Below are 209,080 nucleotides of genomic sequence, written 5' to 3' on the forward strand. Positions count from 1 at the left end.
CCCAGGAGGAGCGGGACGCGCAGCGCATCGCCGAGGTGATCCGGGAGACCGGCCGCACAGCCGTGCTGCTGCCCGGCGATCTCGCCGATCCCGAGTTCTGCCCCCGGCTCGTCGAGGACGCGGTGGAAGGGCTCGGCGGTCTGGACGCCCTCGTGAACAACGCGGGTCGTCAGATCGCGGTCGAGTCCCTCGAGGAGATCGACGACCAGCAGTGGGAGGACACGTATGCGGTCAACATCCACGCGATGTTCCGCATCACCAAGGCGGCGCTGAAGCACCTCCCCGCCGGCTCCACGATCGTGAACACGACCTCGGTCCAGGCCTATGAACCCTCGCCCACGCTCGTGGACTACGCCTCCACCAAGGCGGCGATCAACAACTTCACCAAGGGGCTCGCCCAGCAGCTCGCTCCGCGCGGCATCCGCGTCAACGCGGTCGCGCCGGGCCCGATCTGGACCCCGCTCCAGGTCTCCGACGGACAGCCCAAGGAGGCGCTGCCGGAGTTCGGCAAGAGCACGCCGCTGGGCCGCGCCGGCCAGCCCACCGAGCTCGCGCCGGCCTACGTCTTCCTCACCTCCTCCGAGTCCAGCTACGTGCTCGGGGAGACCCTCGCCGTGACGGGAGGGAGCCCGACCCCGTGAGCGCGGACCGCACGACGCGCACCGCGGAACAGGGACCGTCCTGTCAGGAGCGCACGAGCCGGGCGATCGCGGCAGAGGCCTCCTTGAGCTTCTCCTCGCCCTCGGGGCCGCCGGAGCGGGCCGCGTCCAGGACGCAGTGCTGCATGTGGTCGTCCAGCAGGCCCATCGCCACGCCGTCCAGCGCGCTCTTCAGCGCGGAGATCTGCGTGAGGATGTCGATGCAGTACTTCTCCTCGTCGACCATCCGGTGCAGGCCCCGGGCCTGGCCCTCGATCCGCTTCAGGCGCGCGAGATAGCGGGACTTGTCGGAGATGTAGCCATGATGGTGCTCGTGGCCCTCGGCGGCACCGGCCTCCGCGGCGCCCGTCACGGGAGCCTCCGCCTCGGCGTTGCCGTCGACGGCGGCGGCCGTGGGATCGATGGTGGTCATGGGGTCCTCCTGGGGCGGGCGGTCGGGGAGAGCGGAGCGGGCGGTCAGGCCGCGGCCTTCTGACGGTTCTCGGGCGTGGCGGAGGCCGACGCCTGCGGGGCATCCAGCGCACGGCTGCGGAAGGACCGCAGGCGCAGGCTGTTGCCGACCACGAACACGCTGGAGAACGCCATCGCGGCTCCGGCGAGCATCGGGTTCAGCAGGCCCAGCGCCGCCAGCGGGATGGCCGCGACGTTGTACGCGAAGGCCCAGAACAGGTTGCCCTTGATGGTGGAGAGGGTACGACGGGACAGGCGGATCGCGTCGGCTGCGGAGCGCAGGTCGCCGCGCACCAGGGTGATGTCCCCGGCCTCGATCGCGACGTCGGTGCCGGTGCCCATCGCGAGGCCGAGGTCGGCCTGGGCGAGCGCCGGGGCGTCGTTCACGCCGTCGCCGACCATCGCGACGGTCCTGCCCTGCTCCTGGAGCCGGGTGACCTCGGCGATCTTGTCCTCGGGCATGACCTCGGCGATGACCTCGTCGATCCCGACCTCGGCCGCGATGTGCTCGGCGACGGCGCGGTTGTCGCCGGTGAGCAGCACGGGGGTGAGGCCGAGGCTCTTCAGCTGGGTGATGGCCTCGGCACTGGTGGGCTTGACGGTGTCGGCGACGACGAGCACGCCGCGCGCCTCGCCGCCCCAGAGCACGACCACGGCGGTCTCGCCGCGTGCCTCCGCGGACGCCTTCGCGGTGGCGAGCTCGGCGGGCATCGCGGCGCCGTCCAGCAGGTTCTCCCGGCCGACGAGGACCTCGACGCCCTCGACGGTGCCGCGCACCCCGCGACCGGCGAGGTTCTCGAAGTCGGTCACCTCGGGCAGGGTGCCGTCGGCCCCCGCCGCCACCTGGGCGGCGGCGCCCTGCGCGATGGCCTGGGCGATCGGGTGCTCGGAGGCGTTCTCGACGGCGCCGGCGCGGCGCAGCAGCTCGGCCGGGTCGGTGTCGGGGGCGGCGACCGCCTCGGTGAGGGTCATCCTCCCGGTGGTGACGGTGCCGGTCTTGTCCAGCAGCACGGTGTCGACGCGGCGGGTGGACTCGAGCACCTCGGGACCCTTGAGCAGGATGCCCATCTGGGCGCCGCGGCCGGTGCCGACCAGCAGGGCGGTGGGGGTGGCGAGGCCGAGCGCGCAGGGGCAGGCGATGATCAGCACCGCGACGGCCGCGGTGAAGGCGGCCTCGGCGCCGTTCCCGGTCAGCAGCCAGGCGGCGAGCACGACGATCGCGATGACGAAGACGATCGGCACGAAGATGCCCGAGACCCTGTCAGCGAGGCGCTGGATCTCGGCCTTGCCGGACTGGGCGTCCTCCACCATCTGCGCCATGCGGGCGAGCTGGGTGTCGGCGCCGACACGGGTCGCGCGGACCACGAGGCGGCCGCCGGCGTTGACGGTCGCGCCGGTGACGGCGTCGCCCTCGCCCACCTCGACGGGCACGGACTCGCCGGTGAGCATCGAGGCGTCCACGGCGGAGCTGCCCTGCTCGACGACGCCGTCGGTGGCGATCTTCTCGCCGGGCCGGACCACGAAGAGGTCGCCCTCGGCGAGCTCGCCGACGGGCACGCGCACCTCGGCGCCGCCCTTCAGCACGGCGACGTCCTTCGCGCCCATGTCCAGCAGGGCGCGCAGCGCGGCGCCGGCCTGGCGCTTCGAGCGCTTCTCGAGATAGCGGCCCAGCAGGATGAACATGGTCACGCCCGCCGCAACCTCTAGGTAGATGTTCGCCGCGCCGTCGGTCCGGCCGATCGTCAGCGAGAACTCATGGGTCATCCCCGGCATCCCCGCAGTGCCGAGGAACAGTGCGTACAGCGACCAGAGATAGGCGGCGCTCACGCCGACGGAGATGAGCGTGTCCATGGTCGCGGCGCCGTGGCGGAGGTTGATCGCGGCGGCGCGGTGGAAGGGCCAGGCCGCCCACACCACGACGGGGGAGGTGAGCGTCAGGACGAGCCACTGCCAGTTCGTGAACTGCAGCGCCGGCACCATCGACAGCACGATCACCGGGATCGTGAGGAGCGCGGCGCCGATCAGGCGCTGGCGCAGGGAGCGCAGCTCGGGATCCTCCGACTCCCCCTCGTCCTCCGACCCGGAGCGCTCCGTCGGCGGGGCGGGGAGGGCAGCGGTGTAGCCGGCCTGCTCGACCGTGGTCACGAGCTGCTGCGGGTCGTAGCCCTCCGGCACCATGACCCGCGCCTTCTCGGTCGCGTAGTTCACCGATGCGCTGATGCCGTCGAGCTTGTTGAGCTTGCGCTCGATGCGGTTCGCGCAGGAGGCGCAGGTCATGCCGCCGATCTCGAGCTCGATGCCGACGTCGAGCGGCTGCGGGGCCTCTCTGGTGCTCATCCTGGGGCTTCTTCCTCGCGGGCTGCGACCGCGTCGTGGGAGGGGCTGGGGCGGTCCCGCGGCGTCCGGTGGGGACCGGCCGCCGCGGGAGAGGGGCGGCGCCGGGCGTGTCCTCTGCCGCGGAGCGCCCCCGGGGTTCATGCGCGGACGGCGGAGTAGCCGGCCTCCTCGACGGCGGCGAGCACGGCGGCCTCGTCGACCGCGGCGTCGGAGCCGACACGGAGCAGTCCGGTCTCGTGGCTGACCTCGACGCCGGTGACGCCGGGGACCTCGCCGACCTCCTCGCGGACGGACATCTCGCAGTGGCCGCAGGTCATGCCGGTGACCTGGAAGTCGATCGTGGTCGCGCTCATGGAGCTCTCCTCGTGATGATCCGGGTATACCCTCAAGGGGTATCGAACTGCCTCCATGTATACCCCCAAGGGGTATATACGTTCAAGGCTCCTGCGGGGAGAAGGGGTGTCGTCCGTCACCCCGGAGTGCTTCGATGGGGCCATGAGCATCGATGCCGTCGCCCACATCCGCGAGGAGACCGAGCGGTCCGTCGCCGCCCTCACCTCCGTCGACCCCGAGCAGAACGTTCCCACCTGCCCCGACTGGACCGCCGACGACCTGCTGTGGCACCTCGCCGAGGTCCACGAGTTCTGGGCCGCGATCCTCGAGTCCGGCGCGACCACCGAGGAGCAGGTCATGGCGATCGAGGAGGGCAAGGACGCGCGGCCCGCCGAGCGCGACGCCCTCCTCGCCCGCCGCGCGAGCGCGACCGAGGCGCTGCTGTCCCAGCTCTCCGCCCGCGCCGACGACGAACCCGCCTGGTTCTGGTACTCCGCCGTCCAGGGCGTGGGGATCACCCGCCGCATGCAGACCCACGAGGCGACGATCCATCGCGTCGACGCCGAGCTCACCGCCGGCCGCTCCGTCACCCCGATCCCGCGGCAGGTCGCGGCCGACGGGCTCGCCCATGTGCTCGAGGTGATGTGGCCCGCCGGCTTCGAGTGGATCCCCGACTGGGCCGAGACGCGCCCCGTCGCCGTCGTCGAGATCGCCCCCGAGGGCGGCACCGCACGGATGCTGGAGATCAGCCGCTGGAGCGGGACCCGGCCCCGTGACGGGAAGGAGTTCGACGCCCCCGTCGGCCGCCTCCTGCCCGAGGGGCAGGCTCCCGGCGACCTGCCGCGGGCCCGCGCCGCCGGCACCGCGCAGGCGCTGGACCTGTGGGCCTGGGGGCGCGAGCAGGCCCTTGCGCACCTGGAGGGCGAGGAGCAGCGCGTCGCCGTCCAGGGCGACTCCGCCGGCATCGCCCAGCTCGCCTCGCTCATCGCCGAGGGGCACGACTGACCTCTCGCTCTCGTGGTGCGTGGGTGCCGGCCGTCGGTCGCGCAGGGCCCGTGCGCAGGTGCGGAGCATCCCCGCACTGTCGTGCGGCGACGGCGCTCAGCCCCGCGGCACCAGCACCACCGGGACGTGTGCCCAGCCGCCCACCGGCGCGATCTCTCGCTCGCCGGGCGTCTCGGCGGGGCGCACGTCCGCCGCGGAGAGCAGCGCCTTCAGCAGGGTGAGCAGCTCGAGCGTCGCGAGAGGACGGCCCGGGCAGACGTGGGGGCCGGCGCCGTAGACCAGGTTCCGCTCCGCGTTCCCCGCGGGGTCCAGCGCCTCCGGATCGGGGAAGACCCGCCCGTCACGATTGGCCGAGGTCCAGTGCACCAGCACCCGCTCGCCCGCACCGATCTCGTGACCGGCGAGGGACACGGGGCAGGTCGTGAACCGCCTGTTGGAGACGAAGGGGTCGTCGATGCGCAGCAGCTCGTCGATGATCGCGGTCGCCTCCTCGTCCGAGCCGTCCCGCACCCGATCTGCGAGAGCGGGGGCATGGGCGAGGGCGTGGAGCAGCACCCCGGTGCACAGCGCGATCGAGCCGAGGTCCCCGCCGGTCCAGTTGCGCAGGATCGAGACGATCTCCTCCTCGTGCAGCGCCCGCTCCGTCGAGCCCGGCACCTCGGGATCCGGCAGCGGCACCCGCAGCCGCAGCAGCGCGGTGGTCGGATCCTCCGGCGCGTCCTGCTCGGCGGCCCGTCGGGGTGCGAGCACCGAACGGATGATCGCGTCGAAGCGCTCGGCGACCTCGCGGGTCCGCTCCAGCTCTCCCGAGCGCGTGGCCTCGTGGTTGTCGGACATCCACTGCAGCAGGTCGGGCTCGAGCACGGCGGGCCAGCCCAGCCACGTGGTCTGCCCGCGCACCGCGAACACCGCGCCGAGAGCCGCGACCGCGTCGATCTCCGTGCCGGCCGCTCCCACCCCGTCCAGCAGCTCCTCCACGAGGCCCCCGGCGACCTCGCGCAGCACGGGGGCGAGGCGGGCCATCTCCTCGGGACCGAAGAACGGATCGGTCGCCGCGCGCATCGCGGCGTGCTCGGCGCCGTCGAGGCCGTTCGGCACCTGGAGGAAGCGGGAGACCTCGGAGGAGAAGCTCTCCGCGTCCTCGACGACCGCGAGCGCCTCGGCGTGGCCGAGCACCACCCAGGTCCCGTCGGGCGTGCGCGCCAGCGGCGAGCGCTCGCGGAGCTCGTCGGTCGCGAAGCGGGGTTCGAGTCCGGCGGGGTCGAAGGTCGGCAGGCTCATGGCCTCACCCTAGGGAGCGCTCCAGGGCCCCGGCCGGGACCTCCTTCCTGCGCAGCCGACCCTCCGCCAGGTGCACGAGCGCCGCGAACAGGAGGAAGGCGAGCAGCACCACGCCGGTCGTCGCCAGCACCTGCGGCCAGGACGAGGCGGTCGGGTCGAGGAAGGCGTAGGGGTACCAGCCGGTCACGCCCCCGCGCACCCAGGTCGCGACGAGATACACGATCGGATATGCCAGCCATGCCAGGACCCGCCGGGCCGACGGGGTGCGGCGCCGCGGGGTCAGGAGCCAGTCCAGCAGCGCCGCGACCGGGGCGAGACGGTGGAGCACGATCCCCGTCCAGCCGATGTCCCAGCGCAGCAGCTCGTCCAGCGGCGCGACCAGCAGCGCGTAGATGGTCCCGGTCATCACGAGATAGAACGCGACCGCGCCGCGCAGGTCGTCCCACCAGAGCGGCCGGCGCCGGTGGGGCAGCGCCGTCCCCGCCAGCAGCAGGAGGGCGAAGGCGAGGTTGGACTGGTTCGTGAAGAAGGAGAGGTGCTGGGCGAGCGAGCCGTCCCGGACCGCGGTGAGGGTGCTGGTGAGCAGGGCCGCCAGGACGAGGAGCGTGACGGCGACCCGTGCGCCGCGGGCCGCGCGGACGGCGGTCGCCGAGCGGCCCGACGGCGTCGACCGCGGTATCGCCGATGACGACATCGCCGATGGCTCCGTCGCCGAGGAGTCCGACGCGGATGATTCCGATGTCGACGGCATCGCTGTGGGGGCGGCCGACCCGGCCTGCGGGGGAGAGGGACGAGGGGCGGGGGAGGAGCGCGGCTCCTGGGCGCCGCTCATGAGCCGCGCGGCCAGGAGTCCCGCACCGGGGCGCCTCCCTCGACGACGTTCTCCCGCGCGCCGGGCAGGGAGGTCCAGGCGTCGCGCGGACGGTAGCCGAGCTCGAGATGGGTGTTCGTCATCGACCAGCGGCGGTCGGGGTTGTCGGAGATGGCGTAGTACAGCCCGAAGCGGACCTCCGCCTCGATCGCGCACCGCACCACCTCGGTGCAGTCCTCGGGGCTGAGCCACATGGCGCGCAGGATCTCCTCCTCCGCCTCGAGCGGGTCCTCGCTGAACCAGCCGATGCGGAGGCAGATCACGTCCAGGTCGTGCTCGTCGTGGTAGAAGCGGCCCAGGGTCTCGCCGAAGACCTTCGAGACCCCGTACAGCGAGTCCGCCCGCGGCGGCTGATCGGGGTAGACCGGCCACAGCTCGTGGCGGTCGTACATCCCGAAGGCATGGTTCGAGGAGGCCAGCACCACGCGCCGCACGCCGGCCCGGTGCGCCGTCTCGAGCACGTTGCGCACGCCGACGATGTTGGCCTCGAGCACCGCCTCCCAGCTCGACTCCGGCGAGGAAGCCCCGGCCATGTGCACGACGGTGTCGACGCCGTCCATGAGCGCGGCCACTTCCTCGATGTCCGCGAGGTCGGCGAGGCGAAGCTGCCTTCCCGGCGGCGCCTCATCCGGATCGCGGCCGTGGAGGACGAGCTCGTAGTCCTCCGACAGCGTGCGGGCCAGATGGGAGCCGATCCCTCCGGTCGCTCCGGTGATCAGGACTCGTCGTCGAGCAGTGTTCCTCGTCATGCCCCCAGTATGGTCCGGGTGGCCCCGGTCACGCAGGCATGAGGCGAGGATTCTCCGCCGTCCGAGCCGCCTCCAGCAGTGCCTCCGCGACCTGCCCCGTCGCGGAGTTCTGCTCGGCGCCGGGACGCTGCACCAGCATCAGCGTCGTGGTGCGCGGGCGCTCCGGCTCCTCGAGCTGCACGAGCGCGCCCGAGGCGAGATCCGCCGCGCACAGCGAGCGCGGCAGCACCGAGTAGCCGGCCCCGGCCCGCACCGCGGCGATCACGGCGTGGAGGGACGGCACCGTCAGCGCCGGGCCCACCGCGGGATGCTGCTTGCCGTACTGGGTCCGCCAGTAGCGGCGCACCACGGGCATGTCGTCGGCCGTGGAGACCAGCGGCACCGCCTCGAGCGCCGCACAGACCGGCACACCCTTCCCGCGCGCCTCGACGCGGCCGGCCCAGGCCGGGGCCGCGACCAGCAGATGCTCCTCCTCCGCGAGCTTCGTGACCGAGAGCGCCCGGCCGCGCGGCCGCTGGGCGGTGATCAGCAGGTCGTGCCGGCCCTCTCGCAGCTGCTCGAGCAGCTCCTCGTCCTCCCCGGTCGCCACGTGCACGCGCACCCCGCCCGCCACCAGCGGGGCGAGCGCGGGCAGCACGTGCGAGCACAGCAGCTCCGAGGGGCCTGCCAGGTGCACCGGCGCGGTGCGCCCGTCGAGCTCGCAGTTCCCGCCCGCGACCACGTCGAGATCGTCCAGCGGCCCGGAGATCCGCTCGGCGAGCTCCCGGGCGAAGGCGGTGGGCTCCACCCCGCGCGGCAGGCGCTGGAAGAGCTGGCGCCCCAGCTGCTCCTCGAGGCTGCGGATCTGCGCGGTGACGGTGGGCTGGGTGAGCCCGAGCGCGGGGGCCGCCGCGGTGAAGGACCCCGCACGATGGACGGCGAGGAAGGTGCGCAACAGGTTGAGGTCCTGGACGGGGGCGAGAGTGGAGGTCGTCACAGCGCCGAGGGTAGACGCGCCGGTGACCTCACGCCATAGAGAGAGGGATACCTCCCATAGGGCCTGCTATTGGCGTGCGCATGTCGGGCCGCACTAGCGTCGCGGACGTCGCCGCGCTCGGCGCCCCGCACGGAGCGTCGCCGGCCCGACCGTCCCCGACCTACGGAGGCCCCTCCATGTCCCAGCACCTGCTCGCCCCGATCACCCTGCGCGACCTCACCGTCCGCAACCGCATCTGGGTGCCGCCCATGTGCCAGTACTCCGTCGCCGCCGGCGACGGCGTCGCCACCGACTACCACCTCATGCACTACGGCTCCTTCGCCCGCGGCGGCGCCGGCGCCGTGATCCTCGAGGCCACCGGCGTGGTCCCCGAGGGGCGCATCTCCCCGCAGGACCTCGGCCTGTGGGACGACGCCCAGCGCGAGGCGCTGCGCCCGATCGTCGACCTGATCCACTCCTTCGGGGCGGCGGCCGGGATCCAGCTCGCCCACGCCGGGCGCAAGGCCTCCACGGAGCCCGAGTGGGGCACCCCGCACCCCGGCGCCTCCCTCGCAGGCGCCGACGGCGGCTGGGATACCGTGGCCCCCTCCGCGATCGCCTACGACCAGCTCACGGAGCCCACCGCCCTGGACGAGGCGGGGATCGACGAGGTCGTCGAGGCCTTCGTCGCCTCCGCCGTGCGCGCCGTCGAGGCGGGGTTCGACATGATCGAGATCCATGCCGCCCACGGCTACCTGCTGCACGAGTTCCTCTCGCCGCTGAGCAACCATCGCACCGACTCCTACGGAGGCGAGCTCGCCGGCCGCGCGCGCCTCCTGCTGCGCGTCGTGGACGCGGTGCGCGGAGCGGTCCCCGTCGGCATGCCGGTGCTGGTGCGCATCTCGGCGACCGAGTGGGTCGAGGGCGGCTTCGGCCTCGACCAGGCGACCCAGGTCGTCACCTGGCTCGGCGAGCACGGCGTGGACATGGTCGACGTCTCCTCCGGCGGCAACGCCGTGCTGCCCGAGGGGTCGAGGATCCCCGTCGGCCCCGGCTACCAGACGCCGCTGGCCGCGCACCTGCACGAGCACACCGAGATGCCGGTCTCCGCGGTCGGCATGCTCGATACGCCCTTCCAGGCCGAGCACGTCCTCGCCACCGGTCAGGCCGACGTGGTGCGCGTGGGCCGCGCCTTCCTGCGCGAGCCGAACTGGGGCCTGGACGCCGCCCTCGCCCTGCGCGGCGACGGCGAGATCGTCCCGCCCCAGTACCGGCGCGCCTTCCGCCAGGCCCTGCGCCGCGGCTGAGCGGCTCAGCTCGCCGCGTCGTCCCTCGGCTCGTCCGAAGATGGCGCGGCGGGCCGCCCCGGGAACAGGCCGCTGCCCCCGCCGGGCGCGGCCTGCGGGCGGATCTCGCTGCGCAGGCGCTCCATCCGCTGGTCGAGCTCGTCCGCGACCCGGGCCGCATCGTCGAGCTCGGCCCTCAGCGCGGGCGGGAGGTTCTTCTCGTACTTGTAGGAGAGCTTGTGCTCGGTGCTGGCCCAGAAGTCCATCGCGATCGTGCGGATCTGCAGCTCGACGGGCACCTGCTCCACATGGGTGGAGAGATAGACCGGCACCTGCACGATCAGGTGCAGGGAGCGGTAGCCGTTGGGCTTGGGGGAGGCGATGTAGTCCTTGACGGTGAGCACCTCGAGGTCGCCCTGGGCGGCGAGGATGTCCGCGATCCAGTAGGCGTCGGCCACGAAGCTCGTGGTGATGCGGATGCCGGCGATGTCGTGGATCCTCTCGCGGATCGCGCGCACAGTCATCTCGCCCTCGGTGCGCAGCGCCTTCTCCATCAGGGACTCCACCGACTTCAGCCGCGTGCGCACGTGCTCGATGGGGGAGTAGTCGTGCATCTGCTCGAACTCCTTGCGGAGGATCTCCACCTTCGTCAGCACCTCGTCGATGCCGAACTGGTAGTGCATCCGCAGCGCGATGAACTCCTCGTACACCTGCCGCAGACCGGCCGCGATCTCCTCCTGCTCCGCAGGGGTCGGGACATGCCCGCCGGTGCGCGCCGTGACCAGCTCACGGACCCTGTGCTCAGGGGGCTCCTGCGGTGAAGGGGCTGCGTCCATCCGTCGACTCTCCTCGCGGTCCGGGCTCGGGCAGTCGATCCTGCCAGAGCGGACTGGGTGCGACGTGGACGCACGCCGACCGTGGACGGGTCGGTGCCCGAGCTGCCGAGCCGTCGCTCGAGAGGAGTGGGGCGTGGTCCGACCGACCCCGGGATCAGGCGCGCCCGCTGCGCCCCTGCCACCACGACGCCGTCTCCGCGAGGGAGTTGAAGGTGAACACGTGCGGGGCGACGAGTCCTGGCAGCTCGGCCGCCGCGAGCGCGTCCAGCAGCGGGTCGGGGTCCCAGTGGCCCGGTCCCAGCAGCCGCCGCACGCCGGAGGACTCGGCGGTCAGCATCCGCAGCGAGCGGCCCACCCCGATCCGGGGGCCGATCCGCAGCAGCCGGGTGCGGCTCGCCGGCGCCGCGACGCCCGGGCGCACCGGCAGGTCGATCCCCGCCTCCCGCAGCTGCTCCGTCCAGGCCACCAGGGGGTCCGGGATGAACAGCATCTGGGTGGCGACGTAGGAGGCGTGCTCCGCCTTCCGCCGCAGCAGCTCGAGCGCCGCCGCGGGGTCGGCATGCGGATGCCCCTCGGGATGCGCGCCGACGCCGACCGCGAGCCCGCGCCCGGCGGGGGAGATCGCCTCGAGCAGCGCGAGCGCCCCGTCGTAGGGGCCCGCGGGCGGGGTCGCGTCCCCGGCGATGACGAACAGCTCCTCGATGCCCGCGCCGCCGAGCCGCTCCAGGATCCTCTCGAGCGCGTCCGGCCCGTCGACCATCCGAGCGGCGAGGTGCGGGATCGCGACCATGCCCCCGGCGGCGAGCGCCGTCGCCGCCTGGAGCGTCGCCTCGAGCCCCTGGGCGGGGGAGGCGGTGACCGTCACGCGCGACCCGGCGGGCAGGTGCTCGAGCACGCGCTCGGCGATGCCGGGCAGCGGGATCACCTCGAACTGCGCCTGCCGCGACGCCGGGCTCGGGGGAGGGGAGCCCCCGGGGCCCGACGTCGCGGACGTGCCTGCCCGGTCAGCCACCGGCGGCGGCCTCCCCGGCGAGCGCTCCGACATCGGCCTTCGGCTGCTCCTTCGCCGGGTCGATGAACGGCTTCGGCACCACGGTCGCCGCCACCGGCGGGACGGTGGAGGGGAGACGGGCACCGGGACGCTCGCCGACGTCGACCGTGAACTCCGTGCCGAGGGCGGAGAGTCCCGCCGGCACGAGGGCGAGGCCGATGTTCTTCTCGAGCCGCGGGGAGAAGCAGGCGGAGGTCACCTTCCCGACCACCTCGCCGTCGTGCATCACGGGGAAGTGGTCGATCATCGAGCCGTCGTTGTAGGTGCCGAGCCGCTCGCCGCCGATCTCGAGCCCGACGAGCATGCGCCTGGGCCCCTCGGCCTTGACCTTCGCCAGCGCCGCCTTGCCGAGGAAGTCGGCCTCCTGGTCGAGGTCCACCATCCAGTCGTAGCCCATCCCCACCTCGAAGGGGTTGGTGTCGACGGTGATGTCGGCGCCGTGGGCGAGCATCCCGCCCTCGATGCGGCGCATGTGGCACGGGCCGATGACCCGCAGGCCGTGCGGCTCGCCGGCCTCGAGCACCTTCGCCCAGAGCCGCTCCGCGTCGTGCGAGGCGTTCTTGACGTAGATCTCGTAGCCGATCTCGCCGGTGTACCCGGTGCGCGAGACGATCACCTCGATCCCGTCGATCGTGAACTCGTGGAGGTAGTAGTAGCGGATGTCCGCCACCGCCTCGCCCACGAGATCGCGCAGCACGGCATAGGACTTCGGGCCCTGGACCTGCACGGGGCCGACGTCGATCTCCTCGATGCTCACGTCCATCCCGGCGTAGGCCGCGACGCCGCGGGCCCACAGCAGGATGTCGCTGTCGGCGAGGGAGAGCCAGAAGCGGTTCTCCTCCAGGCGCAGCAGGATCGGGTCGTTGAGGATCCCGCCGTGCTGGTCGCAGAGGAAGACGTACTTGCACTGGCCCACCTTGCACTTCGAGAGATCGCGGGTGACCAGCAGGTTGGTGAAGTCGAAGGCGTCGGGGCCGGAGATCTCGATCTGCCGCTCCACGCCGACGTCCCACAGGGTCACCCCCTGCAGGAGCGCCCAGTACTCCGCGAGCGGATCGCCGTAGTGCCGGGGGTGGTACGTGTGGTTGTAGACGCTGTAGAGCGCCACGCCGTGCTGTCTTGATGCGTAGAAGAACGGGGACTTGCGGATCCGGGGGTAGAGCATGACCCCGGGATCGGGGTTCACCGCCATGGTGACCTCCTCGGGTCGGGACGTTGATGTCCGCTGTCCTCCTACTCTGGCACTCGCGTGCGGCATGCGCAATGGTGTGCGCAATGCGCAACGAGCGCGGTATCGTCGGACTGACGGCGTCGGAGCGGGCGAGGCACCGGGCCCCGGACGCGGCGCCGAGCAGAAGGAGGACGGAGCGAGGGATGACCGAGCGAGCCATGACGGAGCGGAGCACGACGACCCACGGGGCGGTGCAGTCCGTGGACCGGGCGGTGCAGGTGCTCGAGACGATCGCGCGCGAGGACGGGGCGAGTGTGGCGGCGATCGCCCGCGAGCTGGAGGTCCATGCCTCCACCGCCTCGCGCCTGGTCGCCTCCCTCGAGCGCCACGACCTCGTCGAGCGAGGGGACGACGGCGCCGTGCAGCTGGGCGTGGGTCTGCTGCGCCTGGCCTCCGCCGCCCGGCCGCGCCGGGACCTCACCGCGATCGCGGGCCCGGTCTGCGAGGCGCTCGCCGAGGAGCTCGGGGAGACCGTCAACGTCGCGGTGCTGCGCGGCGGCGTCGCGGTGAACCTCTACCAGGCCCAGGCCCGCAGCACCGTCGCGATGCACAACTGGGTGGGCGACCGGACCGTGCTGCACGCGACCTCGAGCGGGAAGATGCTGCTGGCGCACCTGGACCCGGCCCAGCGCCGCGAGCTGCTGCGCGGTGAGCTCGAGTCCTTCACTGCGCGCACCCTCACCGATCCGGCCGCTCTCGAGCGGCAGCTGGACGAGGCGCGCGAACGCGGCTGGGCCGAGGCGGTCGAGGAGTTCGAGGAGGGGCTGGTCGCGCTCGCCGCCCCGGTGCGCGGCCCCGAGGGCACGGTGATCGCGGCCGTCTCCGCCGCCGGACCCTCCTACCGGCTCGCACCGGAGCGGCTGCCCGCGGCGTCGGAGGTGCTGCGGGCGGCGACCGAGGAGATCTCCCGCCGCCTCGGCCACCGCGGCGACCTGCGGGACCTCTAGGATCAGCAGATGCTTCTCATCGCCCGGGCCTCGCAGGACGAGATCCTCGCCGCCTTCGCCCCGCTCCCCCTCCCCGAAGACCCTGACCGGACGTGGCAGGTGGGGCCCACGGCGCCGAGAGGGTGGACCGCGGCCTGGGTCGAGCAGGAGGCGGTGCTCCCCGAGACCTGGGACCTGGTGCTCCTCGGCGAGGTCGGGGATCCGCGCGTGGTGCGCGTGCGCACCGGGGGAGCGGAGCGGAGATACGCCTGGAGCATCCACGACGGGAGCATCCCCGCGGAGGCTCCCGCCGCCATCGCCTCGACGCTCGGGATGCCCGACACCGAGGCGCCGTTCCGTCTCGCCCTCGAGGAGCACCTGCTCGGGGAGACGACTGTGGAGGAGGAGGACCTCGCCCTCTCCCAGGTCGCCGAGGCCCTCGGCGGGGCCCGGTCCCGGAGCGGGCTGCCCGAGCTGGAGAACGACACCTTCCGGGAGGTGCTGCTGGATCGCGGCGATGCGTCGCGACGCCGCGACCTCGCCGAGCAGTTCGCCTATGACGAGGACGAAGGGTGGGTCCTCACGGAGATCGGCGGGGACTGGTTCACCGTGCATTCCCCCGACACACCCGAGCTCGGCGCGGGGCCCTTCGACCTCGACGACGCGTCGGGCGCGGACCACCCGGTGCTCGTGCTGTGGCGCGGCAGCGGCTCCGGCGCCGTCCTCGAGGACCGGGAGGACCTCATGGAGCTCATCATGTGGAACACCGGCTGGGTGGAGCAGAACGACGACTCCGCAGAGCGTGCCACGACGGGCGAGGCGCTGGTCGAGGCCTTCGGCGTGGGGGAGGGGGCGCGTCGCCTCCGCGATCTGTGCGCTGCGCGGACCGTCGACGGCGATCCCCTCGCGCAGCTGCTCGAGCTGCTGGACATACCGCGCACCGCCCTGCTGGTCCTGGACGATGACCCCTCGGCCCCCGAGCCGATGTCGATCGATGCCCCGGGCGGCTTCCTCCGCGGGGTGAGACGACTCTTCGGCGGGCGCGGCTGAGACGGGCCGGGAGCGAAGGTCCCGGCCGGCACGGTCAGCGCCTGCGGGAGGAGCCGGCCGGTTCGTGGTCCTCGAGCGGGGCGAGGAAGCGCTCGATCCCGTCCACGACGGCGCGGAAGCGCGGGGAGGCGAACACGTCGAAGCCGTGCTGGGCGCCGGGCAGCTCCGCGAAGAGGACCGGGGAGGGCGAGCCGGCACGCAGGTGCGCCGCGAGGTCCCGGGCCTGGGAGACCGGGACCCAGTTGTCCAGCGTGCCGTGGAGCACCAGCATCGGCGGCGCGCCGTCCACGGGCAGGTCCAGCGGATGCGAGACGAGCTGCTCCCCGGGGCGCTGCCCGTAGCAGCGGCCCAGATAGCCGTAGAGCACCACGGCGGCCGCGACCTGCGTGTCGACCTCCTCGAAGCCGGGCTGCAGGAGCGGGTCCCCGGCGGTGAGGGCGCAGTGGGTCGCGAGGTGCCCGCCGGCGGAGCTGCCCGAGACGACGATGCGGGACGGGTCCATCCCGTGCTCGGCCGCGTGCTCGTGCACCCAGGCGATCACGCGCTTCGCGTCGATCAGGTGGCCGGGCCAGGTGGTGCCGGGTCGCAGACCGTAGTCCGCGCTGAGCACGATCCAGCCGCGACGCGCCATGCGGTGCATCAGGTGACGGGACTCGAAGTGTCTGCTGCCGGTGGAGTACCCGCCGCCGTGGAAGTACAGCAGCACCGGGGCAGGGGAGTCCGCCTCGAGGTCGCGCCGATGGTACAGGTCCAGGCGGTGCTCGCGCCCGCCCGGGCCGTACGCGAGGCCCGGGACGCGCTCGACCTCCCGCGGGCGCAACGGCAGCGGAGCCAGCCAGGCCCAGCGGAAGGGGCGCACCCCCTCCGGGCGGCCCACGATCCGGAGGATCACGGCGCGGCTGCGGGAGATCAGCCGCTGGATCAGCACGAGGCCGAGGAGCACGAACAGCCCGAGGACGATCCCGGCCGCAGCGGCGAGCGGCCCGAGCGCGGGATGGTCGTCGGAGGGCAGCAACGAGGGGACGATATTCAGCGTGAGCAGGAGCAGCACCAGCATCGGCAGCTCGTTCAGGGCAACGCTGAGGTAGTACACGGCCCGGGCCAGCAGCAAGGGGCGATGCGGGGGCCTGAGCATGGGGGCGATGACCGCCGCCCAGATCACGAGCGTGAGGAGGAGACCGTAGGACATGGGATCCTTCCGCCGCCGCGCACCGATGCGCCGCGGCCGACGGCGCCCGCAGGACGGGGAGCCGACCGGGATGCGGCGCGTCGCCGCCATCGACCCTAGAGCGAACCGCTGAGTCGGGCCAGGAGATTACCCGGCGCCGCCGTCGCGGTCGTCGGATCCCCGGCACTGGGCGTGCGCGAGGTGCCGCGGAGCTGAGACGAGGACCGTTCGCCGGGCCGCGCGCTGATGAGCGGTCCGGCGGACTCTGCCCGAAGAGGTGTCCAGGCATAGAAAAAACGCCCTGTCACCAGGGCGTTTCTTGGGGTGATCGACGGGATTTGAACCCGCGACCGCCTGGACCACAACCAGGAGCTCTACCAACTGAGCTACGACCACCATGTGCGACCTGACGGCCTGCAACGAGAGATCAGCATACCTGGTCCGGGCGGTGCTTTCCTCCCCGAAGCGGCCCGCAGGAGTGTGAGACGCATTGCATCGGCGACGGCGGCGGCGATCCTCGCTCGGCGCCGCCGGGTGATGCGCCGCGACGGCCCGCGGACGGAGGGCCCGCGCGGCACCTACCCCCCGGGCCCTCCTGTGGTCACTGCGGGGCGCCGCTCAGAGCAGCTCGGCGCGCAGCTGCTCGGGCGACTTCGGGGAGAGCAGGCCCGGCGCCACGTCGAAGGGGGTGCGGGCGCCGTGCTCGCCGGAGGCGGCCAGACGTGCGGCGGCTCGGGCGTAGGCGACCAGCACGCTCGCGGTGAACTCGGGGTTCGACTCCTCCCGCAGGCGGTACTCGATGGTCTGCGTCGTGCCGGGGGAGGACTCGCCGGAGCGGATCACGAAGCCGCCGTGGGGTGCGCCCTGGTGGTCGCGGGCGAGCTCCTCGGCGGTGATGAAGTGCACCGTCGTGTCGTAGGGCTCGAAGTAGTGCGGCATCGTCACGATCGCCTCGCGCACCGCCTCGGCGTCGGCGCCCTTCTCGAGCACCACGAAGCACTCGCGCACGTGCTTCTCGCGCGTGCTGAGCGCGGGCCGCTCCCCGGCGCGCACCCGCGCGATCGCGTCCTCGGAGGGGATCGTGTACTGGACGCCGCCGGCGACCCCGTCCACGCGGCGCACCGCGTCGGAGTGCCCCTGGGACAGGCCGCGTCCCCAGAAGGTGTAGGTGTCGCCGGAGGCGAGGATCGCCTCGCCGAAGAGGCGGTTGAGGGAGAACAGGCCGGGGTCCCAGCCGGTGGAGATCAGCGCCGTGGTGCCGGCCTCGCGGGCCGCGGCGTCCACGGCCGCGTAGTGCTCGGGGATCCGGGCGTGGGTGTCGAAGCTGTCCACGACGGTGAAGCGGGCGGCGAGCTGCGGGGTCTGCGCGGGCAGGTCCGACTTCGAGCCGCCGCAGAGCACGAGCACGTCGATCTCGCCGACCATCGACTCGAGCTCGTCCATCGGCCGGACCGCCGTGTCCTCGAGGGCGGTGGTCAGGGTCGACGGGTCGCGTCGCGTGAAGACGCCCACCAGCTCCATGTCCTCCTGGAGGGAGACGGCGAGCTCCACGCCGCGTCCCAGGTTCCCGTAGCCGACGATTCCGAGGCGATGTGCAGTCATGGTCCTTGCTCTGGTCGAGGGGAGGCGCCCGCAGCGGCGTACGCCCTGGTCGATGCTACTGAAGCGCCGTCGAGGGGGCACGGGAGCGCCGCGTGACGGGCCCCGCCCCGCGTTGCACCGCCCTCGGGGGAGGGGGAGACTGGCGGCATGATCGTCGCCTTCTCCGTCCAGCCCACCGGTGCCCCCTCCGACCCGGCCCTCGCCCGCGATCTCGGGGAGGGGGCCGATGCCGCGAGCGTGCACGACGCCGTCGCCGCCGCGGTGCGGGTCGTGCGCGACTCCGGCCTGCCCACACGCACCTCCTCGATGTTCACCGAGATCGAGGGGGAGTGGGACGAGGTCATGGAGGTCGTCAAGCGCGCGACCGCGGAGGCGGGCCGCTACGGCTCCCGCGTCTCGCTCGTGCTCAAGGCCGACATCCGCCCCGGCCACGACCGCGGCGAGCTCGACGGGAAGATCGAGCGCATGGAGGCCGCCGCGTCCCGGCTCGAGCAGAGCTGAGCTCCGACCGCCCACAGGACCTGTCCCCGGTGCTGCACCGGGGGCAGGTCCTGTGATGAGCGGCGGGACCTGCTCAGAGGTCGCTGTCCAGCAGCCCGTCGCGCAGCGCGGCCGACAGCGCCGGGGCGAGGGGCAGGCGCGGGATCAGCACGCACTGCAGCGCGTGGTAGATGTCGGGCTTGCCCGGCCAGGTCACGCCCTGCGGCTCGTTCTCGGCGTCGAGCTCGTGGAACCACGAGCCCTCCTCGGGATCGAGCAGGTAGGTGGAGATGTACTCCCACCACTGCTCGTAGCGCTCGGCCCAGACGCGCTCCCCGGTGACCCGGTGCATCACGGCGGCCGCGGCGACGGCCTCCGCCGCCACCCAGTGCATCCGCTCGGAGGAGACGGGCGTGCCGTCCCAGTCCACGGTGTAGACCCAGCCGGGCTTCCCATCGGCGCCGAAGGCCGCAGCGGACTTCTCCATCAGGGCGGTCGCGGCCTCGAGCATCCACTCCGGCGCTTCGCCGTCCAGTGCGATCAGCGAGGCGCGGGCCTGGAGCACCAGGCGGGACCACTCGATCCAGTGCCCGATCGTCGCGCCGTAGGGGCGGAACGGGTGGGCGGGCTCGTCGCGGTTGTAGTCCAGCAGCGGCGACCACTCCACGTCGAAGTGCTCGGGCAGCGCCCAGTCGTTGGCGCGGGCGAACTCGTCGATCGCCCGGGTCGCGATGCCGACGGCGCGGTCCAGCCAGCGCCGCTGCCCGGTCACGTCGGCCGCGGCCAGCAGCGCCTCGACCGTGTGCATGTTCGCGTTGATCCCGCGGTACTCCTCGCACTCGGAGAAGCTGCGGTCGAAGGTGTCCACGCTCATCCCGGAGCGCTCGTCGAAGAACTTCGTATCGAGCACCGCGAGCGCCTCGTCCAGCAGCTGCTTCGCACCGGGCCGGCCGGCGGCGGTCGCGGAGGAGGCGGCGAGGACCACGAAGGCGTGGGCGTAGGCCTGCTTGGAGTCGTCCACGGTGCGGCCGCCCTCGACCGAGGCGAACCAGCCGCCGTGCTCGTCGTCGTGGAAGACGCCGCGCAGCGAGGCGATGCCGTGGTCGGCGAAGCGGCCGAAGTCCGGGCGGCCCAGCAGGTGGCCGAGCGCGAAGGCGTGCGTCATCCGGCAGGTGATCCACAGCTCGGAGGGGCGGGAGAGGTCCGGGGCACCGGTCTCGTCCAGCCAGGCGAAGCCGCCGTCCTCCCGCACCGACTCGGAGCCGAAGACGAGCAGCTCGTCGGCCTCGCCCTCGAGCCAGCTGCGGTGCGAGGCACGATCCAGCCAGGGCACGTGCGGGGCGGGCGCGGGCAGAGCAGGGGCGGTCTCGGCGGCCTCGCGCAGCTCGAAGCGGCGCGCGGCCTCCTGGGCCTGGGCGGTGGTGGGGCCGGGCTCGGGGACCAGCAGCACCTCGCGGTAGTACTTCAGCTCCTGGATCGACTCGCGGATGTCGGCGAGGGCGCGGTGGCCGCCATGCTTGGCGGGGATGTTGTAGTACACCCGCGGGAACCAGCGCTTGGCCAGCTCCTTCAGGCTCGAGACGTCGATGGTGCGATAGGAGAGCCAGCCGGCGAACTCGGGCACGTCGCGGTCCAGGAAGGCGCGGTCGGTGCCGACGCTGTTGCCGGCCAGCGGCGCCTTCCCCGGCTCGGGGCAGTGCTCCTTGACGTAGGCGAGGCACTGCGCCTCTGCCTCGGCGAGGGTCATGCCGCCGTCGAGCTCCTCGAGCAGGCCGGAGACGGTGTGCATGTTCACCACGAAGGGATCCATGCCCTGCAGCGCCTCGGCCGGGGGCCTGATCACGGCGTCCACGCCGTCCCCGAGGATGTTCAGATCGGCGTCGGTCACGAGGACGGCGATCTCGACCAGCGCATCACGCTGCTTGTCGAGGCCGGTCATCTCGCAGTCGACCCAGATGATGCGGTCGTTGATGGCACGAGTGGAGCTGGAGGTCACCGGACAACAGTAGCGCGGCCCCCGACGCCCCGGGCGGCCCCCGCAGGTGCGAGCGGGGAGGGCTGGCGTGCCCGAGAAGTTACTCTTTGGTCATCTGGTATCGACGACGAGCCGACGTGAGCCCCGGGAGGGAGCCGCCATGAACATGTACCTCCGCATGCTGCTGTTCTTCCTGCGCGTGCGCGGGAAGTCCCCGCTCGGCATCTGGGACACCTCCCACGCGAGCTTCCGCGTGAACTTCGCCGATCTCGACGTGCAGCGCCACATGAACAACGGCCGCTACCTCTCGATCATGGACCTGGGCCGCATGGACCTCATGCTCCGCTCCGGATTCTGGAAGCGGATCACCGACGCCGGCTGGTACCCGGTGGTGGCCGGACAGACCATCACCTACCGCAAGTCCCTCACCCTCGGGCAGAGGTTCGACCTCGCCACCCGCGTGATCGGCTACGACGAGCGCTGGATCTACATGGAGCAGGTGTTCCGCCGCGGCGACACCGTCATCGCCGACGCGATCGTCCGCGCCCGCTTCCTGCACAGCTCCGGCGGGTCGGTCGACGTGCAGGAGGTGCTGGAGCTGGTCGGGCAGCCGCCCGCGGACCTCGTGCTGCCGGACTGGGTGGAGACCTGGAACCGCGAGTCCTCCGCGCACAGCCGGGCGCTGGCGGAGCGGGGCCGCGGCCGCTGAGCTCTCGTCGGCCCGACGCGGCGGAGTGCACGGATGACGGCCTGTGACAGGAGGGCATGACCGGCGCTCGAGGCGTCCCTACGGTGGCGCCATGACACTCTCCGACACCACCACCGACACCGTCTCCCTCACCACCTCGACCTCCGTCCCCGCCGCCGACCTCGACGACAGCGCGGCCGCCCGTTCCGACCGCCTCGACGCCGCGGGAACCGCCTGGGGCGAGCGGATCGACGCCCGCCGAGACTCCGCACACCTCACCTACACGGTCACCGGCCAGGGCGTCGGCGCCGTGGCGAGCACGCTCCGCGCCGGCCGCCACGAGTTCGCCGTGGACGAGCCCGCCGCCCTCGCGGGCGACGATCTCGCCGCGAGCCCCGTCGAGGTCGCGCTCGGCGCCTTGATCTCCTGCCAGGTCGTGGTCTACCGGCTCTACGCGCACGCGCTCGGCATCCAGGTCGACGACATCGACGTCACCGCGGAGGGAGACCTCGACGCGGCGCGGCTCTTCGGCAAGGACGAGTCCGTGCGGGCCGGGTTCGGGGACGTGCGCCTGCTCGTCCGCCTCACCGGACCGGAGAGCGCCGAGCGCTACGAGGAGCTCCGCGCGGCCGTCGACGCCCACTGCCCGGTCCTCGACCTCTTCCAGAACCCGACGCCCGTCACCACCCGCGTCGAGGTCAGCGCAGGCTGATGCGCGCGGCCCGGGCCGCCAAGCGCCGACGGATCTCCTCGACCAGGCTGACCACAAGCAGCACCGCCACCACGACCAGCAGGATCCACTGCTCGAACACCACGGCGAGGATCCCCGCGATCACGAGCGCGACAAGATAGACGATGTTCAGCACCCGCAACGAGACCCCGAGCAGACGCGAGCCGAACCGCGTGCGGGCCAGCCGCAGCACGACCAGCAATCCGATCGCACCGAACGTGAGGACCTTCAGGATCATCGATGCTCCTCGTCGGCGGTGCGGGCGAACGGCGCCCCCAGCAGGACTCGAACCTGCAACCTACGGATTAGAAGGCCGTTGCTCTATCCATTGAGCTATGGAGGCTGACGGCGCACGAGTCTACCGAGGCTGCGACGCCGCCACGGCCAGGAACGCAGTCCGTCTCAGCGACGTCGGCCACGCCGCTGGGCCGCCGACGGGGCCGGCGCGCCGGGCCCGGCCTGGCAGCGGGGGCAGAACCACAGCACTCGCGCCTCGGTGCCCTCGAGCCGCGGTTCGGCGAGCTCGCCGCGCTGGATCCGGGTGCGGCAGCGGCGGCACTGCTTCCCTCCGCGGCCGTAGACCCACAGGTCCCCGTCCCGGCCGAGCATCCCACCGGTGGTCACCCGCACCTCCCGGTCCCGGTTCAGCACGAGCAGGCGATGGGCGAGGTCGACGAGCGCGCCCGGGTCCTGCTCCGCGGAGACGGGCGCGGCGGGGTGGAGTCGGCGCAGGAAGCACAGCTCGCTGCGGTAGATGTTCCCGATCCCCGCCAGGACGTGCTGGTCGAGGATCGCGAGGCCGATCGGCCTCCGCGGCTCGGCGGCGAGGTTCGCGAGCGCCCGCTCCCGCAGGGTCGGGTCCTCGTCCCACGCGGGATCGAGCAGGTCCGGGCCGAGGCTCCCGAGCAGCTTCTCCTCGTCGGCCGAGCGCAGCAGCTTCACCTGCTTCACGTCGTAGGCGATCGCCCGCGCCTCACGACCGTCCTCGTGTCGGGCCTCGAGCACGATCCGGATCGTGGACGGGTCCCGAGGCCCGGCGCTGGTGTCGCTCGAGCGCAGCGCCTTCCCCTCCACGTGCCAGATCCCGTCCATCATCAGGTGGCTGTGCAGGGTCATCGGCGGTGCCCCGGGCGCGGGCGGCAGGAGCCGGATCAGCAGGTGCTTGCCGCGCGGGCGCACCTCGTGGACTCTCCAGCCGGTGAGGATCGCGGTCGCCGCACGCGGTACCCGGAGGTCGCAGACGGTGAGCACGGCGCCGGCGAGTGCGTCGTGGAGGATCCGGCACTGGCGCGCGACGGTGTCGCCCTCGGGCATCAGCGATCACCCGCCCGCAGTCGCAGCGAGCGCGGAGAGCGGTAGCAGCCGGCCTCCGCGAGCGCGGCCGTGATCGCCGCGACCGGTTCGGTGTCGATCCCGTGCCCGTCGATCCGCTCGATCCGCAGCTGCGGAAGGCGGGAGTCCTCGGCGATCGCGCGGACGAGCTGGGCGGCGGCCTCGGGTGTAGCCTCCTCGTCCGCCCACCACAGCAGGTGCTTCCCTCCCTTGTCGACATAGGCCTGGACATGTCCGTCCCGAAGCAGCACGAGCGCACCGGCGCGGCGGGCGGGCCGCGCGGTGACCCCCTCGGGCGGCGTGATCGACAAGGCCGGCCAGGGGAGCGCCGCGCCGTAGGGGTTCGCGGGATCGGTCGCGGCGAGCGCGACGGCGACCGCCTCGGCCGATGGGCCGGCCCCGCCGCCGTCGGGTCCCTCGGCGTCGCGTCCGGCCTCGGCCTCCCGGTCCCGGTCGCGAAGCAGGTCCACCGCCTCGGCGGGCGCGAACTGGGAGGCGCCGAGCCCGTCGACGAAGTAGCCGCGGCGGCAGCTGCCGTTCTCCTCGAGCGCGGCCAGCACCCGGTACACCGCGGCGAACCCGCCGGGGACGTCCTCGACATCCATCGCCCCGCGCGTGACCACGCCGTGGCGGTCGAGCAGCAGCGTCGCGAGCGCCGCGGCACGGGCGGCGGGATCGACCGGTTCGACCCGCACCGCGGACCAGCGCCCGGCACCGACGGGCCCGGTCACGAGCTCGGAGGGGCTGGACGCGCCCTGGCGCATCATCGCCGCGGAGAGCCGCGCCGCGCCCCGACGTCCCAGGCTGCGCGAGCGTGTCGGGGTGCGGGCCGACGGCGCCTTGGCCGGCCCGCGGCCGTAGGAGCGCAGCGCCTCGAAGGAGTCGTTGGTGACCAGGCCGGTGAAGGCGAGGTCCCACAGCCCCTCGTGCAGGTCCTGCGGCCGCGCCGCCTCCCCGTCGTCGGCCAGCGCGGCGAGGATCTCTCCGTGCCGCAGCGCGCCCGGGGTGGTGCGCAGCAGGGCGAGGATCCGCGCCGCGAAGGAGCCGTCCGGGAGCGAGGTCGCGGCCTCCTCGAGCGCGTCGGCGTCGAGCCCCAGGGGGAGGGCGTCGGCGAGGTGGAGCCGGATCCAGCCGTCGTCGGCGCCGAGGCGGCCGTGCCCGGTCCACACCAGCTCCCCGCTCGCGAAGGCGGCATCCAGCAGGGCGGGCGTCACCTCCGGCAGCCTCGCTGGCAGCACCTGGGACTCCCAGGCCGACAGCGGCAGCGACACCCCGGCGAGCTGGTCCACGACCGAGAGCAGCCCGTCCTGCCCGGTCCACGTGCCGCGCTCCCGTCGGCCGCCGGCGCGGCGCCCCACCAGGTGCTGCCACTGGCCGAGGAAGCGCGCGTAGACGGGCCCCGCGACGGGCGCGATCTCGCGCCGGGAGGCGGCGAGGCTCGCGCGGCGGATGCGGCGCAGCACCTCGACCTCGACCCATTCCTCGCCCTCGCGGCCGGGAGTGAACTCGCCCTGGGACAGGACCCGCTCGGCGGTGAGCTGCTCGAGCGCGGCGCGGGCCACCCCCGGGGCGAGACCGAAGGCCGCCACCGGTGCGTCGGCGAGGAAGGGGCCACGGCCGCGCGCCCAGCGGGAGAGCAGCTGCGGTACCGCCCGGTCCACCGCGGCCAGGTGCACCTCGGGGATCCCCGGCGGCAGCGCCGTGCCGAGCGCATCGCGCAGCAGACCGGCGTCCTCGATCGCCGCGAGATGCTCCGCCCCGGCGATCCGCACCGTGAGCACGCGGCGGGACTGCTCGAGCTCGGCGCGGGCCGCGTCGAGATCGAGGCCGTCCGCGGCGCGCTCGGCGAGCTGCGCGGGGGTGAGCGGGCCCAGGCGGCGCAGCGCGTCGGCGATCTGCTCGGGCCCGCGCAGCGCCCGCTCCTCAGTCAGTCCCTGCAGGCGCTGCTCGACCTCGGCGATCACCTCGGCATCCAGCAGCTCGCGCAGGCTCACCGTGCCCAGCAGCTCGGCCAGCAGCGACTGGTCCAGCGCCAGGGCGGCTGTGCGGCGCTCGGCCAGCGGCGCATCGGTGTCGTAGAGGAACTGCGCCATGTAGCCGAACAGCAAAGAGCGCGCGAAGGGGGAGGGGGAGGGCGTCTCGACCTCGCGCACCTGCAGGCGACGCCGCCTGACCTGCCCCATCAGTTCGACCAGGGCCGGCAGGTCGTAGACGTCCTGGAGGCACTCCCGCGCCGCCTCGAGCATGATCGGGAAGTCCGGATGCGGCCTGGCCACCTCGAGCAGGTGCGCGGCGCGCTGACGCTGCTGCCACAGCGGCGCCCGCTGGTTCGGGTCGCGCCGCGGCAGCAGCAGGGCCCGGGCCGCGCACTCCCGGAACCTCGCGGCGAACAGGGCGGAGGAGCCGACGAGACGGCGCACCTCCTCCTCGATCTCCTCGGGCGTGAACACGAACAGGTCCGCGGCGGGCGGCTGCTCGCCGTGCGGGATGCGCAGCACGATCCCGTCGTCCCCGGCCATGACCTGGCCGTCCAGTCCGTAGCGCTCCTCGACCCGGGCGCCGACGGCGAGGGCCCACGGCCCCGTGATCCGCTGCCCGGCCGCGCAGTGCAGCACCACGCGCCAGTCCCCGAGCTCGTCGAGGAAGCGCTCGACGACGAGCTGGTCCGGTCCCGGCACGGCGCCGGTGACCTGCTGCTGCTCGTCGAGCAGGTCGAGCAGCACGGTGCGCGCGTTGTCATCGAGGCCGAGGCCCGTGAGGCGTTCGTCGGCCTCGGGGCGGGGGAGGGCGGCGAGCTCGGACTGCGCGGCGGAGATCGCCCGGCCGAGGCTCGCGGGCCGCCCGTCCCCGTCGCCGTGCCAGAACGGAATCCGCCCGGTGAGCCCGAAGGCGGGGGAGACCGTGACGCGGGAGGCGGTGATCTCCTCGATCCGCCAGCTGCTCGTGCCGAGCGTGATCACGTCCCCGCGGCGGGACTCGTAGACCATCTCCTCGTCGAGCTCGCCCACGCGCCGCGGCTGGGAATCGCCCTCGGCGGCGACCAGGTGCACCGGGTACAGGCCCCGGTCGGGTATCGTGCCGCCGCTGGTGACTGCGAGACGCTGCGCGCCGGGCCGGGCGGTGAGCGTACCGGTCTCGCGATCGTGGACGAGCCGCGGCCGCAGCTCGGAGAAGTCGGTGGAGGGGTAGCGCCCGGCGAGCAGGTCGACGGTCTGGTCGAAGGCGGAGCGGGGCAGCGCCCGATAGGGGTGCGCCGAGCGGACCAGGTCGTACCAGGCGTCGACCTGCAGGTCCTCCATCGCGGCGGCGGAGACGGTGTGCTGGGCGAGGACGTCCAGGGCGTTGCGCGGCACGGTCAGCGGCTCGATCCGCCCGGCGACCGCCTCCTGCACCGCGACCGCGGAGCGCAGCACGTCCACCGCATGCAACGGGTGCAGCGACCCCTCGGAGACCGCGCCGACGTCGTGCCCGGCCCGGCCCACCCGCTGCAGCAGGCTCGAGACCGACATCGGCGCCGCGACCTGCAGCACCAGGTCCACCGCGCCCATGTCGATGCCGAGCTCGAGGGAGCTGGTCGCGACCACGCAGCGCAGCGTCCCCGACTTCAGCTGGTCCTCGATCCCTGCCCGGACCTCCTTGGACATCGAGCCGTGGTGGGCGCGGGCGATGTCCTCGACCTCGACGAGCTCCTCCGCCTCCCCGCCCGGACCGTCGGTCGCCGCCGTCGTGATCCGTCTCGCGTGCAGCCGGTTCAGCTTCCCGGTGAGGCGCTCGGCCTGGCTGCGGGAGTTCGTGAAAACGATCGTGGAGCGGTGGGCGAGGATCTCGTCGAGCACCGCCCGCTCGACATGCGGCCAGATGGTCCCCGAGACGTCCTCGTCGTCGACCGCATCGGCGGGCGGCTCGATCGCCTGCAGGTCCGGGACCGGCAGCGTGATCCGCATGTCCCAGCGCTTGGTCGACGGCGGACGCACCACCACCGCGTCCCGGCCCCGCGCAGAGCCGGTGAGGAAGGCGGCGACCTCCTCGACCGGCTCCACCGTCGCTGACAGTCCGATCCGCTGCGCCGGGGCGGGGAGCATCGCGTCGAGCCGCGCCAGGGACAGCGCCAGGTGCACGCCCCGCTTCGTGCCGGCCACGGCATGAACCTCGTCGAGGATCACCGTGTCCACGCCGCGCAGCGTCTCCCGCGCCTGCGAGGTGAGCATCAGGAACAGAGACTCGGGGGTGGTGATGAGGATGTCCGGCGGATGGGTCGCGAGCCGGCGGCGCTCCGCCGGCGGGGTGTCCCCGGTGCGCACGCCCACGCTCAGCCGGCGCCGAGGCAGGCCGAGTCGCTCGGCCGTGCGCGCGGTGCCCACGAGCGGCGAGGTCAGGTTCCGCTCGACGTCGACGCCGAGCGCCTTCAGCGGCGAGATGTACAGAACGCTCGTCGCGGCAGACGACGGTGTCGGAGAACCGGCCAGTCGGTCGATCGCGCTGAGGAAAGCCGCGAGGGTCTTGCCCGACCCGGTCGGCGCGACCACGAGGGTGTCCTGCCCCTGCGCGATCGCCTCCCACGCCGCGGCCTGCGCGGGGGTGGGCGCCTCGAAGGACTCCTCGAACCACGCCGTCGTGGCAGGGGAGAAGGAGGAGGGCAGGCGCGGACGGGGCGTGGCCATCGCACCATTGTGGACCGCCGCTCCGACAGCCGGGCCCGATGGCCGACCAGGGGACCGTTTCCCGGCCGCCCCCTGCCCCTGCCCAGCGCATCGTGGCAGGATGGATCACACGGCGGGGTCCGCACCGGCTGGTCCCGCGCAGAACTGACGAAGGGATGATCCATATGGCGGAGTACACGCTTCCCGATCTCGATTACGACTACGGCGCGCTGGATCCCTCGATCTCGGGGAAGATCATGGAGCTGCACCACTCCAAGCACCACGCGACCTACGTCAAGGGCGCGAACACGGCGCTGGAGAAGCTCGCCGCGGCCCGTGAGGCCGGGGACTTCGGGTCGATCAACCAGTTCTCGAAGGATCTGGCGTTCAACCTGGGTGGTCACACGAACCACTCGATCTTCTGGAAGAACCTCTCCCCGGAGGGCGGCGACAAGCCGACCGGCGAGCTCGCGCAGGCGATCGATGAGTACTTCGGCTCGTTCGACTCCTTCCGTGCGCACTTCACGGCGGCGGCGCTGGGCATCCAGGGCTCGGGCTGGGCGGTGCTCGCCTACGAGCCGATCGGCGGGAACCTCGTCATCGAGCAGTTCTACGACCAGCAGAACGGTGTGCCGGTGGCGACGATCCCGCTGTTCCAGCTGGACATGTGGGAGCACGCCTTCTACCTCGACTACCAGAACGTGAAGGCGGACTACGTCAAGGCGATCTGGAACATCGTGAACTGGGCCGACGTGCAGGCCCGCTTCGAGGCCGCGCGCTCCTCCGCGTCCGGTCTCGTCGTGCCGCAGGCCTGAGCCTCACGCAGCTGACGCCGACGGGCGGGCCTGACGGCCCGGGCCTCGGCGACCGACACGGCCGGTCCCTCCTCGGAGGGGCCGGCCGCTTCGCGTCGTGACGCGGGCGGCGGCTCGGTGCGACGTCCCCACGGCCTGACGGTGTTCGACCCACGTCCTGACGGCAGGCCGCTGCACCGTGGGCCGTCCCGGCCCGTGACCGTTCCTCCCCAGCCCCCTGCCGTCCACAGGATCGGCCCCGCCCTGGTACGGGCGGCACCGCCCGACGACGCTGAGGACACTCGGCAGGGTGCCGAGGCCGGGGAGCTCCCCGGCAGCCAGGAAGGACAGCGCCATGCGCGACATCCAGACCACGCTGATGGGGAACGTGACCGCCGATCCCACCGAGCATCGGCAGGAGGACGGATCCACCAGCGTCAAGCTGCGGATCGCCGTCACCGGCCGCTACTACAACACCGCCACGCAGGACTTCGCCGACCGCAAGACCGAGTTCGTCACCGTGTTCGCCCGCCGCGGGCTGGGCCAGAACGTGATGCGCTCGGTCCACAAGGGCCAGCCGCTGCTGGTCACGGGCCGGCTGAACACCTCGGAGTGGCAGGGCACCGACGGCATCACCCGCTACTCCCTGAACCTCCAGGCCGAGTCCATCGGCCACGACCTCACCTACGGCTCCTCCCAGTTCACCAAGCCGCTGCGCGCGCAGGACGTCCCGAACGTCGACCCGAACTCGGGGGAGATCCTCACCGAGGCGAGCTCGGCGAACCCCGAGGACGCGGACGAGACGGAGGGCGAGGACTCGCTCGCACCGGCCTTCTGACACGCACCGCGGTGCGAACGTGGGGGCAGTGGTCGGCCGACGGGACGCGGTCAGTCGGGCGAGCCCGTCGGGTGATCCGGACGGCAGAGGGGTCAGCTCCCGGACTGCAGGGTCTGCACCAGCGCCTCGGAGATCTCCGGCAGCAGCGCGGCGCCGAGGACATAGCCGTCCTCGCCGCCGCGGTGCACCGCCGACCAGGTGGTGCCGTCGCCCAGTGCCGCGACCACTACGCGCAGCGCACGGCCCGACGGCAGCGCCGCGCCGCCGGCGCTCTGCTCCTCGTCGCGGACCGACCAGGCCGAGGGCGCGAGATCGCAGGCGATCGCACCGCCGGCGGCCATGTCCGGCCACTGCACCTTCTCGAGCGCGGCGAGCGGATCCTCCTGCCCGTCGGACGGTCCGGAGGGCGCGGCGCCCTCGTCGAGGTCGATCGGCGTGAGGTGCAGGTCGTCGTGGGCGTTCGCGCCCTCGCCCTCGGCGCCCAGCAGCGCGGCGAGGGCGGGGGAGGCGGCGATCAGCTCGGCGCTGCGGGCGAGCGCGAAGAGGCGCGGAGCGGGCAGCGGGCTGTCCTCGACATGGCGGGCGACCTCGAGCACGGCGGCGGCGAGCGCGGCCGTGGGCGCGTCCAGCGGGTCCTGGGCAGGAGTCGTCATCGGATCGAGAGGTCCCTTACAGGTTCGGCCTGACAGAATGGGGTGACCGCCGTGCGACACGGCGGCACCACACTGTACCCGGGCCGCGTTCTGGGACCCCACGACGTCGGGGGCCCCGTGTGCGCTCCGACTTCGAGGCACCAGAGGTTATCTGTGAGTTTCTCCGCCCAGTTCGGCGACATGCCGCGGCCGCGCCCACGACCGGCCCCCGACGGAGGCTCCGGCGAGCCCCGGAGGATCTCCCCTCTGATGATCACGGTGATCGCGCTCGGCGTGCTCATCGCGCTCCTCGTCCTCGCCTCGGAGGTGTGGACGAAGTACCTGTGGATGGACCAGCTCGAGTTCACCGACGTGCTCGTCACGCGGTGGGTCACCCAGGCGCTGCTGTTCGTCGCCGGCTTCGTGGTGTTCGCCGTGCCGCTGTTCCTCAGCCTCCGCATCGCGTACACCAAGCGCCCCGTCTACCCGCCGATCACGCGGGAGCAGGAGGCGCTGGAGCAGTTCCGCGCCGCGGTGGACCCGCTGCGCCGCGGCCTGACCTACGGCGCACCGATCGTGATCGGCGCCTTCGGCGGGCTCGCGCTGTCCCGTCGCTGGCAGGACGTGCAGCTGTTCCTGCACCCGCAGGACTTCGGGCAGACCGACCCGGTCTTCAACAACGACATCTCCTTCTACGTCTTCACCCTGCCGGTGATCGACGTGCTGGTCTCCTTCGGGCAGTTCGTGCTGCTCGTCTCGATCGTCGGCGCCCTGATCGGCCACTTCGTCTACGGCGGCGTGAGCTGGGGCCAGGAGAGCGGGCTCGAGGTCACGCGCACCGCGCGCCGCCACCTCGGCGTGCTCGCCGCGATCTACGTGCTCTTCCTCGGTGCGGGGCACTGGTTCCAGCGCTACGACCTGCTGACCGCCTCCCACACCCGCTTCGAGGGCGCCTCCTACGCGGACGTCCACGCGATCCTGCCCGCGCAGACGATCCTCGCGATCGCCGCGGTGGTGGTCGCGGCGCTGTTCGTGGTGTGGATCTTCCGCTCGGACTGGCGCATCCCCGCGATCGGCGCCGGGCTGATGATCCTGTCCACCCTCGCCGTCGGCAACCTCTACCCCTGGGCCATCCAGCAGTTCCAGGTCCAGCCCAACGAGCGCGCGCTCGAGCAGCCGTACATCCAGAACAACATCGACGCGACCCGCGCCGCGTTCAACCTCGACGACGTCAGCGAGGTGCCCTACACGGCCAGCACGGACGCGACCTCGGGGGCGCTGCGCGAGGACGCCTCGACCACGGCGCAGATCCGTCTGATGGACCCCAACGTCATCTCGCCCACCTTCGAGCAGCGCGAGGCCAACCGTCGCTACTGGGGCTTCGACGACGTCCTCAGCGTGGACCGCTACGAGATCGACGGCCAGCTGCAGGACACCGTGATCGGCGTGCGCGAGCTGCGGCCGGACAAGTTCGGCCTCACGGACCGCTCCTGGGTGGACCAGCACATCACCTACACGCACGGCTACGGCGCCGCCGCCGCGCACGGCAACCGACGCAACTCCGACGGTGAGCCGAGCTTCCTGCAGTCGGGCGTGCCCGGCGAAGGCGCGTTCGGCGAGTACGAGGAGCGGGTCTACTTCGGCCGCCACTCCCCGGACTACTCGATCGTCGGAGCGCCCGAGGGGGCCGACCCCCAGGAGTTCGACTACCAGCAGGGCAGCACGGACGACGAGCAGGGCGGCGAGCAGGTCTACAACACCTTCCAGGGCGACGGCGGGCCCGCCGTCGGCAGCTTCTTCAACCAGCTGCTGTACGCGATCAAGTTCCGCGACCCGAACATCGTGATCTCGAACTACCTCAACGAGGAGTCGCAGATCCTCTACGACCGCGACCCGCAGCAGCGTGTCCGCGAGGTCGCGCCGTTCCTGTCGCTGGACTCGCAGATGTACCCCGCCGTCGTGGACGAACAGATGGTGTGGGTGGTCGACGGGTACACCACCACGACCGAGTACCCCTACGCGCAGTCGGTCGACCTCGAGCAGACGGTCAACGACTCCCAGACCGATCCGAACGCCTCGGCGAGCAACCGCGAGCGCTCGGCGAACTACATGCGCAACTCCGTGAAGGCGACTGTGAACGCCTTCGACGGCTCGGTGACGCTGTACACCTGGGACACCGAGGACCCGATCCTGAGGTCCTGGGCCGAGGTGTTCCCGGACGCCCTCCAGCCCGCCTCGGAGATCAGCGGCGAGCTGATGTCGCACTTGCGCTACCCGGCGGACTACTTCAAGGCGCAGCGCCAGATCCTCTCCACGTACCACGTCACCGACGCGGACGACTTCTTCACCCAGCAGGACTTCTGGCAGGTGCCGCCGGACCCGACGGTCCCGGCGCCCACCAACCCCGACGGCAGCGCCGGCCAGCAGGCCCCGCAGCCGCCGATGTACCTCACCATGCAGATGCCGGACGAGGAGCAGCCCCGCTTCACGCTCTCCTCGAGCTTCATCCCCTCCGAGGGGCAGAACGTGCTCACTGGCTTCCTCGCGGTCGACTCGGAGACGGGCAGCACCGAGGGGAACCCGGCGGACAGCTACGGCGACATGACGCTGCTGCGGCTGCCGACCTCCAACCCGGTCAACGGCCCCGGACAGGTCCAGGCGACGTTCAACGCCGAGCCGAACGTGTCCCAGGCGCTGAACCTGCTGCAGCAGGGCGCCTCCGAGGTCATCAACGGCAACCTGCTCACCCTGCCCGTCGGCGGCGGACTGCTGTACGTGCAGCCCGTCTATCTGCAGTCCTCGCAGACGGGCGGCGGCACCCAGTACCCGCTGCTGCAGATGGTGCTGGTCTCCTTCGGCGACCGGATCGGCTTCGCGCCGACGCTGGACGAGGCGCTCGACCTCGTCTTCGGCGGCGACTCGGGCGCCACCGCCGGCGATGCGGAGGTCACCGACTCCGATGCCCCGAGCGGCACGGCCGACGCCGAGACCGGCGAGGGCACCGTCGAGGAAGGAGACGGGGAGGCCCCCGCTGAGGGAGAGGAGCCGCCCGCCGACGGCGAGCAGCAGGCTCCGGCCGCCGACGGCACCCCCCAGCAGCGCCTCGACCAGGCGCTGACCGACATGGACACCGCGGTCGCCGACTCCGAGAAGGCGATGGCCGAAGGGGACTGGGCCGCCTACGGCGATGCGCAGGACCGTCTGGCCGATGCGCTGAACCGGGCCGTCCAGGCCAACCAGGAGCTCGGCGGATCCGGCACGCCGGCGGCCTCTGACGGCGGGGAGGGCTGACCCTCCTGCCAGCGCCGGGAGCATCCCGGATCCGAGGACGCCCGTCGCGGCGCCGGCCGTGGCCGGTGCGCGGCGGGCGTCCTCGTCGTCGGGCGGGCGCGGAGCTGCGCAGCGGAGGCCGCGCCCGTGGTGCGCGAGGCGGGTCGCGAGAGTCGCAGCAGGGCCTCCCAGGCACGAGAGCGCAGGTGAATTGCCCGTGAACGTGGCATGGCCCACGTCGGAGGGGTTTCGGCTGGACTCGGGGGCCGGGTCGTCCTAGAGTTACTGATGTCGCCGCGGGGTGGAGCAGTTCGGTAGCTCGCCGGGCTCATAACCCGGAGGTCGTAGGTTCAAATCCTGCCCCCGCTACGAAGTGAAGGCCCTCGATCAGCAGAAATGCGGATCGGGGGCCTTCGTGTTCTGCCGTGTTCAGCGCCGGGGGCTCGTAAGCGATCCTGCCGGTGCCGCTGAGCACCTCGACCTCGGCCGAAGCTGCCTCCACCAGGCAGGCCTCGACCGGACCCAGGACGACGCTTCCCCGCTCACCCGCGAGAAGAACCACCCCGCCAGCGCCGGCATCCTGCCCAGCACCTGCTAGCGGCTGAACGACCCACCGCCGACGATCACGAGCCCTCCTGGGTGTACTTCCGCTGGCGCTCCCTCTGCCCATGGGTGAGCGTCTTGAGGTCGGTGTGCTGGTCGAAGCTCGAGCCGAGCGCGCCGGCCACGACGCCCATAGCGGCGCTGAGCCACGCGATGTCGAGGTAACGGGTGAAGACGGGAGGCTGCCCGGTCACGTCCTCCATGTACTCGGGAGCGATGACGATCAGGCCTCCGGCGAGGATGAGCAGGACCAGCGCCGCGTAGAGCACGAGGACGCACAGCACCAGAGTGACCACCGTGGAGAGGTTGTAGAGCAGGACGACCCGTGCGAGATTCTCCCGCTCCGGCGAGTCCCAGAGCCCGTTGCTGGCGATGAGCCATGCCGTCATCGCCGCGATCGCGAGGAGCCCGACGCCGATGAGCCGCGGCGTCGAGAGGTAGGTGGACATCACCCAGATCGAGTTGTAGAAGATGCCGAATGCGCCGGTGGCCGCTGCCGCTGCGAGGGCGCTCGAGAGGCGCGGCGCCGTCTTCACGGGCTCGTTGCCGGCGACCATCCCGAGGACCGTGCGGAGACCGCCGGTGAACCGGCGTGCCCGGAGCGTCGAATGGTCATTGCCGTCCGGGCTCTGGGCCCAGCGGAGCCAGGACCGGTCGAACATCGAGGGGTCCCGGGGCTCGCTGGTCGGCTTCAGCCGCACGGTGCACGCCATCAGTGTGTCGAGGATGCGGCGGCGGCTGAAGAACGCTCCGAGCGTGGGGCACGAGACGACGGCGATCCTCTCGTCGGGGAAGATCTCTGCGATCAAGGGATGGCCATCCTCCAGTCGCGGGATCTCGGTGAGCAGCAGCACCGCCTCCGGTGATCCGTACTCGCGTGCCAGCTCGACGGCGTCGGAGAGATCGAGGGAGTTGTCGGGCCGCAAACGCAGCATCGCGGTCTGGACGTTGAGAATGATCGGGGGGCTGAACGCCTCGTCGAGCAGCTCCTGCAGGTCATCCTGGATCGACCGCGCTCGGGCCGTGGGTAGGCCCGGGTCGGCCACCAGCAGCACGTTCACCCCGGACGTCGGACTGTCGCCCATATGATCTCCTCCCATGGCCTCGGATCCTTGCAGGGTACGTCACAGCCGGAGGGTGCGCCGAGTCGTCGACCGGCCGGTGGGGCCGGCCTGTCCGGGACACGCTCCGCGCGCTGCTCGCGGGGATCGAGGGTGGCATCAGGTCTGCCATCCCCACGGCGCGACCGCGGACCGGGCAGTGTGCACGGCGTCGGTGGCGAGAGCGACTCCTGGCACTGCACGAGGTGCAGGGGTACGCCCTCGTCGACCTCAATCACCGCGGAGCCCGTCATCAGGAGCGGACGGCCCGACCCGTCACCGCAGCGGCGCGCTGACGTCGACGGACAGGAACCCGCGCCGGAACGAGCGCGCGTCGAGCACGAGCAGCTCCGCAGGCCGCACCGGGTTCCGCAGGTGCACGTGCCCGCTCTTCGCGTCGGCGCCGACGACGGCGAAGACATGGTTCGGCGGCAGGGGACCGGCTGCCGACGGCACGCGAGGGCTCAGCGGATGCGTGGAGGCGCAGAGCGCGCGACCTTCGGCCCGCCAGGCGAGGACCTGACCCGCATCGGGCAGGCGCAGCCGGGTGCTCACCCGCTCGCCGAGCAGCAGCGCGAAGCCGTAGCGGGCCAGGCCTCGCTGCAGGAAGGCGTAGTCCCCGGCGATGTGACCGGCGATCGCCTTCTCGAGCACGCCCACCCAGCCGGGGTTCGCGCCGTCGCGCCGGCCGTACTGGAACACTCCGCGCGCATCGACGGGGAGGCGACGGTCCATCCGCAGCGGCTCCGCGAGGCCCGGCAGGCGGACCGTCACGATCCCGTCCGCCTCCTCGCCGATCAGGGCCCGCAGCCGCTCCGGCGCGGTCTCGTGGACGGCGAGCATCGGCGCCATCAGCCAGCAGTCGCCGAGCCGTCCCTGCCGGGGCCGCAGCAGCACCGGCGGAGCGAGCGGGCCGCGGTCCAGCGCGAGGGCGGTGGCGTGCGGGCCGGGGGAGAGGTGCAGGACTCCGTCCGCGCCGGAGATCTCGTCGGCCGCCCCGCTGCTCCCGCCGGCCTCGTCGGCCGAAGCGACTCTCCCGCCGGCCCCCTCGGCCGGAGCGATGGTCCCGGTGCGATCCCGGACGAGCCCATCGGCCCCGGAACGCGCTGCGCGCGCCCGCCCCTCCAGGGCGAGCGCGCGCAGGGTGCGGCGCCAGGTGCGCACGCGCGGGCGGGGAGAGCTCACGAGGTCCTCCGCGCGCCCGTCATCGAGGGCTCAGTGCGCCTCGACCGGGACGATCTTCTGCCCGGTGCGCTCCATGACCTTCGCGAACCAGTCCTGGTCCACGTCGAAGGCCTTGTGGCCGGCGACGCGGTCGAACTCGACCGCGCGCAGCACGTCGCCGCGCTCCTCGTCGTGGCCGATGAGACCCGAGCCGCCCTCGAGAGCGACCTGCACGGCGTAGTCCGTCATCGACTTGATCAGGCGGATGTCCTCGGGGTTCGCCTTCGCGGAGCGGGAGAAGTAGCCCGACTTCTGGACCATGACCTTCTCCGCGCCGAGCTTCTCCGCGAACTGCTTCGCGAACCACTGGCCGGGGTTGATCGTGTCGATCTTGACGTGGCCGAAGGGGTCCTTCTCCGGCTCCTCGCCGCGCGCCTGCATCTCGGCGACGATCTCGGGGATGCCCGCGCCCTCGGAGAGGAAGATGTTCACGCAGCCGGTCTCGTCCATGACCTTCCGCAGACGAGCGGCCTCGGCCTCGATGTCGAGCTTGAGCTCGGGCAGGAACACGGCGTGCACGTCCCAGCGGTCGGCGGAGTGGCCGATCCCGGGCAGCCACTCCTGCTGGGAGTGCCACTGCTGGTAGTACTCCGCCGCCTGTGCGGTGAGATACCCGCAGGCGCGGCCCATGATCTCGTGGACGATCAGCATCTTCGGGTTCGAGCCGTGCTCGGCGATGATGTTCTGCGCGAAGATGCTGGTCTGCTCAGCGGCGGACTTCGCGCCGAGCGACTGGCGGATCGGGACGATGTCGTTGTCGATGGTCTTCGGGAGGCCGACGACCTGCATCTCGTGGCCGTGCTCGTGCAGGTAGGCGGCGAGGTCCGCGGCGGTGGTGTTGGTGTCGTCGCCGCCGATGGTGTGCAGCACGTCCACGCCGTCGTCCTTGAGCTTGTTCGCGGCGAACTCGAGGGCGTTCTCGCCCTCCTGGATCAGGCCGCGCTTGACGAGGTCCTTCGTGTTGGTGAGCTTCACGCGGGAGTTGCCGATGGGGGAGCCGCCGTAGTTGTGCAGGATGCCCGCCTTCGCGCGCACCTCGTCGTCGACCACGATCTTCTCGCCGGAGAGCAGGCCCCAGTAGCCGTGCTTGTAGGCGATGATCTCCACGTCCGGCACCAGCTCGGTGTAGCGCTCGATCAGTCCGCCGACGGCGGAGGAGAGGCACGGGGCGTAGCCCCCGGCGGTGAGCAGTGCGACGCGCTTGACGGTCATAGGGCGGAACCTCCGAGAGTCCGGGAACGGGCGCACGGGAGGACAGGGTCGATCCCGCGACGCTGGGTCCCGCCATCGTACCGAGAGCCGGCCCCGGCTGCCGCCGCGCGGGTCCCGGCGGACACGTGCGGGCCGGGGCTCAGCGCTCCCGGGGCGCGAGCGCCTCGAGGACCTCCTCGTGCAGCAGCGAGTTCGTCGCCACCGCATTGCCGCCGAACGGCCCGGGCTCGCCGTCCAGGGAGGTGAAGCGACCGCCGGCCTCGGTGACGATCGGGACCAGTGCGGCCATGTCGTGCAGCTTCAGCTCGGGCTCGCAGGCGACGTCCACCGCGCCCTCGGCCACGAGCATGTAGGACCAGAAGTCGCCGTAGGCGCGGGTGCGCCAGAAGCGCTGCATGAGGTTCAGCATCTCGGGCAGCAGCTCGTGATCGGCCCAGCCGTGCAGCGAGGAGTAGGACAGGGAGGCCTCCTCGAGCGTGCTCACCGTCGAGACCTGCAGGCGCGACGCGCTGCTGAGCCGGGAGCCGGTCCAGGCCCCGGCGCCCTCCCCGCCCCACCAGCGGCGTCCCAGCGCCGGCGCGGAGACGAGGCCGACGACGGGGCGGCCGTCCTCGATCAGGCCGATCAGCGTGCCCCACACGGGCACGCCGCGCACGAAGTTGCTGGTCCCGTCGATCGGGTCGATCACCCACTGCCGCGGGGACGCGCCGGTGGAGCCGAACTCCTCGCCGATCACCTGGTCCCGCGAGCGGGAGCGCGAGAGCTGGGAGCGCACCAGCTGCTCGGCGGCCCTGTCGGCGTCGGTGACCTCGGTGAGATCGGGCTTGGTCGAGATCTCGAGGTCCTGCGCCTTGAACCGGGAGGTGGTCAGCTGGTCCACGGCATCGGCGAGCACGTGGGCGAGGCGCAGGTCATCGGCGTAGCGGCTGGACATGGGGTCCACGATAGGGTCCCGCGCCCCCGCCGGGCCGCAGCGACTCGGCGCTCAGACGTCCCAGGGGTCGTTGCGGCGCAGCGCCTCGGCCAGGCGACGGTAGGAGGCCAGGCGCGCAGGACCGGCGGTGCCGGCCTCGCCCTCGTCCACGAGATCGTCGAGGGCGCAGTCGGGCGCGTCCTCGAGGTGGGTGCAGCCGCGCGGGCACTGCTCGGCGAGATCGGCGAGGTCGGCGAAGGCGTCCAGCAGCTCGTCGGGGTCCACGTGCCCCAGGCCGAAGGAGCGGACGCCCGGGGTGTCGATGACCCAGCCGTCGTCCTCCGGCAGCTGCATCGCGAGCGCCGAGGAGGAGGTGTGGCGGCCGCGCCCGGTCACGTCGTTGACCACGCCGGTGGCACGGCCTGCGCCCGGGACGAGGGCGTTCAGCAGGGTGGACTTGCCCACCCCGGAATGTCCCACGAGCACGCTGATCCGTCCCGAGAGCCGCTCGCGCAGCTGCTCGAGGCCGATGATCCCCGGGTGCTCCGGATCCTCCGCCTCTGAGGGGGACTCCCGACGGGTCACCACGTGCTCCAGGCCGAGCGGGGCGTAGGCGGCCAGGAACTCCTCCGGAGCGCGCAGGTCCGCCTTCGTCAGCACCAGCAGGGCGTCGATGCCGGCGACATAGGCCGCGACCAGGCAGCGGTCGATCATGCCGCCGCGCGGCTCGGGATCGGCCAGCGCCGTCACCATCACCATCACGTCGACGTTCGCGACCAGGGGTCGCTCGGTCGAGTCGTCGTCGTCGGCGCTGCGGCGCAGGAAGGAGCTGCGCTCCTGGATCCGCACGATGCGGGCGAGCGTCCCCTCGCGTCCCGATGTGTCGCCGACGAGGCCGACGAGGTCGCCGGGGACGACGGGGGAGCGGCCGAGCTCCCGGGCACGCATCGCGGTGACCGCGCGCTGGTCCTCGGTGCCCTCGCCGACGATCGTGCGCCAGCGGCCGCGGTCCACCGAGACGACGCGGGCCGTGATCGCGTCCTCGTGCTTGGGGCGGTCCTTGGTCCGGGGGCGGGAGCCGCGCCGGTTGGGGCGGACCCGCACGTCGGACTCGTCGAAGTCGCGGACGGACCGCCTCACCACGAGGTGCCCTCCTGGCCGCGCGGGAACCGGGGCGCCCCGTGCCGGGCCGCACCCGATCCGCGCGGCACGGGGCTCATGCGTCGTCCTCCGCCGGCTCGGGGTGGAGCATCGACAGCCACATCCCCACGAAGTCGGGGAGGGTCTTCTGCGTGGTGCCGACGTCGACCACCTGCACGCCGGGGACGCGCAGGCCGATGATCGCGCCGGCGGTCGCCATGCGGTGGTCCTCGTAGGTCTCGAAGACGGCGCCGCGCAGCGGGCCCGGCGTGATCACGAGCCCGTCGGGCAGCTCCTCGGTGCGGGCGCCGACCTTCGTCAGCTCGGTCGCCAGCGCCTTGAGGCGGTCCGTCTCGTGCCCGCGCAGGTGCGCGACGCCGGTGATCCGCGAGGGCGAGTCCGCGAGCGCGCACAGCGCCGCGACGGTGGGGACGAGCTCGCCGACGGCCGACATGTCCGCCTCGATGCCGTGCAGCGCATCCGTGCCGCGCACCACCACCGCCTCGTCCTCGCGCCACACCTCGGCGCCCATCCGCGTCAGCAGCTCCCGGTACGCGTCGCCGGGCTGGGTGGTGGTCTCCGGCCAGTCGTCCACCGCGATCGTGCCGGCGGTGACCATCGCCGCCGCCAGGAACGGCCCGGCGTTGGAGAGGTCCGGCTCGACGACGACCTCCAGCGGACGGATCGGGCCGCACGCGACCCTCCAGGAGTGACGGCCCTCGGCGTCGACCTCGTGCGAGGCCTCGACCCCGGCGCGGCGCAGCGTCTCCAGGGTCATGTCGATGTGGGGCAGGGAGGGGAGCTCCTTCCCGACATGGACGAGCTCGAGGTCCGTCTCCGCCCGCGCCGCGACCAGCAGCACGTTCGAGATGAACTGGCTGGAGGCCGAGGCGTCCACCTCGACCCGGCCCCCGGGCAGCGTGCCCCGGCCGTGCACCGTGAACGGCAGCCGGCCCGGCTCGCTGTGCTCGGTGACCTCGACGCCCTGGCCGCGCAGCACCTGCACGACCGCGTCCATGGGCCGCACGAGCGCGGCGTCGTCACCGGTGAAGCGCACGTCGCCGTGGCGCAGCGCCGCCAACAGCGGCACGAAGCGCATCACGGTCCCGGCCAGGCCGGTGTGGATCTCGATCGGCTCGGCGGGATGCTCGCAGGCCGGCGGGATCGGGGAGACGTGCAGCACCCCGTCGCGCACCTCCAGCACTGCGCCGAGCCGCTCGAGCGCATCGCGCATCAGTCGCGTGTCGCGGGAGACGAGCGCTCCGCGCAGCGTGGACGGCTCGCTCGCCGCGGCGGCGAGCAGCATCCAGCGTGCGGTGAGGGACTTCGACCCAGGAACCCGCACCAGGGCGTCGACCGGCTGGTCGGCGACCGGTGCGTTCCACAGCACCTCGGAACCCATGGAGATCAGCCGTGCTGGTCGGCGAGCTGCTTCTGGGCGGTGGAGACGGCGCCCTTGGCCTTCTTCTCCAGCTTCCCGGCCTTCTTCTCGAGCTCGCGCTGCTTCTGCGCGGCCTTCTTCTGGCTGCGCTCGACGAACTTGTTCGCCCGGTAGCCGAGCGAGGGGCGACCGTCGTGGTCGACGACGGCCAGGAGCACGCCGCCCAGCAGGCCGGCGTCGGTGAGGATGGACTGCACCTCGGCGACGAGCTCCTCGCCGCGCAGCTCCCAGACCTTCTTCCGACCGGCCCAGCCGACGGAGGTGGTCACGAGCAGGGCCGCGGCGGCGGCGCGGGGCGCGCGGTTGGTCGCGTAGAGGACGCCGGCGCCCGCGGCGACGACGCCGGCGGCGCGCACCACGGCGCGGGAATCGACGAAGCCCGGCGCGGAGCTCTTGGCCAGCGCCGAGTCGACCGCGTCGAAGGCCTGCGGGTAGACGTCGATCTCGCGCTCGGGGCGGAGCGCGGTGCGCACGCCCTCGAAGACAAAGGGGGCGGCGAGCAGCGGTCGTGCGATCCGGCGGACCAGGGCCATGGTGTCCTCACGTTCTGAGCAGGTGTCGACGGTCCGGTGATCAGCCCTGTCGGGAAGATCACCGACCCCCACACTACCGCCCGAGGAACATCCCCCATGCCCATCGCGTTGCACCGGACGGTGCGGAAGCGGTTCCGCGCCCCCGTCGGGGCCCCGACGGGACGGTCGAGCACGCCGGCGGGTGCCGGGGAGGGAGCGACGCATGACGACCGGACTGCTGGAGCGCGCCCCCGCGATCCCGGGTGGCGTAGGTTTGGGGACGATGACGCAGACACAGCCCACCTCCGACCACGGGACCGGCCTGCCCTCCGCGGAGCAGCCCGATCCTGCGGCGGACTTCGACTTCGAGACCGAGGCGCTCTCGCACCTGGACTCCCTCTACGGCGGCGCGCTGCGGATGACCCGCAACCCGCACGACGCCGAGGACCTGGTCCAGGACACCTTCGTCAAGGCGTTCCGCGCCCAGGACCGCTTCACCCCGGGCACGAACATGCGGGCGTGGCTGTACCGCATCATGACCAACAGCTACATCTCGAGCTACCGCAAGAAGCAGCGCCGCCCCAAGGAGGCCTGGACCGACACGGTCGAGGACTGGCAGCTCGCGGAGGTCTCGAGCCACTCGAGCACGGGCCTGCGCTCGGCGGAGGCCGAGGCGCTGGACCACCTGCCGGACTCCGCCGTGAAGGACGCACTGTCCGAGCTGCGGGAGGACTACCGCATGGCGGTCTACCTCGCCGACGTCGAGGGCTTCGCCTACAAGGAGATCGCCGAGATCATGGACACGCCGATCGGCACGGTCATGTCCCGGCTCCATCGCGGGCGGCGCCAGCTGCGCGAGAAGCTCACCGATCATGCCCGGCGCACGGGCTTCCTGCGTGCGCAGCCCTCGGCGGGGGACGCCGCCGACGACACCGGAGCCGGCACCGCGGACCGGGAGGAGGAGCGATGACCCAGGACGACCGCGCGATGCGCGAGACCTCGAGGCGCGAGACGGCGACCGGCTCGAGCCGCGACATGAGCTTCGGGCTCGAGGAGGCGCTCGACGGCGAGCTCCCCCGCGAGACCGTCGAGCGGATGCGCCGCCACACCGACGACTGCCCCGAGTGCGCCGACGAGTGGGAGCGCCTGCGCCGGCTGAAGGAGCTGGTGCGCCGCAGCTGCGCGGACCGCGCCCCCTCCGACCTGCGGGCCCGCATCGCCGACACGTGCCGCACCATCACGGTGACCACCACCAGCACGAGCACGACCACCGGGGCGGACGGCTCCACGGTGCGCGTCACCCGCTCGACGACCACCCGCCGCACCCTGCCCCCGGCCTGAGCCGCGGGGCGACGGCTCCGCCCCCGAGCATGACGAAGGGCTCCTCCCATCGGGAGGAGCCCTTCGTCATGTCGCCATCGGCGACGGCGCGGTCAGCTGTTGGGCCGCTTGCCGCGATTCGCGCTGTTCTTGCGGCGAGCCTTGCGCTTGCGTCCTCGCTTGCTCATCACGCTCTCCTTCCTTCACCCGGAATGAACCCGTCGATCATGCCATATCGGAGGCTCCGCGCGGAGCCTCATCCGAGCCCCTCGCAGCACCTGAGTCGGACCTCACCCGCCCGCGCCCTGGCTCGGGCCCCGGCCGCGCCCCCGGTCCGGTCGCCCGCCGCTCGGCCCGGCCGGCACAGGAAGATCGAGTGGCAGATTTCGACCGGTATTCGTGCGTGATACCGGTCGAAATCTGCCACTCGATGGGGGAACAGGGCTGGTCCGTCCGAGTTGGCCCGGCCGGACGACGGCGCAGGCGGCCGGAGGGCCGGTCGGGCCTGGTGCGGGCGGCCGGGGAGCCGGCCGCCCCTGGCGCACCGGGGCCGGGGAGCCGGTCGGACCTGGTGCGCGGGCGGGCGGTGCGCCCGCCCGGCGGGGGTCAGCGGGAGGTGCCGAGCCAGGAGCCGAACCCGCTGTGCAGCACCAGCCAGGCGATGAGACCGTAGCCGGTCTGCCCGGGGTGGTCGCCGGCGGAGCGGGCGAGGTCGCTCTCCCACTGGTCGTGGCCCACCAGACCGCCGACGGTGTCGACATAGGGGATGCGGCGCCGCGCGCAGACGTCCTCGAAGGCGCCGGAGAGCTCGCGCACGCCCGCGGTGGTGGCCGGGTCGCGGCTCGGGGCGGGGCCCACCACGAAGGCCGGGATCCGCAGACGCTCGAGGCCGTCGAGGATCTTGGCGAGGTTCAGGCGCGAGCGGGCCAGGGAGATCCCGGCCTCGACGTCGGCGCGGCCCATCGCGAGCACCACCCGGTGGTCGACGGAGCCGTCGGCGCGGCCCTGCTCGGAGAAGCGACGCTTGACGTCGGCGTCCCAGCGCTCGGCCAGCTCCGCGGAGGTCTCGCCCGGCAGTGCCGCGGAGAACACGTCGATGCGGCAGTCGGCGCCCTGCTCGCTGGCCACGGCCCGGCCCAGCCAGCCCAGCGCTCGGGCGTCGCCGATGCCGGCGAGGAGCTCGTCGCCGAGCGCGATGATCCGGATCCGGGAGCCCGGATCCGGGACGGGCGAAGTGGGCACGGTCTGCACCGGGACCTCCTGGCAGGGGACGGGGTCGGTTCACTCTAACGGCGGCGCGGGCCACGGGCGAACCCGTGGCCCGCGCCGCGGGTCGCTCAGGCCTCGAAGGCGCGGGTGAGCAGATCCTCCTGCTCGGCCTTGTGCGCGGAGGTCGAGCCGGTGGCCGGGGAGGCCGAGGCTGGACGGGCCACGACCCGCAGGGTGCGCCCCACCTCGACGGCGAAGTTCATCGCCATGAAGCTCCAGGCACCCTGGTTCTGCGGCTCCTCCTGGACCCACACCAGCGGGGCATCGAGGTAGGCGTCCAGCGCGGTGCGCAGCTGCGCCTCGGGCAGCGGATAGAGCTGCTCGACGCGGACGATCGCGGTGTCGGTCGCGCCGAGCTTCTCGCGGCGCGCCACGAGGTCCCAGTACACCTTGCCCGAGGCGAGCAGCACGCGGCGCACGCCGGCCGGATCCACGGTCGTGTCCGGCAGGACCGGCTCGAAGGTGCCGGAGGTGAAGTCCTCGACCGCGCTGACGGCCGCCTTGTTGCGCAGCATCGACTTCGGGGTGAAGACGATCAGCGGCTTGCGCGGCTCGGTGAGCGCCTGCTTGCGCAGCAGGTGGAAGTAGCTCGCCGGGGTGGAGGGCGCCGCGACACGCATGTTCTCCTCCGCGCACAGCTGCAGGAAGCGCTCGATGCGGGCGGAGGAGTGGTCCGGCCCCTGGCCCTCGTAGCCGTGCGGCAGCAGCATGACCACGCTCGAGTTCTGGCCCCACTTCTGCTCGGAGGCGGAGATGAACTCGTCGATGATCGTCTGGGCGCCGTTGACGAAGTCGCCGAACTGCGCCTCCCACAGCACCAGCGAGTTCGGGCTCTCCACGGAGTAGCCGTACTCGAAGCCCAGCGCCGCGAACTCCGAGAGCGAGGAGTCGTAGACGTTGAAGCGGGCCTGGTCGTCGCTGAGATAGGACAGCGGGGTCCAGGTGTCGCCGTTCTCGTGGTCGATCAGCACGCTGTGGCGCTGCACGAAGGTGCCGCGGCGCGAGTCCTGGCCGGCCAGGCGCACCCGGTGGCCCTGCATCAGCAGGGAGCCGAAGGCGAGCAGCTCTCCGTAGGCCCAGTCGATCCCGCCCTGCGAGGACATCTGCGTGCGGCGCTCGAGCACCTGGCGCAGCTTGGGGTGGACGGTGAAGGACTCGGGGACCTCTGCGTGCGCCTGCCCGATCCGCGTCACGACCGACGCGTCGACCGCGGTGACGGCCTGCTCGGGCGCGTCGCCGCCCTGCTGCGACTCCGGCAGGTCCAGGCCCTGCACGTTGGCCTCCGCGGGCTTCGCGGAGCCGGCGTCGGAGCGGGTCGAGGCGAAGGCCTCGTCGAGGTGCTCCTGGAAGTTGCGCACCAGGCCCTCGGTCTCCTCCTCGGTGAGGTCGCCGCGCTCGACGAGGGTCTCCATGTACTGCTTGCGGGTGGAGGCCTTCTCGTTGATGAGCTTGTACATCTCCGGCTGCGTCATCGAGGGGTCGTCGCCCTCGTTGTGGCCGCGGCGGCGGTAGCAGACCATGTCGATGACCACGTCGCGGTGGAACTTCTGGCGGTACTCGAAGGCGATCTCGGCGACCCGCACGCAGGCCTCGGGATCGTCGCCGTTGACGTGGAAGATCGGCAGCTGGGTCGACTTCGCGACGTCCGTGGAGTAGAAGGACGAGCGCGAGGAGTCCGGCAGCGTGGTGAAGCCGATCTGGTTGTTGATGATCACGTGGATCGTGCCGCCGGTGCGGTAGCCGCGCAGCTCTGAGAGGTTCAGCGTCTCCGTGACCACGCCCTGGCCGGCGAAGGCCGCGTCGCCGTGGACGAGCACCGGCAGCACCGGGAACTCCTCGGGGCGCTCGAGGCGGTCCTGCTTGGCGCGGACGATGCCCTCGAGGACGGGGTTGACGGCCTCGAGGTGCGAGGGGTTGGCCGCGAGGTAGACCTTCGTGGACTTCCCGTCATGGGAGGTGTAGGTGCCCTCGGTGCCCAGGTGGTACTTCACATCGCCCGAGCCGAGCTTCTCGCCGTAGTTGCCCTCGAACTCCTGGAAGATCTGGCCGTAGCTCTTGCCGGCGAGGTTGGAGAGCACGTTGAGGCGCCCGCGGTGCGACATGCCGATGGCCACCTCGTCCAGACCCTCGTGGGCGGCGCCGTGCAGCACCGTGTCGAGCATCGGGATGACGGCCTCGCCGCCTTCGAGGGAGAACCGCTTCTGGCCGACGAACTTCGTCTGCAGGAAGGTCTCGAACGCCTCGGCGGCGTTGAGGCGGTCCATGATGTGGGTCAGCTCTGCCTTGTCGAAGGGCTCGCGCGGGGTCTCCATCTTCTGCTGGATCCAGGCACGCTCCTCCGGATCGGAGATGTGCATGTACTCCACGCCGATGGTGCGGCAGTACGCGTCGCGCAGCACGCCGAGGATGTCCCGCAGCGTCATCTGGTCCTTGCCGCCCACGCCGCGGGTCGGGAAGGTGCGGTCGAGGTCCCACAGCGTCAGGCCGTAGGTCTCCACGTCGAGGTCCGGATGGTTGCGGACCTTGTACTGCAGCGGATCGGTGTCCGCCATGAGGTGGCCGCGCACGCGGAAGGAGTGGATCAGGTCCATCACCCGGGCGAGGCGTTCCGAGGTGGTGTGGCGGAAGGGGTTGTCCGGCACCCAGCGCACGGGCTGGTAGGGCAGGCGCAGCGAGGCGAAGACGCGGTCGTAGAAGCCGTCCTTGCCCAGCAGCTTGTCCGCCATCCGCTTGAGGAACTCGCCCGAGGCGGCGCCCTGGATGATGCGGTGGTCGTAGGTCGAGGTCATCGTCATGACCTTCGAGACGGCGAGCTCGGCGAGGGTCGCCGGGCTCGCGCCCTGGAACTGGGCGGGGTAGTCCATCGCGCCGACGCCCACGATGACGCCCTGGCCCTTCATCAGGCGGGGGATCGAGTGGACGGTGCCGATGCCGCCGGGATTGGTCAGCGAGACGGTGGTGCCGGTGAAGTCGTCCATCGTCAGCTTGCCGGCGCGGGCCTTCTTGACGACCTCCTCGTAGGCCTTCCAGAAGCCGCGGAAGTCGAAGCGCTGCGCCGCCTTGATGTTCGGCACCACGAGGCCGCGGGAGCCGTCGGGGCGGGGCATGTCGATGGCGAGGCCGAAGTTGACGTCCTCGCGCTTGAGCAGGAGCGGCTTGCCCTTCTCGTCGACGTCGAAGCCGTTGTTCATGTCGTTGATCTCGGTGACCGCCTCGACCATCGCCCAGCCGATCAGGTGGGTGAAGGAGACCTTGCCCGCGCGGTGGCGCTTGAGGTGGTTGTTGATCACGATGCGGTTGTCGAACAGGAGCTTGACCGGCACGTCGCGCACCGAGGTCGCGGTCGGGACGGTGAGGGACTCGTCCATGTTCCGCACGACGGCGGCGGCCGGGCCGCGCAGCTTCGTGGGCTCCGGCTCGTGCAGCTCGACCGCGGGGATCTGCGCGGTGGTCGTGGGGACCTTGGCCGGACGGTCGGAGGTCGTGGAGACCGCGGGAGTCCTCGGGGCGGGCGTCGAGGTGGCTTCGTTCACGGCGGGGGATTCCTTCGCTGGCGTCGAGGCGGCCGACGGGGCGGCCGGGGAGGAGGGAGCGGGCGTCGGCGACGGGGCCGGAGCGGGGGTGGAGGCGGCCGGGGCGGGCGCCTCGTCAGCGGCGTCGTCGGGGCCGGCCGCGGCGGCGGGCGCCGCCTCGGGGGACGAGGGAGGAGCCGTCACGGGCGGCGCCGTCGCCGCCTCGGAGGTCTCCGGGCCCGGCCCGGGAGCGTCGGGGGTCTCGGCGCGTGCCGAGCTGGTGGAGGCGAAGTGCTCCGCCCAGCTGGGGTCGACGCTCGAGGGGTCCTCCCGCCACTGCTCGCGGAGCGCGTCCACGAGCCACTGATTGGGGCCGAACTCCGCGGAATCGGAGTCCTGTGTCTGCTGTGACACTCTGAGATCGCCAGCCTTCTCACAATCGAGAGATACGGATGGCTCCAGCGTAACGGCCCGCGGGTCCCGGTGCGCGCCGCGGCGCAGGTCGCGCGCGGCACGGGACGCCGGTGGTGGGGGACATCACGCCACCGGGCCGTGATCGGGGATCACGACCCGGATCAGGGAGGACCGCCCCTCCTGCGCTCCGGTGCTGCGGGGGTCGTCGAGCACCTCGATCGTGCCTCCGTGCAGGCCCACCGCCCAGCGCGCGATCGCCAGGCCCAGGCCCGTCCCGCCGGAGGAGTCCGCGGCTCCGCCGCGCTGGAAGCGCTCGAAGACCCGGTCGCGGTCCTCGCGCGCGATGCCGGGCCCCTCGTCGTCGACGTCGATCCGCACCCCGTCGTCCTCCCCGGTGCGGGAGGCGCTGATGTGGATGCGTCCGCCGGCGGGGGAGTGGCGGGCGGCGTTCTCCAGCAGGTTGTGGATCACCTGGTGGAGCCGAGCGGCGTCGGCCGCGACGGAGAGGTCCGGCGGGTCGACGTCGACGATCCAGCGCACGTCCCGGCCTCCGGCGGCGAGGGCGGCGGCGTCGACGACCTCGTGGAGGAAGGGGGTCAGCTCGACCTCCTCGAGGTCGAGGTGGATCACCCCGGCGTCCAGCCGGGAGAGGTCCAGGAGGTGGTCGACGAGCTGGGAGAGCCGCTCGGTCTCGGTCAGGGCCACCTCGAGCGCGGCGGGATCGGGCTCGGTGACGCCGTCGACGAGGTTCTCCAGCTGGGCGCGCAGGCCCGCGACGGGCGTGCGCAGCTCGTGGGAGACGTTCGCGACGAGGTCCCGGCGGGTGCGGTCGGTCTGCTCGAGCTCGGCGGCCATGACGGAGAAGGCCTCGGCCAGCTGCCCCACCTCGTCGCGGCTCGTGGCGCGCACCGGTCCGCTGTAGTCCCCGCGCGCCATCGCCTGGGCGGCCGCGGTCATCTGCCGCAGCGGGGAGGTCATGCCCCGGGCGAGCAGCTGGGTGGAGACCAGCGCGGCGATCACGACCAGCGGCAGGGACAGCAGCGGCTCGATCCCGGCGCGGATGCTCACCTGCGTCAGCAGCGCCGCGACGGTCACGCTCACGCCCACCAGGATCCCGAGCTTGACCTTGAAGGAGCGGAAGCGGTCCAGCGGGCGCACGTCCAGCCGCTCGGGGACCCGGCGGCGGGCGTGCGGGGCAGGGGGCTCCCCGCCTCCGGAGCGGGGTCCGCTCACGAGTCCGAGGTCGGCTCGTGCGGGGTGGGCATCGAGTGCAGGTCCGTCACGGCGCCCTCGGAGCCGGCGGCCGGGGCGTCCTCCTCGGGATCCTCCGGGATCTCGAGCGCGTAGCCGACGCCGTGCACGGTGCGCACGAGGTCCGCGCCGAGCTTGCGGCGCAGCGCCTTGACATGGGAGTCGACGGTGCGGGTGCCGGTCGCGTCGACCCAGTCCCACACGTCGGCGAGCAGCTGCTCGCGGGTGAGCACGGTGCCGGGGGCGTTGGCCAGGCACAGCAGCAGGTCGAACTCGGTGGGCGTGAGATGGGCGGGCACCCCGGCGCGCATCACCCGTCGGCCGGCGCGGTCGATCACGAGGTCGCCGAACTGCAGCGCCTCCTGCTTCTCCGTCTCGCCCGGTGCGGGAGGGCCCGTGCGGCGCACCCGGCGCAGCAGCGCCTTCAGCCGGGCGACGAGCTCGCGGATGGAGAAGGGCTTGGTCATGTAGTCGTCGGCGCCGACGCCGAGGCCGACGAGCATGTCGGTCTCGTCGTCGCGCGCGGTGAGCATGAGCACCGGGACCGGCTCGTCGGCCTGGATGCGTCGGCACACCTCGAGGCCGTCGAAGCCGGGGAGCATCACGTCGAGCACGACGAGGTCCGGGCGGACCTCGGCGACGGTGCGCACGCCGGAGGGGCCGTCGAGGGCGGTGGAGACCTCCCAGCCCTCGGCGGTGAGCCGGTCGGCGATCGCGCGGGTGATCGTGGGCTCGTCCTCGATCACCACCACGCGCACGGGCGAGGAGTCGGCGGCTGAGCTGCGGTCCGGGGTCGACATGGGGCTCACTCTAGACGGCCTCCCTCGGACGATCACGGAGGAGGAGGGCGCCCCACGACTCCTGCACAGGACCCCCACGGCGCCTGCCGGAACGCTCCTCGGAGGCGTGCGTGGGGCCCCGGGGACGTCCGCATCGCGGACGCGGGACGACCCGCAGGAGTGACGCGCACCCCTCCCGAAAGCCGATCCCGTCAAGATCTCCCCACCTTTCAGCCGACATGGCAAAAACTTGGCAATGACCCGGTTGCCTCGCTCGCCCGCCGCGCTGACCTGCACCTAGGTTGGTCGACGTTGTTCAGCGACGCGTACTTCCCCGTCCGGCGTCGCGCACGGGACAGCTGCCGTGCCGGAACGGATACACGGACGAGACACGCAGTCGAAACGGAAGAGGATCTCAGGTGGCGAATCATCGCTCTGACGGACGCGCCACGGTGCGCAAGCACCGTTCGGTCGGAGGAACGCACCGCGACCACGCACTGCCCGCGGGTGCCGTGAAGGCGGGCGTCCTCGGCGTCCTCGCCACCGCCACCATCGCCGCTCCTCTCGCCGCTGCCGCCGCGGGCATCGACGAGGCCGCCCCGGCCGAGCCGATCGCTCAGGCCCCCGCCGCCGCGCCGCAGGCCGCCGCCGCGATCGCTCCCGTGGCCCTGCCCGGCGCGACCGACGCCGAGGCCGCGACCACCGAGGCCGCCGTCGAGGAGCGCGCCGCCGAGGGCGACGCCGCGAGCCGCTCCGAGGAGCGCACCGCCCCCGCCGCCGCCGAGGACGAGGCCGAGGGCACCGGCATCGAGGTCTCCGTGCCCGAGCCCGAGCCCGTCGTCACCGAGGCCGCCGCAGGCGCGGAGGGCGCCGACGGCACCGTCTCGGCCGAGGGCGCCGACTCCGCCGAGGGCGAGGCCGTCGTCGGCAGCGACTCCGGCTACATCCGCCCCTCCTCCGGCCCCATCACCTCCGGCTACGGCGGCCGCATCCACCCCGTGCTCGGCTACTACAAGGGCCACGACGGCGTCGACTTCGGCGCCGCCTGCGGCGCCCCGGTCAAGGCCGCCAAGTCCGGCACCGTCGTCGCCGTCGAGTACCACCACGCCTCCGGCAACCGCGTGAAGATCGACCACGGCAACGGGGTCGTCACCGGCTACTACCACCTCCAGGGCTTCAACACCTCTGTCGGCGCGACCGTCGCCCAGGGCGACACCATCGGCTACGTCGGCTCGACCGGCCGCTCCACCGGCTGCCATCTCCACTTCGCGAAGATGGACGAGGCGGGCAACTACTCCGACCCGATGTCGCTGCTGCGGTGACCTCCTCCGGCGCGCCCGTCGTCCTCGGGGTCGAGTCCTCCTGCGACGAGACCGGCTTCGGGATAGTCTCGGACGGGGTCCTGCTGGGCCAGGGCCTCGCCTCGAGCGCCTCCCAGCACGCGATGTTCGGCGGCGTCGTCCCCGAGATCGCGGCCCGCGCGCACCTCGACGCGGTCGTCCCGACGCTGCAGATCGCCCTCGACGACGCGGGCGTGCAGGCGCGGGACATCACCCATGTCGCCGTGACCTCCGGTCCCGGCCTCGCCACCGCCGTCCACGTGGGACTGGCCGCCGCGAAGTCCATCGCCTGGGCGCTGGACAAGCCCCTGTATGGGGTGCACCACCTGGCCGGCCATGCCGCCGCCGACACCCTCGAACACGGCCCCCTGCCCGAGCAGTCCATCGTCCTGATCGTCTCCGGCGGGCATACCTCGATCCTCGCCGTCGGCGACCTCGTGCGCGATCCGATCGAGCACCTCGGCGACACCCTCGACGATGCCGCGGGGGAGGCCTTCGACAAGGTCTCGCGCCTGCTGGGTCTCGGCTACCCGGGCGGGCCTGCGATCTCCCGCGCCGCGGTCGGCGGCGATCCCGCCGCCTTCGCCTTCCCGCGCGCCATGCTGCGGCCCGGGGATGCGCCCTTCACCTTCTCCTTCTCGGGGCTCAAGACCTCCGTGGCCCGCACCGTGGAGACCCTCGAGCGCGCCGGCGAGCCCGTGCCCGTCGCGGACATCGCCGCCTCCTTCGAGCAGGCCGTCGTCGACGTGCTGGTCACCAAGGCGCTGCGCGCCGTGCAGGAGCGCGGGCTGGACACCCTCGTCATCGTCGGCGGGGTCGCCGCGAACGCGCGCCTGCGGGCCGTCGCCCAGGAGCGCTGCGACGCCGCCGGGGTCGAGCTGCGCATCCCGCCGCCGCGGCTGTGCACCGACAACGGCGCGATGATCGCCGCGGTCGGCGACCTGCTGGTGCGCTCCGGCGCCGAGCCCAGCGGCCTCTCCATCGCCGCGGACCCCTCCGCCGTGCTCCACGGGGCCCAGCTCCCGCTGCTGCGGTGAGGTCCCTCTCACACCCTCGGTCGCTCGCGCCGCCGGCGTGCTCGATCGCCCCCAGGTGTTGCTAGACTCCTGGAGTCCGCCCGCGTAGCTCAGTGGATAGAGCGTCTGCCTCCGGAGCAGAAGGTCGTAGGTTCGAATCCTGTCGCGGGCACCGAGTTCCGAGCCGCGTCCCCGATCGGGGACGCGGCTCGAGTCGTCCCGGGGGGTCAGCCCTGCTCGCCGCGCAGCTCCCGCAGGCGCTGCAGCACCTCGCGCGCCGCGACGGTGTCCGCGATGCGCAGGGTCGCCGCGGTGTCGCCGCCGCCCACCTTCAGCGTGACGTCCTGCTCCTCGGCCGCGGCGAAGACGGACTCGTCGGTCACGTCGTCGCCGAGGTAGAGCCAGGCGTCGGAGGCGCTGGCCCGGGCGAGCGCATCGACGGCGACGCCCTTGGACGTGTGCACCACCGAGAACTCGACGACCTCCTTGCCGGGGGTGACGGTCACGTCCGGCAGGGTGGTGGCGTACTCGAGCGCGGACTCGGTGGCGTTGATGCCGCCTCGGCCCCGGGCGCTGCGGGTGTGCAGCACCGCGGCGGTGGGCTTGGTCTCCACCTCGGTGCCCGGATGCGCACGTGCGATCCGGCGCAGAGTCGCCGTGATCGTCGCGAGCAGCTCCTCCTTCTCCGGTGTCATCGACAGCGCGGAGCGGTCCAGCACCTCGGCCTGCATCCACGGCGGCAGCGCCCCGACCTCCGCGCCGTGCGAGCCGACGAGCACCACGGAGCTCGGCATCTGCGTGTGCCGGTCCAGATCCTCGAGGGCGCGGCCGGAGACGAGCGCCACCGCGACGCCGGGCAGCTCGGCCAGGTCCCGCAGCGCGCCGAGCGCCTCGGCATCGGGCTGGACCGCATCGCGGTCCTCGACGATCGGGGCGAGCACCCCGTCGAAGTCCGAGGCGATCAGCAGGCGCGGAACGTCGGCGAAGGCGCGCAGCGCCTCGTCGATCTCCTCGGGCGCGCTGGGCTCGTCGCCGCGCAGCCTCACCACGGGCACCGCGGCCTGCGCCTCACGGCCGGCGTGCTCGAGGTGCTCGAGGAAGTCGTGCGCCCAGGACTGCACATCGTTCTCCATCACCTGATGGCGCAGGGAGCGCATCGCCTCCTCCTGCTCCTCCTCGGGCATCGCCAGGGCGCGCAGGATCGCGGACTTCAGCTCGTCGATGTCGTGAGGGTTCACCAGGACCGCCGCGCGCAGCTCGTCCGCGGCGCCGGCGAACTCGCTCAGCACCAGCACGCCCTGCAGGTCGGGACGGGAGGCGACGTACTCCTTGGCGACAAGGTTCATGCCGTCCCGCAGGGCGGTCACGAGCACCACGTCCGCGGCCATGAACAGCGCGGTCATCTCGCGGCGGTCGAAGGAGTGGTGCTGGTAGGACACGGCCGGTCGGCCCAGCGGTGCGTGCTCGCCGTTGATGCGGCCGACGGTCAGCTCGACCTCGTCCCGCAGCTGCCGGTAGGCCTCCACCCGCTCCCGCGACGGCGTCGCGACCTGGATCATCACCGTGTCGTGGGGGTCGATCAGACCGTCGTCCAGCAGCTCCCCCCAGGCCTTCAGCCGGTGGCGGATGCCCTTGGTGTAGTCGAGCCGGTCCACCCCGAGCACCACCTTCGTCGGGTCGCCCAGGTCGTGGCGCAGGGCCCGCGCTCGCTCGCGGATCTCCTCGTCCTCGGTGAGCGCGGAGACGGCGGAGGAGTCGATCGAGATCGGGAAGGTGCGCACCTCGACCTCCCGCATCGGGGCGGCGCCGACGCCCGGCACCGAGATCGTCAACCCGTCCACGTGGTAGCCCAGCAGCTTCCGCACCGCGGCGACGAAGTTCAGCGAGTCGCTCTCGCGCTGGAAGCCGATCAGGTCCGCGCCGAGCAGCCCGCGCAGGATCGAGTTGCGCTTGGGCAGCTGGGAGAACAGCTCGACGGAGGGGAAGGGGATGTGGTTGAAGAAGCCGATCCGCGCGTCGGAGCGCTTCTCCCGGATCATCCGGGGCACGAGCTGCAGCTGGTAGTCGTGCACCCAGATCGTGCCGCCGGGGGCGGCGACGGGTGCGGCGGAGTCGGCGAAGCGGCGGTTCGTCGCGAGATAGGAGTCCCACCAGCCGCGGTGGAACTCGGGATCGACGATCACGTCGTGGTAGAGCGGCCACAGGGTCGCGTTCGAGAAGCCCTCGTAGTAGCGCTCGACATCCTCCGCGTCCAGCCGCACCGGGTACAGGCTCATCCCGTCGGCCTCGAAGGGGGCGGGTGGCTCGCCCGGCGATCCGGCCCAGCCCACCCACGCGCCGGAGTCCACCGTGCGCATCACCGACTCCATCGCGGTGACCAGGCCGCCGGGGCTGGTCACCCATTCGGTGGCCCCGTCGGGGAGGGTGCGGGAGTCGACGGGCAGGCGATTGGCGACGACGACCAGCTCGTGCGAGCGGTCCTGGGGGGTGGGGGTGGTGGGCACCGGTACTCCTTCGCGGGTCGAGCACTGAGGCGGCGGAGCGTCGCGTCGGGCTCTCGTGAACGGGCCCCCGCGGCACCCGCGCCGATGCTGCGACCTTATCAAGTGCGATGCCTCACCCGCTGCGCCGGTCGGGCTCGTCCTCCGGGCCTGCCCTGTCAGAAGCCCCTTCTGTGACCTGCGCAGACGTGGTCCGACCGGTCGGAAGGCACGAGCCCGGCGCTGTTCGCCGTGCGGACCCGCCTGCGCCTGCGTGCGCATCGCTCCTACGATTCCAGGGCGCCGACGGCGCGGCCCGCCCGTGCGGCGGGCTCGAGCGAGACCAGGAGCCCCCATGCGTGCCCACGAAGCCGGTGCCCTCCACGGCAACGACGCGGCCCCCACGTGGCTGCCCTACCCCAGCGACGTCAACACCCTCATCGACGGCCTGTGGTCCCGCACCACCCGCCGCACCGAGGACGGCGCGGTCGAGGTGGGCGGGGTGAGCGTCGCCCGGATCGCCGAGGAGGTCGGCACCCCCGCCTTCGTGCTCGACGAGGACGACTTCCGCCACCGCGCCCGCGCCTTCCGCGACGCCTTCGCCGAGGCCTTCCGCCCCCTCGCCGGGGCCGACGTCTACTACGCGGGCAAGGCATTCCTGTGCGGCGCCGTCGCCCGCTGGGTCGAGGAGGACGGACTGGGACTGGACGTGTGCACCGGCGGCGAGCTCGCCGTCGCCCTGCGCGCCGGCTTCCCCGGCGAGCGGATCGCGCTGCACGGCAACAACAAGTCCCTCGCCGAGATCCGCCGCGCCCTCGAGGCGGGGGTGGGCCGGATCGTCGTGGACTCCCTGGACGAGATCGACCTGGTCGATGCGGTCGCCGCCGAGCTCGGCCTGCGCGCCGCCGTGATGCTGCGGGTGACTACGGGCGTGGAGGCGCACACCCACGAGTTCATCGCCACCGCCCACGAGGACCAGAAGTTCGGGCTCTCCCTCACCGGCGGCACGGCCTTCGAGGCCGTGCGCCGGGTCCTGGCCGCCGAGCACCTCGAGCTCGTCGGCCTGCACTCCCACATCGGCTCCCAGATCTTCGACACGGGCGGATTCGAGGTCGCGGCGCGGCGCGTGCTGGACCTGGTCGCGCAGGTGCGCGACGAGCTCGACCACACGATCACCCAGCTCGACCTCGGCGGCGGCTTCGGCGTCATGTACAACACCCAGCACACGCCCTCGACCCCGGAGGCCCTCGCCAGCGGGATCGCGGGGATCGTGGAGAAGCAGTGCCATGAGCTCGAGCTCGAGGTCCCTCACGTCTCCTTCGAGCCCGGCCGCGCGATCGCCGGCCCCTCCACCCAGACGCTCTACACCGTCGGCACCGTCAAGGACGTGCGGCTGGGCGGCCCGCACCACCGCGTCTACGTCTCCGTCGACGGCGGCATGAGCGACAACGTCCGCACCGCCCTGTACGACGCGGACTACTCCTGCCTGCTCTCGGGGCGCGTCTCGGAGGAGCAGCCCGAGGTGGTGCGCGTGGTCGGCAAGCACTGCGAGAGCGGCGACATCGTGGTCAAGGACGAGTACCTCCCCGCCGACGTGCGCCGCGGCGACCTGGTCTCCGTCCCGGTCACCGGCGCGTACTGCTACTCGCTCGCCTCGAACTACAACCACGTCCCGCGACCTCCCGTGATCGCGGTGAAGGACGGGGAGATCCGCACCCTGATCCGTCGCGAGACGGAGGAGGACCTGCTCGGCCTCGACGTCGGCTGAGCCCGCCCCTCCCGCGAACCGCACGGCCCGGCCGTCCCGCCCCGACCAGGACGCACGCGTTCATACGCGGTCACGCGGGCGCGGCCACCTCGGCTACAGTGCACACGCCCGCCCCTCCCGCCCGTCGGCCCCTGTGGAAGGACCCTTCGCAGATGTCACAGACCGTCCCGCAGCCTCCGGCGAGCCCGGACAGCTCCTCCCTCCCCGCCCTGCGCGTGGCCGTGCTCGGCGCGGGCACGGTCGGCACCGAGGTGCTGCGCCTGATCGCGCAGCAGGGGGACGAGCTCGCCCACCGCATCGGCGCCCGCCTCGAGGTCATCGGGGTGGCCGTGCGCGACCGGACCAAGGACCGCGGCGAGCACGTGCCCGCCGCGCTGCTCACCGACGACCCCGGCGCGCTGGTGCGCGAGGCCGACCTCGTGATCGAGGTGATGGGCGGCATCGATCCCGCCCGTGCCCTGCTGCTGGAGGCGATGGAGCACGGCGCGAGCGTGATCACCGCGAACAAGGCGCTGCTCGCCCAGGAGGGCGCCTCCCTCTACGAGGCCGCGGACGTGCACGGCGTGGACCTCTCCTTCGAGGCCGCCGTCGCCGGTGCCATCCCGCTGGTCCGTCCGGTGCGGGAGTCCCTCGCCGGGGACCGGATCCAGCGCGTGATGGGCATCGTCAACGGCACCACGAACTACATCCTCGACGCCATGACCCGCACCGGCGCCGGCTTCGACGACGCGCTCGCGAGCGCGCAGGAGCTCGGCTACGCCGAGGCCGATCCGACGGCCGACGTCGAGGGCCACGACGCCGCGGCGAAAGCTTCGATTCTTGCGTCGCTGGCCTTCCACTCCCGGGTGCGCCTGGCCGACGTGCACTGCGAGGGCATCACCGCCGTCTCCGCGCAGGACATCGCCGCCGCCGGGAGGATGGGCCGCACGATCAAGCTGCTGTCGATCGTCGAGCGCGTCGAGGAGGAGAACGGGGAGCGGATCTCCGCCCGCGTCTACCCGGCCCTGATCCCCGACTCCCATCCGCTCGCCTCCGTCTCCGAGGCGTACAACGCGGTGTTCATCGAGGCCGAGGCGGCCGGCTCCCTGATGTTCTACGGCCAGGGCGCCGGCGGCGCGCCGACCGCCTCCGCGATCCTCGGCGACGTCGTCTCCGCGGCGCGCTCCCGCGTGCACGGGGGAGTGGGGCCGCGCGAGTCCCGCTACGCAGAGCTCGAGTCGATCCCGCTCGAGGAGCTGCGCAGCGCCTTCTACATCTCGCTGACCGTGCAGGACCGTCCCGGTGTGCTCGCCGAGATCGCCGGGACCCTCTCCGGCTACGGCATCTCGATCTCGACGATCCACCAGGAGCTCCTCCACTCGCGGGAGGAGGGCTCCCCGGCCCTCGCCCACATCGGGATCAGCACTCACCGGGCGCTCGAGAGCGCGATGACCGCGTCGCTGGACATGTTCTCCTCGACCGCGACCGTGCTCAGCATCGACTCCGTCCTCCGCATCGAAGGAGATTGACCCCATGGCCCATCAGTGGCGCGGCGTCCTCGCCGAGTACCGCGAGCACCTGCCCTTCGAGGAGGGTGACACCCTGCTGACCCTCGGGGAGGGCGGCACCCCGCTGGTCCCCGCCCCCGCGCTCTCCGAGCGCGTCGGCGCCGAGGTGCACGTGAAGGTCGAGGGCATGAACCCGACCGGCTCCTTCAAGGACCGCGGCATGGTCTCGGCGATGTCGCGGGCCGTCAGCGACGGCGCGACCGCGGTGGTGTGCGCCTCGACCGGCAACACCTCCGCCTCCGCCGCGGCCTACGCGACCGCGGCCGGCATCACCTGCGCGGTGCTGATCCCGCAGGGCAAGATCGCCGCGGGCAAGCTCGCCCAGGCCGTGGTGCACGGCGCGAAGCTGATCCAGGTCGACGGCAACTTCGACGACTGCCTCGAGATCGCCCGCAAGCTCGATGCGGAGCACCCGATCGAGCTGGTGAACTCCGTGAACCCTTTCCGACTGCAGGGGCAGAAGACCGCCGCCTTCGAGGTCGCCGACGCGCTGGGCCGCGCCCCCGACATCCACGTCCTGCCCGTCGGCAACGCCGGGAACATCTCCGCCTACTGGATGGGCTACAAGGAGTACCGCGAGAAGGGGATCACCGACTCGCTGCCGGCGATGTGGGGCTTCCAGGCCGCGGGCGCCGCCCCCTTCGTCGCCGGACACCCGATCGCCGACCCCGAGACGATCGCGACCGCGATCCGCATCGGCGCCCCCGCCTCCTGGCACCTGGCCGTCGAGGCCCGCGACGACTCCGGCGGCCTGATCGACGCGGTCTCCGACCAGCAGATCCTCGACGCCCAGAAGCTGCTCGCCGGCGAGGTGGGGATCTTCGTGGAGCCGGCCTCCGCCGCGGGCGTGGCCGGGCTGCTGCAGCAGGCCGAGCGCGGGCAGGTGCCCGCCGGTGCGACGATCGCGATCACCGTGACCGGCAACGGCCTGAAGGACACCGACACCGCCCTCACCCAGCACGACCTCACCCCGACGGTGGTGCCGGTGGACATCGCGGCGGCCGCGGAGGCCATCGGACTGTGAGGATCCAGCACACGCAGGTTTCCGTGCAGGTCCCCGCGACCTCCGCGAACCTCGGCCCGGGCTTCGACACCCTGGGCATGGCGCTGGACCTGTGCGACGAGCTGAGCGTCCGCGCGACCACCGGCGGTCTCGAGATCACCGTCGACGGCGAGGGCGCGGGCTCCGTGCCCCACGGCGAGGAGCACCTGGTGGTGCGGGCCCTGCGACGCGGCCTCGACCACGCCGGCGCTCCCCAGAGCGGGCTGGCCCTGCACGCCGTGAACCGGATCCCGCACGGCCGCGGCCTGGGCTCGAGCGCCGCGGCGACCGTGGCAGGGCTCCTGCTCGCCCGCGGGATGGTCTCGGAGCCGGAGGCGCTCGACGACGAGACGGTGCTCCAGCTCGCCACCGAGTTCGAGGGCCACCCCGACAACGCCGCGCCCGCGCTGCTGGGCGGGCCGGTGCTCTCCTGGATGCAGGGACCTCTCGCGCGGGCGGTGCCGCTGCGCCACGCCGCCGAGGTGCTGCGCCCCGTGGTGCTGCTGCCCACCGCGACGCTGTCCACCCACCGGGCGCGGGGCCTGCTGCCCGCGGAGGTGCCGCACGCCGACGCAGTGTTCAACGCCTCGCGGGCCGCGCTGCTGGTCCACGCCCTGGCCGGGGCGCCGGAGCTGCTGATGGAGGCGACCGAGGACCGGCTCCACCAGGAGCAGCGCGCCCCCGGCATGCCCGAGAGCGTCGAGCTGATGCGGGTGCTGCGCCAGGAGGGCCATCCCGCGGTGATCTCGGGCGCCGGCCCCTCCGTGCTCGTGATGGCGGGCAGCCGCCGCGAGCTCGCACCGCTGGTGCGCCGCTTCGTCCGCGACCCCGCGGGCTGGCGGATCGCCGAGGTGGCGCTGCGTGAGCAGCCCTCCGCCCCTGTGGTAGGTTGACCCTGCGTCCAGGCGACATCGCACGACGCTGATCCCTGCACCATGGTCCCCTCGGGGGATCCTCTGCGCAGATCTCCGCGCCCCGATGTGCTCGCTGAGCTGTCTCTCCGAGCAGCGCCGCGCACGGTCCCCGCATCTCCTCGTCGAGATGCCCCATGGGTCCGTTCGCCGCCCTCGACGCACCCCGAAGCACACCGGCAGGTCGGTCGCGGATGCCCCGCACCGCGGACGAACCCCCTGCACGGACCCGCCGCCGCAGCGCCCGGGCACGTTCCCCGGCCCTGAGCGGCATCCAGACCAGACATGAACCGGCGCGGCCGGTTCGACAGGAAGGAACCCGGGTGAACGACACCACCTCCGGCGCGGACCTCGCGGCGAAGAAGCTCCCCGAGCTGCAGGCCATGGCCGCCGAGCGCGGCATCAAGGGTGCCCGGCGACTGCGCAAGGGCGAGCTGATCGAGGCGCTCCGTGGGGGAGCGGTCCCCGCCTCGGCCGGCGCCTCCGCCCCTGCTCAGAGCGCCCCGGCGCCCGCCGCGGAGCCTGCCGCTCCGACGTCGGCCGTCTCGACGCCCGCCGCCTCGGCACCCGCCGACGCCGCCTCCGCTCCCGAGGCCGCCGGCACGTCCGACGCGGCCTCCGAGCGTCCCCGCAACCGCTCCCGCTCCCGCAGCACCCGCGAGGCCTCCGCCCCCGAGGCGACCGCCCCCGATCTGGCCATCGAGCTGCCCGACCGCAGCGCCGCCCGCGAGGACTCGGGCACGCAGCAGGGCGGCCGCGGCCGCCGCGGTGACCAGCAGGACCAGGGCGGACGCGACCAGCAGAACCGCGACCAGCAGGGCCGCGACCAGCAGGGCCGCGACCAGCAGGGCCGCGACCAGCAGGGCCGCGACCAGCACGGTCGTGATCAGCAGAATCGCGACCAGCAGCAGCAGCGCGGCGGCCAGGGCCGCGGCGAGCAGCAGAACCGCGACGGCCAGCAGAGCCGTGACGGTCACCAGAGCCGTGACGGCCAGCAGAACCGCGACGGTCAGCAGAATCGCGGCCGGAACAACGAGCAGGGCGGGTCCCCGCGCCGCCGCCTCGAGGACATCGAGCTTCCCGACCGATCGGGCGAGCAGCAGGACGGCCAGGGCGGCGACGGCTACGACGACGACCGCCGCGGTCGCTCGCGCAGCCGCAGCCGCTCGCGCGACCGCAAGCGCCGCGGCCGCGGCGGCGAGCAGGGCGGTCAGGGCGGCCAGAACCAGCAGGGCGGTCAGGGCTCGCAGGACGACAACGAGGTCCGCGAGGGCGACGAGCTGATGACCATCGCGGGCATCCTCGACATCCGCGACAACCACGCCTACGTGCGCACCACCGGCTACCTGCCCGGCCCGAGCGACGTCCATGTGACGATGAACCAGGTCCGCAAGTACGGCCTGCGCAAGGGCGATGCCGTGACCGGCCAGGTCAAGGCTCCCCGCGAGGGCGAGGAGCAGCACGTCGAGCAGGTCCAGCACCACGGCGGCGGCCGCAACCGCCGCGGCAAGGGCGGCCAGAACCAGGGCAAGTTCGCCGCGCTCGTGCAGGTCGACACCGTCAGCGGCATGCCCGTCGAGCGGGCCCGCCAGCGGGTGGACTTCTCCAAGCTCACCCCGCTGTACCCGGACGAGCGTCTGCGCCTGGAGACCGCGCAGAACTCCGTCGCGCCGCGGATCATCGACCTCGTCTCGCCGATCGGCAAGGGCCAGCGTGGCCTCATCGTCGCGCCCCCGAAGGCCGGCAAGACGATCATCATGCAGCAGATCGCCAACGCGATCACCGCGAACAACCCCGAGGTCCACCTCATGGTCGTGCTCGTCGACGAGCGCCCCGAGGAGGTCACCGACATGCAGCGCACGGTCAAGGGCGAGGTCATCGCCTCGACCTTCGACCGCCCCGCCTCGGACCACACCATCGTCGCCGAGCTCGCGATCGAGCGCGCGAAGCGCCTGGTGGAGCTGGGCAAGGACGTCGTGGTGCTGCTGGACTCGCTCACCCGCCTCTCCCGCGCCTACAACCTCGCGGCCCCGGCCTCCGGTCGGATCCTCTCCGGCGGCGTGGACGCCTCGGCGCTGTACCCGCCCAAGCGCTTCTTCGGCGCGGCGCGCAACATCGAGCACGGCGGCTCGCTCACCATCCTCGCCTCGGCGCTGGTCGAGACCGGCTCGAAGATGGACGAGGTGATCTTCGAGGAGTTCAAGGGCACCGGCAACATGGAGCTGCGCCTGTCCCGCCACCTCGCCGACAAGCGGATCTTCCCGGCGGTGGACGTCAACGCCTCCGGCACCCGTCGCGAGGAGGTGCTGATGGGCAAGGACGAGCTCTCGATCATGTGGAAGCTGCGCCGGGTCCTCGGCGCCCTCGAGCAGCAGCAGGCGCTCGAGCTGCTGCTGGAGCGGGTCAAGAAGACCCAGTCCAACACCGAGTTCCTCATGACGGTCCAGAAGAACACCCCGAGCGTGGGGGCGCGCAGCGGCGACTGATCCCGCTGCCGCCACGGCCGACGGACGGGCTGGGACCGCTGCCCTGCGCAGCGGTCCCGGCCCGTCCGTGCGTGAGCGGTCGTTCCGGGGCGCGCCGTCCCGGCGGGGACGGGCGCATCCGATCCGGCGAGCTCCGGGGAAGCGCTTGTGACCGGTCGTCGGAGCGGCTACCGTAAGGGATAGTGAACGTTCACGACGAGCGGGCCCTCCAGGTCGCGTCGCCGAGCGTCCACGGCCGACGACGCCCGCCCCCATCGAAGGATCCCGCACCCATGAGCACCTCCTCCACCCCGTTCCGCTGGGCCGTCCTCGGCCCCGGGGCGATCGCCCGCCGCTTCGCCTCCCAGCTGCCCGACTCGGCCGAGGGCGTCCTCGTCGCCGTCGGCAGCAGCTCGCCCGAGCGGGCGGCCGCGTTCGCGGAGGAGTTCCCGCTCGAGGGCCCCGCGCTCGTGGGCGACTACGAGCAGGTCCTCGCCAGCGACGAGGTCGACGCCGTCTACGTCTCCACCGTGCACACCGGCCACGCCCGCCTCGCCGCCGCCGCCCTCGAGGCCGGCAAGCACGTGCTCGTCGAGAAGCCGCTGACCCCGAACTCCGGCACCACCATGGCGCTGCTCGACCTCGCCGCCCGCTCCGGGAAGGTGCTGCTCGAGGCGTACATGTACCGCTTCCACCCCCAGACCGTGCGGGTCCTCGAGCTCGTGGCCGAGGGCGCGATCGGCGAGCTCGTCCACGTCGACGCCTCCTTCGCCTTCGATACCGGATCCCGCAGCGGCCGCCTCTTCGACACCGCCACTGCCGGCGGCGGGATCCTCGACGTGGGCTGCTACCCGCTCTCGCTCGCCCGCTTCGTGGCCGGCGCCGCCGTGGGCCGTCCCTCCGTCGAGCCCGCCTCGCTCACCGGCCGCGGCACGATCGGGGAGACCGGGGTCGACGAATGGGCCGTCGCCGAGCTGAGCTTCCCCGGCGGCGCGACCGCCTCCCTGCGCACCGGCGTGCGCCTGGCCGATCCGCAGTCCGCGACGATCACCGGCTCCCGCGGGGTGATCCGCCTGTCGGACCCGTGGGGCCTCGGCGAGGAGCAGGTGATCGAGCTCGATGCGGTGGGGGAGGAGCCGCGCCGGCTCGAGATCCCCCGCGCCTCCGCCTACGCGCTGGAGGCCGATGCGCTCGTCCGCGCGGCCCGCGAGGGCGGTGAGGTCCCCGAGCTCACCGCCGAGAACTCGCTCGGCCAGGCCCGGGCCCTGGACGCCTGGCGCGAGGAGCTCTCGCTGCGCTTCCCCTTCGAGGCCGACACCGCCGACATCCCCACCCTCACCGGCCGGCCGCTGCAGGCCGGCAGCGTGCCCACCGGCGCCGGTGTCCCCATGGCCTACGGCAGCATCCCGGGCGTGGACAAGCAGGTCTCCCGCCTCGTGATGGGCTGCGACAACCAGATGAACCTCGCCCACGCCTCGGCGATGTTCGACGCCTTCTTCGAGATGGGCGGCACCACCTTCGACACCGCCTTTATCTACGGCGGCGGGTACATCGAGAAGCTCGTGGGGCAGTGGGTGCGCAACCGCGGCGTGCGCGAGGACGTCGTGATGATCACCAAGGGCGCGCACACCCCCCACTGCGATCCCGAGTCCCTCACCCGCCAGCTCGAGGAGTCCCTCGAGCGGCAGGGCACCGACTACGCGGACCTGTACATGATGCACCGCGACAACACCGACATCCCCGTCGGCGAGTTCGTGGACGTCATGGACGAGCACCTGCGTGCGGGCCGGATCCGCGCCTACGGCGGCTCGAACTGGACCCCGGAGCGGGTCGACGAGGCCAACGCCTACGCGAAGGCCAACGGCCGCACGGGCTTCACCATCCTCTCGAACCACTTCGGCCTCGCCGAGGCGCTGGACGTGCCGTGGGCGGGCTGCGTGCACGCCACCGATCCGGACTCCAAGGCCTGGCTCGAGGAGCGGGGCATCGCCCTCCTGCCCTGGTCCTCCCAGGCCAGGGGCTTCTTCACCGGCCGCGCCCACCCCGAGGACCGCTCGGACGCCGAGCTCGTGCGCTGCTACTACAGCGACGAGAACTTCGAGCGCCTCGCCCGCGCGGAGGAGCTCGGCGCCGAGCGCGGCGTGCCCGCCACCGCGATCGCGCTCGCCTTCGTGCTGCACCAGCAGTTCCCGACCTTCGCCCTGTTCGGGCCGCGCAGCATCGGCGAGATGCGCTCCTCGACCCTCGGACTCGGCGTCGAGCTCAGCGCCCAGGAGATGGCCTGGCTCGACCTGCGCTCCCCGTCCCGATGAGCAGGCAGGGCCGGCGGGCGACGATCATCGACGTCGCCGCCCGCGCCGGGGTCTCGCGGCAGACGGTCTCGCGGGCGCTGAACGACATGCCCGGCATCAGCGGCGAGACGCGCGAGAGGGTGCTCGCCGCCGCGAAGGAGCTGAACTACCGGCCCTCCCGCTTCGGGCGGGGGCTGGTCGAGCAGGGGCCGACGACGCTCGGCCTCGTCGTCGGCCGGCTCTCGAACACCTACTACGCGGAGCTCGGTGCGGCGGTGGTGCGCGCCTGCGCCCCGCACGGCTGGAACGTCGTCCTGGCCGAGGCGGACGACGCCCCGCAGCCCGAGAAGGTCGCCGCGGACCTCTCGCGTCGCGTGGACGCGCTGGTCGGCTACGGCGTGGCGACCGCCGGGATCCGCGGCGGCGGCATGCCGATCGTGCAGGTCGACGGCACGCCCGAGCAGATCGACCAGGCCGGCGTGCTCGAGCTGCCGCGCACGGGGGCGATGGCGGACCTCGCCGAGCACCTGCGGGAGCGGGGCGTGCGACGCCCCGTCGTGCTCGGCCACGGCACGCAGGAGACCGACGAGCGCACCCGCGCCCTCGTCGGCGCCCTGTCGGGCCTCGCCCCGGGCGGGGAGGTGCCCGTGCGCACCGTCCACCCCCACGAGGGGCACGAGGAGGCGCTGCCGGAGCTCCTCGCCGGGGGCACCGACGCGCTGGTCGCCTTCAACGACGAGCTCGCCGTGCGGATGCTGCGCGCCCTGCGCCGCTCCGGCATCGAGGTCCCCTCCCGGGTCCGCGTGACCGGGGTGGACGGCCTCGAGATCTCGACCCTGGTCTCCCCGGAGCTGACCACGCTCTCCCTGGACATCGACCGGGTCGCGCGGGAGGCCGTCGAGCTGGTCGCCGGGATGCTCGAGGGGACCGTGCCGCTGCGGGGCGAGGAGGCCCACCGCCGGGTCGACTACCGGCTCGTGGTGCGCGAGTCGACCTGAGCGCCCCGCAGGCGGGACTGCAGGGCGGGGCCCGCGCCCGACGGGCGCATCCGCCGTCGGCCGCTGCGATGTTGCGCACGCCGCACCGCGAGCCCTCGCCCCGCCCCGCCCCGGCGTGGCAGACTGTGACGTCGGTTCTGGTTCACGGCGCCCGCCGGGCACCGACCCAGCGACCCCGAGCAAGGAGAGACATGAAGGCTGACATCCACCCCGCATACGTCGAGACCCAGGTGACCTGCACCTGCGGCAACACGTTCACCACCCGCAGCACCAAGACCGACGGCGCCATCAGCACCGAGGTCTGCTCCGCGTGCCACCCCTTCTACACCGGCAAGCAGAAGATCCTGGACACCGGCGGCCGCGTCGCCCGCTTCCAGGCCCGCTACGGCAAGAAGAACTCCTGACCGGAGTGTCAGCGGCGAGGGTCACGGCCGCCTGCGCGGCCTGATCCACGCACAGCAGGTCTCCGACGCCGGTGCGCGCCCCAGGGCGTGCACCGGCGTCGTCGCGTGCAGGCGGGATCTGAAGGAACCGGGGAGGAGCACGGATGAGCGAGCACGAGGACGGCGACCGACTGGCGTCACTGCGCCGGGAGCACGCCTCCCTGCAGGAGTCGATGGCGGACCCGGCGCTGCACGACGACCCGGCCCGGGCCCGTCGCGTCGGCCGACGCTATGCGGAGCTCGAGGGGATCCTCGAGGCCGCGGACCGCGTGTCCTCCACCGCCGAGGACCTCGCCACCGCCCGTGAGCTCGCCGAGCTGGGGGAGGACGACGAGGAGCTCGCCGCCGAGACCGACCGGCTCGCCGAGCGGCTCGAGTCCGAGCGCGCGCACCTCGAGGACCTGCTCGCCCCCCGCGACCCCGACGACTCCCGCGACGTGATCCTGGAGATCAAGGCGGGCGCCGGCGGCGAGGAGTCCGCGCTGTTCGCCGCCGAGATGCTGCGGATGTACCGCTCCTTCGCGGAGGCCCGCGGCTGGCGGACCGAGGTGCTGACCTCCTCCGAGACCGAGCTCGGCGGCCTGAAGGACGTCACCGTCGCGATCGCCGCCCGCGGGGCCGGCGCACCGGGCGAGGGCGTCTACGCGCACCTCAAGCACGAGGCCGGGGTGCACCGCGTCCAGCGGGTCCCGGTCACCGAGTCCCAGGGCCGCATCCACACCTCCGCCGTCGGCGTGCTGGTGCTGCCAGAGGCGGACGAGACCGACGAGTCCGAGCTGCTGGCCGAGGCGATGGCGCCCGCGAACCTGCGCATCGACGTCTTCCGCTCCTCCGGCCCCGGCGGCCAGAGCGTGAACACCACCGACTCCGCCGTGCGGATCACGCACGTGCCCACCGGACTGGTGGTCTCCTGCCAGGACCAGAAGAGCCAGCTGCAGAACCGCGAGCAGGCCCTGCGGATCCTGCGCACCCGGCTGCTGGACGCGCGCCGCGCCGAGCAGGAGGCGGCCTCCTCCGCCGCGCGCCGCTCCCAGGTGCGCACCGTCGACCGCAGCGAGCGGATCCGCACCTACAACTTCCCCGAGTCGCGGGTCGCCGACCACCGCACCGGCTACAAGGCGAACAACCTCGCGCAGGTCCTCGCCGGCGACCTCGGTGAGCTGATCGACTCCTCCCGCCGCGCCGAGCGCGAGGCCCGGCTGGCCGAGGCGGCCCGCGAGGGCACGGAGGACCCGGCGTGAACGGCACGGCGGAGGGCGCCGAGCAGGCCCGGACCGACGGCGGGAGCCCCGGCGGCCAGGCACCGGGTGGAGAGGCTCCCGGGGGAGGGACCCCCGGAGGACGGACGCGCCTCCGCCTGCGCGCCGCCCTCGCCGGGACCACCGCGCGCCTCGGCGCGGCCGGCGTCCCCTCGCCGAGTGTCGACGCCCGGGCGCTGATCGCCCACGCCGCACGCACCGACCGGCCGCTCGTCCTGCTCGACGAGATCCCGGAGGACTTCGACGCGCGCCTCGAGGCCGCGACCGCACGGCGCGAGGCGCGCGAGCCGCTGCAGCTGATCCTCGGCCGCGCCCCGTTCCGCCGCCTCGAGCTGCGGGTGCGCCCCGGCGTGTTCATCCCGCGGCCGGAGACGGAGCTCGCCCTGGACCTGCTGCGCGAGCACGCGAACGGCCCGCTCGAGCAGATCGTGGACCTCTGCACCGGCAGCGGCGCGCTCGGCGCGGCCGTGCTCGACGAGCTGCCCGGCGCCCGCGTCCTGGCGGTCGAGGTCGACGGGGCCGCCGCGGAGCTCGCCGCCGAGAACCTCGAGCTCGCCGGCCCCGGCCGCGGCCGGGTGCTGCACGCCGACCTGCTGGGGGAGGTCCCGGAGCTCGCCGCCGCGGCCCCCGTCGACGCCGTGCTCTCGAACCCGCCCTACATCCCCGCCGGTGCCGTGCCCCAGGACCCCGAGGTCCTCGCGCACGACCCGCACCGCGCCCTGTTCGGCGGGGGAGAGGACGGTCTCGAGGTCCCGCGCGCCGTCGTGGACTGGGCGGCGCACCTGCTGCGACCCGGCGGACTGCTCGTGATGGAGCACGCCGACGTCCAGGGCGAGGCGACCCGCGACCTCGCCCGCGACCACGGCGGCTTCGAGGCGATCCTCACGGCCCCCGACCTCACCGGACGCGACCGCTTCCTGATCGCGCGCCGTCGTGGATCGGAGTCGCAGGACGGACATGGGAGACTGTCACGGTGAGCGTGCACGACACCCAGAACCCAGAAACCCGCGAGGACGCCCTCGCCGCCGCCGTCGACGCCGTGCGGGGCGGTGGCCTCATCGTCCTGCCGACCGACACCGTCTACGGGATCGGCGCCGATGCGTTCACCCCGCAGGCCGTGCAGGACCTGCTCGAGGCGAAGGGCCGCGGTCGCGACACCCCGCCGCCCGTGCTGATCGGCGACCACGCCGTGCTGATGGCGCTGGCGACCGACCTGCCCGAGTACGTCGAGGACCTCACCGACGCGCTCTGGCCCGGCGCCCTGACCATCATCCTCACCGCCCAGCCCTCCCTCACCTGGGACCTGGGCGAGACCCGCGGCACCGTCGCCCTGCGCATGCCGGAGGACGAGACCGCCCTCGAGCTGCTGCGCCGCACCGGCCCGCTCGCCGTCTCCAGCGCGAACCGCCACGGCAAGCCGGCGGCGACCTCCGTGCTCGACGCCGCGACCCAGCTCGGCGACGCGGTCGAGGTGTACCTCGACGGGGGCGCCGCCCGGATCGGCGCGAGCTCCACCATCCTCGACGCCACCGTCACGCCCGCCGAGATCGTGCGCGAGGGCGCCATCACCAAGCAGCAGATCATCGACGTGGTCGGCGACATCTTCACCGCCCCCGAGCCCGAGCCCTCCGAGGAGGAGCCCGAGGACGCGGCAGGGGAGCAGGGCGAGGGCGGCGAGACCGGGACCTCGACGGAGAGCGCCGAGGGTGCCGCGAGCGCGGGCGACCCCGACGCCGCGACCGCCGGCGAGGCCGACGGGGAAGACCCCGCCCCCTCCGTCCTCGACCTGCCCTCCGAGCCCGAGCTCGAGAGCGTCCCGCAGGGCCCGGCCGAGACGCCGCTGGGCGCCCCCGGCGAGGCCGCCGCCGCGCCGTCGGACCTCGCGCCCTCCGCTTCCGAGCCCGCCACCTCCGAGCCCTCGACCGCTGGATCCTCGACCTCCGAGTCGTCGGCCTCTGAGTCCCCGGCCTCCGAGTCCTCGGCCTCCGGGTCGACGGCCCCCGCGCCGGAGGACCGGCCGGACGACGGCCCCGCCCGCCCGGAGCACATGCCCGGGTGAGGATCTACCTGTTCCTGCTGCTGCTCGCGGCGGCGGTCACCTTCCTGGTGACGCCCGCGGTGCGGCTGCTGGCCCGGCGCGCCGGGGCGATGACCGCGGTGCGGGAGCGCGACGTCCACGACGCCGTCACCCCGCGCCTGGGAGGGCTGGCGATGCTCGCCGGCGTGGTCGCGGCGATGCTCATCGCGAGCAACGTGCCCTTCCTCGAAGGGCTCTTCCACGACTCCCGCCAGCCCTGGGCGATCCTCTCCGCCGCGGCGCTGGTGTGCTTGCTCGGCGCGGCCGACGACCGCTGGGACCTCGACTGGATGACCAAGCTCGCCGGCCAGGTGCTCGCCGCGCTGCTGCTCGCCTGGCAGGGGGTGAGCCTGGTGACCCTCCCGATCAACGGCATGACCGTCCTGTCGGGGCGCGCGGCGCTGATCCTCACGGTCCTCGTGGTGGTGGTCAGCATGAACGCCGTGAACTTCGTGGACGGCCTGGACGGCCTCGCCGCCGGGGTGATGGCGATCGGCGGCTCCGCCTTCTTCTACTACGCGTACATGCTCACGCGCGACACCTCGGCCTCCGACTACTCCTCGCTCGCCGCGCTGCTGACCGCCGTGATGATCGGGGCCTGTCTGGGCTTCCTGCCCCACAACCTCACCCGGGCCCGGATCTTCATGGGGGACTCGGGCTCGATGCTGCTGGGCCTGCTGCTCGCGGCCTCCACGATCGCGGTCACCGGCCAGGTCGACCCCGCGACCCTCTCCGGCGCAGACTTCTTCGGCCAGTTCCTGCCGATCCTGCTGCCGATCGGCGTGATGGTGATCCCCATCCTCGACTTCGGCCTCGCCGTGGTGCGACGGATCGGCTCGGGGAAGTCCCCCTTCCACGCCGACAAGGCGCACCTGCACCACCGCCTGCTGGGCCTGGGGCATTCCAAGCGCACCGCGGTGCTGATCATGTACACCTGGACGATCGTGATCTGCGTGGGCCTGCTGCTCCCGCTGATGGCCCCGCGGCACGTGGTCGGGATCTTCTGGGCGATCGGGATGCTCCTGGCCGTCCTGCTCACCTTCGACCCGCTCAGATGGCGGCCCGGCCGCCACCGGAAGGACTCCGATGCCCGCTCAGCCTGAGACCCCCGCCTCCTCGAGCCCGCGCTCCCCGCGGCGCGCCGCGAGCGACCGCTCCATGCAGCGCGCGACGCTGATCGCCGCCGGCGTCGGCCTTCTGGCCGACGGCGTCGTGCTCGCCCTCGCCGCGACCCGCCCCGAGAGCGCGGCCCTGTACGGGGCCCTCGTCGGCACCGCGCTGACGCTGGTGATCGTGCTCCCCACCGTCGCGATCTCCTTCGCCGGACCGCGGATGACCCCCGTGACGATGGCGGCGACAGTCCTTGGCTCCTGGGCGGTCAAGATGTTCGTTGTGATCCTGGTCCTACTCCTGGTCAGGGGTCAGGAGGCGCTGTCGGCGCCGTGGATCGGGATCGCACTGCTGGTCGGTGGCGTCTCGGCCATGCTCGTCGAGGCGAGCGTGCTCCTGAGGACCCGCCAGCCCCTCGACGTGGCCCCCGCCGACGACCCCTCGGGCCGCTCCTGACGCCCCTGCCGGGGAATGATCCTCTGTTATGCTTCCGGAGGTGCTCGAGCGCTGATCACGGTGCATAACCACGTGAGGCCCGACCACTGATCGACCACCCGGGACGCCGCGGCGTCGCCCATCGCTGCAGGCAATGGTGGCCGCAACCGGGTCGGCAGGATCGAGAATGACATCGAGGCCGCCACAGAGCTGTCGGCCCCAGACCACGGGAGATCGAGCTGAACACCGCAGACCTCAGCCCCACGCTGCACGCCGAGGGCGATTCGCTCTTCCACATCCCGACGCTGGACGAGTTCTTCCCCGACGCGATCCTCTTCGCGGGCACCCCGTTCGAGTTCAACCGCGTCCAGCTGGTGCGCCTGATCATGATCGCCGTCGTGCTGATCGTGCTGTGCATCATCGCCTCCCGCGCGAAGCTCGTCCCGGGCCGCTCCCAGAGCATCGTCGAGCTCCTCATCGAGTTCGTGAACGGCTCGATCATCAAGAACACGCTGGGACTGCGGCACGGCAAGCAGTTCGCGCCCTTCCTCATCACGCTGTTCTTCTTCCTGCTGACGATGAACATCTCCGGCGTCATCCCGGGCATGAACCTCGCCGGGACGTCCGTGATCGGGCTGCCGCTCCTCGCCGCGCTGTGGACCTTCGTGGTCTACGTCGTCGCGGGTGTGAAGAAGCGCGGCATCGCGGGCTACCTCAAGCACGAGACCGCCCCGCCCGGGCTGCCCAAGCCCATCTACCTGCTGCTCGTCCCGATCGAGTTCCTGCAGGTGGTGCTGATCCGCTGGGCATCGCTCACGATCCGACTGCTCGCGAACATGGTCGCCGGCCACATCATGATGGTCGTCTTCATCGGCCTCACCCACGGCCTGCTGTTCTCGGGCACCTGGCTGGTGGCGGTCTCGCCCTTCGCCGGGGCGCTGGCCATCGGCATCTACGGCTTCGAGATCTTCGTCGCCGCGCTGCAGGCCTTCATCTTCACCATCCTCGCCGCGGTGTACATCCAGATGGCCACCTCGGACGAGCACTGACCTGCCCCCGACCCACGAACCCCCCGACTGACCTGTCCGCCGCCCGCCCGGGCGGCACAACGAAAGGAAACCCCCTGTGGACCCGATGATCCTCTCTGAGCTCAACGGCAACGTCGCGTCGATCGGCTACGGCCTCGCTGCCATCGGCCCCGGCATCGGCATCGGCATCATCGTCGGCAAGACCGCCGAGGCGACCGCCCGCCAGCCCGAGCTCCGCGGCCAGCTCCAGTCCACCATGTTCATCGGTATCGCCTTCACCGAGATCCTGACGCTGCTGGCCATCGTCACCGGCCTGCTCTTCGGCTGAGGCTCACCCCATGATTCTTGCCGAAGGAGAGCAGACGGTACCCAGCTGGCGCCTTCTGGTCCCCATGCCCCAGGAGATCGTCTGGTCGCTCATCTTCCTGGTGATCTTCGCGCTGGTCTTCATGAAGTTCATCCTGCCGCGGCTCACCGCGGTGCTGGACGAGCGCGCAGAGAAGATCGAGGGCGGGCTCCGCAACGCGGAGAAGGTCCAGGAGCAGGTCGACCAGCTCAAGAGCGATCAGGAGCAGGAGCTCGCGGCGGCACGCCAGGAGGCGGCGTCCATCCGCGAGAAGGCCCGTGCCGATGGTCAGAAGATCATCGACGAGGCGCGCTCCCGCGCCGAGTCCGAGAGCGAGCGCGTGCTCACCGCGGGTCGTCAGCAGCTGAGCGCCGAGCGAATCTCCGCCGCGGCCGAGCTGCGCGGCGAGGTGGGAACCCTCGCCAGCGACCTCGCCTCGAAGATCGTCGGGGAGTCCCTCACCGACGACGAGCGCTCCCGCCGTGTGATCGACCGGTTCCTGGACGACCTCGAGTCGAGCCAGACCACCACCCGATAAGGACCCGTGATGCGAGGAACCTCCTCCACCTCCTTCGCCGAGGTGCTCCGCCAGGCCGAAGCCGCCTTCGCGGCCGACGGCGCTGCGCCGGAGACCGACGCCCAGGAGCTGTTCTCGGTGGCCGACGCCATCGATTCCAGCAACCAGCTCGTGCGCACCCTGTCCGATCCGGGCCGCCCCGTCGCGGTGAAGGAGCAGACCGTGCGCGCGCTGTTCGGCGGCCGCGTCGGCCCCCGCGCCCTCGAGCTCGCCCTCGAGGTCGTCCGCCGGCGCTGGTCCGAGCAGGAGGACATCCTCGATGCCCTCGAGCTGCTCGGCGTCTCGGCGCTGCTCCAGCAGGCGCACGCCGAGGGCGTGCTCGAGCAGGTCGAGTCGGAGCAGTTCGAGGTCGCGCGCATGATCGACGGCAGCGGTGAGCTCACCACGGCCCTCGACGACGCGCGGGAGAACCCCTCGCAGCGCGCGGCGCTCCTCACGCGGCTGCTGGAGGGTCGCACCCACCGCCTCACGGTCGCGCTCGCGGCCCGCGCGGTGGGACGTCGCACGGAGACCAAGCCCGCCCGCCGGATCGAGGAGTTCGCCCGCTTCGCCTCGGACCGCCGTCGTCGCGCCTTCGCGACGGTGCACAGCGCGGTCCCGCTCGACGAGACGCAGCAGGCACGGCTCGGGGCGGTCCTCGCCTCGATCTACGGCCGCGAGGTGCAGATGAACCTCCAGCACGACCCCGAGGTCGTGGGCGGTCTCCGGATCCAGGTCGGCGACGACCTCTACGACGCCACCGTGCTGGCCAGGCTCTCGCGGGCCCGGTCCTCGCTCGTGGCCTGACCCAGACCACGACGCCCCGGCGTCCCCAGCACTTACCAGACCATCCCCGTCACGGGGAGACCGAGAGGAAGCGAAGCAGCAGATGGCGGAGCTCACGATCAGCCCGGAGGAGATCCGGAACGCCCTGGACAGCGCAGTGTCCAGCTACCAGGCAGGCGCCACCGAGCGCGAGGAGGTCGGCCGCGTCAGCGAGGCCGCCGACGGCATCGCGCGCGTTGAGGGCCTCCCGAACGTCATGGCCAACGAGCTCGTCCGCTTCGAGGACGGCACCCTCGGCCTCGCCCTGAACCTCGAGCTGCGCGAGGTCGGCGTCGTCGTCCTCGGCGAGTTCAGCGGCATCGAGGAGGGCCAGCAGGTCCGCCGCACCGGCCAGGTGCTCTCGGTCCCCGTCGGCGACGGCTACCTCGGCCGCGTCGTGGACCCGGTCGGCGCCCCGATCGACGGCCTCGGCGAGATCGAGACCGTCGGCCGCCGCGCCCTCGAGCTGCAGGCGCCCGGCGTCATGCAGCGCAAGGCCGTCAAGGAGCCGATGCAGACCGGTCTGAAGGCCATCGACGCGATGACCCCGATCGGCCGCGGCCAGCGTCAGCTGATCATCGGCGACCGCCAGACCGGCAAGACCGCGATCGGCATCGACACGATCCTGAACCAGAAGGCCAACTGGGAGTCCGGCGACCCCTCGAAGCAGGTCCGCTGCATCTACGTCGCCGTCGGCCAGAAGGGCTCGACCATCGCCTCCGTGCGCGCCACCCTCGAGGAGGCCGGCGCGATGGAGTACACCACGATCGTCGCCGCCCCCGCCTCGGACCCCGCGGGCTTCAAGTACATCGCCCCCTACACCGGCTCGGCCATCGGCCAGCACTGGATGTACGAGGGCAAGCACGTCCTGATCGTCTTCGACGACCTCTCGAAGCAGGCCGAGGCCTACCGCGCCGTGTCGCTGCTGCTGCGCCGCCCGCCGGGCCGTGAGGCGTACCCCGGCGACGTGTTCTACCTGCACTCCCGCCTCCTCGAGCGCTGCGCGAAGCTCAGCGACGAGATGGGCGGCGGCTCGATGACCGGCCTGCCGATCATCGAGACCAAGGCGAACGACGTCTCGGCGTACATCCCGACCAACGTCATCTCGATCACCGACGGCCAGTGCTTCCTGCAGTCGGATCTGTTCAACGCGAACCAGCGCCCGGCGGTCGACGTCGGCATCTCGGTCTCCCGCGTCGGCGGCTCCGCGCAGACGAAGGCCATGAAGGCGGTCTCGGGCACCCTGAAGCTCTCGCTCGCGCAGTTCCGCGATCTCGAGGCCTTCGCGATGTTCGCCTCCGACCTGGACGCGGCCTCGAAGCAGCAGTTGCACCGCGGCGCGCGCCTGATGGAGCTGCTCAAGCAGTCGCAGTACTCGCCCTTCCCGATGGAGGAGCAGGTCGTCTCGATCTGGGCGGGCACCAAGGGCAAGTTCGACGACGTCGAGGTCGAGGACGTCCGCGACTTCGAGGCCCAGCTGCTGGAGCACCTGCGCCACAACGGAGGCGTGCTCGAGGCCATCCGCACCACCGGCAAGTTCGAGTCCTCGACCGAGGAGGAGCTCTCGAGCATCCTCGACCAGGTCAAGCAGGACTTCCTGGCCGGCAAGGGCGAGGGCGCCGCGCGCACCGACGAGAACGGGCGCATGGACGCCGGCGAGATCGAGCAGGAGCAGATCGTCCGAGGCTGATGCGAGCTGCCGCCGTCCCGCACGGGGCGGCGGCACCCGCCGGCCACGCACCGATCTCGCACGAGGAGAGCAATGGGAGCCCAGCAGAGGGTATACAAGCAGAGGATCCGCTCCGCCCAGGGGATGAAGAAGATCTTCAAGGCCAAGGAGATGGTCGCGGCCTCGCGCATCGCCAAGGCGCACGCCAGGGTGGAGGCGACCACGCCGTACGCCGAGGCGCTCACCCGCGCGATCGGCTCGGTGGCGACGCACTCCACGGAGATCTCGCACCCGTTCCTGGACAGCGAGCGGCACGAGACCGGCCGCGTCGGCATTCTGATGATCACCGCGGACCGCGGCATGACCGGCCCCTACTCGCACAACGTGATCCGGGCCGCCGAGCAGCTGGCCAACACGCTGCGCGACGAGGGCAAGACCCCCGTGATGTACGTCGTCGGCCTCAAGGGCGAGTCGTACTACCGGTTCCGCAACCGGCCCCCGCACCGCGCGTGGACGCCGTACAAGGAGAACGAGATCCCGGAGCTCGGGCGGGAGATCGCCGCGGCGCTGACCGAGGACCTCCTGAGCGAGGACCCGTCGGTCCACCTCGACGAGATGTACGTGGTCGGCACCCGCTTCGAGAGCCGCTTCCTCCAGCGCACCTCGTCCGTCCGCATGGTGCCGATGGGCCTGGTCGAGGCGGGGGAGGAGCAGGACACCCCGACGTTCCCGCTCTACGAGTTCGTGCCCGACGCGGACTCGGTGATCGAGGAGCTGCTGCCGCGGTACATCCGCTCGCGCATCACCAACATCCTGCTGCAGGCGATGGCCTCCGAGCACGCCTCCACGCAGCGTGCGATGAAGACCGCGACCGACAACGCCCAGACGCAGATCGACAAGTTCACCCGGCTGGCGAACTCCGCCCGCCAGGCGGAGATCACCCAGGAGATCACGGAGATCGTCGGCGGCGCCGACGCGCTCTCGGGATCCGGCCGCACCGAACGCTGAGACATCCGCCGACACATTGTGGCCGACCCCGCCCCAGCGTCGGCTCGACATGGAGAGAACACATGACCACCACCACTGACAGCCAGGCCCCCGTCGCCTCGGCGCCGACCGCCACCGGGCGCGTCGCGCGCGTCACCGGCGCCGTCGTCGACATCGAGTTCCCCCCGGGGAACATCCCCGACCTGTACAACGCGCTGACCATCCAGATCGAGGACACCGGCTCGGGCCTCGAGGCGTCGACCCTGACCCTCGAGACCGCCCAGCACCTCGGCGACGGCATGGTCCGCGGCATCGCGCTGAAGCCCACCGACGGCGTGGTCCGCGGCCAGGCCGTGACCGACACCGGCGCCCCGATCTCCGTGCCGGTGGGCGACGCGACCCTCGGCACCGTGTTCGACGTGATCGGCACCCCGCTGAACAAGCCCGCCGATCAGCTGCAGATCTCCGAGCGCTGGCCCATCCACCGCAAGGCCCCGAACTTCGACCAGCTCGAGTCGGCCACCCAGATGTTCGAGACCGGCATCAAGTCGATCGACCTGCTCACCCCGTACGTCAAGGGCGGCAAGATCGGCCTGTTCGGCGGTGCGGGCGTGGGCAAGACGGTGCTCATCCAGGAGATGATCTACCGCGTGGCCAACAACCACGACGGCGTGTCGGTCTTCGCGGGCGTCGGCGAGCGCACCCGTGAGGGCTGGGACCTCATCGAGGAGATGACCGAGTCCGGCGTCATCGAGAAGACCGCCCTGGTCTTCGGCCAGATGGACGAGCCGCCGGGCACCCGTCTGCGCGTCGCGCTCTCTGCCCTGACCATGGCCGAGTACTTCCGCGACGAGCAGGCGCAGGACGTGCTGCTGTTCATCGACAACATCTTCCGCTTCACGCAGGCGGGCTCCGAGGTCTCCACCCTGCTGGGCCGCATGCCCTCCGCGGTGGGCTACCAGCCGAACCTGGCCGACGAGATGGGCGTGCTCCAGGAGCGCATCACCTCGACGCGCGGCCACTCGATCACCTCGATGCAGGCGATCTACGTCCCGGCCGACGACTACACCGACCCGGCCCCGGCGACGACCTTCGCCCACCTCGACGCCACCACGGAGCTCTCGCGAGAGATCGCCTCGCGCGGCCTCTACCCGGCGATCGACCCGCTGGCCTCGACCTCGCGGATCCTCGACCCGCGCTACGTGGGCCAGGACCACTACGACACCGCGGTGCGCGTAAAGCAGATCCTCCAGCGCAACAAGGAGCTGCAGGACATCATCGCGATGCTGGGCGTGGACGAGCTGTCCGAGGAGGACAAGGTCATCGTCTCGCGCGCACGCCGCATCCAGCAGTTCCTCTCGCAGAACACCCACCTCGCCAAGCAGTTCACCGGCGTGGACGGCTCGGACGTCCCCATGAAGGACACCATCGAGGGCTTCAAGGGCATCTGCGACGGCGAGTTCGACCACATCACCGAGTCGGCCTTCTTCAACGTGGGCGGCATCGACATGGTGCTGGAGAACCAGCACCGCATCGACAAGGAGCTCGGCGCGTGAGTGCGCTCGAGGTCACCTTCGTCACCGCCGACCGGACCGTCTGGACCGGGCAGGCCTCGCAGGTGGTCGTGCCCGCGATCGACGGCTCGATGGGCATCCTGCCGCAGATGCAGCCGACGCTCGCGATCCTCGGCGACGGCGTGATCCGGATCCATGACCTGGACGGCCATGTCGACGAGCGCTCCGTCTCCGGCGGCTTCGTCTCCGTGGACTCGGACGTCGTGACCATCGGCGTCGACGACGCGGAGGCCCAGGCGCCGCACGCCGACCGGATCTGAGCGGCGGCGCATCGCAGATGGACGACAAGGGCATCCCGATCCTCCTGGTGGGGGTCGGGATGCTCGTCGTTCTGGTGGTGCTCGCAGTGCTGCTGGTCGCCCAGCGCCAGGTGCTGGGCTCGCGCACCCGGGGTGCCTTCGAGTGCTCGCTGCAACGGCGGGGGATCGTGGGCGGTGAGCGCTGGCAGCACGGCATGATGCGCTTCGGCACCGACCGCCTGCGCTGGTTCCGTGCGTTCTCGGTGCGGATCGGTCCCGAGGTCGTGATCCGCCGCGGTGAGATCGTCGAGGTGAACCGGCGCCGGCTCCCGGCCCGTGTCGAGGGCGGCCAGGATGCCTACCTGCTCGCCTTCACCCTGCGCGACCGCCGCGAGGTCCACGCGATCGTCGACCTCGTCCCGGGTGCGGCGCTGAACTCCTGGCTGGAGGCTGCGCCGACGGGGCTCGTCATCGGCGACGCGGACTGAGCAGAGCGGTCGGCGGCGGGGCCGAGCGGTCGGCGACGGGCCGGGCGGACTCGGGCGGCGCCGGCCCGGACGACCGGGCCGGACGAAGCCCCGGCAGGCTCGGCCTCAGACCTCGCGGCCGCCCCGCAGCACCGTGACCGGGCGCAGCGCCCGGTCCACCATCAGCACATCGGCCCGTCGACCGGTGGCGAGGGACCCGATCTCGTCCTGGAGCCCCAGCACCCGGGCAGGGACGGTCGAGGCCGCGCGCACCGCGGCGACCAGCTCGACGCCCGCCTCGAGCACGGCCAGGCGCAGCACCTCGACGAGGTGCGCGGTGCCGCCCGCGATCGCCCCGCCCTCGGTGAGCTTCGCGACGCCCTCCTCGACGGTGACGTCGAGCGCGCCGAGCCGGTAGCGGCCGTCGGCCATCCCGGCGGCGGCCATCGCGTCGGTGACCAGCACGACGCAGTCCTCGGCGGCGATCGAGAAGACGTGCGCGACGGTGCGCGCATCGAGGTGCACGCCGTCGGCTATCACCTCGACCACCATCTCCCCGCGCGAGGCGGCATCCAGCGCCGCGAGGGCCGGGCCCGGGTCGCGGTGGTGGATCGGGCGCATGCCGTTGAACAGATGGGTCGCCGTGGGCAGCGGGGAGCGCCCGCGGCGGCGACGCAGCGCCGCGATCGAGCGGTCGACGGCGCGGGTCATCTCCGCGCTGCCGCCGTCGGTGTGGCCGAGCGAGGGGACGGCGCCGCTGCTCGCGAGCGCGTCGATGACCTCGTCGGCCCCGGCGGCCTCGGGGGCGACGGTCATCGTCGCGAGAGCGCCGCCGGCGATCTCGGCGAGCTCGCGCACCAGCGCCGGGTCGCCGTCGGTGAGATGGGCGGGGTTCTGCGCCCCGCGGCGGGCCTCCGAGAGGAAGGGACCCTCGAGGTGGATCGCGGCGATCTCCCCGTCGCGATGGAGACCGGCGAGCTGGGCGACCTTCTCGCGCAGCGTCGCGGCGTCGGCGGTGACGAGGGAGGCGACGAGGGAGGTGGTGCCGTGCCGGCGGTGCTCGAGGACCGCGGCGAGCATCTCCTCGGCGCCCTCGGAGTCGGGGAAGGAGGCGCCGCCGCCGCCGTGGCAGTGCAGGTCCACCAGCCCCGGCAGGATCAGCCCGTCGTGCTCGAGGACGCGGCTGTCCTCGGGAAGGAGCTCGGCGGGCGCGTGGGCGGCGGGGCCGCCCCAGAGGATCCGCTCGCCGGCGCAGAGCACCAGGGCGTCGGGGACCAGCCCCTGCTCGAGCACGGCGGTGCCGCGCAGGACGAGATCCGCGGTCGGCGCGGAGAGGTCGGTCGGCATGGGCACGTCGGTGGGCATGCGCACTCCCGGAGTGGGACGGAGGGGACGGGGCTCAGAACAGGCGCGACTCCGCGTCGTCGATGCCCCGCAGGGCGTCGTAGTCGAGGGTGACGCAGTCGATGCCGCGGTCGCCGGCCAGCACCTTCGCCTGCGGCTTGATGGCCTGGGCGGCGAAGATGCCGCGCACGGGGGCGAGCAGCGGGTCGCGGTTCAGCAGCTCGAGATAGCGGGTGAGCTGCTCGACGCCGTCGATCTCGCCGCGGCGCTTGATCTCGATCGCGACGGTGCCGCCGTTCTCGTCGCGGGCGAGGATGTCCACGGGGCCGATCGCGGTGAAGTACTCGCGGCGCACCAGCGACCAGCCGTCGCCGAGCGTCTCGATGTTCTCGGCGAGGAGCGCCTGCAGATGCGCCTCCACGCCGTCCTTCTGCAGGCCGGGGTCGACGCCGAGCTCGTGGGAGGAGTCCTCGAGCACCTCGTGCAGCCGCACCCGGAGGCGATCGCCGGACTTGTCGTGGACCACGTCCCACTGCTCGATCCAGTCGCCCTCGGGATCGGACTCCGCCTCGGCGTCGTCACGGCGCGAGGTGGTCAGCGTGCAGGGCGGGCTCATCCAGTTCAGGGGTTTGTAGCTCCCGCCGTCGGAGTGCACGAGCACGCTTCCGTCGGCCTTGACGATCAGGAGCCGGGGAGCGAGCGGCAGGTGGGCGGTGAGTCGACCGGTGTAGTCGACGGAGCAGCGGGCAACGACGAGACGCACCCCGACAGGGTACGACACCTGCGGCGGGCCTCTGCCGACGCGGCGGGGCGGGCCGGGAGCCGCGGCGAGGGAGCGGCCCGGCGCCGGTGAGAGGACGATGAGAGGGATGTGAGAGGTGCTTCACCCCGGGTGCCCATGCTCACGGGGGCCTGGTCGCCGACGCGCCGTGCTCGTATCGTGGAGCGGTCCCGTGTCCGGGGCCTGGCGGCCCCCATCGAAGGAGCAATCCACCGTGCAACGACTCCTGGCCGTCCTGCTGGTCCTGATCGGACTGATCGGGCTCGTGCTCGGCCGTCTGGGCGAGACCACCTGGGCCCCCGAGACCGAGACCACCGCCACGGCGACCCTGGAGGATCCGGGTCCCGCCGTCGTGATCGACCCGGGTGTGCTCTACGTGGGCGGCGAGGAGGGGGAGGTCGTGATCGAGGGCGCCTCCGACGTCTCCGTGATCACCGCCTCGAACAGCGACATCGACGCCTATCTCGAGGGCGTCCACCACACCCGCGTCACCGGCGCCTCCGACTGGAGCACGCTGAGCACCGAGGACGTCGAGCCCGACGGCGCCGCGGAGATCTCCGACCCGACCGGCTCGGACCTCTGGCGCTCCGTGGACACCTCCGCCAGCCCCTACACCCTGGACATCGGCGAGTTCTGGGCCGCGGAGAACGGCGAGAACGAGCAGGTCTACCGCTCCCTGCTGATCGTCACCGACGGCACCGCCGCCGGCGCCGACAAGATCTCGATCACCTGGCCGGTGGACGAGGAGAACGAGTGGGTGCCCTACGCCTACGCCGGCGGCGCCGCGATCGCCGTGATCGGCCTGGTGCTCCTGGTCGTCTCGATCGGCCGACGCAACGACGAGGACGAGGACGAGCTGCTCGAGGAGCCCCAGGAGGCGCGCTCGAGCGAGGCGCGCACGTCGCTCGCCACGGGCGGCGCTGCAGCCGGGGCCGCGGCAGGCGGCCTCTCCGAGGACCGGGACGGCTCCGATACAGACGCCGACGCCGACGCCGACGGCTCCGACGCCCCGCGCGTCGAGGACCCCCTGGACGCCCCCGGCACCCGCGAGGTCGGCGAGCAGAGCGTGTGGTCCTTCGGCGACCGGGCCGACGACGCGGGGACCGGCGCCGACGGCACCGCCTCCGACGCCGGCTCCGACGGCGGCTCCCCGGACGCGGACCCCTCCGGCGACGACGCGGACCAGGAGCGACGATGACCCCCCAGACGCTGCGCGGCACCGCGCGGAAGGACACCGTGATGAGCACTCGACCCGTCGGCCGCCGTGGCCTCCTGCTCGGAGCCGGTGGCGTGCTCGCCACCGGACTGCTCGCCGCCTGCGGCTCCGAGCCCTCCGCACCGCCCGCGCCGCCCACCGGCAAGCAGCTCGCCGAGCCCACGCCCGTGCAGACCACCGAGCAGATCGAAGAGATCGTGCCCGAGGTCAACGCCGCCGTGGTCGCGGCCGACGAGGCGAAGGACGCCGCGAAGCTCGCCCCTCGCGTCTCCGGCTCCGCCGCGGAGTTCCGCAAGGCCGTCTACGGCCTGATCGAGAAGGCCCCCGAGTGGGCCGAGGACCTCAAGGTCCCCGGCGCCGGGACGATCGTGCCCATGAGCTCGGTCAGCGCCGAGTTCCCGCGCGTTGCGATCGCGCTGGTCGAGGACTCCGTGCAGGACGGCGTGCCGTACTTCCTGGCGATGCAGCAGAAGGACGCGAAGTCCGGCTACACCGCCTGGGGCTGGGCCCAGCAGGCGGTCGGCGTGGACATGCCCACCGTCCCCAACGCCGTGGTCGGCTCCGAGGCGCTCACCGCCGACGCCGAGGGCCTGCTCATGACCCCAGCGCAGGCGCTTGAGCTCTACGCGAAGGTGCTCACCGACGGCGACGCCGCGGACCCCGACGACAAGCTCGCCGCGAACCCTTTCCAGACCGGCACGCACGAGCGCATCCAGGCCGAGCGCAAGGAGCTGAACAAGGGCGTGGAGTGGGACGAGGCCGGTACCATCCGCGAGACCTATTCCGTGCGGGACGGCGAGCTCGCGGGCCTGCGCACCGAGGACGGCGGCGCGATCGTGATGGCGACGCTGATGTCCTCGCGCAAGGTCGCGATCAAGGACGGCGCGACCATGCGCTACGCGGAGGACAACAAGTACACGAAGGTGATCGGCACGCGCGAGTTCACCAAGCAGTACGTGCGCGAGTTCGGCACCCACGTGGCGCTCTACATCCCCTCGGCCGACGCCGGGGGCCAGGTCCAGCCGATCGGCGCGACCCAGACCGCGCTCGCCGCCAGCGGGGAGTGACCCGCCGGCGGTGACGCCCGCGAGAACGTGCGGCCGCGGGGCCGTGCCGCGGGGCCGTGATCCGCGTCCGGTCCCGCCGGCCCCGGGTCCGCTCCCGGCGGCCACTCCCTAGACTGGTGCGGTCACGCACCCGTCGAAGGAGTACCTAAGTGTCCGATCCGTACGGCATCATCGATCTCGCCGCGCTCAAGCAGCCTGCCGGCGGCGCCGGGGCGACCGACGCGGGGGAGCCCTCCGCGCACGAGGTCGCCGTCACCGAGCAGGGCCTCGAGCAGCTCATCGCCGACTCGCAGCAGGTCCCGACCCTCCTGCTGGTCACCAGCGGCCGGGTCCCCGAGGGCCCGACCTATCTCGCCGCACTGCGCCGCGGCGTCGACGCGAAGGGCGGCGCGCTGCGCCTGGCCGTCGTCGACGCCGACACCCAGCAGCGGGTCGCCGCCGCGCTGCGGGTCCAGCAGCTGCCCACGCTGCTGCTCCTGCTGCAGGGCCAGCTGCAGCCGATCGTCGACTCCGTGCTGCCCGAGGCGGAGATCGACGGCCTGCTGAACCAGGTCGTCGACGTCGCCCGTCAGCAGGGGATGGAGCTGCCGGGCGGCGAGGCCGAGCAGGCCGCCGCTCCCGAGGAGCCGCTGCCGCCGCTGCTGGCCGAGGCCTACGAGGCGATCGAGCGGAACGATCTCGATGCCGCCGTCGCCGCCTATCGCAAGCAGCTCCAGGAGAGCCCCGCCGACGGCGAGGCGAAGGCCGGCCTCGCCACCGTCGAGCTGATGCGCCGCACCCAGGGCGCGGATCTCGCCGCCGCCCGTCAGGCCGCGGCCGACGCCCCCGCCGATCTCGACGCCCAGCTGCTGGTGGCGGATCTCGACATGCTCGGCGGCCACGTCGAGGATGCCTTCACCCGCCTGCTGGACCAGCTGCGCGGCGCAGACCAGGAGACCAAGGACGCGGTGCGCACGCGCCTGCTGGAGCTGTTCGAGGTCGCCGGGGCCGATGACCCCCGCGTGGCCCCGGCCCGCAAGCGCCTCGCGAACCTCCTGTACTGAACCGCGCCGGGAGCCGCGCCCACGCCGCGCGATCGTCCCGCCCTTCATGTTGTGAGCCGCTGTGTTCCATTCCTGGAACACAGCGGCTCATGACTTTGTGGTAACTCGTGGGCGGGCCGGGAGAGCGACGGGGGCCGGGGCCGGGCCCCGACCCGGGCCCGGGCCTCAGCCCTCGCGCAGTCGGGCGGGGGCGAGGACCACGGCGCCGAGCGGCGGCACCGAGAGGCGCACCGAGTGGTCGCGCCCGTGCTGGGGGAGCGGCTCGGCGTGGACCCGTCCCAGGTTCCCGACCCCGCTGCCGCCGTAGACAGGGGCGTCGGAGTTCAGCACCTCGAGCCAGTCCCCGCCCTCGGGCAGCGGGATGCGGTGCTCGTGCCACGGCTCGGGCGAGAAGTTCACGACCACGACCACGGGATCGCCCGCCTCATCGCGTCGGACGAAGGAGAGCACGTTGTGCTGCGCGTCGTCGCCGATCAGCCACTCGAAGCCGCCCGGGTCCTGGTCCCGCTGGTAGAGCGCCGGGAACTCGGCCTGGACGGCGTTGAGGTCGCGCACGAGCTGCTGCGCCCCGCGGTGCAGCGGGTACTCGAGTAGCCACCACGGCAGCCCGGCCTGCTCGGACCACTCGGTGCCCTGGGCGAACTCGATCCCCATGAACACCAGCTGCTTGCCCGGATGGGTCCACTGGAAGGTGAGATAGGAGCGCAGCGTCGCGGCCTGCTGCCAGTCGTCGCCCGGCGCCTTGCGCAGCAGCGAGCCCTTGCCGTGCACGACCTCGTCGTGGCTCAGCGGCAGGATGAAGTTCTCCGAGTACTGGTAGACCATCGAGAAGGTCAGCTCGCCGTGGTGGTACTGGCGGTTGATCGGGTCCTGGCCCAGGTACTGCAGGGTGTCGTGCATCCAGCCCATGTTCCACTTGAACCCGAAGCCGAGGCCGCCGGTCTCGGTGGCGCGGGTGACGCCCGGGAAGGATGTGGACTCCTCGGCGATCATCACGATGCCGGGCGCGCGCTTGTACGCGGTCGCGGTGGTCTCCTGCAGGAAGGCGATGTTCTCGAGGTCCTCGCGGCCGCCGTGGCGGTTGGGCACCCACTGGCCGTCCTCGCGCGAGTAGTCGAGGTAGAGCATCGAGGCGACCGCGTCGACCCGCAGCCCGTCGACGTGGAACTCCTCGAGCCAGTAGCAGGCGTTGGCGACCAGGAAGTTGCGCACCTCGTGGCGGCCGGTGTCGAAGATGTACGTGCCCCAGTCCGGGTGCTCGCCGCGGCGGGGATCGGCGTGCTCGTACAACGGGGTGCCGTCGAAGCGGCCCAGCGCCCACTCGTCCTTGGGGAAGTGGGCCGGCACCCAGTCCATGATCACCCCGATCCCGGCACCGTGGAGGGTGTCGATGAGGTGGCGCAGCTCGTCGGGGGAGCCGAGCCGGGAAGTGGGTGCGTAGTAGCCGGTGACCTGGTAGCCCCAGGACCCGCCGAAGGGGTGCTCGGCGACCGGCATGAACTCGACGTGGGTGAAGCCCATCTCGGCGACGTACGCGGTGAGCTCCTCGGCCAGCTCCCGGTAGCCCAGGCCCGGCCGCCAGCTGGCCAGGTGCACCTCGTAGATCGACATGCGGGAGGAGACCGCCTCGGCGGAGGCGCGCTCGGCGAGCCAGTGGTCGTCGGTCCACTCGAAGTCGCTGACGGTGATCACGGAGCCGGTCGCGGGCGGCACCTCGGCCGCGCGCGCCATCGGGTCGGCCTTCTCGCGCCAGGTGCCGTCGGCGCCGAGGATCCGGAACTTGTAGACCTCGCCGGCCCCGACCCCGGGCACGAACAGCTCCCAGACGCCGGAGGTGCCCAGCGAGCGCATCGAGTGCAGGCGACCGTCCCAGCTGGTGAAGGAGCCGATCACCTGGACGGCGCGGGCGTTCGGCGCCCAGACGGCGAAGGAGGTGCCCTCCACCCCGTCCACGGTGCGCACGTGCGCGCCGAGCGCCCGCCACAGCTCCTCGTGGCGGCCCTCGCGGATCAGGTGCAGGTCGAGCTCGCCGATCGTGGGCAGGAAGCGGTAGGGCTCCTCGAGGTCGACCCAGTTCTCCCCGGCGGACCAGGTGACCCGGATCCGGTAGGAGGGGACCTCCGCCAGCGGCAGGGCGACGGTCCAGATCCCGTCGTGCTCGTGCTCCATCCCGTGGGCGGAGCCGTCGGGCAGGAGCACCGCGACCTCGCTCGCGAAGGGCTTGAGGGTGCGCACCGTGACGCCGCCCTCGTACTCGTGGGCGCCGAGCACGGCGTGGGGCTCGTGGTGGCTGCCGGTCGCCGTCGCGCCGAGCTCGTGCTCGCCCAGCGGCATCACCGGGACGGGACGGTCGGTGCTCTCCGTGGTGTGGGACATGTCAGCTCTCCTCGGGGTGGACGATGCGCAGCACGTGGGCGGGCCGGTCGGCGGCGCTCAGGATGACGAAGGGCTCCCGGTCCCAGCGGAACCGCTCACCGGTGAGCAGGTCCTCGACCTCGAAGCTCCCCTCGACGCCGAGCGAGTCGAGCTCGAGGTGCAGGCGGGTGGAGGCGTCGCGGTCGTGGGCGGTCAGGGAGACGACCAGCACCGTGTCGGGGCGGCCCGTGCCGCTCGCGTCGGCGTCGAGGTGCTTGGAGAAGACCAGCACCTGCGGGTCGTCGGCCTCGTGGAAGCGGATGGTGGTGAGGGTCTGCAGCGCGGGGTGCTCGCGCCGGATCCGGTTCAGGGTGCCCAGCAGCGGCTCGAGGCTCTCGCCGCGGGTGAGCGCTCCGGCGTAGTCGCGGGGCTTGTACTCGTACTTCTCGTTGTCGATCTGCTCCTGCGCGCCGGGCCGGGGGACGTCCTCGACCAGCTCGTAGCCGGAGTAGATCCCCCAGGTCGGCACGAGCGTGGCGGCGAGGATCGCGCGCAGCACGAAGGCGCGCCGCCCGCCGGAGCTCATGTACGGGGTGAGGATGTCGTGGGTGGTGGGCCAGAAGCTCGGGCGCATGTAGGGCGCCGCCTCGACCAGCTCCTCGAGGTACTCCTGCAGCTCCTCGGCGCTCTCGCGCCAGGTGAAGTAGGTGTAGGACTGGTGGTAGCCGACCTTGCCCAGGGTGTGCATCATCGTCGGCCGGGTGAACGCCTCGGCCAGGAAGATCACCTCGGGGTGCTTCTCCGCGAACTCCGCCAGCAGCTCCTCCCAGAAGCGCACCGGCTTGGTGTGCGGGTTGTCGACGCGGAAGAGGGTCACGCCGTGGGCGACCCAGTGCTCGAGCACGTCGCGGATCGCGGCGTAGAGCCCTTCGTAGTCCGTGTCGAAGCTGAGGGGGTAGATGTCCTGGTACTTCTTCGGCGGGTTCTCGGCGTAGGCGATGGTGCCGTCCGCCCGCACCACGAACCACTCGGGGTGCTCCTGCACCCACGGGTGGTCGGGGGAGCACTGCAGAGCGATGTCGAGGGCGACCTCGAGGCCGAGCTCGTTCGCCCGGGCGACGAAGGCGTCGAAGTCCTCGAGCGTGCCGAGGTCGGGGTGGATCGCGTCGTGGCCGCCCGCGGGCGAGCCGATCGCGTAGGGCGAGCCGGGATCGCCCGGCTGCGTCTCCAGGGTGTTGTTGCGCCCCTTGCGGAAGGTGGTGCCGATGGGGTGGATCGGGGTCAGATAGGCGACGTCGAAGCCCATCTGCGCGATCCGGTCCAGGGAGCGGGCGGCGGAGCGCAGCGTGCCGGAGGTCCAGCCGTGCTCGGGGTCGAAGTGCGCGCCCTCGGAGCGGGGGAAGAACTCGTACCAGGAGCCGTAGAGGGCGCGGCGGCGCTGCACCTCGAGGCGGAAGGGGCCGGCGACGGTGACGCCCTCGCGCAGCGGCCGCTCGGCGAGGATGCCGCGCAGGTCGGCGGCGAGCGCCGGGGCGATCCGGGCGGTGACCGGCAGGCCGGGGGAGCGCAGCGACTCGAGCGCGGCGGAGACCACCGGCCCGTCGGAGGCCGGTCGCGTGCCCTCGGCGATCTCGGCGAGCACCCGCTCGAGCACGAGCACGCCCTCGTCGCAGGTCAGCTCCGGGTCGACGCCGGCGGGGATCTTCACCTCGGCCACATGGGCCCAGGTGTCGTACGGGGCGGAGAAGGCCTCGATGCGGAAGGTCCAGGTGCCCAGCTCGTCGGGCCGGATCGTGGCCTCCCACAGGTCCAGTCCCGGGTTCGTCGAGCGCAGCGGCCGACGGGTCTCGACCCCGGTGGGGGAGATCAGCACCAGCTGCACGCCCATCGCGTCATGGCCCTCGCGGAAGGCGTTGGCGCGCACCGCGACGGTCTCGCCCTCGACGCAGCGGGCGGGGAATCTTCCGCCGTCGACGACGGGCTGCACGTCCATGATCGGGATGCGGCCGATCCCGGCGTCCAGTCCCGTGCGGAAAGTGGTCTCGGACATGGCCTCTCCTGCCTGAGCGCTCCCTGGTCACGGGGGGCTCTGCGACGATCGCGGTGACTGACCTCACGATAGCCGCTCGGGGAGGGGCGGCGTGACTCAGGGAGCGATGCCGAGCACCACGACGCCGCCGGGCGCGACGGTGACCGTGCGGTCACCGACCGGTCCGGGCGGCAGGTCCTCGGGGGACTCCAGCGCCGTGTCCAGCAGCACCTTCGCCGCGCCCTGCGGCCAGGGGGCCTCCGGCAGGCGCACCTCGGTCGCCTCCGCGGCGCCGGAGAGGATCACCAGCAGGTGCTCGGCGCCCTCGCGGCCGTGGACCGCCGGACGCAGCATGACCAGCACGTGTCGGGCGGGGTCCATCCACTCCTCGTGCGCCATCGGCGCCCCGGTCTCGTCGAACCAGGCGATCTGTCCGGCTTCGAGTTGCTCCGGGTCCGCCGGGCGCAGGAAGTGCGGGGCCCGCAGCTGGGGGTGCTCGCCGCGCAGCTGCAGCAGGCGCACCACGGTCGCGCGCAGCCTCTCCGCCGCCGCGGTGCGGCGCCAGTCGACCCAGGAGATCTCGTTGTCCTGGCAGTAGGCGTTGTTGTTGCCGCGCTGGGTGCGGCCCCGCTCGTCGCCCGCGGTGAGCATCGGGGTGCCCGACGCCAGCAGCAGCGTGGCCAGCACGCTGCGGGCGGTGCGCCGGCGGGTGGCCTCGATCTCCTCGCGGCGCGGGTCGCCGGGCGGGAGCTCGCCCTCGTGCCCGTGGTGGAAGGAGCGGTTGTCCGAGGTGCCGTCGCGGTTGTCCTCGCCGTTGGCCTCGTTGTGCTTGGACTCGTAGGCGGTGAGGTCGCGCAGGGTGAAGCCGTCGTGGGCGGTGACGTAGTTGATCGAGGCCCAGGGGGCGCGCAGGCTGCGCCCCTCGGGCAGGCCCGGCGGGTCCTGGCGGGTGAACATGTCCGAGGAGCCGGCCAGGCGCGTGGCGAGGTCGCGGACCCCGCCGATCCCCGGCTCCCCGGTGCGCTCCCGAGCGGCGCGGTCGGCCAGCCAGAAGGCGCGCACGTCCTCGCGGAAGGCGTCGTTCCACTCGGCGAAGGGGGCGGGGAAGTTCCCCGTCTGCCAGCCGCCGGTGCCCACGTCCCACGGCTCGGCGATGAGCTTCACGTCCCGCAGCACGGGGTCGGTGACGATCGCGCGCAGCAGCGGGTGGTCGGCGCGGAAGCCGCGGTCGTCGCGGCCGAGCGTGGTGGCGAGGTCGAAGCGGAACCCATCCACGTGCACCTCCTGCACCCAGTAGCGCAGGGAGGCGAGGACCAGGTCCATCGTGTGCACGGAGCGGGGGTCGAGGGTGCCGCCGGTGCCGGTGACGTCCTGGGGGACGCCGTGGTCGGTCCAGTAGTACTCGAGGTTGTCCAGGCCGCGCAGCGAGAGGGAGGGGCCGTCGCCGCCGCCCTCGGCGGTGTGGTTGTAGACCACGTCGAGGATCACCTCGAAGCCGGCCTCGTGCAGGCGGCGCACCATGGTCTTGACCTCCTCGAGCACCGCCTGGGCGCCGGCCTGCTGGGCGGCGGCGGTGGCGAGGGAGGGCTCGGGGGCGAAGTACGACATGGTCGAGTAGCCCCAGTAGTTCGTCAGCCCCAGCCGGGTCAGGTGCGGCTCGTCCATCGCGGCGTGGATCGGGAGCAGCTCGATGCTGGTCACGCCCAGGTCCCGCAGGTAGCCGGTGACGGCGGGGTGGCCGAGCCCGGCATAGGTGCCGCGCTGCTCCGGAGGCAGCTCCGGGTGCAGCCGGGTGAAGCCCTTGACGTGCAGCTCGTAGAGCACGGTCGCGCCCCAGTCGACCATCGGCCGCAGGTCGTCCTGCCAGTCGAAGGCGTCGTCGACCACCACGGACCACACGGCGGAGTCGCCGCTGTCGACCTCGCTGCGCCGGGGGACCTCGTCCCGGCGGTCCAGCATCGCGTCGACCTCGAAGGGGAAGAAGGCGCTCAGCAGAGGGGAGGAGTGCGAGACCCCGCGCGCCCAGGGATCCAGCAGCAGCTTGCGCGGATTGGCGAGCATCCCGCTGCCGGGGTCCCACGGGCCGTCGACCCGCAGCCCGTAGCGGGTGCCGGGGGTCATGCCGGTGACGTGGTCCCAGTGCAGGCCCCCGTCGTAGTGGCGCAGCCTCTGGCGGTGCTCGGCGGCGCCCTGGCGGAGGCACAGGTCCACCGCTCGGGCGCGGGGGGCGGCGACGGCGAAGGTGCCCCGTCCCTGCTCGTCGACGACGAGGCCGGGGGAGGTGGGGGCGACTGGCGGGGTCGCGCGGTCGAAGCGGTCTGCAGGCACGGGCCCAGTGTCCCAAACCGGCCTCCGCCGTCCCACTCGGCGTGGGCGGGGTCTCCCGGGCGGAGGGCTGATCCCGTGCGCGGCGGATCCCCTCCGGGGCGGGCGCGTCGGTGGTCGGCGTCCCCGCCCGGTGCCGTCGGACCGCTAGGATCGGTGCGGTGGTGCGGCCCCGTCGCCGACGGGGAGGCGCCGCCGGCTGGGCCGCGGGCGCCTCGGCGTCCGGCCGCCTCGGGGGAGGGGCCGGAGCGCCTCCGGACCTCTGCACGGCGGTCACCAGCACCGATGGCACGAATCGATCGCATGACGGGGGATCCGCAGCGCATGAGCATTCCACCCACCCAGCAGCCCGGGTCCTCGGCGCGCCCCCCGGCGCCGCCCGCCCGCCCCGCGCCGCAGAGCTCGGCCCCGAGCGCCTCAGGACCGAGCGCCTCCGGACCGGGCGCCCCGCCTCAGGGCGTCCAGGGCCAGGCGGTCCAGGGCCACGGCGCCCCTGCGCGACGGCCCGGCGGCTTCGCTCCCGCCGCCCGCGCGATCTCCCCCGGCGATCTCGAGCGCAGCGGCGCGATCGTCTCGACGATCACGAAGGTGTTCCAGTCGCGCGTGGTGGGCCAGGAGAACCTGCGCCTGTCGCTGCTGACCGCGCTGGCCGCCGGCGGGCACGTGCTGCTGGAGTCGGTGCCGGGCCTGGCGAAGACCACCGCCGCGAGCGCGCTGGCCTCCTCGATCACGGGCTCCTTCGCCCGCATCCAGTGCACCCCCGACCTGATGCCCAACGACATCATCGGCACCCAGATCTTCAACTACGGCTCGGGCACCTTCACCACCCAGCTCGGGCCGGTCCACGCGAACGTGGTGCTGCTGGACGAGATCAACCGCTCCAGCGCCAAGACGCAGTCGGCGATGCTCGAGGCGATGCAGGAGCGGCAGACCTCCATCGGCGGCGAGGTGTACCGCCTGCCCGAGCCGTTCATGGTGCTGGCGACCCAGAACCCGATCGAGGAGGAGGGCACCTACGTCCTCCCCGAGGCGCAGATGGACCGCTTCCTGATGAAGGAGATCCTCACCTACCCGCGCCCCGCCGAGGAGCACGAGATCCTCGACCGCTCCACCGCCGGCAGCCTCACCGGCCCCCGCGAGGCCGTCGGCACCGTCACCCTCGAGGACGTCCGCTTCCTGCAGCAGATGGTCGACCAGGTCTACGTCGACCCCGCCGTGAAGCGGTACATCATCGACCTGGTCTTCACCACGCGCGGCTCCGGCCCCCGCCCGGTCCCGAACCTCACCCAGTCGGTGCGCGTCGGCGCGAGCCCCCGCGGCTCCCTCGCGCTGATGCGGGTGGGGCAGGCGCACGCCCTGCTGCACGGCCGTGACTACGTCACCCCCGACGACGTCCGCGCCATGCGCTACGGCGTGCTGCGCCACCGCCTCGTGCTGACCTTCGACGCGCTCGCCAGCGGCATCAAGCCCGAGCAGATCATCGACGCGGTGTTCCACGCCGTGCCGATGCCCTGACCGGCCGCGCACGAAGGGACCGCGATGGCGACCTCGCTCCTCACCCGGGTCAAGGCCCGGGTGGACCTGCACACCTCGAACCGGGCGCGCGGCCTCGTCCAGGGCCGCGGCCGTTCGCTGTTCAAGGGCAGCGGCGAGGACTTCGACGACCTGAAGTACTACCAGCCCGGGGACAAGATCTCCGACATCGACTGGAAGGCCACGGCCCGCTCCGGCGAGCCGCTGATCCGCCAGTTCAACGAGGAGCGGGTGCGGCACCTCTCGATCGTCGCGGACACCTCCTCGTCGATGGCGGCGACGGCGGCCGACGGCTCCTCCAAGCGGGACGCGATGATCCTCGCCGCCGGGATGGTGTGCTTCCTGGCCCAGAAGAGCGGTGACCTGGTCGGCCTGGTCGGCGGCAGCGAGTCCTCGCCGCTCCAGCTGCCCTCCCGCTCCAGCGACGGCCATCTCGAGCTTCTGCTGCGCACCATCCAGCAGGGCACCACCACGGCGTCCCCGAGCGCGGACAGCGCCTGGCTGCTCGAGCGCGCCTTCCGCGTCACCACCCGCTCGACGCTGATGACCCTGATCACCGACGAGGCCCATCCCTCCGTGGAGGACTTCACGCTGCTGCGCCGCCTGACCACCCGCCACGACCTGCTGGTGATCCGCATCGCCGATGCGGACCCGCTGCAGGGCGAGGAGCTCGACCACGACGTGGTCGACGTCGACGCCCCGCGCGAGATCGCGTCCATGGCGCGCACCTCGGCGAAGGTCGCCCGGGACGTGGCCGCCTACCGCCGCGCCCGCAGCGAGGGCATCACCGAGATGCTCGACCGCCTCCACGTCAGCCACCTGCTCACGCGCGGCGAGACCACGGTCGTGGACGACATGATCGCGATGCTGCGCGCCCGGGAGTACCGCCATGCCCGTGCCTGACCCGCTGCTGCTCCCCGCGGCGCGCCTGCTCGCCGAGCCCGCGCCCGGCGAGATCATCGACCCGCCCCAGTACTCGATCGCCTGGGTGATCCTCGCGGTGCTGTGCGTGCTGGTGATCATCGCCCTGATCGTGGGGACGCTGAAGATCACCCGCGCGATCGAGAAGCGGATCGCCTACCGCTCCCGCCCCAGCGACCTCGAGTCGCTGAAGGCCGAGTTCCTGCGCGCCGTGAACGAGCTCGCCGACCGGCACGAGGCCGAGGAGCTCGGCGCCCGCGAGGGCCACCACGAGCTCACCGGCGTCATGCGCCGCTTCGTGAAGCGCACCACCGGCCACGACGTCACCAGCCAGGACCTCGCCACGCTGCGCGCCGATGCGCGCACCCGCGCCGTCGGCGAGCTGATCGCGGATCTCTACGAGCCCGACTTCGCCCTGGCCTCGGACCGCGAGCTGCAGGAGTCGGTGCGGCGCGCACGGGAGGTGATCCGGGAATGGTCATGACCTTCTGGTGGGTCACCGCCCTGCTGCTGCTGGCCGCGATCGTGGTCTGGGCGATCACGTTCTGGAACCGTCGCTCCCTGCGGCGCTCCCCGGTGCTGGTCGCGAACTCGCAGTACATGGACCGGATCCCGAGCTTCGCCCGGGCCCAACGGGCCGCCCGCGTGGTGCGCGCCGCCCAGGTCGGCATCGCCGTGCTCGCGGTGCTCGCCGCCTCGCTGCTCTCGGGCCGGATCGCGAGCGAGCGGATCGAGACGCCCGAGTTCGCCAGCCGCGACATCGTGCTGTGCCTGGACGTGTCCGGCTCGATGTACGAGTACGACACCGAAATCCTCTCCACCTTCGCGGAGATGGTCGACTCCTTCGAGGGGGAGCGGGTGGCGCTGACGATCTTCAACTCGACCAGCCGCACCGTCTTCCCGCTGACCAACGACTACGACCTGATCGAGCGCGAGCTGCGTGAGGGCGCGGAGGCGATCGACTTCGACGAGTTCGGCTACCGGCTCGGGAACAAGGACTATCCCGAGGAGAAGGTGCGCCAGTACGTCGAGTTCGTCGAGGGCACCAAGGGCATCCCCGACGAGGCCTCGATCGTGCCCGACGGGCTCGCGTCCTGCGCGCAGGTCTTCGACCAGGCGGAGCAGGACCGGTCGCGCTCGATCATCTTCGCGACCGACAACGAGGTCAACGGCGAGCCGGTGTTCACCCTGCAGGAGGCGACCCAGCGCGTCGCCGACCGCGAGATCGACCTGTACACCTTCTATCCCGGCGCCTACGAGTGCGGCCCCGGCTGCTTCGAGGAGCTGCAGACGGCGACCGAGGACCAGGACGGCGAGCTGTACGAGTCCTCCGACCCCCAGGCGATCCCCTCGATCATCGGCGAGATCCAGAAGAACCAGGCCGAGGTGCTCGGGGCGGAGCCGTCCGTGGTGCGCACCGACCATCCCGCGATCGGCTTCACCCTGACCTTCCTGTCCCTGGTGGGGATCCTCGTGCTGGGCTGGAGGTCGCGCTGATGCACCTTCAGATGCTGATGCCCCTGTGGGCGATCATCCCGCTGTTCGGGGCGATGCTGGTGCTGTGCACGGTGATGCTCGTGCGCCGTCCCCGCCAGCGCGGTGCCTGGGCGCGGCGCACCCTGATGGTGCTGCTGCTGCTCGTGGTCGCGCTGCGTCCGGTCACCCCGATCGAGGGGGAGCAGACCCAGCGCATGAACGCGAACGTGTTCTTCGTCGTGGACCGCACCGGCTCGATGAACGCCGAGGACTACGCCGGCGAGCAGCCGCGCCTGGAGGGCGTGAAGCAGGACATGCAGCAGGTGATGTCCATGACCGAGGGCGCCCGCTACTCGATCATCGCCTTCGACTCCACCGCCACCGAGCAGCTCCCGCTGACCACCGACGCGGGCGCCGCGAAAGCCTGGATCGACACCCTGACCACCGAGCCCACCGCCTATTCGACCGGCTCCAACGTGGACCGGCCGCTGCCGTCCCTGCTGAGGGAGATCTCCGACGCGAAGCGCGAGGACCCCGACTCGTCCGTGCTGGTGTACTTCCTCTCCGACGGCGAGAACACCGACGAGCAGGAGTCGGAGTCCTTCTCGCAGGCGGCCGGCTTCGTCGACGGCGGCGGCGTGCTCGGCTACGGCACGGCCGAGGGCGGGCCGATGAAGATCCAGGGCGGCGAGGACCACGGCGAGTACATCACCGGCACCGATGGGCAGCCCGGCATCTCCACGATCGACGAGCAGCAGCTGCAGACCATCGCGGGCGAGCTCGGCGTGCCGTATCTGCACCGCACCGACCCCGAGGCCCCGATCGAGGGCACCATGGACGGCATCACCCTGCGCCCGGTCCCGACGGAGTCCACCCGCGGCGTGGCGAGCTTCGACGACTGGTACTGGCTCGCCTCGATCCCGCTGACGGCCCTGCTGATCTGGGAGCTGGGGGAGATGACCTACCGGCTCCCGCGCCGGCTGGACCGCCACGACATCCGAGGAGCACAGCGATGAGCACGTCCCTCGACCCGCGCCCCGCGACGCCGGCCCCCGCCGGGTCCCGGCCGCCCGCGCTCGCGCAGGACACCCGCGGCAGTGCGAAGGACTTCGGGCTGAACCGGGCCCGGCTGCGGAAGGTGCGGATCATCGTGTTCGCGATCCTCGCCCTGCCGATCCTGGCCCTGGCCCTGCTGGCGCTGAAGTTCGTCTCGATGCCGATCACGCAGGCCACCCACCTGGACGCCTACGGGGAGCAGGACTACCCGGCCGCGATCGAGCGCCTCGCCCCGGTGCAGGTCGCCAACTGGTTCGAGCCCTATCTCCCGCACCTCTCCGAGGGCACGGCCCTCCTCCAGCAGGGGGAGGACGCGGCCGCGGAGGCCGAGCTGCGGATCGCGCTGGAGGAGTGGAACTCCCACAGCGACCTGAACTCCCCGATGCACGCCCAGTGCAAGATCCTCAACAACCTCGCGCTCTCCATCGAGCGCCAGGCCGACCTGATCGAGGACCCCCAGGCGCGTGCCGACCGGCTCTTCGAGGCCGAGGAGCTGCTCGCTCCCTGCGCCGGCGGCGGAGGCGGCGGCGAGGGCGAGAGTCAGGGCGGCGGTGGCGGCGAGGGCACCGGCGAGGGCACCGGCAACGAGGACTCCGAGACCACCGAGGAGAACGGCGAGCGGGTCGAGGAGAAGCGCCGCGGCGCCGACGAGGAGGCCGGCAACGATCCCGACGCCCGCGGTGAGGAGCAGGGCGGCGAGGGCGAGGACCAGGGCGACACCCCGCAGCAGCAGGACCCCGGCGAGCCGAAGCAGGACGACCCCGAGGGCGACGGCCCCGAGGAGGAGAAGCCCACCGACGGCTCCTCCGAGGAGGACAGCAAGGACGACGAGGTCGAGCAGCGCAACCGTGACGCCCAGGGCGGCGACGGCGGCGACGAGACCGGCGGCTCCCCGCAGGACCCGGAGCGTCCCTGGTGACCGCCGACGCGACGAGCGCGCAGCAGCAGGGGACGGCTGGGGAGCGCGCCTATCTCGACCACGCCGCGACCACGGTCCTGCGCCCCGCCGCCCGGGACGCCTTCCTCGAGGCCTCGACCGCCTGGGGCAACCCCTCCTCGGTCCACACCGCGGGCCGACGCGCCCGCGGCGTGCTCGATACCGCGCTGAGCCGCATCGCGGAGCTGCTCGGCGTGCCCCGCAGCTGGCTGATCATGACCTCCGGCGGCACCGAGGCGGACAATCTCGCGCTGCGCGGCGCGCCGCTGGGCGTGCGGGCGAAGGACCCGGCCCGCACCGCGATCGCCGTCGCCGCGACCGACCACCCCGCCGTGCTCGCCACCGCGCGCGCTCTCGCAGGCGGATCCGAGGCGCTGGAGGTGCGGGAGCTGCCCGTCGACCCCCGCGGCGTGCTGCGGCCCGACGGGGTCGAGCAGGCGCTGGCCGACTCCCGTGTCGGCGTGCTCAGTGCCGCGCTCGTGAACAACGAGACCGGCGCCGTCCAGGACATCGCCGCGCTCGCCGAGGCGGCCCGCGCCCACGGCACCCTCCTGCACACCGATGCGGTCCAGGCCGCCGGGCACGTGGCTCTGCCCGGCCCCGAGGACGTGGACCTGATGTCCCTGTCCGGGCACAAGATCGGCGCCCCCGTCGGCGTCGGCGTGCTCGTGGCGCGGCCGGGCGTTCCCTTCGCCCCCACCAGCACCGGCGGCGGCCAGCAGCGCGGGGTCCGCTCCGGTACCCTCGACGCCGCCCAGGCCGCGGCCTTCGCCGCCGCGCTCGAGGAGGCGCTCGGGGAGCGGGAGCAGCGCTCCGCCGAGGTGCGGCAGCTCTCCGCGCGCCTGCGCCGCGGGATCGCGGAGATCGACCCGTCGGTCCGCTTCACCCTCCCGGAGGACTCCCCGCAGTCCGGACACATCCTGCATCTCGTGCTGCCCGGCGCGGACAGCGATGCGCTGCTGTTCCTGCTGGACGAGCGCGGGATCGACTCCTCCGCGGGCTCGGCCTGCTCGGCCGGGGTCACCCAGGCCAGCCCCGTCCTCGCCGCGATGGGCGTCTCCGACGAGGACTCCCGCGGCGCGCTGCGGCTGTCGCTGGGTTGGACGAGCACCGAGCGCGACGTCGAGCTGCTGCTGGCCGCGCTGCCGGAGGCGCTCCAGCGGGCCCGCGCCGTCGGCTCCCTGCGCCGCTGAGCACGGGGCGCATCTCACGTCCCCAGGGCTCTGGGGGAGGGGCCCCGGCTCCGTAGACTCGTGGGGATGCGCCCGCAGGGGCGGGCAGGGACGCACCACGGAGGAGGACGCACCATGAAGGTGCTCGCGGCGATGAGCGGCGGCGTGGACTCCGCCGTGGCGGCCGCACGGGCCGCCGAGGCCGGCCATGAGGTGGTCGGCGTGCACATGGCGCTGTCGAAGAGCCGCGACCAGACCCGCACCGGCTCCCGCGGCTGCTGCACCGTCGAGGACGCCTCCGACGCGCGCGTCGCCGCCGAGAGGATCGGCATCCCCTACTACGTCTGGGATCTCTCCGACGACTTCCACGACCTGGTCGTGGAGGACTTCCTCACCGAGTACGCAGCCGGCCGCACCCCCAACCCGTGCGTGCGCTGCAACGAGCGGATCAAGTTCGCCTCCCTCCTCGAGCGGGCCACGGCGCTGGGCTTCGACGCGGTGTGCACCGGGCACTACGCCTCGATCCGCGCCGACGGCCCCGGCGGTGCCCCCTCCCTGCACCGCTCCCGCAACCAGGCCAAGGACCAGTCCTACGTCCTGGCCGTGATGGGCCCGGAGGCGGCCCGACGCTCCCTCTTCCCGCTCGGCGAGGACGAGACCAAGGAGGCCGTCCGCGCCGAGGCGCGCAAGCGCGGGCTCGGCGTCTCCACCAAGCCCGACAGCTACGACATCTGCTTCGTCGCCGACGGCGACACCCGCGGTTTCCTCGAGCGGCACCTCGGCGAGGCGCCCGGGGAGGTCGTCGACACAGGCGGCACGGTGCTCGGCACCCATCGCGGCACCCACGGCTTCACCGTCGGCCAGCGCCGGGGCCTGGGGATCCAGCAGCCCGCCGCCGACGGCGCACCCCGCTACGTGGTCGACATCGACCCCGCCTCCCGGCAGGTGGTGATCGGCGCGGCCGAGCTGCTCTCCCGCCGCGAGCTGGTCGCCACCGACCTGATCGCCTTCGAGCCGCTCGAGGCCGGCCGCGCCGTCACCGCGCAGATCCGCGCCCACGGCGAGGCGCTGCCCGGAAGGATCCTCGAGGCCCCTGCCGCGGCGACGACACCCGCGAGCGGCGGCACGGCCGACGGCCTGCTGCGCGTCGCCCTCGACACCCCGGTGCGCGGCGTCGCGCCCGGCCAGACCCTCGTCCTCTACGACGGCGACCGCGTGCTCGCCGCCGCCACCCTGGAGCGTCGCCCATGAGCCCCCTGCTCACCCTCACCGGTGACGGCACCTTCCGCGCCCCGACCGCGGACGAGGCCCAGCGCCTCGATCTGCCCGACGATCCGCACCTCGCCGCGCTGCTGCGCCTGCGCGCCCTGCTGGGCGACGACCTCGAGGAGCAGATCGCGACCCGGCTCTATCTGCCCTCCGCGCTCGGCCTGGACGAGACCGACCACCTGCTGCCCGCGACCCTCGCGCTGCTCGCCGAGACCACCGGCGACCTGGTCAGCTACGGCTGGCGGCTCGGCGCCGGGACGGGGCTGGCCTGGCAGCACGCCCGCGAGCTGCGGGCCCGGGTGCTGGACGCGGCCCGGATCGCCTGGCTCGGCTACGAGGGCACGGTGATGGCCACGACCCTCGGGCCCGCGACCCTCGCCGGGGCCACCTTCCTGCAGTCCGGGGAGCGGACCCTCGCCGATCCCGGCGCGGTGCGCGACCTGCCGATGCTGCTGGCCGAGGGGCTCGTGGACCACCTCACCGAGCTGCGCGAGCGCGTGCCCGGCGGCCACCAGCACGTGCTGGTGCGCGAGGACGCGGTCGCCGCGATCCATCAGGGCCGCATCCCCACGCCCTCGGGCCGCCGGCGCTACGACCCGCTCCCTGCTCCCGAGATCGCGGTGCTGTGGCGCTCGCTGTACGTGGCGCTGGAGGACTACGGCCTGGACGCCCGCGACGTGACCCTCGGCGTCGGCGCCGACATCGCGCTGCTGCGGGCGGCCCGCGAGGCGGGCGCCCGGCGCATGGCGATCGCCCCGCGCCGCCTGCCGCCGCTGTCCACTCCCGAGGGTCGCGCGCTCTGGGAGGGCATCGCGGAGGCCGCCGACGACGGCTGTGCCTTCGAGATCGTGGTCGACCCCCGCCCCGGCGGGAACCTCGCCCCCGAGCTCGAGACGATGCTGGAGACCTGGAAGCGCCTCGGACATGCCGAGACCGATGCCGCGGGCGTCACCGTCATCGCGCACACCGGCGCCTCCCACGGCCTGCACTCCGGCCGGGTGGATCCCTCCGCCCAGCCCGAGCGCTCGACCCTGCTGGACGAGTCCGCGCTCGAGGCGATGCTCCGGATCGCCCCCACCTGGGCGGAGCGCGTCTCGGTCTGACGCTCTCTGCCTCGCCGCACGTCGGCCCCGTGCGCGACAATGTCCCCGTGACGACGAACGAGCCCGATCCCCGCCCCGCCGACGAGACCGCCGATGCGCAGCAGCGCATCGCCGAGCTCACCGCCCGCATCGAGCAGGCGCGGGTGGACTACTACGAGCACGACGCCCCGACCATGGCCGACGGCGAGTACGACGCGCTGGAGAAGGAGCTGCGGGCGCTGGAGGAGGAGAACCCGCAGCTGGCCTCCGAGGACTCGCCCACCCGCACCGTCGGCGGCGCAGCGGCTGGGGGCCTGCCCACGATCGTGCACGCCGAGCGGATGCAGTCGCTGGACAACGTCTTCTCCCTCGAGGAGCTGCGCGAGTGGTGCGAGCACGCCGCCGCGGAGCTCAGCGCCCCGGTGCGCTTCCTGAACGAGCTGAAGATCGACGGGCTCGCGATCAACCTCCGCTACGAGAACGGCGAGCTCGTCACTGCCGCGACCCGCGGCGACGGCCGCACCGGCGAGGACGTCACCGCCAACGCGCTGCGCATCGAGGGGATCCCGCAGACGCTCGAGGGGGAGGGGCATCCGCCGTTGGTGGAGGTGCGCGGGGAGGTGTTCATGCCCACCAAGGCCTTCGCGGCGCTGAACGACCTGCAGGTCGAGCTGCGCGAGCGCGCCGTGGCCGAGTCCCGCGCCCGCTGGGAGGCGCGCAGCACCACCGGCACCCGCGCCTTCGACGAGGACCGCGAGATGCTCGCCGCGACCCGCCGCTTCCCCACCTTCGCCAACCCTCGCAACACCGCCGCGGGCGGCCTGCGCCAGCAGCTGGAGAAGAAGGAGGGCCTCGAGCGCGAGGCCGGGGAGGCGCGCCTGTCCTCGCTGCGCCTGACCGTCCACGGCCTCGGCGCCTGGCCGGATCCGCCGGTCGGCTCCCAGTCCGAGATGTACGAGCTGCTGAAGTCCTGGGGCCTGCCCACCAGCGCTCACCTCGGCGTCGCCGACACGGTCGACGAGGTCGCCGCCTACGTCGAGCACCACGGGGAGCACCGCCACGACCTCGAGCACGAGATCGACGGCATCGTCGTCAAGGTGGACTCCTTCGCGCAGCAGCGGGCGCTGGGCTCCACCTCCCGCGCCCCGCGCTGGGCGACCGCGGTGAAGTTCCCGCCCGAGGAGGTCACCACCAAGCTGCTGGACATCCAGGTGAACGTGGGGCGCACCGGCCGAGTCACCCCGTTCGGGGTCATGGAGCCGGTCACGGTCGCGGGCTCCACCGTCGAACTGGCCACGTTGCACAACCAGTTCGAGGTGGAGCGCAAGGGCGTGCTGATCGGCGACACGATCGTGCTGCGCAAGGCCGGGGACGTGATCCCCGAGATCCTCGGCCCGGTCGAGTCGCTGCGCGACGGCACCGAGCGCCCCTTCGTCATGCCGACGGAGTGCCCCGCCTGCGGCACCGAGATCCGACCCGAGAAGGAGGGGGACAAGGACTGGCGCTGCCCGAACCGCCGCAACTGCCCCGCCCAGGTCACCGGCCGGGTCGAGCACGCCGCCTCCCGCGGCGCCTTCGACATCGAGTCGCTCGGCGAGGAGAGCGCGATCGCGCTGACCGACCCGGACAAGCGCCGCCCCGAGGCGCTCGCGGCGCTTGCCGAGGGCCACGCGGTCTACCTCCCGATCCGCGGCGTCTCCGACACGGAGCTCGACGCCTTCGCGGTCGTCAAGAACGGCGACGTGGTCCAGGGCACCGACGGGGTGCCGCTGCTGCGCATCACCTCGGTGGACGACCCGCTGCTGCCCGCCGTGCAGGAGCCCGTGATCGACACCGGCGCGGACCTCTTCGACCTCACCGCCGACGCGCTCGCCGACGTATTCGTGTGGCAGCCGGAGCGGCGTGACGGCGTGCCGACGGGGGACTGGCGCATCCAGCCCGCCTTCTGGACCCGCCCCCAGTTCCGCCACTACAAGCGCGAGAACGCCTGGAAGCAGGTCAAGGAGCCCGCGGCGCTGAAGACCACCGAGGAGCTGATCGCGGAGCTCGAGAAGGCGAAGGACCAGCCGCTGTGGCGGGTGCTGGTGGCGCTGTCGATCCGGCACGTCGGCCCGGCCGCCGCGCGCTCGCTCGCCACCGCCTACGGCACGATGGACGCGATCCGCGAGGCGAGCGTCGAGCAGCTCGCCGAGACCGACGGGGTCGGTCAGATCATCGCCGAGGCCGTGGTGGAGTGGTTCGAGACGGACTGGCACCGCGAGATCGTCGACGGCTGGGCCGCCTCCGGCGTGCGAATGGCCGACGAGGTCGAGGAGGGCTTCGTGAAGACCCTCGAGGGCCTCACCGTGGTGGTCACCGGAGGGCTCGACGGCTTCACCCGCGACGGCGCGAAGGAGGCGATCATCACTCGCGGCGGGAAGGCCTCCGGCTCGGTCTCGAAGAAGACCGACTTCGTGGTGGTCGGCGAGAACGCCGGCTCCAAGGAGACCAAGGCCCGCGACCTGGGCCTGCGCATCCTCGACGAGGCAGGCTTCGTGGCCCTCCTCGAGGGCGGCCCGGACGCCGTCGCCCTGCCGGAGGAGGCCGAGGGCGGGACCGCCGAGGACGGGCCCGCCGAGGGCTGATGCTCTCCGCCGTGGGGGAGTCCTGCCCTCCCTCACGCCTGCTGCGCGAGCGCCAGCGGCAGCACCGGCCCGGAGCCGGCGCGGCGCAGCAGCCGGGCGGCGACCGCCATCGTCCAGCGGGTGTCGATCACGTCGTCGACCAGCAGGATCGGCGCACCGTCCAGGGCGTCGAGCCGGGCCCGCAGCTCGGCACCCACGGCGAAGCGCTCCCAGAGGTCCGCGACGCGGAAGGCGCTGTTCCCGCCGCCGCGCAGCGGTGCAGCGTCGGGGGAGAGGTCGAGGGCGCCGAGGTCCTCGAGCCGTCCGATCGAGGCGATCCCCGCGGCGAGCGAACCGACGAGCTGCGGCCGCGTGGTCGAGGGGACGGCGACCACCGCGGCGGGGCGCTGGTCCCAGTCCCAGTCCTTCAGCACCTCGACGATCCTCCCGCCGATCCGTTCGGGCACGACTGCGTCGACGGGCCGGCCGTCCTCGTCGGTGCGCAGCAGCTCCCGCAGCGGCACTGCCCAGCCGAGGTCCGACATGCGCGCGATGACCCGGCCCTCCGCGGCGCGCTCGCCCTCGGGGATCCTGCCCTTCGGCGCCCCCGCGCCGAGCAGCCGGTCCAGGCCCGAGGGCCAGCTCGCCCGCGGCTCGACCGGCACGCCGACCCGCTCCAGCAGCGCCGCGACGCGCTCGTCGGCTCCGTCCTCGGCGCCGCCCTCGCCCGTGCTGGTGGCCGGCGCGTCCGGCGCCGGGTACCAGGGCCCCGCGCAGACGTCGCAGCGACCGCAGGGCACGGCGGTCGTGTCGTCGAGCTGACGGGCGAGGAACACCATCCGGCACTGCTCGGGCCCGCCGGAGAGCGCCTCGTACTCGAGCATCGCCTGCTGCTCCTCGCGGCGGGCGCGGGCGACGGTCTCGTAGCGCTCGGCGTCGTAGTGCCAGGGCGCGCCGGTGGAGACCCAGCCGCCCTTGACGTTCTGGACCGCGCCGTCGACGGCGAGCACCTTCAGCAGCAGCTCGAGGGCGCTGCGGCGCACGTCCACCCGCGCCTCGAGCGCCGGGGTGCTCAGCGGCGCCCCCGATTCCGCGAGCGCGGTGAGGACCTGTGAGGCGGACTCCTGGGTGGGCATCGAGGCGGTCGCGAAGTACTCCCAGATCGCTCGGTCCTCCTTCCCCGGCAGCAGCAGCACGTCCGCCCGGTCGGTCGCACGGCCCGCACGGCCCACCTGCTGGTAATAGGCGACGGGGGAGGAGGGCGCGCCGAGGTGGATCACGAAGCCGAGGTCCGGCTTGTCGAAGCCCATCCCCAGCGCGCTGGTCGCCGCGAGGGCCTTGACCTCGTTGTCCTTCAGCGCCTGCTCGAGCTCGGCCCGCTCCTCCGGATCGGTGCGGCCCGTGTAGGCGCGCACCCGCCTGCCGGGCCGGTCCAGCAGGGAGGCGAGATCCTCCGCGGCGGAGACGGTCAGGGCGTAGATGATCCCGGACCCCTCGAAGGCGTCCAGGTGCCGCACCAGGTAGTCCAGGCGCTGGCGGTCATCGGCGAGGCTCATCGATCCCAGCCGCAGCGACTCCCTGGTGAGCGAACCGCGCAGGGTCAGCACCTCCCCGTCGGCCCCGCCGGTGCCGAGCTGCTCGGCGACGTCGGCGACCACGCGCGAGTTCGCCGTCGCGGTGGTGGCGAGGACGGGCACCTCGGAGCCGAGCTCGGCGACGAGGTCTCGCAGCCGGCGGTAGTCGGGGCGGAAGTCGTGGCCCCAGTCGGAGATGCAGTGGGCCTCGTCGATCACCAGCAGTCCGCAGCGGTCCACCAGGCGCGGCAGCTGCTCCTCGCGGAAGCGGGGATTCACCAGGCGCTCGGGGGAGACCAGCAGCACGTCGATCTCGTCGGCCGCGAGACCCTCCTCGATGTCGCGCCACTCGGTGGGGTTCGCGGAGCTGATCGCCTCGGCCCGCACCCCGGCCCGTCGCGCGGCCGCGACCTGGTCGCGCATCAGCGCGATCAGCGGGGAGATGATCAGCGCCGGCCCCGCCCCGCGCCGCCGCTGCAGCAGCGCGGAGAGGAAGTACACCGCGGACTTCCCCCAGCCGGTGCGCTGGACGACCAGCACGCGGCGCCGCTCGGCGACCAGCGCCTGGATCGCCTCGAACTGACCGGGATGGAAGCGGGCGTCCTCCCGCCCGGTCAGCGCGCGCAGCGACTCGAGGGCCTCCTCGTGCAGCGCGGCGCTTTCGGTCGGGGCGGCGGGGGAGTGCGGCGTCGTGCTCATGGACCCAGTGTGGCAAGCCGGACCGACGCCCGACGACCCCGAGGCAGCGTCGTGGACACCCGCACGCTGGGGAGGAACGGTCCTGGGCGGGTGTCTGAGACAGCTCTCATGCACTTCTCATCTCCTGCGCTTCCCGTCTCATCCGGCGCCTCTAGTGTTCCGGCCATGACCTCCTCAGCGCTGCACCGTCGCTCCGCCGGAGCCTCCGTCCCCGACACCCCTGCCACCCGACTCCTCGCCGGCCTCCTCGCGGGAGCCCTGCTCACCGCCGTGGCCCTGCCCGCCCGCCACTTTGCCGCGGAGGGGGAGGTGCGCGACTCCTTCCCCTTCTCCCACTACCCGATGTTCTCCGCCCGGCGCTCCAACCACTACCGGGTCGCGCACCTGCTCGGCATCGACGCCGACGGCACCTCCCGGCCCCTGCACTACAGCTACCTCGGCACCGGCGGGCTGAACGCCGTGCGCCGCCAGGTCCGCAGGCGGGTGCGCGACGGCCACGGGCAGCACCTCGCCGAGCACGCCGCAGCGCTGCTCGCCGCCCGCGACCGCGCCGAGGACCGCGGGATCCTCGAGGTCCGCATGGTCCGCGGCCGCTACCACCTCGACTCCTACCTGCGCGGCAGCGACCGCGAGGACTTGACCCAGAAGATCGAGCTGGTCGGCGCGGCGCCCGTCCCGGGCCGTCGCAGCCGTGCGGCCGCCGCGGTGGAGACCGGACGTACGGAGGCCGGACGATGAGCCCCCTGCTGCGCCGACTCGCGGACACCGCCCGGCGTCACCTCGCCCCCGCCGCGCCCCCGACCGCCCCCGCCCTGCTGCGCCTCGCCGTCGGCGGCTACCACCTGTGGCACGTCGGCCGCCGCCGCTCGCTGTATCGAGGAGTGCACCGCACCGCGACCGAGAGCTTCGACCCCGTGGGCGCCGCGCGGGTGCTGAAGAAGCCGCTCCCGCCCCGCGTCGCCGACGCGCTGCTGGATGCCTCCCTGGTCACCGGGGCGCTGTTCACCGCCGGGATCGGGCACCGGGTCACCGGCCCGCTGCACTCGGCGCTGCAGACCTGGAACTTCAGCTACCGCAACTCGTGGTCGATGGTGTTCCACCACGAGAACAACCTGGTGCTGCACACGATGGTGCTCGGCGCCGCCCCCGCGGCCGACGCGCTCAGCGTCGACGCCCTGGTGCGCGATCGGACTGTGCTGCCCGAGCGGCGTTCGTGGATGTACGGGGCGACGCCCGCCGTGATGAACGGCGCCGTCACCCTGACCTACCTGTTGGCAGGTCTCGCGAAGCTCACCGGCTCCGACGGGATGCGGTGGGCGAGCGGTGCGTCGATGCGCAGCCAGGTCGCGGTGGACTCGCTGCGCAAGGAGATGCTCGGCGAAGGCTCGAACCCGCTGCTGCGCGTCCTCGGCCCGCACACCGGGCTGTTCGCGGTGATGGCGGCGGGATCGCTCGTGCTCGAGCTCGGCGCGCCGCTGGCCCTCGCGGACCGCCGTCTCGGATGGCTGTTCGCCGCCGGCGCCTTCGCGATGCACTGGGGGATCAAGGCGATCATGCGGATCACCTTCCCGTACAACCTCTCGGGCGTGCTCTACCTGCCGCTGCTGCTCATGCCGCCGCCGGAGCGGCGCTGAGCGGTCTCAGGACTCGGAGTCCCCGGAGGACTCAGCGGATTCCGCGGACTCGGCCGACGGCGCGCCCTCGCGCTCCAGCCGGCGCAGACGCTCCGAGGTGGACTCGGAGTCGCTCAGCGGGTTCTCCTTCGTGGCCAGCGCCCGACGCATCCGGGCCTCGAGCTCCTGCGCCTCGCGGATCCTGGGATCGTCGGAGAGCTCCTCGCCGTCCTCGGGATCATGGGCGAGATAGTCGATGTGCGGGTCGACGGGCATGGCGGGTCCCTTCGGTGCGATGCGGCGGAGACGGAAGTCTAACCCTCCGCCGGTCGCTGCGGACCGGCCGCCGTCCCGTCCCCGCCGTACACTCGCCGACATGCCGAAGCGGTCCCGCCCCACCTCGTCCCCGGCCCTCGCCGGCACTGCCCTCCTCGAGGCGCTGCTCGGCGGCTGGCGAGCCCTGTCACGCCTGGAGGTGGACGGCTTCGCGCTCCAGCGCTCCCGCGGCGTGACCCATCGTGCGAACAGCGTCGTCCCGATCGACCCGCCGACGGACACCGCGGCGCTCGATGCCGCACTGACGAGGATCGAGAGCCTCCTCGGCGCGGCGGGGGAGACGCCCACCTTCCGTCTGTTCACCGCCGACGGCCTCGACCACGAGCCCGTCCGTGCGGCCCTGACGCGGCGCGGCTACGAGCAGGACGCCCCGGTCCACGTCCTGCAGCGCGCTCTCTCCGACCACCGCACCGCCCCCGACTCCCGCGTCGCGATCACCGTCGGCGCACCGCCCGAGGACTGGCTCGAGGCCTCCTGGCGACTCGCCCCGCGCCCCGAGGAGGGCGCCCGCGAGACGCTGCGCGATCTCATGGCCGGCACCCCCGCGATCTACCTCGCCCTCACCGACCCGGAATCCCGCGAGATCGACGCCGTCGGCCGCGCCGCCCTCGTCCCGCATCGCCGCCGCACGATCGCCGTGCTCGACCAGATCGCCGTGGACCCGGGCCGCCGACGGGAGGGGCTCGGCCGAGCCGTCGTGCGCTCCCTGCTCTCCCTCGCCGCCGTCCAGGGCGCGGACCTCGCCCTGCTCGAGGTCGAGACCGGGAACACCGCCGCCCGCGCCCTGTACCGCGGCGAAGGCTTCACTCCCTCCGGCGAATACCGCTACCTCACCCGGCCCTGAGCCGGCCGCCGCCGCGCCGCACCCCCGCGTGAGCGGCGCCCCGGCGCGGCCGTCGAACCGGAGCGCGCGCCCGTCCTAGACTGTCCCCATGCCTTCGATCGGACGAGATGACGTCGCACGCCTCGCCGACCTCGCACGGATCCAGCTCACCGAGGAGGAGATCACCCGCTTCGCCGGTGAGTTCGACTCCATCATGGACGCTGTCGCCTCCGTCTCCGAGGTCGCCTCCGAGGACGTCCCCGCGACCTCCCACCCCATTGCCATGACGAACGTCTTCCGCGAGGACGTCGTGACCGAGACCCTCACGCAGGAGGAGGCGCTGGCCGGCGCCCCCGACGCGCAGGACGGCCGCTTCGCCGTCCCGCAGATCCTGGGCGAGGAGTGAGAGAGAGCATGACCGACTCCACCAGCACCCCCGACATGATCCGCCGCAGCGCCGCCGCCCAGGCCGCCGCGCTGCAGGCCGGCGAGACCTCCTCCGAGGAGCTCACCCGCGCCCACCTCCACCGCATCGCGGCCGTCGACGGCGACCTGAACGCCTTCCTCCACGTCAACGAGGAGGAGGCCCTCGCGACCGCACGCGACGTCGACTCCCGCCGCGAGGCCGGCGAGGAGCTGCACCCCCTCGCGGGCGTGCCGATCGCCGTCAAGGACGTCCTGGTCACCAAGGGCCAGCCCACCACCGCCGGCTCCAAGATCCTCGAGGGCTGGGTCCCGCCCTACGACGCGACCCTCGTCGAGAAGCTCCGCGCCGCGGGCCTGCCGATCCTCGGCAAGACCAATATGGACGAGTTCGCGATGGGCTCCTCCACCGAGACCAGCGCCTACGGCCCCACCCGCAACCCCTGGGACCGCGACCGGATCCCCGGGGGCTCCGGCGGCGGCTCCGCCGCGGCCGTCGGCGCCTTCGAGGCCCCGCTCGCGATCGGCACCGACACCGGCGGCTCGATCCGCCAGCCCGGCGCCGTCACCGGCACCGTGGGCGTCAAGCCCACCTACGGCTCCGTCTCCCGCTACGGCCTGATCGCCATGGCCAGCTCCCTGGACCAGGCCGGGCCCGTCACCCGCACCGTCGAGGACTCCGCGCTGCTGCACGAGCTGATCGCCGGGCACGACCTGCGCGACTCCACCTCGCTGCCGGACCCCGTCGGCGCCTACGCCGAGGCGGCCCGGAAGCGCGATGTGAAGGGCCTGCGCATCGGCGTGATCGAGGAGCTCGAGGGCGAGGGCTTCGCGCCCGAGGTCCGCGCCCGCTTCACCGAGTCCCTCGACCAGCTTGAGCGCGCAGGCGCCGAGATCGTCCGGGTCTCCTGCCCGAACTTCGAGTACGCGCTCGGCGCCTACTACCTGATCATGCCCTCGGAGGCCTCCTCGAACCTCGCCAAGTTCGACGGCATGCGCTTCGGCCTGCGGGTGATCCCCGAGGACCACCCCACTGCGGAGAACGTCATGAAGGCCACCCGAGGCGCCGGCTTCGGCGACGAGGTCAAGCGCCGCATCCTGCTGGGCACCTACGCCCTCTCGGCCGGCTACTACGACGCCTACTACGGCAGCGCCCAGAAGGTCCGCACCCTCGTCCAGCGCGACTTCGCCGCCGCCTTCGAGCAGGTCGACGTGCTCGCCTCGCCGACCGCGCCCACCGTCGCCTTCCGCCTCGGCGAGAAGATCGACGACCCCACCGCGATGTACATGAACGACATCGCCACCATCCCCGCCAACCTCGCCGGCACCCCGGGCATCTCCCTGCCCTCGGGTCTCGCCGAGGACGGCCTGCCCGCCGGCATCCAGTTCCTCGCCCCGGCCCGCGCCGACGAGCGCCTGTACCAGGTGGGCGGCGCCCTCGAGGCGCTGCTCGAGGACTCCTGGGGCGGACCGCTGCTGGCCAAGGCTCCCGAGCTCGCAGGAGGCGCAGCCCGATGACCACCACCGACATCACCCCCGTCGACTTCGACGAGGCGATCGACCGCTACGACCCGGTCCTCGGCATCGAGGTCCACGTCGAGCTGGGCACCGCGACCAAGATGTTCGACGGCGCGCCGAACATCTTCGCCGCCGAGCCGAACACCGCGATCACCCCCACCTCGCTGGGCCTGCCAGGCTCGCTGCCGGTCGTGAACGCGAAGGCCGTCGAGTACGCGATCCGGATCGGCCTGGCGCTGAACTGCTCCATCGCCGAGACCTGCCGCTTCGCGCGCAAGCAGTACTTCTACCCGGACCTCACCAAGAACTTCCAGACCTCCCAGTACGACGAGCCCATCGCCTTCGACGGCTGGGTCGACGTCGAGCTCGAGGACGGCGAGATCGTGCGCGTCGAGATCGAGCGCGCCCACATGGAGGAGGACGCGGGCAAGAACACCCACGTCGGCGGCGCGACCGGCCGCATCCACGGCGCCACCCACTCCCAGGTGGACTACAACCGCGCCGGCGTGCCGCTGGTCGAGATCGTCACCAAGCCGATCCCGGACACCAAGGGCCGCGCCCCCGAGGTTGCCGCCGCGTACGTCCGCACCCTGCGCGACATCTTCCGGGCCCTGGACGTCTCCGAGGCGCGGATGGAGCGCGGCAACGTCCGCGCCGACGTCAACGTCTCCCTGCGCAAGGATCCGAGCGCCCCGCTCGGCACCCGCACCGAGACCAAGAACGTCAACTCCTTCCGCTCCATCGAGCGCACCGTGCGCTTCGAGATCTCCCGTCAGGCCGGGCTGCTCGACGCCGGCGAGTCGATCGTCCAGGAGACCCGCCACTTCCACGAGGACACCGGCGGCACCTCCTCGGGCCGCCCGAAGTCCGACGCGGAGGACTACCGCTACTTCCCCGAGCCGGACCTGGTGCCCGTCGCGCCGAGCCGCGAGTGGGTCGAGGAGATCCGCGCCGCGCTGCCCGAGCTGCCCGCCGCCCGCCGGCGCCGCCTGCTGGGGGAGTGGGGCTTCACCGACCTCGAGATGCGCGACGTCATCAACGCCGGTGCCCTGGACCTCATCGAGCAGACCGTCACCGCCGGCGCCTCCGCCCAGTCCGCCCGCAAGTGGTGGATGGGCGAGCTCGCCCGTGTGGCGAAGGACCGCGACGTCGAGATCGAGGCGCTCACGATCACCCCGGCGCAGGTCGCCGAGCTGCAGGGCCTGGTCGACGCGAAGAAGATCAACGACAAGATCGCCAAGCAGGTGCTGGTGAAGGTCCTCGACGGCAACGGCGACCCCGCCGCGATCGTCGAGTCCGAGGGCCTGGCCGTCGTCTCCGACGACTCCGTGCTCACCACCGCCGTGGACCAGGCGATCGCCGAGAACCCCGACGTGGTCGCGAAGATCCAGGGCGGCAAGGTCCAGGCGATCGGCGCCCTGATCGGCCCGATCATGAAGGCCACCCGCGGCCAGGCCGACGCCGGCCGCGTCCGCGAGATCATCATGGAGAAGCTCGGCGTGAGCTGAGCCCTCGCCGCACAGCGCACGAAGGACGGGCCGCCCCGCACAGGGGCGGCCCGTCCTCTCTGCGTCTGGCCCGAGGGCGTCCGCGCGGACGCGGACCGCCGCCGCGCTGCAGAGCTTCGCCCCGCCGCGCTGATGTGAGTGTCTCCACGGGGTGGGTCAAGAAAGGGTAAACAATCTGCGGGCCGGATTGTCGGACAAGCGCGCCGAGGTGACGGGCGAAAGCCCATGTCATGCACAGGTTCCGCTCAGTCGGAGGTGCGCGGCGTGCGGCGGAGCGCGCAGGTTACCCCTGGGTACAGTCATTCGTCGTCCGCTGTGCCGCCTCCCTCCTCGGTGACCGGCGCCCTGCGGGCCCCGAGTACCCGACCCGGCGGATCCCCGCCGAAGGAGAGCCCCCAGATGCCTGGAATAGACGCGGCCGTCGAGACGATCTTCGGCCCCATCGCCGCCTTCCTCAGCGCCGTCGTGTTCTACGAGGCGCCGATCTTCGGCGGCGTCCCGATCATCGTCGTGTGGCTGATGGCGGCCGCGATCTTCCTGACCGTCTGGCTGCGCTTCCAGCCGATCACCGGGCTCAAGCACTCGATCCAGGTGATCCGCGGGCGGTACACCGCCAAGACCGACCCCGGCGAGGTCTCCAGCTTCCAGGCCCTCGCCACCGAGCTCTCCGGCACCGTCGGCCTCGGCAACATCGCCGGCGTCGCGGTCGCGATCGCGGCCGGCGGCCCCGGCGCGGCGCTCTGGATCGCGATCTTCGGCTTCTTCGCGATGAGCGTGAAGATGGCCGAGGCGACCCTCGGCGTCATGTACCGCAAGGTCAACGCCGACGGCACCACCGAGGGCGGCCCCATGTACTACCTGCGCGACGGCCTCGCGCAGATCGGCCGCAGGCGTCTCGGCCGAGTGCTCTCGGTGCTGTACGCGATCTTCACCCTCGTCGGCGTGTTCGGCGCGGGCAACCTCTTCCAGTCCAACCAGGTCGCCGCGATCGTCGCCTCCTCGACCGGCAGCGAGTTCCTCTCGGGCAACCAGTGGCTGATCGGCGCGGTCATGGCCGTGCTCACCGCGATCGTGATCCTCGGCGGCGTCACGAAGATCGCCCGCTGGACCTCCGCGATCACCCCCGCGATGGCCGTGCTCTACGTGCTGTGCACGCTCGCGATCATCCTGGTGAACATCGAGGCGCTGCCCACCGCGGTCGCCACGATCTTCACCAGCGCCTTCACGGCCGACGGTGTCACCGGCGGCATCATCGGCGTGGCCGTCATCGGCATCCAGCGCGCGCTGTTCTCCAACGCCGCGGGCGTCGGCTCCGCGGCAATGGCGCACAGCGCCTCGAAGACGAAGGAGCCCGCTACCGAGGGCTTCACCGCCCTGTGGGAGCCGCTGGTCGACTCGATCGGCGTGTGCATGCTGACCGCGATCGCCGTCGTCATCACGGGCGTCTACCAGGGCGGGGGAGAGGACGGCGTCGCGCTGACCGCGGCCGCCTTCGGCACCGTCGCGGGCTGGTTCCCCTACCTCCTCACCGTCGCCGTGGCCCTGTTCGGCTTCTCGACCGTACTGGCCTACGCCTACTACGGCGAGCTCAGCGCCAAGTTCCTCTTCGGCAGCTCCGCGCCTGTTCAGAACGTCTTCCGCATCGCCTGGGTGCTCGCCGTGGTCGTCGGCGCCGCGATCTCGCTGGACTCCGTCATCGCCTTCTCCGACGCGATGTTCTTCTTGATGTCGGTCCCGAACCTGCTGGGCATCTACTTCCTCGCCCGCGTGCTGCGCCTGGAGATCCTGCGCCACCGCTACCGCGTGAGCGTCGGCGCCCTCTCCGAGGTCGAGCCGGACCTCCAGGTGGGCATGGGCTCCCATGAGCCCACCGAGGAGCAGGTCGCCGCCGAGGAGCACCGCACCCTGACCGAGGAGCTGCGCCTGGCGGACCTCCACCGCCAGCTCGCCGCGGACCCCGACTTCCCCGTCCGCGCCGACCACCACGACGAGGACCTCGCCTCGCCGATGGGGGAGACGGACTACGACGACTGGGCCCAGGATCCCGAGCACGGGGGCGACGCCGACCCGCAGGCGGAGCGCAGCTCTGCCGGGGTCTGACCCCGCTTCCGTCCTGCAAGACAGGGGCCGTTCCGGACGCACCGGGGCGGCCCCTCGTCATGAGCACGGCTGACGGACATCCGCCCATCACTGGACGCATCGGATAAGCACCTCCACGAGCCCGTGTCCACGGCTTTTGCCCGATCCGGCGCCGTCGTGGCGCTTCTCATCCGGGCGGCTCCAGGGTTTGCGAAACGACACGTTTGCGTATTTAGGGTAGGCAACCCTTACTGCGCGGGTCCGGATGGCCCGCGCCCCAGGAGGTCCTCCCATGGCATCACTCGCCACCCGCCCCGCCCCGGCCCCCGACGGGACCACCGTGGCGACGACCGGGCTGCTCACCGCCCGCACCGCCGACGCCTACCAGGACCTGCTCGGCCAGGTCACCCGCGACGTCGCCGAGCGGCTCCGCACGGTGCGCGCCCCCTCCGTCGGCCCCGACCGCCGCCGGCTCGAGCAGCTCGTGGAGGGCGTCGACCTCGACGGCCCCGGCGTGGGGGACGCCGCCGCCCTGACCGAGGCCGACTCCCTCTATGCGGGCAACGCCGTCTGGTTCCACCACCCCTCCTATCTCGCGCACCTCAACTGCCCCGTCGTGCTGCCCGCCGTCGCCGCCGAGGCGATGCTCGCCGCGATCAACACCTCCGTGGACACCTTTGACCAGTCCCTGGTCGCGACCCTGATGGAGCAGCGCCTGGTGCGCTGGACCGCCGAGCGGATCGGCTTCACCGCCGGCGACGGCGTGTTCACCTCCGGCGGCACCCAGTCCAACCTCCAGGCCCTCTTCCTCGCCCGCTCCCGCGCCGAGCGCGCCGCGGACGAGGACCGCGCCGCCCTGCTGCCCCGTCTGCGGGTCCTCGCCACCGATGCCGCCCACTTCTCCGTCGCCCGCTCCGCGCGCCTGCTCGGGCTGCGCGAGGACGCCGTCGTCGCCGTCCCCGCCGACGCCGCGGGACGCATGGACGCAGCCGCGCTGCGCGAGTCGCTCGCCGCCCTCGAGGCGGCGAGCGAGCTGCCCATGGCGATCGTCGCGACCGCCGGCACCACCGACCGCGGCCTCATCGACTCGCTGCCCGAGATCGCCCAGGCCGCCCGTGCCCACGGCGCCTGGCTCCACATCGATGCCGCCTACGGCGGAGGCCTGCTCCTCTCCCGCACCCGCCGCCACCTCCTGGACGGCATCGAGCACGCCGACTCCGTCACCGTCGACTACCACAAGACCTGCTTCCAGCCCGTCTCCTCGAGCGCCCTGATCGTGCGGGAGAGCGCGGACCTCGCTGCGACCGCGCACCACGCCGACTACCTCAACCCCGCCGCCGAGGCGGCCTCCGAGGACGCCGAGCTCAACCAGGTGGACAAGTCCCTCCAGACCACGCGGCGCTTCGACGCGCTGAAGCTGTGGACCACGCTCCGCTCCCTAGGGCCGGACGCGATCGGGGACATGGTCGACGCCTGCTGCGACCTCGCCGCCGAGGTGCGCGAGCTGCTCGCAGAGGACCCCGACCTGCACGTGCTCGGCACCACCGACCTCTCCACCGTCATCTTCCGCTTCCGCCCCGCAGGGCTCGACGACGCCCGCACCGACGCGCTGCAGCCCCTGATCCGTCGGATCCTGTTCCATTCCGGCCGCGCCATGGTCGCCCGCACCACCATCGACGGCACCCCCTGGCTGAAGCTCACCCTCCTGAACCCCGAGACCACGCTGCTGGATGTCGCCGCAGTGCTCGACCTCGTCCGTGCGACCGGCCGCGGCCTGCTCGCCGGCAGGCGCCTCGCCGCCGCGGAGGAGACCCGATGAGCATCCCCGCCCCGCAGCACGTCCACGACCTCGTCGGCATCGGCCTAGGCCCCTTCGGCCTGGGCCTCGCCGCGCTCGCCGACCCGCTCGACGACCTCGACGCCGTCTTCGTTGACCAGGCGGGCGGCTTCTCCTGGCATCCCGGCATGATGCTCGAGGGCACCACCCTGCAGGTCCCCTTCCTCGCCGACCTGGTGACCATGGCGGACCCGACCTCTCCCTACTCGTTCCTCGCCTTCCTCAAGGCCACCGGGCGTCTGTACTCCTTCTACATCCGCGAGTCCTTCGCGCCGCTGCGCAGCGAGTACGACGCCTACTGCCGCTGGGTCGCGGAACGGCTGGAGAGCCTGCGCTGGCGCCGTCGCGCCCTCGCGATCGAGGAGGAGGGCGACCACCTGCTGGTCACCCTCGCCGTGCTCGACGCCCAGGGCGCCACCACGCGCTTCGAGCAACTGCGCACCCGGCACGTCGCGCTCTGCCTCGGCACCGCCCCGCACCTCCCGCCGGCGCTCGCCGCCCTCGCGGGGGCAGACGAAGACGGGGCCGACGGGGCCGACGGCGCCGATGCGTCCGCGCCCGTGCTCCACAGCGCCGACTACCTCGAGCGGAAGCAGGAGCTGCTCGAGGCGGGCTCCGTCACCGTCGTCGGCAGCGGACAGTCCGCCGCCGAGGTCTACCGCGACCTGCTCACCGCTGCCGCCCCGCGCGGCACCAGGGTGGACTGGGTGACCCGCTCGGAGCGGTTCTTCCCGATGGAGTACACCAAGCTCACCCTCGAGATGACCTCCCCGGAGTACACCGACCTGCACCGCGCGCTGCCCGAGGACGTCCGCGACCGTCTCTCCCGCACCCAGCGCGCCCTGCACAAGGGAATCAGCGCGGACCTGATCGACGAGATCCACGAGCTGCTCTACGGCCTCACCGCCGGCGGGCGCGAGCTCCCCTCGCGCCTGCTCACCGCCACCGCCGTCACCGGCGCCCGCACGGACGGCGACGAGATCGTCCTGGACCTCGCCCACTCCCTCACGGGGGAGACGGCCGAGCACCGCACCGGCGCCGTGGTCGCCGCGACCGGCTACCGCCCCCGCGACGCCGACCTCCTCGCCCCGCTCGGCGACCGGGTCCGACGGGACGCATCGGGCCGCCTCGACGTCGCCCGCGACTACACGGTCGACGAGCCGGGCCGTCTCCACGTGCTCGGCACCGAGGAGCACACCCACGGCGTGACCGCCCCGGACCTCGGCTTCGGCGCCTGGCGCGCCTCCGTGGTGCTCGCCGCCGTGCTGGGCCGCGAGCCCTACCCGATCGAGCGAGCGATCGCCTTCCAGACCTTCGGCCTGCCGGCCGCGCACTGACCGCCGGCCGCGCACCGACCAGGAGAACCACGATGGACCTGACCTTCACCCCGTTGGACCCCGACGCCCACGCCGAGCTGCTGCACGGCTGGCTCACCACCGACCGCGCCCGCTTCTGGGGCATGACCGCCCACAGCCCCGCCCAGGTGCGCGACTATCTCGACCGCGTCGAGGCCTCCGAGCACGAGCAGGGCTGGATCGGCGCCCGCGCCGGGACCCCGCTCGTCTACGTCGAGACCTACGACCCCGCTCGCCTCCTCCCGGCCGGGCTGCTCGCCCCTGAGCCCGGCGACCTCGGCATGCACATGCTGATCGCCCCGCCCGCCGGGGAGCCTGAGCACGGGCTCACCGCCGCGGTGATGGGGGAGGTGGTCTCCTGGTGCCTGCACGAGCGAGGCGCCGCCCGAGTGGTCGTCGAGCCCGACGCGCGCAACCGCGCCGTGCTCGCCAAGAACGCCGCCGCCGGCTTCCGAGTGCTCCGCCACGTGGAGATCCCCGACGGGGAGGGCACCAAGCGCGCCGCGCTGAGCGTCTGCACCCGCGCCGACTTCGCCGCCTCGCCCCTCGGCCCCGGCGTCACGCCCACCGCCCATCTCCGCCCCGACATCGCCGAGCAGGCCCACCGCCACCTGATCGCCAAGGCGCTCGCCGAGCTCTCCCACGAGCGCGTCCTCGCCCCCGAGCCGCGCGGCGAGGGGGCCTGGGAGCTCGCCGTCCCCGGCGCCGATATCCGCTACCGCTTCACCGCCCGGGTGCTGCCGCTCGAGCACTGGCTCGTCGACCCCGCCTCGATCACCCGCGTCGAGGACGGCACGCCCACCCCGCTGGACGTGCAGGTCCTCGTGGCCAAGCTGCAGGACCTCCTCGGCATCCCGGACGATCTCCTCGCCACCTATCTCGAGGAGCTCGCCTCCACCCTCGCCGCCCGCTGCGCGACCCTCGACGCGGCGAGCCGCGGCGAGCGGCCGTCGACCGAGGACCTCATGGACGCGGACCTCCCGCGGGTCGAGGCGGCGATGACCGAGGGGCATCCCGGCTTCCTCGCCAATAACGGCCGCATCGGCTTCTCCCTGCCCGACTACCGCGCCTACGCGCCCGAGCAGGGCCGCACCACCCACCTGGAATGGGTCGCGGTGCGGCGCGAGCACGGCCACCTCGCCCTCGGCGAGGGCCTCACCGAGGAGGACCACGCCGCCTGGTCGCTGTCGGCGGAGGAGCGCGCGGCCTTCGCCGCACGACTCACGGACCGCGGCCTCGACCCCGCCGGGTACCTGCTGATGCCGCTGCACCCCTGGCAGGCGGCGCACCGCCTGCCGATCACCTTCGCACCCGACATCGCCCGCGGAGACCTCGTCCCCCTCGGCGCCGGCGGCGACGAGATGCAGCCCCAGCAGTCCCTGCGCACCTTCTTCAACCGCACCCGCGAGGGCGCCCCCTACGTCAAGGTCGCCCTCGCCATCCAGAACATGGGCTTCCTGCGCGGCCTGTCCCCGCACTACATGCGCGACACCCCCGCCATCAACGACTGGCTCGCCGCACTCGTCGCCGGCGATGCGGAGTTCTCGGACCAGGGCTTCCGCGTGCTGCGCGAGCGCGCCGCGATCGGGTACACGGGCGACGCCTACCACCGCACCCGCACCACGAACCCCCACCGCAAGATGCTCGCCGCGCTCTGGCGCGAGAACCCGGTCGCGCAGCTCGCACCGGGGGAGCGGGCCTTCACCATGGCGGCGCTGCTGCACCGCGACCACGAGGGCCGCTCCGTCGCCGCGGCGATGCAGCGCGCCTCCGGCCTGCCGCCCGAGCAGTGGCTCGCCGGATACCTGCGCGCCTACCTCCGCCCGCTGGTCCACCTGTTGCTCGCCCACGACGTGGTGGTCATGCCCCACGGAGAGAACCTCATCCTGCGCGTGCGGGAGCAGCAGGTGATCGGCGCGTTCTACAAGGACATCGGCGAGGAGATGGCCGTGGTGGGCCACCGTCCGCTGCCGGAGGGCATGGAGCGGGTGCGGGCCGTGGTGCCGGGGGAGGAGAAGGCGCTGTCGATCTTCACCGACGTCTTCGACGGGGTGCTGCGCCACCTCGCCGGGATCCTCGACGCCGACGGGATCCTCCCCTCCGACCGGTTCTGGGGCAAGGTCGCGAGCGTTCTCGACGAGTACGAGGCCGATCACCCCGGCCTCGCCCGCGGACTCGCCGGCGACGTGGACCTCCGCGCCGGCTCCTTCGCCCACTCCTGCCTGAACCGTCTCCAGCTGCGCAACACCCTGCAGATGGTGGATCTCGGCGACCAGGCCTCCTCGCTGCTGTACGCCGGGAGGATGGGCAACCCCGTCGCAAGGGTGGGGGCGATCGTCTGAGCGGTGACCAGTGTGATCCCCGTCCGCCGTCCGGATGGTGACACCGCCATCTCGCATGGCGGCGTAGCATGACGGGCATGGCTCAGCTCCGTTCCCGCACCTCGACCCACGGCCGCAACATGGCAGGCGCCCGCGCCCTCTGGCGCGCCACCGGCATGAAGAGCGGCGACTTCGGCAAGCCGATCATCGCGATCGCGAACTCGTACACGCAGTTCGTCCCCGGCCACGTCCACCTCAAGAACATGGGTGACCTGGTCGCGAGCGCGGTCGAGGAGGCCGGCGGCGTCTCCAAGGAGTTCAACACCATCGCCGTCGACGACGGCATCGCCATGGGCCACGGCGGCATGCTCTACTCGCTGCCCAGCCGCGACCTCATCGCCGACTCGATCGAGTACATGGTCAACGCCCACACCGCCGACGCGCTGGTGTGCATCTCGAACTGCGACAAGATCACCCCCGGCCACCTGATGGCCGCGATGCGCCTGAACATCCCGGTCATCTTCGTCTCCGGCGGCCCCTCCGAGTCCGGCAAGCCCGTCGAGGGCGTCACCGAGAACCGGATCGACCTGGTCGATGCGATGTCGCTGTCCGCGAACGACTCGATCACCGACGCGCAGCTCGCCGAGGTGGAGGAGAACGCCTGCCCCACCTGCGGCTCCTGCTCGGGTATGTTCACCGCGAACTCGATGAACTGCCTCACCGAGGTGCTCGGCCTGTCCCTGCCCGGCAACGGCACCACCCTCGCGACCCACGCCTTCCGCAAGGAGCTCTTCCTCGAGGCGGGGCGGAAGATCGTCGAGCTCGCCACGCGCTACTACGAGGAGGACGACGAGTCGGTCCTGCCCCGGTCGATCGCGACCAAGGCCGCGTTCTCCAACGCGATGGCCATGGACGTGGCGATGGGCGGCTCGACCAACACGATCCTGCACATCCTCGCCGTCGCGATCGAGGCCGGCGTCGACTTCGGCCTCGACGACATCGACCGCATCTCCCGCTCCGTGCCGACGCTGTCGAAGGTCGCCCCCAACGGCACCGCCCACGTCGAGGACGTCCACCGCGCCGGCGGCATCCCCGCGATCCTCGGCGAGCTGGACCGGGCCGGGCTGCTGGACCACACCGTCCACACCGTCCACTCCCCGGACCTCACCAGCTGGCTGGCCGAGTGGGACGTGCGCGGTGGCAAGGCCTCGAAGAAGGCCGAGGCCCTCTTCCACGCCGCCCCCGGCGGAGTGCGCACCACCCAGGCCTTCTCCACCACGAACACGTGGGACGAGCTCGACCTCGACGGCGAGAACGGCGTGGTCCGCGCCGTCCCCCACGCCCACACCAAGGACGGCGGCCTCGCCGTGCTCAAGGGCAACCTCGCCCGCGACGGCGCCGTGTTCAAGACCGCCGGCGTCACCGAGGACCTCTTCCACTTCGAGGGCACCGCGGTGGTCTGCGACTCCCAGGAGGAGGCGGTCCAGAAGATCCTGGACAAGACCGTGAAGGCCGGCGACGTGGTGGTCATCCGCTACGAGGGCCCCAAGGGCGGCCCCGGCATGCAGGAGATGCTCTACCCGACCTCCTTCCTCAAGGGACGGGGCCTCGGGAAGACCTGCGCGCTGATCACCGACGGCCGCTTCTCCGGCGGCACCAGCGGCGTCTCCATCGGCCACATCTCCCCGGAGGCGGCCGAGGGCGGGCTGATCGGCCTCATCGAGGACGGCGACAGGATCATCATCGACGTCGACAAGCGCCTGCTCGAGCTCGACGTGCCCGAGGACGAGCTGGCCCGCCGCCGCGAGGACAAGGGCGCCCTGCCCTGGCGGCCGGAGAACCGCGACCGGAAGGTCTCCCAGGCCCTGAAGGTCTACGCGCACCTCGCCCGCTCGGCGACCTACGGCGCGACCCGCCGCCCGCTCGACTGAGAGCAGCACCCGCACCCGACGAGAACGGCCGTCGACCCCTTCCGGGGCCGACGGCCGTTCCACGTGCCGGGACGGGTCACGCCCCGAGCGCGGCCTCGCAGCGCTCCAGCGCGATCTCGGCGACGAGCGGATGATCGCCGAGAGGGGCGGTGACCACGTCGGCCCCCGAGGCGGCGACCAGGTCGTGGAAGTGGCCGGGGGCGAGCACATAGCTCGCCACCACCACCCGTGCGTCGTCGGCGAGGCCCTCCCGCGCCGCGGCGACGGCGTCGGCCACTGGTGGTGTGGCCGCATAGGCGAACCCCGTCGTCACCTCGCGCCCGAGCCGCTCGGAGAGCAGACGCGCCATCTCCTCGACCTGTGCGACGCCCTCGGGATCCCGCGTGCCGGAGCCCGCCATTACCACCGCGTCGCCGTCGCGCAGGCCCGCTTCGACGAGGCGCTGCGCCATCACCTCCGCGAGCCGCGGGTCCGGGCCGAGCGGCGCGGCGGCCGTGGCGGCGCGGCCGGCGACCGCCCCGCCGATGTCGTCCTTCACGTGATAGCCGAGGGAGAGCAACAGCGGCACCACGACCGCCTCGACCTCCTCGCCCTCGCGGGTCCGGGCCTCGGCGGGCCGGGCGTGGGCGGCGACCACCGCAGCCACGTCCGGGGACTGCACGTCCACGAACGCCTCGCGCACCGCGCCCGGCGCCTGCGCGGCGATCCGGCGCAGCAGGGCGCGCAGCACGTCCCGCCCCTCCCGCGAGCGGGTGCCGTGGGAGCAGCCGATCAGCACCGGGGCGGGGGAGGGGCCTGGACCGGGCCCGTGCTCCGGCAGGTCGACGGCCTCACGGCCCGAGCCGTGCTCCGGGGCCTCCGCCGCGGCGGCCGGCTGCTCCGGGCGCAGGAACCCCTCGGCCGCGGTCCGGCCGACGGTGATCACCGCCGGGTGCCCGATGCCGACCTCCGCGACGACCTGCTCGATGTCCGCGAGGGTGCCGCGCACCTGGCGCTGGCCCGGCAGGGTCGCCTCCTGCACCACCGCGACCGGGGTCGCGGGATCGATCCCGTTCAGCAGCGCCTGGGCGACCAGCCGCGGAAGCCACTCCACGCCCATCATCAGCACGGTGGTGGTGCCGGGGTCGGCGAGCGCCGCGAGATCGGCGGGGCCCAGGTCGCCGTGGGCGTTGACCACGTGCACGGCGACGGCGGTGCCGCGATGGGTGACGGGGACGTCCCCGGCCGCGGGACCGGCCAGCGCCGAGGTCACCCCGGGCACCACCTGCACGTCGATGCCCGCGGCGCGACAGGCGAGGACTTCCTCGCCGCCGCGGCCCAGCACGAAGGGATCCCCGCCCTTCAGCCGCACCACGCGCCGTCCCTCGCGGGCCAACGCGACGAGCAGCGCGCCGATGTCGTCCTGCCGCATGGAGTGCGCACCGGGCCGCTTGCCCACGTCGATCACCTCGACGTCGGCCCCCAGCTCGTCCAGCAGCGCGCGCGGCCCGAGCCGGTCGGCGACCACCACGTCGGCCTGCCGCAGCAGGTCCAGGCCCCGCACCGTGATCAGGTCCCAGGCGCCGGGGCCGCCGCCCACGAGGGCGACGGCCCCGGGCTCGAGGTGGGCGCCGGTCAGGCCGCTCACGCCTCCCCGCCCGTGCCGGGGCGCGGAGCGGCGGAGACGTGCACGTGCCCGTCGACCACCTCGACGTCGAACACCGCGATCGGCAGCTTCTCCCCGCCGCCGGAGTCGAGCACCGCGCCGGTGTCGAGGTCCCAGCTCTGCTTGTACATGGGGGAGGAGAGGGTGGGGACGAGCCGCCCCTCCGCCTCGCCCTCGACCGTGAGCAGGTGGGTGCCCACCAGGCCGCGGGAGAGGATGTTCGAGCGGGAGTAGGGATCGTGCTGCTGCACGGCGCGCACGCTCCCGTCGTCCAGCAGGAACACCGCGATCTGGGTGCCGTCCGGCAGGAGCGCCGCGGCGCCCCGCTCCGGGGTCAGCGCGCCGAGCGGGCAGATCGGCACGAGGGCGTCGGCGGGGGCGGTCATCACTGGTCCTCCTGCGAGATGTGGGCGGCGCCGGCGAGGGCGTGCTCCTTCGCCGCGAGCGGGGTCGGGAAGGTGGTCTCCGGGGCGTCCTCCGGTCGGGCCGGGCGCACCTGCTCGCGCTCGAGCACGTAGCGCAGCGTCTTGTCGTGCAGGTCCGGGGCGTTGATGAAGGACACGAACTTCGCGCGCCGCTCCGGATCGTGCACCGCCTCGGCCCACTCGTCGACGTAGGTGTCGGTGTGGCGCTGCATGGCGGCCTCGAGCTCCTCGCCGATGCCGAGGGAGTCCTCCACGATCACGCGCCGCAGCTCGTCGATGCCGCCGGGGTACTCCTCGACCCAGCGCGCGGTGCGCTGGAGCTTGTCCGCCTCGCGGATGTAGAGGATGAGGAAGCGGTCGATGCAGCGCTGCAGGGTCTCGTCGTCGAGGTCCTCGACGAGGAGCTGCGCATGGGCGGGCTGGGCGCCGCCGTTCCCGCCCACGTACAGGTTCCAGCCGCGGTGCGTGGCGATCACGCCGACGTCCTTCGCCTGCGCCTCCGCGCACTCGCGGGCGCAGCCCGAGACGCCGATCTTGATCTTGTGCGGGGAGCGCAGCCCGCGATAGCGGCGCTCGAGGTGCGAGGCCATCGCGGTGGAGTCGCCCACGCCGTAGCGGCACCAGTTGGTGCCGAGGCACGACTTCACCATCCGCAGCGACTTCCCGTAGGCGTGGCCGGATTCGAAGCCGGCCTCGACCAGGCGCTCCCAGATCTCCGGCAGCTGTTCGAGCCGGGCCCCGAACATGCCGATCCGCTGGGCGCCGTTGACCTTCACGTACAGGCCGTAGTCCTTCGCGACCTGCGCGAAGACGAGCAGCTTCTCGGGGGTGACCTCGCCGGCGGGCATCGCGGGGATCACCGAGTAGGTGCCGTCCTTCTGGATGTTCGCCATGACGTGGTCGTTGGTGTCCTGCAGCGAGCCGAGCTGACGGCCCACCGGGCTGTGACGCTTGCCGGAGAGGGCGCCGAGCGAGGACAGGATCGAGGCGACCGTGGGGCGGCAGACCGCGCAGCCGCGGCCCGCTCCGGTGCCGTGCGCGGCGACGACTTCGGTGAAGGTCTCCTGGCCACCCTCCTCGACGAGCCTGTACAGCTCGGCGCGGGAGTGGTCGAAGTGCTCGCACAGCGCACGGGAGACCTCGATGCCGCTCTTGGCCAGCTCCTGGTTCAGCAGCTTCGTCAGCGACGGGACGCAGGAGCCGCACACGGTGCCGGCGGTCGTGCACTCCTTGATCGCGCCGACCGTGTGGCAGCCCTGCTCGTTCACGGCGTGGCGCACCGTGCCGGCGGAGACGTTGTTGCACGAGCAGATCACCGCGTCGTCCGGCATCTCCGCGCCCGCGAGCGCATCGCCCCCGCCCTCCGGCGCAATCACGGCCGACGGGTCCGCGCCGAGGGCCCGCCCGGTCATCGGGCGCAGCTGCGAGTACAGCGCGATGTCGCCGACGAACACGCCGCCGAGCAGGGTCGTCGCGTCGTCGCTCATCACGAGCTTGCGGTACTGGCGGTGCACGGGGTCGACGAAGGACACCTCGAGCGCGTCGGGGGTCATGGCGTTGACGTCGCCGAAGGCGGCGGCGTCCACGCCCACGCCCTTGAGCTTCGTGCCGTCCTCGCCGCGCTGGTGGGTGCGGGTGCCGCCGAGGAACCGGTCGGCGACCACGTCGGCCATGTCGTTGCCGGGGGCGATCAGGCCCGCGCACACCCCGTCGAAGGAGGCGCACTCGCCGATCGCCCAGATGTCCGGATCGGAGGTCTGGCAGCTTTCGCCCACGACGATGCCTCCGCGCTCGCCGACGGCGAGGCCGGCCTCGCGGCCGATCCGGTCGCGGGGGCGGATGCCGGTGGAGAAGACGACGACGTCGGCGGGCAGCTCGCTGCCGTCGGTCAGCTCCGCGGTGCCGATCGCGCCGTCCTCGGCGGGGCGGAAGGCGGTCGCGCCCACGCCGGTGCGCACCTCGATGCCCTTGTCCTGGATGAGCAGGCGCAGCATCTCGCCTCCGCCGTCGTCGAGCTGGACGGCCATGAGCCGGTCCGCGAACTCGACCACGGTGGAGCGGGCGCCGAGGTCCTGCAGCGCGGCCGCGGCCTCGAGGCCGAGCACGCCGCCGCCGACGACCACGCCGCGGACCTCGCGGCCCAGCGTCTCGCCGCGCTCGGCGACCCAGGCGGCGAGGGACTCGACGTCGTCGATCGTGCGATAGCTGAACGAGCCGGGCAGGTCCTTGCCCTCGGCGCGGGGTGCCCACGCCCAGGAGCCGGTGGCGAGCACGAGCCGGTCGTACTCGTGCACGGTCCCGGAGGCGCAGGTGACGGTGTGCGCGGAGCGGTCCACGCTCTCGGCGGCGTCGCCCGTGACCAGCGTGATCCGCGGGTCGGCCCAGACCCCGGTGTCCAGGGCGAGCATCTCGGCGCGGCGGTGGCCGAACCAGTCCGAGAGGTGCACGCGGTCGTAGGGATGCTGGGTCTCCTCGCCGATCACGGTGAGGGTCCAGTCGCCGGTGGGGTCCTGGGACTGCATCCGGGCCGCGAAGCGGTGCCCGGTCATGCCGCCGCCGATCACGACGATGCGGGTGCCGGGCGGCAACGGCGTCCCGGCGGCGGGGGCGAGGGGGGAATGGCCGGTGGCGTTCATGGCTGTGCGCACGGTCCTCTCTGGAGCGGGTGACCTCGTCCATACCGTAGGCAGGGCCGGACGCGGTGCGCAGGACTTTCGTCGCTTCGTCGGGCGTCGGGGCGGGTCCCTCCGGGCTTTCCACCGCGTTGTGACGAAGCGCGTCGCGCTTGCGCCGATGCGCCGGCTGCCCGCGGGGTCTCGCGATCCGGACAGGTGGCCCCGGCCACGCCCCGGGGCCTATGGTGGGCGCATGCAGACGATCCTTCTCGTAGTTCCCGAGCGCGGCTGACGCCCACTCGTCGCTTCGAGACGTCATCCGCGCCCCTCCCCGAGCCCCAGGCGGAGGGGCTTTTTCGTGCCCGGCCCGCGGGACGGCGCGACGGGAGGGACGGGGAGCATGTTCCACTCACCGCCACCGCCCACCGTCCGAGACGACGAAGGAGTTCCGATGACCGGACAGCAGATGACCGGCGCGCAGGCGCTGGTCGAGTCCCTCGAGCATGCCGGGGCAGAGGTCGTCTTCGGCCTTCCCGGCGGCGCGATCCTACCCACCTACGACCCGCTGATGGACGCGAAGAAGCTCCGTCACGTGCTGGTCCGGCACGAGCAGGGCGCCGGCCACGCCGCTTCCGGCTACGCCCACGCGACCGGCAAGGTCGGCGTGTGCCTGGCGACCTCCGGCCCGGGTGCCACCAATCTCATCACCGCGATCGCCGACGCCCAGATGGATTCGATCCCGCTGGTCGCGATCACCGGCCAGGTCGGCTCGATGTTCATCGGCACCGACGCCTTCCAGGAGGCGGACATCGTGGGCATGACGATGCCGGTGACCAAGCACAACTTCCTGGTCAAGGATGCCGCGGAGATCCCGAAGGTGATCAAGCAGGCCTTCCACATCGCTTCGACCGGCCGGCCCGGCGCGGTGCTGGTGGATGTCACCAAGGACGCCCAGCAGGACATGATGGAGTTCGTCTGGCCCGAGACCTTGGACCTACCCGGCTACCGCCCGGAGCCGCGCCCGCACGGCAAGCAGATCCGCGAGGCGGTGCGCCTCATGCTCGAGGCGAAGCGCCCGGTGTTCCTGCTCGGCGGCGGCGTGCTGCGCGGCAGGGCCACCGACGAGGTGCGCGAGCTCGTGGACGCCTCCGGCATCCCCTTCACCACCACCCTGATGGCGCGCGGCGCACTGCCGGACTCCCACCCGAGCCACCTCGGGATGCCCGGCATGCACGGCACCGTCGCGGCGGTCTCGGCCCTGCAGCGCGCGGACCTGCTGATCAACATCGGCGCCCGGTTCGACGACCGGGTCACCGGCCGCCTGGACTCCTTCGCGCCCGGCGCGAAGATCATCCACGCGGACATCGACCCCGCCGAGATCTCGAAGAACCTCGTCGCCGACGTCCCGATCGTCGGCCAGGCCGGGCAGGTCGCCAAGGCTCTCACTGAGGAGCTCCGCGCCCGCCTGGCCGAGTTCGACCCCCGCGACTACGAGGGCTGGTGGGGCACGCTGGACATGCTGCGGGAGAACTACCCGCTGGGCTGGACCGCTACGGAGGACGGCTTCACGGCCCCGCAGAAGGTCATCTCCCGCATCGGCGCGATCTCCGGACCCGATTCGATCTACGTCGCGGGCGTGGGCCAGCACCAGATGTGGTCGGCGCAGTTCGTCCAGTACGAGAACCCGCGCACCTGGATCAACTCCGGGGGGCTGGGCACCATGGGCTACTCGGTGCCCGCGGCGATGGGCGCCAAGGTGGGCATGCCGGAGAAGACGGTGTGGTCCATCGACGGCGACGGCTGCTTCCAGATGACCAACCAGGAGCTCGCCACCTGCGTCATCAACGACATCCCGATCAAGGTCGCCGTCATCAACAACAGCTCGCTGGGCATGGTGCGCCAGTGGCAGAACCTGTTCTACGACCAGCGCTACTCCAACACCGAGCTGAACACCGGCCACGGCTCGCGCCGCATCCCCGACTTCGTCAAGCTCGCCGACGCCTACGGCTGCGCGGGCCTGCGCTGCGAGCGGGACGAGGACATCGACGACACCATCCGCCAGGCGATGGAGATCAACGACCGCCCCGTGATCGTGGACTTCACCGTCAGCGCCGACGCGATGGTGTGGCCGATGGTGCCGGCCGGCGTCTCCAACGACGAGATCCAGATCGCCCAGGGCATGAGCCCCGAGTGGGAGAGGGACATCTGAGCATGACCACCAACCAGCAGCACGCCCCGACCGGGACCCCCGACTACGTCATGTCGCCGAACAGCCAGACCCTCTCGGTGCTGGTGGAGAACAAGCCCGGCGCGCTCACCCGCGTCACCGCCCTGTTCTCCCGTCGCGGATACAACATCTCCTCCCTCGCGGTGGGACCCACCGAGCATCCGGAGATCTCCCGCATCACGGTCGTGGTCGACGTCGAGCAGCACCGGCTCGAGCAGATCACCAAGCAGCTCAACAAGCTCGTCAACGTCCTCAAGATCGTCCAGTTCGATCCCCGCCAGACGGTCCAGCGCGAGCTGATCCTCATCAAGGTCACCGCCGATAGCTCCACCCGCACCCCGGTGCTGGAGATCGTGCAGATGTTCCGCGCGAAGGTGGTCGATGCGGCCTCGGACTCCGTGACGATCGAGGCGACCGGCACGCAGGACAAGCTCACCGCCCTCCTCGGCATGCTCGAGGAGTTCGGGATCCGCGAGATCGTGAAGTCCGGCGAGGTCGCGATCGGGCGCGGCGGTCGGGCGATCACCGACCGCGCGCTGCTGTCCTGACCCCGCCCAGCCGACCGAATAGCAAGACCGTTTCTCACATCGCAGGACGAGGGGCGATACGATCGCCTCGACGCCCGCAGCCGACCATCGAAGGAGCACAACGTGGCTGAGATCTTTTACGACGACAACGCCGATCTGTCCATCATCCAGGGCAAGAAGGTCGCGGTCGTCGGCTTCGGCTCGCAGGGCCATGCCCATGCGCTGAACCTGCGCGACAGCGGCGTCGAGGTCCGCGTGGGCCTGCGCGAGGGCTCGAAGTCCGCCGCGAAGGCTCAGGAGGAGGGCCTGACCGTCGGGACCGTCGCCGAGGTCGCGGAGTGGGCGGATCTGATCATGATCCTCACCCCCGACCAGGACCAGCGGAAGGTCTTCGCGGACTCGATCGCGCCCCACCTCTCCGAGGGCAAGGCGATCGCCTTCGCGCACGGCTTCAACATCCGCTTCGGCTACATCGAGGTCCCCGAGGGCGTCGACGTGCTGCTGATCGCGCCGAAGGCTCCCGGCCACACCGTGCGCCGCGAGTTCGTGGCCGGCCGCGGCATCCCGGACATCGTCGCCGTCGAGCAGGACGCGACCGGCTCCGCCTGGGACCTCGCCCTGTCCTACGCCAAGGGCATCGGCGGCACCCGCGCCGGCGTCATCAAGACCACCTTCACCGAGGAGACCGAGACCGACCTCTTCGGCGAGCAGGCCGTGCTGTGCGGCGGCATGAGCCACCTCGTCCAGGCCGGCTTCGAGACCCTCACCGACGCCGGCTACCAGCCGGAGATCGCCTACTTCGAGGTCCTGCACGAGCTCAAGCTGATCGTCGACCTCATGAACGAGGGCGGCATCGCCAAGCAGCGCTGGTCGATCTCCGACACCGCCGAGTACGGCGACTACGTCTCCGGCCCCCGCGTGGTCACCGACCAGACGAAGGCCGACATGAAGGCGATCCTCGCCGACATCCAGTCCGGCGCCTTCGCCAAGCGCTTCATCGACGACCAGGACAACGGCGCCGAGGAGTTCAAGAAGCTCCGCGCCGAGGAGGCCGAGCACCCGATCGAGAAGGTCGGCAAGGACCTGCGCAAGATGTTCTCCTGGAGCGCGCAGTCCATCGACTCGGACTACGTCGAGGGCAGCGCCGCGCGCTGACCCACCCGGTCCCCACACGCCGGCGGGAGCACCCACGAGGTGCTCCCGCCGGCGTCTTTCGTGCATCACGCTGTTCTGAACACATGCACGAGAAGTCGGCCGACGTGCCGAGCAGGGGGAATCAGGGATGAACACGATGGCGACCGCACGCACGACCACACGACGCACGGCGCTGACGGGGCTGGGGGCCCTTGGCGTGGCGACGACGGCGGGGGCATGCTCCCTGCTGCCGGGCGGGCAGGAGGAGACCCCGACGGGCGGCGCGGACCGGTCCCCGAGCGAGGGGCCGAGCGACGACGGCGCCTCCACGGAGCCCGCTCCGGAGCCCGGCGCCACCTTCGACGAGTGGGCGGCGCCGGAGGACCTGCAGCTGGTCGACATCGACACCGCCGCGGCGGACGAGCGCAGCAGGCTCGAGCCCGGGTCGCTCGAGCGCAAGGACCGCTTCGGGTCCTGGGCCTCTCCCGCCTTCCCGGAGGACTCGCCGCTGATCGCCGCCGAGCCGCTCGAGGTCGACGCCGAGGCCGCGGAGGCTCTCGGCGGGGACTCCGCAGCGCGCAGCCGCCTCCGCGACGTGCTGGTCCAGACCGTCGTCGAGATCGCCGACACCCCGCTGCTGTTCGAGGCGGACAACTCCCGCTACGGCGAGATCGGCCCCGCGCTGGTGAAGGCCCTCGGCCTCGACGGCTTCGACCCGACCGCGTTCGACCCGCTGTTCGAGGAGGTCCAGATCAGCGGGTCGCAGACGCTGGATGAGGGCGTGCCGGAGGCGTTCGCCCTCGAGCCGGCGCCCTATCCCGACGGCGGTCCTCGGATGAGCATCCAGGACGCGACCAGCCTGATCACACGATTGCCGGAGGGAGTCACGTTCGAGAGTGCGGGCGCCGGCCTGATCGCCTCCACCCGGGGCGCGGTGCCGATCGTGCGCGAGGGCGAGGAGGGATTCCTGCGCCGCGAAGTCTCCTTCCTCCTCGGCATCGAGGACGGCGGGATGAACGCTCTGATGAGCTACGTCGTCGCCTCGATGCCCACACTGGCGATCGCCGACGCGGAGGAGCTGCCGCTCATCGAGCCGACCGAGGTGCCCGAGGACTGGGAGGAGATCTCGTTCGGCCACATCACCGCGATGCTCCCGCCTGAGCAGGGGGAGGTCGTGGAGGTCGAGCTCGGCACCTCCCGGGTCGGCGAGGACGGCAACCGCACGGCCGGGATCACCCTGTTCCGGCTGCCGATCCCGAGCCCGTACCTGCTCGACTCCGTGCTCCACGCCGCGCGCGTGGAGGTGGACGGTGCGGACTTGGTCACCGCCGAGGCCAGCTCGGGCGGCCCGGAGGGGATGATCCTCAACGTGCGCGCGCACGTGGGAGCAGAGGAGTACCACGTCCAGCTCGACGGGCTCTCCGCCGAGGACGCCCCGGTCATCGCCCACCAGGTGCTGGCGGGGCTGCGCGTGGAGGGGTGATGCGCTGTTCGGCTGCGTCGGTGAGACGGGGGTCTACCTGTAGCTCACAACGCTCAGCGCCAGCCCCTGTCGCGGAGTGAAGTACGGACGTACGACGACGGTCTCCGTGCCGCCTGTGGCAGCGGGCTCCTCCTCGAACCAGTTCCAGGACCTGTACCGATCGACCCGCTTGTGATCCACGATGTCGTCGAGGACCCGTGCGACTTTTGAACGAATGTCCTTCGACCTGTAGGTGACGTCCCAGTCGTCATGCGTGGTCAGGCGCATGGACACCATGTCATCCACCGGGATCTGCAGTTCGATGGAACGTTCTTCCACGGAACTGCCGGCCGAGAGCTTCAGGGTCCTGCCATCAGACCGTCGAGTGAGGACTAGCTCGTCAGCGGGGGTGCGGTCGAAACTCGTCGTGGCATGAATGCGAATGCCGTCCTCCATGACGTCGATGGTGTCGACCTCTGTGTGGTGGTTTCGCTTCCATGATCTGAGCTTGAGCTTGTCGCCGTCCATGAACGGCACGACATGGCGGAGTCGGCCCTGAGCAGCGGCTGTCCTGATGATCGACCGGCCATCAGCGTGCCAGTCGAGATCCGAGTCCTGAGAATGGGGGCCGCGCAGCTCGATGGTCCACTCCGCATCATTGGTGAACGTCTTGCTGTCCACGTCGACGTGCTGCAACGAGCTGGCGGCGAGCGGTAGCTCGAGCACCTGATCGGCGGAGTGGTTGCTTCGAAGAACCAGATGCGCATTCTTCAGCGCCCTGGGAGAGCTGCTGCGGACGGTGAATGTCAGGGCCGCGCCAGGTGCAGCGGTCGCAGTGATGGAGATTGCTCCCGGGCGTCGCCCGGGCACGGGCAACGTGCTCCATGCGCGCGAGAGATCGATGCGTCGAAACCCGCGCGACTTCATCAGTCGAGAGAGGAGCTGCGCATGTCTGTCGGCGATGGCCGAGATGTCGAAGTCCTCGCCCCGACGGAGCCCTTCTGCCGAGAGCTCCATCCTCCGTTCCTTCGAGGACATCATCTCGTGAAGCGTCTTCACCAGCGGTTCCACCTCACCGGTGGGGATGAGGATTCCGTCTTCGCCCGAGGTGATGATCTCCCGAGGCCCGGTCGGGCAGTCGGTGCTGATGAGCGGTACACCGGCGCGCATCGCCTCGACGAGAGTCATTCCGAATGACTCGGCGTCTGATGTGGAGACCGCGATCGCGGCCTTCGTCCACTCGTCGCCCATGTTCTGGACGGAACCCATGAGGCGGATCCGACCGTCGAGGCCGTAGGAATGGATCAGATCACGAAGCCCGCCGACAGCGGAACCGGAGCCGTAGAGGCGGACGTTCCACTCAGGATGCTCCGAAGCGAGTCGCGCAAAAGCGTGGATGAGCAGCTCGAAGCGCTTCGCCGGCTCGATGCGGCCCGCAGCGACGATGAGCCCGCTGTCGAGCGTCGATGTCGAGATCCCCGGAGCAGGGATCGAGTTCGGGATCGCGACGACGGGAGTGGACGGCAGGTCGAGCCCAGCACGCACCAGCGCGGCATCCGCCTCGGTAACGGTCACGACGGCGTCGAGCGCGCCATAGGAGGAGCGCATATGTGCTCGTGTTGCCGGGTCGATCGTCTGATGACCGCTGTGCTCCTGCCCGACTCGCACCGCGGACTCGGGTCCGTGCTCGGCGAGCATCAGGTTGATGCTGGTGCGCGTCCCGACGATCACATCGGCACGGGTGCTCGTCAGATAGCTGCGCAGTCGGGAGTCGGTGAGCTCCGAGTACTGGGAGTACAGCTCTTCCGACGCCGGAACGTCCTTGCTCGGACGGTAGTACTCCTCGGATTTGCGATCTTTGGAGTGGGGGCGTCCGTCCACGAGCGACGTGACCTTCACGCTGCGTGGCGCGTTGAATGCCGCGGTGTCGGTCCTGCGATATACGGAGACGAGCTCGATGTCGTACGAAGGAGCGAGGCCATGTGCGAGGTTGTAGATGGTGCGGACCGTGCCGCCGACACCCCACAGATTGTGTCCGATGATCGCGATCCTCATCGGACGCCCTCCCATGGTGCGGGGACGGGGAAATAGGTCTCGAAGAACCGCTGCAGTCCCGGACCTGCCGCCTGCACATCGACCGGGGCGAGCGTGTCATTGATGCAGAAGGTGTCGGCATCCCTACGGGTGAGCAGACGGTCCAAAAGACGTGCCAGGTCGGGCCGGTGAAGGCCGATGTAGGTGAAGGTTGACGCATTGCTCGGGAAGGACCTGCATATCTCGTATCCCACATGGTGTGCCAGGTGCGACGGGATGTTCAGGTCGTCCGCGTCGCGGAACCTGTGGCTCGAGGTGGCGCTAACCAGCTGGGGGAAACGCTCTTCGATCTCCTCGATCACGCTCTTCAGGAGGGGGTACGGAGAATGCTCGAGCACCTGCGCCTGGCGCACGCCGAACATCTCATCCATCACCTCACGGCTGTTCTTGACCGCGAGATCCACCGGGGAGTCGGCTTCCGATTTCGAGAATTGAGGCACCCGTGACGGGGAGAGCTTGTGCTTCGCCGCCCCGTTGCCGAAGAAGAACAGTCCTGGAGGAACGGCGCGTCCGAAGAACATGTCGTCGTTGAGGTAGAGGAAATGCTCCGCAAGGCCATCGATCCGATGGATGTTCGCTTCGATCGCGTGACTGTTGAATGTCGGCAGATGATCCCGCTCCGGAAAGATCGCCGTGTGGTCGACCACGGTGACCTCACCGTTCGCATCGAGCCAGACAGGTCGCTGGCCCGCGGTGACGACGTAGATATTACGGATCCACGGGGCGAAGTCGTGCATCGAGCGGAGCGAGTACAGGAGCTCATCCCGCGACGCGTACCGGGCGTCGCTGTCCACTTCCTCATGGAGCTCCTCTGACGGTGCGTGTTCGCTCTTGCTTGCGCGCCAGTCAGGGTCATTGCCATCCACCCAGGTGTACACGGCGTCGATCGGGAACGTGATGTCGCTCGGCAGGACGACGGCCTGGGAGCGCGGGACCTCGATCAGGATGTCGTCGAATACCCGGGGTGAGAAGAGTGTCGCGCGAGACAGAGGCATCTCTGCCATCCCCTCGGACGTTCGCATTCTCCGGGTCGTGGCGCCGGGGCGGGGGGCGATGAGCTCGTCGGGAAACTGATGAGGAGAGTCGTCGGAGACCAGATCGTCCCAGAACTCGATCTCCGTGGAGAACTCCTCCCCGAGGGTTCGGGAGGAGCTGGGTGCCGCAACATGCTGCACGACCCGGATGACTGAACTTCCTGCCAGGCGCCTTTCGAGCCCCGGCGTGGTTCCATCGAGAGGAAGCTGCTTCACACGGGGCCGGGGAAGGATCGTCCGAGCGGCGATGGCCGGGTCCGCCGCCATCGAGCGTGACAGTACACGGACGATCTGCGCCCGCTGGGAGAGGCGGGCGCCGATGACGAAGCGAAGGCCCGAGGCCGGGCGCACCAGCCAATAATCGACCTCGGCCGCTTCGAGGGCCCGCACCACCCTGACCAGGTTCCATAGCAAAGCGTCGACGGGGCGGGCATCCGTGAGAACCCTGACGGTCCGCTGCTCCAGCCCGATGTCCCGTCTCTCCATCCGTCCCTCCGCAAGTCCGAGGCGGGAGGAGGCGAGATCTCTGAGGAGCATGGAGTCGTCCTTGTAGGGGTCGATGGAGTGTTGCCTGCGGACCCTGGCATCGTGTCGAGCGCCGCGAGGGATGCGGTGTGAGGGGGAGAATTGGGATGAACAGCAGGTTACGCAAAAGTTGACACCACAGTGTATGAGTCGTTCGGCGTCGCGGCGACGTGCTTCGAGTGCGGTCGGCCGGGCAGTAGCTTTGGACGGCGCCTCGACCATGTTGCGTTCGGCGGTGCCACACGATCTCGGAGGGAGAGGGATGGGAAGGCTTTTCACCCGGATGCGCAGTGCCGCCGGGCTGGTCAGGCAGAGCGTCGAGCGGGATCTTCTGGTGCGGAGGACGGGCGCGGCCGATGCGGCACTGGGGGAGGGTTCCGCTGGGCGAGTAAGTCTTCCGGCCCGTCGACCTTTCCTGGCCCGTGAGCTTCCAGCAGCAGCGGTTCCGATGCAGTCCGATGCATCACATGCATCGCGAACGCTCCGCGAGGTCGTCCAGAGCCTTCAGAGATCAGGAGCGGGGTGGGTCACCTACGGTGAGGCGCGGGGCGGTACTGCTGTGCTCGGCGTCGTCGAAGAGGACTGGTCCTCGGCTCTGCGAGGCATCCAGCGTGACGTCCCCGATGTCCTGATCGGTCTCGCCGAGACGAGCAAGCACGCATCGCTCGTCGAGTACTACAGCGGCCGCCACGACTCCGGGAAGGCTGACTCCTCCGCCATAGCTTACGCGCTGATCCCCGCCGTTGCAGAGGTCGACAGAGCGGTGGTCAAGAGGTTCGGCTTCGAGACCGCGGTGCGTCTTGAGAAGTGGCAGGAGGTCGATGCCACAGGAGATCTTGCCCCGTCGGTCTGGAACCCGAGGACAGCTGTGCTCTCGCGCTCCGACTTCCACCCCCACGGAGACACTCGGGACAGTGGAGAGCGCGTCGGTGATTCGGCGATGACTGCCCCCCACCTCATGCAGGTCACTTTCCCGATCGATGCCGTCTACACCTGGGTCGACGGCACCGATCCCGCCTGGCTCGAGCGGAAGCGCACGGCGCTCGAGCAGAACCTGGGCCACCCGATGCCCGAGGCCGCGGCCGACGATCTGAGGTTCGTCGGCCATGACGAGCTGCGTCACTCGCTGCGCTCCCTCGAGCAGTACGCCCCGTGGATCCGCCACGTGTACCTGGTGACCGACGGTCAGCGCCCGGACTGGCTGCGCGAGGACTCCGAGTGGGTCTCCGTGGTGGACCATCGCGACATCGCTCCGCCCGGCACCGTGCTGCCCACGTTCAACTCCCAGGCCATCGAGGCGAACCTCCACCGCATCGACGGGCTCTCCGAGCACTTCCTCTACTTCAACGACGACATGTTCCTGTCCTCGCCGGTCCAGCCCGAGCTGTTCTTCCACGCGAACGGGCTCGCCTCGATGTTCCTTTCCCGGGCGCAGGTCGCCCCGGGGGAGCCGGTCGAGGGGGAGCCGGCGCCCGACGCGGCGGGGAAGAACGCGCGTCGCCTGGTGCAGGAGGTGAGCGGTCGCCGTCTCAGCAGGAAGCTGTTCCACGCCCCGTACGCGCTGCGCCGGTCCGTCTCCTACGAGATCGAGGAGCGGTGGCCGGAGATCGTCCAGCGCACCCGTGACTCGCAGTTCCGTCGGCTCGAGGACGTCACGCTGGCAGGCGGTCTCCATCTGAACTACGCCTATGCCACCTCGCGAGCGGTCACACGCGGCATCCGCTATCGCTACGTCGGCATCGGCGAGGAGACCGCGGCCGCTGAGCTGCGACGTCTGATCGCGGACAGGGACAGTTTGAAGACCTTCTGCCTGAACGACGCGGTGCAGGAGCTCCCCTCGGATGTCGTCGATCGGCAGGTGCGGGCGTTCCTCGCCGAGCGGTTCCCCGACATGGGGTCCTTCGAGAAGCTGCCGGACTGACCGCCGGCGCTGTCACCGCGCGGTGAGATAGGCGCGCAGCAGGTGGGGCCAATCGGTCTGGATAGCGGTCGCGCCCACTCGGATCAGCTGGCCCCAGCCGAGGTCGGGGCCCTCGAGCACGGACGTGTCGTCGTCGGCCCCGAGATAGAGGACGGAGCCGTTCTCAAGGTTCAGGGCGTTCAGCAGCACGAGCGGATGCCGATCAGCGACAGCGGCCACCGCCTCGGGCCGTGCGAAGTCGTCCCCCGGTCCGGCGGCGAGCAGCTCCGCGCCGACGAGGTTGATCCCGTCGACCGCCTCGACCGCCGCGAGCTCGTCGGCCGTGCGGACGATGGGGAAGTACAGGAACGGTGTCGGATGCTCCGCCAGCGCACGGAGGTGCTCCTGCCGGGGCGGCGACTTGAGCAGGATGCGATCCTCGACGCCCCGGTCGGCGAGATGGTCGAGCAGATCAGGCCACAGCCCCCAGGAGCGGTCGATGTTGATCCAGGTCTCGGGCAGCGCCTCCAGGAGGGTGTCCAGCCGTTCGACGCCGGGGGAGGAGGCTCCTCCCTGCCAGCGGAACACGGCGGCCTCGAGCTGCTCGGCGGTCATCTCGCGGACGTCGCAGTCGATGCCGAACAGCTTCTGCTCGTAGCCGGTGTGGAACAGGAAGTACTCCCCGTCCGCGGAACGGACCAAGTCGGTCTCGATCACGTCGGCGCCCGAGCGCAGCGCACCGATCGCGGAGCGCACGGTGTTGTCGGGGAAGCTGCCCAGGGTGGTGCCGCGATGGGCGATCACCAGCGGCGTGCCGCGCTCCGCCAGCAGACGGTCGAGGCCGGCGCGCAGAGCGGCGGGCGTCGGGACGGGCATGGTGCATCCTCCTGGACAAGGTGCGAGTGGATGTCGCTGACGGGCACCACAGTAGGGCGCACCGCCCCGCACGGCGAAGCCGGGAGGGTCTCGCATCCTGACCCTCGTTCCCGCATGGCGGACACGCGACTACGCTGTCCCCTGAACCCCGTCGCACCCGAGGGCGTGAGCGACGACCGCCATCCGTACCGGAGGAGATTCCGTGACGCGTCCTGTCGTGCTCATCGCTGAGGAGCTGTCGCCCGCCACCGTCGAGGTCCTGGGCCCCGACGTCGAGGTCCGCAGCGTGGACGGCACCGACCGTCCCGCGCTGCTCGCCGCAGTGGCGGAGGCCGATGCCCTCCTGGTCCGCTCAGCCACCCAGGTCGACGCGGAGGTGTACGCCGCGGCCCCGAAGCTGCGCGTCGTCGCCCGCGCCGGCGTGGGCCTGGACAACGTCGACGTCCCCGGCGCCACCACCGCGGGCGTCATGGTCATCAACGCCCCGACCTCCAACATCGTCTCCGCCGCGGAGCTCGCGATCGCGCTGATCCTCGCCTCGCTGCGCAACCTCGGCCGCGCCGACGCCTCCGTGAAGGCCGGCCGCTGGGAGCGCAAGCAGCTCACCGGCGTCGAGCTGCTGGAGAAGACCGTCGGCGTGGTGGGCTTCGGCCGCATCGGCCAGCTCGTCGCCGAGCGCCTGCGCCCCTTCGGCGTGACGCTCCTGGCCTACGACCCCTACGTCAACCACGCCCGCGCCGCCGAGCTCGGCGCCCGCGTCGTCGAGCTCGACGAGCTGATGCGCGAGGCCGACGTGCTCACCGTCCACATGCCCAAGACCCCCGAGACCACGGGCCTGATCGGCGCCGAGGAGTTCGCGCTCGCGAAGCCGAACCTCCACGTCGTCAACGCCGCCCGCGGCGGCCTGATCGACGAGGAGGCGCTGTACACCGCGCTGAGCACCGGACAGATCGCCGGGGCCGGCCTGGACGTGTACTCCTCCGAGCCGCCCGCGAAGAGCGAGACCGCCGCGAAGCTGCTCGAGCTCGAGAACATCACCCTCACCCCGCACCTCGGCGCCTCCACCGCCGAGGCGCAGGAGAAGGCCGGCGTGGCGGTGGCGAAGTCCGTGCGCCTGGCGCTCGCGGGCGAGCTCGTCCCCGACGCGGTCAACGTCGCCGGCGGCGCGATCGACGACCTGGTCCGCCCGGGCGTCGCCCTGTCGGACCGGCTCGGCCAGCTCTTCACCGCCCTGGCCGGCGAGGCACCCGAGGTGCTCGACATCGAGGTCCACGGCGAGATCGCCTCCCGCGACGTCACCGCGCTGAAGCTCTCCGCGCTGCGCGGCATGTTCCGCTCCGTGGTCACCGAGCAGGTCAGCTACGTCAACGCCCCCGTCCTCGCCGAGGAGCGCGGCATCGCCGTCAACCTCGTCACCGACGAGACCACCGAGCGCTTCCGCAACGTCATCACCCTGCGCGGCACGCTGCGCGGCGGCGGCGTCGTGGCCGTCTCCGGCACGCTCAGCGGCGTGGACCAGGAGCACAAGCTCATCGACGTCTTCGGCCATGCGCTCGACGTGCCGCTGAGCGACCACCTGCTGATCCTGCGCTACTCGGACGGGCCCGGCCTGATCGGCAAGTACGGCGCCCTCCTCGGCGAAGCCGGCATCAACATCGCCGGCATGCAGGTCTCCCGCGTCCGTCGAGCCCAGGGCGCCGAGGCCCTCGTGGTCCTCGACCTGGACGAGTCCGTCTCCCGCGAGTTCGCCGAGGAGCTGGGCGCCGCCATCGACGCGCGCTCGATCCACGCCGTCGACCTCGTCTACTGATCCCACCCCCTCCTCAGGAGCAGCACCCGCCATGAGCACCACCCCCGCCCCGAGCACCCTGGACCTCGCCGTCATCGAGGGCGACGGCATCGGCAAGGAGGTCGTCCCCCAGGGCCTGCGCGCCCTCGAGGCCGCCCTCGAGCCCGCCGGCGTCGCGGTCCGCACCACGGACTACGACCTCGGGGCGGGGCGCTGGCACCGGACGGGGGAGACCCTGACCGACGAGGACATGGCGGCGCTCGCGAAGCACGACGCGATCCTGCTCGGCGCCGTCGGCGACCCCGGCGTGCCCTCCGGTGTGCTCGAGCGGGGCCTGCTGCTGAAGCTCCGCTTCGGCTTCGACCACTTCGTGAACCTGCGCCCCACCCGCCTGTTCCCGGGCGTCTCCACCCCGCTGGCCGAGCCGGGCGAGGTCGACTTCCTCGTCGTGCGCGAGGGCACCGAGGGCCCCTACGTCGGCAACGGCGGCTCCATGCGCACCGGCACCCCCCTCGAGGTCGCCACCGAGGTCTCCCTGAACACCGCCGTCGGCGTCGAGCGCGTGGTCCGCTACGCCTTCGAGCAGGCCGAGGCCCGTCGGAAGAAGCTCACCCTCGTCCACAAGCACAACGTGCTCGTCCACGCCGGGCACCTGTGGCGCCGCATCGTCGAGGAGGTCGGCGCCGAGCACCCGGACGTCGAGGTCGACTACGCCCACGTCGACGCGATGATGATCTACCTGGTCCAGGACCCCTCCCGCTTCGACGTCATCGTCACCGACAACCTCTTCGGCGACATCGTCACCGACCTCGCCGGCGCCATCGGCGGCGGTATCGGCCTCGCGGCGAGCGGGAACGTGAACCCCACCGGCGCCTTCCCCTCGATGTTCGAGCCCGTCCACGGCTCCGCCCCCGACATCGCCGGCCAGGACAAGGCCGACCCCACCGCGACCGTGCTCTCGGTCGCGCTGCTGCTGGACCACCTCGGCCATATCGAGCCCGCCGCCGCAGTGCGCGCCGCGGTCGAGAACGACCTCGCGGCCCGCGCGGCGGATGCGTCGCTCGTCTCCCGCGGCACCGCCCGCATCGGCGACGACCTCGTCGCAGCGATCACCGGGCGCTGAGAGCCCGCACCTGACACACTGACCCTGCCGCACCCCGCCGAGGAGACCACCGTGAGCGCACTCGCCTTCCCCCAGACCAGCACCACCCGTCGCGTGGGCGACGACGAGCGCGCCAGCATCCTCGCCGCCCCCGGCTTCGGCCAGCACTACACCGATTTCATGGCCCGCGCCCGCTGGACCGTCGAGGGCGGCTGGGGCCAGGACGAGGTCGTGCCCTACGGCCCGCTCGAGCTCTCGCCCGCCTCCGCCGTCCTGCACTACGGCCAGGAGATCTTCGAGGGCCTCAAGGCGTTCCGTCACGCCGACGGCTCGGTGTGGACCTTCCGCCCCGAGGCGAACGCCGAGCGCATGCAGCGCTCCGCCCGCCGCCTGGCCCTGCCCGAGCTGCCGGTGGAGGACTTCCTGACCTCGCTGAAGGCCGTCGTCGCGGCCGACGAGCCGTGGGTGCCCGAGGCGACCAGCGAGGAGTCCCTCTACCTGCGACCCTTCATGTTCGCCAGCGAGGAGTTCCTCGGGGTGCGGGCCGCGCACACCGTGGACTACTACGTCATCGCCTCCCCGGCCGGTCCCTACTTCCCCCGCGGCGTCCAGCCGCTGGTCGTGTGGATCACCGACGAGTACGCCCGCGCCGGCGCCGGCGGCACCGGCGCCGCGAAGTGCGGCGGCAACTACGCCTCCTCGCTGCTGGGCAAGCGGGAGGCCGCGGAGAACGGCGCCGACGAGGTGCTCTTCCTCGACTCCGAGACCCACACCTCGATCGACGAGCTCTCCGGCATGAACGTCGTCGCCGTCACGAAGGACGGCCGCCTGCTCACCCCGTCGCTGACCGGCTCGATCCTCGAGGGCGTGACCCGCCTGTCGATCCTGCGCCTCGCGGAGGACCGCGGCCTCGAGGTCCACGAGCAGAAGCTCGTGATGAGCGAGGTCGAGCAGCAGCTCGAGTCCGGCGAGATCACCGAGATGTTCGCCTGCGGCACCGCCGCGGTGATCAACCCCATCGGCGAGTTCCGCTCGAGGAAGGGCTCCTGGACCGTCGGCGACGGCGGCTCGGGCGAGGTCACCCTGGCGCTGCGCAAGGAGCTCACCGACATCCAGTACGGCCGGATCCCGGACCGTCACGGCTGGCTGACCCGGCTGGTGTGAGCAGGCCATGACCACTCCCACGATCGAGGCCTTCCACCTCTACGACACCACCCTGCGCGACGGCTCCCAGCAGGAGGGGCTCACCCTCTCGGTGACCGACAAGCTCGCCGTCGCCCGCCATCTCGACGATCTCGGCGTGACCTACATCGAGGGCGGTTGGCCGGGCGCGGTCCCGCGGGACACGGAGTTCTTCGCCCGCGCGGCGACCGAGCTCGAGCTGTCCACGGCGCGCCTGGCCGCCTTCGGCGCGACCCGCAAGGCGGGCGTCGACGTCACCGAGGACCCGCAGGTGCGCGCCCTCGTCGACTCCGGCGCGCCGACGATCACCCTGGTCGCGAAGTCCGATCTCCGCCACGTCACCGGCGCGCTGCGCACCACCGCCGAGGAGAACCTCGCGATGGTCCGCGACACGGTCGCGCATCTCGTCGGCCTCGGACGCGAGGTGTTCGTCGACGCGGAGCACTTCTTCGACGGGTTCCTCCACGACCCCGACTTTACGACCTCCGTGCTGGTGGCCGCGCACGAGGCCGGCGCCGCGGTGCTGGTGCTGTGCGACACCAACGGCGGCATGCTCCCGCATCAGGTCACCGGGATCATCGAGGACCTGCGCTCCCGTCTCGGGACGGCCGGCGCGGGAGAGGCCCGGCTCGGCGTTCACACCCACAACGACACCGGCTGCGCGGTCGCGAACGCGATCAGCGCCGTCCGGGCGGGGATCACCCACGTCCAGGGCTGCGTGAACGGCTACGGGGAGCGCACCGGCAACGCCGACCTGATCACGCTCCTGGCCGACCTCCAGCTGAAGATGGGCATGGACCTGATGCCCGAGGAGACCCTCGCCGAGGCCACCCGGATCTCCCACGCGATCGGCGAGATCGTGAACATGCCCGTCAGCCCGCGCGCCCCCTACGTCGGGGCGAGCGCCTTCGCGCACAAGGCAGGGCTGCACGCGAGCGCGATCCGGGTGGACCCGGACCTGTACCAGCACACCGATCCCCGCGCCGTCGGCAACGACATGCGCATGATCATCTCCGACATGGCCGGCCGCGCCTCGATCGAGCTCAAGGGCCGCGAGCTCGGCTTCGAGCTCGCCGACGAGCCGGAGCTCCTCTCGCGCCTCGCCCGGACCGTGAAGCAGCGCGAGGCGGAGGGCTACTCCTACGAGGCGGCCGACGCCTCCTTCGAGCTGCTCCTGCTGGACGAGCTCGGCCGCGTGCCGAGCTACTCCTCGGTCGAGTCCTGGCGGGCCACCTCCCAGCTGGGCCGCGACGGGACCCTCGAGACCGAGGCGACCGTGAAGCTGCGGGCCGACGGCGGGGGAGAGCGGGAGCGGAAGGTCGCGATCGCCGAGGGTAACGGCCCCGTCAACGCCCTGGACCTCGCCCTGCGCGAGGCGCTGCGGGAGCGGCACCCGGAGGTCGACGAGTTCGAGCTGCGGGACTTCAAGGTCCGGATCCTCGACTCGCAGCACGGCACCGATGCGACCACGCGGGTGCTCGTGCGCACCTCGGGCCGGGGCCTGGAGTTCCAGACCGTGGGCGTGGGGCCGAACGTCATCGAGGCCTCCTGGGAGGCGGTCTTCGACGCGTACACCTACGGGCTGTACAAGTCCGGTGTTCCGGGGGCCTTCCGCGCCGGGGAGGGCTAGTCTGACCCCATGACGACCTACGTGCTCACCGCCATCGGGGACGACCGACCGGGCCTCGTCGCCGCCCTTGCCGCCGCCGTCGACGAGCACGGCGGCAGCTGGGTGGACAGCCAGCTCGCGCTGCTGGCCGGGAAGTTCGCCGGCATCGTGCAGGTGGACCTCCCCGACGAGGCGGTCCAGGACTTCCTCTCCGCGCTCGAGGGCCTCGAGGCCGAGGTCGGGCTCGCGGTGGAGGCCGCCGTCGCCGAGCAGACCGCTCCGCCCGGTCCCGCCCGCGCCCTCCGCCTGCACCTGCTGGGTCAGGACCGCACCGGCATGGTCCGCGAGGTCACCACGGCGCTGCGCTCGCAGGGCGCGACCATCGACGGACTGCGCTCCTGGACCCGTGAGGCGCCCGAGGGCGGCGGCATGCTCTTCGAGGCCGAGGCCGAGCTGCGCCTCCCGACCGAGTCCGACGAGGCGGACGTGCGCGAGGCGCTCGAGACGATCGCGGCGGAGCTGATGGTGGACCTGGAGCTCGACGCCCCGGAATGAGCCCCTGAGGGCTCGATGCTGACGAATTCCGTGACCCTCGGGTCGCGGAATTCGTTGCGTTCCGGGTGGTGACTTCTGAGTTTCTCCGGGAACAGCCTTTTCCGGGACGGAAGTCCTCTAGGGTGGCCGCACGGGCCGAGGATGCTTACGACGTACAGTCCCCCTCTGCGGTGCGTCGTCGAGCAGTGCTCGCCCCTCGTGTCCGCACACGTCCGAGGAGCCACTCGATGACAGGGTCCCCGTCCTCCGCCGCCACGACCACCACCGCCAAGGACGCCGTCCCGCCCGGAGCCTGGAGAGCGCTCCTGCTGGTCACCCTCGGTTTCGGGGTGAACTTCTGGGCCTGGGCGCTGCTCAGCCCGCTGGGCCCGGTCTACGTCGAGCAGGGTCTCGCGCAGGACGCCTCGCTGATCGTGGCGCTGCCGGTCCTGGTCGGCTCCCTGGGTCGGATCCTGATGGGCGGCCTCTCCGACCGGTTCGGCGGGCACCTCATGTTCCCGCTGGTGTCCCTGCTGACCGTGATCCCGGTGCTGTTCCTCGGTCTCGTCGGCCAGTACACCTATTCCACGCTGCTGCTCGGCGGATTCTTCCTCGGCATCGCCGGCACCACCTTCGCGATCGGCGTCCCCTTCGTGAACTCGTGGTTCCCGCCCGCCAAGCGCGGCATGGCCACGGGCCTGTACGGGGTGGGCATGGGCGGCACCGCCATCAGCGCCTTCACCACGGTGCCGCTCGTGGACGCGGCCGGCAGCGCCGCCCCCTTCATCGTCACCGCGATCGCACTGGTCCTCTACGCCGTGATCGCCTGGCTGTTCATGCACGACGCCCCCACCTGGAAGCCCTCGGGCAAGAGCATGCTCTCCCAGACCCTGCTCGCCATGCGGCAGAAGGTCACCTGGCAGGCCTGCTACCTCTACGCCCTCTCCTTCGGCGGCTACGTCGCCTTCTCCGTCTTCCTGCCCACGATGCTGAAGAACTGGTACGGCCTCACCACGGCCGACGCCTCCTTCCGCATGGCCGGCTTCGTCATCGTCGCGGTGATCATGCGCCCGCTCGGCGGCACCCTCTCGGACCGGATCGGCGCCGTGCGCACGCTGCTGATCTCCTACGTCGCCGTGGCCCTCGCCGCGCTCATGCTCGCCTTCCAGCCCGCGCTGATGCCGCTGGGCACGATCGACTTCATCGTCATGGCCGCCGGCCTCGGCCTCGGCTCCGGCGCGGTCTTCGCCCTGGTCGCCCAGTCCGCCGACCCGTCCGTCGTCGGCTCCGTCACCGGCTTCGTCGGCGCCGCCGGCGGCCTCGGCGGCTTCGTCCCGCCGCTGGTGATGGCCGCGATCCACGCCGGCAGCGGCAGCTACTCCCTCGGGATCGTCCTGCTGCTGATCGCCACCCTCGGCGCCGTCGTCGTCACCCTCTTCGTCGGCCGCGGCGCCCGCCGGGCCGCCGCCACCGCCTGATCCGTCACCGCTGACCCGTCCCCGCCCAGGAGGAGCCTTCCCATGACCATCCAGGACCGCCAGGACCCCGCCGAGCCGGGCATGGACTCACCGGTGTTCGACGCGCTGATCGGGGCGCGGAGGATGTTCAGCCGCTCCGAGCGGATCAGCGAGGACAACCGCGAGACCCACCGCGTCGGCGGCCGCGGCGGCGACTCCTTCTACCGCGAGCGCTGGAGCCACGACAAAGTGGTCCGCTCCACCCACGGCGTGAACTGCACCGGCTCCTGCTCCTGGAAGGTGTACGTCAAGGACGGCGTGATCACCTGGGAGTCGCAGGAGACCGACTATCCCTCCGCCGGCCCCGACAAGCCCGAGTACGAGCCGCGCGGCTGCCCCCGCGGCGCCTCCTTCTCCTGGTACACCTACTCGCCCACCCGCGTGCGCTACCCCTACGTCCGCTCCGAGCTGCTTCGCCTCTTCCGCGAGGAGAAGGCCAAGGCCCCCGGCAACGATCCCGTCGAGGCGTGGAAGGCGATCGTCTCCGACCCTGAGAAGGCCATGCGCTACAAGCGCGCCCGCGGCAAGGGCGGGCTGGTCCGCGCCAGCTGGGAGGAGGCCGAGGAGCTCGTCGCCGCCGCCTACGTCCACACCGTGAAGGAGTTCGGCCCCGACCGCGCCACCGGCTTCTCGCCGATCCCCGCGATGAGCCAGGTCTCCTTCTCCTCCGGCGCCCGCTTCCACCAGCTCATCGGCGGCTCGATGCTGTCCTTCTACGACTGGTACGCGGACCTCCCGCCCGCCTCCCCGCAGGTCTTCGGCGACCAGACCGACGTGCCCGAGTCCGGGGACTGGTGGGACGCGGCCTACCTGATCATGTGGGGCTCCAACGTGCCCCTGACCCGCACCCCCGACGCGCACTGGATGGCCGAGGCCCGCTACCGCGGCCAGAAGGTCATCTCCGTCGCCCCCGACTACGCCGAGAGCGTCAAGTTCGCCGACGAGTGGCTCGCCCCGCACCCCGGCACCGACGCCGCGCTCGCCATGGCGATGGGCCACACGATCCTGCGCGAGTTCTACGTCGACAAGCAGGTGCCCTACTTCCAGGAGTACTCCACCCAGTACACCGACCTGCCCTTCCTGGTGCAGCTCGAGCGGCGCCAGGACGGCGCCCTCGTGCCCGGCAAGTTCCTCGTCGCGAGCGAGGCGGGGGAGCACCGCACCGCCGAGGCCGCGACCGAGCACGCCGACTTCAAGCCCATGATGTTCGACCGCAGCAGCGGCGCGATCGTCGTCCCGAACGGCACCCTCGGCCACCGATACAGCGCCGACGGGGAGGGCCGCTGGAACCTCGAGCTCGGCGACCTCGACCCGGCCCTGTCGCTGCTGGGCCACCACGAGGACGTCGCCGAGGTGCTGCTGCCCCGCTTCGACACGGCCGGGCAGGGCGGCCGCGGCGACGTCGTCCGCGGTGTGCCCGTGCGCGAGATCGACGGCCGGATCGTCACCACCGTCTTCGACCTGCTGCTGGCCGAGTACGGGGTGGGCCGCGAGGGCCTGCCGGGGCAGTGGGCCTCGGGCCTCGACGACGCCGAGGCGCTCTACACCCCCGCCTGGCAGGAGACCATCACCGGCGTGCCCGGCGTGGCCGCGGCGCGCATCGCCCGCGAGTTCGCGCAGAACGCGATCGACTCCGGCGGCCGCTCGATGATCATCATGGGCGCCGGCACCAACCACTGGTTCCACTCCGACACCATCTACCGCTCCTTCCTCACCCTCACGAACCTCTGCGGCACCCAGGGCGTCAACGGCGGCGGCTGGGCCCACTACGTCGGCCAGGAGAAGGTCCGCCCGATCACCGGCTGGCTCCACCTCGCCAACGCCCTGGACTGGACCCGGCCCCCGCGCCAGATGACCCAGACCACCTACTGGTACATGCACACCGACCAGTGGCGCTACGACCGCTTCGGCGCCGACACCCTCGCCGCCACCACCGGCGCGGGCCGCTTCGCGGGCACCACCACGGCCGACGCCGTCGCCCTCTCGCAGCGCCTGGGCTGGCAGCCCTTCTACCCCCAGTTCGACATCTCCTCCCTCGACGTCGCCGACCGCGCCGCCGCCGCGGGCGAGGAGACGATCCCCTATCTCGTCGACCAGCTCAAGCAGGGCGGGATCAACTTCGCGGCGGAGGACCCGGACGCCCCGCAGAACCACCCGAAGATCTGGTCGATCTGGCGGGCGAACACGCTCGGTTCCTCCGCCAAGGGCGACCAGTACTTCTTCCGCCACCTGCTCGGCGTCGACTCCGCCGCCACCGAGGAGGAGACCCCGGAGCACCTGCGCCCCCGGGACGTGCGCTGGCGCCAGGAGGCGCCGATCGGGAAGGTCGACCTGATGCTCACCCTTGACTTCCGCATGACCAGCCACACCCTCCACTCCGACGTGGTGCTGCCGGCCGCGACCTGGTACGAGAAGCACGACCTGTCCACCACGGACATGCACCCCTTCGTCCACTCCTTCAACCCCGCCATCTCGAACCCGTGGGAGTCCCGCACCGACTGGGAGACCTGGGCCGGGATCGCGCGGCGCTTCAGCGAGCTGGCCCGGACGCACCTGGGCACCCGCAAGGACGTCGTCGCCTTCCCGCTCCAGCACGACACCCCTGGCGAGCTCGCCACCCCGCACGGCAGGGTCCGCGACTGGAAGAAGGGAGAGTGCGAGCCGGTCCCGGGCCTGACCATGCCCACCCTCGTGGAGGTCGAGCGGGACTTTACGCAGATCCACGCGAAGTTCACCTCCATCGGCCCGCTGCTCGAGAAGCTCGGGATGACCACCAAGGGCATCACCTACGACGTGAAGGAGTACGTCGCCGAGCTCGGACGCCTCAACGGCGTCCACCGCACCGGCCCCGCCGCGGGCCGGCCGAAGCTCGAGACGGACCTGCAGGCCTGCGAGTTCATCCTGGGCCTGTCCGGCACCACCAACGGGCACATGGCCACCGAGGGGTTCAAGACCCTCGAGAAGCGCACCGGCACGCACCTGCACGACCTCGCCGCCGAGCACGAGGGCAAGCGCATCCACTTCGCCGACACGAAGGCCGCGCCGGTCCCCGTGATCACGAGCCCGGAGTGGTCCGGCTCCGAGTCCGGCGGGCGCCGCTACAGCCCCTTCACCATCAACGTCGAGCGGAAGAAGCCCTGGCACACCCTCACCGGGCGCCAGCACTACTACCTCGACCACGACTGGATGCTCGAGATGGGGGAGGCGCTGCCCGTCTTCCGGCCCCCGCTGGACATGACCGCCCTGTTCGGGGAGCGGGCGCTCGGGGAGAAGGACGAGGCGGGCACCTCGATCTCGGTGCGCTACCTGACCCCGCACAACAAATGGGCGATCCACTCGATGTACATGGAGAACTTCTTCATGATGAACCTCTCCCGCGGCGGCCAGACCATCTGGATGAGCGTCGAGGACGCGGAGGCCGTCGGCATCACCGACAACGACTGGATCGAGGCCACCAACCGCAACGGCGTCGTCGCCGCGCGGGCCGTGGTCTCCCACCGCATGCCGAAGGGCACCGCCTTCATGCACCACGCCCAGGACCGCACCGTGAACGTGCCGCTGACCGAGCGGGACGGCATGCGCGGCGGCATCCACAACTCGCTGACCCGCATCATGCTCAAGCCCTCCCACCTCATCGGGGGCTACGGCCAGCTGTCCTACGCCTTCAACTACTACGGCCCGACGGGCAACCAGCGCGACGAGGTCACGATGATCCGCAAGCGCACCGCCCCCGTCGAGTACTGAGCACCGAGAGAACGAGGAGAGACGACATGCGCGTCATGGCCCAGATGTCGATGGTGATGAACCTCGACAAGTGCATCGGCTGCCACACCTGCTCGGTGACCTGCAAGCAGGCGTGGACGAACCGCTCCGGCACGGAGTACATCTGGTTCAACAACGTCGAGACCCGGCCCGGGCAGGGCTACCCCCGCGGCTACGAGGACCAGGAGAAGTGGAAGGGCGGCTGGGAGCTGACCTCCTCCGGGCGCCTCACCCCGAAGGCGGGCGGGCGCCTGAAGAAGCTCCTGCAGCTCTTCTCCAACCCGCGCCTGCCCGGCATCGAGGACTACTACGAGCCCTGGACCTACGAGTACGACAACCTGCTCAACGCCCCCGCGCAGCAGGAGAACATCCCCACCGCGCCCCCGAAGTCGCTGATCACGGGGGAGCGCACCCAGATCCAGTGGTCGGGCAACTGGGACGACGACCTCGGCGGCACCTACCTCCACAAGGACAAGGACCCGATGCTGAAGGGCATCGAGGACAAGGTGCAGTTCGAGTTCGACCAGACCTTCATGTTCTACCTGCCCCGCATCTGCGAGCACTGCCTGAACCCCACCTGCGTGGCCTCCTGCCCCTCCGGCGCGATCTACAAGCGCGAGGAGGACGGGATCGTGCTGGTGGACCAGGACGGCTGCCGCGGCTGGCGGATGTGCATCACCGGCTGCCCGTACAAGAAGATCTACTTCAACCACCGCACCGGCAAGGCCGAGAAGTGCACGTTCTGCTACCCCCGCATCGAGCAGGGGGAGCCGACGGTGTGCGCGGAGACCTGCGTGGGCCGTCTGCGCTACATCGGCCTGGTCCTCTACGACGCCGACCGCGTCACCGAGGCCGCCTCGACCCGGGACGAGAAGGAGCTCTACCGCGCCCAGCGCGACATCATCCTCGACCCGCACGACCCCGAGGTGATCGCCGGCGCGAAGGCCGCGGGGATCCCGCACGACTGGCTGCTGGCCGCGCAGAGGTCCCCGACATACAAGCTCATCAAGGACTACGAGGTCGCGCTGCCGCTGCACCCCGAGTACCGCACGATGCCGATGGTCTGGTACATCCCGCCGCTCTCGCCCGTGGTCGACGTCGTCCGCGACTCCGGCTACGACGCGGAGGACGCCGAGAACCTCTTCGCCGCGATCGACGCGCTGCGCATCCCGGTGGAGTACCTCGCGAACCTCTTCACCGCCGGGGACGTCCCCACCGTGGAGCGGGTGCTGTACCGGATGGCGGCGATGCGCTCCTACATGCGCGACATCAATCTCGGACGCGAGCCCCGGGAGGGGATCGCGAACGCCGTCGGGATGGACGGCGAGACGATGCAGGAGATGTACCGCCTGCTCGCGATCGCGAAGTACGAGGACCGCTACGTCATCCCCGTCGGCCATCACGAGTCCGCGCACGACCTGGAGGGCGTGGGCACCGACTGCCCGCTGAACGCCCCCGGCGGACCGGGCATGAGCATGTCCCTGCCGGAGGAGTCGCTGGGCATGTCCGGCCCCGGCTACGCCACCAAGCGCCAGCAGAACGGGCCCGAGCGCCCCGAGGGCGTGCGCATCAACCTGCTGAACTGGGACGGCCGCGGCCGCCCCGACGGGCTCTTCCCCGAGCCGGCGACGGGAGGTGCCTGATGGGCGCCCTCGCCCGCCTGCTCGGCAGGCGCTCGGCCGACGGCGCGTCCGCGGCGGACGGCGGGGGGACGGGCGCCGCGACCCTCGCCCCGAAGCGGGTGCGCTCGCCGAGGGACCTGCTGCACGCCTCCGGCCTCACGACCCCGCAGCTGCGCACCACCTGGCTCGCGGTCTCCTGGCTGCTGACCTACCCCGACGAGGCGACCGTCTCGCGGCTCGGGCAGGTGGCCGAGCTCGTGGAGGACCTGCCCGAGCCGGGCCGCACCCGGCTGCGCAGCACTCTCCACGCCCTGCGGGAGGCGGATCCCGTCCTCCTGCAGGAGCAGTACGTCGACACCTTCGACACCCGCCGCCGGGGATGCCTGCACCTGACCTACTTCAGCCACGGCGACACCCGCCGCCGCGGGATGGCGCTGCTGCGCATCAAGCAGGACTTCCGCGCCGCGGGGGTCGAGGTCGGCGAGCAGGAGCTGCCCGACCATCTGCCGCTCGTGCTCGAGTTCGCCGCGGGCCACGACCCGGAGCGCGGCGCGAAGATCCTGCGCGGCAACCGCCCGGGCGTGGAGCTGCTGCGCCTCCACCTGGAGGAGATCTCCTCGCCCTGGCACGGTGCGCTGCTCGCCCTGTGCGGGACGCTGCCGCCGCTGGACGCCGACGACCGCGCCGCCGTGCTCCGCCTGGCCGAGGAGGGCCCCGAGGAGGAGACCGTGGGCCTGGACGGCTACGGCCTCGACGCCGACGCCGGGGCGCTGGCCGGTCAGACCTTCGCCGCGAACGGCTGCGACTCCCGGGCCACCGCCCCCGGACCCGTCCCGCTGGACCTGCTGAGAGGACGCCCCTCATGAACGACACCTCGACCCTCGACCTGCTGCTGTGGGTGGTGCTGCCCTACATGGTGCTGGCGGTCTTCGTGCTGGGGCACGTGTGGCGATTCCGCGCCGACCGCTTCGGCTGGACCACCCGCTCCAGCCAGATCTACGAGTCGAAGCTGCTCTCGATCGGCTCGCCGATGTTCCACTTCGGGATCATCGGGATCTTCGTCGGCCACGTGGTGGGGCTCGGGATCCCGAAGTCCTGGACCCGCTTCTTCGGCATCTCCGATCACGTCTACCACCTGATGGCGGTCACGATCGGCCTGGCCGCGGCGGTCGCGTGCGTGGGCGGACTGCTGATCCTGATTTACCGGCGGCGCACGAACACGCGCGTCTTCGGCGCGACCACCGTCGGCGACAAGATCATGTACCTGCTGCTCTCCCTCGTGATCGCCTTCGGCGTGCTCGCCACGCTCGTGCACACCACCTTCGGCAACTACGACTACCGCGAGGGCGTCTCGATCTGGTTCCGGCAGTTCTGGACCCTGCAGCCCTCGACGGAGCTGATGGGCCAGGCGCCGATCTTCTTCCAGCTCCACGTGCTCAGCGCCCTGCTGCTGTTCGCGGTCTGGCCGTTCACGCGCCTCGTGCACGTCTTCGCGGCGCCGGTCGGCTACCTGACCCGTCCCTACATCGTCTACCGGAGCAAGGACCCGCGCCGCGAGTCCGAGCGCCGCGGCTGGGAGAAGGTGGACTTCTGATGGCGGCGAGAGAACCGGTGACGCTGCAGAGCGACTGGGAGACGACCCTGCTGCCGTGGATGAGGGACATCGCCGCGCACCTCGAGGTGGGCGGCGTGGACCTCGACGTGGACCGGGTCCACGTGATGACCGGCGTGGTCGCCGACGGGGTGCAGCGCTCGATGGCGCCGATCTCCGCGTTCCTCGTGGGCGCCGCGGTCGCGCGCGGCGCCGGGCTCGAGGAGGCCTGCGCGGCGGTCGAGTCGCTCACCCGGGACAGGGCGGGGCAGCGCCGGCCCGGATGACACGCATGTCACCTCTTGTGATTGCGTTCACAGACGGTAGTCTGGTACCTGCGGGCTCCCCCATCCAGCCGCCCCCGTCACCCCCGAGAGGACCTGTCCGGTGATCAGCTTCCGTCCTTCGCAGTCCAAGAACACCCTTCACGCCGGCCGTGCGGCGAGGTTCGCCGCCGGCCTCATGCTCGCCGGCGCGCTCGGCGTCGCCGGTGCCGGCGCCGCCGGCGCCATCGAGGCCAATCCGCAGAAAATCGAGACCAACCCCCAGGCCGCGGTCTCCGTGCAGAGGATCGAGACCAACCCGCTCAAGCGGATCGAGACCAATCCGCTGAAGATCGAGACGAACCCTCTGATCGAGACGAACCCTCTGATCGAGACGAACCCGCAGAAGCGGATCGAGACGAACCCGCAGTACTGAGCGTCTCCGCTGCAGATCGCTGCTGACGACGACGGCCGATGCCCCGCGGGGCATCGGCCGTCGTCGTTCCTGGTCGTGTCCCCGGGCGGCGCGCCCGGGCGGGCCCTCAGCGGTCCGCGATGTCGCCCACGTGGGTGATCGTCAGCACCGGCTCGCCGGCCTCGTCGGTCGCCTCGAGGTCGAGCTCCGCCTCGATCGCCCAGTCGTGGTTCCCCTCCGGGTCGTCGAGCACCTGCCGGATCCGCCACAGCCTCGACTCCTCGGTGATCTGCAGCAGCTGCGGGGAGCGGGCGGGGCCGTCGATGCCGACCTCGTCATAGGTGTCGTAGTACTCGTCCATCGCCTCCGCCCAGCGCTTCCGGTCCCAGCCGGAGGCGCCGTCGAGCTCGGCGAGCCGCTCCTCGCGCTCGAAGGCGAAGTGCTCCACGCGCTGCCACAGGGCGGCCCGCACCATCGTGCGCAGCACCTTCGTCTGGGCGGAGAGGCCGCGGGGGCTCGTCGGCCGGATCTCCGAGGCGCCGTCCTCGAGATCCTCCGGATGGGTCAGCGCCTCCCACTCGTCCAGCAGCGAGGAGTCGATCCCGCGCACCAGCACCCCGAGCCACTCGATCATGTCCTCGAGATCCTCGGTGCGCAGGTCCTGCGGGACCGTGCGCCGCATCGCCTGGTAGGCGTCGGAGAGATAGCGCAGCACGATCCCCTCGGAGCGCTGCAGGCCGTAGCGCTGGACGAACTCGCTGAAGGTCTGCCCGGTCTCGTGGATCTCGCGCACTACGGACTTGGGGGAGAGGTCCTCGGCCCGCACCCAGGGCCGGCTGCGGGCGTAGATCTCGAGCGCGGCCTCGAGGTCCTCCTCGAGCGGCTTCGGCCAGGTCACCTCGTCCAGGCGGGCCATCCGCTCGGTGTACTCGACCCCGTCGGCCTTGAGTTCGGCGAGCAGCTCACCCCGGGCGGCGTTCTGCTGGGCCAGCAGGATCTGGCGCGGGTCCTCGAGGATCGCCTCGAGGATCGAGACGGTGTCCAGGGTGAGGGTCTCGGAGTCCTCGTCCAGCGAGTCGATCATCGCGATCGCGAAGGGGGCCAGCGGCTGGTTCATCGTGAAGTCGAGCTGGAGGTCCTCGACCAGGGAGAAGCGACGCCCCAGATGGTCCACCTCCTCGAGCACCTCGATGATCTCCGCGTCCCGCAGGCCGCGGAAGATCTCCACCGCCTCGCGCACCAGCTTCAGCTTCTGGGCGCGGGTCTGGTGGCTGGTCATGATCAGGTGGCGCCCGGCGGCGATCGCATCGCCCGGCCGCGCGATCAGCGCGAGCACCATCGAGGCGGTGATCCGCAGGTGCGGGCGCAGTGCCTCGGGCGGGTTCTCGACGAGCTTGGTGAGGTTCTCCTCGGACCAGCTCACCGCGCCCTCGGGGATGCGCGGCTTGGGCTCCTTCTTGCGCTTCTTCGCGCTGTTGGGGGCCTTGCCGGCCTCCTCGCGGGCGCGCTGCTTGGCGCGCTCGCGCTCGAACTCGATGGTCCACGTCGGCGCCTGCACCACGACGTGGCCGACGGTGTCGTACCCGGCGCGTCCCGCCCGCCCGGCGATCTGGTGGAACTCGCGGGCGTTCAGCAGGCGCATCCGCTTGCCGTCGAACTTCGCCAGCCCTGTCAGCAGCACGGTGCGGATCGGCACGTTGATGCCTACGCCGAGCGTGTCGGTGCCGCAGATGATCTTCAGCAGCCCGGACTGGGCGAGCTTCTCCACCAGGCGCCGGTACTTCGGGAGCATGCCGGCGTGGTGCACGCCGATGCCCTCGCGCACCAGGCGGGAGAGGATCTGCCCGAAGCCCTTGGAGAAGCGGAAGTCGCCGATCAGCTCGCGGATCCGCTCCTTCTCCTCGGCATTGAGGATCTTCCCTCCCTGCAGCGCCTGCGCCTGCTCGAGGGCCTCCTTCTGGGTGAAGTGGACGATGTACACCGGGGCGTCGCGGTCCTCGAGGATCGTTGTGATGGTGTCCGGCAGCGGCTCCAGCGACCAGCGGAAGTCCAGCGGCACGGGCCGCGGCGCATCGGCCACCACCGTCACGGCGCGCTCGGTGCGCTCCTCGAGGTCCTCCACGAAGAAGGAGACGTCCCCGAGGGTCGCGCTCATCAGCACGAACTGGCAGCGGGGCAGCTCCACGAGCGGCACCTGCCAGGCCCAGCCGCGCTGGGAGTCGCCGTAGAAGTGGAACTCGTCCATCACCGCGAGCCCCACCTCGGAGCCGGGGCCGTCGCGCAGGGCGTGGTTGGCGAAGATCTCGGCGGTGCACACGATGATCGGCGCGTCGTGGTTCACCGCGGAGTCGCCGGTCATCATGCCCACGTTCTCGGCGCCGAACTGCGCGACGAGGTCGAAGAACTTCTCGCTCACCAGCGCCTTGATGGGGGCGGTGTAGTACGAGCGCTCACCGCGGGCCATCGCGGCGAAGATCGCGGCGTAGGCGATCGTGGTCTTTCCTGAGCCGGTGGGTGTCACGGCGATCACGTGGTCCCCGGCCGCGATCGCCAGCAGCGCCTCCTCCTGGTGGGGGTAGAGCGTGCGACCGACCGATTCCTGCGCAGAGACGAATCCGTCGACGATGGCGTCCTGAGCGTTCTCGGCGGTGCGCGGGGGGAGGAAGGGCGTCAGGCTCGGCATGGGCCCAGTCTGCCAGGGTGCCCCGGAGGTGGACGGCGCTACGCTCGACGCGCCCGCCCCGCCGACGGAAGGACGACGATGCCTGCACGACGCTCCGAGGACCCCTCCCTCACCGATGCCGAGAAGCGCGGCGAGGGGGCGCGGGAGCACTGGGACGAGGCCGCCCGCGCCGCCGCCCGCCCCGCCCCGCTCCAGCGATCGTTACCTGATCGTGACAATTCTGCGGACGGCGCCTGTGGGGCACCGACTGTCGACCCCGCTGAACCCGGCGCGGCCTGCGAGGACGACAGGGATGCCCCGGGAGCTTCCAGCGGTCAGGAAGCTACCGACCAGTAGTAAGTGCCCCGGAGGCCGAACCGGACAGAAGCGGACGACCGGGAACTCCCGGACGGCGTGACCTCGCTCACGTCGCGTAGCGTGCCATCACGGCCCCGCGGGGTCGTCATCCCACCCCCGTTGTCCCGCTGTCGAAAGGCACTCCCGTGACGCACTCCACCCTTCGTAGCCGCTGTACCCGACTCCTGGGCGGTGCCGCCCTCGTCGCGGGCCTCGCCGTCGGCGGCGCCGGCGCCGCCACCGCGGACGGCTCCGACGTCGAGCGCACCGAGCTCTCCGGCACCGCGCAGACCGAGGCCCACGGCTACTGGACCTCCGAGCGCATGGAGGCCGCGATCCCGGCCGACGACCTCGCCCCCGAGGACGCGCCCTCCCACGACGCCGTGGAGAAGGGCGAGCCCATCACCGTCCAGGGCCGCAGCGCCGAGGCGCCCGGCAAGAGCAAGAAGGCCGCCGCCGGCGAGAAGGACACCGTCGGCAAGGTCTTCTTCACCCAGGGCGGCCAGGACTACGTCTGCTCTGGCAACTCCGTCGCCTCCTCGAACGGCTCCACCGTCTCGACCGCCGGGCACTGCGTCAACGACGCCGGCACCTGGGCCACCAACTGGGTCTTCGTGCCCGGCTACGACCACGGCGACGCCCCCTACGGCACCTGGGCCGCGACCGATCTCGTCTCCACCGACGAGTGGGTCTCCAGCGAGGACATCAGCTACGACGTCGCCTTCGCGACCGTCGAGCCCGAGAGCGGCAGTGGCACCCTTGAGGACACCGTCGGCTCCACCTCGATCGCGTTCAACCGCGAGCGCGGCGCCGACTACGACGCCTATGGCTACCCGGCCGCCGCGCCCTTCGACGGCGAGTCCCTCGAGAGCTGCTCCGGCACCGCGAGCGACGACACCATCGGCGGCACCCTCTCCCAGGGCATCTCCTGCGACATGACCGGCGGCTCCTCCGGAGGTCCCTGGTTCCTCGGAGACGGGGCGCAGAACTCCGTGAACAGCTTCGGCTACAACGGCCAGGCGAACGTGATGTACGGCCCGTACTTCGGCGCCGAGGCGCAGGCCGCCTACGACGAGGCGGCCGCCTGAGCGCAGCCCCACCCCGGAGAAGGGCCGGCACCCCGCGAGGGTGCCGGCCCTTCCGGCGTCTCAGCGCGCAGTGCTCAGCGGTCAGCGGGCGTGCTCGCCTCGAGCCGCTCGAGCTCGGCGAGGATCCGCTCGCGCAGCACGTCGGCCCCTGCGGCCAGCTCGCGCTGGCGCCGCACGTATTCCGCCTTGCCGCGCGGGGTCTCGATCGGCACCACCCCGTAGCCCAGCGGCCGCACGTCGTACGGGCTCGCCTCCATGTCCAGCACTCGCGTGGCGCGGGCGTGCTCGAAGCAGTCCAGCACCAGGTCCGAGGGCAGCAGCGGCGTGAGCTTCATGGCCCACTTGTACAGGTCCATCCCCACGTGCAGGCAGGCCGGGTTGTCGTTGTCGACCTGCGTCGCACGGGTCGGCTCCATCGAGTTCCGCGGCGCGGCCGACGGGGTGAAGAAGCGGAACGCGTCCAGGTGCGAGCAGATCAGGTTCTCCCGCTCGACGACAGCATCGGTCTCGGTCGGGGTCAGGCGCAGCGGCAGGTCCTCGTGACGCTGTCCGCCCTCGGGGACCCGGTGCACCATCGCCCACTCGTGCAGCCCGAAGCACCCGAACTCCGGCCGGCGCCGCGTGAGGGTCGAGGCTCGCAGCAGCCGCGTCATGAACGAGAAGGCGGAGGCCCGCTCGTCCAGATAGCGCTCGACATCCGCCCGCCGCACCGCGGGGGTTCCCTCCGGTCCCGCCTCGTCGACGTACCAGGACCGCCGTCCCGCCTCGTCCACATCGGCGATGGCCGGGTTCCCGTCGGCATCGAGATCGGCCGACGCCTCGTATCCCACCCGCCATCCGGGATGCCAGCGCCGCAGCCGGGCGGGGGAGAAGGGGTAGTAGGTGAACAGGAAGTCCTCGACCGCATGCTTCTCGCCGCGCTGCTTCCGCTCCCGATGCGCGGCGGTCAGCGCATCGGCCCGCTCCTCGTGCGCCGCGCGCGCAGCAGCGGCCTCGGCGGCCGTCAGCACCGTCACCGCCCGAACTCCCCGGCCAGGTAGCGGCGATGCGCGTCGATCGCCGCGAGGGTGCAGCGGGTCGGCGACGTCCCGTCGGCGCCGTGGGCCGTCGGCATCTCGCCCCGCCGCACGGCGAAGTTCATGGAGGTGGCGGGCGGCCTGACGGCGGACCCGTCCGCGAGGACGATCTCGGTGGCGCGCGGAGCGCGGAAGGTCGCGGGTCCCACACGGACCAGCCGGATCTGCGACCACGGCAGACGGCTCGTGCCGGGATGCGAGGCGACCTCGATCCCCGCCGTGGTCACGGTGAAGCGCCGCCTCATGGTGATCACGAACACGCAGCCGACCAGCAGGATGACGAGGCCGAGCACGATCCCTGCGGAGGAGCCCGAGGTCGCTCCGAGCACGGCGACCAGGATCGCCAAGGGCAGCAGGACCAGCACGGCGAGCGCGATCGCGACGATCAGGGACCAGGGGCGCTCCGGCGTGCGGAAGAGGGCGATCGGTCTGCTGGGACGGGACGACGACACGTCTCCATGATGCCGCACCGCCGGGGGAGGAGCCCTGTCGGCCTGCGGCACCGACTCAGCTGCGACGCAGTGCCCTGTCAGAATTCCCCTCGCAGATGCTGCTTGTGGAATTCGATCGCCACGCGAGTGGGCAGGGGGATCGTCCGGTGGTCACCCATGACGGCGAAGATCTCGCTGAGAGGCTCGTTCCGGAAAGCGGTGTATCGGCTGGCGGTGAATCGTAGGGTGATCCGCTCGCCCTCCGTCGTCACGACGCAGGTGGCACCTCGGAGGTACCAGTCCTCGCTCGGCTGGATCCATGAGATCGACGGCCATGCAATCTGTCGAGATCCGAAGGGTCTGCGCAGTTCTGTTCCGGCGGTGGAGATGGTCATCGCGGTCCTGCTGTTCAGCCAGAGAACAAGGATCAGCACCAGACCCAGGGGCGACGACAGGAGAAGTCCCAGCGCGAGGTCGAACACCCATGAAGCGTCGGAAGCAGGGCCCTCGTCACTGCTTCGACTGCCGAAGGTGCTCAGGATCAGGAGAAGGGAAAGAGGGAGCAGAGGGAACAGTGCCCAGCAGATCTGCATGGGCGTCGACCAACGAGCTCGGTACAGGAGGGTTCCCCGTGACGCCGTCGGAATCTGCTCCTCGTTCGACGTCGTCCGACGTAGCTCGAATGAGAGTACCGGTGCAGTGATCACGCCCTGTCGGAGGTCGAGCGCTCGGGGCCCGAGCCTCCGCGAGCACCTCCGCACCTGGGGGATCACGTCGGTGTCGTGGGGCCGGGCCGACTCCATCGGCCGGTCCTCCCCAATGCCCCGTGGTCCACATCCGGGGCAGTGCCGTCGAAGGGTGAGCGAGAGGACCCCTAGCGTGCCGGGCATCCCCTCGACCGACCCCACCCAAGGAGCCCCTGATGACCGGCATCGACTTCGACTGCCACGCCTGCGCGGCGACCCACCTCGGCACCGACGGCACCAGGGACCGGCCCTGGCCGGTGCTGTCCTTCGCGGTCCCGGATCCCGTGCTCCGGCTCGCCCCGCACGAGCTCCGCGACGCCGAGATCACCGAGGACCTGTGCTTGATCGAGCGCCCCGAGGGGGCCGAGCAGTACGTGCGGGTGTCGATGCACGTGCCGATCCGCGACGACCCTGAGCGCCGCATGGAGTACGCGCCATGGGTGTCCCTGGTCGAGGACGACGTCCTCGACATCCTCGACCACCTCGGGGACGACGGCTATCGCACGGTCTACCCCGGCCGCCTCGCGAGCGCGCTGCCGGGCTATGGGAAGGCGGGCCCCGTGCCCGTGCTCGTGCACTCCCGCGGGGACCTCCGCCCGCTGATCGGCCCCGATCCCACGAACGAGAGCCCGCTCGGACGCGACCTCCTGGGCGGCATCACCCGGGAGGAGGCCGAGCTGCGCATCCGTGCCTTCCTGCTCCGGTGAGCCGCGGCGAGGGGCGAAGGGGAGAGGTTCTCAGACCTCGTCGAAGGCCGATCCCTCGGGAGCCTGCGCCTCGGCCAGCAGCTCCCGCACCCGCGGGATCACCTCGGTGCCGTAGAGGCGGATCGACTCCATCAGCTGCTCATGCGGCATAGGGCCGCTGGCGTACTTCAGGTCGAAGCGGTCGATGCCGAGCGAGGTGATCGTCCGCGCGATCTTCTGCGCGACGGTCTCCGGGGAGCCGACGTACAGCGCGCCGTGATCCGCCTCCGCCTCGAACTCGCCGATCCCCGAGGGGCCCCATCCGCGCTCGCGCCCGATCTCGTTGCGGTTGTGGATCCAGTGCGGGGCGAGCTGCTCGCGCGCGGCGGCGTCGGTCGCGGCGACGTGCCCGGGGGAGTGGACGCCGACGGGGCGGCGCTGCCCGCCCAGCTTCGCGGTCGCCTCGTGGAAGAGGTCGACATAGGGCGCGAAGCGCTGCGCGGGCCCGCCGATGATCGCGAGCATCAGCGGCAGACCGTGACGGGCGGTGCGGATCACCGAGTTCGGGCTCCCGCCGACGGCGACCCAGGTGGGCAGCTCCCGCTCCAGCGGCGGGTACAGCGACTGGTCCTTCAACGGCGCGCGGGTCGTGCCGGACCAGGTGATCGGCTCACCGGACAGCGCCGTCACCAGCAGGTCGAGCTTCTCCTCGAAGAGGGTCTCGTAGTCCTGCATCGCGAAACCGAACAGCGGGAAGGACTCGGTGAAGGAGCCGCGCCCCACGGTGAGCTCGGCCCGTCCCTGCGAGAGGGCGTCGAGCGTGGAGAAGCGCTCGACCACCCGCAGCGGATCGTCGGAGCTGAGCACGATCACGGCGGTGCCGAGCGTGATCCGCTCGGTGCGGGCGGCGAGCCCGGCGAGCACCATGTCCGGCGCGCTGACGGCGAAGTCGGGTCGGTGGTGCTCGCCGATCGAGAAGTGGTCGATGCCGACCTGGTCGGCGAGCTCGCCCTGGGCGACGATGTCGCGGATCACCTGCGCCGGCGCGACGGGATCTCCCGCGCTGTCCACGGTGACGTCCCCGAAGGTGTCCAGGCCGAAGGTGATGGATCCAGGATCGATGCTCATCTGTCTGCGCTCCCCGCTAGAATGATTGATGATTCAAGCATAGGGGAGTGCGGCGGCGCGGTCCAGCCCACGGTCCAGCGCCCTGCCGTGCAGGGGGCTCACCGCCCCTCCCATCGCGGCTCCCGCTTCTCGGTGAAGGCCGCCGCGCCCTCGGCGGCGTCCTCGCTCGAGAACACGCGCTGCTGGGCCTTCCGGATCCGCCGCCACGCCGGCCGCCCCCAGCTGTCCTCGTGCACCGTCGAGTGCACGAGATCCTTCGTGGCTCGCACCGCGAGCGGCGCGTTCGCGGCGATCCGCTCCGCCAGCGCGAGCGCCTCCTCGAGCACCGCACCGGGCGCGCTCACGGAGTTGACCAGCCCCCACTCCAGGGCCTCCTCCGGTGAGATGCGGTCCCCGGTCAGCAGCTTCTCGAGCGCGAGCTTGGGCGGCACCTGCTGCGGCAGGCGCATCGCCCCGCCCGCCACGGCGATCAGCCCGCGGCGCACCTCGGGCAGGGCCAGATGCGCCGACGGGTCGATCAGCGCCAGGTCGCTCGCGAGCACCAGCTCCGCTCCGAGCCCGACGGCCGGGCCGTTCACCGCCGCGATCACGGGCACGGAGACCAGATGCCCCACGACTCCTGCGAAGCCCCGCTCGGGCCGGGTGCGGGAGTGGGCGCTCTCCCCGCGGGCGAATGCCTTCAGGTCCATCCCGGCGCAGAACGCCCGGCCCGCCCCGGTCAGCACGATCACCCGCGTCGCCGGATCCGCCTCGGCCTCCGCGACCGCGTCGCCGAGCGCGGTGGCGAGGTCGTCGTCGACCGCGTTCAGCGCCTCCGGCCGGTGCAGCGTCAGCACCCGGACATGCTCGTGCTGTGCGGTCAGCACCAGCTCCCCGCCGCTCATCGCGGGCCCATCCTGATCGCCCCGTCGAGACGGATCACCTCGCCGTTGAGCATCGGGTTCTCCACGATGTGCCGCACCAGCGCCGCGTACTCCGCGGGCCGGCCCAGCCGGCTCGGATGCGGGACCTGCGCCGCGAGGGAGTCGCGCACCTCCTCGGACAGCCCCGCCATCATCGGCGTCTCGAAGGTGCCCGGCGCGATCGCCATCACCCGGATCCTCGCAGCGGCGAGCTCCCGGGCGGCGGGCAGCGTGAGCGAGGCGACGGCGCCCTTGGAGGCCGCATAGGCCGTCTGCCCGATCTGCCCGTCGAAGGCGGCCACCGACGCCGTGTTCACGACGACCCCGCGCTCCTCGCCCAGCTGCGGCACCGACTGCATCGCCTCGGCGGCGACGCCCATCACCGTCACCGTGCCCAGCAGGTTCACGCGCACCACCTGCTCGAAGCCCGCCAGCGGCATCAGTCCGTCGCGACCCACCAGGCGCTTCGCCTGGACGATCCCGGCGCAGCTGACGACCACCCGCAGCGGCCCGAGCGACGCGGCGAGCCGCACGGCCTCGCGCACCTGCGCCTCGTCGGTGACATCTGCCGGGGCGAAGCGCGCCCCGCCCCCGAGCTCCTCGGCGACAGCCTCGCCGTCGGTGCCCGGAAGGTCCACCAGCACGACCTGTGCGCCGGCCGCGGCCAGCGCCTCCCCGGTCGCGCGCCCCAGGCCCGAGGCGCCCCCGGTCACGAGCGCGACATTCCCTGCGACATCCATCGGCCTGCCGCCTTCCCCGCGCTCCGTCGCGCGATCGGTCCGTCTGCGCGCGAGCTTATCCCGCCCCTCCCGCTCCGGGCCGGGCGAGGCGAGCGCCTAGACTGGCGCGCATGCGCATCGCCCGATTCACCACCGGCGAAGACCCCATGTTCGGCATCGTCCAGGAGAAGGACGGCCAGGACATGGTCTACGGCATCACCGGTGATCCCCTGTACACAGAGATCCGCCCCACCGGGAAGATCCTCCCGCTCGAGGACGTGCGGCTGCTCGCCCCCGTCATCCCGCGCTCGAAGGTGGTGTGCGTCGGCCGGAACTACGCCGCCCACGCCGCCGAGCTCGGCAACGAGGTGCCCGATCAGGCCCTGTACTTCCTCAAGCCCAACACCGCCGTCGTCGGCCCCGGCGACCCCGTGGTCGTCCCCTCCTACAGCCAGGAGGTGAGCCTCGAGGCGGAGCTGGCCGTGGTCATCAAGCGGATGGCCAAGGACCTCGCCCCGGAGCAGGTCGCCGACCACGTGCTGGGATACACCTGCGCGAACGACCTCACGGCCCGGGACTCCCAGCGCGCCGAGGACCAGTGGTTCCGTGCCAAGGCCTTCGACACCTCCTGCCCGATCGGGCCCTGGATCGAGACCGATCTCGATCCGGCGGCGGGCCTCGCCATCTCCTCCCGCGTCGACGACGAGACCGCCCAGTCCGGCTCCACGGCCGACATGGTGCGCGGAGTGCCCGAGCTGATCGCCGAGATCTCCTCCGTCGTGACCCTCCTGCCCGGCGACATCGTGCTCACCGGCACCCCTGCCGGCGTCCGCACCGTCGAGCCCGGCGCCCGGATCGACGTCGAGATCGAGGGGATCGGGACCCTGTCCAACCCCCTCGTGCGCCGCTGAGCCCGCCCCCGAAACTCCAGGGAGAACCCTTCGTGACCACCACCCCCGCAGCCGCCTCGACCCCCGACGAGGTCCGCGTCCGCTTCTGCCCCAGCCCCACCGGCACCCCGCACGTCGGCATGGTGCGCACGGCCCTGTTCAACTGGGCCCACGCCCGCCACCACGGCGGCAAGCTCGTCTTCCGCATCGAGGACACCGACGCCGCTCGCGACAGCGAGGAGTCCTACCACCAGCTGCTCGACGCCATGCGCTGGCTCGGCATCGACTGGGACGAGGGCGTCGAGGTCGGCGGCTCGGACGGCCCCTACCGCCAGTCCCAGCGCGGCGAGATCTACCAGGACGTGATCGCCAGGCTGAAGGAGTCCGGGCACATCTACGAGTCCTTCTCCACCGCGGAGGAGATCGCCGAGCGCCACCGCGCCGCCGGCCGCGACCCGCAGCTCGGCTACGACGGCCACGACCGCGACCTCACCGAGGAGCAGAAGGCCGCCTTCCGCGCCGAGGGCCGCGAGCCCACCTGGCGCCTGCGCATGCCGCAGGAGGACATCACCTTCACCGACATGGTGCGCGGCGAGATCACCTTCAAGGCCGGCTCCACGCCCGACTTCGTCGTCGTGCGCGCGAACGGCCAGCCGCTCTACACCCTGGTCAACCCCGTGGACGACGCGCTCATGCGCATCACCCACGTGCTGCGCGGCGAGGACATCCTCTCCTCCACCCCGCGCCAGATCGCGCTCTACCGGGCACTGATCGAGATCGGCGTCGCCGAGCGCGTGCCCGAGTTCGGCCACCTCCCCTACGTGATGGGGGAGGGGAACAAGAAGCTCTCCAAGCGCGACCCGCAGGCGGACCTCTTCCTCTACCGGGAGCAGGGCTTCATCCCCGAGGGCATGGTCAACTACCTCGCCCTGCTCGGCTGGGGCTTCAGCGCCGACGAGGACATCTTCAGCCGCGAGCAGCTCGTCGAGCGCTTCGACGCCTCCGACGTGAACCCGAACCCGGCGCGCGTGGACCTCAAGAAGGCCACCGCCATCAACGCCGACCACATCCGCCTCCTCCCCGAGGACGTGTTCGTCGAGCGGCTCATCCCGTACCTGCAGTCCGGGGGAGTGCTCGGCGAGACCGTCACCGAGGAGCAGCGCGCCCTCGTCGTCGCCGCGGCGCCGCTCGTGCAGACCCGCATGAACCTCCTCGGCGAGGCGAGCGACTTGATGGGCTTCCTCTTCGTGGCCGACGAGGACCTCGTGGTCCAGGACGACGCGACCAAGAAGCTCGGCGACGACCCTGTCGCGGTGCTCGACCGCGCGATCTCCGAGGTCGAGGCGATCGCGGAGGACGCCTTCACGGCCGCGGCGCTCGAGCCCGCCCTGCGCGGCGCGATCGTGGACGACATGGGCATCAAGCCCCGCCTCGCCTTCGGGCCGCTGCGCGCCGCGATCTCCGGCCGGCGCATCTCCCCGCCCCTGTTCGAGTCCATGGAGCTGCTGGGCCGCTCCTCGAGCCTCGTGCGCCTGCGCGCCCTGCGCGAGCGCCTCGCGGCGGAGGCCTGAGCGGGAGGGCTGTGGGGCCCGGTCGGACAGCGTGCCGAGCCTCACAGCCCGAAAGGCCCTTCTCGCTTTGTGCTCCGCGGGAGAAGCCGGTAGAGTCTTCACTCGGTACGGCAAGCAGAACAGCGCGGGAAGTCCACGGGAACCACCGGGGAACGGAACGTGAAGGACTGCGGAAAGTGCTTCTCACCATGGGGTATGGTGTAATTGGCAACACAACGGTTTCTGGTACCGTCATTCTAGGTTCGAGTCCTGGTACCCCAGCGCTTCGCGGCGATTCATCGCTGCGCGGTCCGCGCCCCGTTCGTCTAGCGGCCTAGGACGTCGCCCTCTCACGGCGGTAACACCGGTTCAAATCCGGTACGGGGTACGAGGCGAGATCCACTGGATCTCGCACCCGCCCCGTTCGTCTAGCGGCCCAGGACGTCGCCCTCTCACGGCGGTAACACCGGTTCAAATCCGGTACGGGGTACGAGCAGGAGCCGGCACCACTGGTGCCGGCTCCTTCTGCATTCCGGGCTGTGTTCCGAGGTCCTGTCGGCGGGCGGCGCCGACAGAGTATCGTCGTGACATGACGCACACAGCAGCTCCGAGGATCACGGTCGGCGTCTTCGACGCGGACGAGTCCGATCAGGCGGTCCGCTGGGCCGCCCGCCATGCCGCCACCGTCGGCGGCGCCCTCCATCTCGTCCACGCCTTCGTGTGGACCGAGCTCGATGTCAACGTCGACCCGATCTCCGGGATGCCGGGCTCCGGCTTCCGCAGCGCGGCCGACACCCTGCTGCGCGAGGCCGCCGAGCTCGCCCGGGAGCGCGCCCCCGAGGTCGAGATCACCACCGAGGTGATCGACGGCAACTCCGTGCCGGTCCTGGTCCACGCCAGCCAGGGCTCCGACCTGCTGGTCCTCGGCGGGCGGGGGCTGGGCCGGCTGATGACCCTCATCGTCGGCTCCAAGAGCCTCGCCCTCGCCGCCCGCGCCCACTGCCCCGTCGTGGTGGTGCGGGGGAACATCGACGGCGACGGCCCCGTCGGCCTCGTGCACCACGAGACCTCGACCGAGGTGGTGGCCCGCGCCGCCGACCTCGCGGAGGCCTACGGACGGGACATCCACCTCGTGGTGCGGCCGGGCACCTCGCCCGAGCAGGCCCAGGAGATCCTCGCCGCCACGGCGCAGCGGATCGCGCTCAGCCACCCCTCGGTCTTCGTGAAGGACGTGGCCGTGGCGACCTCCGACAACGCCAAGCAGCTGGTCGAGGCCAGCGAGAACGCGAGCGTCATGGTCGTGGCGGGGGAGCGGGACGAGGGCGGTTCCGGGAAGATCGCCGCGCCGCGCCAGCTCGTGAACGTGCTGCGCTACGCCAACACGCCCGTGTGGATCGAGCGGGAGTGAGGCGCGGGTGATCAGGCGCCGGCGCGGCGCAGCAGCTCGGTGAGATGGTTCGCCGAGCTCATCACCGACGGGGCGTGGAGCCGGCCCGGCTGACGGGTGATCCGCTCGATCGGCCCGGAGATGCTCAGCGCCGCGACCACGCGCCCGTTCGGCCCGCGCACGGGCGCGGAGACGGAGCCGACGCCCGGCTCGCGCTCACCGATCGACTGCGCCCAGCCGCGACGGCGCACCGCCGAGAGCTGGGTCGCGGTGAAGCGCGCCCCGAGCAGACCCCGGTGGAGCCGGTCCGGCTCCTCCCAGGCCAGCAGGATCTGCGCGGCGGAGCCCGCCCGCATCGTCAGCGCCGCCCCGAGCGGGACCGAGTCGCGCAGGCCGATCGGCCGCTCGGCGGCGGCGACGCAGATGCGGTGGTCGCCCTGGCGGCGGTACAGCTGCGCGGATTCCCCGGTGTGGTCCCGCAGGGCCGCGAGCACGGGCCCGGCCGAGGCCAGCAGCCGGTCCTCGCCGGCGGCCGCGGCGAGCTCGCCGAGGCGCGGACCGAGGATGAAGCGGCCCTGCATGTCACGGGCCACCAGATGGTGGTACTCGAGCGCCACCGCGAGGCGGTGCGCGGTGGGGCGGGCCAGTCCCGTCGACTGCACGAGCTGGGCGAGCGTGGCAGGGCCGGCCTCGAGGGCGCCGAGCACGACGGCGGCCTTGTCGAGCACGCCGACGCCGCTTCCGTTCTCCTCCGGGGTGTTGTCCATGCTCCGATATTGCCGTCTTATTGAGTGAGACGCAAGTGCATCGGATCGTGGACCCGCCCACGATGAGTGCAGCGCCCGAGACCGGGTGCGACGGCGCATCAGCACGCATCCCCACGAAGGATGCAGGGAAGGATCGACATGGCGGGGACCCTCGCGGAGAAGGTGTGGGCGGATCATGTGGTCCGCCGCGGTGAGAACGGCGAGCCGGATCTGCTCTACATCGACCTCCAGCTCCTGCACGAGGTCACGAGCCCGCAGGCCTTCGACGGCCTGCGCCAGGAGGGGCGCGAGCCCCGCCGCATCGACCAGACCCTCGCGACCGAGGACCACAACACCCCCACGATCGACATCGACAAGCCGATCGCGGACATCACCTCGCGCACCCAGATCGACACGCTGCGCCGCAACGCCGAGGAGTTCGGCGTGCGCATCCACTCCCTCGGTGACAATGACCAGGGCATCGTCCACGTCGTGGGACCGCAGCTGGGCCTGACCATGCCCGGCATCACCGTCGTGTGCGGCGACTCGCACACCTCCACCCACGGCGCCTTCGGCGCGCTGGCCTTCGGCATCGGCACCTCCGAGGTGGAGCACGTGCTGGCCACCCAGACCCTGCCGCTGACCCCCTTCAAGACCATGGCCATCAACGTCACCGGTTCGCTGAAGCCCGGCGTCACCGCGAAGGACATCATCCTCGCGGTGATCGCGAAGATCGGCACCGGCGGCGGCGCGGGCTACGTGCTCGAGTACCGCGGCGAGGCGATCCGCGAGCTCTCCATGGAGGGCCGCATGACGATCTGCAACATGTCCATCGAGGCAGGCGCCCGCGCCGGCATGATCGCCCCGGACGAGACCACCTTCGAGTACGTCAAGGGGCGCCCGCACGCCCCGCAGGGCGAGGACTGGGACGAGGCCGTCGCCTACTGGAAGTCGCTGCGCAGCGACGACGACGCGACCTTCGACGCCGAGGTGGAGATCGACGCCGACGAGCTCGAGCCCTTCGTCACCTGGGGCACCAACCCCGGCCAGGGCCTGCCGCTGTCCGCCGCGGTCCCCGCCCCGGAGGACTTCGTCGACGAGACCGACCGCTACGCCGCCGAGCGCGCGCTGGAGTACATGGACCTCGTCCCCGGCACGGCGCTGAAGGACATCAAGGTCGACACCGTCTTCATGGGCTCGTGCACCAACGGCCGCATCGAGGACCTGCGCGCCTTCGCCTCCGTGCTCGAGGGCCGCACCAAGCACCCCGACGTGCGCGTCCTGGTCGTGCCGGGCTCCGCCCGCGTGCGCCTGCAGGCCGAACAGGAGGGCCTGGACAAGGTGTTCCTCGACTTCGGCGCCGAGTGGCGCCAGGCCGGCTGCTCGATGTGCCTGGGCATGAACCCCGACCAGCTCGCCCCGGGCGAGCGGGCCGCCTCCACCTCCAACCGCAACTTCGAGGGCCGGCAGGGCAAGGGCGGGCGCACCCACCTCGTCTCGCCCGTCGTCGCCGCCGCCACCGCCGTGCGCGGCACCCTGTCCTCCCCGTCCGACCTGCTGACCCACGCCTGAGGAGCCCCGCCATGGAAGCCTTCACCACCCATACCGGCATCGGCGTACCGCTGCGTCGCAGCAACGTCGACACCGACCAGATCATCCCCGCCGTCTACCTCAAGCGCGTCACCAAGACCGGCTTCGACGACGGCCTGTTCCACGCCTGGCGCACGAACGACCCCGAGTTCGTGCTGAACAAGCCCGCCTACGCGCAGGGCTCCGTGCTCGTGGCCGGCCCCGACTTCGGCACCGGCTCCTCCCGCGAGCATGCCGTGTGGGCTCTGCGCGACTACGGCTTCAAGGCGGTCCTCTCGACCCGCTTCGCGGAGATCTTCCGCGGCAACTCCGGCAAGCAGGGCCTGGTCGCCGGGATCCTCGCCCAGGACGACATCGAGCAGCTGTGGAAGATCCTCGAGGAGACCCCGGGCACCGAGGTGACCGTGGACCTCGAGAACCGTCAGGTCAGCGCGGGCGACTCGACGTTCCGCTTCGAGATCGACGATTACACCCGCTGGCGTCTGATGGAGGGCCTGGACGACATCGGCCTCACCCTCCGCCACGAGGAGGACATCACCGCCTTCGAGCAGAAGCGCCCCTCCTGGATGCCGAAGACGCTGCCGGCCCGCACCGCCGACACGCACTGAGGTCCCACCTCATCCTCGCGGCCTGCCCGCCCCTCCCACGGGGCGGGCAGGCCGCTCCGGTATGGTGAGCCGGTCAGATATGGGCGTGCTGACGTCCGTCCCTCCAGGCAAGGACACCATGAGCTCCACATTCCACGTGCGCGGCGGGCGCCCGCTCGACGGCGAGATCACCGTCCGCGGCGCCAAGAACCTGGTCTCCAAGGCGATGGTCGCCGCGCTGCTGGGCACCTCGCCGAGCGTGCTCCGCTCCGTCCCCGACATCTCCGACGTCCGGATCGTCTCGAACCTGCTGTCGATCCACGGCGTGAAGATCGAGCACGACGTCGAAGGCGGCGAGCTGCGCCTGGACCCCTCGAACGTCGAGCGGGCCCACGTGGCCGACATCGACGCCCACGCCGGCAGCTCCCGCATCCCGATCCTCTTCTGCGGCCCGCTGCTGCACCGCCTGGGCGAGGCGATCATCCCCGACCTCGGCGGCTGCCGCATCGGCGACCGGCCGATCAACTACCACCTCGACGTGCTGCGCAGCTTCGGCGCCCACGTCGACAAGCGCGAGATGGGCATCCACATCACCGCGCCGAACGGCCTGAAGGGCACGAAGATCCACCTCGAGTACCCGAGCGTCGGCGCGACCGAGCAGGTGCTGCTCACCGCGGTGCGCGCCCAGGGGGTCACCGAGCTGGTCAACGCCGCGGTCGAGCCGGAGATCGAGGACCTCATCGCGGTGCTGCAGAAGATGGGCGCGATCATCTCCCTGCAGACCGACCGCACCATCACCATCGAGGGCGTCGACGAGCTCGGCGGCTACGAGCACGTCGCCCTCGCGGACCGGATCGAGGCGGGCTCCTGGGCCTGCGCGGCACTGGTCACCAAGGGCTCGGTCTTCGTGCGCGGAGCGCAGCAGAAGCCGATGTCGACCTTCCTGAACATCTACCGCAAGGTCGGCGGCGGGATCGAGATCCGCGAGGACGGCATCCGCTTCTACCACCCCGGCACCCCGCTGAAGGCGATCGCGCTCGAGACCGACGTGCACCCCGGCTTCATGACCGACTGGCAGCAGCCGCTCGTGGTCGCCCTCACCCAGGCCGACGGCATCTCGATCCTCCACGAGACGGTCTACGAGAACCGCCTGGGCTTCACCCGCGCGCTCAACGACATGGGCGCCCGCATCCAGGTCTACCGCGAGTGCCTCGGCGGCTCCTCCTGCCGCTTCGGCCGCTCCAACTACAACCACTCCGCGGTCGTCTCGGGCCCGATGTCGCTGCACGCCGCGGACATCACCGTCCCGGACCTGCGAGGCGGCTTCTCCTACCTCATCGCGGCGCTCGGCGCCGAGGGCGTCTCCACGATCCGCGGCATCGGCCTGATCGATCGCGGCTACGAGTCCTTCCGCGACAAGCTCACCGCCCTCGGGGCCGAGTACTGGGAGGGGGAGGAGTGAGCGAGGAGCGCGCGGAGCTCGGGACCGGGGGCACCCCGATCGCCGGCGCGGCCGGCTCCCTCGCCCTGCGGGACATCCCGATCCCGGACTACTGCGACGTCGTGATCGTCCCGACCGGCGGGGTCGAGGAGTCGGATCCGCGGGTGTGGGCCGAGGCGATCTTCGCCCACGAGAACACCCCGCTCGGCTCCCGCGGCCTGCGCGCCCTGCGCGACGAGGCGGTGCGGCTGTTCGACATGGTCCCGCCGCCGCAGAAGGAGTTCGTGGCCGACGAGGTGGTGGGCTCGGAGGCCCTCATCGTGGACGACGATGACAAGCTCGCCGTCCGCATCGGCGTCGCGCTGCTGCCCGGCGGGGAGCTGCTGCAGGTGACCACGGCAGTGAAGTACAAGACCGTGCGGGGACGGCTCGCCTTCGCGCCGCGCCGCCTGATGCACGCCGCGGCCGTGAACACGCTCGCCCGTCGGGCGCCGACGACGATCCGCCGCCGGGCGCTGTCCGGCGACCGGCGCGCGGCCTCCCTCACCTCGCAGGTCTCCCGCCGCGCCCTGGGGCGCGGTCCGTCCTCGACGCGCTGATGTCGCTCCTGCGCAGCTGGGACGTGGGCACCGCCCGCGAGCCCGCCCGTCGTGCGGGGCTCGTGATCGGTCTCGCACAGCTCCCGCTGCGGCCCCTGGTCGGGCTGCTCTCCCGCCCGCAGTGGCAGGGCACCGAGAACTTCCCGGCCAGCGGCGCCGTGATCGCCTGCGGCAACCATCTCAGCGCCTTCGACCCCTTCGGCTACGGGCACCTCCTGCAGGCCTCCGGGATCGCGCCCCGCTTCCTGGCCAAGGAGTCGCTGTTCCGCGTGCCGGTTCTCGGCGCCCTGCTGCGCTCGGCCCGGCAGATCCCGGTGCTGCGCGGCACGAGCCGCTCCGGGGACGCGCTGGACGCCGCCCGGGAGGCGCTGGGCCGGGGCGAGCTGCTGATGGTCTTCCCCGAGGGCACCTACACCCGCGATCCGGAGCTCTGGCCGATGCAGGCCCGGCTCGGCGCGGCCCGCCTCGCCCTGTCCACCGGCGCGCCGCTGCTGCCGATCGCGACCTGGGGCGGTCGCGGGCTGTGGCCCGTCGGCTCCCCGGTGCCGCGCCCCGGGCGCGGACGGCGCGTGCGCATGCGCGTCGGCGAGCCCTTCACCGCCGCCGCCGGCGAGGGCGAGACGGAGCACGAGGCCGCCCTGCGCGTCACCGAGGACCTCATGACCCGCATCGCGGCCCTCCTCGGCGAGCTGCGCGACCTCACCCCGCCCGATCGCCCCCACGACCCGCGCACGGACGCCCACCGCCCCGAGATCGGCCGCACCGATCCCGGCTTCCGCGCCCCGACGGAGCCGCGACGATGAGCGCGCCGCGCAGGGCCCCGCGTCTCACCGTCCTCGGCGCCGGCAGCTGGGGGACCACCTTCGCGCAGGTCCTCGCCGACGGCGGCGCCGAGGTGACCCTCTGGGCGCGTCGCGAGGAGGTCGCCCGCGAGATTCACGAGGAGCACCGCAACAGCGCCTATCTCGGCGACCGCGAGCTCCCCACGAGCCTCCGCGCCACCGCCGATGTCGCCGCCGCGCTCGAGGGCGCCGACGGCGTCGTCGTCGCGATCCCCGCCCAGTCGATGCGCGCGACCCTCGCCCCCTGGCCCGCCCTGCCCGTCGTCCCGGTGCTCTCCCTCACCAAGGGCATCGAGCGCGGCACCGACGCCCGGATCAGCGAGATCCTCGCCCGGGCCGGGGGAGCGGACCCCTCCCTGGTCGGAGTGCTCTCCGGTCCGAACCTCTCCGGCGAGATCGCCGAGCGCCGCCCCTGCGCGAGCGTCGTCGCCGCCCCGGACGAGGAGCTCGCCGAGACCTTCGCCTCCTGGTGCTCCGCGCCCTACCTGCGTGCCTATACCTCGACCGACGTGGTCGGTGTCGAGGTCGCCGGCGCCGTGAAGAACGTCATCGCGATCGCCGTCGGCGCCGCGACGGGCCTCGGCCACGGCCACAACACCACGGCCTCCCTGATCACGCGGGGACTGGCGGAGATCACCCGTCTGGGTGTCGCGCTCGGCGGGCGCCGCGAGACCTTCCCGGGCCTCGCCGGCATGGGCGACCTCGTCGCGACGTGCTCCTCGCCGCTCAGCCGCAACCACCGCCTCGGCCTCGCGCTCGGCCGCGGGCTCGACGTCGCCGCGGCCGCGGCGGAGGTGGGCCAGACCGCCGAGGGCGTCGCCACCGCCCGCGCCGTCGCCGACATCGCCGCACGCCACGGCGTGGACATGCCGATCACCAGGTCGGTGGTCGCGGTGGTGGACCACGGCGCGAGGATCGACGAGGTCACCACGGCCCTGCTGTCACGCTCGGTCCGCCCGGAGTGATTACCCTCGACCCCATGAGCACCACCGTCGCCCTCCTGTTCGGCGGCCGCAGCGGCGAGCACGGCATCTCGTGCATCACCGCGGGCGGCATCCTCGCCGCGATCGACCGCACCCGCTTCGACGTCGTCGCGATCGGCATCACCCCCGAGGGCCGCTGGGTCCACGTCTCCGACGACCCCTCGGACTGGACGATGGTCGACGGCCGTGCCCCCGAGGTCGCCGCCGACGGCGACGAGGTGCTGCTGCCCTCCTCCCGCCACCGCGCGGGGGAGCGGACCGCGCTGCGCGTGGTGCGCGAGGGGCGCGTCGAGCCGCTCGCCGAGGTCGACGTCGTCTGGCCGCTGCTGCACGGCCCCTACGGCGAGGACGGCACCGTCCAGGGCATGCTGGAGATGCTCGACATCCCCTACGTCGGCTCCGGCGTCCTCGCCTCGGCCACCGCGATGGACAAGGCCGCGACGAAGGTCGCGCTGCGTGCGGCCGGCATCGAGTGCGCCCCCGGCATCGTGGTCCACGAGGACCGCTGGGCCGACGGCGCCGGCCGCGTCCTCGCCCACCTCGAGCAGCATCATCCGCGACCCTGGTTCGTCAAGCCGGCCCGTGCCGGCTCCAGCCTCGGCGTCAGCCGCGTCGAGGAGGCCTCGCAGCTGGAGCACGCGATGAAGTCCGCCTTCCGAGAGGACCCCAAGGTCCTCATCGAGGAGGGGGTCGTCGCCCGCGAGATCGAGTGCGGCGTGCTCGCCGCGCGCGACGGCGGCGAGCCCCACACCACTCTGCCCGGCGAGGTGAAGGTCGGCGCCGACCTCGACTTCTACGACTACGAGGCGAAGTACTTCGGCAAGGGCACCGTGAGCATCGACGTGCCCGCGGGTCTGCCCGACGGGGTGCTCGAGGAGGCCCGCGAGATCGCCCGGCGCGCCTTCGGGGCGCTCGGCCTGGAGGGCCTCGCCCGGGTCGACATGTTCGTCACCGCCGATCACCGCGTGATCGTCAACGAGGTCAACACCATGCCGGGCTTCACCCCGTACTCGATGTTCCCGGTGCTGTGGGAGTCGATGGGGCTGAGCTACGCGGACCTGATCGCGGATCTCGTGGATCAGGCCGCCTCGCGCCGCCTCGGCCAGCGCTGAGCCTCGGCCGGCGCTGAGGCAGCTCCGCCCTCGCCTCAGCCCTCGTAGCCCTCGTCCCCGGGGCCGATGCAGTGCGCGGTCGCCTCGATGTTCCGGGTGATCACCTGGGTGAGGTCGAGCGCGGCGGCGGAGGGCTGGTCCGGTGCCGCCGAGCGCGGCACCGACACGTCGATCGCGGGCTCGCGGCCGTAGGTCGTGTACAGGAAGGTGTCGCCCTCGATCTCCTTGACGACCCAGTCGATCTCGATCTCGTTCTCGTCGGCGAGGGTGGTGCACTGGTCGGTGGTCGGTCCGGGCGGGGTCACGCCGCAGCGCATCACCACCGTGTCCTCCCCGCTGCCCCAGGCGGCGGTGCCCTGGCTCGAGGTCTCCACTCGGTCCATGCCGAGCACCTGCGGCGGGGCGGCGAGCACGATGTCGGCGCACACCGGGTCCGCGGCGGCCTCCCCGGCGGGCACCTGCACGGTGCCGCAGGCGGCGAGGCCGAGGGCGAGCAGCCCGGTGAGGGAGAGGGCGGCGGCACGTCGAGGAAGCACGTACCGAGGGTACCGGTGGGATCGGGGAGCCGGGGATCGGGCAGACTGGTGCGATGACCGCGCAGCCCCGTTCCGGCCTCTCCGAGGCCTCGATCCTCGCCGCCGTGCTCCCGCAGCTCCCCACGGGTGAGCAGGTCGAGGTCGGTCCGGGCGATGACGCCGCGGTGGTGCGCCTGCCCTCGGACCGTCTCGTGGTCACCACCGATGCGCTGGTGGAGGGGCACGACTTCCTGCCGGGCGCGACGCTCCCGCGCTGGATCGGTCGGAAGGCCGCGGTGCAGAACCTCGCCGACGTCGCCGCGATGGGCGCCCGTCCGCTCGCCCTCGTCGTCGCGCTCTCGGCCCCGGCCGGGACGGACCCGTCCGTCTTCGAGGAGCTCAGCGCCGGTCTCGCGGAGCGCGCCGCGGCCGACGGCGCGGTGATCGTCGGCGGCGACCTGGGCCGCGCCGACCGCCTCAGCCTCGCCGTCACCGCGATGGGCGCGATGGCGCCCGGCGACGCGCCCGTGCTGCGCTCCGGCGCCCGCCCCGGCGACGTGCTCGCGATCGGCACGGAGCGCCTGGGCCGCTCCGCCGCCGGCCTCGCCCTGGTCCTCGGCGGGAAGGTCCACGTCGACGCCGCCGGCTCGATCTCGCTGGAGGACATCACCACCCCCGACGCCGCCGATCTCGTCCGCCACCACGACGCCCCCGAGGTCGACCTGTCCCTCGGCTGGGGTGCCGGCCGCACCGCGCACGCCATGATGGATCTCTCCGACGGGCTGGTCCGCGACGGCGGCCGTCTCGCCGCCGCCTCGCGGGTGCGGATCGACCTCGACCGCGCCGCCCTCGCCCCCGACGCCGAGGCCCTCGCCGCCCTCGCCGAGGAGCTCGGCGAGGACCCCTGGGCCTGGGTCCTCCACGGCGCCGAGGAGCACGCGATGCTCGCCGCCTTCGCCCCGGACGAGGTGCCGACCGGCTTCCGCTCCATCGGTCGGCTCCACGAGGCGGGGGACGGACCGGCCGTGACCCTCGACGGCACCCCGATCCCCGGCGAGGGCTTCGACCACTTCGCCTGAGCACGCCGCGCCCCGCCGGGATTAGGCTGGTCGGCGGCGCGACCGCGCCCGACCCGCATGCCACGGAGGAGCACCACCACCATGCCGATCACCGTCAAGGCCCTGCAGAAGACCGGTCCGGACCAGCCGTTCCGCGTCACCACGATCGAGCGCCGCGACCCCCGTCCGGACGACGTGGTCATCGATATCGAGGCCGCCGGCATCTGCCACAGCGACATCCACACCATCCGCAACGAGTGGGGCGAGGCGCACTTCCCGCTCACCGTCGGCCACGAGATCGCCGGCACCGTCTCCGCCGTCGGCAGCGACGTCACCGACTGGAAGGTCGGCGACCGCGTGGGCGTGGGCTGCCTCGTGAACTCGTGCGGGACGTGCGAGGAGTGCCTCGCCGACCAGGAGCAGAACTGCCTGACCGGAAACGTCGGCACCTACAACGCGGAGGACGTCGACGGCACCATCACCCAGGGCGGCTACGCCGAGAAGGTCGTCGTCAACGAGCGCTTCGTGCTGAGGATCCCGGACGAGATCCCCTTCGACCAGGCCGCACCGCTGCTGTGCGCCGGCATCACCACCTACTCCCCGCTGCGCCGCTGGGGCGCCGGTGAGCAGGTCTCCGGCCGCGCCAAGCGCGTCGCCGTGCTGGGCCTGGGCGGGCTCGGCCACATGGGCGTGCAGATCGCGGCCGCCATGGGCGCCGAGGTCACCGTCCTCACCCGCACCCTGCGCAAGGAGGAGGACGCCCTCGCCCTCGGCGCGACGCGGGTCCTGGCGACCTCCGACGAGAACTTCTTCCGTGACCACCGCGGCGGGTTCGACCTGATCCTCAACACGATCAGCGCCGACATCCCCGTGGACCGCTACCTGCGCCTGCTCGCCCCGCGCGGCGTCATGGCCGTCGTCGGCCTCCCGCCCGAGAAGCAGGCGCTGAGCTTCGGCTCGCTGATCGGCGGCGGCAAGGTGCTCGCCGGCTCCAACATCGGCGGCATCGCCGAGACCCAGGAGATGCTCGACTTCTGCGCCGAGCACGGCATCGCCGCGAAGATCGAGACGATCTCGGTGGACGAGGCCGACGCGACCTACGAGCGCGTGGTCGCCGGCGACGTCCGCTTCCGCGCCGTCATCGACACCGCCACCTTCGCGGGCGCCGCGGCGGAGTGACCTCCCCGGCGCGGAGGTCCCGCCCCGCCACCGAGGCCGACGTCGCACGCGACGGCCACCGCTTCAGCTGGCTGAAGCCGGACCGGTGGCGGGCGGGCCTCCGCGCCCTGGTGCTGGAGGTCGACGGGGAGGTTGCCGGCGTGGGCCGCATCGGCCGGAACGCCGTCCACCCCGTGCGCGACATGGTCGAGATCGAGATCGCTGAGGCGCACCGCCGCCGCGGCCATGGCACAGCGCTCATGCGCGAACTCGGGCGTTACAGCAAGAATCCGCTGAGTGACAAAGTGGTGCCGGGGTCGGAGCGGGATCTCTTCCTGCGCTCCCTGGGCGCGGTGACGTACCTCGAGGTGCCGATCCTGCGTCTCGACGTCGCCGCGGAACGCACCGCTCGCTGGTGCGCCGCGGTGCGGGAGGGCCACGAGGGCGCTGCTCGCGTCGTCCCCTGGGCCGACCTGCCCCGTGAGCAGCTGATCGACGCCCTGACGGACAGATACCTCTGGCAACACGCCAGCTGGTCGCCCACGGCTCCGCGCGAGGCGATCCGTCCCGTCGTCGGCGAGGAGTTCGCGGAGGGTGCCGTGCACGAGCACTCCTGGGCCGTCGTCCGCGACGGCCGAATCACCGCCCTCGCGGACCTCTACGACGAGCCCGTCGGCCCCGCCTGCGAGGGTGCCCTCGAGGCGGTCGACGCCGCCGCCCAGTCGGCCCGCGCCGACGTCGCGCTCTGCCTCGCGGCATGGCTCGAGGATCTCCGCGCTACGGGAGTGGCGACGCTAGATTTCGACAACCACCCCACCGACCCGCACACCTCGCCGCTGTTGGCGACTCTGGACTGCGAAGAGGTCGACGTCGTGCGCCTCGTCGAGATCCCGAACGGGATCACTGCGGCGCTGCGCGACGTGCCCTGAACTGCCCCCGGACGCACGAGAGCCCCCACCCGTTCGGGTGGGGGCTCTCGTGGAATTGAGTCCTTGCGGTCTCGCTCAGGCACCGAGCGTGCTGACCTTGCCTGCCTTGAGGCAGGAGGTGCACACGTTTACGCGCTTGCTGGTGCCGTTGATCACAGTGCGGACCGACTGGATGTTCGGGTTCCAGCGACGCGAGGTGCGGCGGTGCGAGTGGGACACGGCCTTGCCGAAGCGCGGGCTCTTGGCGCAGATGTCACACGTGGAAGCAGCCACTGTCGTCTCCTGGTACGTCGATGTTCTGATCGCGGTGCCCGCTCCAGCCCCCGCGCCGGAACGGCGGGGTCGGTGACCTGGGTGAGCACGGAGGTGCGAGCCCCCGGCGGTCAGGGCAACCACGGAATCATAGCCCAGATGCCCCGGCGTCTGAAGAGGAGGGCCCGTCCACAGTCCTGTGGAGTCCCTCACGATGTCGCTGGGCAATGGCACGATGGGCACCGCACCAGCACTCTACCGGGACGGAAGGGGTCGCCACGATGGCCAGGAAGACCTCCGCCACGCGCGGCTCCATGCCGCTGACGGAGCTGCTGGTCTCCAAGGAGTCCAAGGCGATGGCCTCCTTCGGCGTGCGCGATCTCGACGCCATGCTCCGCTTCGTCCCGCGCCGCTACGTCGAGCCCGCCCCGCTGCGCTCCCTGCGTGAGATCTCCGAGGGGCAGGAGGTCAGCGCCATCGTGCAGGTCGAGTCGTTCCGCTCGCGGCAGATGAGGTCCCGCTACGGCTTCATCGTCGAGGCCACCGTCTCCGACGGCTCGGACGAGCTGCCGCTGACCTTCTTCCTTCCCAAGCAGCACCACGTCGAGTGGTACGCGAAGCGCCTCCCCGTCGGCGCCACCATCGGCGTGCACGGCGCGGTGGGCCGGGACGACTACCGCGGCGGACTCCAGCTCACCCATCCCGACTTCGAGACCGTCGAGGACACCGAGGAGGGCCGCGCCTGGGCGCAGCGCCCCCGCCCCGTCTACCCCCTGAAGCAGAACATCTCGCTCGCGACGATGCGCTCCGCGATGGAGAAGGGCCTCGAGTTCGCCGGCTCCGCCACCAGCGCCGTCCCCGCACAGATCCTGCGCCGCCGGAGCCTGCCCGACCTCGCCGAGGCCGCCCGGCTCGTCCACACCCCGCTGACCATGGACGACACCCGCCGTGGCATGGCCCACCTCCGCTTCGAGGAGGCCTTCGTCCTCCAGGCGATCTTCGCCCAGCGCCGCGCCCAGGACGAGCGCACCCCCGCCCCACAGCTGCGCGCCGAGGGACCGCTCCAGCAGCTCTTCGACGAGCGCCTGCCCTTCTCCCTCACCGACGGCCAGCGCGAGATCGGCGACCTGCTCGCCGAGCGCATCGGCAACGGCCACCCCACCAGCGCCCTCCTCCAGGGCGACGTCGGCTCCGGCAAGACGGTCATCGCCCTGCGCGCCATGCTCCGCGCCGTGGACTCCGGCCACCAGGCCGTGATGCTCGCCCCCACCGAGGTGCTCGCCGAGCAGCACCACCGCACCGTGCTCGAGCTCCTCGGCGAGCTCGGCCGCGCCGGCCAGCTCGACGGTGCGCCTGAGGCGACCCGGGTGCGCCTGCTCACCGGCTCCCAGCGCACCTCCGCGCGCCGCGAGACCCTGCTCGACGTGACCTCCGGCCAGGCCGGGATCGTGGTCGGCACCCACGCCCTGCTCACCGAGGGCGTCGAGTTCGCCTCCCTGGGCCTCGTCGTCATCGACGAGCAGCACCGCTTCGGCGTCGACCACCGTCGACGGCTGCGCGCCAAGGGCCCGCAGGGCATGAGCCCGCACGTCGTGGTCATGACCGCGACCCCGATCCCGCGGACCGCGGCGCTCGCGACCGTCGGCGACCTCGACGTGCTCACCCTCGCCGAGAGCCCCGGCCGCCGCGCCGGCGTCGAGAGCTTCGTGGTCCACGAGAAGCTCCCCGCCTGGGAGCAGCGCATGTGGCAGCGCGCCGGCGAGGAGATCCGCGCGGGCCGACAGGTCTTCGTCGTCTGCGCCCGGATCGACGAGGACGAGGCCGACGACACCCCCGCGCAGCCCGTCCTCGAAGAGAACGGCAAGGAGAAGACCCCCGCCCTCGACCCCGCCCGCGGCGTCGTCCAGACCGCCGAGCGCCTCGCCTCCCGCCCCGAGCTCGCGGGCGCCCGCATCGGCGTGCTCCACGGCCGGCTCAGCGGCGAGGAGAAGCAGCAGGTCATGGAGCAGATGGTGCGCGGCGAGCTCGACCTGCTCGTCTCCACCACCGTGATCGAGGTCGGGGTCGACATCCCCAACGCCTCGGTGATGATCGTGCTGGACGCGGAGCGCTTCGGCGTCTCCCAGCTGCACCAGCTGCGCGGACGGGTGGGCCGCGGCGAGCACCCCGGCCTCGCCTTCTTCGACACCAGCGCGGTCGTGGACGAGGTGCACTCACGGCACCTGCGCGCGATCGCCGATGCGCCCGACGGCTTCGCCCTGGCCGAGCTCGACCTGCGCCGCCGGGGCGCCGGCGACCTGGTGGGGGAGGAGCAGTCCGGCCTGCAGCGCACGCTGAAGCACCTCGACATGCTGCGCGACGCCCGCTGGATCGAGGCCGCCCGCGAGGACGCCTTCGCGCTCGTCGCTGACGATCCCGAGCTCGAGGGGCACCCCGAGCTGGCCGCCGCCGTCGCCGCGCGACTGCGCGATGCCGACCCCGACGTGGAGAGGAGCTGACATGCCGCGGATCATCTCCGGCACTCTCGGAGGACGCACCATCCCCGGCCCGCCCGGGAAGGGCACCCGCCCCACCTCGGACCGCGTGCGCGAGGCCCTGTTCAGCCGCCTCGACGGCTGGGACGCGCTCGCGGGCGCCCGGGTGCTCGACCTCTACGCGGGCACCGGCGCGCTCGCCCTCGAGTCCCTCTCCCGCGGTGCCGCCCATGCGGTCCTCGTCGAGGTCCACGGGCCGACGGCCCGCCAGCTCCGCCGCACCGCCGCGGACCTCGGGCTCTCCGACCGGGTCGACGTTCGCGCTGGGAAGGCCGCCACGGTCGCCGCAGGCCTCGCCGGCCACGGCGCGACCCTCGTCTTCCTCGACCCTCCCTACGACGTCGCCACCGACGAGCTCGAGCGGCTCCTCGTGACGCTCCGCCCCGCGCTCGCCGACGACGCCCTGGTCGTCCTCGAGCGCTCCTCCCGCAGCCGCCCTCTCGAGTGGCCCGACGGCTGGGCCGACGACGGCACGAAGACCTACGGCGAGACCGTGCTGCAGTTCGGAGGGCCGCTGGTCGAGGACGAGGACGAGGACGAGGACGAGGACGAGGACGAGGCTGCGGCGGACGGTGCTCCCGCCGCGGACTGACCGCCGCCCCGTCGGGATCGCGACGCTCGCGTCTCCCGCGACCCGGCATCACGCCCGCAGTCGCCTCGGCTCTCGTCGGCCGCGCCTCGAGGCGCACCTGCACTCCGTCCACATCGATCTGCCCGCGATTCTCGGTCCGGCAGAGCTCCATCCACAATTTAGGACCACCCCTTGCGCCCGTCGCGCATTTGTGTATTCCGGCAGGAGTCAAGAATTCGTCCCGGTGGGACGCGAGAGGCGAGGTGAGGCATTCTCGGGGTGGAGAGCCCGACGCTTGTGCTTCACGTACGCCGACCCTGATCTTCGCAGGTGACCCGCGAGTATCCACACGATGTGGAATGACTGTGCATTTGGTGCGAAGTTTCCTCCCCGCATCCCGGTTATCCACAAGTTCGGACAAGATGACGGCACCTCTGGAGAATGTCGGATATTGGTCGTAGAATGAGAAGCACGGAGCGGTCGACGAAGAACGCTCATCACGAGGCGGGGGAGGAGGAGCAATGGGAGACGACCCACGCCTCGACGTCCCGCCGCGCGCCGCATCTGCCCGCCCCAACGTCCCTGTTGCCTCCATCCCTGCCGCCACTGTCCGCCCGGGCGAGCCTCCGCGCCGCCCCGTGCGGGCCCGCCGGCCCCTGTCCCCGCAGTCCCTCGTCGAGCGCGCCGACGTCGCACCCCGCACCGCCGAGGCGGAGACGGTGCTGCGCATCTACCGCCGGCGCCGCGAGCAGCAGGCCGCCTTCTACGTCGCCGAGATGCAGGACCTCGCCTCCCTCTGGACCGAGGAGGACGAGGACGACGAGAAGGCCCTGCACGCTCTCGCCGCCGCAGCGGGCCTGCGCACGAAGCTCGGCCGGGGCGAGGTGCGGCTGCGCGACGCGCACGTCGCCGTCACCGACCTGCCCGCCTGCTTCGCCCGTGTCGGCGCCGGGGAGCTGCCGGTGGACTGGTTCGAGTGGCTGCTGCGCAGCGTGCTGCGCCTGACCTCCCACCAGCGCCGCCAGGTCGACGAACGGGTCGCAGCCTGGCAGCTCGACGCGATCGACGTCGAGCGCTTCTACCGCGAGCTGCGTCTGCTGATCGACTGGTTCGGCCGCGCCGCCGTGCAGGAGACGCCCCGCGAGCAGCGCGCCGTCCACCTCACCCCGTCCCCGGACGGCGATGGCACCGGCTGCCTCACCGTCGTCGGCCCGATCCCCGAGCTCCTCGCGCTCGGCCGCCGTCTCGACGGCGCCGCCCGCGCCGTCCAGGACGCTCAGCGCCAGGCGCTCGAGAGCGGAGCGCCGATCCCCTTCGACCTCGACGGCGACGTCGCCCGCGAGGGCCGGCCCATGCCGCTTCCCGCGCTGCGCTACGCGGTGATGACACGCTCCCCGCTCGCGACCGGCGCCGTCGAGGTGCCCGAGCCCGCCTTCCGGATCTCCGTCGTCGTGCCGATCCTGACCCTGCTGGGCCGCTCGCATGCGCCCGCGACGCTCGACGGCACCATCCCGATCCCCGCGCGCATGGCCCGCGAGCTCGCCGCGAAGGCGCCGGCCTTCGAACGCGTCCTCGCCGACCCGGCCAGGGGCGGCTACGCCCCCGCCGCCTCGAGGACCTACCGGGTCAGCCGCGCGATGGCCGAGAACCTGCGCCTCATCGACCCCGTCTGCGCCGTCCCCGGATGCGACTGCAACGTCATGACCGTCGGCGAGAGCGACCACATCGAGGAGTTCGACCTCGAGCACCCCGCCCGCGGCGGACCCACCACGATCGAGAACCTGCACCGCCTCTGCCGCCGCCACCACCGCATGAAGACCGCCGGACTGCTGGACCCGGTCCGTGACGAGACCACCGGCGTGACCCGGTGGAGGATCGGCGAGCTCGCCGTCTGTGACTCCAGGCCCGACGGCGACCTCGTCACCCGTGAGCTCGGCCAGCAGCTCCGCCGCGCCTGGGAGCAGTACGAGGCGGATCTCGAGTTCGAGGCGATCCTGCACAGCGGCGCGCTCGACGAATCGCCGCAGGAGCGACTCGACGCGATCGAGGAGCAGCGCTGGGGAGAGCACCTCCTGGAGTACTGGTCGAGACCCGACACCGGCGGCACCGGCGACTTGGACGACCCGGACGACCCGGGCCCGCCCGGCCTCGACCCCTGCGGCTTCTTCGGCCCGCCGCCCTTCTGACACCGCTCGTCCCACCGCGCACCCTCGACGAGCTCGGCTGGCCGCTGCACACCGGCCTGCCCACCCTCCGCTGCGACCGCAGCGAGGACGCCCGCGACCTCGGCTGCTCCGGCCACGCCCGCTCCCTCCGAGACGTCCGCGCCGTCACTGGCATGACGCCTTCGCCCTACGCCCGCCGCACCGGCGAGGACATACTGGAGCCATGACCAGCCACACCGCCTTCTTCACCGTGCAGATGGCCCCGGGCGCCCCGATCGACGGCGCCGCCGACCGCTTCTCCCTGTCCAAGACCTGGACCGGCGAGGCCGAGGGCACCTCCCGCGGCACCATGCTCACCGCCGGCGACCCCGAGACCGGCAGCGCCGGTTACATCGCCAGCGAGCTCTTCGAGGGCAGTCTCGGCGGACGCACCGGCACCCTCGCCCTCCAGCAGCTCGGCACCATGACCGGCGGCGCGCCCGCCCTGCAGTACGTGATCGTCCCCGGTTCCGGCACCGGCGACCTCGCCGGCACCACCGGCACCCTGGAGATCGGCGAGATCCACGACGACGGCCGCCACGAGGTGCGCTTCACGCTGGGCTGAGCCGCTCCCGCCCGCACCAGAGCCCGCACTAGAGTGACGGCCATGACCACCGTCGTCCTGCCTGGCTCCTTCGACCCCTTCACCCTGGGCCACCTCGATCTCACACGGCGCGCGACGGCCCTCGGCCACCACGTGATCGTCGCCGTCTCCCACAACCCCTCCAAGAAGGGGCTGCTGGACCTCGAACAGCGCACCGCAGCGATCCGCGCCGCGCTCGCCGACGAGGGCCTCTCCGAGCAGACCGAGGTGCGCACCCTGCCCCGCGGCCTGCTCGTCGACTTCTGCCGCGAGGTCGGCGCGGGCGCCGTCGTGCGCGGGCTGCGCTCCCAGCTCGACCTCTCCTACGAGGAGCCGATGGCGCGCATGAACCACCACCTCGCCGGGACCGACACCGTCTTCCTCCTCACCGACCAGTCCCTCGCCCACATCTCCTCCTCCCTCGTCCGCGAGGTGCACGCCCTCGGCGGTGACGTCTCCGACATGCTCCCCGCCGCCTCGCTGGAGGCGCTCCGGACCGCCTCTGACCTACGCTGAGCAGATGACCACCGACGCCATTCCCACCTCGCCGCTCGACGACGCCCTGCGCTTCGACGCCGTCGACCTCGTCGGCCGCACCGGCACGCACCGCCGCGTCGAGCACACCGTCCCCGCCCCGGCCCGCGAGGCCGGCGGCCTCGCCATGCAGGTCTCCGAGGGCGAGCCCATCGCGATCGAGCTCGAGCTCGAAACCGTGGTCGAGGGGATCTACGCCCACGGCACCGTCACCGCCCACCTCGAGGGCGAGTGCTCGCGCTGCCTCGACCCCGTCGACCAGGACATCGCCACCCGCTTCGACGAGCTGTTCCTCTACCCCGAGAAGATCAAGGCCGAGGAGCGCGAGGACTCCGTCCTGCTCGTCGACGACGAGGTGCGCCTCGGCCCCGTGGTGCGCGACGCCCTCGCGATGGAGGCCGACGAGCGACCCCTGTGCCGCGAGGACTGCCCGGGCCTGTGCGCCCAGTGCGGCTTCCGCATGGAGGACGACCCCGACCACCACCACGAGGTCATCGACGAGCGCTTCGCCGCGCTGAAGGGCCTGTTCGACGAGGACCCGAAGGACGACGACGCGCAGGACGGGAAGGCCTAATGGCGCGCAGGCGCCGCGCCGCCGAGGCCGCCGCCCCGCAGGGCCTGCTGGACACACTGCCGCTGGACGCCGGGCAGGCCGCGGACCTGACGGACTCCGGGCTGCTCGATCTCGCGCTCACGCACCGCTCCTACTCCTACGAGCATGACGGCCTCCCGCACAACGAGCGGCTCGAGTTCCTGGGCGATGCCGTGCTGCAGCTCGCCGTCACCGAGCACCTCTACGCCGCCCACCCCACGCTGCCCGAGGGCGACCTGGCCCGGCGCCGCGCCGCGACCGTCTCGACCCGGGCGCTCGCCGTGATCGCCTCCCGCCTCGACCTCGGCGCCTACGTGCGCCTGGGCCGCGGGGAGGACCTCACCGGCGGCCGTGCCAAGGCCTCGATCCTCGCCGACACCACCGAGGCCGTGATCGGCGCGGTCCACCTCGCGCTCGGCCAGGACGTCTCGCGCCGCTTCGTGCTGGACCTGCTCAGCCCGATGCTCGACTCCGACGAGTTCCTCGAGGCCGGCTACGACTTCAAGTCCCGCCTGCAGGAGATCGCCGCCGCGGAGGGCAAGGACGTGGCCTACACGATCACCGAGTCGGGCCTCGAGCACCAGAAGACCTTCACCGCGACCGTCACCGTCGAGGGGGTCGTCACCGCCCGCGGCGACGGCGCCTCGAAGAAGGACGCCGAGCTCGCCGCCGCCCAGAACGCGGTGCGGGGCGTCCTCGCCGAGCGCGGCGAGTCCCTCATCCCCAGGGGCTGAGCCGGTGCCCGAGCTGCCCGAGGTCGAGGTGGTGCGGCGCGGCCTCGAGCCCCGCACCGTCGGCCGCACCATCACCGCGCTCGAGGTGCTCGAGCCCCGCTCGCTGCGCCGACAGGCCGGGGGAGAGGACCGCCTGCGCGCGGCCCTCGTCGGCTCCCGGCTCACCGCCGTGGTGCGGCGCGGGAAGTTCCTGTGGTGGCGCCTCGCGGAGGCGGACGGGTCCGAGGCCGGGGAGGCGCTGATGGCGCACCTCGGCATGAGCGGACAGCTGCGGATGAGCACGCCCGACGCGACGGCCGCGCCGTCGGTCGAGCTGTCCGAAGGCCCGGCCTCCGACCCGCTGCGACACCGCCGGGTCAGCCTGCACCTGGACGACGGGGCGCGGCTCGACTTCGTCGACCAGCGGATTTTCGGCGGGCTGTGGACGAGTCCGCTCCTCGAGGCGGAGGGCGGGGCGCTCGCCGGCGTGGGCAGCCCCGACGCCCTGCTGCCGGAAGGCGCCTCGCACATCGCGCGCGACCTGCTGGACCCGGCCGCGGACCTGTCCGGCATCGCCGGCGCCCTGCGCACCCGGCGCAGCGCAGTCAAGACGCTCCTGCTGAACCAGGAGATCGTCTCCGGGATCGGGAACATCTACGCCGACGAGGCGCTGTGGGCGGCGCGGATCCGGTACGACACCCCGGGCACCGCGCTCGGCCCCCGTCAGGCGCCGGCGCTGCTGCGCGCCGCCCGCGACGTGATGGAGCGGGCGCTCGAGGTGGGAGGGACGAGCTTCGACGCGCTGTACGTGAACGTCGACGGGCGCAGCGGGTACTTCGCCCGCAGCCTCAACGCGTACGGCAAGGAGGGCGAGCCGTGCCCGCGCTGCGGCACCGTGATGCGGCGCGTGATGCACGCGAACCGCTCCTCGCACTTCTGCCCGCGATGCCAGCGGGGACGCTGAGACCCGCGTCGTCCCCGGTGCGATAGATTTCGACGTGCCCGCCGAGATGAGGAAGGACGCCACGTGACAGCGACCCAGCAGGACGGCCCGATCCGCGTGATGCTCGTCGACGACCACGAGGTGGTCCGCCGCGGCATCGTCACCGCGATCGACGCGAGCCCCGCCCTCACCGTGATCGGCGAGGCGTCCTCCGTCGCCGAGGCGACCCGGCGCCTCCCCGCCATCCGCCCCCAGGTGCTGCTGGTCGACCTCCAGCTGCCCGACGGCACCGGCATCGACGTCATGAAGGTCGCCCGCGAGCTCGACCCCGAGCAGAGGATGCTGGTGCTGACCAGCTTCGACGACGACGCCGCGCTGCGCGAGTCGCGCGCCGCCGGCGCCGCCGGCCTGATGCTGAAGTCCGCCCGCTCCCAGGAGATCGTCGAGGCGATCCAGGCCGTGCACGCCGGCCGCCCCGTCTGGCCCGCCGATCACGTCGAGGACGGCCCGGACCTGTCCGAGTCCGACCAGCGGATCGTCGAGCTGATCGGCGACGGGCACTCCAACCGCGAGATCGCCGATGCGCTCGGCATCGCGGAGAAGACGGTGAAGAACCGCGTCACCGTCATCCTGCAGACCCTCGGCATGCAGCGCCGCACCCAGGTCGCGGCGATGGTCGCGGCCCGCCGACGGGCGGGCTGGAAGACGCAGTAGGCGTCACGCCACCGGCAGCGTCACCCGCCACGAGATCATCGTGCCCGGCTCGAGGGTGATCGCATCCACCCAGCCCGAATGGCGCCGGGCCCGCGAGGACATGTTCGCGAGCCCCGAGCGGCGCCGCACCGTCGGGTCGATGCCTCGGCCGTTGTCCGAGACGTTCACCTGCACCACCCGGTCCACGCCCTCGGAGAACACGCTCACGGAGACCGCGACCGCGCTGGCATGCGCGTGACGGGCGGCGTTGGCGAGGCACTCCCGCACCACCGCGACCACGTCGTCTGCGATCTCCGGCGGCAGCTCCGAATCCATCTCCGCGGGATGCGGGGGCAGGCGCAGCGAGGGCACGAAGCCGAGGCCCGCGGTCGCGAGCCCCACCTCGCGGCGCAGCTGCTCGGTGAGCGTCGCCTCCGCCCGCTCGCGGCGCAGCGACTGCACGATCAGCCGGATCTGCGCGACCGCGTTCTCGACCCCCTGCACGGAGGCCGCGACCGAGGAGCGAATCCGCGCCTTCGACGGGGTCACGTCCGGGGAGCCGAGGGAGTCCACCAGCCCCTCGAGCTCCATCCCCACCGCGAACAGCTCCTGGATCGCGAGGTCGTGCAGATCGCGCGCGATCCGTCCGCGCTCGTCGTCGATCTCGGAATCGGCCTGCAGGGTCGGGACGCGCAGGGTGAGGCCGACGAGCCCCGCGAGCGCGTCGAGCCGCTCCCGGTCCGCGGCGGTGAACTCCTCGGAGCCCTCCGGGCGCAGCACCCCGAGCAGCCCGGTGCCGTGCTCGGCCGCATCGATCACGGCGAGCATCACGCGGCAGCTCTCCTCGCCGAGGGCGAAGGTTTCGATCCGCTCGAGCGCATCGGCGTCGGCGTGCTCGAGCGCCACGCCGATCGGATGCGCGGCGGGCACCTGCTCGCCGAGCAGGGCGGGGGCGTCGGGCCCGTCGACCATCTCGATCGTCCACGCCTCGCGGTCCAGGGGCATCACCAGCACGGCGCTGCGCGCGCCGAGATCGGTGCGGGCCGAGCGGAGCATCAGGTCCAGCAGGTCCTCGGTCTCCCCGCCGGCGAGGACGGCGCCGGCGAGGTCCTGGATGCGGGGGCGGTCTCTCATCGGGGCTCTCCGATCCTAAGCACGGGCGTGTCGGCGGGGACCGCCTCGGGGCGATGGGTGACGACGACGACCGTGGACGAGGCCGGGACGAGGGACTCGTCGCCCGGGGTGAGCAGCGCCGCGAGCAGGGCGTCGCCGCGGGCGGTGTCCAGGTGCTCGGTCGGCTCGTCCAGCAGCAGCACCGGCCCGCGACGCACCACGGCGCGGGCCAGGAGCAGGCGACGACGCTCGCCGCCGGAGACCGTGGTCCCGTCCGGGCCGAGCATCGTCTCGAGCCCGTGGGGGAGGGTGGCGAGCCAGTCGTCGAGGCCGACGGCGGCGAGCGCCGCGAGGGCCTCCTCATCCGTCAGGTCGCCGCGGACGACGCGGAGGTTCTCCCGCAGCGTGGTCGCGAAGACGTGCCCGTCCTCGGCGAACATCGTCACCGCTTCGCGCAGTGAGGCGGCGTCGGTCGAGACCTCGCCGCCCAGCGGAGCGAGGAGCCCGGCGAGGGTCGCCAGCAGCGTCGACTTCCCGCTGCCGGAGGGGCCGACGACCGCGAGGCGGGAGCCGGGGGCGAGCTTGAGGTCCAGGCCGCGGACGCACGGGGCGTCGGGGGACCAGCCGGCCGTGAGGTCGCGGGCGGTCAGGGTCGCCGTGGCGGGACGCTCGGCGGGGACCGGGGCGGAGTCATCGCCTTCACCGCCCTCGCCACCTTCGCCGATCAGGGCGTCGAGGCGCTCGGCGGCGGCGCGGGAGCGGGCGTGCTGGGTCGCCGCGGCGGGCAGGGCGGTCGCCGCCTCGAAGGAGGACAGCGGCAGCAGGAGCAGGATCCCGATCTGTCCGGCGGAGAGGTCGCCGGAGGTCCAGGCGGCGCCGGCGGCGAGCAGCGAGCCGGTGACCGCCAGGACCATGCTCGCGGGCACCGCGGCGGCCGCGAGCGCGGCGGGGCGGGCGGCCCGGTCGATCGCGGCGTCGTGCGCGGACTGCGCGGCGGCGAGGCGGGCGAGGGCCCCGTCGAGCCGGCCGTCCACCCGCAGCGAGGTGGCGTCGTCGAGGATCTCCAGGGAGTGGGAGGTGACGTCGCCGCGGGTGGTGAGCACGGCCTGCTCGGTGAGCGCGGCGGCGCGGTGCGCGAAGTACGGCGCGGCCACCGCCGCCAGCAGCAGCGAGGCCGCCATCGCGGCCGTCGCGGGCAGGGACAGCGGGGCGAAGGTCGCCAGCACCACGACGAGCATCACGGCCGCGACGAGGGCGGGCACGATCGCCTTGATGACGTGGTCGCCGAGCTCCTGCGCGTCATCGCCCAGCCGGGAGAGCAGCTCGCCGCGCCGCAGCCGCGTCAGGGCGTCATCGGTGCGGGAGGCGAGCGCCGTGAACAGCGAGGTGCGCAGCGAGACCACGCCCCGCAGCGCCACGTCGTGGGTGAGCATCCGCTCCAGCCAGCGGAACACGCCGCGGGAGACGCCGAGGGCGCGCACCATCACCACGGCGACGGTCAGGTCGAGCACGGGCGGCATGGTCCAGGCGCGGGTGACGAGATAGGCGGAGACCGCGGCGAGCGCGAAGGCGGAGCCGAGGGTCGCGACCGCGGCGAGGACCGCGGCGAGGAGCCGCGCGGGCGGGATCGCGAGGGCGCGCTCGGCGCGGCGCAGCGGGGCGGCCTGGGCGGTCATGCGGAGACCTCCGCTCGCGAGTCGACGGAGAAGATGTCATCGGCCGCCTCGACGAGGCGGGAGCGGTGGGCGACGACGAGCACGGTGCGGCCCTGGGCGCGCAGCTCGCCCAGCAGGTCCAGCACGATCTGCTCGGCGGCGCCGTCGAGATGGGCGGTTGGCTCATCGAGCACGACCAGCGGGGCGGGGGAGAGCAGGGCGCGGGCCAGCGCCAGGCGCTGACGCTCGCCGAGGGAGAGTCCCTGCCCGCGGCGGCCCAGGTCCGCGTCGAGGCCGCGGCGGGCGATGACGGTGTCGAGGCCGACGGCGGCCGCGGCGGCCCCGAGCTCGTCGTCGTCCGCGTCCGGGCGGGCGGCGGCGAGGACCTCGCGCAGGGTGCCGGGCGGGAGCACGGGCCGCTGGGGGAGCAGCGCGATCTGGTCCCAGAGGCTGCGGCGCTCCAGCTCGCGCACGTCGGTCGCGGTGCCGTCGGCGGCGATCACCTCGGCGCGGCCGTGCTCGGGCTCCAGCAGGCCCAGCAGCACCTGCACGGCGGTGGTCTTCCCGGCGCCGGAGGGGCCGGTCAGCGCGGTGATGCGGCCGGGGCGGACCTCGATCTCGGCCGCGTGCGGGGCGAGGCCGTCGCGCGAGGCGACGCTCACACCGCGCAGGGCGAGGGTCGCGCCGGCGAGGGCGGGGGCGGGACGGGTCCCGTCGGCCGGGGCGTGCTCGTCGAGCACCTCGAAGGCCGCGCCGACCGCGGCTAGGCCGTCGGTGGAGGAGTGGTACTGGGAGCCGACATTGCGCAGCGGCTGGTACACCTCGGGGGCGAGGACCAGCACCGCGAGCGCCGGGGCGAGGTCCATCTCCCCGTAGACGAGCCGCATGCCGATCGACACCGCGACCAGCGCCACGCACAGCGTGGCCAGCAGCTCGAGCACCATCGAGGAGAGGAAGGCGAACTTCAGCGAGCCCATGGCGGAGGAGCGGTGGCGGTCGCCGAGGGTCTCCACCACCCGCTCCGGGCCGCGCTCGCGGCCGAGGGCGCGCAGGGTGGGCAGGCCCTCGACGAGGTCCAGCAGCTGGGACCACAGGGAGCGCATGTCCGCCAGCAGCCTCTCGGAGCGGCCCACGGTCATCTTCCCCACCAAGATCATGAACAGCGGCACGAGCGGCAGGGTGACCAGGGCGATCACGGCGCTGAGCGGATCGAGCAGCCCGATCGTCAGCAGGCACAGCGGGGTGACCGTCGCCGAGAGCATCAGCTGGGGGACGTAGCCCACCAGATAGGGGCGCAGCTTCTCCAGCCCCGTCGTCGCCAGTGCCGTCACGTCCGCGCCGCGGCCGGCCCCGGCCCGCGGGCCGAGCCGGGCGGCGTGGGCGAGGACGCGGGCGCGCAGGTCGCTGATCGCGGCGGTCGCGGCGCGGTGCGCGGTCGCCTCCTCGACCAGCACCGCCCCCGCCCGCACGGCGAGCGCGAGGACCAGCAGGGCTAGCATCCCCGGGGCGCCTTCGGGGACGTCCCGCTCGACGAGCAGCCGCGCGCCGAGGTGCGCGATCACCAGCGCCGTGACGATCACGCAGGCGGCCTGGACGAGCCCGAGGACCACGGTCCTCGCGACATGGGCGCGCGCGGCGCGCACCTCCCGGACCAGACGGGGGTCCAGGGGCGCTCGCCGCGCGCGCGTGGGCGTGCTCACTCCTGGCCGAACGCTTCCCGGTAGCCCGCCCGGGCCCGCTCGACGAGGCCCTCGCCGGGGGCGGGGGAGTCCTCGTCGGTGATCCGATGGCGGAAGACCCGGTAGGTCCAGATCGTGTACGCGATGACGATCGGCAGCAGGATCGCGAGGGCGATCAGCATCACCGTCAGCGTGTGCTCGGTCGAGGAGGCGTTCGCGACGGTGAGCGAGTTCGCCGGGTCGTTGGAGGCCGGCATGACGTACGGGAACAGGCCGCCGAACAGGGTGATCGTCGCCGCGGCGATCGCGGTGGTGGTCGCGCCGAAGGCGAGGCCCTCACGACGGGCACGGCCCAGCGGCACCACCGCGATCAGCGCCACGGCCGCGATCGCGAGCGGGATCAGGGTCCACGGCGTGTTCGAGTGCGCGAGCTGGAACCACAGCAGGTAGGCGGCGCCGGCCACGATCGTCGGCCACACGAGCCGGCTCGCGAGGCGGTGGGCGTCCTCCCGCAGCGGGCCCTCGATCTTCAGCGTCAGGTACAGGGTGCCGTGCAGCCAGAACAGCAGCACGAACACGAGCCCGCCCAGCAGCGCGAAGGGGTTCAGCAGACCCAGCAGCGAGGTGGTCACCCAGTGGTTCTGGTCGATCGCGACACCGGCGACGATGTTCGAGAAGGCCACGCCCCACAGCAGGGCCGGGGCGAAGCCGCCGATCACGTGCACCACGTCCCAGGAGGTGCGCCAGCGGTCGTCCTCGTGCTTCTCGCGCCACTTGAAGGCGCACACCCGCACGATCAGGACCAGCAGCAGGAGGAGCAGGGCGAGGTAGAAGCCGGAGAACAGGGTGGCGTACCACTCGGGGAAGGCCGCGAAGAGCAGCGCGCCGCCGGTGATCACCCACACCTCGTTGCCGTCCCAGACGGGGCCGATGGTGCGCAGGATCGTGCCGCGGGTGCCGGTGCCGCGGCGCCAGAAGGCGGCCACGTTCATCTGCACTCCGAAGTCGAAGCCCTCGAGCACGAAGTAGCCCAGGAAGAAGAAGCCGATCAGCGCGAACCAGAGGGTCTGCAGGACCGTGGGGTCGAGCATGGTGTCCATGAGCAGGTGGGTCCCTTCTCAGTAGTCGAAGGAGAGGGTGGGCGTGTCGAGCTCCTCGGTCTCCGGGTCCCGCTGCGGCAGCGGCGCGCCCTTCAGCGCGGCCTTCTGCATCATCCGGAACCAGATCACGGCGAGCACGCCGTAGACGAGGGTGAAGGCGACCAGCGAGGCGAGCACCATCCACGAGGGGTGGGCGGAGACGCCCTGCAGCGTCATCAGCCGCACCGTCGGGTCGTCGGGATTGGGGTGGACGACCCAGGGCTGACGGCCGATCTCGGTGAACACCCAGCCGGCGGAGTTGGCGAGGAACGGCATCGGGATCGCGAGCACGGCGAACCACTGGAAGGCCTTCGATCCGGTGGTGCGGGCGTTCTCTCCCTTGCCGCGGGTGACCCACAGCGCCCAGAGGGCGAGGATCCCGCTGAACGCCGCGAGGCCCATCATCAGGCGGAAGGACCAGTAGGTGACGAAGAGGTTCGGGCGGTAGTCGGCCTCGACCTCCTCGCCGTGGATGTTCGTCGCGGTCTCGCCGAACTCCTCCTTGTACTGGGCGTTGAGGTCGTCGACGCCCTGCAGCGTCGCATCGAAGGTGTGGGTGGCGAGGAAGGAGGTCACGTACGGCACCTCGATGAGGTGGGTGACGTCCCCGCACTGCTCGGCGAAGGCGTCGGGGCCGCCGATGGTGAGGATCGAGAAGCTCGCACCGGTCTCCGTCTCGCACAGCGCCTCGGCCGACGCCATCTTCATCGGCTGCTGCTTGAACATGATCTGGGCCTGGAAGTCGCCGGAGATCACCAGCACGATCGCGGAGACGAACATCGCCACCACGCCGAAGCGGACGGTGGGTCGGTAGAGGTCACGGGCGGCGCGATGCTGCTCCTGGCCCTCCTCGGTCTCCAGCCCCATCTCGCGGGCGGCCCGGTGGTGCTTGACCATGTGCCAGGAGGCGACGCCGGTGAGGAACGCGCCGGCGACGAGCCAGGCGCCGGAGACGACGTGGGGGAAGGCCGCCATCGCTGTGACGTTCGTGAGCACGGCGAGGATCGAGCCCTGCGAGGGGTCGAGCTCGGCGCGCCCGGTCTCGGGGTTCAGCAGCGCGCCGACGGGATGCTGCATGAACGAGTTCGCGGCGATGATGAAGTAGGCCGAGAGCGTGGTGCCCAGCGCCACCGCCCAGATCGTCAGCAGATGGATCTTCTCGGGCATCTTCCCCCAGCCGAAGATCCACAGGCCCAGGAAGACGGACTCGAGGAAGAAGGCGGCGAGGCCCTCCAGCGCCAGCGGCGCACCGAAGACGTCGCCGACGAAGCGGGCGTACTCGGACCAGTTCATCCCGAACTGGAACTCCTGCACGATGCCGGTGGCGATGCCGATGCCGAAGTTCACGATCAGCATCGAGCCGAAGAACTTCGTCATCCGGGTCCAGGCGTCCTTGCGCACGGGATCCTTCGCGAACACGGCACGGGTGTTCATGATCGCGACGAGCAGGGACAGCCCGATCGTCAACGGCACGAAGATGAAGTGGTACACGGTGGTGATGCCGAACTGCCACCGTGCCAGGTCGAGGGCTTCCATGGATCCTCCCGAGTGGACGACACGCTGTCATGAAAACTAGAGCGGCCGCGCGCACCGCCCCGGGGACCATGGTCCCCCTTCCGCGGCGGCAGATGCACGCTGTGCCATACTGGCCGAGGCACTCTTCTGCTCCGTACCGAGCGGGGGAACCTCCCGGCGTCGTGACGTCGAGCACCGGCCACGCGGACTCACCGCGACCGCAGTGCTCCCCGCGATCGGCATCGCAGCGCTCCCGCGTGGAGCTGCGCGACGGCGAGGGCCAGAGACTTCCGTCCCCAGGGACGATGACCAGACGGGGCCAGGGTGCGCTGGCCCTCCAGAAGGAGACGGCCGCATGGCTGACAGCACCCAGAATCCCGAGAACGACGCGTCGAACGACGGAGCACCCCCGGCACGGCGACGCCGCCGCGCGGGAGCCCCGGCCGGCGCCCCCGCCGTGACCCCGGAGCCCGCCGCGGCGCCCGAGGACGCCGCGCCGCGGACCGTCGTCGCCCCCCAGTCTGAGGAGCCCCTCGAGGCCGCGCCCGCCGCGCCGACGCGCCGTCGCCGCCGGGCCGGGGCGCCGGCGGGAGCGCCGACCTTCCAGGCGCCGACGGCCCAGCCGACGCAGGAGCCCGCGCCGGAGCTCGAGGCCGACGAGCAGCAGGAGCAGGCGCAGGGGACCGCCGCGAACCCCGTCCTGGACGATCTGAAGGCCCTCGCCTCCGCGACCGGGACCGCGAGCGAGACCTCCGCCGCCGCCGAGCCCGAGGTCGACGAGGACCGGGCGCGCCGCCGCGAGCAGGTCCAGATGGACTTCGCCTCCCTCCTCTTCCAGGCGCCGACCCCGCAGCCCCGCACCACCGTCGCCCCGCAGGACGAGGACGACGAGGACTCCCGCGACGAGGAGGAGGCCGAGGAGACCCGCGACGAGGACGCCCAGCCCTCGCGCCGCAGCCGGTCCCGCAGCCGCTCCCGCCGCTCCTCCTCCCGCGAGCAGGACGCGCCGCAGGACGAGGACACGGACCAGGACGACTCCGAGGACACCGACTCCGAGGGCGAGGACGACAGCGCCGACGGCTCCGCCGAGAGCGGCTCGGGCTCCTCGCGCCGCCGCCGTCGTCGCGGGGGCCGCGGCCGTCGCGGCCGCGGGCGCGGGGAAGACGACTCCCAGAGCGGCGACCGCGGCGCCGAGGACAGCGCGCAGGAGGACTCCTCCGAGGACGAGGAGACCGAGGACGGCTCGGGCGAGGAGAGCTCCGGCTCCTCCTCGGGCGGCTCGAGCTCCAGCTCGCGCCGTCGCCGCCGTCGCCGCCGCTCGGGAAGCAGCGGGGACGACGGCTCCTCCCCGGACGATCCGCCGAACACCGTGGTCAAGGTGCGCGAGGCGCGCGACGAGGTCAAGGCCGTCAAGGGCTCGACCCGGCTCGAGGCCAAGCGTCAGCGCCGCCGCGAGGGCCGTGACGCCGGCCGTCGCCGCAGCGTCATCACCGAGGCCGAGTTCCTCGCCCGCCGCGAGTCCGTCAAGCGCTCGATGGTGGTGCGCGAGCGCCAGGGCAGCACCCAGATCGCGGTGCTCGAGGACGACGTGCTCGTCGAGCACTACGTCGCCCAGAAGTCGCAGACCTCGATGGTCGGCAACGTGTACGTCGGCAAGGTCCAGAACGTGCTGCCCTCCATGGAGGCCGCCTTCGTGGACATCGGCAAGGGCCGCAACGCCGTGCTCTACGCCGGCGAGGTCAACTGGGACGCGGTGGGCCTCGAGGGCCAGCCGCGCCGCATCGAGCTCGCGCTGAAGAGCGGCGACCCCGTGCTGGTCCAGGTCACCAAGGACCCGATCGGCCACAAGGGCGCGCGCCTGACCAGCCAGATCTCCCTGCCCGGCCGCTACGTCGTGTTCGTGCCCGGCGGCTCCATGACCGGCATCTCCCGGAAGCTTCCCGACACCGAGCGCAACCGGCTGAAGAAGATCATGCGGCAGATCATCCCCGAGGACGCGGGCGTGATCGTGCGCACCGCCGCCGAGGGAGCGAGCGAGGAGGAGCTCACCCGCGACGTCGAGCGCCTCACCGCCCAGTGGGAGAAGATCCAGAAGTCCCAGAAGTCGCGGTCCGCGCCCGTGGCCCTCTCCCAGGAGCCCGACATCGCCATCAAGGTGGTGCGCGACGTCTTCAACGAGGACTTCACCTCCCTGATCGTCGAGGGCGGCAAGGTCTACGACGACGTCCACTCCTACGTCTCCGAGGTCGCCCCCGACCTGCTCGAGCGCGTCACCCGCCATGTCGGCGACAAGGACGTCTTCGCCAAGCACCGCATCGACGAGCAGCTGCTGAAGGCGATGGACCGCAAGGTGTACCTGCCCTCCGGCGGCTCCCTCGTCATCGACCGCACCGAGGCGATGACCGTCGTCGACGTGAACACCGGCAAGTTCACCGGCTCCGGCGGCTCCCTCGAGGAGACCGTCACCAAGAACAACCTCGAAGCGGCCGAGGAGATCGTGCGCCAGCTGCGGCTGCGCGACATCGGCGGCATCATCGTCATCGACTTCATCGACATGGTCCTCGAGGCGAACCGCGACCTCGTGCTGCGCCGCCTCGTGGAGTGCCTGGGCCGGGACCGCACCAAGCACCAGGTCGCCGAGGTGACCTCGCTGGGCCTGGTGCAGATGACCCGCAAGCGCGTGGGCCAGGGCCTGGTGGAGACCTTCTCCACCACCTGCGAGCACTGCCACGGCCGTGGCATGACGGTCGACATGGACGCCGACGGCGGCCACAGCCACCCCCAGGGCGGCGGCAGCGGCGGCGGCGGCGAGGACGGCTCCAAGGGCGGCTCCTCGCGCCGGCGCGGCCGACGCGGACGCGGCGGGGCGAAGGACGAGGACGAGCACGGCGGCGACGCCGGCGGCTCCGAGGAGTCCGGCGACGTCCACCGCCTCGCCGACGACGAGGACAGCCGTGCGCTGACCCGCGCGACGATCGCCTCGATCGCCGCCGCCTCGGGCAGCCACAGCCAGCCCGAGGTCGTCGTCGACGGCCAGGTGGTCGATCCCGACGGGGACCAGTGAGCTGTTCCACACGGTGTGACGGCGTTCTCGCTGGTCGGGGCGTGTCCCATGGTTGACCGGCTGTTCACGGGATCGTAAGCTGTCCCCTGGCGCAAACGCGTCGCAGTCGTCGTCCGGTGGACATCGCGCGACCGCATCTCCCGCCCGGCTCCCCGGCCGGGAACGGTTGACGGTCGCAGGTCCGCGGTGGTCACCCGAGTGGGCGCACGACTCGAAGACTAGATCCGAATCACAAGATGGAGACGTGACGTGGTGTACGCAATCGTCCGCGCAGGCGGTCGTCAGGAGAAGGTGTCGGTCGGTGACACCATCGTGATCAACCGCGTGGCAGGCGGGGCGGGCGACAGCATCGATCTCGCTCCCGTGCTGCTGGTCGACGGTGACAAGGTCACCTCCGCCCAGGCCGAGCTCGCGAAGGTCAAGGTCACCGCCGAGAAGGTCGAGGACCTCCGCGGCGAGAAGATCCGCATCCTCCGCTACAAGAACAAGACCGGTTACAAGAAGCGCCAGGGCCACCGCCAGGAGCTCACCCGGCTGAAGATCACGGGCATCGCCTGAGCGATCCCTCGACCAGACAAAGGATTGATCCCAGATGGCATCTAAGAAGGGCGTCAGCTCCTCCAAGAACGGCCGTGACTCCAACGCCCAGCGCCTCGGCGTGAAGCGCTTCGGCGGCCAGGTCGTCGGCGCCGGCGAGATCCTCGTCCGCCAGCGCGGCACCAAGATCCACCCCGGCGACGGTGTGGGCCGCGGCAACGACGACACGCTGTTCGCGCTCACCGCGGGCACCGTCGAGTTCGGCCGCAAGCGCGACCGTCGCGTGGTCAGCGTCGTCGAGACCGTCTGACACGCCGCCCCGGACCCGGGGCACCCAGCGTCCTTCGAGGGGCGGAGCCGATCGCTCCGCCCCTCGTCGCTTATCCACCCCCTTCCACCCCACGGCACCCTCGACCCTCGGAGAGCACCCATGGCCACATTCGTCGACCGCGTCCGACTGCAGGTCGTCGGAGGATCCGGCGGGCACGGCGCCGCCTCCATCCGGCGCGAGAAGTTCAAGCCCCTCGCGGGCCCCGACGGCGCCGACGGCGGCCGCGGCGGCGACGTGATCCTCGAGGTCGACGCCTCGACCACGACGCTGCTGGAGTACCACCACAAGCCGCACCAGCGCGCGACCGGCGGCGGCTTCGGCAAGGGCGACCTGCGCCACGGCGCGAACGGCGAGGACCTCGTCCTGCCCGTGCCCGACGGCACCGTGGTCACCGAGGAGGACGGCACCGTGATCGCCGACCTCGTGGGCATCGGCACCCGCTACGTCGCCGCACGCGGCGGCAACGGCGGCCTCGGCAACGCGGCCCTCGCCTCGAAGCAGCGCAAGGCCCCCGGCTTCGCGCTGCTCGGCGAGCCGGGCCAGGAGCGCACCCTCGTGCTCGAGCTGAAGACCGTCGCGGACGTGGCGCTGGTGGGCTACCCCAGCGCCGGCAAGTCCTCGCTCATCGCGGCGATGAGCGCCGCCCGCCCGAAGATCGCCGACTACCCGTTCACGACCCTGGTGCCGAACCTCGGCGTGGTCGAGGCGGGCGAGCACCGGTACACGATCGCCGACGTGCCGGGGCTGATCCCCGGCGCCAGCCAGGGCAAGGGCCTGGGCCTGGACTTCCTGCGCCACATCGAGCGCTGCCACGTGCTGGTGCACGTGCTGGACGCCGCCGCGCTCGAGTCCGACCGCGACCCCGTCAGCGACCTCGAGATCATCGAGTCCGAGCTCGCCGCCTATGCCGCGAGCCTGGACGAGGAGGCGGAGACCCGCGTGCCACTCATGGAGCGGCCCGCCGTGGTCGTGCTGAACAAGACCGACCTGCCCGACGGCGCCGACATGGCCGACCTCGTCCGCGAGCGGCTGGGGGAGCGGGAGATGCCGATCCTCGACGTCTCCGCCGTCTCCCGCAAGGGGCTGCGGGAGCTGTCCTTCCTGCTCGGCGAGCTCGTCGAGCAGGCGCGCGCCGCCCTGCCCGCTCCGGAGCCGGCGCCCGTCGTCCTCACCCCGCGCGGCGCGGACCGGGCTTCCTTCGAGGTCGTCACCGAGCAGTACGACGGCGGCACCGCCTTCCGCGTCCGCGGCGACAAGCCCGAGCGCTGGGTGCGCCAGACCGACTTCACCAACGACGAGGCCGTCGGCTTCCTCGCCGACCGCCTCGCGAAGCTCGGCGTCGAGGACGGGCTGTTCTCCGCCGGGGCCGTCGCCGGCTCCACCGTGCTCATCGGCCCCGGGGACGACGCGGTCGTCTTCGACTGGGAGCCGACGATGGTGGGCGGTGCCGAGATGCTCGGCCGCCGCGGCACCGACGACCGGCTCGAGGACCACCACCGCCCCACCCGCGAGCAGAAGCGCGAGGAGCAGAAGGCCCGCACCGCCGCCCGCATGGACCGTCTCGCCGCGATGGAGGCGGAGCGGAGGTCCGGCCACTGGGCCGACCCCTCGAGCGACGGGGACGGTTCCCGGTGAGCGTGGCGGAGCTGCGTCAGCCCGCCCGTCTCTCCGCCCGCGAGGAGCTCGTCGGCGCCCGCCGCATCGTCGTGAAGATCGGCTCCTCGAGCCTGACCGACGCCCGGGGGAGGCTGGACCAGTCCCGCCTCGATGGCGTCGCGGAGGTCGCCGCGACGCTCGCGGCGCGCGGCACGGAGCTCGTGCTCGTCTCCTCCGGGGCGATCGCCGCCGCGCTCGGCCCGCTGGGACTGCCGGAGCGACCCGCCTCGGTGCCGCTGCAGCAGGCCGCCGCGAGCGTGGGCCAAGCCCTCCTCGCCACCGCCTGGTCCCGCGCCTTCGCCGCGCACGAGCGGACCACCGGGCAGGTCCTGCTCACCGAGTCCGACGTGATCCGCCCCCAGACCTATCGGAACGTGCGCAGCGCCCTGGAGGCCCTGCTCGAGCTCGGCACCGTGCCGGTGGTCAACGAGAACGACACCACCGCCACCCACGAGATCCGCTTCGGGGACAACGACCGCCTCGCGGCTCTCGTCGCGCAGCTGCTCGGCGCCGACGCGCTGATCCTGCTCACCGATGTCGACGCCCTCTACACCGCCCCGCCCCGCGAACCCGGTGCGGAGCGGATCGGCGTGGTCGAGGACGTGGCGCGCCTGGCCGGGGTGAGCATCGGCTCGGTCGGCTCGAAGGTCGGCACCGGCGGCATGGTCACGAAGCTGTCGGCCGCCCAGCTCGCCTCCACCACCGGCACCGCGGCGCTGATGACCTCCGCCGAGCGCTTCGCCGAGGCGGTCGAGGGCCGGGACGTCGGCACCTTCTTCCCCGCCCATCACGGGCGGCGCCGCTCGCGCCTGGTGTGGCTGCGCTTCGCGACCCGCGGCGCGGGAACCCTGCACCTGGACGAGGGCGCGGCCGGCGCCGTGCGCTCGCGCCGTCGCTCCCTGCTCGCCGTCGGCGTCACCCGGGTCGAGGGGACCTTCCCCGCGGGCGTGCCCGTGGACGTCGCCGCCCCGGACGGCACCGTGATCGGGCGCGGCCTGACCTCCTTCAGCTCCGACGAGCTGCGGGCCATGGCGGGGCGCGGCACCGACGAGGCGCGCGAGCTGCTGGGGGAGCGGTACCGCCGCCCCGCGATCCACCGGGATCAGCTGGTGGTGCTCTGAAGGACGCGGGACCGCGTCTCCCGGCCGGAGCGGATCCGCTCGATCAGCCAGCTCAGCACGAGCGCGAGCGCGATGCCGAGCACCACGCCCAGCAGCGGCTGCTCGCGGAACAGCAGCCCGCCCGCCATCCCGATCCCGACGTTGTACAGCGCCCACGCGGTCGCGGCCAGCAGGGCGAAGCCCGCGAAGAGCGGCCGCGGATAGCGGATCATCCCCGAGGCGATCGAGGTGGCGGTGCGCCCGCCCGGGATGAAGCGGGCGGTGACGATGATCGAGCCGCCGCGCGTGGCCAGGCCGTTCTCCGCCCAGGTCAGGAGCTTGTCACCGGCGCGCCTCGAGCGGATCCGGCCGGTCAGCGGCCCGGCGCCGCGACCCACGTGATGGGAGATCAGGTCGCCGCTGAGCGCGGCCGCGATCGTCACCGGGATCAGCACCAGCGCATGCGGCGACTCCTGCGCGACCGCATAGGCGCCCGCGGTGATCACCACCGTCTCCCCGGGGAAGACCGGGAGGACCGAGTCCGCCGCGACGACCGCGAAGAGCAGGACGTACAGCCACGGCGAGGCCATGACCGCCTCGACCAGGTGGAGGACGGAGTCCATGCGGGCGATCACCTCGGGCTCGGGAGAGGGGCGGACCGACCGAGGCTAGGGTCCCCCGCCGCATGTTCCCTGGGCGGACGCCCCGGGCTCCCTGGACGACCCCCTCGTAGACTCGGGCCATGGACGACCAGTCATCTCCCGTCGAGTCGGCGGTCCGCGGCGCCGCCCGCGCCGCGAAGGACGCCCAGCCCGTGCTCGCGCGCCTCCACCGCGCCGAGAAGGACGCGCTGCTGCACGCCATGGCCGACGCGCTCGTCGCCCGCGCCGACGAGATCGTCGCCGCCAACGCCCAGGACCTCGCCGCCGCCGACGCGTCCGGCATGGCCGCCGGTCTGCGCGACCGGCTCGCCCTGGACCCGCAGCGGATCGCCTCGATCGCGCAGCAGCTGCGCGACGCCGCCGCGCTGCCCGACCCCGTCGGCGAGGTGGTGCGCGGCTCCGTGCTCGCCAACGGCCTCGAGCTGCGCCAGGTGCGGGTGCCGATGGGCGTGATCGGGATGGTCTACGAGGCGCGCCCGAACGTGACGGTCGACGCCGCCGGCCTCGCGCTGAAGGCCGGCAGCGCCGTCGTGCTGCGCGGAGGCTCCGCGGCCCTGCACTCCAACACCGCGCTGATCGCGGTGCTGCGGGACGTGCTCGCCGAGCGCGGGCTGCCGGCGGATCTCGTCGTCGGGATCGACGCGCACGGCCGCGAGGGCGCCGACGTGCTCATGCGTGCCCGCGGCCTGGTCGACGTGCTGATCCCGCGCGGCGGCGCGGGCCTGATCCGCCGCGTGGTCGAGAACGCCCAGGTGCCCGTCATCGAGACCGGCACCGGCACCACCCACGTGCTGGTCGACGCGAGCGCCGACCTCGACCAGGCCGAGCAGATCGTGCTCAACGCCAAGACCCAGCGGGTCGGGGTGTGCAACGCGCTGGAGACGCTGCTGGTCCACCAGGACGTCGCCGCCGAGGCGCTGCCGCGGCTCGGCACCGCTCTCGCGGAGGCCGGGGTGCGCCTGCACGTGGACGAGCGGGCGGCCGCGCTGCTGCCGGCGGGCGTCGAGCACGTCCCCGCGACGGAGGAGGACTGGGACGTGGAGTACCTCGCCCTCGAGCTCGCCGTCGCCGTCGTCGACGACCTCGACGCCGCGCTCGCGCACATCCGCGCCCACTCCTCGGGCCACACCGAGTCGATCCTCACCCGCGACCTCGTCTCCCAGCAGCGCTTCCTGGCCGAGGTCGACTCCGCCGTGGTCATGGCCAACGCCTCCACCCGCTTCTCCGACGGCGGCGAGTTCGGCTTCGGCGCCGAGATCGGGATCTCCACCCAGAAGCTCCACGCCCGCGGCCCGATGGGGCTGAGCGAGATCACCGCCACCAAGTGGCTCGTGGTCGGTCAGGGCCACGTGCGCCCGTGACCCCACTCCCACCCGGCGGGTTCCGACCGGCACCCCGCCCGCGCTGTGGGATGATGGGCCGGTCACCCGAGGAAAGGCCTTCAAGAACATGATCGACCAGCTCATGATCCTCGCCGAGTCCGGCGCCGGCGCGAGCGAGGGCATCCCCGCACCCTTCATCGGGATCGGTGCGTTCGCCATCCTGATGACCATGCTGGCCGTCACCTGGCTCACCGGGGGTGCGCACCACCGCAGCCTCGACAAGAAGCACGACGCGGACACCGACTCCGACTCCGACCGCTGAGACCGGTGGAGCTGCAGCGACGACGGATCGGCGTGATGGGCGGGACCTTCGATCCCATCCATCACGGCCACCTCGTCGCCGCCAGCGAGGTGCAGAGCGTCTTCGCGCTCGACGAGGTCGTGTTCGTGCCCACGGGCCGGCCCTGGCAGAAGGCGTCGCAGGAGATCTCCGACCCGGAGCACCGCTACCTGATGACCGTCGTCGCGACCGCCGCGAACCCGGTCTTCACCGTCTCGCGCGTGGACGTCGACCGGCCCGGCGCGACCTACACGATCGACACGCTGCGCGAGCTGCACGCCGAGCACCCCGACGCGGACCTCTTCTTCATCACCGGCGCGGACGCCCTCCAGAACATCCTCACCTGGAAGGACACCGAGGAGATCTTCCAGCTCGCGCACTTCGTCGGAGTCACCCGGCCGGGGCACGAGCTGGACACCTCGGGACTGCCGGACGACGGCGTCACCCTGATCGAGGTGCCCGCCATGGCGATCAGCTCCACCGACTGCCGCACCCGCGTCGCCGCCGGCGCCCCCGTCTGGTACCTGGTGCCCGACGGGGTCGTGCAATACATCAACAAGTACGCGCTCTACACAGGAGGTGACGGCCGATGACCGAGCCGGAGACCACCCCGCGGCGCGGCCGCCGCGCCCGCGCGCTGAGCCCCGAGGAGCTCGCCGGCGCCGAGCCGAGCCCCGAGGCCCCGGGACGCCGCGGCGCCGTGCCCCCGCCCGACGCCGACGCGCCCGTGCCCGCCCTGCGCAAGTTCGGCCGCCGTGCCCGCATCATCGAGCTCAGCGACCAGCCCGCCCCGGAGCCCGTCGGCGCCCCCGCGCCCCGCGCCGCGGAGGCGGAGATCGTCCGCGACAGCGACGGCGTCGAGCTCGGCGAGCTCTCCGTCACCGACGCGCCCGATCCGCGCCCCGCACCGCGCTTCGACGGCAAGGTGCTCCACCGCCCCGAGAGCGCGGGCGGCCGCCGCCTGCTGTGGCTGGTGTGGGTGCTGATCGCGCTCGCGCTGACCGCGCTGGTCGCCCTGCTGCTGACCGGCGTGCTCTCGCCGTCGGAGGCCTCGGCCTCCGCCACCGCCCTGCTCGACACCACTCCCGCCCACCTCGTCCTGGAGGACCCCGCAGCGTGACCGCTCCCGAAGAAACCCTCGACCTCGCCCGCGTGGCCGGCCAGGCCGCCGCCGACAAGCTCGCCGAGGAGGTCATCGGCCTGGACGTCTCGGAGCTGGTGGTCATCACCGACGTCTTCCTGGTGTGCAGCGGGGACTCCGAGCGCCAGGTCTCCGCGATCGTCGACGGCGTGGAGGAGGCGCTGCTGACCCAGCGCCGCCGCAAGCCGCTGCGCCGCGAGGGCGAGCGCGACGCGCGCTGGGTGCTGCTGGACTACGGCGACATCGTCGTGCACGTCCAGCACGCCGAGGACCGCGCCTTCTACGCCCTCGAGCGGCTGTGGCGAGACGCCCCCGTGCTCGACCTCCGGATCGACGAGGGCCGCGCCGAGTGAGGCCGGCCCATCGCACCCGGCTCGTCCTCGTGCGTCACGGCCAGACCGAGCACAACCGGGAGGGCCGCCTGCAGGGACAGGTCGACATCCCCCTGAACGAGAATGGTCGGCACCAGGCCGAGACGCTCGCCCGCACCGTCGCCGCTTCCCCGCCCGACGTCATCGTCTCCTCCCCGCTGTTGCGCGCCCGCGACACCGCCGGGGCGATCGCGCGCGCCTGCGGGCTCCAGGTCTCCACCGACGAGGCCTTCCTCGAGCGCAGCTTCGGGAAGTGGGAGGGCCTGCGCGGGGAGGACATCCGCAGCCGCTGGCCCTCGGAGCACGCCGACTGGCGCGCCCATCGGCCGATCACGGGCCTCGACATCGAGGACCGCCCCGAGGTGGGCGAGCGCGTCGCCGCCGGCTGCCGCCGCCTGCTCGAGGAGAACCCCGAGAGGACCGTCATGGTCGTCGCCCACGGCGCGGCGATCACGCTCGGGATCACCGCCCTGCTGGGCCTGGACATGCGCGGATTCCGCGGCATCGCCGGGCTCGAGAACTGCCACCGCTCGGTGCTCGAACCGCTCCATGCGGAGCCGACGGAGGGCCTGATGAGGTTGCTGTCACACAACCTGCCTCCCGATTTCACCTGAGCGGGGAAGCGGGGTATTCTCGACGAGTCGCTTGATGGGGCGGCACCCGATACGGGGCTATGGCGCAGTTGGTAGCGCGCTTCCATGGCATGGAAGAGGTCAGGGGTTCGAATCCCCTTAGCTCCACCATAAGAGGCTTACTGCAATCGGTGTCTTCGTAGACGCCGCCAGGCAGGTCAAGCCACAGGTTAGTTAGCTCGGCCAGGCCGCCCTTCGGGGCGGCTTTTGGCGTTTCTGGGCCGCTGTGGCGCGCTGTCGCGGCCTGGGTCGCGATGCGGGCGGCCTCGGGCGTTGCGCCCGCTGTGAGGGCCTCCCAGCCGCGTTCGGCGGCGAGGAGTTCTCGCAGGGGCGAGCGGATGTCGTCCCCGATGACCTCGTCGTGGGCGATGTAGACGTGGGCGAAGATGGCCTGGTTGAGCTTGCGTCGGGTGGCTTCGCTGGCGTGGAGGTACAGCTCGTAGGGGTTCTCGAGCAGGTCGAGGTGGGCGTCGAGGAAGGCTCGGCCGCTGGAGAGGTCACCGTGAACCTGGCTGAGCTGGTCGGTGACGCGCTGCCGGTCGCGGGAGATCTCCCGGAGGCGCTGGCGGATGCGTTCTTGGGGGAGTGACCCGTCGGCGGCGAGGTCGAGGAGGTTGTCTTCCTTGACGGTGAGTTGCGCGAGCTGGTCTTCGAGGTTCTTGCGGAGCAGCTGCTGCGCGGCGACCTGGTCGTCCAGCGCGGACTCGATGTGGCGGCGGACGGCGGCGATGAACGCGGAACTGAGGCGTATGGTCTTGTAGTGCTCGGCGACGGCGTCTTCGACCCGGTCGATGCTGGAGTACGGCGCGTCGCAGAGGTGGTCTTGGACCCCTCGGCAGACGAAGTATCCGTAGTCGGCGTTGCCGTGCCTGCCGGTGGTGCGCATGAGGATCATTCGCCGGTTGACGTGCTGTTCGAGGCGGCACTGTCCGCACCAGATGGTGCCTTCGAGGTAGTGGTCGTGGCGCTTGCGGCGTTCGCGGGCGTAGCCGCGTTCGTCCATGAGCTGCTGCACCTGGTTGAACAGGTCCTCTTCGATGAGGGGTTCGTGTCTGCCGGGGTAGGTCTCGCCCTTGTAGCGGACCTCGCCGAGGAAGTAGCGGTCGCGGAGCATCTGCTGGATCTTGGAGTCAGAGATCGGCCCGGCGGGACGGCGCTGGGTGGGGCGGGTGCGAAGCCCCCGGTCGGTGAGCTCTTCGGCGATGTCCTGGAACGTCTTGTCGCGTGTGGCGTACAGCTCGAAGGCGAGCTTGATGAACGGCGCGCGTTCGGGATCGATCTTGACGGTGTTGATCTTCCTGCCATCGATATTTTCGGTGACGTTGAGGTACCCGATGGGTGCACGGCCGAGGGTGCCGCCGTTCTTGGCCTTCTGGCTCATCTTGTAGGCGATGTCGGCACCGTCCTCACGGGAGCGGTACTCGTTGAACGCGGCGAGGATGCCATGCATGAGCTGCCCCACCGGGGTGGCGTCGATCTGCTCGGTCGCGGAGACCAGGGTGACTCCGCGCTTCTGTAGATCGGCCATGACGATCGCGTCGTCGGTGCGGTTACGCGCGAAGCGGGAGAGCTTGTAGACGATGACGTAGTCCACGTCGCGGTCTCGGCGGATGCGTTCGAGCATCTCCTGAAACGCGACACGCTTGGTCATCTCTGATGCGCCCTGGGTTCCGTTCCGAGTCTCAGCAAGGAGAATCGGAGTATGCCCAAGAAGTTCAGTCCGGAGCTGCGTGACCGTGCCGTGCGCATGGTCTACGACCGTCAGGCACTCGAAGGTGGCCCACGATCGGAGTCGATCCGAGCTGTCGCGCCCCAACTCGGCGTTGGCATGGAGACGCTGAGGATCTGGTGCAACCGCTACGGGCCAGCCGAGCCCTCGGCCGGCCCCGCGGAGTCTCTCGAGGAGGAGAACCGCAGACTGCGTAGAGAGCTCGCCGAGTCCCGGCGGGCCAACGAGATCCTCAAGGCCGCCTCCGTGTTTTTCGCCAGGGAACTCGACCACCCCACGACGAAATGATCGCCTTCATCGATAGGCACCGCGATCACTTCGGGGTCGAGGCCATCTGCCGCGTCCTGGGCGCGACGGAACGTGGGTTCCTCACCTCTCGCGGCTACCGTGCCGCGAAGCAGCGCCCGGCATCGGCCAGAGCGGTCCGTGACGAGGTGCTCGTCGAAGAGATCCGTCGGATTCATGCCGAGAACTACGGCGTCTACGGGTATCGGAAGATGCATCACGCGATGCGCCGTGCCGGATGGGAAGTCGGCCGCGACCAGACCGCTCGGCTGATGAAAGCTGCTGGTCTGTGCGGGATACGCCGTGGGCGAAAGGTGTTCACGACGAGCCCTGCTGGTGGCCTGGACCGTCGTCTCGATCTGGTCGAGCGGAACTTCACGGCTGCCGGACCGAATCAGCTCTGGGTCGCTGACATCACCGACGTCCGGATCCCGTCCGGGTTCTGCTACACCGCGTTCATCACAGACGTTTTCACGCGAAGGATCGTCGGCTGGGCAGTGGCCACCAGCCTCCGCACTGAGGCACTGCCACTGCAGGCTCTCGAGCAGGCCCTCCAGACCTCCCCGGCAGAAGCGTCTCGGACTGGGCTGATCCATCACAGCGATAGGGGCAGCAACTACGTCTCGCTGGCCCACTCCGATGCGCTGATCACCGCCGGAGTCCAGGCCTCGGTCGGATCCGTCGGAGACAGCTACGATAACGCCCTGGCTGAGACCGTCAACGGCCTCTACAAAGCCGAGCTCATCCACCGACGCCGCACCTGGCCCTCAGCGACCGCCGTCGAGATCGCCACTCTGGACTGGGTCACCTGGTGGAACACGAAGCGCCTGCACGAAGCACTCGACTATCGCACCCCGGCCGAAGTCGAAGCGTCCTACACTCACCCCACGACGACCGCGCCCGCGACCGTCTAACCACGGAACGGAACCCAGGGCGCTTCATGGCCCAGTGTTCCTGGTGGTTGCGACCGAGGTCGCTGGCTACTTCGTCTCGCGCCGGTATGCGGCGTGCCACGGGCGCTTCCGGGCGATTCCTTCGTCGTAGTAGTACTCGAAGGTCTCACGTTGGAGCGCCGGGTGGTCGTAGTCGAAGCGCCGTGTGCGCGTATCGATCGTATCGAACGCTCGACTGAACGGCATGCCGAAGAACGTGGGCTCCTCGGACACTGAGCTCGGGGGGGGGGGGGGGGGGGGGGGGGGG

Annotated in this window: 174 protein-coding genes, 8 tRNA genes and 1 pseudogene (1 of these 183 running past the window's edge); 121 read left to right on the forward strand and 62 right to left on the reverse strand. The window is 72.2% G+C overall.

The genetic code is table 11. The features are described 5' to 3' along the window. Positions 1 to 641, forward strand: the 3' portion of a protein-coding gene (locus A4A78_RS13605; RefSeq protein WP_062950202.1) for an SDR family oxidoreductase. Its footprint begins 253 nt before the window's first position; 641 of the gene's 894 nt are visible here — the last part of the coding sequence; its start codon lies off the left edge, out of view; its stop codon occupies positions 639 to 641. A gap of 43 nt (positions 642 to 684) precedes the next feature. On the opposite strand, the gene A4A78_RS13610 is transcribed toward A4A78_RS13605, so the two are convergent. From A4A78_RS13610 to A4A78_RS13620, 3 genes are all read right to left on the reverse strand, one after another. Next, positions 685 to 1,071, reverse strand: a complete 387-nt coding sequence (locus tag A4A78_RS13610) for a metal-sensitive transcriptional regulator (RefSeq protein ID WP_231881053.1) — start codon at positions 1,069 to 1,071, stop codon at positions 685 to 687. A gap of 44 nt (positions 1,072 to 1,115) precedes the next feature. Further along, positions 1,116 to 3,446 carry a cation-translocating P-type ATPase gene (locus A4A78_RS13615; RefSeq protein ID WP_062950204.1) on the reverse strand — a complete coding sequence of 777 codons (2,331 nt, stop codon included), beginning with the start codon at positions 3,444 to 3,446 and terminating at the stop codon, positions 1,116 to 1,118. Positions 3,447 to 3,583: 137 nt separating this feature from the next. Next, complete coding sequence (locus A4A78_RS13620; protein ID WP_010549713.1) at positions 3,584 to 3,799, reverse strand: heavy-metal-associated domain-containing protein; 216 nt, start codon at positions 3,797 to 3,799, stop codon at positions 3,584 to 3,586. A gap of 142 nt (positions 3,800 to 3,941) precedes the next feature. Here A4A78_RS13620 and A4A78_RS13625 point away from each other — a divergent pair, with 142 nt between their 5' ends. Next, positions 3,942 to 4,784 carry a maleylpyruvate isomerase N-terminal domain-containing protein gene (locus A4A78_RS13625; protein ID WP_062950512.1) on the forward strand — a complete coding sequence of 281 codons (843 nt, stop codon included), beginning with the start codon at positions 3,942 to 3,944 and terminating at the stop codon, positions 4,782 to 4,784. 96 nt (positions 4,785 to 4,880) lie between these two features. On the opposite strand, the gene A4A78_RS13630 is transcribed toward A4A78_RS13625, so the two are convergent. The 4 genes from A4A78_RS13630 to A4A78_RS13645 all read right to left on the reverse strand — a co-directional run bounded on the left by A4A78_RS13630 (position 4,881) and on the right by A4A78_RS13645 (position 8,661). After that, on the reverse strand, positions 4,881 to 6,065 hold the full coding sequence (locus A4A78_RS13630) for a cytochrome P450 (protein WP_062950206.1): 1,185 nt from the start codon (positions 6,063 to 6,065) through the stop codon (positions 4,881 to 4,883). A gap of 4 nt (positions 6,066 to 6,069) precedes the next feature. Then, entirely contained in the window at positions 6,070 to 6,759 is a 690-nt protein-coding gene (locus tag A4A78_RS13635; protein WP_062950207.1) for a Pr6Pr family membrane protein, read from the reverse strand. 134 nt (positions 6,760 to 6,893) lie between these two features. Further along, positions 6,894 to 7,685, reverse strand: coding sequence for an NAD(P)-dependent oxidoreductase (locus A4A78_RS13640; RefSeq protein WP_062950208.1), 792 nt, complete (start codon positions 7,683 to 7,685; stop codon positions 6,894 to 6,896). Positions 7,686 to 7,713: 28 nt separating this feature from the next. Next, positions 7,714 to 8,661 carry a LysR family transcriptional regulator gene (locus A4A78_RS13645; protein ID WP_062950210.1) on the reverse strand — a complete coding sequence of 316 codons (948 nt, stop codon included), beginning with the start codon at positions 8,659 to 8,661 and terminating at the stop codon, positions 7,714 to 7,716. Positions 8,662 to 8,837: 176 nt separating this feature from the next. On the opposite strand from A4A78_RS13645, the gene A4A78_RS13650 reads away from it, so the two are divergent. Further along, entirely contained in the window at positions 8,838 to 9,947 is a 1,110-nt protein-coding gene (locus A4A78_RS13650) for an NADH:flavin oxidoreductase/NADH oxidase (RefSeq protein WP_062950211.1), read from the forward strand. A gap of 5 nt (positions 9,948 to 9,952) precedes the next feature. Here the strand turns inward: A4A78_RS13650 and A4A78_RS13655 are convergent, their stop codons facing one another. The 3 genes from A4A78_RS13655 to A4A78_RS13665 form a co-directional block, all read right to left on the reverse strand. After that, the gene (locus tag A4A78_RS13655; protein ID WP_062950213.1) at positions 9,953 to 10,762 is read right to left on the reverse strand and encodes a GTP pyrophosphokinase family protein; all 810 of its coding nucleotides are present in this window, start codon (positions 10,760 to 10,762) and stop codon (positions 9,953 to 9,955) included. Between the two features lie 154 nt (positions 10,763 to 10,916). Next, complete coding sequence (locus tag A4A78_RS13660; RefSeq protein ID WP_231881054.1) at positions 10,917 to 11,687, reverse strand: methylenetetrahydrofolate reductase; 771 nt, start codon at positions 11,685 to 11,687, stop codon at positions 10,917 to 10,919. A gap of 79 nt (positions 11,688 to 11,766) precedes the next feature. After that, positions 11,767 to 13,005 (reverse strand): glycine cleavage T C-terminal barrel domain-containing protein, encoded by a 1,239-nt coding sequence (locus tag A4A78_RS13665; protein ID WP_062950216.1) that lies wholly within the window; start codon positions 13,003 to 13,005, stop codon positions 11,767 to 11,769. A 182-nt stretch (positions 13,006 to 13,187) separates the two neighbouring features. On the opposite strand from A4A78_RS13665, the gene A4A78_RS13670 reads away from it, so the two are divergent. Together A4A78_RS13670 and A4A78_RS13675 are read left to right on the forward strand one after the other, a co-directional pair. Then, positions 13,188 to 13,991 (forward strand): IclR family transcriptional regulator, encoded by an 804-nt coding sequence (locus A4A78_RS13670; protein ID WP_062950217.1) that lies wholly within the window; start codon positions 13,188 to 13,190, stop codon positions 13,989 to 13,991. Between the two features lie 9 nt (positions 13,992 to 14,000). Beyond that, the gene (locus tag A4A78_RS13675) at positions 14,001 to 15,020 is read left to right on the forward strand and encodes a hypothetical protein (protein ID WP_062950219.1); all 1,020 of its coding nucleotides are present in this window, start codon (positions 14,001 to 14,003) and stop codon (positions 15,018 to 15,020) included. A gap of 34 nt (positions 15,021 to 15,054) precedes the next feature. On the opposite strand, the gene A4A78_RS13680 is transcribed toward A4A78_RS13675, so the two are convergent. The 3 genes from A4A78_RS13680 to A4A78_RS13690 form a co-directional block, all read right to left on the reverse strand. Next, entirely contained in the window at positions 15,055 to 16,209 is a 1,155-nt protein-coding gene (locus A4A78_RS13680) for an alpha/beta hydrolase (protein WP_062950220.1), read from the reverse strand. A 299-nt stretch (positions 16,210 to 16,508) separates the two neighbouring features. Then, a tRNA-His gene (locus A4A78_RS13685) sits at positions 16,509 to 16,584 on the reverse strand. A 222-nt stretch (positions 16,585 to 16,806) separates the two neighbouring features. Beyond that, the gene (locus A4A78_RS13690) at positions 16,807 to 17,790 is read right to left on the reverse strand and encodes a diaminopimelate dehydrogenase (protein WP_062950221.1); all 984 of its coding nucleotides are present in this window, start codon (positions 17,788 to 17,790) and stop codon (positions 16,807 to 16,809) included. 147 nt (positions 17,791 to 17,937) lie between these two features. On the opposite strand from A4A78_RS13690, the gene A4A78_RS13695 reads away from it, so the two are divergent. Next, a complete protein-coding gene (locus tag A4A78_RS13695; RefSeq protein WP_062950223.1) occupies positions 17,938 to 18,291 on the forward strand; it encodes a thiamine-binding protein in 354 nt (117 codons plus the stop codon). A gap of 73 nt (positions 18,292 to 18,364) precedes the next feature. Here the strand turns inward: A4A78_RS13695 and orn are convergent, their stop codons facing one another. Next, positions 18,365 to 20,266, reverse strand: a complete 1,902-nt coding sequence (orn, locus tag A4A78_RS13700) for an oligoribonuclease (RefSeq protein ID WP_082835343.1) — start codon at positions 20,264 to 20,266, stop codon at positions 18,365 to 18,367. 139 nt (positions 20,267 to 20,405) lie between these two features. Between orn and A4A78_RS13705 the strand changes: the two genes are divergently transcribed. Beyond that, a complete protein-coding gene (locus A4A78_RS13705) occupies positions 20,406 to 20,954 on the forward strand; it encodes an acyl-CoA thioesterase (RefSeq protein ID WP_062950224.1) in 549 nt (182 codons plus the stop codon). A 91-nt stretch (positions 20,955 to 21,045) separates the two neighbouring features. Next, the gene (locus A4A78_RS13710; RefSeq protein WP_062950226.1) at positions 21,046 to 21,645 is read left to right on the forward strand and encodes an OsmC family protein; all 600 of its coding nucleotides are present in this window, start codon (positions 21,046 to 21,048) and stop codon (positions 21,643 to 21,645) included. On the opposite strand, the gene A4A78_RS13715 is transcribed toward A4A78_RS13710, so the two are convergent. The 4 genes from A4A78_RS13715 to A4A78_RS13730 all read right to left on the reverse strand — a co-directional run bounded on the left by A4A78_RS13715 (position 21,632) and on the right by A4A78_RS13730 (position 27,656). Then, positions 21,632 to 21,901, reverse strand: a complete 270-nt coding sequence (locus A4A78_RS13715) for a hypothetical protein (protein WP_062950227.1) — start codon at positions 21,899 to 21,901, stop codon at positions 21,632 to 21,634. The two genes, A4A78_RS13710 and A4A78_RS13715, sit on opposite strands and share 14 nt — an antisense overlap. Before the next feature lie 32 nt (positions 21,902 to 21,933). Then, positions 21,934 to 22,006, reverse strand: a tRNA-Arg gene (locus tag A4A78_RS13720). A 59-nt stretch (positions 22,007 to 22,065) separates the two neighbouring features. After that, a complete protein-coding gene (locus A4A78_RS13725) occupies positions 22,066 to 22,977 on the reverse strand; it encodes a DNA-formamidopyrimidine glycosylase family protein (protein ID WP_062950228.1) in 912 nt (303 codons plus the stop codon). After that, positions 22,977 to 27,656, reverse strand: a complete 4,680-nt coding sequence (locus A4A78_RS13730) for an ATP-dependent helicase (protein ID WP_062950233.1) — start codon at positions 27,654 to 27,656, stop codon at positions 22,977 to 22,979. The genes A4A78_RS13725 and A4A78_RS13730 overlap by 1 nt, the downstream gene beginning before the upstream one ends. 164 nt (positions 27,657 to 27,820) lie before the next feature. On the opposite strand from A4A78_RS13730, the gene A4A78_RS13735 reads away from it, so the two are divergent. Together A4A78_RS13735 and A4A78_RS13740 are read left to right on the forward strand one after the other, a co-directional pair. Beyond that, a complete protein-coding gene (locus tag A4A78_RS13735) occupies positions 27,821 to 28,450 on the forward strand; it encodes a superoxide dismutase (protein WP_010551987.1) in 630 nt (209 codons plus the stop codon). Positions 28,451 to 28,784: 334 nt separating this feature from the next. Next, positions 28,785 to 29,267, forward strand: a complete 483-nt coding sequence (locus tag A4A78_RS13740; protein ID WP_231881055.1) for a single-stranded DNA-binding protein — start codon at positions 28,785 to 28,787, stop codon at positions 29,265 to 29,267. A gap of 92 nt (positions 29,268 to 29,359) precedes the next feature. Here A4A78_RS13740 and A4A78_RS13745 read toward each other — a convergent pair whose 3' ends face one another. Then, the gene (locus A4A78_RS13745) at positions 29,360 to 29,920 is read right to left on the reverse strand and encodes a PPA1309 family protein (RefSeq protein ID WP_062950236.1); all 561 of its coding nucleotides are present in this window, start codon (positions 29,918 to 29,920) and stop codon (positions 29,360 to 29,362) included. A 249-nt stretch (positions 29,921 to 30,169) separates the two neighbouring features. Between A4A78_RS13745 and A4A78_RS13750 the strand changes: the two genes are divergently transcribed. Together A4A78_RS13750 and A4A78_RS13755 are read left to right on the forward strand one after the other, a co-directional pair. Then, entirely contained in the window at positions 30,170 to 33,190 is a 3,021-nt protein-coding gene (locus A4A78_RS13750; RefSeq protein ID WP_231881056.1) for a UPF0182 family protein, read from the forward strand. 274 nt (positions 33,191 to 33,464) lie between these two features. Further along, positions 33,465 to 33,538: transfer RNA gene (locus tag A4A78_RS13755), tRNA-Met, on the forward strand. Between the two features lie 254 nt (positions 33,539 to 33,792). Here the strand turns inward: A4A78_RS13755 and A4A78_RS13760 are convergent. The 7 genes from A4A78_RS13760 to A4A78_RS13790 all read right to left on the reverse strand — a co-directional run bounded on the left by A4A78_RS13760 (position 33,793) and on the right by A4A78_RS13790 (position 41,335). After that, positions 33,793 to 34,857: a hypothetical protein gene (locus A4A78_RS13760; RefSeq protein ID WP_062950239.1), complete on the reverse strand. Its 1,065-nt coding sequence runs from the start codon at positions 34,855 to 34,857 to the stop codon at positions 33,793 to 33,795. Positions 34,858 to 35,148: 291 nt separating this feature from the next. Then, the gene (locus A4A78_RS13765; RefSeq protein ID WP_082835345.1) at positions 35,149 to 36,057 is read right to left on the reverse strand and encodes a C2 family cysteine protease; all 909 of its coding nucleotides are present in this window, start codon (positions 36,055 to 36,057) and stop codon (positions 35,149 to 35,151) included. Positions 36,058 to 36,087: 30 nt separating this feature from the next. Next, the gene (locus A4A78_RS13770) at positions 36,088 to 37,308 is read right to left on the reverse strand and encodes a pyrophosphate--fructose-6-phosphate 1-phosphotransferase (RefSeq protein ID WP_062950242.1); all 1,221 of its coding nucleotides are present in this window, start codon (positions 37,306 to 37,308) and stop codon (positions 36,088 to 36,090) included. Between the two features lie 139 nt (positions 37,309 to 37,447). After that, positions 37,448 to 38,242 (reverse strand): histidinol-phosphatase, encoded by a 795-nt coding sequence (gene hisN, locus A4A78_RS13775; RefSeq protein ID WP_062950247.1) that lies wholly within the window; start codon positions 38,240 to 38,242, stop codon positions 37,448 to 37,450. Positions 38,243 to 38,293: 51 nt separating this feature from the next. Further along, positions 38,294 to 39,364, reverse strand: a complete 1,071-nt coding sequence (gene rsgA, locus A4A78_RS13780; RefSeq protein ID WP_062950249.1) for a ribosome small subunit-dependent GTPase A — start codon at positions 39,362 to 39,364, stop codon at positions 38,294 to 38,296. A 73-nt stretch (positions 39,365 to 39,437) separates the two neighbouring features. Continuing rightward, entirely contained in the window at positions 39,438 to 40,763 is a 1,326-nt protein-coding gene (aroA, locus tag A4A78_RS13785; protein WP_062950251.1) for a 3-phosphoshikimate 1-carboxyvinyltransferase, read from the reverse strand. Positions 40,764 to 40,768: 5 nt separating this feature from the next. Continuing rightward, positions 40,769 to 41,335, reverse strand: coding sequence for a DoxX family membrane protein (locus A4A78_RS13790; protein WP_062950253.1), 567 nt, complete (start codon positions 41,333 to 41,335; stop codon positions 40,769 to 40,771). Positions 41,336 to 41,597: 262 nt separating this feature from the next. Between A4A78_RS13790 and A4A78_RS13795 the strand changes: the two genes are divergently transcribed. Further along, positions 41,598 to 42,284, forward strand: coding sequence for a sigma-70 family RNA polymerase sigma factor (locus A4A78_RS13795; RefSeq protein ID WP_082835346.1), 687 nt, complete (start codon positions 41,598 to 41,600; stop codon positions 42,282 to 42,284). After that, a complete protein-coding gene (rsrA, locus tag A4A78_RS13800; protein ID WP_062950259.1) occupies positions 42,281 to 42,655 on the forward strand; it encodes a mycothiol system anti-sigma-R factor in 375 nt (124 codons plus the stop codon). Before A4A78_RS13795 ends, rsrA begins: the two co-directional genes overlap by 4 nt. 92 nt (positions 42,656 to 42,747) lie before the next feature. Here rsrA and A4A78_RS18380 read toward each other — a convergent pair whose 3' ends face one another. The 5 genes from A4A78_RS18380 to A4A78_RS13820 all read right to left on the reverse strand — a co-directional run bounded on the left by A4A78_RS18380 (position 42,748) and on the right by A4A78_RS13820 (position 49,880). Then, entirely contained in the window at positions 42,748 to 42,822 is a 75-nt protein-coding gene (locus A4A78_RS18380) for a 50S ribosomal protein bL37 (RefSeq protein ID WP_369801468.1), read from the reverse strand. A gap of 418 nt (positions 42,823 to 43,240) precedes the next feature. Continuing rightward, positions 43,241 to 43,885, reverse strand: a complete 645-nt coding sequence (locus A4A78_RS13805) for a GDSL-type esterase/lipase family protein (RefSeq protein ID WP_010549618.1) — start codon at positions 43,883 to 43,885, stop codon at positions 43,241 to 43,243. 86 nt (positions 43,886 to 43,971) lie between these two features. After that, on the reverse strand, positions 43,972 to 47,829 hold the full coding sequence (locus A4A78_RS13810) for a multifunctional oxoglutarate decarboxylase/oxoglutarate dehydrogenase thiamine pyrophosphate-binding subunit/dihydrolipoyllysine-residue succinyltransferase subunit (RefSeq protein WP_062950261.1): 3,858 nt from the start codon (positions 47,827 to 47,829) through the stop codon (positions 43,972 to 43,974). Positions 47,830 to 47,952: 123 nt separating this feature from the next. Continuing rightward, on the reverse strand, positions 47,953 to 49,062 hold the full coding sequence (locus A4A78_RS13815; protein ID WP_062950263.1) for a HAMP domain-containing sensor histidine kinase: 1,110 nt from the start codon (positions 49,060 to 49,062) through the stop codon (positions 47,953 to 47,955). Beyond that, entirely contained in the window at positions 49,059 to 49,880 is an 822-nt protein-coding gene (locus A4A78_RS13820; RefSeq protein ID WP_062950265.1) for a response regulator transcription factor, read from the reverse strand. Before A4A78_RS13820 ends, A4A78_RS13815 begins: the two co-directional genes overlap by 4 nt. 398 nt (positions 49,881 to 50,278) lie before the next feature. Here A4A78_RS13820 and A4A78_RS18315 point away from each other — a divergent pair, with 398 nt between their 5' ends. From A4A78_RS18315 to A4A78_RS13835, 3 genes are all read left to right on the forward strand, one after another. Next, positions 50,279 to 51,181 carry a M23 family metallopeptidase gene (locus tag A4A78_RS18315; RefSeq protein ID WP_304438556.1) on the forward strand — a complete coding sequence of 301 codons (903 nt, stop codon included), beginning with the start codon at positions 50,279 to 50,281 and terminating at the stop codon, positions 51,179 to 51,181. Further along, a complete protein-coding gene (tsaD, locus tag A4A78_RS13830) occupies positions 51,178 to 52,236 on the forward strand; it encodes a tRNA (adenosine(37)-N6)-threonylcarbamoyltransferase complex transferase subunit TsaD (protein ID WP_062950267.1) in 1,059 nt (352 codons plus the stop codon). The genes A4A78_RS18315 and tsaD overlap by 4 nt, the downstream gene beginning before the upstream one ends. 78 nt (positions 52,237 to 52,314) lie before the next feature. Beyond that, a tRNA-Arg gene (locus tag A4A78_RS13835) sits at positions 52,315 to 52,387 on the forward strand. A 55-nt stretch (positions 52,388 to 52,442) separates the two neighbouring features. Here A4A78_RS13835 and A4A78_RS13840 read toward each other — a convergent pair. Continuing rightward, positions 52,443 to 54,719 (reverse strand): bifunctional alpha,alpha-trehalose-phosphate synthase (UDP-forming)/trehalose-phosphatase, encoded by a 2,277-nt coding sequence (locus tag A4A78_RS13840; protein WP_062950269.1) that lies wholly within the window; start codon positions 54,717 to 54,719, stop codon positions 52,443 to 52,445. A 331-nt stretch (positions 54,720 to 55,050) separates the two neighbouring features. Between A4A78_RS13840 and lysA the strand changes: the two genes are divergently transcribed. The 22 genes from lysA (at position 55,051) to A4A78_RS13950 (ending at position 78,753) form a co-directional block, all read left to right on the forward strand. Next, positions 55,051 to 56,463, forward strand: coding sequence for a diaminopimelate decarboxylase (lysA, locus tag A4A78_RS13845; protein ID WP_062950271.1), 1,413 nt, complete (start codon positions 55,051 to 55,053; stop codon positions 56,461 to 56,463). Positions 56,464 to 56,615: 152 nt separating this feature from the next. Then, a complete protein-coding gene (locus tag A4A78_RS13850) occupies positions 56,616 to 57,971 on the forward strand; it encodes a homoserine dehydrogenase (protein WP_062950273.1) in 1,356 nt (451 codons plus the stop codon). 4 nt (positions 57,972 to 57,975) lie between these two features. Next, positions 57,976 to 59,034 (forward strand): threonine synthase, encoded by a 1,059-nt coding sequence (gene thrC / locus A4A78_RS13855; RefSeq protein ID WP_062950275.1) that lies wholly within the window; start codon positions 57,976 to 57,978, stop codon positions 59,032 to 59,034. Continuing rightward, positions 59,031 to 59,945 carry a homoserine kinase gene (gene thrB, locus A4A78_RS13860; RefSeq protein ID WP_062950277.1) on the forward strand — a complete coding sequence of 305 codons (915 nt, stop codon included), beginning with the start codon at positions 59,031 to 59,033 and terminating at the stop codon, positions 59,943 to 59,945. The genes thrC and thrB overlap by 4 nt, the downstream gene beginning before the upstream one ends. Before the next feature lie 341 nt (positions 59,946 to 60,286). After that, a complete protein-coding gene (gene rho / locus A4A78_RS13865; protein ID WP_062950278.1) occupies positions 60,287 to 62,449 on the forward strand; it encodes a transcription termination factor Rho in 2,163 nt (720 codons plus the stop codon). A gap of 272 nt (positions 62,450 to 62,721) precedes the next feature. Continuing rightward, positions 62,722 to 64,740: an aldo/keto reductase gene (locus A4A78_RS13870; protein WP_062950280.1), complete on the forward strand. Its 2,019-nt coding sequence runs from the start codon at positions 62,722 to 62,724 to the stop codon at positions 64,738 to 64,740. After that, complete coding sequence (locus A4A78_RS13875) at positions 64,737 to 65,717, forward strand: LacI family DNA-binding transcriptional regulator (protein WP_062950282.1); 981 nt, start codon at positions 64,737 to 64,739, stop codon at positions 65,715 to 65,717. Before A4A78_RS13870 ends, A4A78_RS13875 begins: the two co-directional genes overlap by 4 nt. A 191-nt stretch (positions 65,718 to 65,908) precedes the next feature. Further along, entirely contained in the window at positions 65,909 to 66,121 is a 213-nt protein-coding gene (rpmE, locus tag A4A78_RS13880; RefSeq protein ID WP_010549604.1) for a 50S ribosomal protein L31, read from the forward strand. 143 nt (positions 66,122 to 66,264) lie between these two features. Further along, positions 66,265 to 67,401: a peptide chain release factor 1 gene (gene prfA / locus A4A78_RS13885; RefSeq protein WP_062950284.1), complete on the forward strand. Its 1,137-nt coding sequence runs from the start codon at positions 66,265 to 66,267 to the stop codon at positions 67,399 to 67,401. Further along, positions 67,398 to 68,396: a peptide chain release factor N(5)-glutamine methyltransferase gene (gene prmC, locus A4A78_RS13890; RefSeq protein ID WP_082835347.1), complete on the forward strand. Its 999-nt coding sequence runs from the start codon at positions 67,398 to 67,400 to the stop codon at positions 68,394 to 68,396. The genes prfA and prmC overlap by 4 nt, the downstream gene beginning before the upstream one ends. Beyond that, complete coding sequence (locus A4A78_RS13895; protein ID WP_062950286.1) at positions 68,393 to 69,478, forward strand: L-threonylcarbamoyladenylate synthase; 1,086 nt, start codon at positions 68,393 to 68,395, stop codon at positions 69,476 to 69,478. Before prmC ends, A4A78_RS13895 begins: the two co-directional genes overlap by 4 nt. Continuing rightward, positions 69,475 to 70,599, forward strand: coding sequence for a glycosyltransferase family 4 protein (locus A4A78_RS13900; protein ID WP_062950288.1), 1,125 nt, complete (start codon positions 69,475 to 69,477; stop codon positions 70,597 to 70,599). The genes A4A78_RS13895 and A4A78_RS13900 overlap by 4 nt, the downstream gene beginning before the upstream one ends. Continuing rightward, positions 70,583 to 71,062: a hypothetical protein gene (locus tag A4A78_RS13905; protein ID WP_062950290.1), complete on the forward strand. Its 480-nt coding sequence runs from the start codon at positions 70,583 to 70,585 to the stop codon at positions 71,060 to 71,062. Before A4A78_RS13900 ends, A4A78_RS13905 begins: the two co-directional genes overlap by 17 nt. Before the next feature lie 365 nt (positions 71,063 to 71,427). Further along, the gene (gene atpB / locus A4A78_RS13910) at positions 71,428 to 72,090 is read left to right on the forward strand and encodes a F0F1 ATP synthase subunit A (RefSeq protein WP_231881058.1); all 663 of its coding nucleotides are present in this window, start codon (positions 71,428 to 71,430) and stop codon (positions 72,088 to 72,090) included. Between the two features lie 76 nt (positions 72,091 to 72,166). Beyond that, complete coding sequence (gene atpE / locus A4A78_RS13915; protein ID WP_062950299.1) at positions 72,167 to 72,397, forward strand: ATP synthase F0 subunit C; 231 nt, start codon at positions 72,167 to 72,169, stop codon at positions 72,395 to 72,397. A gap of 10 nt (positions 72,398 to 72,407) precedes the next feature. After that, positions 72,408 to 72,953: a F0F1 ATP synthase subunit B gene (locus A4A78_RS13920; protein ID WP_062950301.1), complete on the forward strand. Its 546-nt coding sequence runs from the start codon at positions 72,408 to 72,410 to the stop codon at positions 72,951 to 72,953. A gap of 9 nt (positions 72,954 to 72,962) precedes the next feature. Beyond that, the gene (locus A4A78_RS13925; protein WP_062950303.1) at positions 72,963 to 73,778 is read left to right on the forward strand and encodes a F0F1 ATP synthase subunit delta; all 816 of its coding nucleotides are present in this window, start codon (positions 72,963 to 72,965) and stop codon (positions 73,776 to 73,778) included. An 82-nt stretch (positions 73,779 to 73,860) separates the two neighbouring features. After that, positions 73,861 to 75,486, forward strand: a complete 1,626-nt coding sequence (gene atpA / locus A4A78_RS13930; RefSeq protein ID WP_062950305.1) for a F0F1 ATP synthase subunit alpha — start codon at positions 73,861 to 73,863, stop codon at positions 75,484 to 75,486. 72 nt (positions 75,487 to 75,558) lie between these two features. Then, complete coding sequence (locus A4A78_RS13935) at positions 75,559 to 76,473, forward strand: F0F1 ATP synthase subunit gamma (protein WP_062950307.1); 915 nt, start codon at positions 75,559 to 75,561, stop codon at positions 76,471 to 76,473. Positions 76,474 to 76,535: 62 nt separating this feature from the next. Continuing rightward, positions 76,536 to 78,008 carry a F0F1 ATP synthase subunit beta gene (gene atpD, locus A4A78_RS13940; protein WP_053917592.1) on the forward strand — a complete coding sequence of 491 codons (1,473 nt, stop codon included), beginning with the start codon at positions 76,536 to 76,538 and terminating at the stop codon, positions 78,006 to 78,008. Next, positions 78,005 to 78,286: a F0F1 ATP synthase subunit epsilon gene (locus tag A4A78_RS13945; RefSeq protein ID WP_053917593.1), complete on the forward strand. Its 282-nt coding sequence runs from the start codon at positions 78,005 to 78,007 to the stop codon at positions 78,284 to 78,286. The genes atpD and A4A78_RS13945 overlap by 4 nt, the downstream gene beginning before the upstream one ends. A gap of 17 nt (positions 78,287 to 78,303) precedes the next feature. Continuing rightward, the gene (locus A4A78_RS13950) at positions 78,304 to 78,753 is read left to right on the forward strand and encodes a DUF2550 family protein (RefSeq protein ID WP_062950309.1); all 450 of its coding nucleotides are present in this window, start codon (positions 78,304 to 78,306) and stop codon (positions 78,751 to 78,753) included. Positions 78,754 to 78,858: 105 nt separating this feature from the next. Here the strand turns inward: A4A78_RS13950 and A4A78_RS13955 are convergent, their stop codons facing one another. Continuing rightward, the gene (locus A4A78_RS13955; RefSeq protein ID WP_062950311.1) at positions 78,859 to 80,097 is read right to left on the reverse strand and encodes an N-acetylglucosamine-6-phosphate deacetylase; all 1,239 of its coding nucleotides are present in this window, start codon (positions 80,095 to 80,097) and stop codon (positions 78,859 to 78,861) included. Between the two features lie 34 nt (positions 80,098 to 80,131). Beyond that, the gene (gene nucS / locus A4A78_RS13960; RefSeq protein WP_062950313.1) at positions 80,132 to 80,839 is read right to left on the reverse strand and encodes an endonuclease NucS; all 708 of its coding nucleotides are present in this window, start codon (positions 80,837 to 80,839) and stop codon (positions 80,132 to 80,134) included. A 232-nt stretch (positions 80,840 to 81,071) separates the two neighbouring features. Here nucS and A4A78_RS13965 point away from each other — a divergent pair, with 232 nt between their 5' ends. The 3 genes from A4A78_RS13965 to A4A78_RS13975 all read left to right on the forward strand — a co-directional run bounded on the left by A4A78_RS13965 (position 81,072) and on the right by A4A78_RS13975 (position 84,183). Then, positions 81,072 to 82,055: a hypothetical protein gene (locus A4A78_RS13965; protein WP_062950315.1), complete on the forward strand. Its 984-nt coding sequence runs from the start codon at positions 81,072 to 81,074 to the stop codon at positions 82,053 to 82,055. After that, positions 82,052 to 83,140, forward strand: coding sequence for a hypothetical protein (locus A4A78_RS13970; protein ID WP_062950317.1), 1,089 nt, complete (start codon positions 82,052 to 82,054; stop codon positions 83,138 to 83,140). The genes A4A78_RS13965 and A4A78_RS13970 overlap by 4 nt, the downstream gene beginning before the upstream one ends. A 149-nt stretch (positions 83,141 to 83,289) precedes the next feature. Next, positions 83,290 to 84,183, forward strand: coding sequence for a co-chaperone YbbN (locus A4A78_RS13975; protein WP_062950319.1), 894 nt, complete (start codon positions 83,290 to 83,292; stop codon positions 84,181 to 84,183). A gap of 165 nt (positions 84,184 to 84,348) precedes the next feature. On the opposite strand, the gene glgB is transcribed toward A4A78_RS13975, so the two are convergent. The 3 genes from glgB to glgX form a co-directional block, all read right to left on the reverse strand. Next, positions 84,349 to 86,559 (reverse strand): 1,4-alpha-glucan branching protein GlgB, encoded by a 2,211-nt coding sequence (gene glgB / locus A4A78_RS13980; protein WP_062950321.1) that lies wholly within the window; start codon positions 86,557 to 86,559, stop codon positions 84,349 to 84,351. 1 nt (position 86,560) lies between these two features. Then, complete coding sequence (locus A4A78_RS13985; RefSeq protein WP_062950323.1) at positions 86,561 to 88,588, reverse strand: alpha-1,4-glucan--maltose-1-phosphate maltosyltransferase; 2,028 nt, start codon at positions 88,586 to 88,588, stop codon at positions 86,561 to 86,563. Between the two features lie 96 nt (positions 88,589 to 88,684). Further along, positions 88,685 to 90,895, reverse strand: coding sequence for a glycogen debranching protein GlgX (gene glgX, locus A4A78_RS13990; RefSeq protein WP_062950325.1), 2,211 nt, complete (start codon positions 90,893 to 90,895; stop codon positions 88,685 to 88,687). Between the two features lie 321 nt (positions 90,896 to 91,216). Here glgX and A4A78_RS13995 point away from each other — a divergent pair, with 321 nt between their 5' ends. The 10 genes from A4A78_RS13995 (at position 91,217) to A4A78_RS14040 (ending at position 102,962) form a co-directional block, all read left to right on the forward strand. Beyond that, entirely contained in the window at positions 91,217 to 92,407 is a 1,191-nt protein-coding gene (locus A4A78_RS13995) for a MoxR family ATPase (protein WP_231881059.1), read from the forward strand. A gap of 24 nt (positions 92,408 to 92,431) precedes the next feature. Further along, on the forward strand, positions 92,432 to 93,328 hold the full coding sequence (locus A4A78_RS14000) for a DUF58 domain-containing protein (RefSeq protein ID WP_062950328.1): 897 nt from the start codon (positions 92,432 to 92,434) through the stop codon (positions 93,326 to 93,328). Continuing rightward, positions 93,315 to 93,830, forward strand: a complete 516-nt coding sequence (locus A4A78_RS14005; protein WP_062950329.1) for a hypothetical protein — start codon at positions 93,315 to 93,317, stop codon at positions 93,828 to 93,830. Before A4A78_RS14000 ends, A4A78_RS14005 begins: the two co-directional genes overlap by 14 nt. Further along, positions 93,821 to 94,843 carry a VWA domain-containing protein gene (locus tag A4A78_RS14010; RefSeq protein ID WP_062950330.1) on the forward strand — a complete coding sequence of 341 codons (1,023 nt, stop codon included), beginning with the start codon at positions 93,821 to 93,823 and terminating at the stop codon, positions 94,841 to 94,843. Before A4A78_RS14005 ends, A4A78_RS14010 begins: the two co-directional genes overlap by 10 nt. Next, the gene (locus tag A4A78_RS14015) at positions 94,843 to 95,838 is read left to right on the forward strand and encodes a VWA domain-containing protein (RefSeq protein ID WP_062950331.1); all 996 of its coding nucleotides are present in this window, start codon (positions 94,843 to 94,845) and stop codon (positions 95,836 to 95,838) included. The genes A4A78_RS14010 and A4A78_RS14015 overlap by 1 nt, the downstream gene beginning before the upstream one ends. Continuing rightward, on the forward strand, positions 95,835 to 96,797 hold the full coding sequence (locus A4A78_RS14020; protein ID WP_062950333.1) for a hypothetical protein: 963 nt from the start codon (positions 95,835 to 95,837) through the stop codon (positions 96,795 to 96,797). Before A4A78_RS14015 ends, A4A78_RS14020 begins: the two co-directional genes overlap by 4 nt. Then, the gene (locus A4A78_RS14025) at positions 96,794 to 98,008 is read left to right on the forward strand and encodes a cysteine desulfurase family protein (protein ID WP_062950335.1); all 1,215 of its coding nucleotides are present in this window, start codon (positions 96,794 to 96,796) and stop codon (positions 98,006 to 98,008) included. The genes A4A78_RS14020 and A4A78_RS14025 overlap by 4 nt, the downstream gene beginning before the upstream one ends. Before the next feature lie 114 nt (positions 98,009 to 98,122). Next, the gene (mnmA, locus tag A4A78_RS14030) at positions 98,123 to 99,238 is read left to right on the forward strand and encodes a tRNA 2-thiouridine(34) synthase MnmA (RefSeq protein ID WP_062950337.1); all 1,116 of its coding nucleotides are present in this window, start codon (positions 98,123 to 98,125) and stop codon (positions 99,236 to 99,238) included. Next, entirely contained in the window at positions 99,235 to 100,359 is a 1,125-nt protein-coding gene (locus A4A78_RS14035; protein ID WP_062950339.1) for a hypothetical protein, read from the forward strand. Before mnmA ends, A4A78_RS14035 begins: the two co-directional genes overlap by 4 nt. A gap of 47 nt (positions 100,360 to 100,406) precedes the next feature. Continuing rightward, positions 100,407 to 102,962 (forward strand): NAD-dependent DNA ligase LigA, encoded by a 2,556-nt coding sequence (locus A4A78_RS14040; protein ID WP_062950341.1) that lies wholly within the window; start codon positions 100,407 to 100,409, stop codon positions 102,960 to 102,962. 32 nt (positions 102,963 to 102,994) lie between these two features. Here A4A78_RS14040 and A4A78_RS14045 read toward each other — a convergent pair whose 3' ends face one another. Further along, positions 102,995 to 105,214 carry a RecQ family ATP-dependent DNA helicase gene (locus tag A4A78_RS14045; protein ID WP_062950344.1) on the reverse strand — a complete coding sequence of 740 codons (2,220 nt, stop codon included), beginning with the start codon at positions 105,212 to 105,214 and terminating at the stop codon, positions 102,995 to 102,997. A 165-nt stretch (positions 105,215 to 105,379) separates the two neighbouring features. Between A4A78_RS14045 and A4A78_RS14050 the strand changes: the two genes are divergently transcribed. Beyond that, positions 105,380 to 105,952, forward strand: coding sequence for a hypothetical protein (locus A4A78_RS14050; protein ID WP_062950345.1), 573 nt, complete (start codon positions 105,380 to 105,382; stop codon positions 105,950 to 105,952). After that, entirely contained in the window at positions 105,949 to 106,848 is a 900-nt protein-coding gene (locus tag A4A78_RS14055; RefSeq protein WP_062950346.1) for a hypothetical protein, read from the forward strand. Before A4A78_RS14050 ends, A4A78_RS14055 begins: the two co-directional genes overlap by 4 nt. A gap of 6 nt (positions 106,849 to 106,854) precedes the next feature. Here A4A78_RS14055 and A4A78_RS14060 read toward each other — a convergent pair whose 3' ends face one another. Next, complete coding sequence (locus A4A78_RS14060; RefSeq protein ID WP_062950348.1) at positions 106,855 to 107,103, reverse strand: hypothetical protein; 249 nt, start codon at positions 107,101 to 107,103, stop codon at positions 106,855 to 106,857. 100 nt (positions 107,104 to 107,203) lie between these two features. Here A4A78_RS14060 and A4A78_RS14065 point away from each other — a divergent pair, with 100 nt between their 5' ends. The 9 genes from A4A78_RS14065 (at position 107,204) to ilvD (ending at position 120,958) form a co-directional block, all read left to right on the forward strand. Beyond that, the gene (locus A4A78_RS14065) at positions 107,204 to 108,007 is read left to right on the forward strand and encodes an N-acetyltransferase (RefSeq protein WP_062950349.1); all 804 of its coding nucleotides are present in this window, start codon (positions 107,204 to 107,206) and stop codon (positions 108,005 to 108,007) included. Positions 108,008 to 108,095: 88 nt separating this feature from the next. Then, positions 108,096 to 108,392 carry an Asp-tRNA(Asn)/Glu-tRNA(Gln) amidotransferase subunit GatC gene (gene gatC, locus A4A78_RS14070; RefSeq protein ID WP_053916864.1) on the forward strand — a complete coding sequence of 99 codons (297 nt, stop codon included), beginning with the start codon at positions 108,096 to 108,098 and terminating at the stop codon, positions 108,390 to 108,392. Between the two features lie 8 nt (positions 108,393 to 108,400). After that, a complete protein-coding gene (gene gatA / locus A4A78_RS14075; protein WP_062950350.1) occupies positions 108,401 to 109,927 on the forward strand; it encodes an Asp-tRNA(Asn)/Glu-tRNA(Gln) amidotransferase subunit GatA in 1,527 nt (508 codons plus the stop codon). Continuing rightward, positions 109,924 to 111,435 (forward strand): Asp-tRNA(Asn)/Glu-tRNA(Gln) amidotransferase subunit GatB, encoded by a 1,512-nt coding sequence (gene gatB / locus A4A78_RS14080; RefSeq protein ID WP_062950352.1) that lies wholly within the window; start codon positions 109,924 to 109,926, stop codon positions 111,433 to 111,435. Before gatA ends, gatB begins: the two co-directional genes overlap by 4 nt. Before the next feature lie 399 nt (positions 111,436 to 111,834). Next, on the forward strand, positions 111,835 to 113,535 hold the full coding sequence (locus tag A4A78_RS14085) for a sodium:alanine symporter family protein (RefSeq protein WP_062950353.1): 1,701 nt from the start codon (positions 111,835 to 111,837) through the stop codon (positions 113,533 to 113,535). Between the two features lie 271 nt (positions 113,536 to 113,806). Next, a complete protein-coding gene (locus A4A78_RS14090) occupies positions 113,807 to 115,333 on the forward strand; it encodes a pyridoxal-dependent decarboxylase (protein WP_062950355.1) in 1,527 nt (508 codons plus the stop codon). Further along, entirely contained in the window at positions 115,330 to 116,688 is a 1,359-nt protein-coding gene (locus A4A78_RS14095; RefSeq protein WP_062950357.1) for a lysine N(6)-hydroxylase/L-ornithine N(5)-oxygenase family protein, read from the forward strand. Before A4A78_RS14090 ends, A4A78_RS14095 begins: the two co-directional genes overlap by 4 nt. Before the next feature lie 32 nt (positions 116,689 to 116,720). After that, the gene (locus A4A78_RS14100) at positions 116,721 to 119,048 is read left to right on the forward strand and encodes a GNAT family N-acetyltransferase (protein ID WP_062950358.1); all 2,328 of its coding nucleotides are present in this window, start codon (positions 116,721 to 116,723) and stop codon (positions 119,046 to 119,048) included. Between the two features lie 77 nt (positions 119,049 to 119,125). Continuing rightward, on the forward strand, positions 119,126 to 120,958 hold the full coding sequence (ilvD, locus tag A4A78_RS14105) for a dihydroxy-acid dehydratase (protein ID WP_062950360.1): 1,833 nt from the start codon (positions 119,126 to 119,128) through the stop codon (positions 120,956 to 120,958). 76 nt (positions 120,959 to 121,034) lie between these two features. Here the strand turns inward: ilvD and cobA are convergent, their stop codons facing one another. The 3 genes from cobA to nirB are packed head-to-tail and all read right to left on the reverse strand — an operon-like array spanning position 121,035 to position 125,664. Beyond that, entirely contained in the window at positions 121,035 to 122,585 is a 1,551-nt protein-coding gene (gene cobA, locus A4A78_RS14110; protein ID WP_062950363.1) for a uroporphyrinogen-III C-methyltransferase, read from the reverse strand. After that, the gene (locus A4A78_RS14115; RefSeq protein WP_062950365.1) at positions 122,582 to 122,989 is read right to left on the reverse strand and encodes a nitrite reductase (NAD(P)H) small subunit; all 408 of its coding nucleotides are present in this window, start codon (positions 122,987 to 122,989) and stop codon (positions 122,582 to 122,584) included. The genes cobA and A4A78_RS14115 overlap by 4 nt, the downstream gene beginning before the upstream one ends. Further along, positions 122,989 to 125,664: a nitrite reductase large subunit NirB gene (nirB, locus tag A4A78_RS14120; protein WP_062950367.1), complete on the reverse strand. Its 2,676-nt coding sequence runs from the start codon at positions 125,662 to 125,664 to the stop codon at positions 122,989 to 122,991. Before nirB ends, A4A78_RS14115 begins: the two co-directional genes overlap by 1 nt. Positions 125,665 to 126,094: 430 nt before the next feature. Between nirB and A4A78_RS14125 the strand changes: the two genes are divergently transcribed. From A4A78_RS14125 to A4A78_RS14140, 4 genes are all read left to right on the forward strand, one after another. Then, complete coding sequence (locus tag A4A78_RS14125) at positions 126,095 to 127,852, forward strand: acetolactate synthase large subunit (RefSeq protein WP_062950369.1); 1,758 nt, start codon at positions 126,095 to 126,097, stop codon at positions 127,850 to 127,852. A gap of 50 nt (positions 127,853 to 127,902) precedes the next feature. Beyond that, entirely contained in the window at positions 127,903 to 128,418 is a 516-nt protein-coding gene (gene ilvN, locus A4A78_RS14130) for an acetolactate synthase small subunit (protein ID WP_062950522.1), read from the forward strand. A gap of 102 nt (positions 128,419 to 128,520) precedes the next feature. Next, entirely contained in the window at positions 128,521 to 129,552 is a 1,032-nt protein-coding gene (gene ilvC / locus A4A78_RS14135) for a ketol-acid reductoisomerase (protein WP_010552284.1), read from the forward strand. 136 nt (positions 129,553 to 129,688) lie between these two features. Continuing rightward, on the forward strand, positions 129,689 to 131,014 hold the full coding sequence (locus tag A4A78_RS14140; RefSeq protein ID WP_062950524.1) for a hypothetical protein: 1,326 nt from the start codon (positions 129,689 to 129,691) through the stop codon (positions 131,012 to 131,014). A 33-nt stretch (positions 131,015 to 131,047) separates the two neighbouring features. On the opposite strand, the gene A4A78_RS14145 is transcribed toward A4A78_RS14140, so the two are convergent. Continuing rightward, positions 131,048 to 133,048: a glycosyltransferase family 4 protein gene (locus A4A78_RS14145; RefSeq protein ID WP_062950371.1), complete on the reverse strand. Its 2,001-nt coding sequence runs from the start codon at positions 133,046 to 133,048 to the stop codon at positions 131,048 to 131,050. Further along, on the reverse strand, positions 133,045 to 134,658 hold the full coding sequence (locus A4A78_RS17845; protein WP_062950373.1) for a stealth family protein: 1,614 nt from the start codon (positions 134,656 to 134,658) through the stop codon (positions 133,045 to 133,047). Before A4A78_RS17845 ends, A4A78_RS14145 begins: the two co-directional genes overlap by 4 nt. 928 nt (positions 134,659 to 135,586) lie before the next feature. Between A4A78_RS17845 and A4A78_RS17995 the strand changes: the two genes are divergently transcribed. After that, positions 135,587 to 136,567, forward strand: a complete 981-nt coding sequence (locus tag A4A78_RS17995; RefSeq protein WP_197466689.1) for a Stealth CR1 domain-containing protein — start codon at positions 135,587 to 135,589, stop codon at positions 136,565 to 136,567. A gap of 12 nt (positions 136,568 to 136,579) precedes the next feature. Here the strand turns inward: A4A78_RS17995 and A4A78_RS14160 are convergent, their stop codons facing one another. Further along, positions 136,580 to 137,422: a glycerophosphodiester phosphodiesterase family protein gene (locus A4A78_RS14160; RefSeq protein ID WP_062950377.1), complete on the reverse strand. Its 843-nt coding sequence runs from the start codon at positions 137,420 to 137,422 to the stop codon at positions 136,580 to 136,582. Positions 137,423 to 137,624: 202 nt separating this feature from the next. Here A4A78_RS14160 and serA point away from each other — a divergent pair, with 202 nt between their 5' ends. From serA to A4A78_RS14220, 12 genes are all read left to right on the forward strand, one after another. After that, a complete protein-coding gene (serA, locus tag A4A78_RS14165; protein ID WP_062950379.1) occupies positions 137,625 to 139,232 on the forward strand; it encodes a phosphoglycerate dehydrogenase in 1,608 nt (535 codons plus the stop codon). Between the two features lie 31 nt (positions 139,233 to 139,263). Next, positions 139,264 to 140,334 carry a 3-isopropylmalate dehydrogenase gene (locus tag A4A78_RS14170; protein WP_062950381.1) on the forward strand — a complete coding sequence of 357 codons (1,071 nt, stop codon included), beginning with the start codon at positions 139,264 to 139,266 and terminating at the stop codon, positions 140,332 to 140,334. A gap of 51 nt (positions 140,335 to 140,385) precedes the next feature. Further along, entirely contained in the window at positions 140,386 to 141,477 is a 1,092-nt protein-coding gene (locus tag A4A78_RS14175; protein ID WP_062950382.1) for a branched-chain amino acid aminotransferase, read from the forward strand. Positions 141,478 to 141,484: 7 nt separating this feature from the next. After that, positions 141,485 to 143,125 carry a citramalate synthase gene (gene cimA / locus A4A78_RS14180; protein ID WP_062950384.1) on the forward strand — a complete coding sequence of 547 codons (1,641 nt, stop codon included), beginning with the start codon at positions 141,485 to 141,487 and terminating at the stop codon, positions 143,123 to 143,125. A 9-nt stretch (positions 143,126 to 143,134) separates the two neighbouring features. After that, the gene (locus tag A4A78_RS14185) at positions 143,135 to 143,659 is read left to right on the forward strand and encodes a glycine cleavage system protein R (protein ID WP_062950385.1); all 525 of its coding nucleotides are present in this window, start codon (positions 143,135 to 143,137) and stop codon (positions 143,657 to 143,659) included. Positions 143,660 to 143,886: 227 nt separating this feature from the next. Continuing rightward, on the forward strand, positions 143,887 to 145,116 hold the full coding sequence (locus A4A78_RS14190) for an MFS transporter (protein ID WP_062950387.1): 1,230 nt from the start codon (positions 143,887 to 143,889) through the stop codon (positions 145,114 to 145,116). 42 nt (positions 145,117 to 145,158) lie between these two features. Continuing rightward, positions 145,159 to 148,899 (forward strand): nitrate reductase subunit alpha, encoded by a 3,741-nt coding sequence (locus A4A78_RS14195; RefSeq protein ID WP_062950388.1) that lies wholly within the window; start codon positions 145,159 to 145,161, stop codon positions 148,897 to 148,899. 26 nt (positions 148,900 to 148,925) lie between these two features. After that, a complete protein-coding gene (gene narH / locus A4A78_RS14200) occupies positions 148,926 to 150,560 on the forward strand; it encodes a nitrate reductase subunit beta (protein ID WP_062950390.1) in 1,635 nt (544 codons plus the stop codon). Continuing rightward, positions 150,560 to 151,405 (forward strand): nitrate reductase molybdenum cofactor assembly chaperone, encoded by an 846-nt coding sequence (narJ, locus tag A4A78_RS14205; protein WP_062950391.1) that lies wholly within the window; start codon positions 150,560 to 150,562, stop codon positions 151,403 to 151,405. The genes narH and narJ overlap by 1 nt, the downstream gene beginning before the upstream one ends. Continuing rightward, positions 151,402 to 152,133 carry a respiratory nitrate reductase subunit gamma gene (gene narI / locus A4A78_RS14210; protein WP_062950395.1) on the forward strand — a complete coding sequence of 244 codons (732 nt, stop codon included), beginning with the start codon at positions 151,402 to 151,404 and terminating at the stop codon, positions 152,131 to 152,133. The genes narJ and narI overlap by 4 nt, the downstream gene beginning before the upstream one ends. Next, positions 152,133 to 152,417 (forward strand): DUF6457 domain-containing protein, encoded by a 285-nt coding sequence (locus A4A78_RS14215; RefSeq protein WP_062950397.1) that lies wholly within the window; start codon positions 152,133 to 152,135, stop codon positions 152,415 to 152,417. The genes narI and A4A78_RS14215 overlap by 1 nt, the downstream gene beginning before the upstream one ends. A 100-nt stretch (positions 152,418 to 152,517) precedes the next feature. Beyond that, complete coding sequence (locus tag A4A78_RS14220; protein WP_062950400.1) at positions 152,518 to 152,829, forward strand: hypothetical protein; 312 nt, start codon at positions 152,518 to 152,520, stop codon at positions 152,827 to 152,829. 106 nt (positions 152,830 to 152,935) lie between these two features. Here A4A78_RS14220 and A4A78_RS14225 read toward each other — a convergent pair whose 3' ends face one another. Continuing rightward, positions 152,936 to 155,491: an RNA helicase gene (locus A4A78_RS14225; protein ID WP_062950402.1), complete on the reverse strand. Its 2,556-nt coding sequence runs from the start codon at positions 155,489 to 155,491 to the stop codon at positions 152,936 to 152,938. 482 nt (positions 155,492 to 155,973) lie between these two features. On the opposite strand from A4A78_RS14225, the gene A4A78_RS14230 reads away from it, so the two are divergent. After that, positions 155,974 to 156,915 carry a serine protease gene (locus tag A4A78_RS14230; protein WP_062950404.1) on the forward strand — a complete coding sequence of 314 codons (942 nt, stop codon included), beginning with the start codon at positions 155,974 to 155,976 and terminating at the stop codon, positions 156,913 to 156,915. A gap of 74 nt (positions 156,916 to 156,989) precedes the next feature. Here A4A78_RS14230 and A4A78_RS14235 read toward each other — a convergent pair whose 3' ends face one another. From A4A78_RS14235 to A4A78_RS17850, 3 genes are all read right to left on the reverse strand, one after another. Next, on the reverse strand, positions 156,990 to 157,931 hold the full coding sequence (locus A4A78_RS14235; RefSeq protein WP_062950406.1) for a hypothetical protein: 942 nt from the start codon (positions 157,929 to 157,931) through the stop codon (positions 156,990 to 156,992). Beyond that, positions 157,928 to 158,443 carry a hypothetical protein gene (locus A4A78_RS14240; protein ID WP_062950408.1) on the reverse strand — a complete coding sequence of 172 codons (516 nt, stop codon included), beginning with the start codon at positions 158,441 to 158,443 and terminating at the stop codon, positions 157,928 to 157,930. Before A4A78_RS14240 ends, A4A78_RS14235 begins: the two co-directional genes overlap by 4 nt. Positions 158,444 to 158,520: 77 nt before the next feature. After that, a complete protein-coding gene (locus A4A78_RS17850) occupies positions 158,521 to 158,904 on the reverse strand; it encodes a PH domain-containing protein (protein ID WP_156488634.1) in 384 nt (127 codons plus the stop codon). 440 nt (positions 158,905 to 159,344) lie between these two features. Here A4A78_RS17850 and A4A78_RS14250 point away from each other — a divergent pair, with 440 nt between their 5' ends. Continuing rightward, entirely contained in the window at positions 159,345 to 159,875 is a 531-nt protein-coding gene (locus A4A78_RS14250) for a DUF2199 domain-containing protein (protein ID WP_062950411.1), read from the forward strand. A 30-nt stretch (positions 159,876 to 159,905) separates the two neighbouring features. Here the strand turns inward: A4A78_RS14250 and A4A78_RS14255 are convergent, their stop codons facing one another. The 3 genes from A4A78_RS14255 to A4A78_RS14265 all read right to left on the reverse strand — a co-directional run bounded on the left by A4A78_RS14255 (position 159,906) and on the right by A4A78_RS14265 (position 162,624). Further along, positions 159,906 to 160,982, reverse strand: coding sequence for an LLM class flavin-dependent oxidoreductase (locus tag A4A78_RS14255; protein WP_062950413.1), 1,077 nt, complete (start codon positions 160,980 to 160,982; stop codon positions 159,906 to 159,908). 98 nt (positions 160,983 to 161,080) lie between these two features. Continuing rightward, positions 161,081 to 161,866 carry an enoyl-CoA hydratase-related protein gene (locus A4A78_RS14260; RefSeq protein WP_062950415.1) on the reverse strand — a complete coding sequence of 262 codons (786 nt, stop codon included), beginning with the start codon at positions 161,864 to 161,866 and terminating at the stop codon, positions 161,081 to 161,083. Then, a complete protein-coding gene (locus A4A78_RS14265; RefSeq protein ID WP_062950417.1) occupies positions 161,863 to 162,624 on the reverse strand; it encodes an SDR family NAD(P)-dependent oxidoreductase in 762 nt (253 codons plus the stop codon). The genes A4A78_RS14260 and A4A78_RS14265 overlap by 4 nt, the downstream gene beginning before the upstream one ends. A 110-nt stretch (positions 162,625 to 162,734) precedes the next feature. Here A4A78_RS14265 and A4A78_RS14270 point away from each other — a divergent pair, with 110 nt between their 5' ends. The 6 genes from A4A78_RS14270 (at position 162,735) to A4A78_RS14295 (ending at position 166,451) form a co-directional block, all read left to right on the forward strand. Next, positions 162,735 to 163,514 (forward strand): fumarylacetoacetate hydrolase family protein, encoded by a 780-nt coding sequence (locus tag A4A78_RS14270; RefSeq protein ID WP_053916783.1) that lies wholly within the window; start codon positions 162,735 to 162,737, stop codon positions 163,512 to 163,514. A 32-nt stretch (positions 163,515 to 163,546) separates the two neighbouring features. Next, positions 163,547 to 165,064, forward strand: coding sequence for a glutamate--tRNA ligase (gltX, locus tag A4A78_RS14275; RefSeq protein ID WP_062950419.1), 1,518 nt, complete (start codon positions 163,547 to 163,549; stop codon positions 165,062 to 165,064). A gap of 189 nt (positions 165,065 to 165,253) precedes the next feature. Further along, positions 165,254 to 165,325, forward strand: a tRNA-Gln gene (locus A4A78_RS14280). Positions 165,326 to 165,358: 33 nt separating this feature from the next. Further along, positions 165,359 to 165,431, forward strand: a tRNA-Glu gene (locus tag A4A78_RS14285). Between the two features lie 29 nt (positions 165,432 to 165,460). Further along, a tRNA-Glu gene (locus tag A4A78_RS14290) sits at positions 165,461 to 165,533 on the forward strand. A 99-nt stretch (positions 165,534 to 165,632) separates the two neighbouring features. Next, a complete protein-coding gene (locus A4A78_RS14295) occupies positions 165,633 to 166,451 on the forward strand; it encodes a universal stress protein (RefSeq protein ID WP_062950421.1) in 819 nt (272 codons plus the stop codon). A gap of 11 nt (positions 166,452 to 166,462) precedes the next feature. Here A4A78_RS14295 and A4A78_RS14300 read toward each other — a convergent pair whose 3' ends face one another. Then, positions 166,463 to 167,197, reverse strand: coding sequence for an IclR family transcriptional regulator (locus A4A78_RS14300; protein ID WP_010552253.1), 735 nt, complete (start codon positions 167,195 to 167,197; stop codon positions 166,463 to 166,465). 138 nt (positions 167,198 to 167,335) lie between these two features. On the opposite strand from A4A78_RS14300, the gene leuC reads away from it, so the two are divergent. From leuC to A4A78_RS14335, 7 genes are all read left to right on the forward strand, one after another. Next, complete coding sequence (gene leuC, locus A4A78_RS14305) at positions 167,336 to 168,748, forward strand: 3-isopropylmalate dehydratase large subunit (RefSeq protein ID WP_062950423.1); 1,413 nt, start codon at positions 167,336 to 167,338, stop codon at positions 168,746 to 168,748. 11 nt (positions 168,749 to 168,759) lie between these two features. After that, positions 168,760 to 169,374, forward strand: a complete 615-nt coding sequence (gene leuD, locus A4A78_RS14310) for a 3-isopropylmalate dehydratase small subunit (protein WP_010552251.1) — start codon at positions 168,760 to 168,762, stop codon at positions 169,372 to 169,374. Positions 169,375 to 169,492: 118 nt separating this feature from the next. Beyond that, positions 169,493 to 170,815 carry a UDP-N-acetylglucosamine 1-carboxyvinyltransferase gene (gene murA, locus A4A78_RS14315; protein ID WP_062950425.1) on the forward strand — a complete coding sequence of 441 codons (1,323 nt, stop codon included), beginning with the start codon at positions 169,493 to 169,495 and terminating at the stop codon, positions 170,813 to 170,815. After that, on the forward strand, positions 170,812 to 171,393 hold the full coding sequence (locus A4A78_RS14320) for a hypothetical protein (RefSeq protein ID WP_010552249.1): 582 nt from the start codon (positions 170,812 to 170,814) through the stop codon (positions 171,391 to 171,393). The genes murA and A4A78_RS14320 overlap by 4 nt, the downstream gene beginning before the upstream one ends. Beyond that, positions 171,393 to 172,196: a 1-acyl-sn-glycerol-3-phosphate acyltransferase gene (locus A4A78_RS14325; RefSeq protein ID WP_062950427.1), complete on the forward strand. Its 804-nt coding sequence runs from the start codon at positions 171,393 to 171,395 to the stop codon at positions 172,194 to 172,196. The genes A4A78_RS14320 and A4A78_RS14325 overlap by 1 nt, the downstream gene beginning before the upstream one ends. Continuing rightward, on the forward strand, positions 172,193 to 173,200 hold the full coding sequence (locus tag A4A78_RS14330; RefSeq protein WP_062950429.1) for an NAD(P)H-dependent glycerol-3-phosphate dehydrogenase: 1,008 nt from the start codon (positions 172,193 to 172,195) through the stop codon (positions 173,198 to 173,200). The genes A4A78_RS14325 and A4A78_RS14330 overlap by 4 nt, the downstream gene beginning before the upstream one ends. 14 nt (positions 173,201 to 173,214) lie before the next feature. Continuing rightward, positions 173,215 to 174,330 carry a D-alanine--D-alanine ligase family protein gene (locus A4A78_RS14335; RefSeq protein ID WP_062950431.1) on the forward strand — a complete coding sequence of 372 codons (1,116 nt, stop codon included), beginning with the start codon at positions 173,215 to 173,217 and terminating at the stop codon, positions 174,328 to 174,330. Between the two features lie 35 nt (positions 174,331 to 174,365). Here A4A78_RS14335 and A4A78_RS14340 read toward each other — a convergent pair whose 3' ends face one another. Continuing rightward, a complete protein-coding gene (locus A4A78_RS14340) occupies positions 174,366 to 174,866 on the reverse strand; it encodes a DUF3515 family protein (protein ID WP_062950433.1) in 501 nt (166 codons plus the stop codon). Positions 174,867 to 174,919: 53 nt separating this feature from the next. Here A4A78_RS14340 and thiL point away from each other — a divergent pair, with 53 nt between their 5' ends. From thiL to A4A78_RS14355, 3 genes are all read left to right on the forward strand, one after another. After that, positions 174,920 to 175,924 (forward strand): thiamine-phosphate kinase, encoded by a 1,005-nt coding sequence (thiL, locus tag A4A78_RS14345; protein WP_062950435.1) that lies wholly within the window; start codon positions 174,920 to 174,922, stop codon positions 175,922 to 175,924. A gap of 81 nt (positions 175,925 to 176,005) precedes the next feature. Then, positions 176,006 to 177,082, forward strand: a complete 1,077-nt coding sequence (locus tag A4A78_RS14350; protein ID WP_062950437.1) for an NAD(P)-dependent alcohol dehydrogenase — start codon at positions 176,006 to 176,008, stop codon at positions 177,080 to 177,082. Then, the gene (locus A4A78_RS14355; RefSeq protein WP_062950439.1) at positions 177,079 to 177,990 is read left to right on the forward strand and encodes a GNAT family N-acetyltransferase; all 912 of its coding nucleotides are present in this window, start codon (positions 177,079 to 177,081) and stop codon (positions 177,988 to 177,990) included. Before A4A78_RS14350 ends, A4A78_RS14355 begins: the two co-directional genes overlap by 4 nt. Before the next feature lie 75 nt (positions 177,991 to 178,065). Here A4A78_RS14355 and rpmB read toward each other — a convergent pair whose 3' ends face one another. Continuing rightward, positions 178,066 to 178,263 carry a 50S ribosomal protein L28 gene (gene rpmB, locus A4A78_RS17590; RefSeq protein WP_082358657.1) on the reverse strand — a complete coding sequence of 66 codons (198 nt, stop codon included), beginning with the start codon at positions 178,261 to 178,263 and terminating at the stop codon, positions 178,066 to 178,068. Positions 178,264 to 178,523: 260 nt separating this feature from the next. On the opposite strand from rpmB, the gene A4A78_RS14365 reads away from it, so the two are divergent. From A4A78_RS14365 to A4A78_RS14405, 9 genes are all read left to right on the forward strand, one after another. Beyond that, entirely contained in the window at positions 178,524 to 180,740 is a 2,217-nt protein-coding gene (locus A4A78_RS14365) for an ATP-dependent DNA helicase RecG (protein ID WP_062950440.1), read from the forward strand. A gap of 1 nt (position 180,741) precedes the next feature. Beyond that, positions 180,742 to 181,368, forward strand: coding sequence for a 16S rRNA (guanine(966)-N(2))-methyltransferase RsmD (gene rsmD, locus A4A78_RS14370; RefSeq protein ID WP_062950442.1), 627 nt, complete (start codon positions 180,742 to 180,744; stop codon positions 181,366 to 181,368). A 500-nt stretch (positions 181,369 to 181,868) separates the two neighbouring features. Further along, on the forward strand, positions 181,869 to 183,533 hold the full coding sequence (locus tag A4A78_RS14375) for an HNH endonuclease signature motif containing protein (protein ID WP_231881060.1): 1,665 nt from the start codon (positions 181,869 to 181,871) through the stop codon (positions 183,531 to 183,533). A gap of 202 nt (positions 183,534 to 183,735) precedes the next feature. Then, positions 183,736 to 184,116 carry a DUF3224 domain-containing protein gene (locus A4A78_RS14380; protein ID WP_062950446.1) on the forward strand — a complete coding sequence of 127 codons (381 nt, stop codon included), beginning with the start codon at positions 183,736 to 183,738 and terminating at the stop codon, positions 184,114 to 184,116. Positions 184,117 to 184,158: 42 nt separating this feature from the next. Beyond that, the gene (coaD, locus tag A4A78_RS14385) at positions 184,159 to 184,650 is read left to right on the forward strand and encodes a pantetheine-phosphate adenylyltransferase (RefSeq protein WP_062950449.1); all 492 of its coding nucleotides are present in this window, start codon (positions 184,159 to 184,161) and stop codon (positions 184,648 to 184,650) included. Between the two features lie 4 nt (positions 184,651 to 184,654). Next, positions 184,655 to 185,242, forward strand: coding sequence for a DUF177 domain-containing protein (locus A4A78_RS14390; protein WP_062950451.1), 588 nt, complete (start codon positions 184,655 to 184,657; stop codon positions 185,240 to 185,242). Then, the gene (gene rnc, locus A4A78_RS14395; RefSeq protein ID WP_062950453.1) at positions 185,242 to 185,994 is read left to right on the forward strand and encodes a ribonuclease III; all 753 of its coding nucleotides are present in this window, start codon (positions 185,242 to 185,244) and stop codon (positions 185,992 to 185,994) included. Before A4A78_RS14390 ends, rnc begins: the two co-directional genes overlap by 1 nt. Positions 185,995 to 185,998: 4 nt before the next feature. After that, positions 185,999 to 186,937, forward strand: coding sequence for a bifunctional DNA-formamidopyrimidine glycosylase/DNA-(apurinic or apyrimidinic site) lyase (gene mutM / locus A4A78_RS14400; RefSeq protein WP_062950454.1), 939 nt, complete (start codon positions 185,999 to 186,001; stop codon positions 186,935 to 186,937). Positions 186,938 to 187,000: 63 nt separating this feature from the next. Next, positions 187,001 to 187,630, forward strand: coding sequence for a response regulator transcription factor (locus A4A78_RS14405; protein WP_062950455.1), 630 nt, complete (start codon positions 187,001 to 187,003; stop codon positions 187,628 to 187,630). A 3-nt stretch (positions 187,631 to 187,633) separates the two neighbouring features. Here A4A78_RS14405 and A4A78_RS14410 read toward each other — a convergent pair whose 3' ends face one another. From A4A78_RS14410 to A4A78_RS14430, 5 genes are read right to left on the reverse strand one after another with little or no spacing between them, the layout of a single operon-like run. Continuing rightward, on the reverse strand, positions 187,634 to 188,743 hold the full coding sequence (locus A4A78_RS14410) for a sensor histidine kinase (RefSeq protein WP_062950456.1): 1,110 nt from the start codon (positions 188,741 to 188,743) through the stop codon (positions 187,634 to 187,636). Further along, positions 188,740 to 190,398 carry a thiol reductant ABC exporter subunit CydC gene (cydC, locus tag A4A78_RS14415; RefSeq protein ID WP_062950457.1) on the reverse strand — a complete coding sequence of 553 codons (1,659 nt, stop codon included), beginning with the start codon at positions 190,396 to 190,398 and terminating at the stop codon, positions 188,740 to 188,742. Before cydC ends, A4A78_RS14410 begins: the two co-directional genes overlap by 4 nt. After that, positions 190,395 to 192,077: a thiol reductant ABC exporter subunit CydD gene (gene cydD, locus A4A78_RS14420; RefSeq protein WP_082835354.1), complete on the reverse strand. Its 1,683-nt coding sequence runs from the start codon at positions 192,075 to 192,077 to the stop codon at positions 190,395 to 190,397. Before cydD ends, cydC begins: the two co-directional genes overlap by 4 nt. Continuing rightward, a complete protein-coding gene (gene cydB, locus A4A78_RS14425; RefSeq protein WP_062950459.1) occupies positions 192,074 to 193,156 on the reverse strand; it encodes a cytochrome d ubiquinol oxidase subunit II in 1,083 nt (360 codons plus the stop codon). Before cydB ends, cydD begins: the two co-directional genes overlap by 4 nt. An 18-nt stretch (positions 193,157 to 193,174) precedes the next feature. Then, positions 193,175 to 194,731 (reverse strand): cytochrome ubiquinol oxidase subunit I, encoded by a 1,557-nt coding sequence (locus tag A4A78_RS14430; RefSeq protein ID WP_062950461.1) that lies wholly within the window; start codon positions 194,729 to 194,731, stop codon positions 193,175 to 193,177. 334 nt (positions 194,732 to 195,065) lie between these two features. Between A4A78_RS14430 and A4A78_RS14435 the strand changes: the two genes are divergently transcribed. From A4A78_RS14435 to proB, 5 genes are all read left to right on the forward strand, one after another. Continuing rightward, complete coding sequence (locus tag A4A78_RS14435; protein ID WP_062950463.1) at positions 195,066 to 197,774, forward strand: Rne/Rng family ribonuclease; 2,709 nt, start codon at positions 195,066 to 195,068, stop codon at positions 197,772 to 197,774. Positions 197,775 to 198,023: 249 nt separating this feature from the next. Further along, positions 198,024 to 198,332: a 50S ribosomal protein L21 gene (rplU, locus tag A4A78_RS14440; RefSeq protein ID WP_062950465.1), complete on the forward strand. Its 309-nt coding sequence runs from the start codon at positions 198,024 to 198,026 to the stop codon at positions 198,330 to 198,332. Positions 198,333 to 198,366: 34 nt separating this feature from the next. After that, positions 198,367 to 198,621, forward strand: coding sequence for a 50S ribosomal protein L27 (gene rpmA / locus A4A78_RS14445; protein WP_010551799.1), 255 nt, complete (start codon positions 198,367 to 198,369; stop codon positions 198,619 to 198,621). 120 nt (positions 198,622 to 198,741) lie between these two features. After that, complete coding sequence (gene obgE / locus A4A78_RS14450) at positions 198,742 to 200,277, forward strand: GTPase ObgE (RefSeq protein ID WP_062950467.1); 1,536 nt, start codon at positions 198,742 to 198,744, stop codon at positions 200,275 to 200,277. After that, positions 200,274 to 201,419 carry a glutamate 5-kinase gene (gene proB, locus A4A78_RS14455; RefSeq protein WP_062950469.1) on the forward strand — a complete coding sequence of 382 codons (1,146 nt, stop codon included), beginning with the start codon at positions 200,274 to 200,276 and terminating at the stop codon, positions 201,417 to 201,419. The genes obgE and proB overlap by 4 nt, the downstream gene beginning before the upstream one ends. Here proB and A4A78_RS14460 read toward each other — a convergent pair. Then, positions 201,401 to 202,021 (reverse strand): DedA family protein, encoded by a 621-nt coding sequence (locus A4A78_RS14460; RefSeq protein WP_062950470.1) that lies wholly within the window; start codon positions 202,019 to 202,021, stop codon positions 201,401 to 201,403. The two genes, proB and A4A78_RS14460, sit on opposite strands and share 19 nt — an antisense overlap. A 119-nt stretch (positions 202,022 to 202,140) precedes the next feature. On the opposite strand from A4A78_RS14460, the gene A4A78_RS14465 reads away from it, so the two are divergent. The 8 genes from A4A78_RS14465 to A4A78_RS14500 all read left to right on the forward strand — a co-directional run bounded on the left by A4A78_RS14465 (position 202,141) and on the right by A4A78_RS14500 (position 206,455). Next, positions 202,141 to 203,421 (forward strand): glutamate-5-semialdehyde dehydrogenase, encoded by a 1,281-nt coding sequence (locus A4A78_RS14465; RefSeq protein ID WP_062950472.1) that lies wholly within the window; start codon positions 202,141 to 202,143, stop codon positions 203,419 to 203,421. 88 nt (positions 203,422 to 203,509) lie between these two features. Next, entirely contained in the window at positions 203,510 to 203,704 is a 195-nt protein-coding gene (locus A4A78_RS14470; RefSeq protein WP_062950473.1) for a hypothetical protein, read from the forward strand. A gap of 35 nt (positions 203,705 to 203,739) precedes the next feature. Further along, positions 203,740 to 204,315, forward strand: a complete 576-nt coding sequence (nadD, locus tag A4A78_RS14475; RefSeq protein WP_062950530.1) for a nicotinate-nucleotide adenylyltransferase — start codon at positions 203,740 to 203,742, stop codon at positions 204,313 to 204,315. Next, complete coding sequence (locus A4A78_RS14480) at positions 204,312 to 204,842, forward strand: hypothetical protein (RefSeq protein ID WP_062950475.1); 531 nt, start codon at positions 204,312 to 204,314, stop codon at positions 204,840 to 204,842. The genes nadD and A4A78_RS14480 overlap by 4 nt, the downstream gene beginning before the upstream one ends. After that, on the forward strand, positions 204,839 to 205,216 hold the full coding sequence (gene rsfS / locus A4A78_RS14485; RefSeq protein ID WP_062950477.1) for a ribosome silencing factor: 378 nt from the start codon (positions 204,839 to 204,841) through the stop codon (positions 205,214 to 205,216). Before A4A78_RS14480 ends, rsfS begins: the two co-directional genes overlap by 4 nt. Then, the gene (locus tag A4A78_RS14490; RefSeq protein ID WP_062950478.1) at positions 205,213 to 205,848 is read left to right on the forward strand and encodes a histidine phosphatase family protein; all 636 of its coding nucleotides are present in this window, start codon (positions 205,213 to 205,215) and stop codon (positions 205,846 to 205,848) included. The genes rsfS and A4A78_RS14490 overlap by 4 nt, the downstream gene beginning before the upstream one ends. 53 nt (positions 205,849 to 205,901) lie before the next feature. Next, positions 205,902 to 205,977, forward strand: a tRNA-Ala gene (locus A4A78_RS14495). Positions 205,978 to 206,227: 250 nt separating this feature from the next. Beyond that, the gene (locus A4A78_RS14500; protein ID WP_062950480.1) at positions 206,228 to 206,455 is read left to right on the forward strand and encodes a hypothetical protein; all 228 of its coding nucleotides are present in this window, start codon (positions 206,228 to 206,230) and stop codon (positions 206,453 to 206,455) included. Between the two features lie 462 nt (positions 206,456 to 206,917). Here A4A78_RS14500 and A4A78_RS18385 read toward each other — a convergent pair. Next, a pseudogene (locus A4A78_RS18385) lies at positions 206,918 to 207,517 on the reverse strand (recombinase family protein); the annotation flags it as partial. A 51-nt stretch (positions 207,518 to 207,568) separates the two neighbouring features. Between A4A78_RS18385 and A4A78_RS14515 the strand changes: the two are divergent. Next, positions 207,569 to 208,794 (forward strand): IS3 family transposase gene (locus A4A78_RS14515; protein ID WP_231881061.1). Its coding sequence is split into 2 segments (ribosomal slippage): positions 207,569 to 207,854 and positions 207,854 to 208,794, totalling 1,227 coding nucleotides; the frame shifts between segments, so codons are not numbered across the junction. Positions 208,795 to 209,080: the final 286 nt, after the last annotated feature.

This window comes from Brachybacterium sp. sponge (assembly GCF_001613775.1).
GTDB classification, from domain to species: Bacteria; Actinomycetota; Actinomycetes; order Actinomycetales; family Dermabacteraceae; genus Brachybacterium; species Brachybacterium conglomeratum.

Coding starts and splice junctions, on each gene's coding strand:
- A4A78_RS13610 (WP_231881053.1), bottom strand. CDS start 1,071: ATGACCACCATCGATCCCACGGCCGCCGCCGTCGACGGCAACGCCGAG.
- A4A78_RS13615 (WP_062950204.1), bottom strand. CDS start 3,446: ATGAGCACCAGAGAGGCCCCGCAGCCGCTCGACGTCGGCATCGAGCTC.
- A4A78_RS13620 (WP_010549713.1), bottom strand. CDS start 3,799: ATGAGCGCGACCACGATCGACTTCCAGGTCACCGGCATGACCTGCGGC.
- A4A78_RS13625 (WP_062950512.1), top strand. CDS start 3,942: ATGAGCATCGATGCCGTCGCCCACATCCGCGAGGAGACCGAGCGGTCC.
- A4A78_RS13630 (WP_062950206.1), bottom strand. CDS start 6,065: ATGAGCCTGCCGACCTTCGACCCCGCCGGACTCGAACCCCGCTTCGCG.
- A4A78_RS13635 (WP_062950207.1), bottom strand. CDS start 6,759: ATGTCGTCATCGGCGATACCGCGGTCGACGCCGTCGGGCCGCTCGGCG.
- A4A78_RS13640 (WP_062950208.1), bottom strand. CDS start 7,685: ATGACGAGGAACACTGCTCGACGACGAGTCCTGATCACCGGAGCGACC.
- A4A78_RS13650 (WP_062950211.1), top strand. CDS start 8,838: ATGTCCCAGCACCTGCTCGCCCCGATCACCCTGCGCGACCTCACCGTC.
- A4A78_RS13655 (WP_062950213.1), bottom strand. CDS start 10,762: ATGGACGCAGCCCCTTCACCGCAGGAGCCCCCTGAGCACAGGGTCCGT.
- A4A78_RS13665 (WP_062950216.1), bottom strand. CDS start 13,005: ATGGCGGTGAACCCCGATCCCGGGGTCATGCTCTACCCCCGGATCCGC.
- A4A78_RS13670 (WP_062950217.1), top strand. CDS start 13,188: ATGACCGAGCGAGCCATGACGGAGCGGAGCACGACGACCCACGGGGCG.
- A4A78_RS13675 (WP_062950219.1), top strand. CDS start 14,001: ATGCTTCTCATCGCCCGGGCCTCGCAGGACGAGATCCTCGCCGCCTTC.
- A4A78_RS13680 (WP_062950220.1), bottom strand. CDS start 16,209: ATGTCCTACGGTCTCCTCCTCACGCTCGTGATCTGGGCGGCGGTCATC.
- A4A78_RS13690 (WP_062950221.1), bottom strand. CDS start 17,790: ATGACTGCACATCGCCTCGGAATCGTCGGCTACGGGAACCTGGGACGC.
- A4A78_RS13695 (WP_062950223.1), top strand. CDS start 17,938: ATGATCGTCGCCTTCTCCGTCCAGCCCACCGGTGCCCCCTCCGACCCG.
- A4A78_RS13705 (WP_062950224.1), top strand. CDS start 20,406: ATGAACATGTACCTCCGCATGCTGCTGTTCTTCCTGCGCGTGCGCGGG.
- A4A78_RS13710 (WP_062950226.1), top strand. CDS start 21,046: ATGACACTCTCCGACACCACCACCGACACCGTCTCCCTCACCACCTCG.
- A4A78_RS13715 (WP_062950227.1), bottom strand. CDS start 21,901: ATGATCCTGAAGGTCCTCACGTTCGGTGCGATCGGATTGCTGGTCGTG.
- A4A78_RS13725 (WP_062950228.1), bottom strand. CDS start 22,977: ATGCCCGAGGGCGACACCGTCGCGCGCCAGTGCCGGATCCTCCACGAC.
- A4A78_RS13730 (WP_062950233.1), bottom strand. CDS start 27,656: ATGGCCACGCCCCGTCCGCGCCTGCCCTCCTCCTTCTCCCCTGCCACG.
- A4A78_RS13735 (WP_010551987.1), top strand. CDS start 27,821: ATGGCGGAGTACACGCTTCCCGATCTCGATTACGACTACGGCGCGCTG.
- A4A78_RS13740 (WP_231881055.1), top strand. CDS start 28,785: ATGCGCGACATCCAGACCACGCTGATGGGGAACGTGACCGCCGATCCC.
- A4A78_RS13745 (WP_062950236.1), bottom strand. CDS start 29,920: ATGACGACTCCTGCCCAGGACCCGCTGGACGCGCCCACGGCCGCGCTC.
- A4A78_RS13750 (WP_231881056.1), top strand. CDS start 30,170: ATGATCACGGTGATCGCGCTCGGCGTGCTCATCGCGCTCCTCGTCCTC.
- A4A78_RS13760 (WP_062950239.1), bottom strand. CDS start 34,857: ATGGGCGACAGTCCGACGTCCGGGGTGAACGTGCTGCTGGTGGCCGAC.
- A4A78_RS13770 (WP_062950242.1), bottom strand. CDS start 37,308: ATGACCGTCAAGCGCGTCGCACTGCTCACCGCCGGGGGCTACGCCCCG.
- hisN (WP_062950247.1), bottom strand. CDS start 38,242: ATGTCCAGCCGCTACGCCGATGACCTGCGCCTCGCCCACGTGCTCGCC.
- aroA (WP_062950251.1), bottom strand. CDS start 40,763: ATGGGTTCCGAGGTGCTGTGGAACGCACCGGTCGCCGACCAGCCGGTC.
- A4A78_RS13790 (WP_062950253.1), bottom strand. CDS start 41,335: ATGGCCCTGGTCCGCCGGATCGCACGACCGCTGCTCGCCGCCCCCTTT.
- A4A78_RS13795 (WP_082835346.1), top strand. CDS start 41,598: ATGACGCAGACACAGCCCACCTCCGACCACGGGACCGGCCTGCCCTCC.
- rsrA (WP_062950259.1), top strand. CDS start 42,281: ATGACCCAGGACGACCGCGCGATGCGCGAGACCTCGAGGCGCGAGACG.
- A4A78_RS13820 (WP_062950265.1), bottom strand. CDS start 49,880: ATGTCGACCCCGGACCGCAGCTCAGCCGCCGACTCCTCGCCCGTGCGC.
- lysA (WP_062950271.1), top strand. CDS start 55,051: ATGCGTGCCCACGAAGCCGGTGCCCTCCACGGCAACGACGCGGCCCCC.
- A4A78_RS13850 (WP_062950273.1), top strand. CDS start 56,616: ATGTCACAGACCGTCCCGCAGCCTCCGGCGAGCCCGGACAGCTCCTCC.
- thrC (WP_062950275.1), top strand. CDS start 57,976: ATGGCCCATCAGTGGCGCGGCGTCCTCGCCGAGTACCGCGAGCACCTG.
- A4A78_RS13870 (WP_062950280.1), top strand. CDS start 62,722: ATGAGCACCTCCTCCACCCCGTTCCGCTGGGCCGTCCTCGGCCCCGGG.
- A4A78_RS13875 (WP_062950282.1), top strand. CDS start 64,737: ATGAGCAGGCAGGGCCGGCGGGCGACGATCATCGACGTCGCCGCCCGC.
- rpmE (WP_010549604.1), top strand. CDS start 65,909: ATGAAGGCTGACATCCACCCCGCATACGTCGAGACCCAGGTGACCTGC.
- prfA (WP_062950284.1), top strand. CDS start 66,265: ATGAGCGAGCACGAGGACGGCGACCGACTGGCGTCACTGCGCCGGGAG.
- A4A78_RS13905 (WP_062950290.1), top strand. CDS start 70,583: ATGCCCGCTCAGCCTGAGACCCCCGCCTCCTCGAGCCCGCGCTCCCCG.
- atpB (WP_231881058.1), top strand. CDS start 71,428: ATGATCGCCGTCGTGCTGATCGTGCTGTGCATCATCGCCTCCCGCGCG.
- A4A78_RS13920 (WP_062950301.1), top strand. CDS start 72,408: ATGATTCTTGCCGAAGGAGAGCAGACGGTACCCAGCTGGCGCCTTCTG.
- A4A78_RS13925 (WP_062950303.1), top strand. CDS start 72,963: ATGCGAGGAACCTCCTCCACCTCCTTCGCCGAGGTGCTCCGCCAGGCC.
- atpA (WP_062950305.1), top strand. CDS start 73,861: ATGGCGGAGCTCACGATCAGCCCGGAGGAGATCCGGAACGCCCTGGAC.
- A4A78_RS13935 (WP_062950307.1), top strand. CDS start 75,559: ATGGGAGCCCAGCAGAGGGTATACAAGCAGAGGATCCGCTCCGCCCAG.
- atpD (WP_053917592.1), top strand. CDS start 76,536: ATGACCACCACCACTGACAGCCAGGCCCCCGTCGCCTCGGCGCCGACC.
- A4A78_RS13950 (WP_062950309.1), top strand. CDS start 78,304: ATGGACGACAAGGGCATCCCGATCCTCCTGGTGGGGGTCGGGATGCTC.
- A4A78_RS13955 (WP_062950311.1), bottom strand. CDS start 80,097: ATGCCCACCGACGTGCCCATGCCGACCGACCTCTCCGCGCCGACCGCG.
- A4A78_RS13970 (WP_062950317.1), top strand. CDS start 82,052: ATGACCCCCCAGACGCTGCGCGGCACCGCGCGGAAGGACACCGTGATG.
- glgB (WP_062950321.1), bottom strand. CDS start 86,559: ATGTCCCACACCACGGAGAGCACCGACCGTCCCGTCCCGGTGATGCCG.
- A4A78_RS13985 (WP_062950323.1), bottom strand. CDS start 88,588: ATGTCCGAGACCACTTTCCGCACGGGACTGGACGCCGGGATCGGCCGC.
- A4A78_RS13995 (WP_231881059.1), top strand. CDS start 91,217: ATGAGCATTCCACCCACCCAGCAGCCCGGGTCCTCGGCGCGCCCCCCG.
- A4A78_RS14000 (WP_062950328.1), top strand. CDS start 92,432: ATGGCGACCTCGCTCCTCACCCGGGTCAAGGCCCGGGTGGACCTGCAC.
- A4A78_RS14005 (WP_062950329.1), top strand. CDS start 93,315: ATGCCCGTGCCTGACCCGCTGCTGCTCCCCGCGGCGCGCCTGCTCGCC.
- A4A78_RS14010 (WP_062950330.1), top strand. CDS start 93,821: ATGGTCATGACCTTCTGGTGGGTCACCGCCCTGCTGCTGCTGGCCGCG.
- A4A78_RS14015 (WP_062950331.1), top strand. CDS start 94,843: ATGCACCTTCAGATGCTGATGCCCCTGTGGGCGATCATCCCGCTGTTC.
- A4A78_RS14020 (WP_062950333.1), top strand. CDS start 95,835: ATGAGCACGTCCCTCGACCCGCGCCCCGCGACGCCGGCCCCCGCCGGG.
- mnmA (WP_062950337.1), top strand. CDS start 98,123: ATGAAGGTGCTCGCGGCGATGAGCGGCGGCGTGGACTCCGCCGTGGCG.
- A4A78_RS14035 (WP_062950339.1), top strand. CDS start 99,235: ATGAGCCCCCTGCTCACCCTCACCGGTGACGGCACCTTCCGCGCCCCG.
- A4A78_RS14045 (WP_062950344.1), bottom strand. CDS start 105,214: ATGAGCACGACGCCGCACTCCCCCGCCGCCCCGACCGAAAGCGCCGCG.
- A4A78_RS14050 (WP_062950345.1), top strand. CDS start 105,380: ATGACCTCCTCAGCGCTGCACCGTCGCTCCGCCGGAGCCTCCGTCCCC.
- A4A78_RS14055 (WP_062950346.1), top strand. CDS start 105,949: ATGAGCCCCCTGCTGCGCCGACTCGCGGACACCGCCCGGCGTCACCTC.
- A4A78_RS14060 (WP_062950348.1), bottom strand. CDS start 107,103: ATGCCCGTCGACCCGCACATCGACTATCTCGCCCATGATCCCGAGGAC.
- A4A78_RS14065 (WP_062950349.1), top strand. CDS start 107,204: ATGCCGAAGCGGTCCCGCCCCACCTCGTCCCCGGCCCTCGCCGGCACT.
- gatC (WP_053916864.1), top strand. CDS start 108,096: ATGCCTTCGATCGGACGAGATGACGTCGCACGCCTCGCCGACCTCGCA.
- gatA (WP_062950350.1), top strand. CDS start 108,401: ATGACCGACTCCACCAGCACCCCCGACATGATCCGCCGCAGCGCCGCC.
- gatB (WP_062950352.1), top strand. CDS start 109,924: ATGACCACCACCGACATCACCCCCGTCGACTTCGACGAGGCGATCGAC.
- A4A78_RS14085 (WP_062950353.1), top strand. CDS start 111,835: ATGCCTGGAATAGACGCGGCCGTCGAGACGATCTTCGGCCCCATCGCC.
- A4A78_RS14090 (WP_062950355.1), top strand. CDS start 113,807: ATGGCATCACTCGCCACCCGCCCCGCCCCGGCCCCCGACGGGACCACC.
- A4A78_RS14095 (WP_062950357.1), top strand. CDS start 115,330: ATGAGCATCCCCGCCCCGCAGCACGTCCACGACCTCGTCGGCATCGGC.
- A4A78_RS14100 (WP_062950358.1), top strand. CDS start 116,721: ATGGACCTGACCTTCACCCCGTTGGACCCCGACGCCCACGCCGAGCTG.
- ilvD (WP_062950360.1), top strand. CDS start 119,126: ATGGCTCAGCTCCGTTCCCGCACCTCGACCCACGGCCGCAACATGGCA.
- A4A78_RS14115 (WP_062950365.1), bottom strand. CDS start 122,989: ATGACCGCCCCCGCCGACGCCCTCGTGCCGATCTGCCCGCTCGGCGCG.
- nirB (WP_062950367.1), bottom strand. CDS start 125,664: ATGAACGCCACCGGCCATTCCCCCCTCGCCCCCGCCGCCGGGACGCCG.
- A4A78_RS14125 (WP_062950369.1), top strand. CDS start 126,095: ATGACCGGACAGCAGATGACCGGCGCGCAGGCGCTGGTCGAGTCCCTC.
- ilvN (WP_062950522.1), top strand. CDS start 127,903: ATGTCGCCGAACAGCCAGACCCTCTCGGTGCTGGTGGAGAACAAGCCC.
- A4A78_RS14140 (WP_062950524.1), top strand. CDS start 129,689: ATGGCGACCGCACGCACGACCACACGACGCACGGCGCTGACGGGGCTG.
- A4A78_RS14145 (WP_062950371.1), bottom strand. CDS start 133,048: ATGAGGATCGCGATCATCGGACACAATCTGTGGGGTGTCGGCGGCACG.
- A4A78_RS17845 (WP_062950373.1), bottom strand. CDS start 134,658: ATGCTCCTCAGAGATCTCGCCTCCTCCCGCCTCGGACTTGCGGAGGGA.
- A4A78_RS17995 (WP_197466689.1), top strand. CDS start 135,587: ATGACTGCCCCCCACCTCATGCAGGTCACTTTCCCGATCGATGCCGTC.
- A4A78_RS14160 (WP_062950377.1), bottom strand. CDS start 137,422: ATGCCCGTCCCGACGCCCGCCGCTCTGCGCGCCGGCCTCGACCGTCTG.
- A4A78_RS14170 (WP_062950381.1), top strand. CDS start 139,264: ATGAGCACCACCCCCGCCCCGAGCACCCTGGACCTCGCCGTCATCGAG.
- cimA (WP_062950384.1), top strand. CDS start 141,485: ATGACCACTCCCACGATCGAGGCCTTCCACCTCTACGACACCACCCTG.
- A4A78_RS14185 (WP_062950385.1), top strand. CDS start 143,135: ATGACGACCTACGTGCTCACCGCCATCGGGGACGACCGACCGGGCCTC.
- A4A78_RS14190 (WP_062950387.1), top strand. CDS start 143,887: ATGACAGGGTCCCCGTCCTCCGCCGCCACGACCACCACCGCCAAGGAC.
- A4A78_RS14195 (WP_062950388.1), top strand. CDS start 145,159: ATGACCATCCAGGACCGCCAGGACCCCGCCGAGCCGGGCATGGACTCA.
- narH (WP_062950390.1), top strand. CDS start 148,926: ATGCGCGTCATGGCCCAGATGTCGATGGTGATGAACCTCGACAAGTGC.
- narJ (WP_062950391.1), top strand. CDS start 150,560: ATGGGCGCCCTCGCCCGCCTGCTCGGCAGGCGCTCGGCCGACGGCGCG.
- narI (WP_062950395.1), top strand. CDS start 151,402: ATGAACGACACCTCGACCCTCGACCTGCTGCTGTGGGTGGTGCTGCCC.
- A4A78_RS14215 (WP_062950397.1), top strand. CDS start 152,133: ATGGCGGCGAGAGAACCGGTGACGCTGCAGAGCGACTGGGAGACGACC.
- A4A78_RS14225 (WP_062950402.1), bottom strand. CDS start 155,491: ATGCCGAGCCTGACGCCCTTCCTCCCCCCGCGCACCGCCGAGAACGCT.
- A4A78_RS14250 (WP_062950411.1), top strand. CDS start 159,345: ATGACCGGCATCGACTTCGACTGCCACGCCTGCGCGGCGACCCACCTC.
- A4A78_RS14255 (WP_062950413.1), bottom strand. CDS start 160,982: ATGAGCATCGATCCTGGATCCATCACCTTCGGCCTGGACACCTTCGGG.
- A4A78_RS14260 (WP_062950415.1), bottom strand. CDS start 161,866: ATGAGCGGCGGGGAGCTGGTGCTGACCGCACAGCACGAGCATGTCCGG.
- A4A78_RS14265 (WP_062950417.1), bottom strand. CDS start 162,624: ATGGATGTCGCAGGGAATGTCGCGCTCGTGACCGGGGGCGCCTCGGGC.
- A4A78_RS14270 (WP_053916783.1), top strand. CDS start 162,735: ATGCGCATCGCCCGATTCACCACCGGCGAAGACCCCATGTTCGGCATC.
- A4A78_RS14295 (WP_062950421.1), top strand. CDS start 165,633: ATGACGCACACAGCAGCTCCGAGGATCACGGTCGGCGTCTTCGACGCG.
- A4A78_RS14300 (WP_010552253.1), bottom strand. CDS start 167,197: ATGGACAACACCCCGGAGGAGAACGGAAGCGGCGTCGGCGTGCTCGAC.
- leuC (WP_062950423.1), top strand. CDS start 167,336: ATGGCGGGGACCCTCGCGGAGAAGGTGTGGGCGGATCATGTGGTCCGC.
- leuD (WP_010552251.1), top strand. CDS start 168,760: ATGGAAGCCTTCACCACCCATACCGGCATCGGCGTACCGCTGCGTCGC.
- murA (WP_062950425.1), top strand. CDS start 169,493: ATGAGCTCCACATTCCACGTGCGCGGCGGGCGCCCGCTCGACGGCGAG.
- A4A78_RS14325 (WP_062950427.1), top strand. CDS start 171,393: ATGTCGCTCCTGCGCAGCTGGGACGTGGGCACCGCCCGCGAGCCCGCC.
- A4A78_RS14330 (WP_062950429.1), top strand. CDS start 172,193: ATGAGCGCGCCGCGCAGGGCCCCGCGTCTCACCGTCCTCGGCGCCGGC.
- A4A78_RS14335 (WP_062950431.1), top strand. CDS start 173,215: ATGAGCACCACCGTCGCCCTCCTGTTCGGCGGCCGCAGCGGCGAGCAC.
- thiL (WP_062950435.1), top strand. CDS start 174,920: ATGACCGCGCAGCCCCGTTCCGGCCTCTCCGAGGCCTCGATCCTCGCC.
- A4A78_RS14350 (WP_062950437.1), top strand. CDS start 176,006: ATGCCGATCACCGTCAAGGCCCTGCAGAAGACCGGTCCGGACCAGCCG.
- A4A78_RS14365 (WP_062950440.1), top strand. CDS start 178,524: ATGGCCAGGAAGACCTCCGCCACGCGCGGCTCCATGCCGCTGACGGAG.
- rsmD (WP_062950442.1), top strand. CDS start 180,742: ATGCCGCGGATCATCTCCGGCACTCTCGGAGGACGCACCATCCCCGGC.
- A4A78_RS14375 (WP_231881060.1), top strand. CDS start 181,869: ATGGGAGACGACCCACGCCTCGACGTCCCGCCGCGCGCCGCATCTGCC.
- A4A78_RS14380 (WP_062950446.1), top strand. CDS start 183,736: ATGACCAGCCACACCGCCTTCTTCACCGTGCAGATGGCCCCGGGCGCC.
- coaD (WP_062950449.1), top strand. CDS start 184,159: ATGACCACCGTCGTCCTGCCTGGCTCCTTCGACCCCTTCACCCTGGGC.
- A4A78_RS14390 (WP_062950451.1), top strand. CDS start 184,655: ATGACCACCGACGCCATTCCCACCTCGCCGCTCGACGACGCCCTGCGC.
- rnc (WP_062950453.1), top strand. CDS start 185,242: ATGGCGCGCAGGCGCCGCGCCGCCGAGGCCGCCGCCCCGCAGGGCCTG.
- A4A78_RS14410 (WP_062950456.1), bottom strand. CDS start 188,743: ATGAGAGACCGCCCCCGCATCCAGGACCTCGCCGGCGCCGTCCTCGCC.
- cydC (WP_062950457.1), bottom strand. CDS start 190,398: ATGACCGCCCAGGCCGCCCCGCTGCGCCGCGCCGAGCGCGCCCTCGCG.
- cydB (WP_062950459.1), bottom strand. CDS start 193,156: ATGGACACCATGCTCGACCCCACGGTCCTGCAGACCCTCTGGTTCGCG.
- A4A78_RS14430 (WP_062950461.1), bottom strand. CDS start 194,731: ATGGAAGCCCTCGACCTGGCACGGTGGCAGTTCGGCATCACCACCGTG.
- A4A78_RS14435 (WP_062950463.1), top strand. CDS start 195,066: ATGGCTGACAGCACCCAGAATCCCGAGAACGACGCGTCGAACGACGGA.
- rpmA (WP_010551799.1), top strand. CDS start 198,367: ATGGCATCTAAGAAGGGCGTCAGCTCCTCCAAGAACGGCCGTGACTCC.
- obgE (WP_062950467.1), top strand. CDS start 198,742: ATGGCCACATTCGTCGACCGCGTCCGACTGCAGGTCGTCGGAGGATCC.
- A4A78_RS14460 (WP_062950470.1), bottom strand. CDS start 202,021: ATGGACTCCGTCCTCCACCTGGTCGAGGCGGTCATGGCCTCGCCGTGG.
- A4A78_RS14465 (WP_062950472.1), top strand. CDS start 202,141: ATGGACGACCAGTCATCTCCCGTCGAGTCGGCGGTCCGCGGCGCCGCC.
- A4A78_RS14470 (WP_062950473.1), top strand. CDS start 203,510: ATGATCGACCAGCTCATGATCCTCGCCGAGTCCGGCGCCGGCGCGAGC.
- nadD (WP_062950530.1), top strand. CDS start 203,740: ATGGGCGGGACCTTCGATCCCATCCATCACGGCCACCTCGTCGCCGCC.
- A4A78_RS14480 (WP_062950475.1), top strand. CDS start 204,312: ATGACCGAGCCGGAGACCACCCCGCGGCGCGGCCGCCGCGCCCGCGCG.